Origin of the sequence: Rhodococcus sp. GA1 (assembly GCF_024321955.1) — a bacterium.
GTDB classification, from domain to species: Bacteria; Actinomycetota; Actinomycetes; order Mycobacteriales; family Mycobacteriaceae; genus Rhodococcus; species Rhodococcus pyridinivorans.
In genome coordinates, this window is sequence record NZ_CP097186.1 from 57,672 (window position 1) to 288,357 (window position 230,686).

A 230,686-nucleotide genomic window follows, 5' to 3' on the forward strand; every position below is an offset into this window, starting at 1 on the left:
AGGTCCCGCCGCGCCAGCAACAGCGTCAGGAACGCCACCTGGCCGAGCAGGATCACCCCGTTGATGTTGGTGAACACCAGGGTGTTGATCACCGATTCGGACGCGAAGGCGACCGTCACCGCGATCGGGAACACCGCCGATCGCGCCGTGTACCCGAACATCCGCACGACGAGATACACGGCGACGAGGACGGCCGCCGCGTTGACCCCGATGAACGCCCATCGCGAGAGTTCGTGTTCGAGGACCGCGAACGGTGCGATCAGCAGCGAACCCGACGGCGGGTAGAGGTAGTGCGGGTCGACGTGTTCGTACGTCGCTGTGTAGACCGGTTCACGGTTCCAGAAGGCGACGGCTGCGCGGTAGACGCCAGTGAAGTCGTCCGTGCGCGCACCGTCCACGGCGCGGATCACCGTGCGATGGACGACGAGCATCACGGCGACCGGCCAGAAGACACACGTCAGCAGAGCCTGCGGTGACCGCACGGTCGGCTGGACCCACCACGGCCCACCGTCCCGACCGCGATCCGAGCTCTCGCTCATCGCTGATAAACGTCGGGAATCCCGTCGCCGTCCTCGTCGACCCGCTCGGCTGCCGTGATCCTGCGGTAGGCACGGTTACGGGCGACGAGAACAGTCGAGGCCAGAGCGGCGCTGAGCAACGATCCGCACAGCACGGCCACCTTCACGTGATCGGCTGCGACGGTGCCTGCACCGTAAGCGAGGTCGCCGATGAGCAGGGACACCGTGAAGCCGATACCGCCGAGCAGGGACACACCCAGCACGTCCACCCAACTCAGCTCGTCGTCGAGATGTGCTCGGGTGAAGCGCGCCACCAGGTAGCTGACCCCGAAGATTCCGACGACCTTGCCGACGACCAGACCGGCGATCACCCCGGCGGAGATGGGATCGGTGAGGGCGTTCGCCAGGCCGGTGAGTCCGCCGACGGTGACGCCGGCGGCGAAGAAGGCGAAGACCGGCACGGCAATTCCGGCGGACAGCGGCCGGATCCGGTGTTCGACGTGCTCGGCGACCGGAATCGTGCGGTCCCCCACCTGCCGGGCGACGGGAACCGCGAAGCCGAGCAGTACACCGGCGATGGTCGCGTGCACACCGGATTCGTGGACCAGCCACCAGGTCACTGCCGCCAACGACGCCAGGAGCCACCAGGCACCGAAGCCGCGTCGGAGCGCGATGCCGAACAGCGCCAACGGGATCAGCGCCCCGCCCAGGTAGAGCAGGTTCACCTCGTCGGTGTAGAAGACCGCGATCACGGTCACGGCGAGCAGGTCGTCGACCACGGCGAGGGTGAGCAGGAACGTTCGCAGCGCCGACGGGAGATGACTACCGATGACGGCGAGAATCGCTACGGCGAACGCGATGTCGGTGGCCGTCGGGACCGCCCATCCGTTCAACGCGTCGGCGCCACCACGAAGATTGATGACGGCGAAGATCACGGCCGGGACGATCATGCCTCCCAGGGCGGCGGTCACCGGCATGGCGGCACGCCGCAGGTCCCGCAGACTGCCTTCGACGAATTCCCGTTTGAGTTCGACGCCGACGACGAAGAAGAACACGGCGAGCAGTCCGTCGGCCGCCCAGGTGCCCAGGGACAGGTCCAGGTGCCATGACGCCGGACCGATACGGGTCTCCCGCAGGGCGTGGTAGGAATCCGACCATCCGGTGTTCGCCCAGATCAATGCGATGACGGCGCCGATGAGCAGCAGGACACCGCCGACGGTCTCCTTGCGGAGGATCTCCGTCACACGGCGTGTGTCCTCCCATGTTCCGCGAGAGAGGAAAGGGACTCCGGAGAAGATGTTCGGCATCACAGGTCCGCGGAATTCTCGACGGCACGCGGTACGCGAACGTGGACCTGCTGTGTCGGATGCGCCCGATCCGCATGGGCGGCAGTATGTTCCGATCCTCGGAGTGGAATCGGATACCGAAAACCAGGGCATCCCTGCGATTTCGGTGTCGGACGCCGACACGCAGCAGGGAGGCCGATGCGACCTCCGGCGCTGCGGTGGGAATGCCTCGCGAGAGTGCCGCTCACTGCGCCGGCTGCAGAGCTCGGGCGCGACGGGTGGCGACGGGACAGACGGGTACAGACACGGGTCCTCCGGTTCGACGACGTAATTCCTTCTGCCGACCAGACTTCCCGGCGCACCGAGATCGACCATACCGCATCGGGTCAGTTCGACGCGGTGCCCGTCACGTTCTCCTCGGGAGCGACCCGAACGGCGACCGTGGGTTCGTTCGTACCCGCATCCGGCGAGACGACGGTGGGATCGACGACGAGCACAGGCACATGAGAGTGCCCGATGAGGTATTCGGCGACGCTACCGAGCATCCGGGAGGACATGCCTCGTCCGCGGCGCCCCACGACGAGAACGTCGGCGTGATGTTCCTCGGCGAACCAACCCAGGCATCGACCGGCCGGGCCGGCGAGGACGGCATATCCCACCGAAATATCACCCATCGATTCGACGGCCTGCTCGAGTCGTCGTCGCACCGTGGCGAGAAGTTCGGAGTCGGGATCGCCGGCGTCGTCGTAGGAGATCACGACGACGAGTTCGAGCACTCCCCCGGACGGGCCGAACAGTCGTCGCGCCGCATCCAGCGCATGCTTGGCCTCGGTGGATCCGTCGTAGCCGACCATCACGCGAAGTCCGCCCTTGTCGACCTCTCCGGCGTGCTGCCGGGCCACCGTCGTCACTTCGACGGACCGGGGAACACGCTCGATGCGCTCGAAGGCGATAGGGACGAACAACGGCCCGAGGATGACGGCGATGATCGTCCAGCGAGGGTCGTGGCCTCGACGTGCCATCCACAGACCGGTCACGAGCCCGGACAGCACCCATACGACGAGGAAGGCGACGAAGACTGCCCAGTTCATGGCGTGCCCCCAGATGCGTGCGCCGAGAAGAGGTGTACCGCTGCGTTCATGACATCCTCCGGGGTCGTCGAAGAAACCTGTTCCGCCGACCAGACTTCCCGGCACACCAGGGGAGACGATACCCGACCCGGCCGCGTGATCTCACCTGTTGTTCCGACAGGTCTGTGCGGAGGACGTCGCCGCGAGGTCGCCCCGTCAGCGTCGAGTCGGACCCCCGGCGGTATCCGCCCGATCACTGTCCTGCAACTGCCGGATGGCGTCGACCAGCGGCGCCAGGACGGGTTCGGTTGCGGCCTCGTCGAGCGCCTCCCGGAGGGCGGCGTTGTGGGTGGGCCGGGCCTCTTCGAGCAGGCGCCGACCGGCGTCGGTGACGTCGGTGTAGATGCCGCGGCGATCGGTGGGACACAGATAGCGCGCGAGCAACCCACGATCCTCGAGCCGGGTGACCAGCCGCGTCGTCGCGCTCTGACTGAGGACCACAGCGTCGGCGACCTGGCGCATCTGCAGGTGCCCGCCCTCCCCGTCGTGCTGACGGTTGAGCACGTCCAGCAGCGAATATTCGCGCACGCTCAATTCGTGGCCGGACTGCAGAGCGCTCTCTATCCGGTTCTCGATTCGCCCGTGCAGGAGCGACAGCGCCGACCAACTGTTGGCCAACGCGGTCATCGACGGGTCCGTGGCGGTCATGGTCGGCTCCTGGGTCGGCTCGTACGAACAGGTGACGCGGACGGCATGCCGACGTCGCCACATCGCTCACTATACCCGCGCTTGCAATTAGTCGGCGTCTGCAATTATTGTCTACGCCAGTAAAGCGCGTCTGCGCCTCTTCTCGATCGAAGGATCGTTCTCATGCCACTTGCCCTGCTGGCCCTGGCCATCGGCGCCTTCGGAATCGGCACCACCGAGTTCGTGATCATGGGGTTGCTCCCCCAGGTCGGATCGGATCTCGGAGTGTCGATCCCCACCGCCGGATATCTCGTCACCGGCTACGCCCTCGGCGTCATGATCGGCGCCCCGATCATGACGGCGCTCGGCACCAGGATCTCCCGTAAGAACATGTTGATGCTGCTCATGGGCCTGTTCGTCCTAGGCAATGCCGTCTCTGCCCTCGCGCCCACCTTCGCCGTCATGCTGATCGGCCGCGTCGTCGCCTCCCTCGCTCATGGAGCGTTCTTCGGCATCGGCTCGGTGGTCGCCGCGGAGCTGGTGGCACCGCAGAAGAAGGCCGCTGCCATCTCCCTGATGTTCACCGGACTGACGGTTGCCAATGTCGTCGGCGTCCCACTGGGTACCTTCGTCGGCCACACCGCGGGCTGGCGGGCGACGTTCCTGGTCGTCGCCGCGCTCGGCGTCGTCGGTCTCGTGGGCGTCGCGAAGCTCGTCCCCGACGTACCCCGACCCGAGGGCGTCCGGCTGCGTCACGAGATCGCGGCGTTCAAGAACGTCCAGGTCGTGCTGGCCATGACCATGACGGTCCTCGGCTTCGGGGGCGTGTTCGCCGCGATCACCTACATCGCACCGATCCTGACCGATGTCGGCGGTTTCGCCGAGTCCTCCGTCCCCTGCCTGATGGCCGTGTTCGGAACCGGCATGGTGGTCGGCAACCTCGTCGGGGGACATTTCGCCGACCGCAATCTCATGCCGATGCTCTACACCGCCCTGGCCGGCCTGGCCGTGGTGCTCGGTCTGTTCACCTTCCTGGCCTCCGACAAAACCGTGTCCGTCGCGGCGGTCTTCCTGATCGGCGCTCTCGGTTTCGCGACCGTCCCGCCCCTGCAGAAGCACGTGCTCGACCATGCGCACGGCGCCCCGACCCTGGCGTCCGCCGCCAACATCGGTGCCTTCAATCTCGGCAACGCTCTGGCCGCCTGGCTCGGCGGCATGGTGATATCCGCCGGATTCGGGTACACGGCACCCAACGCCGTCGGGGCCGTTCTGGCCGCGTCCGCACTGATCCCGGCGGTCCTGTCCCACCGCCTACAGCGAAAGGACGATCACGCCAACGCAACTCGCCCATCCGCAGAACCCGACCTCCACAGCAACTCCCGTACTGCCGTCGACCCCGTCCGACTCTGATCCCGAACTACGCGAACACCCCCGAAGGAGCACCATCTCGTGACATCGTCCACGATCCCCACCGTCACCCTGAACAACGGCGTCGAGATCCCTCAGCTCGGCTTCGGCGTCTTCCAGATCCCCGAGGACGAGACCACTGCGGCCGTCAGTTCCGCACTCGAGACCGGCTACCGCCACATCGACACCGCCGCGATCTACGGCAACGAGGCCGGCGTCGGCCGCGCGCTGGCGGACTCCGGACTGTCCCGCGACGAGCTGTTCATCACGACGAAGGTGTGGAACTCCGATCAGGGCTACGACGCCACCCTCCGTGCCTTCGACACGAGCCTCGCCGCGCTCGGCCTCGATCGTCTCGACCTCTACCTGATCCACTGGCCGACCCCGGCCCGCGACCTCTATGCCGACACCTGGCGTGCCCTCGAACGCCTCGTCGAGGAAGGACGCCTCCGCGCCGCGGGCGTGTCGAACTTCCAACCCGCCCACCTGCAGCGCCTGCTGGACGGCAGCTCGCTCGTCCCGGCGATCAACCAGATCGAATTGCACCCCGGTTTGCAGCAGAGCGAAGTGCGTGCCTTCCACGCCGAACACGGCATCGCCACCGAGGCATGGAGCCCGCTCGCCCAGGGCGCCGTGCTGAACGACGAGGAGATCACGTCGATCGCCGAACGCACCGGCAAGTCGCCGGCCCAGGTGGTGCTGCGCTGGCATCTGCAGCTCGGCAACGTCGTCATCCCCAAGTCCGTCACGCCGTCCCGGATCCGGGAGAACTTCGAGGTCTTCGACTTCGAGCTGACCGACGAGGACATGTCGACCATCGCCGGTGCCGATCGCGATCTGCGCACCGGACCTCATCCGGACCAGTTCAACTGACAGACCTCGCGGCTCCGGGCGGATCCACCGCCCGGAGCCGGTAAGGCGCTCGAAGAGCTGCGTTCAGGTGTACTCGACGGTCATCCTGTCGATGCTCCCGTCGAACGGGAACGGTGCACGGTCGAAGTAGTCGAGCGAAACCGGTGAACCCAGGCAGGTGCCGATGTCCAGGCAGTCGTTGGCCGTGAACAGCAACGGCGCACTGACCGGCACGACGCACTCCCCCACCGACTGCCCGTCGACTGACATCCGGACGTTCAACGGACCACCGGGGCGCGCTTCGGCGTACTTGGTGACCACCTCGACGAGGTGGTGCCCGGGTGCGATGCGGGTCGCCGAACGCATCTTCGTCCGCATCAGGATGAAGAGGTTGTACTCGTAGCAGAGGTAGCCGTCGTCGGCGAAGCACGTCAGGCCACCACCGTTGGCGCCCAGCGCATATAGGACGCCGTGCGCCCGCTCCGGGAAGGTCACCTCGATGCAGACCCGGTTGTTCTTGTTTCCCAATGCGGGAGCGCAGAATTCGGGCATACGCGTGACGTCACCGGTGAAATCCCAGCTCGTGTACGGCGTGGTGATGCGTTGCTCGGGATGGATCGCCGCGACCCAGAGACCCCCACCGATGGGAAGAGCGTTGTTCTTGGCCGCTTCGATCGCGAAGATCTCCCGCATCTGGGCCAACTTCTCGGGGTACTGCTCTGCGAGGTCGCGGTTCTGCGTCCAGTCCTCGTCGAGGTTGTAGAGCTCCCAGGTGTCGTCGTCCGGGCTCCAATCGCGGATCCCGCCGGGCAGCCCCGGCAGCCACGGTGCGCGGGGACCGAAGGCCGACGCCATCCATCCGTCGTGATAGATCGCTCGACTGCCCATGACCTCGAAGTACTGGGTGAGTTTGCCCGCCGGCGCGTCACGGTCCACGAACGTCCGGGCGAAACCGGCGCCGTCGATCGGATCCTGCGGAATCCCGTTGACGGTCCGCGGCGGTGTGATGCCCAGTAGCTCGTAGAAGGTCGGCACCAGGTCGTTGCAGTGAAGGAACTGGGTTCGCGGGGTGCGATCCGGCGTGATGCGCGCCGGCCAGCGCACCACCATGGGATTGCGGGTCCCCCCGAGATGGGACGCGAGAAGCTTCATGCCCTTGTAGGGTGTGCTCCCCGCCCAGGCCCATCCCGCGTGGTACATGTTGTCCGTCTTCGGGGAGCCGAGAACATCGAGTCCGCCGAGTTCGTCGAGCGCCGCGATGTGCTGGGCCGTGGTCGTGGGGATCCCGTTCTGCGCGAGCAGTTCGCTGATGGTGCCGTTCTGGCCCTCACCGGACGACCCGTTGTCGCCCCAGATGTAGAAGACCAGGGTGTTGTCGCGGTAGCCCAGCCGGTCGAGTTCGTCGAACAACCGCCCCACCTGGACGTCGCAGTGTTCAGCGTATCCGGCCGCGACCTCCATGAGGCGTCGTTGGAAGGGCTTCTCGTCGTCGGGGATGTCGTCCCAGGCCGTCATGGTGGGATGCCGCTCGGTGAGTTCGGCCTCCGGTGGGATCCAGCCCTTCTCCTTGGCCCGCTCGAACACCCGCTCGCGATAAGCGTCCCATCCGTCGTCGAACTTGCCCGCATACCGGTCGGCCCACGGCTTCATGATGTGGTGCGGCCCGTGCAGACAACCGCTGGCCCAGTACATGAAGAACGGCCGGGACGGATCGAGCGCCTTGTGGCGGCGCAACCAGCCGATCGCGTCGTCGGCAAGGTCCTCACTGAGGTGGTAGCCCTCCTCGGGAGTCTTCGGGGGCAGGACGACGGTGGTGTTGCGGACGAGATTCGGCTCGTACTGCGACGCCTCGCCGGCGAGGAAACCGTAGAAGTAGTCGAAACCGACTCCGGTGGGCCAGTTGTCGAAGGGACCCGCTGCGGTGGTCTCCTCCGCAGGGGTGTTGTGCCACTTGCCGAAAGCCGCTGTGGTGTAACCGTAGTGGCGCAGTACCTCGGCTCCGGTGGCGCTCGACTTCGGGATGTGCCCGGAATAGCCGTCCCAGTCGTTGGCCAGTTCGGCGATCTGCCCGTTTCCGACGCGGTGATGATTGCGTCCGGTCAACAACGATGCGCGGGTGGGCGAACACATCGCCGTGGTGTGGAAGCGGTTGTAGCTGATGCCTTCGTCGAGCAAGCGGTCGAGCGTGGGGGTGCTCACCTCGCCGCCGAATGCGCTCGGCAGACCGGGGCCCGCGTCGTCGATGAGGACGACGAGGATGTTCGGGGCGTCATCGGGAAGGCGACGGTGCTGTGTGCGTGGGCTGTAGACCGATTCCTGCATGGTCCGTCCTGCGATGCTTCCTGACGGCGCCGGTGGGAACGGCAGAGTTTCTCCGCCCGGGATCGGATCCCGACGCAGATCCTGGCTCATCGTGGATTCCTCTTTTCACCCCATCCGTTCCCAGTACACCACCGGTATCAGGTCGCATACACCCCTGACCAGGGTGAAACCTGCCCTCTCACGGGCGAATGATGCAGCGGAATCCGATATGGCACGTCGCGGTCTCCTCGGTGTCACCCTGGCGGGCGGCAGGTCGGTACCGCAGGCAGTAGTTCGGGGCGCAGAGATGCGATCCGCCCTTGATGACACGGCGCGGATACGCTTCGCGCGGATCGTGTTCGGCCGTGTCGACGCGGGGGTTCGTCGGGATGCAACACGACGACGCCGGCGCGACGTTCTTGCCGCTCGAAGCATGGTTGGCGGTGAAGTAGTCGGCGGTCCACTCCCACACGTTGCCTGCCATGTCGTGGAGGCCGTACCCGTTCGGCCGGAAGTGTCCGACAGGTGAGGTTCCGGCAAATCCGTCCGTTTCGAGGTTCTGCCACGGGAATTCGCCCTGCCAGACGTTCCCGCCGGGCCGGCCCTTCGGTTCGTGCTCGTCGCCCCACGTGAAGGCCTTGCGGTCGAGTCCGCCGCGGGCGGCGAACTCCCATTCGGCCTCGGTCGGCAGTTCCTTGCCGGCCCACTCGGCGTAGGCGCGGGCATCGAACCACGACACGTGGGTGACGGGATGGCGTTCCCGCCCGCCGACGGTGCTCCCCGTCCCTTCGGGATGACGCCAGTTCGCGCCCGGGACGAACGACCACCACCTCGTGTAGTCATCGAGCGGTACCGGCCCCGGAGGCGGCGTGAACACGAGCGAGCCGGGCACGAGCAGGGACGGATCGGCGCCCGGATAATCGGCGGGGTCCGGCGCGACTTCCGCGGTGGTGACGTATCCGGTGTCCTTCGCGAAGCGCCGGAACTCGGCGACGGTCACCGGGTGCGTGTCCATCCAGAACCCGTCGACCGTCACCTGGTGGACCGGTCGCTCCTCCGGATAGAAGTCCTCGGAGCCCATCCAGAACGTGCCTCCGGGAACGAGGGTCATGTTCTGCGTCGCGGCACGCGTCATGACGTCAGCCTCGCACGGTCCGGGTCGCGGCGCGAGGGACGCACCGACGGACGAGACCGCGCATTCTCCGGTCCCGTCCCGGCCCCGTACCGCAGACTCGGGACATGCCCTCCACGACGACGGAACTGTCCCCGATGCTGGCGACCCTCGGTCCGCCGCCGACCGGGAACTGGGCGTTCGAGATGAAATGGGACGGCCAGCGCACCCTCGCCACGGTGGCCGACGGGCAGTGCCGGCTGACCAGCCGCACCGGCAATGACATCACCCGGAGCTTCCCCGAACTCCCCCACCTGCTCACCACTGCGACGGACGGCCGGGACTGCATCGTCGACGGCGAGATCGTCACCCTCGATTCCGAGGGTCGGCCGTCCTTCGCCCGGTTGCAGCGCCGCATGCACGTCCACCGTCCCACCGAGGAGCTACGCGCCGAGCTACCGGTGCTGATCTACCTGTTCGACGTCCTCGCTCTCGACGGACAGTCCACGACGGAGTTGTCCTATCGGCAGCGCCGGGCCGTCCTCGACGATCTGATCGTCCCCGGACCTCGGGTTCAGCTGTCGCCCTACTGGACCGATGTCGACGCACCGACCATGCTCACGGTCGCGCGCGAACACGGCCTCGAAGGGATCGTCGCCAAGGACCCGGACGCACCGTATCTACCCGGGACCCGCAGCGACGGCTGGATCAAGACGCCGCTGCGTCGGAACACCGAGGTGGTCGTCGTCGGGTGGCTCCCCGGATCCGGCAAGGCTGCCGGCGGCATCGGTTCACTGCTGCTCGGCGCGCACGACGACGAGGAACGGTTGGTGTTCATCGGCCGGGTCGGGACGGGATTCACCGCCGCGACCCGACGTGAGTTGCGATCGCAGCTGCGTCCCTTGGAACGACCGACGACCCCACTGGCGGTTGCGCCGCCGGCACGGGAGACCCACGGCGCCCACTGGGTGGAGCCCATCCTCGTCGGAGAGGTCGAGTACCGGGAGTACGCGGGTGGAAGCCTCCGGCATCCGAGCTGGCGAGGACTACGCACCGACAAGACGGTGCCGGAGGTCGATCTCCCGGGCCGACACTGACCGTCCGGTTACCGTGAGGCGCATGGACGTCCGTCGCAGTGTCGCCGATGCCCGAGTGGCCCGCCTCGCCACCGCCGACGGGTCCGGCGAGCCACACCTCGTCCCCATCGTGTTCGCCATCGACGGCGACGTGATCCACACCTGCGTCGACGACAAACCCAAATCCACCCGGCGCCTACGTCGCCTCGTCGACATCGCAGAGAACCCGCGGGTGTGCGTGCTCGTCGACCATTACAGCGACGACTGGTCGCAGCTGTGGTGGGTCCGCATCGACGGCATCGCCACGGTTCAGGACGCCGACACTGCCGAGGGAACTACGGGCATCGACGCGCTCGTCCGCAAATACCCGCAGTACCAGGCGAAACGACCACCGGGACCGGTGATCACCATCGACAGGCTGCGCTGGCGGTCCTGGTCGGCGTGAGCAGCTAACGATCCAGCGTGAGCATCGCCTCGGCGATCTCGGCGACCGCCGCAGCGGGGACCGCGGTACCGGCATCGTCCAGGTCGAGCCACCGCACTCTCGGGATCTTGCGTGCGATGGCTTCTCGGTTGCCGACGGGGAAGAACGGAACGACGGGCTACGGGGGAAGCTGTGCGTGGCGCTGGGCCGACCCGAGCTCGCGACCGATGCACGGTTCGTCCACCACCGTGATCGCATCGAGCATCGCAGCGAACTCGACGAGGTCCTCACCGCGGCGTTCGCGACCGGGACGGTGCAGCACTGGTGCCGCATCCTGGAAGACCACGGCGTGCCGGTCTCCCCCATCCGGCATCTCGACGAGATCTACAGCGATCCGCACACCGCCGCGATCGGCATGGTCGGCACCGTCGACCATGCGTCCGGGCCTCTCGAACAGATCGCGTTCCCGGTCAATTTCGGAGGGGTACGACCGCCGCTGCGGTCGGCGCCGCCGCTGCACGGGGAACATACCGACGAGATCCTCGCGGGATATCAGGAGGTCTCCGTTCCGTCCTAGCGACGAACGTCTCGAATATCGCTGACCTACGGCCGTTTCCGATCGATCGGGAACGGCCGTAGGCCTGTTGGCCAGGGACGGCGATGGCGGCATCCCACTGCGGTGTTGCCGGGGTCACGCAGTGCGGCAGCACTTCTGAGGTCGACGCGTCCGGATTTCTCCGCGATACGCGGGGGTAACGTCCGCGAAACAAGAGCCGCGCATGATCGGCATCGATTGCACGACCGCCGACTCGCACGAAAGAACGATACATGCAGCTGACTCCCGCCGACACCGAGAAACTCCTTCTGGCCGTCGCCGGCATGGTGGCGCGCGACCGGCGGGACCGCGGCGTCCGACTGAACTATCCCGAAGCCGTTGCCCTGTTGTCCACCTGGGTGATCGAACGGGCACGCGAAGGCGCCGATGTCGCCGACCTCATGGTGAAGGGCCGCGAGGTCCTCGCCCGCGACGAGGTCATGGGCGGTGTCGCCGAGATGTTGACCGACGTGCAGGTCGAGGCCACTTTCCCGGACGGACGCAAGCTCGTCACGATCCACCACCCGATTTCCTGAAAGGAGCCCGACATGGCATCCGGACCGACTTCGGGACCCGGAGCGATTCGCGTCGCCGAGGGCTCCCTCACCCTCAACGCGGATCGCTCCGACGACGAGCGCATCACCCTTGTCTTCCTCAACACCGGTGACCGTCCCATCCAGATCGGATCGCACATCCACCTGCCGGACGCGAACGCGGCCCTCGAGTTCGACCGCGAACGCGCGCAGGGCTTCCGCCTGGACATCCCGTCGGGGACCTCGCAGCGATTCGAACCCGGCAGCAGCCGCGAACTGGACGCCGTCGCCCTGCGCGGGCGACGCGTCGTACCCGGCATCCAGGTGCGGAAGCAGGAGGACTGAGAACGTGGAGATCACACGCGCCGAGTACGCGGCACTGTACGGACCGACGGTGGGCGACCAGGTACGTCTGGGTGACACCGACCTGTGGATCCAGATCGAGGAGGACCGCACCTTCGGTGGTGAGGAAGCCGTCTTCGGTGGCGGCAAGTCCATCCGCGAATCGATGGCCCAAGGTGTGACGACCTGGGCCGAGGGTGCTCCCGACACCGTCATCACGAACGTGATCGTGCTGGACTGGTGGGGCATCGTGCGCGCCGACGTGGGCATCCGCGACGGTCGCATCGTCGCCCTCGGCCGCGCCGGGAACCCGGACATCGCCGACGGCGTGCACACGAAGCTTCAGATCGGCCCGTCCACCGACGTCATCTCCGGTGAAGGTCGCATCCTTACCGCGGGCGCCTTCGACTCGCACGTGCACCTGCTGTCGCCGTCGCAGATCGTCGAGGCGCTCGCCACCGGCATCACCACCATCGCCGGCGGCGGAACCGGCCCGTCCGAGGGATCGAAGGCCACCACCGTCACGCCGGGTCCGTGGCATCTGATGCAGATGCACCGCGCGCTCGACGTGCTGCCGGTGAACGTGCTGTTGCTCGGCAAGGGCAACACCGTCTCCGCTGAGGGGCTGCGCGAGCAGGCCCTCTCCGGTGCCGCCGGGTACAAGGTGCACGAGGACTGGGGCTCCACTCCCGCCGCGATCGATGCGGCGCTGCGCGCGGCGGACGAGCACGGACTGCAGGTCGCGCTGCACTCGGACTCGCTCAACGAGGCGGGCTTCGTGGAGAGCACGCTCGCCGCGATCGGCGGACGCTCGATCCACGCCTTCCACGTCGAAGGCGCCGGAGGTGGGCACGCCCCGGACATCCTGAGCATCGCCGGATTGCCGCACATCATCCCGGGCTCGACCAACCCGACGTTGCCGCACACGATCAACACCGTCGACGAGCACCTCGACATGCTGATGGTCTGCCACCACCTCAACCCCGCCGTCCCGGAGGACCTCGCGTTCGCCGAGTCCCGGATCCGGGCCACCACCATCGCGGCCGAGGACATCCTGCACGACATGGGCGCGCTGTCGATCACCTCGTCCGACGCCCAGGCGATGGGTCGCATCGGTGAGGTCGTCACCCGCACCTGGCAGGTCGCGCATGTGATGAAGAATCGGCGCGGGGCGCTCGACGGCGGCATGCCCGCCGACAACGAACGGGCCCGCCGCTACATCGCGAAGTACACGATCAACCCTGCGATCGCGCATGGTGTCGACCACGAACTCGGTTCGATCGAGGTCGACAAGATGGCCGATCTGGTGCTGTGGGATCCGAAGTTCTTCGGTATCCGGCCGTCGCTGGTCATCAAGGGCGGATCGATCGCCTGGGCCGCGCTCGGCGACCCCAACGCATCCATCCCGACACCGCAGCCGGTGCTGCAGCGACCAGCGTTCGGCGATGCGCTCGCCCCGCACACATCGGTGTCGTTCGTCTCCCCCGCCGCCCTCGACGACGGTCTGGAAGAACGACTCGGGTTGCGCCGCAGACTGTTACCACTGCGGCCGACCCGGCACATCGGCAAGGCCGACATGAAGCAGAACGACGTGTTGCCGCGCATCGAGATCCGTCCCGACACCTTCGACATCGACATCGACGGCGAGCGGGTCGTTCCGGCGCCGGCCACCGAACTGCCGCTCGCGCAGCTGTATTCGATGTTCTGATGTTGCCCGACACTCTGTCCCCCACCACAGTGCTGCTCCTCCTCGCAGACGGGCGCGCGCCGGTCGGCGGGAACGTCAACTCGGGCGGGCTCGAACCGGCGCTCCAGGGTGGGATGTCGCCGACCGAGGTGCGTCGCTTCCTCGTCGCGCGGTTGCGCACCTCGGCGGCAGTCGAGGCCGGCGTCGCCGTGGTCACCCGGCACGCCGTGGACTCCGATGCCGGAACCGCCCCGACGCTCCGGATCGACGAGATCGAGGACCACTGGGCGGCGCGCACTCCGGGCCCGGCCCAGCGCGACGCGTCCCGGTTGCTGGCCCGCGGTTACCTGCGACTGGCCCGGAACCTGTGGCCCTCCACCGTTCTCGACGACCTCGACGCCCGGACCCCGCGACCGTCGCGGGGACTGGTCGTCGGGGCCATCGCGGCGCTCGCGCGCATCCCGGCGATCGACACCGCCCGACTGGTGTTGTACGAGGAGGCGCAGGCGATCGTCGCGGCCTTCCTCAAACTGCACCCCACCGACCCGGCCATCGGTTCGCGATGGGCGCTCGAGGCCTGCGCTCATCTCGAACCGCTCATCGCCGAGCTGTCCGCTCTCACCGATCCGGCGGACATCCCGGCCACCGGTGGTCCCCAGACCGAATTGTGGGCCGAAGCCCACGCATCCGCTCCAGAAAGGCTGTTCCGTGCCTGAACACATCACCACCCGTTCGCTCCGTCTCGGCGTCGCCGGTCCCGTCGGCACGGGCAAGAGCTCGCTGATCGCGACCATCTGCCGCACCCTCGCGTCCGAGCTGCAGCTCGGCGTGATCACCAACGACATCTACACCGACGAGGACGCCCGTTTCCTCCGCTCGGCCGGCGTGCTCGATCCCGAGCGCATCCGCGCGGTGGAGACCGGTGCGTGCCCGCACACCGCGATCCGCGACGACGTGACCATGAACCTGCTGGCCGTCGAGGATCTCGAACGTGACTTCGCGCCGCTCGACGTGGTGCTGGTGGAGAGCGGCGGCGACAACCTCACCGCGACCTTCTCCCCCGCGCTCGTCGACGCGCAGATCTTCGTGCTCGATGTCGCCGGTGGTGGCGACGTCGCCCGCAAGGGCGGTCCGGGCATCAGCCGCGCCGACCTGCTCGTGGTGAACAAGACCGATCTGTCCCCCTATGTGGGTGTCGACGTGCCGCAGATGGTCGCCGACGCCGAGAAGGCCCGTGAGGGCGGACCGGTGCTGGCTCTGTCCCGGACCGACGCCGCATCCGTGCAGGCACTCGGTGACTGGGTGCGCGCGATGCTGGCAGCCCACCGCGCCGGGTCGCACACCCCTGTCGATCCCGGTCCGATGGCTCCGCACTTCCACGCCGACGAGGACGGCGACCACGATCACGGCCATGGGCACGGTCACGGTCACAGCCACGATCACGCCGTCGCACACACGCACGACTGATCATGTCCCGCACCATGATCCGAATCGACCGCGCGCCGGGCCGGGCACGCCTGGCCCTGCGGGCGGGCATGCTCGTCCCCCGCACGGTCGAGGTCGGTCCGGACCACGCGCGGGTCGCCCTCGTCGCCGCCGGCGCGTTGTTGCTCGGTGGTGACTCGGTGACCGTCGACGTCCACATCGACGCCGGATGCACACTCGAACTACAGGACATCGGTGGCACCGTCGCCTACGACGCCGACAACCGGCTGTCCCGGTGGGACGTGCGGATCACCGTCGCCGAGGGCGGCACCCTCGTATGGGACACCTACCCGTTCGTGATCGCCACCGGCGCCCGCGTGCACCGCGACACCCGGATCGAACTCGCCTCCGACGCCGCCACGAGCATGCGGGAGACCCTCGTCCTCGGACGCCACGGAGAAACCGGAGGTGCGATCCGCAGCCGTACCTCGGTCACTCTCGATCGTCGTCCCCTCTTCGTCGAGGAGTTGACCACGCACGGCGCGTTCCCCGAACCCGGGATCCTCGGTTCCGCGCGGGTGCACGACGTCATCGCGACCTACGGGCGACGCATCGAGGGCGACGGCGTCGTCCAACTCGAAGGACCCGGCAGCCTGCTGCGATTCCTCGGCGCCGACGCCCACTCCTCGCCGCTCGAGTCGACCTGGCGCTCCTGGCGCTCCACACACGTTCACCCGTCCACCCTCGAAGGGAGTCTCACCCATGCACGTCCCTGACCATTTCCTCCCCATGAGCGCCACCGCGCCCGCCGCGGCGATCGCCACCGGTGCGGTCGTCCTCGCCGCCACCGCCGGGCGGCCGCGCATCACGATCCGGGACACCCTTCTCGCCGGAACGACCGCAGGGATGATCTTCGGCGCTCAGATGGTCAACTACCCCATTGCCGGCGGCATCAGCGGCCATCTCATCGGCGGCGCTCTCGCGACCGCGCTCCTCGGGCCCCGGCTCGCGCTTCTCGCGATGACCGCGGTCGTCGGTGTGCAGGCATTGCTGTTCGGGGACGGCGGGATCAACGCCCTCGGGGTGAACGTGCTGCTGATGGCGGTGCTGCCCGTCCTCGTCACCGCCGGTGTCCGCACGGGCGCCGAGCGACTCGGCCTCGGGAAGCTCACGCGGACCACCGCGATTGTCAGCGCCGGTCTGTCCGTGCCGGTGAGCGCCGCGGTTCTCGGAGTCGCGTACTCGGCGACCACCGGAACCGGCGCCGCAGCAGCATTGATCGGCGATCTGATCGCGGTCCACCTGGCCATCGGTCTCGGTGAAGCCCTCATCACGGCTGCCGTGCTGAGCGCCGTGATGGCGTTCGCGCCCGGCGTCGCCGCGTGGGACGCACGGTCCTCCGTCACTCCTGTTGTCGTTCGACGGGGTCTCGCCGCGATCGGCGGCCTGGGCGTGGTCAGCGCCTGTGCGCTGGCTCTGGTTGCGTCCGGCAGCCCGGACGGTCTCGAGCACATCGTCGGTGCCTATTCGCTGCCGGTCGGTGACGCCGCCTTCGCCGGCCTTCCCGGCCTCGCCGACTACGGCACGCTCAGCGGCACCGAATTCCTCGCGGCACTGGCCGGTCTCGCCACCACCGCGGTGATCGGCGCCGCCCTCGCCACGATGGGCCGCCGCACGCCGGTCCGTCAGAGCGCGTAACGGTCCTCTCGGAACCCTTCGAGCGGTGCGGTCGCTGATGCGGCCGCACCGTTCGGCGTTCCACGACCGCCACGTCCGTTGATCGTCTGCAGCGCCGTGACCTGGCGTTTCCACCGCCGATCAGGAATCTCGGAAATTTTTCGATTCGGTGGGAACCTTTCCGCCTCCCGGTCCCTCTTACCTGTGTCAGTCACCGAGACACCGAAAGAGGCACCGACCATGGCTACCAACTCCTTCCCCGGCAGCAGCTCCTCGAACGCCGACCGTGCCGCATCGCAGTCCACCGCAAGCGACCGCGCGGACTCGTCGTACGGCTCGCAGTCCTCCTACGACGGCAACTCCTCCTACGGTTCGTCCTCGGCCGACCAGTCGGGATCGACGAGCTACGAGTCCTACGAGCGTTACGAGCGGTACGACAGCTCCGGCTCCTCGAGCTCGGACTCGTCCTACGGCTCGGCGAGCAATTCGGGTGCGTCGAGCTCCGCCGGATCGGCCTCCTCGGCTTCCGATCGCGCCGCCGCGGAGAACGCCGAGTCCACCTCGACCGTGACCTCCGGATCCGCCTCCACCGAGCCGGTCGTGCTCGACGAGTACACCCTCGGTGACGGCACCCGCGTTGCCGACGTCGACATGGACGGCGACGGTCAGGTCGATCTGTCGCTGGTGGACTACGACGGCGACGGCCGGACCGACGCGCAGATCAGCGACTCCGACGGCGATGGCAACGCCGACCTGATCGAGTTCGACCGCGACGGCGACGGCTACATCGACGCCGCCGCCGGTGATCTCGACGGTGACGGCCGGCTCGATCTGGCCGTCTTCGACGAGGACGGTGACGGCGAGGTCGATGTGGTGGTGGACCTGCACTCCGGAGCGGTGGACTACGACGGCGACGGCATCGCCGACGACTACGTCGACGTCTCGGCCTTCGACAACGGTTCCGAGTCGACCGACGCCGGTTCCGATCTGGTCTGAGGCCCACTCCGACCGGTCCGAGACGAAGGGCAAGCAGGTGATGTCACCGCAGATGCGTGAGCGGATCGACGAACTGATCGCGGCGGCGGACGTCGCGGCGGACGGGCCCGAGCGCGCCGCCGCGACCGCACGACTCGCCGATCTGGGAGTCGAACGTCTGGCCGTCGCGCCCGGGACACGGTTCGATCCGAGCCGTCACCGTGCAGTGGCGGTGACGCCGGCAGCGGCACCGGCGGAGGAGAACCTGGTCGTCGCGATGATCCGGCCCGGCTGGTGTCACGAGGGGCAGATCCTGCGCTATGTCGAGGTGCGGGTGCAGGTTCCGCCGGCGCAGTGCCCCACTCCGGGGGCGTCGTGACACCCGCCACCGGGCGACGACCGTTCGCCGCTATAGAGTCCGCGACGGTCATCGCACCGTCCATGCAGGTTTTGTGGGTTCGCATTCGAGAGGCACGATCGAGATGAGCTGGGTTCTGGCGGTCGATTTCGGCACGTCCAACACGTCGGCGGCACACCGGATCGGCCCGGACCGGGTCGAATCACTGCCGCTGACCCACACCTCCAACCTCATGCCGTCCTCGGTGTACGTCGACCACACCGGGGCGATCACCACCGGCGACGTGGCCATCAACCAGGCCACCGTGGATCCGGCCGGCTTCGTCGCCTACCCCAAGACCCACGTGGCCGTCGGGTCGGTGATGGTCCGCGGCCAGGACGTCCCCGTCGCCCACACCATCGCCTCGGTCCTGCGCACCGTCTACAACCAGGCGCTCCCCCGGCACAACAACCACCCTCCGGCGGAGGTCGTGCTCACCCACCCCGAGGCCTGGTCCCAGCGCGAACTCGACGTGCTGCGGCACGCCGCGTCCCTGGCCGGTCTCGGCGGCAGCGTCTCGCTGATCTCCGAACCCCGCGCCGCCGCGTTCTACTATTCACGTCAGCACGATGCGAAGATCGTCAAGGGCTCGACGATCGCGGTGTTCGACTTCGGCGGCGGCACCCTCGACATCGCCGTACTCACCGCGACGAGCGAATGGACCTTCGAGGTCGTCCGGGCCGGCGGCGACAACACCCTCGGCGGCAAGAACCTCGACGCCACCGTCGCCCGCTGGGTCGACGAACGCCTGCGCGACGACGATCCGGATCTCGCGGCGTGGTTGCGCACCCCGGACGGGCTCGATGCCCGACGCACCCTCGACGATCAGATCCGCCGCGCCAAGGAACTGCTCTCCGAACATCCCTCGGCGACGATCCGGGTCACCGGCAACGGCGCGGATCTGACCTTCACCATCACCCGCGACGAGTTCGAGCAGCTCATCGAACCGCAGATCACCCGTGGCGTGCAGCTCGCCGCCCAGGTGCTGCGCGATGCCGGGGTGGACCGGTCGAGTCTGCAGGCGCTGTATCTGACCGGCGGCTCCTCACGGATCCCGTACGTGCATCGGCGGCTGTCCGAACTCGGACCCATCGCCACCCTCGACGACCCGAAGACCGTCGTGGCCAAGGGCGCGGCCGGGTTCGTCGCCGGCGGACGCACCACCGAACCCGCCGCGGACCTCGACACCGAGGTGCTGCGACCGGATGCTCCCAGCCCCGCAGCACCGCGAGCCGGTGTTCCGCGCCCGGGTACCCCGGCGGCACAACCGAACCCGGCACCGGCGCGCGACGTGGAGCGGTCACGACCGTCTCGGCCCCTGCTCATCGCCGGAGGCGCCGTGCTGGCGGTGCTCGTCGCCGCCGGGGCGGTCTTCGGCCTGACCCGTGGGGACGCGGACGACGGAGCGTCGGCCGGCGCCGCGGCCGCCCCCGCTGTGGCCGAGGACAGGTCGGACACCGGCGCACCGCCCCCGGCGACGTCGGATTCGGTCTATCGCAGCGAAAGCACCGACGAGGTGGTGGAACTGCTGCCGACCAAGTTGCTCACCGGGTCGAGTTCGTGCGAGAAGTCCGGCTTCTCCTCGGAAGGTGCCATGCAGGTCCGGTGCCAGATCAGCCCCAATTCCAACCTCGGGAAGGCGCTGGGCATGGAGCCCACCGACTACGAATCCGTGTCGGCGTACCGGGACGATCAGTACGCACGCTCGAACTTCATCCGGCTCCGCGACGCCAAGAACGACAACACCAGGATCGTCTCGGCGGACGGCACGCGCATCGCCGACTACGACCACCCGCCGGGCGGCAACTCGTACTTCACCGTCATCGACAAGTCCACCGGCCTCGTCGCGCAGTTCTCGACGACGACGGAGCGCGGCGAAGCACTGCTCGCCGAACTCGGTTGGAACGCCTGACCTGCCTTTCTCCCATACCTTCCTCTTCAGGAGTCCTCTTCTCATGCACATCCCTCGAACAGGCCGTCTCGCCCTGGCCCTGGCGGCCGTCACCGTCGTCACCGTGGCCGGTTGCGCGTCCGACAGCGACGCCACCGTCGTCGACGAGACCACCACGACCGAACAGACCTCTGCCGGTGTCGATCTCGACTCGCTCGATACCGGCGACTACAACACCCAGCCGCGCGATTTCGTCGCGCTGGGCATGGCGGCCGAGGACTTCGGTCCTGCGGTGGAAGGCCAGCGACTCGCCGAGTTCGTCATCCACCCGCACACAATCGACCCGGCCCTCACCGTCGGCGGATCGACCAACGGGGTGTTCCTCGGCGGCACGGGCAACATCTTCTCCGACAGCGAGAACGAGATCCTGAAAGAATTCTCGATCATCAATGCCTTCACCAGCTTCCGGAGCACCGACGACGACAGCCGCGAGTTCGGTGTCAGTGTCTGGCGATTCCCCACCCCCGAGGACGCCGCCGGCGCCGCGCAGGCCCTGTACGAGTACAAGCTCGCACCCGCGGACGGTCCGTTCGCCACCGGTCCGGAAACCCCGATATCGCTGCCGGCACTGCCCGACACACTGGCCACCACCTACTCCTGGCCGGAACTGGCCACCACCTCCCTGAGCACGCTCACCACACGCGGCATGTTCGTCGTCTACACCTACAGCGGCGACGACAGCGATGGGATCGAGTGGATCACCGATACCGCGACGCGCGGCGTGCAGCAGCAGATCGAACTGCTCGACCGGTTCCCGGCCACCCCCACCGACGAGATCGCCTCGCTGCCCATCGATCTGGACAAGGTGATGGCTCGGGCCGTGGGATTCGTCGACAGCGAGTACTCGCGTAACTCCGACATGGCGGTCTACGGACCCGACGGCTGGTTGCACTACGACTCCGCTCCGGCCGACACCGAGGTGGTGTTCGAACAGACCGGCACCGACCGTGTCGCGAAGGTCAACAGCGTCGTCTATCGCACCGCCGGCCCGGACGAGGCCGAGGTCCTGAAGGACGCGTTCGTTGCACACACGGCGGAGACCTATCCGGACCTCGTCGAGGATCCCTCGCTGACGCAAAGCCTCCCGAACACCACCTGTTGGTCGGGCGACGTCGCCGAGGGCCGAGCCGCCGCGTGCCTGATGACCTACGGCCGCTACATGGCCGAACTGTCCGGCTTCCGCTCGATCGGCAACGAGAACCCCGATTCCGACACCCTGCGCACCGTGCCGCAGCGCGTCGCGACGCAGTACGTCAAGTTCGTCCGCGCCGAGGAGATGGGCCTGGGCGAGAACTGACCTCCCTCGCGGTCCGGTGACCGTCGGTGCGCGCCACCGATGACGGTCACCGGACCGCTGCGCGACGCGGCCGGGTAGGTTACTCCGCGTACAGATGGGGGTGCCATGAACGAGACCGAGTTGATCGAGCGGTGCCGGTCCGGCGACCGGGCCGCGTTCGCCGCACTGGTGGAACCGTCGCGCACCCAGGTGTGGGCGGTATGTGTGCAGATCACCGGTAACCGCCACGACGCCGAGGACGCCCTGCAGGACGCCCTGATCGCCGCCTGGCAGAACCTCGACAAGTTCCGGGGCACCTCCCGGTTCGGCTCCTGGCTCTATCGCATCGCGAGCAACGCCGCGCTGGCGATCGTACGCAAGCGCCGCGAGATCCCCGACGACGAGATCGACCTCGGTCGGGCCTCCACGGTGCCGGGACCGGCCGATCGCGTCGTCGACACCGACGCGGTGCGTCACGCCCTCGCTCAACTCCCGGAACAGTTCCGGGTCGCGGTGGTGCTCCGCGAATACGCCCAGATGAGTTACGCCGAGATCGCCGAGCATCAGAACGTGCCGGTCGCGACGGTCAAGACCCGCATCAACCGGGGGCGAGCACAACTCGTCGAACTGCTCGATCCCACCCGCCTCGATCCCGCCGGTCTCGATCCCTGACCGGTAGATTGGGACGAGGCAGGAACATTCCGGGGCCCACACGACTCCAACCTGACGACGACGGACAACGGGGGAAGAAGGAAGAGCCCATGACAAGCGATGAGACCGATCCGCTGCCCTCACTGGGGGAGCTGCTCGGTATCGATGTGCTCGCCGACCTACCGGAACTGCCCGATCAGGTCTGGGAGCGCGCGCTCGACATCGCCACCGACCCCGGCACTGCCGCGGTCGATATCTCGTTGGTCCCGGACGACGACGAGATCGTTCCGGAGACGGTCACCGTCGACTCTGTCGACCTCGATCCTGCCCTCGACCCCGATGCCGACCTCGACAGCGCTGGTGGAATCGACCTCGGCCTTGTCGACGACGACAACGGCGAGGCTTCATCCGACGACGAGGCGGCCTCGTTCGGCTTCACCGACAACGTCGACGAGCCCGATCTCGGCGCGTAACCCGCCGACCGGGTCAGTGTCCGCGGACGATCACCGTATAGGCGTGCGTAAGCGCTGTCAGCGCCGTGTCCTCCGCCGCCGACCGCGTCGACACGCTCTGCGCCTGCACCGCGACAAGCTTCTGTTGCGCCATCGCTCGGATCTGCTCGGGTGACGCCGTCGGCTCCAGCCCCAACGCCTCGGCGATCGTGCCGCCGCGCAGCACCTGGACCAGTTCGTCGACCGCCGGGGCGCTCGGGTCGGCCTGCAGCAGAGATCGCAACGCCCGCAACAACTCCACCGGCACCAGCGCCGGGTCAGTGCGCAGCGCCGAGACGATCTGCCGGATGGCGTCGCGCGCCGGATGCGAATAGACGAGGGCGTCGAGTTCGGCGAGGATCCGGCCGGCGCGGTGCAGCACCGCGAAGCGACGCAACGACTGTTCGAGCACCGCTCGCAGCGGATGGACGCCGGACACCCCGGACAACCACTGGTTGACCTGGTGCGCCCCACCCGTTGCCTGCGCGCGGGCGTGCACGAGCCCGTACTCCCCGATCAGCTCCAGCAGTCGCCACACCTGATCGCGCGGCACCGGCAGCGCGGCGGGATCCGCGTCGAGCAGATCGAACAACTCCAGCGGGGCCAGTGGGGCGAGCGCCACGAGCGCGTGGGCGTCGGCGTCGGTGAACGCACCGGTGTGGGAGGTCTGCGCGAGCAACCCGGCGACCGGCACCACCGTGCCGACCTGTCCCGCCAACCGCCGCGCAAGCACGTTCGCATGTTCGGCGGCGTGTCCGAGCGGATCGCGGTTGCCGAGCACCCCGCGGCCGAAACCGTCTGCGCGCGAGAGCACTCCGAGTGTGTTCAGCGGAATGAAGCCGAGGCGCTGCAGGAATTCGACCTCGTCGGTGCGCGGCATCGAGTCGAACAGGAACACCGCCGCGTCGGCGTCGACGGACGCCGAGCGGGTCTGCTCGAACCCGTCGATCAATGCGCGCTCGGTGGCGGCGGCATTGGTGACGGTCAGCGTCGCCAGGCCGGGGGTGTCGACGAGGGTGATCGTGCTCAGCGCATGGGAGGGCAGGTAGCGGTGCACGTACGCGACCTGCTCCGGCGGGACGCCGAGGTCGACGGTGGTGCCGAGTGCCAGCGGCACGGGTCGGCGGGTGCCATCGGTGGACACCACGTCGGCGCGGGAGGGCGCACCGTTCTCGTAGACGGTGACGACATTGGTGGCCTCGAGCGCCGCGGTCTCGGCGACCGGCGCGCCGATCAGCGCGTTCACCAGGGTGGATTTGCCGGCCTTGAGCCGCCCGACGACGACGATGCGCGGCGGTGACCACAGGATCGCGCCGATACGGTTGGCGTGTGCGACGAGATCACCGCCGAGCGCGGCAAGTTGGTGCAGGGCCGCGTCGATGCGCTGGTGCACCGGATCGGGTGCCCCGGTCTGCGGTGGGATGTGCGGGGCGCTCATGTGGCACCTCCCCTCAGAGCCGTATCGATCGGGGTGATGCGGGCGCGGGTGATGCGCAGGTTCTTCTCCAGTCGTTCGATGTTCGCGGTGCGGGTCGCGGCGTCCGCCTGCGCGGCGCGCTTGGCCTCGTCGATACGCTTCTGCAACTCGGTGATCCGGTCCTGGAGGTGTTTGCGGCGACGCAGCACGATCTCCGGGCGGGTGGTGGCCATCGCGGCCTCGAGCATGCGGGTGGTGACGGTCCGCACGGTCGCGAGGGTCTCGCGCAGCCAGGTCAGCAGGTTCGTCTTGCCGGTGCGCATCGCCTTGAACCCGAGATTGATCGCCACCCAGGCGACGCCGGCGATGGCACCGGCCCCGATCACCGCGCCGAGCATGGTGGTGCCGATCATGCCCATCGTCAGCACGCTCGGATCCAGCAGCCCTTGGCGTTTCGAGCCCACCTCCCCGGTCACCAATGGATCGGTCTGCAGCGCCTCGAGGGTGATCTCGCGGATGTGCTCCCACTGCTGCGGGTCGTCGAACAGGTCGGTGACGATCTTCTCGAGGTCGTCGAGGAACACCTGCGCGGTGGTGGCCATCGCGTCGAGCAGGTCGGCCTGGATCTGGGCGGTGAACACCTGCGGGGAGCGCCGCAGCACCTGCATCGACGACTTGTTGATGCGCGTCGTCCAGTCCTCGCGCACGCGGGCGAGCTCCTCGTCGAGACGGGTGATCGCCCGTTGCCGCGCGAGAGTGAGGTCGCGCTGCAGGTGCTGTTCCCATTGCTGCGCCTCGTCCTTGAGGCCCTCGAGCCGTTCCATCTCGGCGGTCAGGTCCGGGATCGCGGATTCGCCGTCGCGGACGACGGAGAGTTCGTCGCTGATTCCGGTTTCGATGCGGCGCAACCCGTCGAGGGCGACGCGCAGCGCGTCGGCTTCGGGACGGTGCCGTGCGGCGGCGACCCGCTCGTCGAGCATCCCCCACAGTCCGGGGAGCCCGGAGCAGGCGAGGCTGCGCTCGCGCACCGGGGAGCGTGGTAGGGCGGTCGCGGCCAGGGCACGCACGCTCGAGACGGCGACGACGGGGATGTCGCGGCCGACGTGTTCCGCGACGGCGCGGCGGTTCTCCGCGACGATCTGTTCCCCGCGGGTGAGGTTCTTGTCGGTCTTGGTGACCACCACCAGCACGTTCTCCACCCCGGTGGCGCTCTCGCGCAGGAACCGCATCTCCGGTTCGGTCAGAGGGGTCGACGCGTCGCACACCAGCACGAGCACGGCGGCCCGATCGGCGGAGTGAGCGGCCATCGCGGCGTGCCGGGGGTCGAGGCCGCCGATGCCGGGAGTGTCGACGACCGACGCGTTCGTGAGCTTGTCCGAGGCGATCGGCACGACCGCCGCGACCGGCAGCGCCTCGACGGTCGGGTCCTGGACGTAGCGGCCGCCGGTGGTGATCCACTCCCCCAGCTCGGCGTGGTCGATGCGCCGGCGCCCGTCGGGGAACACCAATTCGGCGGTGCCCTCCGGGAAATCGTCGGTGGCGGTGACGAAACGGGTTGCGACGGCGGTCGAGCGCTCGACGTCGTCGAGAGCGGCGCCGTCGCGGCCGATGAGAGCGCTGACCAGCAGACTCTTGCCGCGCTTGATCTCCCCCACCACCACGATCGACGCCGGCCGGCCGGTGTCGGCGAGTTTGCGTTCGGCGCGGTCGGCGACCTCGTCGTGCTTGTAGGCGCGCAGCACCTTGCACGCGCCGGCGATCAGGTCGGCCACAGACGGATCAGGAGACACGCGACGACACTACATACCGGCCGGTACGGGGGGCGTGCTCCACTCCGGCGTTCGGACTCGTGGCCGCGCCCACGATGATTTCCGGCTCCTGCCCCGGTCAACATTCGTGAACGGATCCGTCCGACTCCGGGAGACGTCATGACCCAGCAGACCACCCGCGCCCTTCCTCCGATCGTCGACGAGCAGACATGGCGGTCGGCGCTCGACGACCTACGGCGACGGGAGAAGGCCGCCACTCGCGAACTCGACGCCATCGCAGCGCAGCGCCGCCGGCTGCCGATGATCGAACTACCCGACTACACGCTGATCGGCGCCGACGGTCCGATCCGGCTCGTCGATGTGTTCCAGGGCCGCTCGCAGCTCATCACCTATCACCACATGTGGTCCGACGGTGCCGAATGGCAGTGCGGTGGATGCACGAGTCTCACGACGCAGTGGACCCGACTCGGCATCCTCGACAACTACGACGCCCGCATGGTCATCGTCACCAACGGGCCGATCGACGAAGCCCTCGCCTACAAGGCGAAGGTGGGCAACACGATGGAGTGGTACTCGTCGTCGGAGAGTTCGTTCGGTGCCGACGTCGACGCACCTCCCGGTGGAGGGTTCGCGGTCAACGTGTTCCTTCGCGACGGCGACAAGGTCTACCGCACCTGGCACACCACCGGCCGCGGAACCGAACAGCTCAGCTACACCTTCGCCCTGATCGACCTTCTTCCGTGGGGTCGTCAGGAGGAATGGCAGGATTCGCCCGAGGGCTGGCCGCAGTCGCCGACCTATTCGGGGTGGCTCGATTCACCCGACGTGGCGCGGCTCTACGGCCCGGGCACCGGCGCGCAGTGAAGGCGGGTGACATGGCGGACGCGACCCCGTCACGCGCCTGGTAGATGAGAACCGGTGTGTCACAGGAATTCAGTCGGCAAGGTAGCGCAACATCACTGCGGTGGCGAAGTGACGTGTCTCGACCAGGCGCAGATCCACGCGCTTCTCCAGGGGCGGGAACATCGGTGTGCCACCACCGAGCAGGACGGGTGAGACGAACACCTGGTACTCGTCGATGAGACCGTGTGGGATCAGCGACGCGGCGAGGTTCGCCCCACCGACCTCCATGACGCCGTCTCCCTCGGCCTTGAGTCTGCGCACCTCCTCCACCGCGTCGTCGCTGACGAGGCGACTGTTCCAGTGGACCTCGGTGAGGTTGCGGGAGAAGACGACCTTGGGCGTGGTCGTCCACAACTCGGCGAAGTCGCGTTCGATGGGCGAGGCGTCGTCGGGCAGGTGCGGCCAGTACTCGGCCATCAGCTCGTACATCCGCCGGCCGTGCAGCGAGAGCTCGAGCTGACGGAACCGGTCGTTGTGGAACTGGTGCAGTTCGTCGTCGGGGTCGGTCCAGTCGATGTTGCCGTCGCGGTCGTTGATGTAACCGTCGAGGGACACGCCGAAGTCGTAGATCAGTTTTCTCATGCTCCGATAGACCGTCGGCGGGCCCCGAACTCATCGGCCCGGTGCGAACGTGTCGCGCTTACGGCTGGAGCAGCACGTCCAGGCCACGCTTGAAGTCGTCGATGCGGCGACCGAGAGCGTGGTGACCGCCGTTGACGAGCTCGGACACCCGGACGATCCCCGCGGTGTCCGCGACCTCGTTGAGGTTGCGCGACGTCCAGTACCAGGCAGCGGTGGTGAAGGCATTCTCCGGCGCAGCGAGCAGCTCGGGGTGCGCGACGAAGTCGACGCCGATGTGCTCGCTGACCTTCTCGTAGTTGTGGCGACCCGTGATCTGGATCGCGCCGCGACCCTTGTAGCGCTCACCGTCGCCGGGATGGGTGTTGCCGAGATCGGCACGACCCTCGTAGGCGCGACCGGACGCGTACTCCTCGAAGGTGCGGAAGGAGTCCGATTCGACGGCCAGCTGGGCGATGAACGCCGCTTGACGGACCGGATTGTCGATGCCGCTGCGCGCCATCGCCTCGTTCAGCGGCGCGATGAACTGCTCGACCTTCTCCGCCGGGATGCCCGGCACGATGCGGGTCAGTTCCTCGGGTGTGACGGCGGGCGGCGCGGGAGTCGTCTCGGCGACGAGTTCGACCACCTCGGTCGCCTCTGCGGAGTCGGCCTCCTCGTCGTCCGTCACGGTCCAGCCGTCGGCGGCCAGGGCGTCGAAGTCGAGCGCCCGGAGCAGGTCGCGGGGCTCCTGGAAACGGGTCTGGGTGGGGGCGGTGGGTGCGGTGTCGGCATGGGCGGCGGAGGTACCGACGCCGAGCGCGGCGGTGAGGACGGCCGCCGCGGCGACCGCGGCACGGAAACGGCGCAATGATGAAACGGACAAGGGTCGTGCTCCAAGATTCGCCGAAGCTGGTTCGGCCTTCGAACGGGGCCGCGGGCATCACCGGCGGGATCGTTACCACCGCACGGAGGGCCAACACGCGACCATCAGGTCACAACCAGGTAACGTCGCAGGTCGAGAGGTTTTCAAGCGATCGTGGCCGACGCCATCTGAACCCGAGAAAGTGATGCGCGCCATACTCGAAAGTCGATCATTGCGGCGCCCGCATTCGGCCGGCCCAGCGAGAACCCGTCGCCACAGCACCCGGCCGATCCCGTCCCTCGTCCACCGAGGATCGCTGCGATCTCATCGAATTAGTTGTGCAGCAATACCTTCGAGGACACGACGGCACGCGCCGAAGGTTTGTCCCACAGATGATCGAATCGAGGCCGCGATGGGTCGCCCCCTCGAGAACAGACCGGTTCGGTTCGACCCAGGAGAAGTACACCCCCGAGCTGGGTCGTAATCATTTCGTGTCCGACGACACACCTCGATAACGCGCAGCTGCACGCCCGCCGAGACCGTCCGCGTTCACAATGCGACGGACGCGAGCAGGAAGTACCGACCGGCATGTTCGCGCAGGTCGAAGGCCCCGACCATTCGGTCGGGTCTTCCATGATCAGCGCGTCGAAACGGGGTCGACGCGGCGTGTTGCAGTAGCGAGCCCCGGTTCACCGCGCGAACTACGCGGAGGAGTACCGACCGCCCTGTATGCCGCGCCGAAAACCCTCAGCGGTCGCGGTAGTACGCCCGGATCGCGCGGCTCATCACCTTGATCTCCCGGGTCCGCTCGTGCCGCAATCGGGCATCGGACCGCGCCGCGATCCATTCGTTCTCACGCCGCAGTTTGCGATGACTCTCCACTCGCCGGGCATCGAGGTCGCCGCGGTCGACGGCGGCACGAACCGCGCATCCCGGTTCGGTCTCATGCGCACAGTCCGCGAAGCGGCAGTACCGCACAAGCTCGTCGATCTCGGGAAAGGCGGAAGCGATGCCGGCACCGGCGTCCCACATCCCGACGCCCCGTAACCCCGGAGTGTCGATGAGGGTCACGCCCCCACCCAGAGGGAACATCTCCCGCTCGGTCGTGGTGTGCCGTCCCTTGCCGTCCGCCTGCCGAACCGGTGCCGTCGCCTGGATGTCGCGACCGCACAGCGCGTTGACCAGTGTCGACTTCCCGGCGCCGGACGCTCCGACGAACACGACGGTGCCGTGGAGCAGCGTGCGCAGTTCGCTCAATCCGGATCGGTCCGGTGCGCAGACCTCGACCACGCTCGCTCCGGGTGCGACCACGGCGACCTGCTCGAATACCGCTTCGGTCGCGAGGTCGACCTTCGTCAGGGCGACCACCGGTTGCGCGCCGCTGTCCCAGGCCAGCGCCAGCAGACGTTCCATGCGACCGACATCGAGGGTGTCGGATGCGACCGTGACCACGACGGTGTCGGCGTTGGTGGCGAGAACCTGCTCCTCCGAACGACCCGACGCGTCAGCACGACGGATCGCGCCGGTACGCGGCAGCACCGCACAGACCCTGCCGGTCATATCGCCTTCGGTGGCCGGTTCGCGCACGATCACCCAGTCGCCGGTGCCGACCCTCACGACCCGGCCGGGGGATCCCTGGACGTCGTTGTCCGCGAACCGTTCCGCGATCTGCTCGGACCAGCCGTACTCGACCAGCGGATCGGTTCCGGGTGGGACATCGGGGTGCACGGTGACTCCTGGATCATGACGAGGCGCGGGTGGTCCGCTCCGACAGATCCGGTGGTGAACTGCGCACCCCGGCAATGCAATCGAATTTCCGCGTGCACCCTCAATCGCGGTGGGCCGACAGCAGCCAGGCCGGGAGCATCGAACGGCCCTTGTCGTCGCGTTGCCACGCGGCAGCCTCTTCGTCGCCGAGAAATGCGTGGATGAAGGCCGGCCGCACGTCGTCGACGGTCCAGAACTCGGCAACCACGTCGCGTAGCTCGTCGTCCGTCACGGGATTGGGTCCCTGGCCCTCTTCGGGGAAGGCGTCCTTCGAAAAGGCAAGGACGAAGAAGGACGCGTTCGGAGCAGCGGCACGGGTGACGGCGCTCAGGTAGGCACGGCGCCGGTCCACGGGCAGCGAATGGAACAGGGTGCTGTCGACGATCGTCGCGAACCGGCCGTCGAAACCCGTGAACGAGCTGATGTCGGCCACCTGGAAGGTCGCGGTCGTCAGGCCCCGCTCCGCCGCCGCGGCCCGAGCGGCCTCGATGGCTGTGGGCGACAGGTCGAGACCGACCACGGTGTATCCCTGTGCCGCCAGACGGAGGGAGGTCTCGGCATGCCCACAGCCTGCGTCCAGCACGTCGCTGCGGAATCCGCCCTCGTCGATCAATCGGGCGATCTCGGGTTGGGGTTCGCCGATGTTCCAGGGTACGGGGCCCGAAAACCCTTCGGCGACGCCCCGGTAGATGTCGTCCCACGGTGTAACCTGGCCGTCCTCGGTCATGGATCCGACGGTACGCCCGCCGCCGAATCCACCGCACCGATTCCGAATTCGGCACCGGTAATCGGTTCACTCGGCCGGGTTCGTGAGGAAGGATCGACAAGCGCCACCGTTCGAGAGGGGAACTCACTCGTGACCGAAACCGCCGCATCTGCACCCGCCGGCCCCGGCCGCGAACGTCAGGGGGTCGTGTACCGCAACGGCGCGCTGGGCCGGCGTCCGGCCGTCCCGACGTCCTTCGGCGACCTCGAACACGCCGCGCGACGCGCGAGTTCGAAGCGGGCCTGGGCGTATGTCGCGGGCGGCGCCGGCGAGGGACGCACGATGCGCAACAATCGGCGTGCGTTCGACCGATGGGCGATCGTCCCGCGCATGGCCCACGGAGTCACCGAACGCGACCTGAGTACGACCGTGGCAGGCACGTCGCTGTCCTCACCGTTGTTGCTGGCACCGATCGGCGCGGGAGCATTGATGGCCGCGGACAGCGACCTGGCGATAGCGCGGGCGGCCGCCGCGACCGGCGTGCCGTACATCTTCTCCAATCAAGGGTGCAATTCCATGGAGGACTGCGCTGCCGCAATGGGCTCTGCGTCCCGCTGGTTCCAGCTGTACTGGAGTTCCGACGAGGATCTCGTCGACAGCCTGCTGCGGCGGGCCGAAGCGGCGGGCGCCGAGGCCGTCGTCGTCACCCTCGACACGACGATGCTGGGATGGCGTCCGCAGGACCTGAATCTCGGGTCGTTGCCGTTCGCACGCGGCGAGGGCATCGCCCAGTACACCTCGGATCCCCGCTTCCTCGACATCGTCCGGCAGCGGCTCGACGCCGCCCGCGACACGCTGACGGAGCGACCCGATGTCACGTTCGGCGCGATCCGCACACTGCTGTCGATGACCCGCAACCATCCGGGTCGATTCCTCGACAATCTCCGCTCCCCCGTGCCGCGCGCCGCCGCGGAGACCTTCCTCGACATCTACTCCAATCCGGGACTGAGCTGGGAGCATCTGGCGACGTTGCGGGATCGGACGCGACTTCCCATCGTACTCAAGGGAATTCTGCATCCGGACGACGCGCGTCGCGCCGTCGACCTCGACGTCGACGCCCTCGTCGTGTCGAACCACGGTGGACGTCAGGTCGACGGATCGATCGCCTCACTCGATGCTCTGCTCGACATCCGTGCCGCGATCGGCCGGGAGCCGACCGTGTTGCTGGACAGCGGGATCCGAAGCGGTGCCGATGTCTTCGTCGCGCTCGCGCTCGGCGCGGACGCCGTACTCCTCGGCCGGCCCTACATGTACGGACTGGCGATCGCGGGTCGGCAGGGCGTCGAGGAGGTGGTCCGCAACGTGATCGCCGAGTTCGACCTCACCATGGCATTGACCGGTGCCCGTTCGGCCGCCGATATCGACGAACGGTTCGTCCGGCCGAATCCCTCCTTCTGAAACAGGGTCAGGCCTTGCGCGCACGCACCTTGCGGTACGGGGTCTCGTCGATGCGCGTGGTGATCTCGGCGACCATCCTGTCGTACGACTCGTTCTTGCGGGCGATGCCGATGAGTCGCTTGGTGGTGCGCGCGGCGGCGCCCAGGTTCATCGGGCGGCCCTCGATGCCGCACATCAGGCGCGCCCACTCCGGCAGCAGCGACAACATGTCGTCCTGCACGACGACGAAGGTGAACACCTTCACCGGATTGCCCCACAGGTTCGGCTTCCGGAGCGCGTGCGTCACCTCGGCGGCGGCGAGCGACAGCGACAACCAGTGGCGCTGCTCGTCGACGTACGCCTCGAGGTCGGCGCGGGTGGCGGGAAGACGGGCCGGGTCTGCGCCGACGAGCTCTGCGGCGATGTGCTGTTCGACGACGAACTTGTCCTGTTCGGCGGGGGTCAGGTCGAGGCCGAAAGCCTCCGCACCACGCAGCAGCGCGAACGCGAGAACGTTGTGAGTCCAGTCGATCCACACGGGCTCGTCTGCGCGCAACGTCGTGCCGATGTGCAGCCGGTACTTCACGGTGTTGCGGTGGAGGACGAGTTCCTCGGAGGTCTGCACATAACTTCCGCCGGTTCGCAGGAACACCCCCGTCGTGTCCCGTAACCGCTCCGCGGCCGGGCTGTCGATCGCGAGCCGGCCGGCGTATCGGCGACAAACGCGTGGTCGTCGCGAAGTCACTTGCCAGCACCGCGATTTCACCCTCGTCTCGTCAGGCGAGGAGCGCGGCGTCGAGCACTCGGCGCGCCGCTGCGGGATCGTCGACATGGATCGCGAACCGGCTCACGAGCGCTGGACGGCGGCGATGTTCGAAGAAGGCCGGCAAGAGGGCCTCGACGGGTTCCGCGAGGACGAGATCGAGATTGGTGCCGTCGGGTCCGGGTAGGAACAGCACCTCACCGTCCACGCTCGTCTCCGTCGGCTGGAAGCGATGGCGCGGGATGCATCGCTGCAGGTTGTCGACGTCGATATGGGCCACGACCTGATGTCCGGAGCGCAGGACCAGGCCGTCCCGCGTCAGAAGATGCGGGTTGACGACACGATCCGCGAGCCACCCCACGAGAGGAAGAAGCGAGTACACCGACACGATCAGCAACGTCCAGCGCAGCCATTCCCAGGGCACGAGTATGTGGACCACCGCGATCTCGATGACCGAGGCCACGAGCCACGCGATCGGCACGCTCATCGTGCCTCGGGTGTAGCCGATCGTCGTCACGTCAGGTCCGACGCCGATGCGACGCCGTCGTATCAGGAACCACAGTGCGCGGTAGCTTCTCAACTCTGCGCGGATCACGGTCGCGGGCACGCGACCGACGAGTTCGTCGAGCACCCCCGCCCACGGTGTTCCGGATCGGCGCAGGACTCGGACGCGGAGTGCGCCGACGATCAGCACCAGGATCCCGAGAGATAGCTCGAATGCGAGCCAGACCTTCAGCGCGGCCGCCGGTGTGAGGACGCCCAGTGCAGCGAGGGCGGCGTTCGTACATGCCACCACCACGGTGAAGACGAGGGCGGTTCGGTGGGCGAGCCGGACGGTGCGCTCGGTCATGCCTGCGATCCGTCCTGCTGCGGTCCCGAGTGCGCGGCAACGCGCCGGACGAACCCGATTGCGACGGCCTGCTGTGCCGGGTCCGGAAGGAACTCGGCGAGCACATCGGTGTTCGACTCGAGGGCCGTTGCCGCCTCGGACGCCCACGAGCCGAGCACCTCCCCCATGATCGGTATGTCGTCGAGCAGCGCGGTCATGCCGTCGATGACGGCGGTGATCTCGCCGGCCGCCGCGGTGGGATCCTGCCCGGCGAGCGCACCGAAGCGTCGGTAGACGGCGACCATGGCGTGCCGTTGTTCGGGGTCGTCGAGCAGGGTTCGCAGGGCGTCGAGATACTCCGGTGATGCCTGCCCGGTGAGGGCGAGCATCTCCCAGCTGTCGCGTTCGCGTACGAACAGAGTCCGGGTGTGCGGGTCATCCTCACCGTCGATGAGCTCGTCGAACGCGTCGACGATCGGCGCGGGCAAGGGCGAGAGCCGATCGCCGGCGCGGTGACGCTCGAGAATCGCGGCGAGTGCATCGCGCTTGACCTGCAGGGTCCGGATCTGGGCATCCGCCGCCTCGAGGAGCGATTCGAGGTCTGCGGTGAGATCGGATTCGGCATCGCGGTCGTCGCCATCGGTGAAGTGGCCACCGAGGACGGTCGCCACCGAACCGAGCGGGACACCCGACTGGGCGAGCCAGCGGATGCGCAGTAGGCGCACCAGGTCGGCGAGTTCGTAGTCCCGGTATCCGTTGGGTGTCCGTGAGGGTTCGGGCATGAGCCCGAGCCGGTGATAGTGCCGGACGGCGCGAACGGTGGTTCCTGCGGCCTGGGCCAAGTCACTGATCCTCATGGCTTCAGCATCGACCCTGACGCTACGTCAGGGTCAAGTCGTGGATGCGCCACACGTCGGGTGGGAACAACTCGAGGAGGACGGCGGTTGAGTGCAGTAAGATAGTTGAAAAATCAACTACATGACCGAGAGGGGTTACCGTGCCCGCCGTAACCGTCGACAACGTTCTCGCTCTTCCCCGCGTCGAAGAGCCCGTACCCGACGCGCTCTCGCGTCCCGTCCTGTCGGTGACCACCGCTCCGCGCGGCTTCGAAGGCGAAGGCTTCCCCGTCCGCCGTGCATTCGCGGGCATCGAAACGAAGTACCTCGACCCGTTCATCCACATGGATCAGATGGGCGAAGTGAACTACGCACCCGGCGAACCGAAAGGCACGCCCTGGCATCCGCACCGCGGCTTCGAGACCGTCACCTACATGATCGACGGCATCATGCAGCACCGCGACTCCCACGGAGGCGGCGGCATCATCGGTGGCGGCGACACCCAGTGGATGACCGCGGGCAGCGGCATCCTGCACATCGAAGCACCACCGGAACACCTGGTGGTCAGCGGCGGACTGTTCCACGGCGTGCAGCTGTGGGTGAACCTGCCCAAGGCCGAGAAGTTCGTCGCCCCGCGGTATCAGGACATCGGCGGCGGCGAGGTCGTCCTGCTGTCCTCGGCCGACGGCGGCGCGCTCATCCGGGTGATCGCCGGAGAACTCGACGGGCACCGTGGCCCCGGTTCGACGCACACGCCGATCACCCTGCTGCACGCGACCGTGGCGCCGGGAGCGAGCGTCACCCTGCCGTGGAACCCCGAATTCAACGCCCTGACATACGTGCTCGCCGGTGATGGCGCGGTCGGACCGGAACACCGTCCGATCCGCACCGGACAGACGGCCGTCTTCGGCAGGGGTGAGAGCCTGACGATCTCTGCTGCCGCGACGCAGGATTCGCGCACCGACGCCCTCGAGGTGTTCGTGCTCGGCGGCAAGCCGATTCGTGAACGCGTTGTCATGGCCGGTCCGTTCGTCATGAACACCCGCGCCGAGATCATCGAGGCGATGGAGGACTTCCAGGCCGGGCGATTCGGTTCCATTCCCGCCGTGCGCCCCTCGGACGAAAATGCCTAGATGGGTAGTTGCGTTAGGGTGGCTTCGACCCCGGAGATCGGGGTTGAAGCCACCCAAGTCGGCTACCGTGCACCGGGTTCACCCTCACGCATGCCACGAATCCGGTGTTCCCGACCGCGCTGAGCGAGGTCGAGAACACCAAATCGTCGGCCGCGCCGCTTCTACGCCAGCGCCAACGCTACGAGCGCGATCAGCGACGGCACGCTCTGACACAGCGACCCCACCACCCCGGTACCTCGTGGACGGCTCATCGCCATCCGGTCCGAGGCGAACAATGCCATGCCGGCCAGGAACATGAACACGCACGTGTAGACGACGAGGGTGCGGCCCGGGGTTTCGTGCCCGGTCCACCACAGGATCATGCCGGCGAGCGCTCCGGATCCGAGGAAGAGGTTGTAGAAGCCGACGTTGAACGCCCACATCCGCACCGGTGGAACATCCGCAGCGGGGACGCGGAACACGCCCCGGTGGATGCTCGGACGGCGAAACAGGATCGTCTCCCACACGAAGACCATCAGGTGCACCGCGGCAGCGACCAGGGCCGCGAGTTGCGCAACGACGATCATGGCGAGACCTCCTCGGCGAATCGGATTCCGTAACGGGTGGCAATCTGCCCGAACCTGCTCATCAGTGCATCCTCGGGCAGGTGCTCCTCCCCCAGCGCGTCGAGGTCGGTGAAGAAACCGCTCATCCCGGTCCCGGAGCAGACGAGGAGAAAGGCCGCGTCGTCGGTGAGCACCGAGAAGCTGTTCATCGTTCCCGCCGCGATGGTGAGCGTGTCACCGGCGGCGAGTTCGCAGCCCTCGCCGTCGAGGAGGACGAGGATCCGGCCGCGCAGCAGGTGGTAGGTCTTGGGCCAAGGCTCGGAGTGCAGGGGCGGTGGGCTGCCGCAGGGGGCCTCGACCAGCATGAGCTCGTAGGCGTCGCCGGTGTGTTCACCGGACGACAGGACGGTGACGACGGCGTCCGGCATCGACAATCGCCTGCCCGTACCGGCCCGTTCGAGATGAATCGTGGACACATCTGCGACGCTAGGGGCCCGGAAGCAGCCGAACCATCCCCTGAATCGGGGATGCTCCCGTCTCCCGGATCCGGCGCATACTGGGCTCATGCTCGAAGTGCGGGCGGAGCGGCTACGCCGCGAGATCCTGGAGTTCGCGGGCACCGGCGTCGGCGTCACCGCACTGCACCAACGTGCCATCGAACTGGTCGATCGCACCGTACGCAGCGACTTGACGTGCTGGGCACTGTTCGATCCCCTGACCCTGGCGTTCGGTTCGATGACCAGTGGGCGCAACCGCATTCCCGGTGAGTACGAGCCACTGCTCGCGGAATCGGAATGCGGTGGACACGATCCCGCAACCTTCGCAGACATCGCCCGCAGTGGACGAACAGTGGTGCGGGCCTCGGATCTACCGTCGACCGAAGTCGCCCACAGCCTCCGGAACGCTGCGGTATGGCGTCCACTCGGACTCGACCGCGAGGTGCGAGTCGTCTTCACAGTGGACGGGTTGTGTTGGGGGGCGGCGGGTTTCGTCCGCTCGGGTCCGGACTTCACGGATCGGGAACTGGAGTTCCTGACAATGACCGCACCGGCGGTGGCGGTTGCGACCCGGGTGGCCGCCGTCCATACCCTGCACGCACGCCCCGGAGCCGATCCCGGTCCTGCCGTGATCGTGACGGATCCCGCGGGTGAGCCGGTCGCATCGACGGTCGCGGCGCGGATCTGGGAGGATCGGCTCGCCGGTCCGGTGCGACTGGCGCTGCTGTTGCGGGCGGCAACGTTCGGGGCTCGGGCGAGTACGACCGGGGTGTTCCGGGCACGTATCCGCAACGACGGCGGAGGCTGGATCGTCGTCCGTGCGGCGCCGTTGAGCGCCGACGGCGACGAGGCCCGCACGGCGGTCACGATCGAACCCGCGGCCGACAGTGAACTCACAGACATGCTGTTCGCCGCGTACGCGCTGACCGCCCGCGAGTGCGAAGTGTGCACCGACGTGCTGAACGGACTGTCGACGGCCGAGATCGCTCGGCACCGGGGCATCACGCCGAACACGGTGCACGACCATCTCAAATCCGTCTATGCGAAGACAGGGGCGGGTAGTCGCGCGGAACTCGTCGCTCGGTTGGCCGGCCGGCAGATGCCCCGACCGTCCCTGTCGCCCCCATACACGCCGACGATCAGGTCCGCGCACTGAGCGATCACGCTCACTACACATTGAGCGGGGTTGCTCGTTGTATGCCACAGTGCCACTCGGTGCATGCAGCTGCCACGCCCGAAATCCCTCTGTTCCAGAGCAGGTGACGTCGGCCCGTTGTTTTTTGCACCTTGTTGCACATAGTCTGGAGTGAGAGGGACCGCCCTAGACGAAGAAGGAACACACCATGACGCTGCCACCGATCCTGTCCGGCCCGCTGAGCCTGCCCCTGGTCGCTTCCCCGATGTTCATCGTGTCGGGACCGGAACTGGTGTCCGCCCAGTGCCAGGCCGGAGTCGTCGGGTCGTTCCCGGCACTCAACGCCCGTCCCCAGTCGATGCTTGTCGACTGGCTGCAGCAGATCACCGAGAGCAACGCCGACTACGCGGTGCGCCACCCCGAGGAGTACGTCGCGCCGTTCGCCGTCAACCAGATCGTGCACCGCTCCAACGAGCGACTCGAGCAGGACCTCGAGGTGATCGTCGAGCATCGGGTCCCCATTGTGATCACCTCGCTCGGCGCCCGAGAGGAAGTCAACGAGGCTGTTCACTCCTACGGCGGCATCGTCCTCCACGACGTGATCTCGAACGAGTTCGCGCACAAGGCAATCGACAAGGGCGCGGACGGCATCGTCGCCGTCGCCGCAGGCGCCGGCGGCCACGCCGGGACGCAGTCACCGTTCGCATTGCTCCAGGAGATCCGCCGGTGGTTCGACGGCCCCCTGCTGCTGTCCGGCTCCATCGCCCACGGCCGCTCGATCCTCGCTGCCCAGGCCGCCGGTGCCGACCTCGCCTACGCCGGCACAGCCTTCCTCGCCACCGAGGAGGCCCGCAGCGCCGACGACTACAAGAACATGATCGTCGACAGCACCGCCAAGGACATCGTCTACAGCAACCTGTTCACCGGCGTGCACGGCAACTACCTGCGGGGAAGCATCGTCGCCGCCGGACTCGACCCCGACGACCTCCCCGAGTCCGATCCGTCCGCCATGAACTTCGGGTCCGGTGGCAACACCGGCGCCAAGGCCTGGCGCGACATCTGGGGCGCCGGCCAGGGCCTCGGCGCGATCGAGTCCGTCGTCCCCGCCCGCGAGCTCGTCCAACGACTCCGCGACGAGTACGAGCTGGCGTGGACGTCCCTCGAACGACGCCGAGTCGCCATGATCGACGCCGGATAGCGTGACCTAGGCTGACGCGGTGTCTCTCAGGTTCGCCATCCTCACCGCACTGGTCGAGCGCGACAGCACCGGACTGGAACTGACGCGGCGCTTCGACCGGTCGATCGGGTACTTCTGGCCCGCGACCCACCAGCAGATCTACCGAGAACTGGACCGGATGCGGGCGGGCGACCTGATCCGTGAAGTCCCGACGGACGGAAAACCCGGTCGCGGTCAGCCCCGACGTTTCACCATCACAGCGGACGGTCGCCGACTGCTGCGCGGCTGGATCTCCGAGATCGAGGATCCGGACGTGGTGCGCTCCGGTGTCTCCGTGCGCCTGCGCGCGGCCGCGGCGCTCGACGATCCCGACGCCGCGCGTCCCGCGCTGGAACATCAACGCGCCTACCGGACGGCGATGCTCGAGCAGTATCGCGCCATCGAGCAACGCGACTTCGTCGAGGTCCGGGGCGACGCGCGGAGCACCCTGCAACATCTCGTGCTCCGCCTCGGCATCCTCCTCGAAGAAACGTGGCTGACCTGGCTGGACGAGGCGCTCGACACGATCGACCGGCTCGACCCGACACCGGATTCCTCCGCCGACCGCAGCGGAACGGTCCCGTAGACCGGAACACGAGAACCGGGCCGAGGCGTACCACGCGAGGGAGGTCGGCTTGTCTACACGGATGCAGGTCTACCTGTCACGGTGCGTTTCCGGCCTCGGGGTCGACTGCCGTCAGCGCGGTGATCAAGGTCCGACTCGGCCGCATCACGGCCACGGTCTTGTCCCTGTCCGGCCGGTAGTAGCCGCCGATGTCGACCGGCGCGCCCTGCACCTCGTTCAACTCTCGCACGATCGTGTCCTCGTCCCTGGCCAGTGCCTCGGCCAGCGGGGCGAACTGTTCTGCGAGTTCCGGATCCTCGGTCTGCGCGGCAAGCTCCTGTGCCCAGTACATCGCGAGGTAGAACTGGCTGCCCCGGTTGTCGAGCTCGCCGACCTTGCGCGACGGGCTCTTGTTCGTCTCCAGCAGCTTGCCGGTCGCTGCATCGAGCGCGTTCGCCACGATCTTGGCGCGCTCGTTGCCGGTCTTGATGCCGAGGTCCTCCAGGCTTACGGCCAACGCCAGGAACTCACCGAGCGAATCCCAGCGCAGGTGGTTCTCCTCCACCAACTGCTTGACGTGCTTGGGCGCCGACCCGCCGGCGCCCGTCTCGTAGAGGCCGCCACCCGCCATCAGCGGCACGATCGACAGCATCTTGGCGCTCGTACCGAGCTCGAGGATGGGGAACAGGTCGGTGAGGTAGTCACGCAGGATGTTGCCGGTCGCGGCGATGGTGTCCATTCCGCGGTTCAGCCGCTCCAGCGTGTACCGCATCGAGCGCACCTGCGACATGATGTGGATGTCGAGGCCATCGGTGTCATGATCCTGCAGGTACAGCTCGACCTTCTTGATCAACTCGTTCTCGTGGGGGCGGTACGGGTCGAGCCAGAACAGGACCGGCATACCGGAGTTGCGTGCCCGGGTGACCGCGAGCTTGACCCAGTCGCGGATCGGCGCGTCCTTGACGGTGCACATGCGCCAGATGTCACCCGCCTCGACGTGCTGGGTGAGCAGCACCTCACCGGTCTCGGCATCGACGAAGTTGGCCTCGCCCGCCTCCGGAACTTCGAAGGTCTTGTCGTGCGAGCCGTACTCCTCGGCCTTCTGCGCCATGAGACCGACGTTGGGAACGGTACCCATGGTCGTCGGGTCGAACGCGCCGTTGGTCTTACAGAAGTTGATGATCTCCTGGTAGATGCGCGCGAACGTGGACTCCGGCATGACCGCCTTGACGTCCTTGGGTCGTCCGTCGGCGCCGTACATCTTGCCGCCCGAGCGAATCATTGCGGGCATCGAGGCATCCACGATGACATCGCTGGGGGAATGGAAGTTGGAGATGCCGCGTGCGGAATCGACCATGGCCAATTCGGGACGGTGCTCATGGCAGTTGTGCAGGTCCTGCTTGATTTCGTCGCGCTGCGTACTGGGCAGCGTCTCGATCTTGTCGTACAGGTCGCCGAGACCGTTGTTGACGTTGACGCCCAATTCGTCGAACAGCTTCTGATGCTTGGCGAAGGCGTCCTTGTAGAAGGTCTTCACCGCGTGGCCGAAGACAATGGGGTGCGAGACCTTCATCATCGTCGCCTTGACGTGAAGGGAGAACATCACGCCCGTCTTGCGCGCATCCTCCATCTGCTCCTCGTAGAACTCGAGCAACGCCTTCTTGCTCATGAACATGCTGTCCATGATGTCGCCCTCACCCAGCTCCACTTCGGGCTTGAGGACGATCGTCTCGCCATCCTTGGTGACCAGCTCCATCCGGACCTTGCGCGCCCGGTCCAGCGTCATCGACTTCTCGCCGTGGTAGAAGTCGCCGTGCCGCATGTGCGCGACGTGGCTGCGTGAGGCCATCGACCACTCGCCCATGCTGTGCGGGTGTTTACGGGCGTACTCCTTCACCGCCCGGGGTGCGCGCCGATCGGAGTTGCCTTCACGCAGGACAGGGTTGACCGCACTGCCGAGAATCTTGCCGTAGCGCTCCCGGATGGCACGCTCTTCGTCCGTCTTCGGGGCGTCCGGGAAATCCGGGACCTGGTAGCCCTTACTCTGCAGTTCCTTGATGGCAGCCAGGAGCTGCGGCACGGACGCACTGATGTTGGGCAGCTTGATGATGTTGGTCTCGGGCAGTTGCGTCAGACGACCCAGCTCGGCCAGGTTGTCCGGGACGCGCTGCTCTTCCGTGAGGTGCTCGGGGAACTCGGCCAGGATCCGCGCCGGCACCGAGATGTCGCTGGTCTCGACCTCGATGCCCGCGGCTCCAGCGAAGGTACGCACGATCGGCAGGAAGGCGTAGGTCGCAAGCAACGGCGCCTCGTCGGTCAACGTATAGATAATGGTCGACTGCTTGTCGGCGCTCATTCTTGTCTCGACTCCCTACGTCGGTCCGGTCCGCCTCACGAAATGCTCCGCGTGCGGGATTGCATCGGGTATCAGGCTACGTGCGAGAACTCGAGAACGACATTTACTCGCCGGTAACTCGAACTCCGCCGACAGGCTTCGACGGCCCCTCGGGCGCCCAACCGTCGACCTCATGTCCGCTCGCGACCGAGAACGCCGCAGTCCTGCGAGCCACCGCTTCGATGGCCCCTCGACCTGTCGTAACGCGGGTGCGACCGGCGCACAGCATCGCCGTCAGGAAAGAAGTCTTCACAAGCAGTGGGAAGACTACTGTCACAAGCGATTCCGTTGTCGAACCGGACTGCGATCCCTCGTCCGTCCGATCGCGGCTCGAATGCCGACGCCGGAAGATGCTGTCGGCGGGGACGATCGTTCCGTCGAGAATCGAGGTTCGTCGATCGTTGCTTGGGGGAGACGACCGCGGACCCGAGAGGGAACCGCACGCCTGCGTCCCGATGAAGTACTTCACATTTCTCGCCGACGACTCGACCCGAGCGTTTACCGACAGGAGCCCGCCACTACTCCGACATCAATCGCAGGCGGGCGCGGGAACATCCTCGAACAGCGGCGACCCGATCGGCACGAGGTACACCACGTCGAGGATCACCGGTTCCGTGCCGAGATTGCGACCGACGTGCAGATGGTCCGGACCCGAGGGTTCGTTGATGAAATCACCGGTCTCGAACGTGACAGGCTCGCAGTCTCCTTCAGGATGCGTCAAGGTGCCGGCCCGCACGATGCCGAGCACGGGACCATCGTGATAGTGCCAACCGGTGCTACCGCCCGGTTCGATGGTGATCTCCCGAGCCACGGCGTGCACGCCGTCGGGTACGAACGGCAGCAGTCCCGCTGGCACCTCGATGTCCACCCATGTCACCCCTGAGATGCCCTCGCTCGGAGTGGCGTAGGCCCACCCGGGTATCGCCACCGCTACTGCACATGCCGTCGCCGCGAGTACACCCTGCACAGAGCGCTTCATGCGCACGGACGCTACCGTCTACACGACACTGCTGCAGGACAGCTCGCATTGCGACCCGCTCGCCTGCACCCGCGTCACTGTCGCCGGGTACGTCGAGCGGCCCGAAGGCGAGGAACTGGCCGCCGCGCGCGAAGCCCACCTGGCCACTGTCCCCGGGACCCGCGTGTACATCGATTTCACCGACTTCACGCTCTGGGTTCTTCGGGTTCGGCGCGTGCGCTGGGTCGGTGGGTACGGGCGGATGGATTCGGCCACCGCCGAGGACTATGCCGAAGCATTGCCGGATTCTGTGACCCCGTCGGCAGCTCGTGCGATCGCGCATCTCAACGACGATCACGCCGACGCGCTGCTGGCGATGGCCCGGAAGCTCGGCGGGTTCCCGGATGCGACGGCGGCAACCTGTGTCGGAGCCGACCGATACGGCCTCGACCTCGATGTCACCACGCCGCGTGGGCGAGCCATGACGCATGCCCGCTATCTGTCACCGCCCGACTCCGACTACAAATTGCGCTCAGCAACAGTTGCTTTGGCTCGCGCGGCGCACCGCCAGACCGTCGTGGACACGTCCGTCTGCGTCGACGTCGGCGGCGAGGGCGTCACGGTAGTCGAGTCCCGCCTCGTTCACCGTGACGCCGTGGGCCGACAGGTGCAGGTCGTGCCGGGCGGCGAGCGCGAGGGCGTCGGTGACATCGAAGGGTCTCATGCGGTTCACGCTCTCTTCGCCGCGTCGTTCCGGTCCACCGATATCCTCGGACGGTCGTGGCGGCCCACGTGCTGCTACAGGCGGGGAACAGGTCGGCCCCACACGCGTGTCCTGCCCGGGAATCGCCGCCCACTCGTGGCAATGTCCACAGAATGCATCCGTACGACCAGGGGTTCGAGCCTCCGCAAGCGTGCTCCGAGTGGTGCCGGGCACGCTCGTTCGACCTGCAGGTGCTCGACGAGGGCGTAACTGTCGACCTCAAATGGTGGAACAGCCACCTCGAACGGACCGGGCACGATATCCGCCTCCGGGGACGGAATCTCGATGGACGGATCATCGACGACGGCGACGCGATCGTCCAACGCAACGACCTCCGCCTCGACAGTGAACTGATCGAAGCCGACCACGCCGGTCTGGGGCTGTTGTTCCTGTGCGCGGCCTGGCGCAGCGCACATCCGCGACGACGCGGTGCCCGACGTTTTCCGGACGTCCGCGACGCACACGCCCCGAAGGACCGGCACCGGTTCACCAAGATCAAGGGAGTCCTCGACTACTGCGCGAAGACCAAGTCGCTACCCGACACCGCGCGGCAGACCTGGTCCGGATGGCCGGACACCCCCGGCGTCGGCGTATCGCTCCTGGCGACCTATCTGTGGGCGGTCGAGGTGCGGACCGAGGCGGGCCCGGCGCAACTTCTCGATCAGCACGCGGTGTCGACGCTCATCCACGAAGGGTGGCTCGAGGATCCGTCGGTCGCCGACTTCACGCTGCGGCGCTATCACCGGTACCTCGAACTCCTCAACATGTGGGCGTCGTTGATCGCCACGCGTCCGGAGATGGTCGAGATGTGGCTCGTCGACCGGTGGCACGCCCGAATCTGCGAAGCCCGGGACGGGTCGCACGCGACTCCGCGATTGTTCTGATCCTCTTGGGCGTCGCGGTGAGGCCGCCCGAATCGTCCCGTGGAGGCTGATGCACACTCGCAGAATGGGGTCACCGACTACGACGAGCATCACCATGACGACCGGCGCGCAGCCGATTCCACAGCCGCGATGGAGACTTCCGCTGGTGGGTGATCTGCTCAGCATCGACGTGGCCAAGCCGGTTCAGCGTGAGATGCAGATGGCACAGGAACTCGGTGGGATCTTCGAACGCAAGATCCTGCAGCACCGGTTGATCGTGGTCTCGGGCGCCGATCTGGTGCGCGAGGTCAACGACGAGGAGAAGTGGGCGAAGTTCCTCGGCAAGCCGCTGCGCAAGCTTCGCGTCATCGCCGGCGACGGACTGTTCACCGCGTTCAACTCCGAACCGAACTGGAGCAAAGCCCACAACATCCTCGGGCCTGGCTTCAGCCAGGCCGCGATGCGTGGCTATCACGACTCGATGCTCACCGTCGTCGACCGACTGGTCGACAGCTGGGACAGCGCAGCGGCCGACGGCGAGTATGTGGACGTGCCGAAGAGCATGACGTCGCTGACCTTCGACGTCATCGGCCGGTGCGGCTTCAGCTACGACTTCGACTCGTTCGGCCGCACTGAACCCGATCCGTTCATCGCGGCGATGAGCCGGGCGCTCGAGTACATCAACCGCTCGTCGAACGACATCCCCATCCTCCGGACACTGTTCGGCCGCAGTGCCAGGGAGCAGCATGAACACGACATCGCGCTGATGCAGGAGACGGTCGATCGCATCGTCGAGGAGCGGATGCGCTCCGGCGAGCAGCACGGCGATCTGCTGGACCTGATGATGCACACCGTCGATCCCGACACCGGCGAGCAGCTCGACCGTGAATCGATCCGCAATCAGGTGCTGACCTTCCTGGTCGCGGGTAACGAGACCACCGCGGCCACCCTGGGGTTCGCGGTCCATTTCCTGAGCCGACATCCCGAGGTGGTGGCGAAGGCGCGGGCCGAGATCGCCGAGGTCGTCGGTGCCGACGGCCGGATCGGGTACGAGCAGGTCGCCAAGCTGCGGTATGTGCGGCGGGTGGTGGACGAGACGCTGCGGTTGTGGCCGGCCGCCCCGGGTTATTTCCGCAAGGTACGCGGTGAGACCACCCTCGGCGGACGGACGCTGCCGAAGGGTTCGTGGGTGTTCGTGCTGTTGCCGCAACTGCACCGCGACCCGCTGTGGGGCGACGATCCCGAGCGGTTCGACCCGGACCGGTTCGAGCCCGCGGCCGTGCGCAAACGGCCGGCGCACATCTTCAAACCGTGGGGCACCGGCATCCGGGCCTGTATCGGTCGGCAGTTCGCGCTGCACGAGGCGGTGCTCACGCTCGCGTCGCTGATCCGGCGGTACGACTTCGCTCCGGAACCGGGCTACGAACTCGACGTTCACGAGGCGATCACATTGAAGCCCCGTGACCTACGGGTGCGGCTCTCCCCCGCCTGATCCGTCGCGTCGCCCCGGCAAGAGGGACGGCGGTCGGGTCGTCGACAGAGGCTGGCCGATCGGTGGCGACGAGCACGGCGATCCTTCCGATCATGCACTGAAGGACCACACGTCATCGCTCTATGCTCGGACGATGTTCCTTCTCTTCGGCTTCGGCACCAAGCGACAGAATCTCGGTCCAGGGCAGAACCGGACGTGTCCGCGCTGCCACAACACCACGCAGTGGCTCCGGATCCGGGAGTCCAAGCAGTTCACGCTGTTCTTCGTGCCGGTCGCGCGGTGGGGCCGCCGACAGTTGGAGCAGTGCGGGATCTGCGGTACCGCCGTGGAGATGTGAGCCCGGTCAGTCGGGATCGGCGAAGGCCACGAACGTCCTCGGCTGCCGTTCGGAGACGTGCCGTCGTCCAGGCACCGCCCGCCTCCGGCGCGCAGACCGTGACCGAACCGTTATAGTCGGCGTCGTGACTACAGTTCTCGGTGTCTCGGTCGGTGCCAGCGCGGTGCGCTTTGCGCGACGTGACACCGGGAGCCTCGACAGCCCCGTCTTCGGATCCCACTCGATGCCCGCCCTGCTCGACCGGCCGGCCGAGCTGGCCGCGGAGTCCATCGAGACGATGCTCGCCGAGACCGACGAGATCGAGCAGGTGCGCGCCATCGGCGTCGCCTACCAGAACGAGACGCAGGCCGATTTCGTCCAGGGCGCGATGAGCCGCCTGGACATCGACAACTTCCGGCTCGTCCCGGAAGTGACCGCCGCGCTCGAAATGCTGGAAACCACAGGAGATCTCGACGACCACGAGACACTCGTGTTCTACGACCTCGGCAGCTCGGGCCTCACCGTCACCGTCGTCGATCGGGGCACCCGCATCGCATTGAGCACGGCACGCTCGGACCGGATCAGCGGCGACCTCGTCGACCACCTGATCTACGACCACCACGTCGAACTGCAGCGCTTCGCCGAGCCGGCCGACATGGCGGCGCAGCGGGCCCTCACCGCCCGGTGCCGCGACGCGAAGGAGCAGCTGTCCTCGAAGGACGCGGTGTGCATGCCCGGCGAGGGGGGTCTGCTACTGCTCTCGCAGGCCAGCTTCGATTCGCTCATCGACGGACCCGTGAAGGCCTCGGCCCGCCTCACCCTCGACGTCATCCGCCGCTCGGGACGCACTCCCGACGCCGCGGTGCTCATCGGAGGCGGGGCGAACATTCCACTGGTCACTGCCGTGATGGAGTCGTGGCTCGACATTCCGGTGATCGTGCCCTCGCAGCCCGAACTCGTGGCGGCGGAAGGCGCGGCGCTCCTCGCCCGCCCGGACACTGCGAAGGTCGTCGAGACGGCGGAGTTCGCTGCGCCGACGGAGTTCACCGAGACCGCACAGTTCGCCCCGCAGCTGGTCGCGCCGGACGCACCGACCGCAAGCTTCGCTGCCCCCGACATCCGGCAGGAGACCGAGACGCCCGCGCAGCCGCGGAACCGTCGACGCTTCCTGCTCGCCGGTGGTGCCGTCGTCGTCGCAGCGGCGATCGGCCTCGGTGTCGACCTGCTGCAGAATTCCGGTCGCGATCCGCAGCCCACCTCCACGCACCAGGAGACACAGGAGCCACCGGCAGCGGAACCGCGGCCCATGACCACCACGGACGCATCGCCCGCGCCGGAAACCGTCCCGGCAGTGTCGGACGAGCAGTCGACGGCCATCGATCGCAGCGAGACCCGCAGCACCTACCGGCCGCAGACGACGGCGGAGACCTCCGCGCAGGTCCCCATCACCACCGGCGCGCAGGACGATGCGGCAGCCGACACCTCGGCGCCGTCACTCGAACCGGAGCCGGCCCCGATGGTCCCCGGGCTCCCCCAGTTCGAGCTGCCGCCGCCTCCGCAGATCCAGCTCCCGCAGCTGCCCAGCATTCCCGGGTTCTGATCAATCAGCCGCAGACTGCCGCGGTGCGGCGCGCCGTCTCAGGTTCCGGATGAGGCAGCAGTCGCTGCCACCACCGGGCCACCCGCGGACTAGGAATCAGTCGCGCGATATGGAACCGGTTCGTCTCGGGTCCGGTGCGAACCGGCGACGCGGGCGGCAGGATCCGCTTCCGCGGAGGCGGACGGCCGGGGACCGACCGTGGCCGCGGAGACCTTCGAGGCGCTGGGGGCACTCGCCGACGCGGCCGATGCCCACGCCCTGGCCCCGATCGCGTACCGCGACCACGCCGACACCCAACGGTCCGTCGAAGCCGCCGCCGCGGCCGCGGCACTGGCTGCGCGATGCGATCACGCCTCGTCGCCTGCGCTGGACGAAGCGGCCCGCCCACTCCCCCTGACCAGCCGGGAACGGGAGTTCGCCGCCATGGTCACCGCCGGGCTGTCCAACCGGCAGATCGCCGACCGGCTCGTGGTGCCGGTCGGCACCGTCGAGGGGCACATCTACCGGGCGTGCACCGAACTCGACGTCTCCGACCGCACGGAGCTCGCCGAGTTGATGCGCGACACCGGCCGGCGCTAGCGCGACCTCCGGTTCATCCCATCGACTTCGATCCGTCGAGGGACTCGCGGATGATGTCGGCGTGGCCGGCGTGCTGCGTCGTCTCGGCGACGATGTGCAGCAGCGCGCGACGCACCGACCAGGCGTCCTCGATGTTCCAGGGGGCCTTGGGGAGTTCGTGGACGACGTCCAGCGACGGCAGCGTGCGCACCAACTCGTCGGTTCGGGCCGCCACCTCGTCGTAAGCGCGCAGCGCACCTTCGAGGGTCTCACCGGGCTGCAGCTGGAAGTCCTTGTCGCGTTCGGCGAAATCCTCTTCGGTCCACTCGGTGAAATCCTTCTCCATGTAGTCGGCTCCGACCACGAGGAAATCCGCCCAACCCCGCTCGACCTCGGTGACGTGCTTGATGAGACCACCGATCGTCAAGTGGCTCACCGTCGTTCGCTGCGACGCCTGTTCGGTGGTGAGATCGCGGGCCGTGAACCGCAGGAAGTGCCGCGCGTGGGCGAGGCTCGACAGCAGATCGCGGCGTTCCTGGTCGAGAGTCGTGGTGGCGTTCCGGGTGGTGGTGGTCTCGGTCATCGGGTACTCCTCGTCGTCGTGATCCGGCAGATCTACGCTACGAGCCATTGGTGCCAGTTCCTGTCACTTATAGGTCGGCAGGTGCGGAAGAATGAGGTCATGTCCGACACGAGCTCCCGCATCCTGCGGCTTCTGTCGCTGTTGCAGACCCACCGCTACTGGCTCGGCGCCGAACTCGCCGACCGGATGGGCGTCTCGTTGCGCACCCTGCGCCGCGACATCGAACGGCTCCGCGATCTCGGATATCCGGTGCGGTCCGATCGCGGGGTCGGCGGTGGGTATCAGCTCGCGCCGGGCGCGTCGTTGCCACCGCTGGCTCTCGACGACGACGAAGCGGTCGCGCTCGCGGTCGGCCTACTCACCGCGGCCCAGACCTCGATCACCGGGATCGCCGAGATCTCCGTGCGCGCGCTGACCAAGGTCATCCAGGTGATGCCGCCGCGGCTGCGACGCCAGGTGGAGGCGATCGATGCGGCGACGGTCTCCGCCGACATCCCCTGGGCGACCCGCGCGACCGATTCGCAGCAACTCGTCACCGTCGCGCGCGCCTGCCGCGACGACGAACGCATCGTCTTCGAGTACACCGCCGCCGACGGCACCGCGACGGGCCGGCGCGTCGAACCCCGGCAGCTCGTCTCCCTCGGGCGACGCTGGTATCTCGTCGGCTACGACCTCGACCGCAGTGACTGGCGCAGCTTCCGGCTCGACCGCATGGCCGAGACCACGGCCACCGGGATGCGTTTCCGACAACGCGAGCTGCCCGGCGGCGACGCCGCGGCCTTCGTCGAACGCGGCATCCGCAGCCGCTCCCAGGTGAAGGTCAGCGCCGAACTGGAGGCGTCGGAGCACGAGGTGCGCCGCCGGATCGGACAGTGGGCCGAGGTGATTGCGATCGACTCCGAACGGTGCCGGATCGAGGTGGACGCCGACAGCATGGACTGGGCGGTATTCGCCGTGGGTATGTCCGGTGGGCGGCTGCTCGGCGCGTCGCCACCGGAGTTCGTCGAGTACCTGGAGAACTGGTCGAATCGGCTGGTCACCGCCGACGAACACTCGAAGTGACCATCCATCCGGCGCTATGACACATCCCACAATCGGACGGGCATCGGAATGCCGTCGGGGGTGGGGGTGGTTGCGCCACCCATGGATCTGTTCACACCCGTAGCCCTCGGAGACCTCGAACTCGCGAACCGCATCGTCATGGCCCCGCTGACCCGCCTGCGTGGTGGTTCGGCCGGTGTACCCGGAGACCTGATCGTCGAGCACTACCGTCAGCGGGCGAGTGCCGGCCTGATCATCACCGAGGGAACCTATGTGAACTTCGAATCGCAGGCCTTCGTCGGTCAGCCCGGCATCGTCACCGACGAGCAGGTCGCCGGCTGGCGTCGCGTCGCGGATGCCGTGCACGAGCGCGACGGACGCGTCGTGCTGCAGTTGATGCACGGCGGCCGCGTCACGCATCCCGACGTCAACGGTGGCCGGCGTGTCGTCGGGCCGAGCGCGATCGCCATCGACGGCCAGGTGCACACCGAGCAGGGCAAGCAGCCCTACCCTGCGCCGCACGCGCTGACCATCGACGAGATCCCGTCCGTCGTCGATGATTTCGTCGCCTCGGCTCGCCGCGCGATCGATGCCGGATTCGACGGCGTCGAGGTCCACAGCGCCAACGGCTACCTGTTGCACGAATTCCTCTCCCCCGCATCGAATGTGCGGGACGACGAGTACGGCGGTTCGGTGGAGAACCGGATCCGCCTCGTCGTCGAAGTCGTGAAGGCCGTGTCGGCGGCAGTCGGCGCCGGACGTGTCGGGTTGCGGATCTCTCCCGAGCACAACATCCAGGACGCAGTCGAGACCGATCGCGACGATGTGCGTGCTGTCTACGGCGCTCTGGTCGACGCCCTGCAGCCCCTGGGCCTGGCGTATCTGTCGGTCCTGCACAAGGAGCCGACCGGAGATCTGGCGCAGGAGCTCCGGAAGCGTTTCGGCGGCAAGGTGATCGCCAACAGCGGTTTCGGCTCGCCGACCACGCGTGACGAGGCCGTGCAGCTGATCGACGATTCGCACGCCGACGCCGTGGCCGTCGGCCGCGCGCTGATCGCCAATCCCGACCTGGCCGAGCGCTGGCGGGACGGGCAGCCGGAGAACGCACCGCGTCCGGAGCTGTTCTATGCGTCCGGAGCCGAGGGGTACACCGACTACCCGTTCCTGCAGACCGTCTGAGCGTAAGCCCTACGAGGCGCTCGGATCCTTGCGCGCCGAACCGTTTCTCGCCGCTGCTGTAGCGCGGGCGAGCCTCGGTTCGGCGCGCGAGGTCGTTTCGGTCTCCCGAGACAGGTCGGGCATCATCCGTTCGAGCACCGGCCGCCAGCGCGCCACATCATCCGGGAAACACGTGCTCAGCAGCTCGACCATCGCCGACGGAGCGATCGAAGCGCCGGGCGACGCCCCGAGCAACCCGGCGATGCTGCCGTCCGCGCTCGCCACGACCTCGGTGCCGAAGGTCAGGACCCCGACCCTGCGACGATCGGGTTTGACGAGCTGAGCTCGTTGCCCCGCGTCGATCAACTCCCAGTCGGACTCCCGCGCCTCGGGGCAGAATCGCTGCAGCTGCCGGAACTTCCGCGCGCGGGACGCGAGCAGCTGGCCGACGAGATAGCGCACCAGCGACAGATTCTGCAGGCCCACCGCCACCAACGGGGCGATGTTGTGCAGACGCAGGGTGGTGAACAGATCGGTGAGCCGGCCGCGTGTGAGCAATCTCGTGCTGAACGTGGCGTACGGCCCGAACATCAACCACTCGCGGCCGTCGACGACCCGCTTGTCGAGATGCGGCACCGACATCGGTGGTGCTCCCACGTCGGCCTGGCTGTAGACCTTCGCTGCATGCTGGGACACCACGTCGGGCTCGCCGGTGCGCAGGAACTGCGCGCCGATGGGAAAGACGGCGAAACCTCGCACCTCCGGGATCCGGGCCTTCTGCAAGAGTTTCAGGGCGTACCCGCCGGCGCCGACGAACACGAACCGGGATCGGACCGAGAACCGTCCCGTCTTCGTGTGCCCGGAGACGGTCCACCGCCCGTTGGCGGCGCGGCGCAGTCGTGTGACCTCGTGTCCGGTACGAAGCTCGACGCCACGACGACGCGCGTCCGACAGCAGTCGGTGTGTCAGGGCACCGAAGTCGACGTCGGTGCCCGCCTCGTAGCGCGTGGCGGCGACCGGTTCGGAGCCCGAGCGACCGGTCATCACCAGCGGTGCCCACCGCGCGATCGCGTCGGGGTCCTCGCTGTACTCCATGGCCGAGAACAGCGGCGAGCGTTGCAGGGTGGCGTGCCGCTGTCGCAGATAGTCCACATCGCGTTCGCCGAAGACGACGTTCATATGCGGTGTCACGTTCACGAACGTCGCCTCGCCCGGGTCGTCGAGGGCCTCCCAGAACTGCCGTGAGATCCGGAACTGTCCGCCGATCTCCTCAGCCCGGGTCGAATCCGCGGGATCGGGCATGTAGTTCAGTTCGCACAGACCTGCGTGGCCGGTGCCCGCGTTGTTCCATGGGGCGCTGCTCTCGGCCGCGACCTCGTCGAGTCGTTCCAGGACGAGGATCGACCGATCGGGTTCGAGCCGTGTCAGCAGTGCACCCAGTGTTGCCGACATGATGCCGCCGCCGATCAGGACGGCGTCGTACTCCTGGTCGCCGTACTGTGCTCCGTCGGCAGAATGCCTCCGATCCAACATCATTCACCTGCTTTCGCCGTTGTCGACCTTCAGCGTGCCCCCTTCCGATTCATCCGTCCAATGAGCTCTTGCAGGCAGTACCATGCAGATGTGGATTGGTATGTGACGCCCGAGACCGCAATGGCCGCCCCGCTGCTCGTCGCCTTCGACGCCGCGGCGCGCGAAGGTCACATCACGCGCGCGGCGGATCTGCTCGACGTTCCCCAGTCTTCCGTCAGTCGCCGCATCCGGGCACTCGAGAAGGCAGTGGGTGTGGCGTTGTTCCAGCAGTCCGGGCGAGGGGTCGTGCTGACGACTGCCGGGAGGGAGTTGCACGAACGCACCCGGCATCTGGTCCGCGAACTCGACGGTGCGATCACCACGGTGCGTGAGCACGCCGATCCCGACCACGGCGTCGTCCGCTTCGGGTTCCCGCTCACCCTCGGGCCGGTGAGCATCCCGTCGTTGCTGGCCGAGTTCCACCGACTGGCCCCCGGCGTCCGGTTGCATCTGGTCCAGGCACACGGTGAAGCGCTCGCGGAGATGGTTCGCGACGGCCGGCTCGATCTCGCCGTCATCATCCCTCCACCGGAGGATCTGCCGGTCACCGTGCTCGCGCAACAGCGACTGTTGCTCCACCTCCCGAGCAGCCATCGACTCGCCGGCCGTGCCCGCCTCGACCTGCGCGATCTCGCGGACGATCACTTCATCGCCAGCCCACCCGACTATCACATCCGCAGAGAACTCGAATCAGCTTGCGACGAAGCAGGATTCGAACCGTACATCGCGTTCGAGATCAGCGAGTTCGAAACGATCCGGGCATTGGTCGCCCAGGGCCTCGGTGTCGCACTGCTGCCTCGCTCGGAAACGCCTGTGCCCGGAATCGTCACCGTGCCGGTCGCCGGAATCGCGAATCGCACCATCGGATTGACGACCGGGACGAGGACGCCGTCCCCGGCGGTCGCGCGACTGCACGCTCACATCGCCGGGCACGCCGATAGATTCGACGGTCGCCGGCTCGATTCGTAGGTATCGTCCATCGAACGCAAGACATGGCGCACAGCTTCGCGAGCCGTGCGCCATCTCCTGCGTCGCCGGTCCCGACAAGACGCAAGTCCGGGTTCGAATGGTCGCCGGCGGGGTATGCCACACAGATGCGATCGCCCGCAAACAGTGGTACCCGACGCCGCTGCCTACCACCAGCAAGGCGGCGCACTGTGAAAACACGTTCGATCTGCGCCATCCGGGCAGGAGCCGGTAACGATCTGCGACGTGCTCCGGCCGGCGCTGGGGCGGTTCCCGTTCGGTCGGCCGGTGAAGACCGATCCGCTCGGGCAGATCGACACCACATTCGACGATTCGGCAGACACATCGACCCCCGAGCCCGTCGTCGCCTTTCTCTGACCGACCTACCGTCGAGGAGTTCTCCATGACAGCAACAGATCTCGGTTCCAGTGCCACGTTCGCCGGGCAACCGGTCGCCTCCCAGTTCATCGATGGGCAGTGGCGCGAGGGACGCTCCGACCGCGTCCTGACCGACACCAACCCGTTCGACGACAGCGTGGTCGCCACGATCCGCCTCGCTTCCGCCCAGGACGTCGACGCCGCCTACACCGCTGCCCGGGCAGCACAGACCGAGTGGGCCGCGACCGCTCCCGCCGAGCGCGCCACGGTCCTGCGTCGCGCCGCACAGATCCTCGAGCAGCGCCGAGCCGAGATCATCGACTGGCTGGTCGCCGAGTCCGGCTCGACGCGGATCAAGGCCGATATCGAGGTCTCCCTGGCCATCGGCATCACGCAGGAGGCGGCGTCGTTCCCGTCCCGGGTCCACGGATCGATCTTCGATTCGAACACCCCGAACCGTGAGATGCGGGTGTACCGAAAGCCCATCGGAGTGGTCGGGGTGATCAGCCCGTGGAATTTCCCGCTGCACCTGTCGCAGCGATCGGTGGCACCGGCGTTGGCGTTGGGCAATGCCGCGGTGATCAAGCCGGCCTCGGACACTCCGGTGACCGGCGGCCTGTTGATCGCGCGGATCTTCGAGGAAGCAGGCCTTCCGGCGGGAGTGTTGTCGGTGGTGATCGGCTCCGGTTCCGAGATCGGCGATGCTTTCGTCGAGCATCCCGTCCCGCGGTTGATCTCCTTCACCGGCTCGACACCGGTCGGCAAGCAGGTCGGTGCGGTCGCCACCGGCGGTAAGCACCTCAAGAAGGTGGCACTCGAATTGGGCGGCAACGCACCCCTGGTGGTCCTCGACGACGCCGATCTCGACGCGGCCGTCGAGGCAGCGGTGACCGGGTCCTTCCTGCATTCCGGACAGATCTGCATGGCCGTGAATCGCATCATCGTGCAGGCGCCGGTGTACGACGATTTCCTCGATCGGTTCACCCGAGCCGCGCAGGCCGTGTCCTACGGCGATCCGTCCGCAGACGGCACTTTGGTCGGGCCCGTCGTCAACGATTCGCAGTTGAAGGGCCTCGAGGAGAAGATCGAGCAGGCCCGGGACGCCGGAGCACGCGTTGCGCTCGGTGGGGAGATCGACGGCCGGGTCGTGCCTCCGCACGTGTTCGTCGACGTCACGTCCGATATGGAGATCGCCCGCGAGGAGATCTTCGGCCCGATGGTCGCGGTCCTACGCGCCGATGACGAAGCACACGCCCTCGAACTGGCCAACGACCACGAATTCGGTCTGTCCAGCGCGGTGTTCACGCAGAACATCGACCGGGGACTGCAATTCGCGCATCGGGTCGAGGCGGGCATGACGTTCATCAACGAGATGACCGTTCAGGACGAGGCACACGTGGCATTCGGTGGCGAACGCAACTCCGGTCTCGGACGATTCAACGGCGAGTGGGCGATCGAGGAGTTCACCACAGATCACACCATCGGCGTGACTCGGCTGGTGTAGGCACGCCGCAGCGCCCTCCGACTCCGATACAGCATTCTGCCGTCTGCACCCTGCCCAGCCTCGGGGTGCAGACGGCAAGCTGTCACAGAAGCCTCCTCGGTTGACGGTCAGAACGCCCGGGCCGGCGTGCCGTTGCGTTCGCTGCCTCCTCTTTGTAGGCTCCGTTCATGGCAGGATTGTCGACAATCCTACAAACCCGGAGGCGGCCGATGGAGTTCCCGAACCGACGCGCCCATATTCTCTGCGGTCCCCGATCCTGACGCGGCGCACGCGATGAACGACGACCAGCTCAACATAGGACAGCGCCCCAGCGTCTCCTGCACGGACGAGGACGTCCGGATTCGCGTCCTCGCCGACAGACTCCGGACACTGGGCGTCCCGGTCGACACCTCCACGCGTCGACGGGCCGAGTACTCCTACGACGCCTCCAACTACCGGGTGCCACCTTCGGCCGTGGTCTTTCCTCGGTCGGTGGACGACGTCGTGGCGGTGGTGACCGTCTGCAGCGACACCGGGATTCCGTTGGTCAGCAGAGGGGGCGGGACCTCGATGGCGGGCAATGCCGTCGGCCCCGGTGTGATCGTCGACTTCTCCCGGCACATGAACCGCATCCTCGACATCGACGAGACGGCCGGTGTCGCCGACGTCGAACCGGGCGTCGTGCTCGCGACCCTCACGCGGGTGGCCGAGGACGCGTCCTCGGGCCGGACGACCTTCGCCCCCGATCCCTCCTCGAAGAACCGGGCCACGGTCGGTGGCGCGCTGGGCAACGACGCCTGCGGCAACCACTCGGTGCGCTACGGCCGCATGTCCGATCACGTCCACGAGATCGACCTCGTCACCGCCGACGGGTTCCGGCTCACCGCGGCGCAGCGAGGCCTGCGTGCCACCGATCCCGACGACGCGGCAGCTGCGGCGCGCGCGCAGCAGCTCGACGCCGAGCTCACCGCGCTGGCAGGCGAGCACCTGTTCGAGTTCCGCACCGAACTCGGGAGGATCCAACGGCAGGTCTCGGGTTACCACCTCGACCATCTGTTGCCGGAGAAGCGGTTCGACGTCGCCCGTGCGCTCGTCGGATCCGAGGGAACCTGCGCGGTGATCGTCGGTGCCCGCGTCGAGCTGGTTCCCCGCCCGTCCAGCGCGTTGCTGGTCTGCCTCGGCTACGACGATGTCGTCGACGCGGCCCGCGACATCGGAACCATCCTGGAGTTCTCGCCTGCGGCAGTCGAGGGTGTCGACGCGGCGATCGTCGAGACCATGCGGCTGCGTCGGGGCGAGAACTCCGTCCTCGGACTCCCGGTGGGAAACGCCTGGCTCTACGTCGACCTGGACGGTGACGACCCGGACTCCGTGGCCGCGGCCGCCGACGCACTGCTCGACAAACTTCGCCGGAACGGCCGCCTCGTCGACGGCCGCCTCGCGGCCGACACCACCGAGCGTGCTTCCCTGTGGCGGGTGCGCGAGGACGGCGCCGGACTCTCGTCCCGCCTGGCATCCGGCGGCGAATCCTGGCCGGGCTGGGAGGATTCCGCTGTCGCGCCGGAGAACCTCGCCGATTACCTCCAGGACTTCCGCGCACTGCTCGACCGGCACGGCCTGCAGGGCGTGATGTACGGGCACTTCGGCGCCGGCTGCATGCACATCCGCATCACCTACGACCTGCGCACCGAGGAAGGCCGACAGGTCTTCCGCGAGTTCACGCACGAGGCCGCGCGGCTGGTGGTCCGTCACGGCGGATCGCTCTCCGGAGAACACGGCGACGGCCGTGCCCGCTCGGAACTGCTGCCGGTGATGTACTCCGCGCGGATGATGAGCGCATTCCGCGCCTTCCGCACGATCTGGGACCCGCAAGGCATCCTGAACCCGGGATCGCTGACCGACCCGGCGCGGATCGATGACGATCTGGCGTTGGCGGACGTTCCCGAACGCACCTGGCGTACCCACTACGACCTGCACCCGATCGAGGCGGTCCGTCCCGACGGCGCGCGGCCGCAACACACCCCCGCCCCGTGGGTGCACGCCGTCCAGGGCTGCATCGGCGTCGGACGATGCCGGGCCGACTCCGGTGGCGTGATGTGCCCGAGCTACCGCGCGACCCGCGACGAGAAGGACTCCACTCGGGGCCGGGCCCGGGTCCTGCAGGAGATGGTGCGCGGCGCCCGCACAATCGAGCAAGGGTGGAAATCCGAGGAAGTGCGTGAGGCACTCGATCTGTGCCTGTCGTGCAAGGCCTGCTCGACCGACTGCCCGGCCGGCGTCGACATGGCCACCTACAAATCCGAGTTCTTCTCGCACTACTACGACGGCACACGACGACCGGTGTCGCACTATTCGCTGGGGTGGCTGCCACGCTGGCTCCGCCTCACGGGGTTGGCAGCACCGCTGGTCAACGCGGTCCTGCGCACTTCTCTCGCCAAGCGCGCCACCGCACTCGGCGGCATTTCCCCCGACCGGGTATTTCCGCCCTTCGCCTCCCGGCGGGCCTGGAAGAAGGCCGTGCGCGACGCACTACGTGGCCGGTCCGGTTCGACGCCGGTGGTGCTGTTCGTCGACACCTTCACTCGCGGGTTGCGGCCGGAGGTCGCCGGTGCCGCCGCCCGCGTGCTCGCCTCGGCGGATCAGCAGGTGATGAGCTGCTCCGCAGACGCGTGCTGCGGACTGACGTGGATCTCCACCGGCCAGCTCGACACCGCGAAGAAGAAGCTCTCCCACGCCGCCCGCACACTGGACGACGGCACCGACCGGCCGATCGTCGTCGTCGAGCCGAGTTGCGCCGCCGCCCTGCGCAAGGACCTGCCCGAGCTGGTGCCCACCGAGGCTGCGCGTCGCGTCGCCGCACGGGTCCACAGCTTCGCGTCCTATCTGGACACCATGGTGCGCAACGGCTGGACACCCGCCCCTGCACAACCGCTACCGAACGAGATAGTGCTGCAGACCCATTGCCACGAGTACTCCGTGTTCGGCGCCGGAAGCCATCGCCGGATCCTGACCGCAGCGGGAGTCGACGACGTCCGCGACGCAGTCGGATGCTGCGGCGTGGCAGGAAACTTCGGATTCGAGAAACAACACCACGACATCAGCATGAAGGTCGCCGAGACCTCCCTCGCCCCGGCACTGCGCGCGGCCGACGACGACTCCGCGGTGGTCACCGACGGCTTCTCATGCGCGATGCAGGTTGCGCAGATCGACGTGTCCGCCCCGGGGCAACATCTCGCAGAACTTCTCGACCCCGGGCCACGAATGTCGATGAACAACACCATCTCCGAGGAGGAAAGCGCATGACCGATGCAACGATCGTCGGGACACGGGTGGGCGTCTCCGACGCAGTGTCCCGCGTCAGCACAGAATTGTTCATCGACGGTGAGTGGGTCGAATCGACCACCGGCGAACGATTCGAGGTCGTCGCCCCGGCGACCGAGGAGGTCATCGCGACCGTCGCGAACGGCAACGCCGACGACGCCCGGCGTGCCGTCGAGACCTGTGCTCGCGTGCAGAAGCACTGGGCGAAGACCGCTCCGCGCGAACGCAGCGTGATCCTTCGCCGGGCCTACGAGCTCATCCTGGAGCGGCAGGACGAGTTCGCGACCATCATGACCACCGAGATGGGCAAACCCTTCGCCGAGGCGAAGGGCGAGGTCGCCTACGCCGCGGAGTTCTTCCGGTGGTTCTCCGAGGAAGCCGTCCGCATCGGCGGCGATGTGACCAGCACCGGCGACGGCACGACCCGCATCCTGGTGTCCAAGGAGCCGGTGGGACCGTGCGTCCTCGTCACGCCGTGGAACTTCCCGCTCGCCATGGGTACCCGCAAGATCGGACCCGCCATCGCAGCCGGATGCACCATCGTCTTCAAACCCTCGGAGCTGACGCCGTTGACCTCGCTGGCCCTGGTCGACGTGCTCGTCGAGGCCGGTGTGCCCAAGGGTGTGCTGAACGTCGTGCCCACCACCGCACCCGGGGAGGTCGTCTCGACCTGGATGTCCAGCGGTATCGCACGCAAGATCAGCTTCACCGGTTCGACCGCGGTGGGCATCCGGCTGCTCGAACAGGCATCCCAGCACGTGATGCGCAGCTCGATGGAGCTGGGCGGAAATGCCCCGCTCATCGTATTCGAGGACGCCGATCTCGACCGGGCCGTCGACGGCGCGCTCGCCGCGAAGATGCGCAACATGGGTGAGGCCTGCACCGCCGCGAACCGCATCTTCGTGCACCGCGCGGTCGCCGATCGGTTCGCCGAGAAGCTCGCTGCCCGTATGGATGCCCTCGCCGTCGGGGACGGCCTGGTCGAGGGCACCCAAGTCGGTCCGCTGGTCGAGGAGAAGGCTCTGACGAAGGTGGAACGTCTCGTCGCCGATGCCGTCGAACGTGGAGCGCGCGTGGTGTGTGGCGGCAGCCGGCCCGAGGGACCCGGCTACTTCTACCCACCCACCGTCCTCGCCGACGTGTCGAAGGACGCCGCGTTGATGAGCGAGGAGATCTTCGGGCCGGTCGCGCCCATCGTCGTCTTCGATACCGAGGACGAGGTCGTCGAGATCGCCAACAACACGCCCTGGGGACTGGCCGGATACATCTTCACCCAGGATGTCGACCGCAGTTTCCGTGTCAGCGAAGCGCTCGAGGTCGGCATGATCGGGCTGAACACCGGCATCGTGTCCAACCCCGCGGCACCGTTCGGCGGCATCAAGGCATCGGGTCTCGGACGTGAGGGAAGCACCATCGGTATCGACGAGTTCCTCGAGGTCAAGTACGTCGCTGTTCCTCGTCGGTGACGCATGGTCTCACTGCGCCGCCGATCCTTGCGCGCCGAACCGTGTTTCGACGCAACTGCAACGCGCGCGAAGCCCTGTTCAGCGCAAGGTCGGTACGGCCTACCCGCGTAGCTCAGGAATCACCTGTTCACGCAACGGTTCCTGCTCGGCCGGCCGCAGTGCCGCACCACTTCGCGAGCGCGGCGTCGAGACCGTCCGTCGAGCCCCCCACCCATGCCACGTGCCCGTACGGGCGCACGAGCACAGCCGACGGCGCGTCCCCCTCACCGAGCAACGACAATCCCCAAGCGGCGTCGTAACGCGCCCACACGAGGTCGACGCATTCAGGACGATGCCCGGAATCGATTGGTGGACCGTCGGATTGCAGCAGAAGTGGGCGAGCCCGAACACTCGAACCGGCTTCTCCTCGGCAATGACGTCGAGATCCGGCATGCGTCGTCCCAGCAGCGGGTGTCCCTCACCGAGGTCGTAGGCGACGTCGAGGCCGGAGATCAACGCCGCGATCGGTGAGCCGGCATCGTCGACGCGGAGCACCTCGTCGATCAGATCGCGCAGGGCCTCCTAGCGCGAATCGGCCTTCTGGATGCCCAGGCCGACACCAAGTCCGCCGGTGGGGAGTTCCTCGGTGACCCGCACTTCGGCGATCAGGCTGCTACGTGTCGCAGCCGACCCCTCGAATCCGATCCCGGCCTCGCAGCGCACGACAGCGCACGACACTGCGCCCACCACGTACCGAGCCTGGTGCACCCGAAGGTCGCGGTGTTCACCGTTCGCCCCTCGGCAAGGAAGCGCCCGGCGATCCCTCGATGATCGACGAGCGTCCCGGGTCAGCCCTCGATGATGCGCTTGATCGCGTCCAGGGTCGCCGGAATTCCGCTGCGGGCGGCCTGCTCCCGCGCGGCGATCCGGGCAGGTGCCTCTGCCCCCAACTTCTCGTGGAAGAATTTCTGCCCGGCTTCGGTGAACTCCCAGGTCTCCGTGAGTTCCGTGCCGGCGTCCGCGGGCTTGATGACGTAGCTCCAGCGCACGAGGCCCGGGCCGACCGACCATGCGAATTCGCGGCCCGGGGAGGCGACGACGACCTTCGACCGGGCCTCCCAGGTGCGTTCGGGGGTGACGTTCCGGCCGGTGAAGAAGGAACCGACCTCGGGGCCCTGCCCTTCGTCCCACCAGCACTCCGCGCAGACGGGCGACCATTCACCCGTGCGGGTGACGTCGGAGACGAGGGCGTACACCTCGTCGGGGGTGGCGGAAACGACGACGGAGGACTCGAAGGTCAGGGGTGTGGTCTGCATGGCCACCATCCTGCCCTGTCCCGATCAGTGCGGCGCGACGCACCTGCCTGCCCGCCTGCCCTTGCCGACGACTACGCAGTGACGGCTCTGGTCCCCACACGCGCGGGCACGGGTCCGGCCGCGACCAAGGTGAACGGCGTCTTTACCGGAAAATCGTCGTGAAGGGATTCCACCTCGAGTTTTCGCACCACACTGGCGAGGCCCAGGATTGCTTCGAGCATGGCGAAATGATCTCCGATGCAGGTGCGTGGGCCACCACCGAACGGCAGATACTGCCACCGCGACCTCGCTACCGATTGCCCGGGGGCGAACCGATCCGGGTCGAATTTCTCGGGCTCGTCCCAGAGCGACGGATCATGGTGGAGCGCGTAGGTGCCGACGATCGTATTCGTCCCGGCAGGGATACGGTAACCGTCGACCTCCACGTCGCGCATTGCCATTCGCGCGGCCGTCGCTGCGGGCGGACACATCCTCAGTGACTCATGGACTATCTGGACGGTGTAGGGCAGATCCCCGATATCGCTCGCGCGCAACAGGCGGTCTCCGATGGCTGCAGCCTCCCGCGCCACCCGCTCCTGCATCTCGCGATTGCGGCCGAGCTGCCACAAGCTGTAGGCGAGAGTGGTCGCGGTGGTGTCGTGACCCGCGAAGAGAAACGCGAGCAACTCGTCACGGATCTTCTCGTCGCTGAACGCTCTGCCAGTGACCGGATCGGTGAGCTCGAAGAACAGCTTGATCAATTCGGCGCCATTGCCAGCACCGCTCCGCGCGGCGTCCATCGCCTCGTCGAGCGTTTCGGTGACAACAGCCAACGAAACACGGAAACGATGACGGGCACGTGTCGGCAGCCATGTCGGGGTTCGTATCGGTTGCAGGGCACGTCGTCCCACGAATTGCACCACCTGTCCGAGTGGAACTCCGACAGCTTCGGATCTCTCGCTGAGATCCGTTCCGAAGAGTGACCGGCCAAGGACACGCAGGGTGAGTCGCCGGGTTTCGGTGTCGAGATCGATCGACCCGCCCTCGCTCCACTCTGCCGCCATCGTGTCGGCGACCTCGGCGATCCGGTCGGCGTAGACCGCTACGTGTTTCTTGGTGAACAAAGGCTGCAACGCACGACGGTGCGGCACCCACGAATCGTGAGGAAGATTGAAGAGATTGTCGCCGACCCACACCCGTCCCTCGACGTGGACGGTCATTTCCTTGTCGAAGGAACCGTCGGAACCGCCGAGAACATCGTGGGCGCCCTGCGGTGAGGTGACGATAGCGAAGGTCGGCGCCCACCGGGCAGGACCGATATGTACGAGGGTGACCGGCCCGCCTGCATCACGGAATTTCTCGGGACCGGTATCGAGATGTCGGAGTGCCCGGATGCGGTCGATCAAATGCATCGGCACGTCGGGCGCAATCGGAAAATCCTGGGCCTGTGCGCTTGTCCTGGCCATTCTCCGAGTGTGGTCCGCCTCGGACGGTCACACCAGACCCACTACCGAGTCATTGCGCAACCGCAACCTTGCTGAACTCGAAGGGCAGGCTCGCATGTAACAACAGTTCGACCCGTGGGAAGACCGGATCTCGAATTGCACTCTCGAGACGTAAAGCGGTGTCCGCGTGAGGATGTCCACTTGTACTCGCGCAATGTTGATCATCGGGATTATTCTGTTCGGGCTGCTCGTCGGCGCGGTGGCACAGCTCGTCGTGGGCAGGTCCGGGACCGGGATCGACTGGACTCTCGCGTTGGTCGCGGGCGTCGGGGGTTCGTTCATCGGCGGTCTGCTCATCAGCCTTCTCGCAGGTGACGGACTCGAATTACGCCCCAGCGGGATCATCGGCCCCCTCGCCGGCGCGATCATCGTGACCGCTGCCTGGTCGGCATGGAAGTCCCGGTCGCGTCAGGCCTAGCGTTATCGGTATCCCGCGACGAGAGACGATGCCCGAGTGACCTCACGCCCCGCAACCGAGCAGCGACTGCTCGACATCGTTCCCGGAAATCCGGTGTGCCGGGTCGTCCTGGACCGGGCGGGTGAACTCGGCATCGGAGACTGGTATCTCACCGCGGGCGGAGTCTTCCAGTCGGTCTGGAACTTTCTCGACGGCCGCGACCGGCAGGCCGGCATCCGGGACTACGGGTCTACGCTCCGCACGGTTTCGACGACCTGTTCGGGATGGTGCTCCTGGGCTGACCCCGTCTGAGCGCTCCGGGTTGAGTGAGAGTCTCGTGGCCCACGCTTGTGGGCAGGAAGGCTGAACCCATGGCAACGAGGAAACGGCACACGCCGGAGCAGATCGTCAGGAAGCTGGCCACTGCTGACCGGCTCATGGCCGAGGGTAAGGACGTCGCGGACGTCTGCCGCGAGCTCCAGGTCACCGAGGCGTCCTACTACCGGTGGCGTAACCAGTTCGGAGGGCTCAAGGCCGACGACGCGAAACGGCTCAAGGACCTCGAGAAGGAGAACGCCACGCTGAAGCGGCTCCTTGCCGACGCGGAGCTGGAGAAGGCCGCGTTGAAGGAGATCGCCCGGGGAAACTTCTGAGCCCGGAACGCCGGCGGGCAGCCGTGGAGCACCTCATCCGTGTGATGGGTGTGTCCGAGCGGTTCGCCTGCCGGGTCACCGGGCAGAACCGGACCACCCAGCGCCGCCCACCCGCCGCGGCTACGCCGGCCGATCCCGACGCGGGCTTGAGGATCTGGCTGAGGGGCTGGGCCAAGACCCACCCCCGCCGCGGGTTCCGGCCTGCCTACCACGACGCCCGCGCCGAGGGCTGGCTAGTGAACCACAAGAAGCTCCAGCGGCTGTGGCGAGAGGAAGGCCTCCGCATCCCGCAACGCCGACGCCGCAAGCGGACCGGGACTTCGACGGTGCCGATCATCCCGCCCGCCGACAAGCCCGACGCCGTGTGGGCGGTGGACTTCCAGTTCGACTCCCCTACCGCGACCGCATGGCGGTCCTCGGGCAGCACCTGGTCCGTTTGGTTGCGCTGTCCCTCGAGCTCGACGAGGACTACTTCGACGAAGGCTTCCAGGACCACGTCATCACCACCCGCCTGCTGCACTACCCCCCGCAGGACGGCGTCGGCGAGGGGAACGAGCTCGGCGCCGGCGCTCACACCGACTGGGGCCTGATCACCATGTTGTACCAGGACGAGGTCGGCGGACCGGAGGTCCTCAACGCCGATGGCGAGTGGGTCCGGGCCCCACACATCCCCGGCACCTTCGTGGTCAACCTCGGTGACCTCGTCCCGAAGCTCACCAACGGGCTCTACCTGTCCAACACCCACCGCGTGCTCAACACCACCGGTGTCCGCCGGTACTCGGTGCCGACGTTCTTCGACCTCGACTACGACTACGTCGTCACCGCAGTCCCTACGGTCCTCGACGAGAACGAGCAGCCCGGCCCGGGCATCACGACCGGCGACCACCTCGCCGAAATGCTGCGTCGCACCTACGCAGCCAGTTGAGCCAGACACGCGCCGAAGAGACGACGTCCGGTGTAACAGAAACGTCACTCTACATTCCTTTGATGAATACACATTCCGACAAGACTTGCGACTACCGAACTGAAATGGAGGAGCACATGAACACCCCCGCCTTCGAGGTCCCCGTCGTGGACATCTCGGCCTACACCAGCGCCGGCACCGCCGAAGAGCGTGCCGCCGTCGCCCGCGCCATGGACAAGGCCTGCGCCGCCGTGGGATTCATCCAGATCCTCGGCCACCAGGTCCCCGACTCCGTCGTCACCGGCCTCAAGGAGGCGGTCGACGACTTCTTCGTCCTCCCCCTGGAGGAGAAGAAGGACTACGTCGTGCCGGGCAACCGTGGCTACAGCCCGCCCAAGAGCGAGTCGCTCAGCCTCAGCCTGGGAGTCGAGTCCGCGACCCGCATGAACGACTTCTTCGAGGCCTTCAACGTCGGCGCCGAGGCCGGCTGGTTCGACCGCCTCGACCTTTCCGACGACGACTACGGCGTCAACACCTGGCCCAACGTCGACGGGTTCCGCACCAAGGTCGAGGCCTACTACGACCACGCCGCACGCGTCGCGCGCACGCTCACCACCATCTTCGCCGACGCCCTGGGCGAGGACTCCGGCTTCTTCGACTACCTCACCGACCACTCCGTCGACGTGCTCCGGATGAACAACTACGCCCTCCCCGAGGGCACCGACGTCTCCCTGGACGGCGACCTGACCGGGATGGGCGAGCACACCGACTTCGGAATCGTCACTGTGCTGTGGGCCGACCAGGTCGCCGGCCTCCAGGTCCTCGCCAAGGACGGCACCTGGCACGACGTCCAGCCCATCGAGGGAGCGCTCCTGGTCAACCTCGGCGACCTCACCGCCCGCCTCACCAACGACCAGTGGCTCTCCACCCTGCACCGCGTGAAGCCCCCGGTCATCGACGGCACCATCCAGCGCCGCCGGTCGGTGGCCTTCTTCCACGACGGCAACATCGACGCCACCATCTCCACCCTGCCCAGCCGTCTCGACGCCGACGGCGGACTGGCCTACGAGCCCATCCTGGTCAAGGACCACATCGCCGCCAAGCTCAACGGCTCCCAGTACGGCAAGGCCAACACCGCCGCCGTCCGCGAGGCCTCCCGCGTCCTCGCCGCCCAGAACGCCTGAACCCAGCCCACGCCCACCCGGAAAGAGACCCAGCCCATGTCGAACACACTGACCGACGTCATCCCCCTGATCGACCTCGCCGACTGGCGCACCGGCGACGCCGGCGTCCAGGCCGCCGCCGCCGCGAAGGTCGACCAGGCCCTGCGTGACTCCGGCTTCCTCATGCTCGCCAACCACGACGTCGACCCGCAGCTCGCGGCCGACCTCCGCAGCGCCGCCAAGGCCTTCTTCTCCCTGCCGCGAGAGACCAAGGCTCGCTATGAGACCACCGTCGGTGGCCGCGGCTGGCTGCCCAGCGGGAAGGAGGCGAACTCCTTCGCCGGCGAGGAGGCTGACAAGGCCACCCCCGACATGAAGGAGAGCCTGACGATGGGCCGCCCGTACGCCACGGGCAACCCCACTCTCGACAGCACCGCCTTCGCCCCGAACGTGTGGCCCGACGAGGTGCCCGAGCTCGAGCTCCTCGCCACCACCTACATGGAGGCCATGTACGGGCTCTACGACGAGCTGCTTCGCATGTGCGGCGAGGCCCTCGGGCTCGGCCGCGAGTGGTTCATCGAGCGCTGCGCCAACGGCACCCGGACCCTCAACATCAACCGCTACCCCTCCCTGGAGGAGACCGGCGTCCCCAAGCCCGGCCAGTTCCGCGTCGGCGCGCACACCGACTGGAGCATCTTCACCCTCCTGGACCGCCAGCCCGGCTACGGCGGCTTCCAGGTCCAGCTCAGCGACGACGGCGAGTGGCTCGACGCGCCCTTCGTCGAGGGAACCCTGCTGGTCAACATCGGCGACCTCCTCGCCCGCTGGACCGGCGACCGGTGGCGCTCCACCCGCCACCGCGTCCTGCCACCGCAGGAGTCTGCGCCGGCCGAGGAGCTGATCTCCTTGATCCAGTTCTGCGACGCCAACGTCGACGCCATCGTTGAGACGATGCCCGCCCCGATCGGCAGCGGCACCACTTACGACGCCGTCCTGGCCGGGGAGTACCTGCGTCAGCGCGCCATCCAGGCGACCGTGAAGTGAGCACCGACGTGAACACCGAGACAGTCCCCGACGCCAACCCCGACACCAAGGCCGGTGTCGCGCTCTCGTTCGTGACCCTGGTCTGCCAAGACGTCGACGAGGTCTCCAACTTCTACGCCGAGCTCTTCGGCCTGGACCACGTCACCTACCTCGAGGGCGACTACTTCCGAGCCCTCCAGCTCGGAGGAACCATCCTCGGCTTCAACACCCCCGTCGCCTACGAGCTGCTCAACCTGCCCGAGAGCGACCTGTCGGCCTCCGCGCCGTCGTTCTGGACCTTCGAGGTCGACTCCGAGGAGGCCGTCGACACCCTCGCCGCAGCCGCCGTCGCAGCGGGCGCGACCTACCGCAAGGAACCTTTCCGGACCTACTACGACGCCTGGCAGGCGGTGCTGCTCGACCCCGAGAAGAACGTCTTCCGGATCAACAAGTCCGCCTGAGTCAGCCCACGGTGCGGGCGAGGCCTCTGTCAACGACGCCAGAGCCCTCGCGCGCACCGTGGCAGTGAGACAGGTCGGTAGACTTCCGACGCCCGCTGGGCACCGCAGTCCGTAGAGAGAAGTCGATGTTGCAGGCACCGTCGCCCGTCGTCCCCGCCCGAGCCCGGGAGTTCGTTCTCATGGAATCCGAGGAAGCCGTATCCGACGCCGTTGCTCAGGCCGTCGGCGAGCGCGTGAAGTACTGGCGAACCGAGCGCGGTCTCCTGATGCGCGAGCTCGCCGACGCCGCCGGCATGAAGCAGCCCTTCCTCAGCAAGATCGAGAGCGGCAACGCCTCACCCTCCATGCTGAGCCTCTACCGGATCGCCACCGCCCTGAACATCACCCCCGGCGACCTCCTCCCAGCCGTCGCCCCGCAGCCTGGCGCGACCGTCATCCGAGCCGAGGAGGGCCGCATCGTCGCCGGCACTGAGCAGTCCAGTGTCCCGGTTCGATTGGTCGGCGGCTCCGAACAGCACTCCTTCGAGATCTCCGAGATGGAGTTCACCAAGGACCAGAACAACAATGAGTGGTTCGACTACCCCTCACCAGCGGCCACCTACCTCATCGAGGGACAGCTCAACGTCATCATCGAGGGCGACACCATCCATCGCCTGAAGCCGCGAGACACGATTTTCTACCCCGCCCGCATCCGCTCCAAGTGGGAAGCCGTGGGCGACGAGACCGTCCGCGTCCTCCACATCGTGACCCGGCCACGCCAGGCCTGACCTAGGGTCGGTGCTCGGTTGACGGACGGCGCCGGTCGGACGCTGGAGTAACCGGCGGCACCGAGGCTCGCAGCCCGTCTGTTGCCCACCGTGCGCAGCCCTGCACGTTATCCGCTCGTCCCGGGCTTCTTCGCCGCCGGCGGCGGCCGGCTCAGACACGCCACGTGCTGGCGAGCTGGCGGTCTTGCGGGAGAACGCCTACTCGCCGGTGACCACGGCTTCTGGCCACTGATTGCAACGCTTATCCCGGCGTCCACATGAAGCACTACGACATCGGCCTGGCACGGCCTGCGCCAGATCGCGTACTCCGACATCGACGGCAGATAGGCCGCTGCCGGGATCCCGCCTTTACCGGGTTCAACCACCCCGACACCCGAGCCCACTAGGTCGTAACCACCATCGACTTCTGCTGATAGTCGAAGTAGGCACCTGAGGTGATCGCTTCGTACTGGTGACTTGACCCCGGAGTGTGGACACGCCAATCCCGGTTTGATGCCGGGGGAAGCGAGACGATCCACGTATGGCACGCAAGACCTACAGCGAGGAGTTCTGCCGCGACGCGGTCGACCTCTACGCCACCACCGACGGGGCGACGGTGAAGCAGATCGCCTCCGACCTCGGCATCACCGACGCGACCCTCTCGACCTGGCTGAAGGCGGCGGGAGTCGCGGTCCGGGGCCGGACCCCGAAGGACCCTCCCGAGGGCAGCTGCGGGCCGGAGTCGCCGGCGCAGGAACTGGCCCGGCTGCGGCGTGAGGTCGCGGACCTGAAGGCTGCCAAGGACCTGCTGTCCACCGAGCGTGACATCCTCCGTCGGGCCGCGAAGTATTTCGCCGGGGAGACGCGCTGGTGAGTCGCTTCCAGTTCGTCGCCGACAACTCCGCCATCTTCGAGGTGAAGCGACTCTGCACGGCCGTCGAGATCAAGCGGTCCTCCTACTACGCCTGGAAGGCCGGCACCCCGGCACGCGCCAAGCGGGCCGCCAGCGATGCGGCACTGGCGGCGAAGGTCGGGCGTGGCCCCTGAAGAGTGGACACTTGGGTGTGTTCGTTAGGCGGCCTGATCCAGGGTAGACATGCGGTCGGTCTCGTAGTCAATTGGTGATCGGTTCTGCAATGCCGAGTGCTTTCTACGGGTGTTGTAGCGGGTGATCCAGCGGAAAACCTCGGTGCGGCATTGTGCTTCGTCGAGCCAGCGTTTCGCCCCCTGAAGCGTCTCCCGTTTCAAGGACGCGTTGAAGGACTCGGCCATCGCGTTGTCGGCGCTCGACCCGATTCGGCCCATCGATTGCCGCACGCCGTGCCGGCGGCATGTCGCCTGGTAGTCCGAGGACGTGAATTGACGTCCGTGATCCGAGTGGAAAATTGCTCCTTCCAGCGATCCTCGTGCCGCGGCCGCGTTGTCGAGCGCGTTCTCGACGAGTTCGGTACGCATGTGATCTGCGATCGACCAGCCGACGAGGCGCCTGGAACACACGTCGATCACGGTCGCCAGGTAGAGGAACTTACCGGTGCCCCTGTGTGGAAGGTAGGTGATATCGCCGACGAAAACGCTCCCGGGCTCGGCAGCGGTGAAATCGCGCTTGACCAGGTCTCCGAAGACCTGCGCCCCAGGATCTTTGATCGTCGTGTTCTTCGGTTTACGCAGGTGCACGCCGACAATGTTGTTGCATCGCATCAACCGCGCCACCCGCTTGTGGTTCACCGTGCCCGGCACCTGGTCATCATCGGCCAGTTCGGCGGTCATCCGCCGGTAGCCCAGCGTGTGGTCCCATTCCTGGTGATGGGCACGTATTCGGTCCACCAGCGCCGCATCGGCCTCCTGCCGGGCCTGGCGTGCCGCCTTTCCGGCTCGCCACTTGTAGTAGCTCGACCGGTGGATGCCGAGCACCGTGCACATCCGCTTCACCTCATGGGCGTCTCGGTGGTCATCAACGAACCAGAAGCGGATCACCAGTTCGTCTCTGCCGCGAAATACTTCGTGGCCTTGCGCAGGATGTCTCGCTCCTCGCTGAGCCTGTCGTTTTCCGCGACCAGAGCCTGGTTGCGGGCCCGGACCTGCTCAATCTCGGCTTGCATTCGCGCGAGTTGATCCTGCGGCGTCTCGGAGGCCCCGCGCTCTGGCGTGGCCTCGGACTGCGCCGACGCGGCCTTCTTACGCGCCTGGTGCACCCATGTCTTCAACGACCCCCGAGCGACTCCCAGATCCGCGGCCAACGTCGAGTACGACGCATCCGGACGAGTCTCGTAAAGCCGGACAGCATCGGCTTTGAACTCATCCGAGTACTTCTTCTTCGTCATGATGATGTCCTGCATTCTCCGGCCCAGTATGGGCCAGTCTCAGCGTGTCCACCACCCAGGGGCTATCCCCGCCCGCTACCGGCGGGCGATCCGCGCCCGTGGGCATTTCCCGACCGAGCAGGCCGCGCTGAAGTGTCTCTATCTCGCGACGCGGGCTCTGGACCCCACCGGTCGGGGTAGGGCACGATGGGCGATGAGGTGGAAGCCTGCCCTCAATGCCTTCGCGATCACTTTCGAAGGACGCATCAACTAACCGATGCCAGGCCGGATCCACCGTTTATCGGACACTCCCGGTCCGCCCACTCCGCCCGAATCCGGTGCTGGCACCTCGCAACGTGTACGAAGCGAAAGCCCGACGATGGCAGGTGGAATGGCCTCGATTGGTCGTCGAACCGTGGCCCGAGCGCTGACATCCTCATTCGCCGAGATCCTCGTCGAATCTGCGTCGCGCTTCCTCGATGCGAGGAAGATTCGTCGACGCCCACATCAGCAGAGCGTCGATCGGTTCCCGCACCGTCTTCCCCAGTGGCGTGATGCGGTATTCGACCGCGACGGGACGGGTGTTCACCACCCGGCGTTCGACGATTCCGTTGCGTTCGAGTCTGCGCAGCGTGGTCGTCAGCGATTTCTGCGTGACCTCGGGAACGGCGCGCCGCAGCTCGTTGAAGCGGCGCGGAGCCTCGCACAATTCGGTGAGCACGCTCAGGGACCACTTGTCGAGGATCTGCCCCAACAGTTCCCGGTGGGCGGCGACGGCGAGCAGATCGTGGTCAGCGGTATCCGACATGAAACCTGGTTTCGTTGAAGTGACTTCCGGATACCAAGTATAAATCAGATACCATTTGGTTCCGACCCCAGGAGAACTCCGTGTCCGTCACCCTGTTCAGCCCCGAAGGCACGCTGCCGAACGCTCCTTACCACCACGTCGCAGTCTCCACCGGCACGCGACAGGTCCATCTCGCCGGACAGGTCGCATACATGCCGGACGGCTCACCGATTCCTACCGAGCTGGCCGGTCAGGTGGCCCAAGCGCTGCGCAACGTCGCACGAGGCCTGGACGGAGCCGGCGCGACCTTCCGCGATGTCGTGCGCCTGACGTTCTACGTCACAGACTGGCATCCCGAGAAGATCGGACAGTTCATGGCCGGTGTGCAGGCCGTCGCGCAGGAGATCGATCTGCCCGATCCGATGCCGCCGGCATCGCTGATCGGTGTCGCGGCGCTCTACGAACCTGTCGTGCTCGTGGAGATCGAAGCCACCGCGGTTCTCGAGGGATGAGCGTCGTAGATCAGGCCGCGCAGATCCCGAAGACGGGGAATCCGTCGTCACCCGCAGTGGACCGGAACGCGACCCGCACCCGGGCCTCGGCGCAGTCGGGGAACGATCCTTCGATCTTCGAGTAGAGCCATGGCCCGTCGTCGAGTTCGACGATCGCGAGGGTGACCACGCTGTCGTCCTGCGCGCCGTCGTCGAGCGGTTCGACGACCTTCCAGGACACGATCGAGCCGGTGCCGGAGCAGCGGGCGGACTCGAGGTTCGCGCCGCCGCAGGAGGAGCAGCACGCTGTCTCCGGAGCGTGAAGCGTCGTGCAGCTTCCGCAGCGCAGGATCGTCATGCAGTTCTGCGTCGCGTGGGGCGCCATCGCAGTCCTTCCGTCAACGGAAAATGTCCGAGCCACGAAGCGGTCCGTCGTAGAGGGGGGCGGGACCCCGACGGGCCGATGACGTAGCTCCGATCATCGGCCCCCTATTCGAAGGTAGGTCGACTCGGGACCTTTTCCATCGGTACGCGAGCACACAGATCGTGGGGGTTCGCTGGTCGCAGCGCACAATGCCGGGTCGGTCGACAGGGGCTTTCGGGTCGTTCGGGCCACCGGATGTCACTTGGACAAGCGCCGAAAAAACCTCCCTACCTGCAGATCTTCCCTACTTCGGCGTGTTCCAGCTCGCACCGGCACCCAGTGCCACGCGCGGACACTGTGCGCGCAGCCCGAACCACTACCGAAACAGTGTGCAGCCGCACCGGTGAACCGAGGGACGTTCGTCCTTCACGTGGAAGACAGCGGCACCCGATTCGCCGGGTCGACTCGCCCGCAAGCTCGGTCACTCCAACGCCGCACACTGCGCGCTGTTGCCCGGCAACGCACTCGAAGCGCTGGCCGGCCTTGCAGGACGTCGCCAGGAGTCGGGGCGATCGGCCCGCCGACGCGGATATGTCGGGCATGCCGCCCACGCTCATCCAGGTCGGCTCGCACGAATTGTTCTTGTGGACGCGGAGTCGATGGCCGACCGTCTCGCCGACGCCGGTATGGCGTGCGATCTGCAGATCGGCGAGATCGGACGGTTCGTTCGCAGCACCGTGCCCGGCTCCCGCTGACGCGCAGTCAGCCGGACGCGGGCGGAATCTCCGAATTGGGTGCGAGCACGGCGGGGCCGAGCCAGTGGCACAGCGCCAGCGCGTTCTCGAGGTCGAGCCGACACTCGCGGACACTGTGCCCGATCTGCCCCTCCGCCTTGCTGATCCGGTAGGCGACCGAATTTCGGTGCAGATGCAGCCTTTCCGCTGTGGCGACGAAACTCCCTCCGCTGGAAAGGAACTCCCGCAGCGTGTGCCGCAGTTGCGCAGCAGCGGGATCGTCGGCGGCGAGGCGACCGAGCACATCCCCCACCCAGCCGCGGGCCCACTCGAGATTCGTGCACATCAACGCGACCGCGCCGACCTGGTCGATCGAGACGAGACGCGGACCCGGCAGCGCCGATGTCAGAGCCACCTCCCGCGCCTGCGCCGCCTGCCGATGGGTGCGGACGAAACCGTCGATCCCCTCCTGCGGTGCGCCGACGGCGACACCGACAGGTCGCTGCCATGCCGCGACGATCCCGGACAGTCCTCTCGGGTCGATGCGATCGACCGTGCCGAGCGGGATCCATGCCCAGGCGGTGTACTCGTCGAACTGCTCGAACAGCACCCGACCTCCCCGCCCGAGATGTTCGGCCAGAGTCGTCACCGCCTGCTCGAGACCGTTCCATTCGGTGCCGGACCGGTCCCCACCGACCACCTCGATATCGTCCGTCCAGACGATCACCCCGAGGTGGCGCTGGCCGAGCCGGTAGCCGAGGGTGCGCTCGACGTCCCCCACCTCGATCGGTCGTCCGGCCAGGATGTCCTGGATGCGGGCGGTCCGGGAAGCGTTGCGGTTGAGCAGCCAGGTGTCGCGCTCGGTCTCGTAGACCCCGAGCAGCTTCTGCGACACCCCGTCGATCCCGGCGGAGAGTTTCATCAGGATCTCCACGCCCGCCTGCATCACTGCCGCGGCGTCGTCGCTGAGTCCGGCCAGCACCTCGAGGCACCAGCGCATGATGCTGTCCTGCGCGAGCCGGTTGCTGCGGTCGACCACCGAGACGGGGAATCCCTGTCGGGCCAGCATGCGCACCAGCGAGTAGGACGCCGCCGGGATCTCTATCTCCTCGAGGTCGTCCCGCAGGAACCGGGTCATGGCTGCGACGCCTTCCTCCGCGGCCTGGGCGAGGGAGCGGCGGGTGTGGCGGTCGGTGGACATCGCCTCGATCTCGGCCGAGATCCGCTCGGTCATGTACTGCGTGATCTCGGCGTGCCGCGTCGTCGACAGGTCGGCGACCGCCTCGATCAAGGCACGCGTGGCAGGTCCGGGATCGCCCACGCTGTGGGTGTCCTGTCCGATCTCGTGAGGATTCATCGTGTCCGATTCCGGAGGCTACGGCGTCTGTCCGAGTGCACTGCCTTGCCGAGCGCACCGCCTCGACCGTAACGGCTCGGGACGGGCCGCCACCGCGGATCGGGGCGTCCCTCGGGCAACGATCATGCCGACACTCACGCCGGGTATTGTCCGGACCCGTCGGTTGCGCCGCCTAACCTGTCACGGTGAGTGAATCAGGCCGAGCGCGGTTCGGCGCGATGGAGGACGCCTTGGTGCGGGACGACCGCCTGCGCCTGTTCTCGTTCGCGACGGCCGAGAAAAGGGGGCACTACCTGTGGGTTCTGCGCGCATTCGATCACGCGCGCGGCAACTACTCGGTGCTGTTGCACGCCGGCGACGTCGAGAACGTCCTCACCCGGCTGCCCGGCGCGAGCGGCGACGACGTGCCCGATTCCTCCGAGATCCCAGCGCTGCTCGAGCAGCTGCACGCGTGGGGTGTGCTCGAACGCAGCTACGACGGATCCCGGGCAGCGACGCTCGCCGAGTACCGCAACCGGCACTACGTCTACCAGTTCGGGCAGGCGGGCTACCGGGTGTTCCGCGCCGTGGAGGACGTGTTGTCCTCCCGCGGGGAGGACGTCTCGCTGTCACGTCTGGCCCTTCCCGATCTGCTTGCCGATCTCAACGATCTCGCCGACGCGAACGCGGCCGGCGACGGCGAGCTGGTCTACCGGAAGTTGAGCCGCCTCGACGCGACGTTGTCGGACATGGCCGAGCGCGCCGCCCGTTTCTATCTCGTCCTCGGCGAGCTGGTGCGCACCACCGAGGTCACCCCGGAGACCTTCCTCGCGCACAAGGACGCGCTGCTCACCCATATGCGCGAGTTCAGCACCGACCTGGCCCGCTACGCCCCGAAGCTTTCCACGGCGCTCGACCGGGTACAGGCCACCGGGGTTCAGAAGCTCACCGCGGCCGCGGCCCGGCACGACGAGCGGGTGCTGCTCTCGTTCGAGGAACGCGAAGCGGACTGGGCGCAGCGCTGGTGGGGCGTCGAACACTGGTTCGTCGGTGTGGGCTCCGAACCGAGCGAATCCGAACGCCTGCGCGGCGCGACCATCAACGCGATCTCCGCGGTGCTCGGGCTGCTGCGCCGGCTCACCGAGCAGCGTCGCGGGGGTGTCAGCCGCGAGTCGCAGCTGCGGCATCTCGCGGGCTGGTTCGCTGCCGCGCCGTCCGAGGAGGCCGCGCACGCACTGTTCGATGCGGTGTTCGACCTGGGCCGGCCCCGACACTTCTCCGTCGCCCATCCCGATGCCGACATCGTGCCGGTCACCCGCTCGTGGTGGGAAGCGCCTCCCGTGGAGATCGCCCGCACCCTCGCCGAGACCGGCCGGCGCCCCGCAGCGGGAGCGCCGGGGCGGATCCAGCGCAACGACGCCGGAGTACGGCGGCTGCGCGAGGCGCAACTCGAGAAGCAGCGTCGCCGGGCCGAAGCGGCGCGTTCCCTCGCCGCCGGAGGGGTGCGCGAACGGAAGCTGAGCGAACCGGAAGCAGAGGTGCTGTTGAGCCTGCTCGACGCCGCACTGTCGGCCCGCGTGCCCGTGAGCGGGCGGGTGCGCAGCGACGATGCGTCCTCTGGTACGCAGAACGGCGTCAAGCTCACCCTCCGACCGAGCGGCGAGTCGACGGTGGTGCACACCGCGCGCGGGCGCCTGTATCTCGACGGTCTGTCGGTGGAGGTGCGATGAGGGCGCGTTCGATTCCGTCCGTCGAGCTGGATTCGTATCAGCGCGCCGCGCGGCTGGTGCTCACCCACCACCTCGTCACCGCGACCTTTCCCGACCGGTCGGCGCTGGCGACGGTGCGCCGCTGGGCCACCGAGCTGCGGGAGGATCTGCTCGCCACCTTCGGATACCGGCTCGAGGTCACCGAGACCACCGCGCGGCTGTTCACCGTCGCCGATCGCCTCGACGCGGGGGCGGGCACGTCGACGCACACCGGCCGGCCGTTCGACCGGCGCCGCTATGCCTATCTCGCGTTGGCGATCGCGGCGCTCGGTCGCGGCGCCGGGCAGATCACGCTGTCCGAACTCGCCGAGCACGTCGCGTCCGAGGCGAGCCGGGTGGACGGTGTCGAGCTCGACACCGAACGTGCCGCCGATCGCGATGCCTTCGTCGATGCCGTGACCTGGCTCGGCGTGCGCGGGGCGATCACCCTCGCCGACGGTGATGCGGGCAGGTGGGCGAGCGATCCCGACAGTGGTGAGGCGCTCTACGACGTCGACCGCGCGGTCGTGCATGCCCTGTTCCGGCCACCGCGGGCGTTGCAGCACCTCGAATCGGTGCGCGGTCTGCTCGGCAATGCCGGTGCCCCGCAATCGGACACGGCGGAGGTCCGGAGGCGGGTGCGACGCGCACTGGTGCAGCGTCCCGTGGTGTACGCCGACGATCTCGACGACGACGAAGCGCTGCAGTTGGCGTTGCCGCGCACCACCGACGAAGTAAAGTTGCTCACCGGCCTGGTGTGTGAGCGTCGCGCCGAAGGTGTTGCGCTGGTGGATACCTCGGGACGACTGTCAGATGTACGGTTTCCGAACACGGGGACGGTCGCGCAGGTCGCGCTGTTGCTGGCCGGGGAGATGTGCGATCGCGTCCTCGATCCCGACGCCCCTGCCCCACCCCGGATACCCGTACCTGCACAGACACAGGACGCTCTCCTCGCGGCCGTCGATTCCGCGATCCCGAGGTCGACGGTGTTCACCCCGCTCGCGGCGTCCGACACCCCGATCCCCGACGAGCTGGAGCAGGACGACGCCGCTCGTGCCCCGCTCGAGCATCCCTTGCTCGAGGATTCGTGGCTGGCGGGCACGGTCGGGCGTCTCGTCGACATCTACGGCCGGACCTTCGCCGCGCAGTGGCAGGCCGACCCCGCGGGACTCGCCGAGGCCGCGGTGGACATGCTCGATCGGCTGCGGCTGGTGGCCCGGGTACCCGGCGGGGTGCTCGTCCTGCCCGCGATCGCGCGCTTCCGCGGCGTGACGGTCAGTGTGCGCGAACGTGATCCGGAAATCGACCTGTTCCCCGAGACCACCCCGCCGACAGTCCCCGCACCCGATACGAACCCGACGGAGATCTCATGAGCAGCGCCCGATTCCGCCCCACGCGTGCCGGGATCATCAACCTGTGGGACTACCGCGACCAGGAGTTCTCGTTCGCCGACGGACGACTGGTGCTGCGCGGACCGAACGGGTCGGGCAAGACGAAGGCGCTCGAGGTGCTGTTCCCGTTCGTGCTCGACGGCCGGATCGAACCGCGACGTCTGAACCCGTTCGCCGGCGAGGAGCGCACCATGCGCTCGAACCTGCTGTACCGGGGGCAGGACAGCGCCCACTCGTACGTGTGGATGGAGTTCTGCCGCGGCCGCGCCGACGACCCGGAGGCCGTCACCATCGGCATCGGGATGCGCGCCACCCGCGGCAACGACAAGGTCACCCGCTGGCATTTCGTCGTCGACGGCCGTGTGGGAGTCGACTTCTCGCTGCTCGACGACGAGGACCGACCGCTCACCCGCAAACAACTGGTCGATCAGATCGGGGCCGACGCGATCGCCGATCGTCCCGTCGACTACCGGGCGGCGATCGACGCGCGCATGTTCGGTCTGGGCGCACAACGCTACGACCAGCTGATCAACCTGATCCTCACGCTGCGCCGCCCCCAGCTCGCCAAGAACCTCGACCCGAAGGGCCTCTCGCAGGCGCTGACCGACGGTCTTCGCCCCCTCGACGACGATCTCATCGTCGAGGCCGCCCGCTCGTTCTCCGCGATCGAGGAGGTCGAACGCACCCTCGAATCCCTCGCGGCCGCCGACGATGCGGCGCAGCAGTTCGTCAAGGTGTATTCGAAGTACATCCGGCAGCAGGCCCGCACCGCCGTCGACAAGGCCGCCACCCGTCTCGGGGTGGTGGACACCGCGGTGCGGTCGCTGCGTGAGGCGGCCGAGGCCCGCACCGAGGCCGCCACCGCACGCACGGCCTCGGAGGAACAGCTCCTGGTGGCCGAACGTGACCACGAACAGGCACGCACCACCCTCGAGGCACTGCACCGCTCCAGCGCCTACGAGGGCAAACAGCAACTCGACGACCTCGCCTCGGCGGTGAAGAACCTCGAGCGCACCACCGCCGCGCAGGCCGAGCAGGCGAACCGCGCCCAGGCCGTCGTGGCCGACCGGCTCCGCGACCACGACAGTGCCCGCGACGCGCTCGAGACGGCGACGGCGGCACGTCGTCGCGCCGAGGACGGGCTGAGTGCGGCGGCCGAGGACGCCGGCATCACATGGACCGGTCTCGACGGCATCGAACGGACCGAGCAGCTCAGCGCGGCGATCGACGCGCTCGCCGAGGAACGCGACGCCGACGTGCGCGTGGTGCGCAGCGCACTGTCCCAGCTCGACGGTGCCGCCGCTGCGCGGTCGCGGGCCGAGGCTGCCGCGCTGCGTGCTCGCGCGCAACGCGACACCGCGTCGGCCGCGGTGGAGGCCGGCGAGACCATGGTCGAGCTGTCCCGCAGCGAGGTCGCCGCCGAGCTGGGCCGGTGGTGGTCCGATCGCGCCGAGACCTTCGCGGCTGTGGGCCTGTCCACCCCGGTCTTCGAGGCGCTCGACACCGCCTTCGGCACCGTCGGTCAGGACGATGCCCTGTCCCCGGCGGCGGTGTTCGCCGAGCACACCGGGCCCGTGCTCGACGACCTGCGGTTCCGGCGTCGCGTGTGCGGCGCGGAGATCGAATCGCTCGGCACCCGGATCGCCGAACTCGAGGCCGAACGCACCGCCGTCGCAGCCGAAAGTGACGACGCTCCCCCGACCTTCCCGGCCCGCACCGGCAACCGCGACGATCTCGTCGGCGCGCCGCTGTGGCAGCTCGTCCGCTTCCGCGACGATGCCTCGGCGCAGGACGCCGCCGGTATCGAAGCGGCCCTGCAGGGCGCGAACCTGCTCGACGGGTGGATCACCGACGGCGTCGGCGACCTGCCGGACATCGAGTCGGAGCAATTGTTGGTGCCGCTGGCACCCGGGCACCGGCCGAGCGGTCCCACGCTCGCCGATGTACTCGTTCCCGAAACCGACACGGCCGTCCCCGGGGAACGGGTCGCCGCGGTGCTGTCGTCGATCGCATGGGCCACCGATCCCGGCCCGGACGCGCGGGTGTCGGTCGATGCGCACGGTAGGTTCCGGCAGGGAGTGCAGCTCGGTCGCCACGTCAAGGAGCAGGCCGAGTTCATCGGAGCCACCGCCCGCGCCCGGCGGCGGCAGCGTCGCATCGTCGAACTCGAGACCACCATCGCCGAGTGCCGAGCCGACGTGGCGTCGCTGCGCGAGCAGGATCGCGAGATCGGCGACCGGCTCACCGCACTCGACGAGGCCGTGAAGTCGTTGCCGCGCACCGGATCCGTGCTCGCCGCGCTACGCAAGGTCACCGAATGCGCCGGCGCGCTGCGGACCGCATCCGAATCCGCATCCGCCGCCGACCGCGATCTGGACCAAGCGATCGCCGCGGTCGCCACCAAAGAACAGCACCTGCGGTCGACGGCCGGCCGACACCGGGCACCGCTCACCGCGACGGAACTCGACAGTCTCGATGCGGCCGTGCGGCACTTCCGTTCGCAGGGCCAGGCCTTGCAGCGCGCGCTGCGCGAGCAGGTCACCTGCGGTGATCGCCTCCGCGACAACGACGTTCGCCTCGACGAGGCGCGGGTCTCCGCCGAGAATGCGGCCGAACTCGCGGCGGAGAACGCCGAGACGCTGGCCAACGAGCAGCAGAAGCTCGAGACGCTACGCGAGTCGATCGGGGCGAGCGCCGACCGAATCGATGCCCAGCTCGACGAGGCCCGGCGCCGAATCGAGGCGGCGAAGACCGCCGAGCGGACCGCACGTAAGGCCCACGAGTCGGCGCTCGAGCGGATCGGCAAGGCCGAGGCCGCCCACACGGGCGCCGAGCAGACACTGCGGTCGGCGCTCACAGAGGCCCGCGCCGACGCCGATGCTCTGGCTCCCTTCGCCCGCCGCGACCTGCTGACCCTGCTAGGCGCGGAGAGCGAGCACATGTGGCCGTCCAGCGCCGCCGCGTGGCTCGACGCCGATCAGCTGACCTATCGGATCCGGCAGTCCCCCGACGACACCGTCGACGTGCTGCCCACCGAGGTTGTCGCGTTGTTCCGGGCACTCGACGCCGCCACCGACTCGGTCACGGCCTCCGAGTCGACCCGCAAGTCCACCGCGTCTGCACTGACCTCCGCGCTGCAGGAGTTCGACGCCGAACTCGCCCGGGGTCGCGACTACCGCCTGCATTGGGACGCTGCCGACGGCATCACCGTCGTGCAGGTACAGGACGAACAGGGCTACACGTCCGTCGCGGCGTTCGCGCAGCGCATCGCGCGGGCGCGGCAGGAACAGGAGACCCTGCTCACCGACTCCGAACGGCGCATCCTCGAGGACGCGCTGCTCACCGGTCTCGCGCAGCAGATCCACGAGCGCACCGTCGACGCCCGCGACCTCATCGCCCGGATGGGTACCGAGATGCGGCAACGGCACATGTCCTCGGGCAACACCATCGGGGTGCACTGGGTGCTCGCCGACCATCTCGACGAGCCGGCCCGGGCGGTGTGCAAACTCCTCGACCGCGACGCGTCGATGCTGGCACCGGACGATCTCGCGGGGATCCGCGCGCATTTCGCCTCGCGGATCCGCGCGGAGCGGGCCGCGCATCCGGAACGGTCGTACCCGGAGATCCTCGCCGCGACGCTGGATTACCGCCGGTGGCGGGTGTTCTCGTTCAGTCTCGTCGGTGCGGACGGCAGCGAGGACCGCCTCACCCCGGCCCGGCACTCGGCGTTGTCCGGTGGCGAACAGTCCGTCTCCCTGCACCTGCCGTTGTTCGCGGCGGCGCACGTGATGCTCGATTCCGCCGACCCGCATGCGCCGCGCCTGCTCGCCCTCGACGAGGCCTTCGCCGGCGTCGACGACACCGGTCGCAGCGAACTGCTCGGCCTGTCCGTGCAATTCGACCTCGACCTGTTCATGACCGGTTTCGACCTGTGGATCACCTATGCCGGTGTGCCTGGCTGTGCGCACTACGACCTGTCGCATTCGGTGGCCGAGCACACCGTCGCCACCACGCTGCTGGTGTGGTCCGGTGGCGAACTGCTCGCCGAGCACGACGGGTCGGATCTGGAGAGCGCGCTCGGATCCCCGCGCACCCGACGGATCACACGCCCGGTGGAAGGAGCCCTCGAGTTCGCATGATCATGACGACGGTCACTACGGCGTGTTCCTCCTCGATCGAGGCTCTCACCTGCGCCGCGGACCTACGATGCGGAAGATGACGAGGCTTCGGGTATCCAGACTCATCGTCGGCGCCGCGACCGTGGTCGGGCTGCTGCTGGGCACGAGCCCCGCGGCAGCGGCACCGGCACCGGCACCGGGCGCGCGGGTGACCGCGTCGCCGGACGGTTTCGCGCTCGACGGTCGGGCCTGGTGGCCCACCGGGTTCAACGCCTACCAGCTCGCCACCGACTGGTCGGTGAACTGGGGATGCGGAGCGATGGTGAACCTCGACGCCTATTTCGGTACGTTGCCCCCGAATTCGCTCACCCGCTTCAATCTCTTCCAGGCGCTCGCCGTCAACCGGTTCACCGGGCAACTCGACTTCGGACCGATGGACGCGGTCTTCGCCGCGGCCGAAGCGCATGATCAGATGCTGCTGCCGGTCCTGGCACCACAGGACGGCGCATGCGAGGACGAGGTCTTCAAGGGACGGCAATGGTACGTCGACGGGTGGACCGAATTCACCCCGGGACACGAAAAGGTGGTGATGAGCTACCGGGACTGGATGCACACCGCCGTCGCCCGCTACCGGAACTCACCATCCCTCGCAGCATGGGAACTGGTCGGCGAACCGGAGACGAGTTCATGCACCGACCCCGCGTGCCACTGGTGGACCCGGTCGTGCGAGCCCGGCGCCGCGCAGGTGCTGCGCGACTTCTTCGACACGGCCGGAGCCGAACTGCGCGCCGTCGACCCACGCACCCTGATCACCGCGGGTTACACCGGGGGCGGTCAGTGCGGCACCCAAGGTGACGAGTACCAGTTCGTCAGCGCCTCCCCCTATGTCGATGCCGTGCAGTACCACGACTACGGCGCCGACGGCGTGCCGTTGCCCGGCGATCAGTGGAACGGTCTCGCCCGGCGGGTCGCGCAAGCCGCAGCCGTCGGAAAGCCGTTGCTCGTGGCGGAGATCGGTGAGCTCGCCGGGTCCTGCGGGTCGCTCGGTGACCGCGCCGACCACATCACCACAAAGATCGAGGGCCAACGCGCCGCCGGCACCGCAGGTGCACTGCTGTGGGCGTTCGTGCCCGACCCGAGGGAAGCCGACTGTACCTACGACATCGGATTCGACGACCCGTTGTGGGATGTGGTCGAGGACCTCGGATCCGTCGAACCCTCCACTCTCCCGAACGCGCAGTTCTCTCCGTAAGAGCAGTCCTCACACATCGACGGTGAATCCGAGATCCACATCGCACGCGGCCTGCCCGGCGCGGATCCCCCAGCTCTCGGTCGGGATGTCGCGCACGATCACGGTCACGTGGTCGGCAGGAATCGCGAACGCGCCGAGCCGCTCGGTGATCTCGCGGTAGAGGCGCCGCTTGGCGTCGACGCTGCGCCCGGCGAAGCAGTCGACGATCACGAGGGTGTAGAGCTCGGGCGATGTCAGGGTCGGCGGCACCGCGAAGCGTTCGGGTTCGTGAACCACGAGCCGGATGTGCTTATCGGCCTCCGGAATCCGGAAGGCGGCGACGAGCGCGTCGTGGACGGCGTCGATCATGCCGGTCTCGACCTCGTGGTCGTGGCGGGTGCGAACCTCGATGAGCGTGCTGGGCATCCGACACTTCTACCCGTCGGAGAACCCCTGTGCAACCTCGTGGGGCAGGTCGTCACCCATCCGCCGCGCCGGTCCCCAATCGGTCGCCGTCGCGGATCGGGAGCGCACGTAGTTCGGCAATGCGTTCATCAGCCGTGCCTGCCGTGCCTCGACCGCTCTGATCGAGTGTTCCGCGGCGGGCCAGTGCTGGGCGAGCAGTTCGTAGGCCACACGGCCGAAGAACATGCCGTCGATGCCGGCGAGGACGTCGGCCATGTGATCGTCGAGGTCGTCGTCCGCGACATCGGTGTGCGGGCACGAATGTCGTCCGACGATCGGCGGCCCCAGCAGGCATGCCGGCGATTCTCCGGTGTCGCCGCAGGTTGCCCACGCACACCCGGCCCACGAGCGCGGGATGCATCAGATGTCCGGGCGGATCCATCAGGCTGCTGACCCGAAGGAAACGGTCGACGACCACGGGATCGTTCTCGGCCGCGGCCAGGACCCGCGCCACGTACGCGTTGCCGAGTCGCGTCTGCACGCTGCGGGGTCCTTCGACTTCGGGCAGCGCGAGGTCGGAGCCGATCGCGAGCTGCCACGCAGCACCGATCGGTTTCTTCGCGGCCCGGAAGAACCTGCGGGACAGGTCGTCCTCGTCGAGGGGTTCGGCGGTCCGGAGCGCGGCCACCACGTGGTCGGGTGCGTACGCCTCCACGGCGAAGATCATGCCGCCCAGGCTCGGTGGCGGTTCGCGACCGGCCATCGCAGCGACCGTGAACAGCCACATATCGTTCTTGTAGTCGAACAGCGCCATGCCCGCCGGACGTCCCGGCACAACACCGATCAACACCATCTTCTCCATCGGTGTGCCCGGCGCGAGTCGTAGCAGCCGGCTGCGGTATGCGACGTGGACGACGACGTGCTCTTCGACCGGTCGTCGGTAGCCGAGTTTCTCTAGACCCGCCGGGGTGCGGGCGCCCCGTCCCATCGCGTCGACCACCAGATCGGCCGTCATGATCCGAACACCGTCGCGGCTGCCCACCTGCACCCCGGTGCCCCGGCGGCGGTCGGGTGTCGCCGTCAGGTCGCCGACGTTGTGTCCGTCGAGGAGGGTGATGTTCGGGATGGCGCGGACGCGTCGCCGGACATGGTGTTCGAGCAGTGGCCGACTCGGCACGTAGGTGGCTCGACGGTCGCGGAAGCGACGGTTCTCTGCACCGGACGGGAGGACGTCGCGGTCGACGACCGTCACCGCGTCGTAGGACTCTGCCGGCGCACGGGCCGCGAGCAGACCACCGACGCTCGCGCCCAGAACGATTGCATGGTCCCCGATCTTGTCCGTCTCGTCATCTCCGTCGTCCGGTCGACTGTCGCACTCCGTGCCTGTACACGAAGTCTGTGGTGGCGATCGTCGAGGGTCGCGAGTAGCGCACTACTCGATTCGGAATCCGGTTGACCGGCCGCGGCGGCACTGCTTCGATCGGTGCCATGAGCGACCGCACGCGCCTGACCCGCAAACCCGAACGCGGCACCGACGATCCGGCGGTGCTGCACCGGCTTCTCGACGAGGCCCGCATCGCGCACGTGGGTTTCGTCCGCGAAGGATCGCCTGTGGTGCTGCCGATGGCGGTGGGCCGCGACGGGGACCGGTTACTGCTGCACGGCTCGACCGGCGCCGGCATGTTTCTCGCCGCGCGGTCCGGGATCGAGGTGTCGGTCGCGGTGACGCATCTCGACGGGCTCGTCTTCGCCCGGTCGGCCTTCGACCACAGCATGAACTACCGCAGTGCGGTGTTGTTCGGTGTGGCCACACCGGTCGCGCCGGGCGAGAAGGAACACGCATTGAAGGTGGTGACGGAGCATCTGATTCCCGGTCGGTGGGACGAGGTCCGGTCGCCGACACCGAAAGAACTGGCCGCCACCACGGTCCTGGAAGTGCCGCTCACCGAGGTGAGCGTAAAGGTCCGGGCGGCCGGACCGGGAGAGGACGCCGGGGACGGTGAAGACCACTCCGTGTGGGCGGGAGTGGTGCCGTTGCGGACCGTCGCCGACGATCCGATCCCGTCACCGATCACCGGGTCCTCGACCGCGTTGCCACGCTCCGTGCGCGCACTTCTGTGACATCGAACGGGCTGTCCGTTGTGACATCGAAGGGGCTTTCCGTCGTGTCCGCCCCCGAATCCGACATCGGTGATGAAAGGATGCCCGCGTCGAAGGAACAGATCGGAGTCGCCGCGAGTGCCATCAACGTCCGTGTCCGTGAAAGCCGCACGCAAGCGGCTCGGTGAGCTGGTCCGGGAGGTCAACGACGAGACCGTCGCCGTCGAGATCGTCGGCAAACGCGGCACGGGCGTCCTGATCTCCAAGGACCGCTATGCGGCGCTGCAGGAAGCAACCTTCCTGCTCCGCTCCCCCGAACTAATGGACAGCCTGCGCCGGGAGATGCAACGTTCGCTCGAGGCCGCCGCGTCGACGGGCCGGCGGCAGCCGCCGGCTGCTCGCCGGCGCGCGAAGAACAAGAAGAAGCGCAAGAAACGGCGTCGCGCCCGTTGACCGTCTCCATCCCGTACATCTGCACACCGCCGCCGAGCACTGCGGCCGGGCGGTGCAGATGCCGGAAGTCTCGCCGCGAGGCGGTGAAAGCGGTCGTCCAGCTCGCCGATCCCGCGGCCGCCTCCGACGCGAACTCGCCACCTGCAAGTACCCGACCGGAGTCGAGTCCGTGCGTAACCGGCCGCGCGATCCGACCCGCACCCGACTGGTCCAGAATCGACCGAGACCGGTGTTGTTCGCGAAATCCGTTGGGAACTCGCGAACAACACCGGTCTCGATTCGTCAGTATCGGGCGGTCAGGTGCCGCAGAAGGTCCGGAAGGACTCGGCGAACGAACGCGGTGCGGGCGAGACATATTCGTTCCACTCGGCACGCGCCTCGAAGGGATGTGTGACGACCTCGAGCAGTCTCGCGAACGGCTCGAGGTCGCCGCCGGTCGCTGCCTTCAGCGCGGCGTCGACCTGATGATTGCGCGGGATGTACAGCGGGTTGACGCGGTCCATCGCCTCCGCCCTCTCCCCTGCTGCCCGGTCGTCCCGCTCGGCCGCGGCGTGCCAGCGTTCGAGCCACGGCGCCGAGCGCTCACGCGGCACGAGTCCGTCGAGGGGTGCCGGATTGCCGCGCAGTTCGTCGGCGAGGGCACGGAAGGTCACCGTCCAGTCGGCGCGGTGCTCTTCCAGCAGCGTCAACAGATCGTCGACCAGTTCCTGATCGAGAGAGTCCTCCGGGAGACCGAGTTTGGCGGCCAGACCGGACCGGTAGTGACGCTCGTAGCGGGTGTCGAAACTGTCCAGAACAGCGGTGACCGCGGCGATCGCCGCATCCGGAGTCGAATCGACGAGTCTGAGCAGGGTTTCGGCGAAACGCGCCAGATTCCATTTCAGGACGGCGGGCTGGTTGCCGAACGCATAGCGCCCGCTGTGGTCGATGGAACTGAACACCGCCGCCGGATCGAAGGCGTCGACGAAGGCGCACGGACCGTAGTCGATGGTCTGCCCCGAGATGGTGGTGTTGTCGGTGTTCATCACCCCGTGGACGAAACCGACGAGCATCCACTGCGCCACCAGCGACGCCTGCGCCTCGACCACGGCGGTGAACAGTCCCAGGTAGCGGTTGTTCTCGCCGGTCTCCGGCAGGTCGAGCAGATCCGGATAGTGCCGGGCGATCGCGTGGTCCGCCAGTGCACGCACGACCTCTCCCTGCCGCGCCGCGAACTCGAAGGTCCCCACCCGCAGGTGGCTGGCCGCGACACGGGCCAGCACCGCGCCGGGCTCGGCACCCTCGCGGTGGACCGGCCGACCGGTCGCCACCACCGACAATGAACGGGTGGTCGGAATGCCGAGGGCGTGCATGGCCTCGCTCACCAGATACTCGCGCAGCATCGGCCCGACGACCGCGAAGCCGTCCCCACCCCGGGAGAACGGAGTGGGCCCCGAACCCTTGAGATGGAGATCGACGCGGTCACCGTCCGCGTCGACGAGTTCACCGAGCAACAACGCCCGACCGTCGCCGAGCAGCGGAGCGTATCCGCCGAATTGATGTCCGGCATAGGCCATCGCGACCGGCTTGGCACCCGCCGGCACCTCCGCGCCGGCCAGGACGGCGACGCCGTCGGCGCTGCGCAACGCCGCCACGTCCAGTCCCAGCGACACCGCGAGGTCCTCGTTGAGCGCGAGCAGTTCCGGGTCGGGGGCCTCGGCGCCCTGCCACGGCACCGACAATCCGCTCAATTCGTCGGCGAAGGAACTGCCGAGACCGGATATCGTGGTGTTCGTGCCGACGGGGAAATCCGGAATCGCAGTCATCCTTCGAGGGTAACCGTGTGAGACCGACGCATGTCGCGGGCGAGGAGCACGCCGGTGGAGCCCGGTCACCGGCGGCGCATCATTCCGTCCCGGACCGGGTATCCGCCCCCGTGCACACCGACCCGGACGATCCTCGCCGTCCCATCCGGCGGATCCAGGTCCGCGACGTCGCCGAGCACCTCCGCGATGTCCTGCGATCCGGACCAGCGGACCGGCACGACCATGTGATCACCGGCATCAGCGACGATTCCCGGACGGTGCGCCCCGGCGATCTGTACGTAGCGCTACCCGGACACCACGCCCACGGCCTGGACTTCGAAGCCGAAGCCGCCACCCATGGCGCGGTCGCGGTGCTCAGCGACCGGCCGTCGCGCCTGCTGCCCGCCTTCGTGGTCGATCGACCGCGCGACGTGGTCGGCCCGTTGGCGTCGTGGATCCTCGGGCATCCCTCCCACGACCTGCAGGTCCACGGCATCACCGGCACCAACGGCAAGACGAGCGCGACCTATCTCCTCGACACCGCACTCGCGGCCACCGGCGTGGTGACCGGCATGATCGGCGGGGTCGTCGTGCGCGGTCCGGCCGGCACACGACCCGCGACCCGCACCACTCCCGAGGCCTCGGTCGTGCACCGCACGCTTGCCGAGTTCCGTGACCAGGGCGTGCAGGCGGTGACGCTCGAGGTGTCCTCGCACGGCATCAGTCAGGGCCGCGTCGACGGTGTGCGTTTCCGTACCGTCGCCTTCACCAATCTCGGGCGCGACCACCTCGACTTCCACCACACGATGGAGCAGTACTTCGCCGCCAAGGCGGCACTGTTCACCGCCGACCGCACGCAGACGGCCGTGGTGAACATCGACGACGAGTACGGCCGACGTCTGGCTGCCTCCGTCGACGTGCCGCTGTGGACGCATTCGACCCGCGATCCCCGCGCCGACGTGTACGCGGACACGATCCGGTGCGATCTCCACGGCACCACCTTCACCGTGCACACACCGGCCGGGAGTGCGCCGGTGCGACTGTCGCTGCTCGGGCCGCACCAGGTGGCCAATGCGCTGACGGCGCTCACCTCGGTGGCCGCCGTCGACGGCGACGTCCTGCAGGCCGCGGCGGGTCTGGAAACCCTCGCGGGTGTGCCCGGCCGACTCGAACGCGTCGACACCGGCGAAGGCGTTCTCGCGCTCGTGGACTACATGCACAACACGTCCGGGCAACGCGAACTGCTGCCCTTCCTCCGGTCGCTCGCCCCCGAGCGGCGACTGGTCCTCGTGATCAGCGCGACCGGAGAACGCTATCCCGGCAAGCGATTTCCGCTCGGGCACACCGCCGCGACCTACGCCGACGTGGTGGTCGTGACCGACGACAGTCCCCTCTCGGAGGACCCGCGGGTGCTCAGGGATGCGGTCGCCGAAGGTGCCTTCGCAGCGCGCAGTGCCCGCGTCGTCGTCGAGGCCGACCGACGTCGCGCGTTCGACATCGCCATCGCCCACACCGGTCCCGGAGACGTCGTCGTCGTGGCCGGACGGGGATGCGAGCCACGCCTGGTCTCCGGGGACACGGTGCAGGTGTTCGACGACCGGGACGAACTGCGGCGCGCACTGCACCGCGCGCACCGGAGGTCCACCTCGCGCGTGCCCCGCTGCTGAGGACTGCCGGGTTCCTAGGCCTGCAGGCCGGGTTGCCCGGGCAGGATCGTGAACGACGCCGCCGTCGACACCGGCGCGTCCGGTTCGGTGACCGTGTCGAGCACCCGGAAGTCGGCGTGCACGGCGTCCGGGGTGATCATGGTACGCACGTAACCGCGCCGGTCGTTGTGGAACTTCAGGTGCGGGTTCGCCGGCATGTGGTCGACCTGCGTCGCGCCGGTTCCGTTGCCGTTCGACGTGATCGACGTGCACACCAGTTCCGAACCCACTACCGGCGCGTCGGGATCGGTGAAGTCGACCTTGATGTCGTTGGCCCAGTGCCGGTGCACGTCGCCGGTGAGCACGACGGCGTTGCGTACCGGCGAATCCACCCAGCCCTGGGTGATCCGACGACGTGACGCCGCGTACCCGTCCCAACCGTCCATACTCACCTCGTCGCCCTCAGGGCTCGGGTCCTTGTCCTGTTCGGCGAAGAACACCTGCTGACCGAGGAAGTCCCACTGCGCGGTGGAGGTGCGGAAACCGTCGAGCAGCCACTGTTCCTGTTCGGTTCCGGTGAGTGTTCGTGCCTCGTCGTGACGTTCGGCGACGTTCTTCTTCCACCCGTCGCCGGCGGCCTGATCGTCGCGATACTGGCGGGTGTCGAGCATGTGGAAGTTGGCGAGATTCCCCCACTGGATCCGCCGGAAGATCTTCATGTCGTGCCCCCGCGGTGTCGACGAGGGTCGCAGCGGCATGTTCTCGTAGTAGGCCTGGAAGGCGGCGGCGCGGCGGGCGAGGAAGTTCTCGGTGGTCTCGTTGCTCTGAGCGGCGTCGGTGTTCTCCGGAATCGTTCCGGCCCAGTTGTTGTCGACCTCGTGGTCGTCCCACACCACCAGCCACGGTGCGATCGCGTGCGCGGCCTGCAGATCGGCGTCGGCCTTGTACTGGGCGTGACGTTGCCGGTAGTTCGCCAGGGTGACCGTCTCGGGTCCGTCGAGCGAGCGGACGAGACCGGTGTCGCTGGTGTAACCGCCGCTGGTGTACTCGTACAGGTAATCCCCTAGGTGCAGAACGAGATCAGGGTTGTCCTCCGCCATGCGCCGGTAGGCGGTGAACCAGCCGTGTTCGTACTGCGCGCAGCTCGCGAACGCCATCGTCAGAGCCGCCGCGGTCTCGGTGGCCGACGGTGTCGTCAGCGCCCGCCCCACCGCACTCATGTGGTCGCCGGTACGGAACCGGTAGAAGTACTCCCGGCCCGGACGCAGCCCGAACAGTTCGACGTGCACGGAGTGGGCGCTGTCGGGGACGGCTCGTTCCTCACCGCGTGCGACGACACGGGTCATCTTCTCGTCCTCCGCGACCTCCCACTGCACGGTGACGGGACGGTTCGGCATGCCGCCGAGTCCGTCCTCGGCGAGCGGGTCGAGCGCGAGGCGGGTCCAGATCACGAATCCGTCCGGCACCGGGTCGCCCGAGGCGACACCCAGCAGGAAGGGGTCGCCCTTCACTCCCGGCGCGTCGGCGCGCGCGTATCCGGTGACACCGACGGAGGTGGCTGCGGTGACGACAGTGATTCCGAGTCCGGCCGAAAGGAACGATCTACGTGACAAAGGCATGGCCACGGAAGGTAGTGGCCGAATCTCCTTCGCACGGACTACGTTACCGAACGTAGGAAGAACACTCGGAAACATTTGGGGATACGCCGACAGGGGTCGGCAGCACCGCATCGAGGTCTACGATGAGGAGGGGCCTCGAACGGAGGAGACTGTCATGGTTTTTCCCGCACTCACCCACGTCGCCGTCACCGTCTCGGATCTGGCCGCGAGCACGGCCTGGTACTCGAACCTCTTCGACGCCACACCCGTCCTCGACGAGGACGACGAATCGGGCACCTTCCACCATGCGGTCTTCGCACTCGACGGTGGCACGTTGTTCGGGCTGCACACCCATTCCGGTTCGGCGTCGCAAGGGTCCTTCGACGAACGGAACACCGGGCTCGACCACATCGCGTTCGGTTGCACGGCCGACGAACTAGAGAAGTGGCGCGACCGGCTCGACAGTCTGGGTATCCCACACGGGGACATCAAGAACGCCTCGTACGGTTCCGGGCTGTCCTTCCGCGATCCCGACAACATCGCGCTCGAATTCTTCGCGCCGCCGAGCTGATCACCCTCGCCCCCAGCGACGATCCGCCGCGCCCGGATGCTCTCTAGCGCAACCTCCGCCGCGGACGATAGCTCAGTCGCGGACGATAGATCGACGTTGCCCATTGAATGGCGTCCTCGAGTTGCCGCTCGCTCATCTCGAACACTTCGTCGACCTCCGGCTCCACCGGCTCGCAGGGGCAGTAACCGTTTGCAGGTCCGGCATAGGTGGACAGGACGGCACCACCTTCCACGACGAACACCCCGGGGTAGATCTCGCACGCGAAACGCCGGTTCGCCAGGACCCGATGGGTGACCTTGACTTCGTACACCTTCGTTACCTCCTCGGAAGCCCGAGTGTTCGGACCGGGTAATTTGCAAACCTGCAGAACTCCGCAGCGAACCGATCGAGTCGAATACTCGCGGTCGTCCAGCGATTGCTCGAATTCACGCCTGACGGCACGATGCTTCGCTCTGCCTCGACGGGAGTTCCGCGAACGAGGCCAGAGCAGCAGCGGGAAGTTGCCGACAATGCGACGGCTTGTATGCCGACTGACGTTTACGCATCAAGTCGAGGTTGAACTTCGCAGCCGCAGCGCGGACGTGCTTCGATTTCAGAGCTGAACGCACGAAGCGGATGTCATCGACAATCAAGCACTGCTCGAATCCTCCGCCGGACTTGTGGGTCCCCTCGCCGAACATCACTCCCCGAGCGGCGAGCAACACCCGGCCCCACCTACTGACCGGGAGATAGCGACTATCCACGAAGAACACGGCGGCTATGTCGTCCGACTCGTCGGAGACCGCAATGTAGAACGTCTCCAGGGCAGCCATGGAGATGCAGAAGATTCGCCTGCGGTTGGAACTCGGGAAACAACTCACCGTCCAGAATGTCGCCTCGGTACGGCACGGATACGGCACGCAGCGGGAAGGTACAGTCCAAGCGCCGCGACGATCTGGTCGTATCGAGGGTGTTCCTGGAGCCGTCGGAAGTCGCCGGCGTGATCCTTGATACGTTCGAGGCCCTCGCGTTCGTGGTCGAACGGGGAAGGGCTGATTTCGACCCACCGGTCACTGCGCACCGGGTTCCCCCTCTTCATTCCGATCGTTCACGTCCGTCACAACGTACCCGGACACACACAGTAGGGATCAGCGGCTATCCGGATCAGGACAAGGACTGTCGGACGCCCCAAGCACCAGGAGCATTCGAAGCTGGAGAAGTCAGACGGATTCGGCAAGCAAAGACTCGTCACCGACACGGACCAGCGACTTCTTCAAGCGTGGACTCGGACGATTCGACTCGAGCCAGCGCTTGATCGCCATCTTCTGATCCGACTTCGACAATCGACTCAGACCGAGGTTGTTGATCAACTGGCCGACGGCCCGCGGCTCCGAACGCTGAGTCTCAGGCGGATGAAAGCCTCTGTCGTCCCACCGACGACACCGAAGTCCGACATCAGATCACGTCCGCTTCCAGAACCGGCAGGACAACGCCAGAGCAGTCGGAATGACTGATCCGGCCCACGCGATGGGAGCGACCTGGGCCGAGCAGTGGCTCGCATCGGTACCGGAGGATCCGCTGAATCCGCTCGTAGAGTCGATCTGATCGCTGACACCGCTTCGACGCAGCGCGCTGCGCCTGGGTAAATTCCGCGGGCGCAACACTCCGACAACCACGCGGCCTCGATGGCATTCCCACCCGAGAGCACCAGCGAGCGCCCCACGTCCCCTCCCTCATGGCTTCGTTCCGGTGCCCTTCAGATCGCAGATGTGCCGATCTGCACCACACGCGCCCATTCCGGCGGCCTGTCCGGAACGAAGTCGGGGTTCGATTCGCTGCGGGTCGCAATGCGGGGGAACAGACCGACGATCGTCCGGCACCCCGGACGGCTGCTGGGCCAGGGGGTTTCCCCGTCGGTGAGCACCACCATTACATCCGGCCGGGGCCGAAGACGCAGCATCCGGGCGAATCCGGCGCGCAGATCCGTGCCACCGCCTCCGACCAGCGGAATGTCCTCGGCCTGACACAGCGGGTGCACGATCCGCGCGGCCGCGTCACAGGACAGCACCGTGACCAGGTCACGACGCCCTCCCACGGCCCGCGCGATAGCGGCGACCTCGAGCAGTGCACTGCCCAGATCCGCGTCGCTCACCGAGCCGGAGGTGTCGACGATGACACCGACCCGCGGCGGGGTTCGCCGCAGGCTCGGCAGCACCGCTCCGGGCACGGCAGCAGAGCGCCGCGCCGGCCGGCGGTAGGTGTAGTCGTCACCGGCGCCGGACGCGGAGGTGGCCGAGCGGATCGCCGCCCCCAACAGAGTTCGCCACGGCTGCGTCGGGTGCAGAGCTTCCTCCGCCCACCGCTGCCACCCGCGGGGTGCACTGCCCGGCTGCCCGATGATGCTGTGCGCCACCCGGAAGCGCACAGCGTCCCGTTGCTCGTCGCTGAGCGCGTTCGCCCCTTCCGGTCCCCACTCCCACTCACGGCTCAGTCCGTCGGCACCGCTGCCGCAGTCGAGCCAGGCCAGCCTGTCGGTGCACGGACCGAGGCCGAACTGCTGCAGATAGTCCTCCATGAGCTGACCGGCGGGCAACTGCAGGGTCGACGGCAGAACGGCGTCGTCGGGTAGGGGCAATCCGTCACCGAACGCATCGTCGTTGATCTCCGCGTCGGCGGCGATGTTCATGCGTAGTCGATCGGCGCGACCGCCCAGGTCGTGCGCGCGGGCGTAGCGGTCGCTGCGGCCGTGGTGGTCGCGCAGTACGTGCGAGACCTGGTGAACAAGGACTGACGCCAGTTCCTCGACCGGCCGCTGAGCGACGAAGACGGGTGAGATGTAGCAGCGCCAGTGCCGGTCCACACCGATCGTCGGTACGCGAGGCGATGCGACGATGTGCAGCGCGTGCAAGGCGGTCGCGAGATACGGCCGGGCGCGCACGGCATACAACCGTGCGGCATAGATCCTGTTCGCGTCGAATGCCGGTGACGTCGTCATCGGCCGACTTGCGCGGCAGCGTCGTCCGCTGATCGCGCGACCGAGACGACACCGGCAAGCTCGTCGATCGATGCCGGCACCTCCCAGTCGTCGCGGCGCAAGGTGGCCAGTGTGGTCGCCGGCACAACCACGAGATCGGGCGGCCCGGATTCCACCGCAGTGGCCAGCAGTGCCCACGCCGCGTCCCAGCGGGGTTTGTCCGGCCGTCGGCGGACCGCGGCAACCACCGCGTCGAGCACGGCCTGGCGCAGATCGCCGCGCTCGGGAAGATCGGCAGCCGCCGGATCGGCGAGCAGCGCCTCCGGATCCGGAAGGTCCATACGCTCGATGGCGGCCAGCAGCTCGAAACCGGGTCCGTCACCGACACTCCCCCGAACCAGGAGGGACAGCACATCCTTCGACGACGAGGTGGCGGTGGCGAACGCGATCAGCCGCACGGTCATGTCCCAGCTCCGCGGCGACGGCCAGGCACTGCCACGACGGGTCTGACTGCTGGGGAGTTGATGTACGAGGGCGGGCCGGGCGGCGAGGAGTTCACAGACCGCGCGGCGGGCGAACGTCACGGCGTCGGAGAACTTCTCCGGATCGAGGCGCGGCAGCGTCGCGCGTGGCCAGGTTCCGCCGAGACCTCGGACGACCACGTCGTGGTCGTAGGTCCAGTTCAGATGCACGAATCGGTTCGCCAAAGGTGGGCTCAGCTCCCAGCCGTCCGCTGCCGAGGACGGTGGGTTGGCGGCGGCGACGATGCGGATACCGGTCGGGAGTTGCAGTGCCCCGATTCGTCTTTCGAGGACGATACGGAGCAGGGCCGCCTGCACGGCGGGTGGTGCCGTCGACAATTCGTCCAGGAACAACAGTCCCCGCCCGGCCTGCACGAGCCGGACCGCCCAGTCCGGGGGTGCCATGGGGACTCCGTGAGTTGCGGGATCGTCGCCGAGAACGGGCAGACCCGAAAAGTCCGACGGCTCGTGCACACTCGCGATGACAGTGGTCAGCGGCAGGTCGACGGTCTCGGCGAGCTGGGTCAGGGCGGCGGTCTTGCCGATTCCCGGTTCACCCCACAGCAGTACCGGTAGATCGGCGGCGACCGCCACGGCGAGGGCTTCGAGTTGGTCGTTGGGGCGAGGCTCGGTGGTGACCGCGTCGAGCATCGCCGACAACGCTGCAGCACTGTCGAGTTCGTTGTTCGTGGACCGGGCAGGAAGGAGTGGGGACGACATGTGTACCACCTGTGATGTCGGAAGGAACAGCAGGACACGAACGGTAGGACGCCCTGCGGAACAGCGGGCTTCGAGAAGGAAAGAGATTCAGTGTGATCGGGTGCGACGCGACCATCCGAGTCGGCGAGGTCGCGATGCGGGCGGCGGTCCCAGCGGTTCGGAGAGATACCGGTCGTAGATGGTGCGGCGGTCCGCGGAGGTCCGGAGTTCGTCCAGCAGAGGTCCGTCACGGAGGACCGCGTCGGGACCGAGCAGCCCTTCGACGACTGCCAGCGCCCCGGCGGCATCTCCGTGATCCAGGCGTTCACGAACGCCCGGCAGGCAGTCGGGACGGCGATGCGCCTGGTCGATGGCGTGAAGACACGGCAATGGAGTGCCGCCCAGTCGGGCGAGCAGTTCTTCGCGCCGGATCTCGGCGGGATCATGGTCGAGCGCGGTCAGGACGCCGTCGACCAGCCCGAGCCGGTGCCGTTCTCCACGGCAATCGATCAGGTGAGTTCGATTCCCCCGCTTCGGTATCCGGGGTGCTTGCGGCGGTGGCCGACCCGGATCCAGCGCTGCGGCGACCAGCGGGTGCAGACGGTCGGCGGTGATTGCTCCCGACCGGAGCAACGTCAGGTCTGGGGGCACCCAGATCGCGGCCTCGGGCAGCACCGGCAGCGCAGCGAGCCGGCCGCGCGGGTAGTCGTCCACAACACGCAATGCCACGGGATCCATACCGCCGGCCGGTTCCACCACTACGTCGAGTCGACCCCCGCATCGCACCCGCACGGGACCGTCACGGTGCCCGTCCGTGCGGAGCAGGATGCCGGATTCTGCAGCCCAGCGGTCGACGGCGCAGTTCTCCGGGATCATCGCGGCCAGACTGGGGGCGAACGCGGTGGTGGCCGGCACCTGCCCTGTGCCACCGCGTAGTCGCAGTTCAGCGGACCTGCGGACATCCCACAGGTGCCGGTGGAGGTCGAGGCGGAACCGTCTGTTGGGGCGTGGATGGGGATGGTTCGTCAAATCCGAGCCGTCCCACAACGTCAGCGCGATCCGCTGCCCCGCATCCGCCCAGGCCGGAGCGGTCCGAACGATCAGATGCATGGAACTGTTCGCACCGCAGCGTTTTCTGTGCTCATGCGGCCCGTACCGGGCCAGCGAGATGGTCAGCCCCGGGCGTAGTAGTCCGTCGGGAGCTACGCGCGGTAGGTGCCAGCGCAGCAGGTCGGGGGCCAGGTGTCGTAGATCGTCGAGGACCTGCGACGCAACCTCGACGCCGTGCCTGTTGCGCAGTACGCGTAGGTCGAGGTCGGGGTCGAATCCCGCTGCGGCACAAGCGCCACGCCAGTCACCTGCACGGCGTCGGTCGGTCGCGTCCTCGATCATGGACGGCGGCACGGCGAACTCGCGCACGCGCAGCCAGAAGGACAGTCGGGGATCGGTCCCGTTCGCAGTCGGAGGGTGCATCAGCACTCACCGTGTGCGAACTGGGCCCCCAATCTTTGATCAGAGAAGGTTGTCATCGGCGCAATCGTAGCGTGTCGTGGCACGTGCGGCCAGTACGCGCGGCCGGTTGCCGCCTCGGGCGTGCTTCCGGTTGCGCTGGGGGTCGCATTCGCGCACGAGGTGCTGGACATAGACTGCTCACCCATGTCCGGGAATCCCGCCTTCGACCACCTCATCCGGTCCTTGATCGCCGCGGTCGGCGGGCCCACATTCGACCGCGGCAGCCGTTACGCCGAGCGGGGCGCGGTCGTCGATTGCGGATTCGACGAGGACGATCTCGTCGGTTTCGGAAGAATCGCCGGCACACGGATGTATCAGGCCGTCGTTCAACTGCACCCCGGGCCACGGGGACTCGAGTACGAGCACGGCGAATGCTCGTGCCCGGTCGGCTACGACTGCAAGCACACCGTGGCGCTTCTTCTCACATTGCTTGCCCCGCAGGAGGATACGACCCCGAAGACGCCCTCGTGGGAGGCACCGTTCGAAGCGATGTTCGAGGACCACGAGACCGGTAACGGCGTGCCCCTTGCCCTGCAACTGGCGTTGACACAACGAGCACACGCTCCGGCGCCGATGCTCACCGCGCGGGTGCTGCGGCCCGGCCGCACGGGATGGGTGTCCGGCAACATCTCGTGGCAGAACCTGGCCTACACCTACGACGTGAACAAGCAGCATCAGCAGTTGCTGCTCGAATTCGCAGCGCTGGTACAGGCATCGACACGCAGTTACTACAGTTCCGCCTCGAGCACCGTCGACCTGTCCGCAGTGTCGCCGCGACTGTGGTCGCTGCTCGACGATGCCCACCGCCTCGGGATCGAGCTGCGCTACGCGAAGAAGAAGCACGGTGCGGTGCCGCCGCCAGGCACCGCCGATGTGCATGTCGACGTCGCCGATTCGGGTGACGGCCTGACCGTCACCCCAGCCCTGCACATCGGCGACGATTCGACCGGGGCCGCGGTCGCGTTCATCGGTGCCCCCGCCCATGGCGTCGTCTACCTCCCGTCCGGGGATCACGACGGCGGCGCGCCGGCAGATCTACCGTTCCGTCTCGCGCAACTCCGCAACCCCGTTGCCGCCGGCATGCAGCGACTGCTGCAGAGCGGCGGTGCGCTCACCGTGCCGGCAGATCAGGTGCCGCGGTTCGCGACCACCTACTACCCGCGTCTGCACCGAGCAGCGACCGTCACCTCCGTCGACGGCTCGTTCACGGCACCGACCGTGACGGGGCCGGCGCTGCTCCTGCACGTCGCGTTCCGCCCTCAGCATCGCGCCGATCTGCACTGGCAGTTCGTCTACACCGTCGGCGACGGCGAATATACGGTCGAGTTGTACGAACATCTCGGCGACACCGTCCGCGACCGCGACGTCGAGGACGCGCTGCTCACCGAGATCCGACCGGTGGTCGCCCCGTTCGGATTGGACAACTCCGTCGACCGGCAGCTGTTCTCCCGCGTCACCATCGTCGATCTCAACACCGCACGACTGGTATCCGAGGTGTTGCCACTACTGTCCGGCCGTGACGACGTGCAGGTGCGCGTCGAGGGCACCCCCGCCGACTACCGAGACGTCGGCGACAGCCTGCGCATCGGACTGTCCACCAAGGCCACCGCCGACTCCGACTGGTTCGATCTGGACATCACCATCGAACTCGACGGGGCCACCCTCCCTTTCCGGGAGGTGTTCACCGCACTCAGCGAGGGCGCGGCAACTCTGATGCTGCCCGACGGGGCCTACCTGCCCCTGGACAAACCCGCACTGCAACAACTGCGCCGACTCGTCGACGAAGCCCGCGCACTGCACGAAAACAACGATCCGGATCGATTGCAGCTGAGCCGATTCCAAGCCGGGATCTGGGAGGAACTGGCGGCGCTCGGTGTCGTCGACAAGCAGGCCGCGGCCTGGAAGAAACAGGTACAAGGACTTCTCGACGTGAAGGCCACAGCAAAGACCCGGGTGCCGAAGGCATTACAGGCGACGCTGCGGCCGTACCAGCTCGACGGATTCCGGTGGTTGACGTTCCTGTGGACGCACGGACTCGGCGGAATCCTCGCCGACGACATGGGCCTCGGCAAGACCCTGCAGTCGCTTGCACTGATCTGCCACGCGCGCGCGAAGCGACCCGCGGATGCCCCGGTACTCATCGTCGCGCCGACCTCGGTGGTTCCGAACTGGGCCACCGAAGCCCGGCGATTCGTACCGGATCTGAATGTCGTCGCGATCACCGAGACGTCGGGCAAACGCGGTGCGTCGCTGGGCGAACTGATCGACGGCATCGACGTCGTCGTCACGTCCTACACGTTGCTGCGCTTGGACATCGACGATTATCTCGAACGGGATTGGTCGATGTTGCTGCTCGACGAAGCCCAGTTCGTCAAGAACCACCGGGCGAAGGCATATCAGTGCGTGCGGCAGATCGAGGCACCACTGAAGGTCGCAATCACCGGCACTCCGATGGAGAACAATCTGATGGAGTTGTGGTCGCTGCTGTCGATCACGGCGCCCGGCCTGTTCCCTCATCCGACGAAGTTTCAGGACTACTATCGCAAACCCATCGAGACAGGCAGCAACCCCGAACTGCTGGTGCAGTTGCGGCAGCGCATCAAACCGCTGATGTTGCGTCGCACGAAGGAACAGGTCGCCACCGACCTGCCGGAGAAACAGGAGCAGGTGCTCGAGGTGGAGCTCGCACCGAAACACCGTGCCCTCTACGACCGGCAGTTGCAGCGGGAGAGGCAGAAGATTCTCGGGCTCGTCGACGACCTCGACAGCAACCGCTTCACGATCCTGCGGTCGCTGACCTTGCTGCGGCAGATGAGTCTCGATCCGGCGCTGGTCGACGACGCGCACGGCACAGTCGGCTCCGCGAAGATCGATGCGCTGCTCGAACAGCTCGACGACGTGATCGCCGGCGGGCACCGGGCCTTGGTGTTCAGCCAGTTCACCGGGTTCTTCGACCGGGTCCGGACACGGCTCGACGCTGCCGGAATCGACTACCTGTATCTGGACGGCAAGACCCGCAAACGCGGAAAAGTGCTCGAGGACTTCAAGTCCGGGGTGGCGCCGGTGTTCCTCATCAGCCTCAAGGCCGGCGGGTTCGGCCTGAATCTGGTGGAAGCGGACTACTGTTTCCTGCTCGACCCGTGGTGGAACCCCGCGACCGAAGCGCAGGCCGTCGACCGTACCCACCGCATCGGGCAGACCCGCAACGTCATGGTGTACCGGCTGATCGCCCGCGACACCATCGAAGCGAAGGTGCGGGCGCTGCAATTGCGCAAGGCGGAGCTGTTCTCGTCGGTCGTCGACGACGGAGAGATGTTCTCGTCGGCCTTGACCGCCGACGACATCCGCGCACTGCTGGCGTAATCGCCCCGTGCGTGGTTGTGGTAACACCCGCTACCACAACCACGCACCGACGCCTCAGCGCAGGTTCACACCAAGCAGCGCGTCGACCGCGTCGGCGAACAGACCCGGCGCCGATGCGTCGTCTCCCCCGCGCTCGACGGCGAAGGTCGCCCACCCGTCGAGGGCATCGAGGGCCTTCGGGGTGTCGAGGTCGTCGGCGAGGTGCTGGCGCAGGCGCGCGACCGTGTCCTCGGCGGAGGCGGCCGACGGCAGCGCCGCCGCCTGCTTCCACAACGCCAGTCGCGCCTCGGCGGCGGCGAGGACCTCGGACGTCCACGGACGGTCGACGCGGTAGTGCCCCGACAACAGCCCGAGCCGGATGGAGGCGGGGTCGACGCCCTCACCGCGCAGCTTGGAGACGAACACCAGATTGCCGCGCGACTTCGACATCTTCTCGCCGTCGAGGCCGATCATGCCGGTGTGCACGTAGTGCCGGGCGAAACGCCGATCGCCGGTGACGGCTTCGGCGTGCGCGGCGGAGTACTCGTGGTGCGGGAAGATCAGGTCGCTGCCGCCCCCCTGCACGTCGAAGCCGGAGCCGATGCGGTTGAGGGCGATGGCCGCGCACTCGATGTGCCAGCCGGGGCGTCCGTCACCGAAGGGCGACGGCCAGGCCGGTTCGCCGGGACGCTGCGCGCGCCACAGCAGGGCATCGAGCGGGTCGCGCTTGCCGGGACGCTCCGGGTCGCCGCCACGCTCGGCGAAGAACCGCATCATCGTGTCGTGGTCGTAGCCGGACTCGTAGCCGAACTGCTCGGTGGCGTCGGTCCGGAAGTAGACGTCGGGGTACTCGGCGTCGTCGACGATGTACGCCGCACCGGAAGCAACGAGCTTCTCGACGAGCTCGACGACCTCGTTCACCGACTCGACGGCACCGATGTAGTCGCGCGGAGGCAGCACCCGCAGCGCCTCCATGTCCTCGCGGAACAGCGCGGTCTCGCGCATGCCGAGGACGACCCAATCCTCACCGTCGCGCTCGGCGCGTTCGAACAGCGGGTCGTCGACGTCGGTGACGTTCTGCACGTAATGGACGTCGTGGCCGGCGTCGCGCCAGATGCGGTTGACCAGATCGAAGGTCAGGTAGGTGGCGGCATGGCCGAGGTGGGTGGCGTCGTAGGGGGTGATGCCGCACACGTACATCGTCGCGGTGCCGCCCGGGGTGACCGGACGCACCGCTCGGTCCGCGGTGTCGAACAACCGCAGCGGAGGCCCCTGACCGGGGACGGACGGGATCGCGACGTCGGACCAAGATTGCATGACTACGAGCCTAATGGAGTCGCGAAAGTGCTCCACGCGGGCACCCGGGCGTGCGGCAGGCGAACGGCCGCAGCCTCAGAAGGCGGGCCAGGGAATACGCCGGTCGCCGCGCGGATGCGGCATCACGGGGTGTTCGAGCAAGCGGGTGATCCTGCGCTGCAGGGCACGCACCTCGGTGGCGGTGATGTGCTCGCACAGTTCCTCGGCGAACCCACCGTCGAACCGGCGCAGCAGCTTGTCGAGGTCGGCGAGGAGAACCGGGTCGACCGGGTCGCCGCTCCATCCCCACAGGACGGTGCGCAGCTTGTCGTCCTGGTGCAGGCAGATGCCGTGATCGACGCCGTAGACGTGTCCGTCGAGACCTTCGAGGACGTGCCCACCTTTGCGGTCGGCGTTGTTGAGGACGACATCGAGCACCGCCATGCGTTGCAGGCGCGGATCGTCGGCGTGGGCGAGCACCACCTCGGCGCCGTCCAGATCGCGGGCACGCAGGATCGGCAGCCACCCCTGCGCGACCGCACCGGCCGGGCACAGGTCCACCAGATCCAGGCGTTCCGTTCCGCCCTGCGCGGAGTCGACCGTGTCGATCCAGCGCTGCACCATGCCGGGACCGTACGGGCCGTCGCGCAGCACGGTGAGCGGGATGACGTCCCAGCCGAGTGCCTCGGAGATCAGGTACGAGGCGACCTCGCGTCCGGCGAGGGTGCCGTCGGGGAAGTCCCACAACGGCCGCTCCCCGCGGACGGGTTTGTAGACGCACCGAACCTCGGTGTCGCCGAGCTGCGCGTCGCACACGAGGGTCGCGTTGCTTGCGTGTGCGATCTGCCCGACGACGTCGAGGTCGCCATCGGTCAGCACGCTCCGCACGTCCGGCGCCGTCACGCGGTCAGCTTTCTTCCTCGCCGAACCACGCGGCCGGATCGAATCCGGGGGTACGCAGGTAACCGTTGGTGCGGACGCAGATGTGTCCGTCGGCGCCGATCGGTTCGCCGCACAGCGGGCAGGGCGCGCGCCCGGCCGAGACGACGAGTTCGGAACGGGCCGCGAATTCGCGGGCCTGCACCGGGGTGAGGAATACCCGCACCGCGTCGGGACCTTCCTCGGTGTCGTCGAGCACCACGGACTCGTCGAGTTCGGTGTCGGTGACCGCGAGCAGCTCCACCACCACCGATCCGGCGTCGGCGTCCCAGCCCAGACCCATGGTGCCGACCCGGAACTCGGCCTCGATCGGTGTCACCAACGGGCTGACGTCGACCTCGGGGTCGTCGGGGATCACGGTGCCGAAGCGGCGCTGTACCTCTTCGAGCAACAGCCCCATCCGGTCGGCCAGGATCTGCACCTGCTGCTTCTCCAGAAGCACGCTCACTACACGGGACTCGTGCACGGCCTGCAGGTAGAACACCCGGTCGCCCGGTTCACCGACAGTGCCGGCGATGAACCGATCAGGTGTTCGAAACACGTGTATCGCGCGGGCCATCACACCTCCTCGAGTCCCCACACTCTGCCATGACGGACACTGCCATTATCCGCGTGCCGTCTCCTGTCGGTGCCCCTGCGGTGGGTCGCCGGGTTCCTCGACCGCGCCGGGCACTTCGCCGCCGGGCACGGACTTGGGTTCGGACGGCCCGGCAAGCCCGGACAGGTCCGAACCGGTGTCGTTCACGCGCAGCACGAACGGCCGGGTGTCGGTGTAGCGGACGACGCTGATCGACGCCGGCTCGGCGACGATCCGCTGGAAGCTGTCGAGATGCGTCGCGAGCGCGTCGGCGAGGATCGACTTGATGACGTCGCCGTGGCTGCACGCGATCCACACGACGTCCTTGCCGTGCGCCTCGCGCAGACGCCGGTCGTGTTCGCGGATCGCAGCGACCGCGCGGGACTGCACCTGCGCGAGCCCTTCACCGTCCGGGAAGACCGCTGCGGAGGCGTGCTGCTGCACGACCGCCCACTGCGGTTCCTTGACCAGTTCCTTCAGTTCGCGTCCGGTCCACTGCCCGTAGTCGACCTCGGCGAGTCGCTCATCGACGACCGGTTCGAGTCCACGATCGGTCGCCAGCGGCTGCACTGTCTGCCGGCACCGCAGCAGCGGCGACCGCACGATCTCGGTGATCTCGAGCCCGGCCAACCGGGTGACGAGATTCTTCGCCTGGACGTGGCCGACCTCGTCGAGTTCGACACCGGGGGAACGACCGGCCAACACGTGCGAGGTGTTCGCCGTCGACCGTCCGTGCCGCAGCAGGATGACCGTCATGCGCCCAGCCTAGAGGTACCGCCTGTCGGCAGCCTCTCAGGTGGCGGAGACCACGCCGGTGGCGAGCAGTCCGAGCACGATCACGCCGAGGATCACGCGGTAGCCGACGAACCAGTACATCGAGTGGTTGACGACGAAGCGCAGCAACCAGGCGATCGCAGCGTAGCCGACCGCGAAGGCGATCACGGTCGCGACGAGCAGCTGCGCCCCCGAGGCATTGAGCCCCTCCCCGGCCGGTTCGAAGGCGTCCGGCAGGCTGAACAGACCGGAGGCGACGACGGCGGGGATGGCGAGCAGGAACGAGTATCGGGCGGCAGCCTCGCGGGTGAGCCCGAGGAACAGACCGGCGGAGATGGTGCCGCCGGAGCGGGACACGCCGGGGATCAGGGCCAGCGCCTGCGCCGAACCCATGATCAGCCCGTCCTTGAGGGTGAGCTGACTCACGTCGCGCCGCTGTTTGCCGAAGTACTCGGCAGCTGCGATGACGATCGAAAACACGATGAGCATGGTGGCGACGAGCCACAGATTGCGGGCGACGGTGCGGATGTCGTCCTTGAACAGCACGCCGAGGATGCCGATCGGGATGGTGCCGAGGATGACGTACCAGCCCATCTTGTAATCGTGGTCGGAGCGGTGCTCCTTGTGGAACAGGCCGCGGAACCAGGCCCGCAGGATCCGCCAGATGTCCCCGGCGAAGAACACCAGAACGGCGGCCTCGGTGCCCAACTGGGTGACTGCCGTGAAGGACGCGCCGGCGTCCTCTCCGAAGAAGATCTCCGAGACGATCCGCAGGTGGCCGGACGAGGAGATCGGTAGGAACTCCGTGAGGCCCTGCACGATGCCGAGGACGATCGTCTGTAGCCAGGTCATCGATTCGCCGATCATGCGGCGACCCCCGGCACGAAGGCTGCGGTGGGGACGGATCGGTGGTCGCGGATGCAGGGAGCAGTTCTCACTCGGCGAAGGGTACGTGGAACCCGACCGGTCGGCGCGCCGGACGCTGCCGCGCGCCTGTTGCGCATTAGGGTGCAGTACCAGGGTCGTGGCCGAGCGCGGCGACGTCCCGTCGTGTCGGGAGGAAACGCGGACGGTTATGGAATACAGGACAGTCGGTGCGAGCGGCCTGCGGGTTTCACGGCTCGGCCTGGGCACCTTGACGTGGGGTCGTGGAACGGACGGCGACGAGGCCGCAGCCCAGTTGTCGGCCTTCGTCGATGTGGGCGGCACGCTCGTCGACACCTCCCCCGCCTACGGGGACGGGGTCGCGCAACGGATCCTCGCCGAGCTGCTCGACGACGTGGTGCCCCGCGACCAGCTGGTGCTGTCGGGCAGCTCCGGCATCGACACCACCACACTCGGTTCCGGCCGCGTGGACTGCTCCCGCTCGGGCCTGCTCAACCAGCTCGACGCGACCCTGCGTGAACTCGGCACCGACCACCTCGACGTGTGGCAGGTTGCGACGTGGGATCCGCACACCCCCGTCGACGAGGTGATGGACGCCCTCGAATTCGCCGTCACCAGCGGGCGCGTGCGATACGTCGGGGTGCGCGGCTATCTCGGCTGGCAGCTCGCGACCGCCGCGGCCGCGGCCCGGCGCCCGGCGCCGCTGATCAGCACGCAGGTCGAGTACTCCCTGCTCGCCCGCGGCGTCGAGGACGAGTTGATCCCCGCCGCGGCCCACCACGGCGTGGGTGTGTTCGCGGCCGTGCCGCTCGCCGGCGGTGTGCTCACCGGTAAGTACCGGTCGGGGGTGCCGGCGGATTCGCGCGGCGCCGACGACGTGCACACCGAGGAAGTGCGCCGTTATCTCACCGAATCCGCGGTGCGCGTGGTCGACGCGGTCGCCACGGCCGCCGACGGGCTGGGCACCTCCCCGCTGGCCGTCGCGCTGGCGTGGGTGCGCGACCGACCGCACGTGGCCTCGACGCTCGTGGGTGCCCGGGATCTCGCGCAACTGACCGGAGTGCTGGTCGCGGAGGAGTTGGCGTTGCCGCCGGCGATCGCCGCGGCGCTCGACGACGTGAGCGCGTGATCTCCGCGACACCGCCCGCACCCTGCCCTTATCCGGAAGGTTAGGCTAGCCTGCCGAGTACATTCGGTACAGGCAATGTGAGGGGAGGTCGGTCGATGGCCACGACCGAAGTCGTCGGATTCGCCGAACGGATCCGGCTCGAGACCCAGCAGGCGCACAGTGACACCGAGAACTCGGTGTTCGTCTCGGAACTGCTCGGCGGCAAGCTGTCGACCGAGGCCCACGCCGCGCTCATCGCGCAGACCTGGTTCGTCTACGACAGCCTCGAGCGGATCGGCCGCAGCTACGCCGACGACCCGATCGCCGGTCCCTTCCTCAGCGACGAACTGCTCCGCACCGCCGCGCTCGAAGCCGACCTCGACTTCCTCGTCGGCTCCGACTGGCGCGACCGCATCACGCCGCTGCCCGCAACGGTCGCCTACGTCGACCGGCTCGTGCAGGTCGCGGCGGTGTCCCCGGAAGCCTTCCTCGCGCATCACTATCTGCGCTATCTCGGCGACCTGTCCGGCGGCCAGATCATCCGCCGCATGCTCGAACGCGCCTACGGCTACGAGCGCGACGGGTTGCGCTTCTACATCTTCGACGGGATCCCGAAGACCAAGCCGTTCAAGGACGCCTACCGCGCGAAGCTCGACGCCGCACCGCTCGACGGCGACCAGCAACAGACCGTCATCGACGAGGCGAACCTCGTGTACGGGCTCAACGGTGCCCTGTTCGCCGACCTCGCGCGCGATATCGACCGGTATCGGGTGCGTGCCTGACCGATGTTCCGTTCCCTCCTCCGCCTCCCGGTCGCGCTGATCGCAGTGCTGGGTGTCCTCCTCGTCGCCGCATGCAGCGCCCCCACCACCGACGGCACGACCGTCACCGACGTCGCGACCGGTCCGCGCACCGCCGTGGTCGATGCCGAACCCGAGCCGATCACCTCCGACCCGGCACCCGCGCTGCCGGCCACGGTGCGCGGCGTGGACGGCGTCGAGACCACGATCACCGACATCTCCCGGATCGTGGTGGCCGACCGCTCCGGCACCCTGGCGCAGACCGTGTACGCCCTCGGACTCGGCGACAAGCTCGTCGGCCGCTCCACCGCGTCCTTCCCCGCGATCCAGGACGTCCCCAATGTCACCCCCGGCGGGCACGGTCTCAACGCCGAGGCGATCCTCGCGTTGAACCCGACCGTCATGCTCACCGACACCTCCATCGGTCCGCTCGCGGTGCAGGAACAGATCCGCGCGACCGGCGTGCCGGTGGTGTTCGTCGACCCGGAACGCTCCCTCGACACCGTCGCCGACGACATCGAGGCGGTCGCGGCCGCGCTCGGTGTGCCCGAGGCCGGCGCCGCGCTCGCGCAGCGGACGCTCGACGAGATCGCCGCGGCAAACGACTCGATTCCCGCCGACCATCCCGAACCCACCGTCGCCTTCCTCTATCTGCGCGGTTCGGCGATCAAGATGCTCGGCGGCCCCGGATCGGGGGCCGATGCGCTCGTCACGGCCGCCGGTGGTCGCGACGCCGGCATCCTCGCCGGCCTGGACTCGCAGTTCGTGCCCATCACCAGTGAGGCGATGATCGCCTCGGCGCCCGACATCATCCTGGTGATGACGCACAGCCTCGACTCGGTGGGCGGGCCGGAGGGGCTCTCACAACTCCCGGGGGTCGCGCAGACCCCGGCCGGGAAGACGGGCACCATCGTGGACATGGACGATTCGACCCTCCTCAGCTTCGGTCCGCAGACCGGCAAGGTCCTGGCCGCTCTGGTGGAGGCGTTCTACCCGTCGGACCGGTCGTGATCACCGGATGCCCGTGAGCGGAGAAATCACCGAGGCCACCGGCCTTCCCGAGCAGGCACTGCGGAAGGTCGGACGGGGACGCACCACCGTCGTCCTCGTCGGTCTCGTCGTTGCCCTGCTCGCCCTGGCCGTCGCGTCGGCGTGCCTCGGACAGGTGCCCACGAGCCCGGCCGAGGTGGTCGGCAGTCTGCTGCACCGCATCGGGTTGGACCTCGGCCCGGTGCCCGCGCATCCCGCCGGGGAAGTGACCTTGTGGGAGGTGCGCTTCCCGCGCGTGGTGCTCGCGATGCTCGTCGGTGCCGCCCTCGGCTGTTCCGGGGCGCTGTTGCAGGGCATCTTCGCCAATCCCCTCGCCGAACCCGGCGTGATCGGTGTGTCCTCCGGCGCCGCCGTCGGCGCGTCCGCGGTGATCGTGCTCGGCGGCGCATTCACCACCGGCTGGGCGCTGGCCGGCGCCGCACTCGTCTCCGGTCTGATCACCACCGTGCTGGTCTACGCGCTGTCCCGATCGAACGGACGCACGGAAGTCGTCACGGTGATCCTCACCGGCGTCGCCGTCAACGCCGTCGCCGGCGGGCTCATCGCGTTCTTCACCTTCGTCGCCAGTCCCGCCGCCCGCGACCAGATCGTGTTCTGGCAGCTCGGCAGTCTCGGCGGAGCCACCTGGGACATCGTCGCGGTGGTCGCGCCGCTGACCCTGGCCGGTGTGCTCGTCGCGGTCCTGCTCGCCCCGAAACTCGACCTGCTGGCGCTCGGCGAGAGCGTCGCCCGGCATCTGGGTGTGGACGTCGAACGCGTGCGGCAATTGTCGATCCTGGCGGTCGCCGTGCTGGTCAGCGGCGCCACCGCCTTCACCGGCATCATCATGTTCGTCGGCCTGGTCGTGCCGCACCTGATGCGCCTGGCTCTCGGCCCCGCCCACCGGGTGCTTGTCGTGGCGAGTGTGCTCGCCGGCGCGGTCGTCCTGCTCGCCGCCGACCTGGGGGCGCGCACGCTGGTCGAGAACGCCGACCTGCCGCTCGGCATGATCACCGCCCTCATCGGTGGCCCGGTCTTCTTCCTGATGCTGCGCCGCACCCGCGCGAAGCAGGGTGGATGGGCATGAGGCTGCTTCCCCGCTCCCTCGGAACCCCGGACGCGGCCGTCCCGGCCCGCTCGGCACCGGGCACCGCGACGATGCGCGCGGTGGCTGTGCGACTGCGGCGCGGAGAGCGGGAGATCCTGCACGGCGTCGACTTCGAGGTGCGCACCGGTGAGGTCGTCGCGCTCGTCGGCCCCAACGGGGCGGGCAAGTCCACCCTGCTCGCGGCGTTGTCCGGCGACCATCCGATCAGCGGCGGCACCGTCGAGGTCGAGGGCCGTGCCCTCGAGCGGTGGTCGTCGATCGCCCTGGCGCGCCGCCGCGCCGTGCTACCGCAGCAGCACACCGTCGGTTTCCCGTTCACCGCCCGGCAGGTCGTGCGGATGGGACGGGCCGCGTGGGCGCGCACCCCCAGACAGGACGACGACGACCGCATCGTCGCCGAGGCGTTCGGGACCTGCGACGTCGCCCATCTGGCCGACCGGCCGTTCCCCGCGCTGTCCGGCGGCGAACGCGCCCGGGTGGCGCTCGCGCGGGTGCTGGCCCAGGACACCGAGACACTGCTGCTCGACGAACCCACCGCAGCACTGGACCTCGGCCACCAGGAGGCGGTCATGCAGGTCGTGCGGGCCCGCGCCGACGACGGGCACGCCGTGGTCGTCGTGCTGCACGATCTCGGGCTGGCCGCCGCCTACGCCGACCGCGTCTGCGTGCTCGAACAGGGACGCATCGTCGCCGACGGCGCACCCGGCGACGTCCTCACCGAAGAGCTCCTCGGCCGCGTCTACCAGTACCCCGTGGCGATCGGCCGCCACCCCGAGACCGGCACCCCGCTCGTGTTGCCGCGACGTCCGAACCGCGACCGGTCCGCCTCGGCGCAGACCTGAGCAGCAGATCACATCCGGCCCGTCGGACGACCCACTGATTTCTTCCCCGCGACCGGCATCAGGAACACTGAAGGTCGGCGCGCCGGGCGCCGAAGCACGTCCGGCAGGTGCGAATCGAATCCGAGGACGAGGAGCAACGATGGGCAGAGCGGGGATCCGAGCGGTCACGATGGTGGGCGCGATCGCGATGGTCGTGCTGGCCGGCTGCTCGTCGGAGAGCACCCCGGACGTGCTGCAGACCATCGAACCCGCCACTCCTGCGGCCGCCCCCGAGGTCGGCCCGTCCCCTGCCGGCGACGTCCGTCCGCTCGACCTGCAGGTCGATGCGCTGGTCGTCGAACCGTCCACGGGTACCTTCGCCGCGCTCGTCGACGACGGAGCACGGGTCGCGTTGTTCGACGACATGGCGTTCGACGGTCCCGGGACGGAACCGCGCCTGGTGGGCCTGCCGTCGTCCGCCGCGACCGTTGTGACCGGCCCCGAGGGCAGTGTGCTCGCGCCCGTGTCCGGGGCCGTGCTGCGCATCGACGTCGCCGAGGGCGCCATCACCGAGGTCCCGGTCGACGGTAATGCCACGTCGGCGGCCGTGCTGTCCGACGGCCGCTGGGCCGTGGGCACCGACAACGGCCGCGTGCTCGTCGTCGACCCCGAATCCGGCGAGGTGGCCACCACCGTCGGTGGCCTCGCCTCCGTCGACGCCCTCGCCGTCACCGGTGACGCCGTCGCGGCGCTCGACCGCCGGCAGACCTCCCTCACCGAGCTCGACCTCGCCGACGCCCATCTCGGGCCCGCGCTGCGTGCCGGCGAAGGTGCGACGCAGCTGACCACCGACCCCTTCGGACGCGTCGTGATCACCGACACCACCGGCGACGAACTGCTCGTCTACACCCTCGACGCGATCGTCCTGCGGCAGCGTTATCCCGTCGGGCCCGCCCCGTACGCTGTGACCTACGACGAGACGCGGGACCTGATCTGGGTGACTCTGACCGGCAGCAACGAGGTCGTGGGCTACGATCTTTCGACCGGGATCCCGCGAGAACGCCACCGCTTCGCAACGGTGCGGCAACCGAATTCGATCGCCGTCGATCCGGCCGATGCGGCACTGGTGATCGCGTCGGCAACCGGTGACGGACTGCAACGGATCCCGATCGAAGGACAGTGATGGCGAACGAGCGACTCGGCCGGTTGACCCGGATGCCTGTCGGTTGGGACACCAGCAACGACGAATACGAATACGTGCCGCTCAAGCTGCCCCGGGACGTGTCCCGGGTGAGCGCGTCGATGCGTCTGGCGATCTCCGCCGAATTCCACGGCTGGGAACTCACCCGGGTGCGCCTGTATCCGGACGGGAGCCGGCGGGTGCTGCTGCGCCGCCGCAAGACCGCCCATCACGTCCCCGAACCCACCGTTGGTTGATAACAGATCCCGGACCGTCGTGGACCGGGCTTGCAGGGAGTAGTTCGTGTACCGCTATCTTCTTCGGCTCATGTTCCTGTTGCCGCCGGAACGAGCCCACCACCTCGCCTTCCTCGCGATGCGCTGGTCGACTCGCGTCGGGCCGCTGCGCGCCCTGGTGGCGAAGGTGCTCGTCACCGACGACCCCATCCTCCGCAACACCGTCTTCGGCGTGCAGTTCCCCACGCCGGTGGGCCTGGCGGCCGGTTTCGACAAGGACGCGACCGGTGTCGACGTGTGGGGTCCGCTCGGATTCGGGTTCGCCGAGATCGGCACCGTCACCGCCCAGGCACAGCCGGGCAATCCGCAGCCGCGACTGTTCCGCCTCCCCGAGGACCGGGCGATCGTGAACCGGATGGGATTCAACAACCACGGTGCCGGGGAGGCCGCCAATCGGCTGCGGCAGCGCCGCCGCACCGTCCCCATCGGCGCGAACATCGGCAAGACGAAGGTCGTGCCGGCCGAGCAGGCCGCCGAGGACTACACCGAGAGCGCACGACTCCTCGGCCCGCTCGCCGACTTCGTGGTCGTCAACGTCTCCTCCCCCAACACCCCGGGCCTGCGGGATCTGCAGGCCGTCGAGTCGCTGCGCCCGATCCTGGCCGCGGTGCTGGACACCGTGACGGTGCCGGTGCTCGTGAAGATCGCCCCCGACCTGTCCGACGAGGACGTCGACGCGGTGGCCGACCTGGCACTCGAACTCGGGCTCGCCGGCATCGTCGCCACCAACACCACCATCCGCCGCGACGGATTGAACACTCCGCAGAGCCGCATCGAGGAGATCGGCGCGGGCGGCCTGTCGGGCGCCCCGGTCGCCGAGCGCTCCCTCGAGGTGCTGCGCCGACTGCGCGTGCGGGTCGGCGATCGACTCACCCTGATCTCGGTGGGTGGCATCGAAACCCCGGAGCAGGCGTTCGAGCGCATCCTCGCCGGCGCGTCGCTGGTCCAGGTTTACACCGGCTTCATCTACGGCGGTCCGTTCTGGGCGCGGCGCATCAACCGCGGCATCGCCCGCAAGCTGCGCGCGCACGGCTACCGCTCCATCGCCGACGCGGTGGGCGCCACCGCACGGGTCTGACCTGCAACGGACGGGGCCCGGGTCGCATTCGACCCGGGCCCCGTCCGTCACGACCTGTCAGCGCACCTCGTAGGTGCCGGTCAGCAGACCGCGGGCGATGGCGTGCCCGAAGACGTTGAAGCCGAGGAAGGCCGGGCTCGACTCGGGCGTGACACCCTCGAGCGCCTCGACGTCGAGTGCGTGCACCGCGACGATGTAGCGATGGTGGCCGTGGCCGGCCGGCGGAGCGGCACCGATGAACCCGTGGGCTCCGCCGTCGTGGCGCAGCGTGACGGCCTGCTCCGGAAGAGCGTCCGAGTCGGCGCTACCCGCACCCGCCGGCAGCTCCGTGACCGAGGCCGGGATGTTCGCGACGGCCCAGTGCCAGAAACCCGACGCCGTGGGGGCGTCCGGATCGAACACCGTGACGACGAAGCTCTTCGTCTCGGCGGGGAAACCCGACCAGGACAGCTGCGGGGAGACGTCGCCGCCCCCGGGGATTCCGAACGCACCGCTGGCCTGCGGGAGTTTCCATTCCTCGCCCTCGGCGAAGTCCGCGCTGGTCACCTCGAAGATGGGCAGCTCGGGCAGGAACGTGTACGGGTCGTAATCGAAAGCCATTCCGGTCCTTTCGTGGCGGTTTCGTGTGTTCTAGGCGTGCATGAGGAAGTGTTCCATGACCCGGGTGCCGAAGCGCAGTGCCTCGACGGGGACACGCTCGTCGACACCGTGGAACAGCGCGGCGAAGTCCAGATCGGGCGGCAACTGCAGCGGCGCGAAACCGAAGCAGCGGATGCCGAGCTTGGCGAACGCCTTGGCGTCGGTGCCGGCCGAGAGCATGTACGGCACGGTCCGGCCGATCGGGTCGTGCGCGAGGATCGCCGCGTTCATCGCGTCGACGAGGTCGCCGTCGAAGGTGGTCTCGTACGGCTCGAGACCGGTGATCCACTCCCTGGTGACATTGGGCCCGATCAGCTCGTCGACAGTGCGTTCGAACTCGGCGAGCCGGCCCGGCAGGATACGGCAGTCGACGACGGCGTGCGCGGTGCGCGGGATGACGTTGGCCTTGTACCCGGCGTCGAGCATCGTGGGGTTCGCGGTGTCGCGCAGGGTCGCGCCCACGATGCGGGCGATCGACCCGAGCTTGGCGAGCGCCCCCTCGAGATCGGGCGAGGCCGGGTCGAAGTCCAGCCCGGTCTCCTCGCTCACGGCGGAGAGGAACTCGGCCACGGAATCGTTGACGACCAGAGGGAAGGTGTGGGATCCGAGCCGGGCCACCGCGCGGGAGAGGACGGTGACGGCGTTGTCCTCGTGCAGGAAGGAGCCGTGCCCGGCGACACCCGTGGCGGTCAGGCGCATCCAACGCATGCCCTTCTCGGCCGTCTCGACCATGTACAGGCGACGTTCGGTGCCGTCGGGACGCGGCACGGTCAGGGAGAACCCGCCGACCTCCCCCACGGCCTCGGTCACGCCCTCGAACAGCTCGGGCCGGTGCTCGACCAGCCACTGCGAACCGAACTTGCCTCCGGCCTCCTCGTCGGCGACGAACGCGAACACCAGATCGCGCGGGGGCACGATGTTCTCGACCTTGAAGTAGCGGGCGACGGCGATCATCATGCCGACCATGTCCTTCATGTCGACCGCGCCGCGTCCCCACACGTAACCGTTCTCGACGGCCCCGGAGAACGGGTGCACGCTCCAGTCCGCGGCCTCAGCCGGCACAACGTCGAGGTGGCCGTGGAGCATGAGAGCACCGCGGCTCGGGTCGGAGCCGGGCAGCCGCGCGAAGACGTTGCCGCGGCCCGGCGCTCCGGATTCGACGTAGGTCGTCTCGTAGCCGACCTCCTCGAGCACGGAGGCCACCCACTCGGCGCATTCGCGTTCGCCGCGGGTAGTGGTGGGTTCGCCGGTGTTCGAGGTGTCGAACCGGATGAGGCGGGAGACGAGGTCGACGACCTCCTCCTCCGCCCGGGACGGCTGGTGGGCGCTCGTGTCAATGGCCATGGTCGTATGTCTACCACCGCCCGTCCACCATCTCGACAGTTCGGATCACCGCAGGTGGAGGTGGCGATTTGGGACCGTGGGCGTGGTGGGTTACTCTTTCACAGCGCCCACGACGAGTGGGCGCGAGCACCAGGTCCGAGTGGCGGAATGGCAGACGCGCTAGCTTGAGGTGCTAGTGTCCTATTAACGGACGTGGGGGTTCAAGTCCCCCCTCGGACACTCTGAGTCGAGACAGACGACGAAGGCCCCGAACATCATGTTCGGGGCCTTCGTCGTTGTCGGGAGAAGATCGAGCGGGCGACAACCGGTACCGCATTCGTCATCCGCTGCGGCAACGTGCTGTAGCGGATGACGAACAAGCGAGCGGATCCACGCGAGGCGCGTCGAGTGCCGCGAGCGCGCCTGAAGTGCCGTTTTGGGGATCGGACGCCCCATGCGCTACTGTTTCTTCAGCGCCCGCGGGAGCGGGTTCTACCGACATGCCCCGTGTGGGCGTCGGTCCGAGTGGCGGAATGGCAGACGCGCTAGCTTGAGGTGCTAGTGTCCTATTAACGGACGTGGGGGTTCAAGTCCCCCCTCGGACACCCCGAAACCCGAAGGCCCCGAACCGATATCGGTTCGGGGCCTTCGGTCCGTCCGGGGTCCGCTCAGTCCCGTCGGCCCTTGCGGAAGTACCGGATCGGGCCGAAGAAGTTCACCGCGATGGTCAGCGCCCAGCGCAGCTTGCTGCCGTTGATCTTGTCGGCCGGTCGCCTCGCCAGATCGGCCCAGGCCGCGACGGCGAGCGACAACTGCACCACCGCGAGCAGGACCACCAGCACCTGCTGGGGGCGGCTCAGTTCGGCGAACTTCTTCTTGGACAAGGGGGAGCTCGGGCTCATCGTTCCTCCGGTACCTGCACGGGAATTCGGACACGATCATCCTGCCCGATACGATCGGGCATACAGCAGCACACGGAAAAAGGCAGATGAACCCCCACAGCGACACCACCGCCGAACCCGCCACCGACAGCTTCACCCGCATCGACCCCGACGACCTGGCCACCTGTCTGCGGGTGCTCGACCAGGCAGCGGGCCTCGACGCCGAACATCCCGACGCGATCGCCGTGCAGCGGGCCGTGGGGCACATGTTCAAGAAGTTCAAGCGGCTGCGCCGCAACGAGGCCCGCAAGCAGCGCGTCGACGCCGACCGTCAGGTGCTGTCCGCGACCGCCACCGCCTCCCCCACCCGCATCGACGACGAGACCGCCGGACTCCCGCTGGCGTCGTCGACTCGCGGTGCAAGCGCGGGAACGCTGCTGCGTCCGCGGCACTGCTACATCTGCAAGGACAAGTACACCCGCGTCGACGCCTTCTATCACCAGTTGTGCCCGACGTGCGCCGAGGAGAACCACGCAAAACGCGACGCGCGCACCGATCTGCGGGGCCGTCGCGCCCTGCTCACCGGCGGTCGCGCCAAGATCGGCATGTACATCGCATTGCGGTTGCTGCGCGACGGCGCTCACACCACCGTCACCACGCGGTTCCCCAACGACGCGATCCGCCGCTTCACCGCGATGGAGGACAGCGGCGACTGGCTGCACCGGCTGCGCATCGTCGGCATCGACCTGCGTGATCCCGCCCAGGTGGTCGCCCTCGCCGACGATGTGGCCGCGCAGGGTCCGCTGGACATCCTCATCAACAACGCCGCGCAGACGGTGCGCCGCTCCCCCGGTGCCTACTCGGCGCTGGCCGAGGCGGAGGCCGATCCGCTGCCCGCCGGTCCGCGCCCCGAGGTCCTGACCTTCGGCAAGCCCTCGGACGCCCATCCGGCCGCTCTGGCCGGGTCGCTGCCGGCCGAGTTGTCGGCGCACTCGTTGACCTCGCTGGCACTGGTGGCCGGATCGGCGACACCCGAGCGGGTCGCGGCCGGCGTCGCCGTCGACGCCGGTGGCCTGCTGCCGGATCTCGTGCACACCAACAGCTGGGTCCAGACCGTCGGCGAGGTCGAGCCGCTGGAACTGCTCGAGGTGCAGCTGTGCAACTCGGTGGCGCCGTTCATCCTCGTCAACCGTCTGCGTCCGGCGCTCGCCGCGTCCCCGGCCCGCCGCAAGTACGTCGTGAACGTCTCCGCGATGGAAGGGCAGTTCGGGGGTCGCCGCTACAAGGGCGCCGGGCATCCGCACACCAACATGGCCAAGGCCGCGCTGAACATGCTCACCCGCACCAGCGCCGAGGAGATGCTCACCGACGGCATCCTCATGACCGCCGTCGACACCGGGTGGATCACCGACGAACGGCCGCACCACACCAAGATGCGGCTGGCCGAGGAGGGATTCCACGCCCCGCTCGATCTCGTGGACGGCGCCGCCCGCGTCTACGACCCGATCGTCCAGGGCGAGGCCGGCACGGACCTGTACGGATGCTTCCTCAAGGACTTCCGCCCGGCACCCTGGTGATCCGGACCCGGTGATTTGGGGAGACCGGTTCCACACCGTGGATCGTGGCCCACTCTCCGGGCCGCGGCGATAATGGATAACGTCCCCGCAGGCTCGCACGAGGAGAGTCATGACTGTCGCTGTCGTTCACGCCGATACCCCCGAAGGCCGGATCGCTCTGCAGGCCGCGGTGCGGGAGGCCGCCGACCGGCAGCAGTCGCTGGTGGTGCTCCACCCGCTCGACGAACCCGACGAGGTGGAAGGCGTGCGGGCACAGGTGAGCGAGGTGGCCGGTACCGACGGCTGGGAGTTGCTCTCGGCCGTCCACGACGGCGATCCGGTCGGCACGACCGTCGAACTGCTTGCGCGCAGCGGCGCCGAACGCGTGGTCATCGGCAGCCGCGGGCGCACCGCGACCGGCAAGTTCCTCGTCGAGCGGGCGGTGCAGCGGCTGATCACCGAGTCGTCGGTGCCGGTGCTCGTCATCAAGGCCGGCTGAGGCGCCGCCCGCCCTCCGGCAACCGCGTTCGTTCCGAGGCCGTTCGTTCTACCCTGGGCACATGGCGTTCCGGGTGGTCGCCGACCTCACGGCCTTCGTGCATCTGCTCTTCGTGCTCTACGTCGCGTTCGGTGGTTTCCTCGCGTGGCGGTGGCCCCGCACGATCGTCGCGCACGTCGTCGCGGTGGTGTGGGGAGCGGCCTCGGTGGCCGTGGGGTTCGACTGCCCGCTGACCGCGGTGGAGAACTGGGCACGCCGCGAGGCCGGCCAGGAAGGTCTGCCGCCGAGCGGATTCATCGATCACTACCTCACCGGGGTGATCTACCCGGAGTCCGCGCTCGGCGCGGTCCGCGCCCTCGCCGCGCTCGCCGTACTCATCTCGTGGGTGGTGCTGTGGCGCCGGATCCGTGTGACGAAGGTCGCCCCCGAGACTTACTCCTGAGTAGGGTGAGGGGCATGACTGTCTCCCGGGATCTCGACATCGTTATCTACGGCGCCACCGGCTTCGTCGGGCGCCTCACCGCCGCCTATCTCGCCGAGAACCTCCCCGACGGCGTCGCCGTCGGACTCGCAGGACGTTCACGCACCAAACTCGAGAAGCTCGCCGCCGACCTCGGAACCGACTGGCGGCTGATCGAGGCGAACGCCGACGATCCCGCCTCGCTGACCGCGCTCGCCGAGTCCACCCGCGTGGTGATCACGACCGTCGGTCCCTACGCCACGTACGGGCTGCCGCTCGTGCAGGCGTGCGCCGAGGCCGGCACCGACTACGTCGACCTCACCGGCGAGGTGCTCTTCCACCGCGAGAGCATCGACCGCTTCGACGACGTGGCCCGGCGCACCGGCGCCCGCATAGTCCACTCGTGCGGTTTCGACTCCGTCCCGTCCGACCTCGGCGTCCATGCGCTCTACCGCGCCGCGGAGGCCGACGGCAACCTGCCGCTCACCGACACGACCTTCGTGCTCGGCTCCTTCCGCGGCGGGGTGAGCGGCGGAACCATCGATTCGCTCCGGCAACAGCTCGACGCGGTCCGCAAGGATGCCGCCGCACGGAAGATCGCCGCGCGCCCGTACTCGCTGTCCCCCGATGGGGCTCGGGAACCCGATCTCGGTCGCCAGAACGACTTCGCGTTCGTCGACGGCAAATCCGTGGCGCCGGAGATTTCGGGGCGGCTCGCACCGTTCGTGATGGCCTCCTACAACACCCGCATCGTGCGACGCAGCAACGCGTTGCGCGACTGGGCCTACGGACGCCGGTTCCGCTACCGGGAGGTGATGAGTGTCGGCTCCTCACCGCTCTCCCCCGTCCTCGCCGGGCTCGTCGGACTCGGCACGGGAGCCCTCGCCGCCGGCCTGTCGTTCCCGCCCACGCGGTTCGTCCTCGACAAGCTCCTGCCCGCGCCCGGCGAGGGACCGTCGGAGGAGACCCGCGAGAACGGTTACTTCACGGTGGATCTGTACGCTTCGACCGAATCGGGAGCTCGCTACACCGCGCGGTTCTCCGCGCAGGGCGACCCAGGTTACAAGGCCACGGCCGTGATGCTCGGCGAGTCCGCCCTCTCGCTCGCCCTCGGCGGCGCGGCCCTGCACGCCGGTGGCGGTGTCCTCACCCCCGCGGTGGCCTTCGGGGACGTGCTGACCGAACGGCTCCGCACGGCCGGTTTCGAGATCTCCGCGCGCCGCCTCGGCTGACCTCGCCTCCGGCGCGCCCGATCGGCGCGCCGGGCCCGCCGAGTGTGGCTCCGTCGCTTCGACGGGCTATGCTCGACCGGACCGAACGATCCGCGCGCGGAACGAGACCTGAGGACGTGACCATGGCTGCGACGAGTACCGAGATGGCTCCGGCCGCTCGTCTCGCGCTCATGCCGTTCTGGCCGACCCGTCGCGGCGCCTGCTTCGATTGTCTGTGTTGCACCCGGGAATGTTGCTGAGCGCTTCGCCGCTCGTCCAACTTTTCGGGTTCTTCCAGCTTTCGGAGCCAACGCATGTTCAATCTGCTCATCTTCACGCTCGTCGGTGTCGGCGCACAGCTCGTCGACGGCGCACTCGGCATGGCCTTCGGTGTCACCGCGACCACCCTGCTGCTGTTCAGCGGTGTCGGTCCGGCGCACGCGAGCGCCGCCGTGCACCTCGCCGAGGTCGGAACCACCCTCGTCTCCGGTGCCTCGCACTGGCGGTTCCGCAACATCGACTGGAAGGTCGTGCTGCGACTCGGTGTTCCCGGTGCCATCGGCGCCTTCCTCGGCGCGACCGTGCTGTCGGGACTGTCCACCGAGGCCGCCGAACCGGTGACCGCCGGAATCCTGCTGGCCATCGGCGTATACGTCGCGTTGCGCTTCTCGGTACGACCCCCTGCGGTCGCCCACGCCCGCACCTCCCCGCACACCGCGAAATTCCTGTCGCCTCTGGGCTTCTTCGGCGGCTTCATCGACGCGAGCGGCGGTGGCGGCTGGGGACCGATCACCACCAGCACCCTGCTCTCCCGCGGTAAGACGGCACCGCGCACCGTGATCGGTTCGGTGAGCGCGTCGGAGTTCCTCGTCGCGGTCGCGGCGAGCGTCGGCTTCCTGTTCGGGCTCGGCCACGACTCCCTCGGCAATCTCGTGATCGTCGCCGGTCTCGCGCTCGGCGGTGCCCTCGCGGCGCCGGTCGCGGCCTGGCTGGTCAGCCGCGTCCCTGCGACGCTGCTCGGTACCGGCGTCGGCGGTGTCATCGTGCTGACCAACGCGCACAAGCTCGCCAAGACTGTCGACCTCTCCGGCGCGGCGCTGGCGGTGCTCTACCTCGCCATCGTCGCTGCGTGGCTCACGCTGCTGATCGTGTCCTGGAAGCGTTCGCGCCTCACCCCCGCGGAGAAGAGCGGTTCGCTCGAACCGCTGGCGCAGCCGACACCGGCGGCACTGCTCGAAGGTACCGACGCGACGCCTCTCCCCGGGGCCCGTCCGGAGCCTCGGGAGGTGCCCGGACACAACGAAACTCGCCTGAATTCCACCACGTCACCACGGACTCCCGACGGGGCCTGATATCGCGGTTATGCCCGCGTGCGGTGGTGCTTCCCGATCCCGCCATCGAAGCGGCCGGCGGATTCGCGCACAGCATGCCGATCGACATGGCCCGGCACCGCCTTCACCGCGGCCGGCGTCGAACTCCCCCAGGCCTGCGTGTCGATCACCGTCGGCGGCCGCGATGCCGCGATGGTCCTCGATCCGGCAGTGCCGTGGCGGTCGCCAAGCAGCTTCTCGGGCTGTAACGCACGGTGTCGCAGCCCTCGACCGCCCGGGCGGAACCAAGATCACGTACAACTCGTGCGGACGCTACGATGCGCCGTGGGAATCTGCCCCGATACGCCGTCGCATCCGCGACCCTCGCCGGCGCCCTGCTCCTCGGAGCGTGCTCCTCCGGCGACGACGCCACCTCCGACACCACCTTCGACGCCGACACCGTCAGCGAACCGACCGGCCTCGGCAGCGACATCCTCGCCCGCTTCGACTCGTGCGATGATGTCGCGCCCGCCGTCGCCCCCTACATCGAGCGGCACTGAGCCTGCGCTCCTCGAGCGGCGTGGAGGAGTACAGCGTCTACTGCGCATGGGAGACCCCGGACAGCGTCACCAACCTCGACGAGATCCGGTCGGTGGAGATCGTCCTGCCACCGGGATCCGGCAACGTCCCGTCGGCGAGCGACCTCGAAACCGGCGGTCTCGAACCACTCCCCGACGCACGACGCGTAGATCGCCACCGGGACGACGAGAATCCCTGCCGCCGAAGCGCACACGGCGACCATGGCGAACACTGCGAAGGTGTAGAGACCGACCACCCATGGCGGGTCCGCAGCACGCTCGACCGCCGGTGCGGCCGCAACGCGACGATGTAGGTGAGCTGTCCCCCAACCATGAGACTCCCAGTGCCACAAGCGTGCCCACGACCAGCCGGTCGCGCGGTGCGGACGTGACGAGAACGAGTCCGAGCGCGAGCAGCGGCATGAGGAACCACTGCGAAACGTCGGTGAACGCCGAATCGGGCGCGAGAACCTGAAAACGAGATGAGCCGCCGCGACGATCGCGAACGCACCGAGAACGGTGACGGCGATCGTGCGGCGGCTCACGGGATCAGGAGTCCTCGTCGGACGTTCCGGGGTCGTGCACCCCGTCGAAGGCGTCGAGCAGGCGTTGCGCGGCGAGTGCGGCGGTCAGCGAACCGTCGCGCACCCCGGCCTCGACGTCCTTGCGGATCGCCCGCACGCGCGGGGAGGTCTCGAGACGACGCAACAGCTGGTCGTGCACCATCGTCCACGTCCAGTCCACCTGCTGACGGCGCCGGTTCTCGTCGAACATGCCCGCCTCGGTGAGCACTTTCTTGTGCTCGAGCACGGTGTCCCAGAAGGTGTCCAGACCGTTGCCGGTCATGCCGCTCATGGTGATCACCGGCGGCTTCCAGATCGCGTCGTGCGGATGCACCATGCGCATCGCGCCGGCGAGTTCGCGGGCGGCGACCCGCGCGTCGCGTTCGAACTCCCCGTCGGCCTTGTTGACGGCAACGAGGTCGGCGAGTTCGAGCACGCCCTTCTTGATGCCCTGCAGCTGGTCGCCGGTGCGGGCCAAGGTCAGGAAGCAGAAGGTGTCGACCATGTTCGCGACGGTCACCTCGGACTGTCCGACACCGACGGTCTCGACGAGGATCACGTCGAAACCGGCAGCCTCGAGCAGCACCATCGTCTCGCGGGTGGCCTTCGCGACCCCGCCGAGCGTGCCGGCCGAGGGCGACGGGCGGATGTAGGCGTCCCGCTGCACCGCGAGCCGCGCCATCCGTGTCTTGTCGCCGAGGATCGAACCACCCGTGCGGGTCGACGACGGGTCGACGGCCAGCACCGCGACCCGATGCCCCTGCTCGAGCAGATGCATGCCGAGCGCGTCGATGAAGGTCGACTTGCCGACACCGGGCACACCGGTGATACCGACACGAATCGCGTTGCCCGCGTTGGGAAGCAGGCGCAGCAGCAACTGCTGCGCCCGCTCCCGATGGTCGTCGCGGGTCGACTCGACCAACGTGATGGCCCGCGCGAGGCCGGCCCGCTCGTTGGCGAGCACGGCCTCGGCGAGGGCGTCGACGTCGATCTGCCGTCGGCGGGTCTGCGCGGCGCCGACCGAGGAGTCGCTCATGCCGACGTCAGCCTCCGAGGTGGTGGCCGAGCTGCGCGGCGAGCTTGGTCAGCAGACCGGTCGCCGCATCCGCGATCACGGTGCCGGGCGGGAAGATCGCCGCCGCACCCGCCGCGTAGAGCTCGTCGAAGTCGCCCGGCGGGATGACACCACCGACGACGATCATGATGTCCTCGCGGCCCACCTCGGCCAGCGCCTGCTTGAGGGCAGGGACCAGCGTCAGGTGACCCGCGGCCAACGACGACACGCCGACGACGTGCACGTCGTTGTCGGCCGCCTGCTGGGCGACCTCTTCGGGGGTCTGGAACAGCGGTCCCACGTCGACGTCGAATCCGAGGTCGGCGAAAGCCGTGGCGATCACCTTCTGGCCTCGGTCGTGACCGTCCTGGCCCATCTTCGCGACGAGGATGCGGGGGCGACGACCCTCCTCCTCGGCGAACTTCTCGACCAGTTCGGTTGCGGCGGTGATGTTGGTGGCCTTGCCGGCCTCGTCGCGGTACACGCCGCTGATCGTACGGATCTCGGCCTGGTGGCGGCCGTAGACCTTCTCCAGGGCGTCCGAGATCTCACCGACGGTGGCCTTCGCGCGGGCCGCGTCGATGGCCAGCGCGAGCAGGTTGTTGTCGAGACCCTGGCTCTGCGCACCGGCGGCGCGGGTGAGCGCGTCGAGGGCGGCGCGGGTGGCCTCCTCGTCCCGGTCGGCGCGCAGTTGCTCGAGCTTGGCCAGCTGCTCGGCCCGCACACGCGAGTTCTCGACCTTGAGGACCTCGATCTCGTGGTCCTCGGTCACCTGGTACTTGTTGACGCCGATGACGGGCTGACGACCGGAGTCGATGCGCGCCTGGGTGCGGGCGGCCGCCTCCTCGATGCGCAGCTTCGGGATGCCCTCCGAGATCGCCTGCGCCATACCGCCGGCGGCCTCGACCTCGGCGATGTGGGCGCGGGCCTTGTCGGCCAGCTCGTGGGTGAGCCACTCGACGTAGTGCGAGCCGCCCCACGGGTCGATGGGCCGCGTGGTGCCCGACTCCTGCTGCAGCAGCAGCTGGGTGTTGCGGGCGATGCGCGCCGAGAAGTCGGTGGGCAGTGCCAGCGCCTCGTCGAGCGCGTTGGTGTGCAGCGACTGGGTGTGGCCCTGGGTCGCGGCCATCGCCTCGACGCACGTGCGGGCGACGTTGTTGAAGACGTCCTGTGCGGTGAGCGACCAGCCGGAGGTCTGCGAGTGGGTGCGCAGCGATTTCGACTTCGGGTTCTTCGCCCCGAACTTCTCGACGAGCTCGCTCCACAGCAGGCGACCTGCGCGCAGCTTCGCGACCTCCATGAAGAAGTTCATGCCGATCGCCCAGAAGAACGACAGGCGCGGCGCGAACTTGTCGACATCCATGCCGGCGTCGAGTCCGGCGCGGATGTACTCCATGCCGTCCGCGAGGGTGTACGCGAGCTCGAGGTCGGCCGTCGCGCCGGCTTCCTGGATGTGGTAGCCGGAGATCGAGATCGAGTTGAAGCGCGGCATCTTCGCCGAGGTGTACGCGAAGATGTCGGAGATGATCCGCATCGACGGCTTCGGCGGGTAGATGTAGGTGTTGCGGACCATGAACTCCTTCAGAATGTCGTTCTGGATGGTTCCGGCCAGCTGCTCGGGCTTGACGCCCTGCTCCTCCGCCGCCACGACGTACAGCGCCAGGATCGGCAGCACCGCGCCGTTCATGGTCATCGACACCGACACCTGCGACAAATCGATGCCGTCGAACAGCTGACGCATGTCGAGGATCGAGTCGATCGCGACACCGGCCATACCGACATCACCCTGTACACGCGGGTGATCGGAGTCGTAGCCGCGGTGCGTGGCCAGGTCGAAGGCCACCGACAGGCCCTTCTGACCGGCGGCGAGGTTGCGCCGGTAGAAGGCGTTGGACTCGGCGGCGGTGGAGAAGCCGGCGTACTGCCGGATGGTCCACGGCTGGTTCACGTACATCGTCGGGTACGGCCCGCGCACGAACGGGGACAGACCCGGGTAGCTGCCGAGCGGGTAGCCCTCGGCGACGACGGCGTCGCGGTCGGCCTTGGTGTAGACCGGCTTGACGTCGATGCCCTCGGGCGTCGACCACACGACGTCTTCGGTGCTGTAGTTGTTCGCCTCGGCGACGGACTCGACGAGCGCGGCGGCCTGCTCCGCGGTGGGAGCGGTGGGCACCGGCGCGGCCGGGTCCGTCAACGGGACGTCGGCGAAGCTGCCGATTTCGTGTTCGATGCTCACTTACGCTCCCAGAGTGTTCAGCAGGTCGGTGAGGGCGGCGACGGCGTCGATGCGCGCGGTGAGGAAGCCGTCCGGACGATCGTCCCCCTGCGCGTCCTTCACGGCCTTCTCGGGTCCGGCCAGCAGCACCGTCGTGATCCCCGCCGCACGCAGCGCAGAGGTGGCCGTACCGGCCTGCTCGCCGTAGCGGGTGTCGGTGCCGCACAGCACGGCGACGGACGTTCCGGTGTCGCCCACCAGGGACGACAGGTCGGCGTCGAGATCGAGCGGTCCGGGATTGACCGCTTCGATGCCACCGGCGGCGAGCAGGTTCGTCGCGAAGGTCGCCCGTACGTTGTGTTCGGCGATCGGCCCGAGCGGGGCGAGCAGCACCCGCGGGCGGGCACCGTGCGAAGCCAGGTAGGCATCCGAGCGGTCGCGCAGCGCCTCGAACGGTGCGGCGTACCGCGCGGCGGACGCGCCGGCCTCGGCGACACCGACCGGCAGCGGCTTCTCGGCCAGGTTCGGGAACTCGTTGACCCCGGTCACCGAGAACGTGCGGTGCGCGATGTCGGACTCGCGGCGGGCACGCGTCTGCGCGACACGCTCGGCGATCAGCCCTGCTTCGAGAGCGGCGCGGTAGCCACCGGCCGCCTCGATCTCCTGGAAGAAGCCCCATGCCTTCTCTGCGATCTGCGCGGTCAGTTCCTCGACGTACCAGGAACCGGCGGCGGGATCGAGAACGCGCCCGAGGTTGGACTCCTCGAGCAGCAGCAGCTGGGTGTTGCGGGCGATCCGGGCGGAGAACGCCTCGGACACCTCGAGCACACCGGCCGGCAGTGCGGAGTCGAACGGCAGGACCGTGACGGCGTCGGCGCCACCGACACCCGCGCCGAACGCAGCGAGGGTCGTGCGCAGCATGTTCACCCACGGATCGCGCTGGGCCATCATCGCCGCGGAGGTCACGGCGTGCTGCGGAGCGTTGCCGGCCTCGGGGGCACCGGCGACCTGGGCGACGCGCGCCCACACCTGACGACCCGCGCGGAACTTGGCGATGGTCTGGAACTGGTCGTCGGTCGCGGCGAGACGGAACTCGAGCTGACCGAGCGCGGCCGCAACGGGAACCCCGGCGTCGACGAGTGCTCGCACGTAATCGAGGCCGGCGGCGATCGCGGCACCGAGTTCTTCGGCGTCGGACGAACCGGCGTTGTGGAAGGCGGTGCCGTCCACGGTGAGGGCACGCACCGCTTCGGTGCGGTCGGCGGCGGCCCGTGCCAGCTCGACGGCCTCGTCGAGAGATACGTCGGGACGCTCGGAGAACGCGCTGGTGAGCGGCGCTGCACCGAGGAAGATGCGCACGGCGGCGCGGTCCTCGATATCGGTGCGGTTGTCGAGCACGGAGTACACGGCGGTGGTCGCTGCGACCGCGTCGGCACCGGCGTCGAGACGGACCGGCGCGAGGTCGAGGAGCACACCGTTGAGCGCGGTGTCGAGCGCGTCCACGGGGACCGCGCCGGCGCCGAGACCGAGCCACACCGAGCTGACGCCGTTGTTCAGCGCGTCGAGGATGCGCTCGTTGACCGAGGCCGCGTCGGTGCCGGTGAACCGGACGTCGACGAGCCAGCCGGTGTTGACGTCGCGCGTGGACGAGCCGCCGCGGACGAACGGGAACTCACCGGGCAGCGGCGCTTCGTCGCGCTCGTCGCGGACGCCGTACAGCGGCGCGACGGTGACGTCGTCGTAGGTCGTGGTCTCGAGCAGACGCTGCGGCTCGGGTCCGAGTTCGGCCGGGTCGACACGTCGGGACTTGGCCAGCACCCCCGCCACCGCGTCCTGCCACTGCGCATATGCGCGCGCGGCATCCTCGGCTTCTGCAGCTAATGACACGGGCGATTCCTCCTACTGCGGGTTTGCAGGCTTTGTACGGACGGCGTTGTCGGCCGGAGGTGGGCAACCTCGAAATGGGTAGGTTGCCTTCGGTGTGATGCTATCCCCGCACATCGCGCGATCGTTGTGGGGATCACCACAGTTTTTCTAGCGCTCGATAACGACGTCCTCGATCGGAACGTTATCGTGCCGCCTTCGTCACTCTGCTCGCGGGATGCAAGAGACCGCCCGGCCGGTAGTGTGGACGCTCGTGACGAGGCTTGCCGCAGACCGCAGAGTGCTCGGCATCCTGGGCCTGGTGGCGGCTCTCGTCGTCGTAGCTCTCGTGGTGCCGCATCCGACGATCGCCCAGATCCGGGAGTGGTCGGAATCGGTGCACGGCCCGGCAATTGTCCTGGCGTTCTTCGCCGTCCACGCCCTGGTCACGATCGCCCCGATTCCGCGCACGGTGTTCACCCTCAGCGCCGGCGTGCTGTTCGGCAGTGCCGTCGGTATCGGCGTGACGGTCGCCGCCTCCACGGTCAGCGCCGTCCTGGCGTTCCTGCTCGTGCGGGCCGTCGGACGCAAGGCCGTGGAATCGCGCCTCACGCACCCGGCGGCGAAAGCGATCGATCTGCGGCTGGCACGCCGCGGATGGCTCGCGGTCGGCTCCCTGCGGCTGATCGCCGCCGCCCCGTTCTTCGTCGTGAACTGTTGCTGCGCCGTCTCGGCGGTCCGTCTCGTCCCCTACACACTCGCGACGGTCGTGGGCATCCTGCCGGGCACCGTGGCGGTCGTACTCCTCGGCGACGCCCTGACCGGGCAGACCGATCCGCGGCTGATGGTGATCACCGGGGTGTGCATCGCGCTCGGTCTCGCCGGGCTGTTGCTCGAGGCTCGACTCCCCGAGCCCGCCGGTTCGGCGCTCGACGCCGTCGTCGAGCCGGATCAGGATCCGGCGACGAGATAGTCGGCCAGAATCGGACCGAGGACGGCGAGCGCGGCCGGGGTCATCATCTCCAGATGGTCGCAGTCGATCGTGCGCTCGGTGATCGTGCCGGACACCCACGGCCGCCACAGGGCCGGTGACGCACCGTCGTCCGTGCCGAGCGATCGCGCCGCGGCGACGAACAGCAGGTCGCCGTCGAAACATCGCAGGTCGAGCGTCGGCGCGGCCCGATGGACGTGCGCATAGGCCGTGAGGATCCGCTCCAGGTCGGCGGTGGACTGTCCGGTCTCGTGCCCGAGACTGCGGTTCACCGCGTCGAGCAGCTGCTCGGAGGTCATCTCGTCCGGCGTCGCGTGAGGCAGTTCGATGCCCAGTCCCGCCAGCAGCTCCGCGTGGGTGTGGGCACGCCGCTCGCGTTCGAGCGGGTAGTAATCGAGGACGACCAGGTCGACGGTCTCCCCCGCGGCGCGCAGTTCGACACCCATGTGGTGGGCGATCAGTCCGCCCTGGGACCAGCCGAGCACGGTGTAGGGACCTTGCGGTTGCACGGCCCGCATCTCCTCGACGTAGCGGTGCGCCAGTTCGGCGGGCGTCGCGTCGAGGGGTCCGCCCGAGAGGTACGGCAGTTGCAGCCCGTACACCGGCCGATCCGGCAGGTGGCGCAGCAGTCCCGCGTACACCCAGGACAAGCCGATCGCGACCTCAGCGGCTTCGAGGTGATCGACGTCGTCCACACGGAATTCAAGTCGCGGTTCGTCGAACACGGTTTCATGCTCGGCCAGTTCTACCCGGGCTGCACCCAGCCGGGTCTGTGGAATCACGACTTCCATCCACTCGACGCCCCGTTGCCGATGCTGGTCGCCCGCCACATGATGACGACCGATTTCCCGTTTCTCGTTGGTCGCCAGGAATGGCTGTGCGCCTACTTCAAGAAGTTCGCCCCGGCACTGCCGTCGACACTCCGCCTCACCATCGCGAAACGGATGAAGTACGACGGCGATGCGGTGGACGCGATCACCGCACATCATGAGCTGACGGGGAACGAGCCGGGCCGATAGGCTGTACGCGTCCCTGTCCCACATTCCGGTCGTCAAGCTTCAGGTCTTGATTATCGACAATCAAGCCCTCACACTTGACGCATGTTCGTCTTGACGGTCGACCAGCGGAGCAGCCGCCGAGACATCGACCGCGTGGCGGACCTCCTCACCGAACTGCAGGATGTTCCGCTGGTACGGCCCTTCGATCGCACCGCGGGCGACGAGGTCCAGGCCGTCGCGGACGATCCCGCCCTCGTCGTCGATCTCGTCCTCGACCTCCTCCGGAGGGAACGCTGGAGTATCGGGGTGGGAATCGGCCCGGTGGAGACCCCGCTCCCCGAACAGACACGCGCCGGCCGCGGACCCGCCTTCGAACACGCCCGCACCGCCGTCGAACGCGCCAAGAACGCCCCTGGGCAGGTCGCGGCCGAAGGCGACGACACCGAGGCCACCGCCGACGTCGACGCCGCGCTCACCCTGCTCGCCACCGTCGTCCTGCGCCGCACAGACCAGGGGCACGAGGCGGTCGACCTCGCTCGTCAGGGCCTGTCGCAGGCGCGGATCGCCGAGCGTCTCGGCATCAGCAAACAAGCGGTGTCCCAGCGCCTCGCCACCGCCGGGTGGCAGGCCGAACTGGCCGGACGCGAACTCGTGCGGCGACTCCTGGAAAGGGCCGACCGTTGACCGTCCTCTCACTGGTGTGCCTGGCCGTGGCTGCTCTCGGACCCGCACTCGCGCTGCGCCCGAGCATGCCGGTGTGGCCGGCCGCCTCGTTGAGCATTGCGGGTCTCGCCGGTTCAGCCCTCGCCGCCACCGCGACCACACCGGTTCAGGGAGTCGCGCTCGCGGCCACGCTGATTCTCACCGCCACGGCGGCGATCACCGGGGGCGGACCCGCGGTCCTCGTGGCGTTCCGGATCGCGCGCCGGCAACCCGATGCCGGTCCCGAGCCCACCCCTCCCCCGGGCCCGCTCCGCGGCGGACGCGTCATCGGCGTGCTCGAACGCGGAGCGGTCACCGCCTCGATCCTCGCCGGATGGCCTGAAGGGATCGCCGTCATCATGGCGGTGAAGGGTCTCGCCCGTTATCCCGAACTACGCGAACCGAACGCCTCCGAACAGTTCATCATCGGCACGTCCACCTCGGTGCTGTGGGCGGTCGCGGTGTGCGGAGTCGGGCAGGCGCTGATCACCTGACGCCGGGATCTCCACCGTCAGGTCTTCTTCAGCGCACTCCCCTTGTGCATCGCGACGTGATCGGTCTTGTCGCTCCGGATCTCGTACTGCGGCTCGTCCTCGCTGCACCGCCGCGTGCGCCCCTTGAACTCCACGTCCTCCGTGTGCTTCGCAATGATCACACCCTCGACGTATCCGGCTTCGGAGTTCCATCGGACATGGTCACCGACGGAGAAGTGGGTCGCCATGTCGTCGTCCTCCCGATCGGCTCGCTTCCTGTGGCAGTCGGATAACCGTCTCCCATCGGTCCTACACCCCAAGACGATCAGTCCGTCCGATGCTCCGCGGGATCCGCGGACCCCTCGGCGACGGCACGGAAACGTTCGAGGTCCTCCGGACGGAACTCGGGCCGGGCGACCACCGCATGGACGAGCAGACGCAACTGGTGTTGCAAGGCCGGTACCGACTCGGTGCGCCCCTGCTCGGAGAGATGATCGATGAGCATGCGCAGCACCCGGGCAAGCGCCGTGGCCACGTGCAGCTGCGCCGAACCGGCCTGCCGGATCTGCTCGAAGGCGTGCTCGATGTACTCGTCGGGCGACAGGATCCACGGGCGCAGCAGAATCCGGCCGTCCGCACCCTCGATCGCCGGCACCGGACTGTCGGTGACCAGCAGGGTGCTCAGCAGACTGCCGAGTCGGAGCACCACCTCGGTGGCGGTCGTCGGGTCGTTGATCGCCTGGCTCAACGCGCGCAGCGCGATGTCGACGAGTTGTCGCAACGCGAAGTCCACGTCCTGTTGCATGGTGCGCGTATTCGAGATCTCCACGGCCGCCTCGAGCCGCCGCAGGATCACCGCCCGTTCCGGCTTCGGATGGATCCGCAGCAGCGGTTCCCCGCAGTGGATGTACGCGCCGGGACGCGTCTCCATCCGCACGACCGAACCCGGCGGTGCCACGGCGAGAACGAGCTCGGCCGGCGCCTGGGTCACCCAGCCGTCGCGCGGGGCGTGCACCGTCGCCCCCTCGGTGAAATCCGGCTCCGGCACCCGGTCGACGTGGATCTCGCGGTGCGCACTCCGGCTCGTGTTCGCGATGACCTTCTCGGCCTCCGAGGCGATGCTGCGCACCACCTCCCCGACCTGCAGACCGTGGGCCAGCCGGTTGAGATAGGCGATGATGAGCACCACGGTCGACACCGCGAGGACCACCGCGAGGGTGGTCGACAGTGTGGGGGCGGGGGCGGCGTCGTCCGCGCCGGTGTGGCGCAGCGTCAGCACGCAGTAGACGAAGGTCGCAACCAGCACCCCGATCACCGTCTGGCTGGCCCGATCCCGGATGAAGGACCGCATCACCCGCGGCGAGAACTGGCTGCTGGCCAGCTGCAGGCTCACGACGGTCAACGAGAAGACGACACCGGCGGTGGTGATCGTGGCACCCGCCACGGTGCTCAGCAGCCAGATCGCGGCGTTGCTGTTCATCTTCATGCCCCACGCGAAGGGGCCGAAGACCCGATCGATGTAGCCGCTCACCTCCGCGAGCACGGCTCCGGCGACGACGACCAGCGCGGGCAGCGCGAACAGACTCTCCCGGAATCGGTATACGCCCGCGGCGATCCGCAACTGCATCCACGGTCTCGGCAGAGCACTCATGTCGACCAAGCTAACCATCCGCAATCCGTACCGCGGGCACTCGCAGCGAGCTGTGGGCACACGCACCGGATGTCCCCTACGGCACGGTTACGGCAAGTCCATGAGATACTCGACGGACAATTGAACAGCCACCGAACCGCGGCGGGAGAGTCCCGCACACAGCGGGCGCCGAAGGAGCAACCTCCCCGGGAATCTCTCAGGCCCCCCAGACCGCCACGGCGAGGCTCCTCTGGAAAGCAACTCTTCCGGGTTCACCGAAGGTGTAAGCGGCTCCGTCCGCGAAAGCTCTCAGGTCCGATGACAGAGCGGGGAACGACAACACCCGCTGGTGCTCGTTTCGTGCACCCTGGACCCGAGGTAGACGTGTGACCGTTTCCCTGGGCGCGCCCCTGCGCGCCGATCATGCGCTGCTCGAGCAGCGCCCCGAAGTTGCACCGACCGAGTCGCGTGGCCCTGTTCTCCCTCCCTCCCCCGCCCCGAAGTCGCCGCCGCGTACGAACCGGCGACTCGGGATCGCCGCGATCGTGCTGTCCGCGACCGCGATGGGCGCCGCAGGATTGTTCGGCCGCAAGGCCACTCCCGAAGGCGCGGTGCTCGGTGAAGCACTGACGCTCGGGCGGATGGCGGTCGGAGCGATCGGCATGCTCGTCCTGATCGCGCTGTCCCGCCGCCTCGGACAGTTGCGCCGGACCCGCCTGTCCTGGTCGGTCGTCGGTGGCGGTGTGCTCCTCGGACTGTCCCTCGCGACCTATCTGTCCGCCACGGTGTTGACCGACCTGTCCCGTGCCGTGGTTCTCCATTACCTCGGCCCCGTCGTCGCGACGGCCCTCGCCCGGGTGTTCCTGAAGGAGAGGGTCGGTCGCCTCGACGCCCTGTCGATCGGCACGGCGTTCGCCGGCATGTTGCTCGCCGCCGGCCTGGTGGGCGGTGAATCGTCCGGGGGCGAGCACGAGACGCTGGGTACCGTGCTGGGCGCCGCCTCGGGAGTCTTCTACGGCGGGGCCCTGCTGTGCTACCGCTATCGCACCGACATGCCGTCCGACGTCCGGTCCCTGTGGAACTTCGTCTTCGGCGCCGTCGCGGCAGGTGGGATGGTCGCGGTGACCCGACCCGACCTGTCGGGGATGACCGCGACGCACTGGTTGTGGGCCGGTGGATTCTTCGTCGTCTGCGGTCTGTTCGCGCTGGGGCTGCTCGTCGTCGCAGGCAAGCACCTCCGCGCCGCGGAACTGTCCGGCCTGTCCTACCTCGAAGTCGTGGTCGCGCTGATGATCGGCATGGTCGCCTTCGGAGAGTCCGTGACCGCGCTCGCCGCCGCGGGCGCCGGTCTCATCGTGGTGGCGATGGCACTGCCGATGTTCGGCCGCCGATGACGAGTGGGAGGGCGCGCCGGTCGGCGCGCCCTCCCACTCGTGATCGGTTTCCGTTACTGCTGTTGCGGCGGCTCGGCCGGCTGCTCGGATGCGTCGTTCGTCATCCAGCGCTGCGCCGGCGGCGTTGCGGGCAACGCCGACTGTACTTCACCGGCACCCCTCTGCGTCCCCTCCGTGGCGAGACCCGTCCGAACTGCGGGGTCGACCGGCTTGCGCGCGACCGCCTCGGCTTCGGCGACGGCCTGGGCCACCTCGGGATCGCGCTTGGTCGCGAACCAGTCCTCGACCTCGGCACTGTCGTCCTCGGGCCGTTGCAGTTCCTCGTCGACAGGACTCGGCTCGAAGCGGAAGACGCCGTCCTCGCCGGGCGCGCCGAGCGTCCGCGCGAATCCTTCGAGCGCCTTGCCGAAGTCGCTCGGCACCACCCACATCTTGTTCGCATCGCCCTGGGCCATCTGCGGCAGGGTCTGCAGGTACTGGTAGGCGAGCAGCTCCGGAGTGGGCTTGCCGGCCTTGATCGCGGCGAAGACCTTCTCGATGGACTTCGCCTCGCCCTGGGCCTCGAGGTAGCGCGCCGCGCGATCACCCTGCGCGCGCAGGATCCGCGACTGCCGGTCGGCCTCGGCTTCGAGGATTGCGGCCTGCTTCGCACCCTCGGCGGAGAGGATGCGCGACTGCTTGTCGCCCTCGGCGGTCTTGATCGCGGATTCACGGTGACCCTCGGCCGTGAGGATCATCGCGCGCTTCTCGCGGTCGGCCTTCATCTGCTTCTCCATCGATTCCTGGATCGACGGCGGCGGATCGATGCTCTTGAGTTCGACCCGGGCGACACGCAGGCCCCATCGGCCGGTCGCTTCGTCGAGCACACCGCGGAGCTGACCGTTGATGGAGTCGCGGGAGGTGAGCGTCTCCTCGAGGGTCATTCCGCCGACGACGTTGCGGAGCGTGGTGACGGTGAGCTGCTCGACCGCGGCGATGTAGTTGCTGATCTCGTAGACCGCCGCCTGCGGGTTCGTCACCTGGAAGTACACGACCGTGTCGATGCTCAGCGTCAGGTTGTCCTGGGTGATGACCGGCTGCGGCGGGAACGAGACGACACGTTCGCGTAGATCGACCTTCGCGCGGATGCGGTCGACGAAGGGCACCAGGAAGGTGAGCTGACCCGACGCCGTCCGGTAGTACCGGCCGAGACGTTCGATGACCGCGGCCTCCGCTTGCGGTACCAGCGATACCGATTTGGCCACGACCACCACGACCAGTGCCACCACTACGGCGAGCACGATCAGAGCTTCCATCCTCAGACACCCCTCCACACGACGGCAGTCGCGCCGTCTATCTGCATCACTGTCACTGTCGTTCCCGGCCCGTACACCTCGGTGGCGTCCAGCGGCCTGGCGGTCCACACCTCACCGTCGATCTTCACGCGCCCGGAATGCTCCCCCACCTGCTCGAGGACCAACGCGTGCTTGCCCGGGAGAGCGTCGATCCCGGTGGGCAGAGCGGGCGGCTGGGAGTACCGGCGCCTCAGCATCGGCCGGACACCGAGCAGCAGAACCAGCGAGGTCACGGCGAAAATCACCGCGTCGATCCAGACGGGCAGATCGGTCACCGCGGAGACACCGCCGGTGACGAGCGCTGCACCGCCGAGCATCAGCAGCGCGAAATCGCCCGTGAGCGCTTCGCCGGCCGCCAACGCCACTCCGGCGATCAACCAAATCAATGCGGCCACGATCACCATCGAACCACAAATCGGACATCCTGGCAGATGCCCTGGTGGAGGAAGCGGTCTTGGCCCCTCGTCCTCGAGGCTGCTTTCCGCAGGGAAGATCTCAGGTCGGTAATTCTATATTCTTCGGCTTTCCGTCCCGACCGGAATTTCACCCCGGCTTCATAAGTGGAGGCAGCCGAAACACATCCTTTTGCCGTTGGGAAATCGGTGATACCGTCCCCGAACTACCGGCATCACCCCCGCGCGTTCGCTCCTCGTGGGAGCTCGATCAGCTCGTCAGGCGGTTCCACGCGGCCATCGACGACATCGAGGACCCGTACGAGCGCGCCGTCGAATGGATCGTCGAAGCGGTCCGCACCGTTCGCTACCACCCGGTCGCACGACGATTCGTCGACAACGAAGCCGCCCTCCCCCTCCACCGACAGCTGATGTCCGCATCCGTTCCCCAGGCTTCGCACCCGAGGAGTCCGGCAATGGAAGTCACTCCCGCACAGCGCGTTCGCGCAAACATCGAGGACGATGTACCCGTCGCCGACCGCACCTTCGTCCGGTCGCCGGCAGACCGCCGCATCCGGCCGATGTTCCTGTTCCGGGCGCTGTCGCTCCAGGACACCCACCCCACCGTCATGGTTGCGCTCGGTCAGCCCTCGTCGGGTTCGGTGACGAAGTCGACGAGGCGCTCCACGGCGCCGATGAGGTGCGATTCGAGATCGCGGAAGGAGTTCACGGCGTTGTAGACGCGCCGCCAGCCGTCCTGCGGCGTGCCCCAGCCGAGTTCACGGCAGACGCCGGTCTTCCAGTCCTGTCCGCGCGGAATGGAGGGCCAGGCGTCGATGCCCACGGCCTTCGGTTTCACGGCCTGCCACACGTCGATGTAGGGATGGCCGGTGACCATCACGTGCGGACCTAGATTCGCGGTGAGATGCTCCTCCTTGGACCCGGTGACGAGGTGGTCGGCGAGCACACCGACGCGTCGGCCCGAGCCGGGTTCGAACTCGGCCAGCCTGGCGCCGAGATTGTCGAGGCCCTCGAGTTGTTCGACGACCACGCCTTCGACCCGCAGGTCGTGCCCCCACACCCGTTCGACGAGGGCGGCGTCGTGCACGCCCTCCACCCAGATCCGGCTTCCCCGCGCCACGCGTGCGCGCAAACCCTCCACCCGGGTGGATCCCGAGGCGGATCTCGTCGGTGCGGAGGCGGGACGGATCTTCGGTTTGACGAGGGTGACGGGTGCTCCGTCGACCAGGAAGGCCGCGGGGCGCATCGCGAACAGACGGGTGCGTCCCTGCGCGTCCTCGAGCCGCACGAAGTCGCCGTCGTGGGTCTTCTCGATTCCCACGATCGCGCCGCACCAGCCGGATGCGGCGTCCTCGACGACGACGCCGCGCTCCGCTGCGAGTTCGGGAACGGCCTTCTTCTTGGTGCGGGCGTGACCGGCGTAGATGTCGCCGCCGTAGATATCGCGTGGGCTCACGCCAGTCCACCCTAGGACATTGCGCGGGACCGCTCGCGCTGCCACGCCGGACCGCCGTGCGCGGTCGCCGTATGCTTTCGGGGTGAGTTCTCCGAGCCTGACGCTGACCGTGTGGGCGGGGTCGCGGCTGTCCGGTCACGCCTCCCCCGACGATGTGATCGATGCGCTGCACGAGTGGGCGCCGATGCATCTCGTGGGTGCCCACGATGCGGCGACGGCCTCCGCGGCGGATCTGCCCGACAAGGGTGTCGCCGACGGTGCCGCCCTGCTGCTCACCCTGATCCGCCGCGTCGATTCCGCCGCCGGCGCCGGTCTGCATCTCGTCCTTCCCGCCCCGGGCGACGTCCGCGCGTTGCCTGCCGGTACGGCGTTCGCCTCCGCGGCGCTGGCTGCCGGTGAAGGCGTCGTCGTGGGAGCGCCCGGAACCCCGGGGCTGGGTCTGGTACCCGTGATCGAGGGTCCGGACGTCCTACGGTGGAACGTCTTCACGCTGCCGGCGGTACCCGAGATCGCGGTCGACGGTGGTCTCGGTGCGGCCGAGTTCGCGATCCGCGAGGCGGTTCGTGATGCCGCCTCCGCGTTGAGCGGAATCCCGACGGTGGGTACCGACGGGCGCCGCACCGATCCGCGGACGGAGATCGCCGAGAAGGTCGCCGAACTCGCGCGGCACCGCTATCCCCCGTCACTGCCCGCACGTGCCGTGCGCGTCCTCGACACCGCAGACCAGGTCGCGGCGATCCTCACCGTGGCCGGTCGCGGAGGGGGTCTGCGGGCCGGTTCGGTGTCCGCCGCCACCGGCCGCGAGGGCGCGCTGCAGCCGCTGTGGGCCGCGGTCCGCGAGGCCCGCACCGGTGCGGTCGCGGCGGCTCTGCGGGCCGAGCACCATCACTGACCGCGGCCCACAGTGCGCGTCAACTCCAGTGCGCGTCAACTCCAGTGCGCGTCGACTCCAGTGCGCGTCAACTCCGTTGCGCGGTGACCAACAGGTACTCCCAATTCATCGCTCCCCCACCGAGATCGTGACGTTGGGCGAGTTCGAGCAGGTCGAGATCGAGAGCCGCGACCCGATCGTGGTCGTCCGCGATGTTGCGGTACACCGCGATGGTGGGGCCGTAGGCGGACTTGAAGAACTCGCGGAAGTCCTCCCCGGTCGCGAAGCGTTCGACGCGCAGGTTCTCGGTGCGTGCCTGCAGGTCGGTGACACGGTCGCCGATCAGCTCGCGCACGTGCACCTCGTCGCCCCACAGCGGCGGCGGCTGTGCACCCGGCAGGGGCGGTGGCGCATACGGTTTCATCGTCGCGAACATCTGCCCGATGAAGCCGGTGGGGGTCCAGCTCAGTAGCCCGATACGTCCGCCCGGGCGGGTCACCCGGAGCAGTTCGTCGGCCGCGGCCCGGTGGTGGGGCGCGAACATCACTCCCACGCAAGAGATCACGGCATCGAAGCTCGCATCGTCGAACGGGAGCGCTTCGGCATCGGCTTCCTGCCAGTCGAGCGTCGCACCTGCCGCTTCGGCGTCACGGCGGCCGACCTCGAACAGTTCCGGGGTCAGGTCGGTCGCGAGCACCGTCGCACCGGTGAGCGCGGCGGGGATCGACGCATTGCCCGATCCGGCGGCGATGTCCAGGACACGGTCGCCCGGACCGATTCCGGTCGCGGCCACGAGAGCGGGGCCGAGTTCGGCGATGACCTCGGTCGCCACCGCTGGATAGTTGCCGAGTGCCCACATCGCCCGGTGCTTGGCCTTCAGGGCGAGATCGGCGTCGTGTGTCGTGGAGATGTCGGTCATCAGAGGATTCCTCCTGTCGAGGGACCCGGCTTCGGCACCGTCTCGGAAGCGGCCCGGGTCACGAATCGACTGTAGGAACGCGGACGCGGTGTCCTCCAGTACACAATCTGTACTGCACCGCCGCTCATCCGTGCTGGTCGCGGCGGTCCGACCGGCCTACGATCCGATCATGGGCCCGCCCTACCACCAGTTCTGTCCCGTCGCCAAGGCGATGGAGTTGTTCGACGAGAGGTGAACGCTGCTCGTGGTGCGCGAACTCGTGCTCGGCAGCGAACGGTTCAACGACCTCCGACGCGGCCTGCCCCGCATGTCGCCGACGCTGTTGTCGAAGCGGATGCACCAGCTCACAGCGGCGGGCATCGTGCAGCGCCTCGAGGACGGAAACGACGTCCGATACGTGCTCACCCCGGCGGGACGCGATCTCGAGACCGTCGTCGACGCACTCGGTGCGTGGGGTACGCGGTGGACCGGGAAACTCGGCGAGGTCGACCTCGATCCGCGACTGCTGATGTGGGACATGCACCGGCACGTCGACCATGCGGCCCTGCCGGAATCCCGGGTGGTCGTGGAGTTCGTCTTCCCGACGGTCACTCACGCGTCGCGCCGGTGGTGGATGGTCATCACGCCGCACGACGTCGACGTGTGCGACGAGGACCCGGGATTCGAGGTCTCGATCCGGGTGACGACGGGACTGCGGGAGCTGACCGAGATCTGGCGTGGCGAAGCGACCTGGCCGGACGCGTTGCGCTCGGGCGCCGTAGTCGTCGACGGTCCGAGCGCCCTGCGCCGATCGCTGCCCCGCTGGTTCGACTCCCCTCTGGCCTCACCGGCCGGGCACTCCGCCCGGTGAGGCTCGGAGGCATCTATCCGTTCGCGGCGGGCCGGGACGGGCGTTTCGGCGGCTCACAGCACCCGACGGCGCACAGGCTCCCGTTGCACGCGGACCCGAGCAGCGGTTCGGTGCCGCAGCGACGGGCGGTGACCCCCTCCCGCTGTTCCTCGACGAGCTCGCGGACGAGTTGCGCGAAGCGCGGGTCGGTTCCGGCCGTCGCCGCACGAGAGAAGCCCATGCCCAGCTCAGCGGCCCGATCGCGAGCCTCGGTATCGAGATCCCACACGACCTCGAGATGATCGGAGACGAACCCGACCGGCACGACCACGACGGCTCGGACTCCCCGTTCGTGCAGCGCATCGATGTGGTCGACGATGTCGGGTTCGAGCCACGGCACCTGCGGCGGACCGGACCGCGACTGCCACACCAGGTCGTAGTCGCCCTCGCCGAGCGCCTCGGCCACCAACCGCGCCGCTTCGGCGACCTGCCGGCTGTAGAGACGGCCGCCCTCCTCCGGCGGACCACCGGTCGCGTCGAAGGAGGTCGGAACGGAGTGCGCGGTGAACACCACGCGCGCGGAATCGCGCACGTCGTCGGCGAGTTCGACGCGGGCCGCGCGCACGGCGTCGGTGACGGCATCGAGGAACAGCGGGTGGTCGTAGAAGTGCCGCAGCTTCGTCAGCTGCGGGGCGTCCTCGACGGCGTCCCGCGCCCGCGCGATGTCCTCGTGGTACTGCCGGCAACCCGAGTAGCCGCCCCAGGCGGAGGTCGCGAACACCAGGGCGTTACGGATCCCTTCGTCGCGCATCCGCGCGACGGTGTCCTCGACCATGGGATGCCAGTTGCGGTTGCCGAAATAGATCGGCAGATCGATACCGTGCACGTCGAACTCGGCGCGGACGGCGTCGATGATCGCCCGGTTCAAGGCGTTGATCGGCGAGACACCCCCGAAGTGCAGATAGTGCTGCGCGACCTCGTCGAGTCGTTCCGGCGGGATCCCTCGTCCGCGGGTGACGTTCTCGAGGAACGGCCGCACGTCGTCGGGTCCTTCCGGTCCGCCGAACGACAGCAGCATCAGCGCGTCGTACGCCCCGGGGGTGTTCGTCATGGGAGTGCCTTCCGTCGTACGGTCAGCTGCCGAAGCCGACCTGGGAGTGGAAACCACCGTCGACGTAGACGATGGATCCCGTTGTCCCGGGTAGCCAGTCGGACAGCACCGCACACACGGTCTTCGCCACGGGCGTCGGATCGTCGACGTCCCAGCCGATCGGGGACGCCGCCGACCACCCCTCGTTCAGACGGTTCATCTCCGCGCCCGGGCCGGTCGCGTCGCCCGCGATGGCCTTGGCCGCGAGCGTCTTGATCGGGCCGGCGGCGACGAGGTTCGAACGGATACCGCGCGGGCCGACTTCCTTGGCCACGTAGCGGTTCACCGACTCGAGCGTCGCCTTGGAGACACCCATCCAGTTGTAGAACGGCACGGCCCGGGACGGGTCGAAGTCCATTCCGACGATCGAACCGCCCTCGTTCATGACGGGTAGGACGGCCTTGGCGAGCGCGCCGTAGGAGTAGGCCGACACCTCGAGCGCCACCGCGACGTCCGTCCAGGGCGCGTCGAGGAACGGGCTGCCCAGGCAGGACCGGGGTGCGAAACCGATGGAGTGGACGACACCGTCGATCCCCTCCGGTGCGAGTTCGCGGATCTTGTCGGCGAGACCGTCGAGATCCTCCTGGTTCTGCACGTCGAGGCAGATCGCCGGCGGCACCGGCTGCGGGAGACGCTGCGCGATCCGGTCGATCAACCGGAGTCGCTCGAAGCCGGTGATGATCACCTTCGCGCCCTGTTCCTGCGCGGCCTTCGCGGTGTGAAAGGCGATCGAGGCATCGGTGATGATGCCGGTGACGAGAATGGTCTTGCCCTCGAGCAGTCCGCCCATGAGTGTGTCGGTCCTCCAGTGAGATTCGGATGTGGTCGCGAGACCGTCAGTGGCCCATGCCCATGCCGCCGTCGACCGGGATCACGGCGCCGGAGACGTAGGCGGAGTCGTCGGAGGCCAGGAAGCTGACGACGGCTGCGACGTCCTCGGGCTTGCCGAGTCGCTGCAGCGGGATGAACTTCTTCGCCGTGTCGCGCAGGTCGTCTGACAGATCCGCAGTCATGTCGGTCTCGATGAAACCGGGAGCGACGACGTTGGCCGTGATCGATCGCGAACCGAGTTCGCGGGTGACCGAACGGGCGAGCCCGATGACACCGGCCTTCGAGGACGCGTAGTTGATCTGACCGGCCTGACCGGCGAGGCCGACCACGGAGCCGAGGAAGATCATGCGGCCCCAACGGGCACGGAGCATCGCACGGTTGGCGCGCTTGGCGCACCGGAAGGCGCCGGTGAGGTTCGCGTCGATCACCGAGCTGAACTGGTCCTCGGTCATGCGCATCAGCAGGGTGTCGTCGGTGATGCCCGCATTCGCGACGAGCACCTCGACGGGACCCTGATGCTCCTCGACCTCCTTGAACGCGGCGTCGACCGAGTCGGTGTCGGTGACGTCGCACCGCACACCGAACAGGTCGTCGGGCGCGCCCGAACCGCGGTGGGTCACGGCGACCCTGTGGCCGTCCGCCTGCAGGCGACGGGCGACGGCGAGGCCGATCCCGCGGTTTCCACCGGTGACGAGGACGGATCGGGGGGTGGCACCCGCGCGCGTGGACGCTGCGGCACTATCTGCGTCAGTCATGCATTCCAACCTATCTGGTGGCCTGGCCGGGACGGAAAACGCTCCGTGAGCGTGCACAAGGTGGATCAGGGCAGCCGCTGGCGCAACACCATCGCCGCGCCGAGCCCCGCGATCACCGAGAGCGCTCCGAGCATGAGCCACGGACGGCTGGCGTCGCCGCGGGTCGTCTCGAAGCCGATCTGCTCCTCGAGCGTGTTGTAGGCGTCCTCGAGTTCTTCGAGGCTTGCCGCCGTGAAGAAGCTCCCGCCCGAGAGATTCGCGATCTCCTTGAGCGACGGATCGTCGACGGGCACGGGGATCCGATCATCCTCGATGGTGACGGTGCCCGTCTGGGTGCCGAACGAGATGGTCGAGACCGGGATTCCCTTCTCCGCCGCCTGCCGCGCCGCGGTGAAGCCCCCGCGGGGATCGTCGGGACTCTCGGGGACGGTCTGTTTGCCGTCGGACAGCAGCACGATCCGCGCGGGCGGCGCCTGGTCGCTGCCGCCGAGCACGGCGGCGAGCGTGTCGATCGACTGCATCGCCGTGAAGATCGCCTCGCCGGTCGCAGTGCGCTCGCTGAGCTGCAGGTTGTCGATCGCGGACTTGCTCGCCTCCCGGTTGGTGGTCGGCGAGACCAGGACCGAGGCGGTACCCGAGAACGCGACGAGACCGAGGTTGATGCCGGGCGTCAGGTCGTCGGCGAACTGCTTGGCCGCCTCCTGTGCGGCGGCGAGTCGTGTGGGCGCGACGTCCGTGGCCTCCATCGACAACGACACGTCGATGACAAGCACGACCGTGGCCCGGTTGCGCGGCACCCGCTGTTCGGCGGTCGGGCCGGCGAGCGCCACGGTGAGGAAGACGAGGCCGACGAGCAACAGTGCGACGGGAATGTGCCGAGCGCGTCCCGGGCGGGCGGGCGCGACCTTCTCGAGCAGCTCGAGATTGGTGAAGCGCAGCGTGTTCGTCTGGCGCCGGCGCTGGACCAGCACGTACGCACCGCCGAGGGCGGCGACGACGAACAGCAGCAGCAACCACCACGGTGAAGTGAAACCGGACAGGCTCATCGTCCCCCCTGCCGTGCGGGTGCGCCGAAGCTGTGCCGCCGGGCCGCGACGAACCGCACGACGTCGCCGATCCAGTCGCGGTCGGTGCGCAGCGTCAGCACGGGTGCACCGGAACTGCGCAGTGCCTGGTGCACGGCCGCGCGATGCTCCGCGGCCGCCTGCGCGTAGTCGGCCCGCAGTTCGGGAGTGGTCGTGAATTCGCGGGTGCGGCCCGTCTCCGGGTCGTGCAGCACCACGTCGCCCAGATCGGGCAGTTCGAGGTCGCGGCGATCGATGATCTCGACGGCGAGCAGTTCGTGCCGGCCGGACAGCGCCCGCAGGGAGCGCTCCCAGTCGAGCGGACCCAGAAAATCGCTCACCACGACGGCCAGACCGCGGCGGCGCTGGGGGCGTCGCAGCGACTCGACGAGGCCTTGGAGATCGCCGCGGGTCCCGTCGGGTGCATGCGGGGTGGTCGCGACGGTACGCAGCAACGACTGGGCGTGCAGCCGCCCACCACGCGCGGGGACGCGGACGGTCTCGTTGCCGGTGGAGATCACCGCACCGATCCGATTCCCGCCACCGGTGGTCAGATGCGCGAGCGCGGCCACCGCTGCGATCGCCAGGTCGCGCTTCTCGCACATACCGGTACCGAAGTCCAGGCTGGCCGACAGGTCGACCGCGAGCCACGTCTCGAGTTCCCGGTCGGCGACGGTCTGCCGCACGTGCGGGTGCGTCGTGCGCGCGGTGACCGACCAGTCCATCTGCCGCACGTCGTCGCCCGGCTGGTACTCGCGGGCGTCCCCCGGTTCGGAACCCGGGCCCGGGATCAGACCGAGGTGGTCGCCGTGCAGGACGCCGTCGAGACGGCGCCGCACGGTGAGCTCGAGGGTGCGGAGCGCGGCGGTGAGCGCGGGATCGCGCAGTTCACCGGACCGGAACCGCGGTGGCGACCCGTCGTGAGGACGTGTGCTCACCGCGCGCCCGCACCTCCCTGCGGACCGGGTGCACCGACGGGCGCCTGCTGACCGGCAACGGTCCGCGGATCGGCGGGCGCCGGGCCGGGGGTCGCGGTCGGCACGGGTGCGTTCGCCTGGGGCGCGACCTGCGGAAGACCCACCGTCTGCAGGATGCGGGTGATGATCTGGTCCGGGGAGACGTCGTCCGCGAGCGCGTCGTAGGACAGCACCAGGCGATGGCGGAGCACATCGGGGATGACGTCGACGATGTCCTGCGGTACCACGTAGTCGCGACCGCGCACGAGCGCCAGGGCACGCGCCGAGGAGATGATGCCGAGCGTCGCGCGGGGCGAGGCGCCGTAGGCGATCCAGCCCTGCACATCGTGCAGGCCGAGTTCGGCGGGCCGACGCGTCGCGAAGATGACCCGCACCACGTAGTCGACGAGCGCGTGGTGCACGAACACACGTCCGGCGATCTTCTGCAGGCGCAGGAGCTGCTCGTTGTCGAGCACCTGCTTCGGTTCGGGAGCGGCGACACCCATTCGGTAGACGATCTCGCGTTCTTCCTCCACCGTCGGGTAGTCGACAAGGACCTTGAACAGGAAGCGGTCGCGCTGTGCTTCCGGGAGCGGGTAGACGCCCTCGTTCTCGATGGGGTTCTGCGTCGCCATCACGAGGAACGGCTCGGGCATCGGGAAGGTCTTGCCACCGATGGTGACGTGGCGTTCGGCCATCACCTCGAGCAGCGCCGATTGCACCTTCGCCGGGGCGCGGTTGATCTCGTCGGCGAGCACGAAGTTCGCGACGACCGGTCCGAGTTCGGTGTCGAACTCCTCGCGTCCCTGCCGGTAGATGCGGGTACCGACTAGGTCGGTCGGCACGAGGTCGGGGGTGAACTGGACGCGGGAGAACGATCCACCGACGACCTTCGCGAAGGTCTCGACGGCCAGCGTCTTCGCGACACCGGGAACGCCTTCGAGCAGCACGTGCCCGCGCGCGAGCACACCGACCAGCATCCGCTCGACCAGCAGGTCCTGGCCGACGATCACGCGCTTGACCTCGTAGATGGCCCGTTCGAGGAGACGGACGTCGTCGGCGGGGTCGTACGCCTTCGCAGGAGCGTCGCCGGGTTTCCGCATGTTCGCGCCGGACACCTGCGGAGCCGGACCGTTCGCACCGGCCGCCTTCGGCGCCGGCGCGGCACCCGCCGCAGCCTGGTTGTTCTTGCGTCCGTCGTTACCGCCCTGGTCGCCCGGCGTCGCCGAACCGGACGTCCCACCCTCGCGTGAGGTCACCAACAATCCACCGCTTTCGCCTACGTCGCTCCGCTGGAAACACCTGCTGCACCACTATTGCAGGTGCCGGCTCGGTGTGTCGTCGCCCCTGCACCGACCGGGAGACGGCACCCGGAAACGACCGGATGGCACCCGCCCTCGGTGGTACGAGGGCCGCGGCAAACCTCGCCCTCACGACACCATGCGCACCACGTACGGTGTCATGCCGCCCCAGCGTACCGGCGAGATCTTCACGAACGATCCCGACTGCGGCGCCTCGAGCATCTGCCCGTCGCCGAGATACAGCGCGACGTGCTGGCTGGCGTTGGGCCCGTAGAAGATCATGTCGCCCCGTCTCATCTGCGACGACGGAACCTGGGTACCGGCCGTGTACTGGTAGCCGGTGTAGTGCGGGAGCGAGATGCCGATACCCGCGAACGCGTAGATCATCAGTCCGGAGCAGTCGAAGCCGACCTTGGCGTAGTCGCCGTGGACATCGGCGACGCCGCCGTCGCGGATACCGCGGGTCGGGCCGTTCTCGTTGCCACCACCCCACGCGTACGGGACGCCGATCTGGGACATCGCGCGGTCGATGACGATCTCCACCGCAGCGGGACCGGTGACGGACGGACGCGACGGGGTCCCGGGCGTCGAATTCGGTGTGGAGGGGCGGGAACCCGATCCCCCGGTCCCCGATCCGGGGGTCTCCACGACGGGGTCGCCCGGATCCGGGTTCTCCCAGTCGATCCCACCGTCGTCGCTGCTGTCCTCGTCTTCGTCCTCGTCGGGGATCGTGCCGCTGTCGGTGCCATCCGGGACGGATCCATCGTCGGTACCGTCTGGGACGGTCCCCCCGTCGGTACCGTCCGGGACCGTGGCGTCGTCGGTGTAGTCCGGTGCAGCCGTGTCGGTGCCACTCGTATCGGTGTCACTGCCCTCCGGCGCTCCGGATTCGGTGGTGACCTCACCCGGTGAGGCGACGTCGCTCTCGCCGGTCGACGGAGACTCCTCGATCAGCGTGTGGGGGCGACGGCCGTTGGCGAGTTCCGCCGCACGTTCCCGGGCTGCGGCGTCGGCGGCGACACGCTCGGCTGCCGCGGCTGCCGCGACCCGTGCCTCCTCGGCGGCCGCCGCGGCAGCTGCTTCCTCGGCTGCGCGGCGACGGTCCCAGTCCTGGTACTGCGCGCGTTGCCCTTCCAGGCCCGCAACGTTCACGCGGGCCCGGTCGAGTTCGCTCTGCGCGTTCGCACGTTCCTGCTCGATGCGCGACTTCTCCGCGGCCTGCCGACCGAGTTCCGCTCGCGCGACGGCGATCGCGGCCTCGGCCTCGGCCCTGCGCTGCTCGGCGGCTTCCGCCGCCGCGTCGGCCTCGAGCTTGGCCGCGCGTGCCCGCGAGTGGGAGTTGGCCTCCTGGGCCCGGGCGCGCTGGAGCGCATCGAGCACCGCGGCGCGCCCGGCGGATAGCAACCGCATGACCTGGGCGCGGTCGAGCAGATCGTCGGGACCGTCGACGTCGAGGAAGGCCGCGAGGGAGACCGAGTTGGCGCCACGGGTGTAGCTGTCGCGGACGAACGCGTCGAAGTTCTTCTGGGCAGCGAAGATCCGGTCGGCGGCGTCGTCGAGTGCGCGGCGGGAATCCACGACCACCCGTTCGGCGAGATCCGCTGCGTCGCGCGCGCTCTGGAGATCGACGAGGGCGCGGTTGACGTCCTCGCGGCGGATGGCGACCTGCGCGTCGAGCTCGGCGAGCTGCTGATCCGCGCCGGCGATCCGGACGATCAGCTGCCCGACCCGGTCGATGTTGGCCGCGACGGCCGCACCAGCGCGGTCGATCTCGGCGTCCGAAGGGTTCGGCGGCGGGGGCGGTGCGGCGGACGCCGTCGTGGTCACGGTAAGGAGCACGGCTGTGACCAACCCCAAACCGGCGAGGAGCGTGCCGGCGCGCGTCCGCGGGGTGCGACCGGGCGTCGGACCGTCGGGTCGACGGCCTGCAGTGAGCGTCGTGGCGGTGCCGTCCGGCCCCGACCGTCGCGGAATCCCTCCGTGGATACCGAACCGTCTCACTTGCATCTCCCTCGGTCGCACCTGGTGGCCGAGACATCCGGCCGGACGACCCGAGGAAGGCAGGCAGCATCCGCTCGCCGTGGGTGCCCCACGGCTCACACGCTGCAGTCGTACACCGGCTGCGGACAGCGTCCCCACGAGCCGGGTTGTGACACACCTTCCCCAAGAGCGTCATGAAAACCGTACGACACCTCAGGGGTATGTCGCATGACAGTCACGAAGATCGGCCGGAAGAACTCCGAAAGAACACGGTGCGGACACCGAGGAACACCGTGAGGACACCGAACGATCTTCCCTGCCGGATTCCGTCACGGTCGGGGCGAGGACAACCCGGAGACGATCTCCGCGGTGACGGAAGGAGACCTCAGACGTCCTTGGCCGATGACGATCCGTTACCTCCGGCAACGGTCGCGTCACCGTCCGCGCGGCGGCGTTTGGCGAGCCAGGTCGCGCCGGCCGCAAGGGCGACCACTGCGACGATCAGCAGCGTCATCAGCGTCCAGGGCGGTGACGGCTCGAGCACCGAGTCGACGAAGTTGTGTGTGGAGACCACCGGGTCGCCGGTGTAGGTGCGATCCTGGGCGGCCTCGAGAGTGACGCGGTCGAGATCCTCGCTGAATGTCCCGACCCATCCCGGACTGAGGACCAGCACCGTTCCGCCGTCCTCGGCGCCGACCTCCGTCGCGAGGTCGCGCAGCTGCGAATCCATACGGGGGTCCCGGTCGAGCACGACCACGCTGAGGTCGATCCCGTTCTCCTGCGCGCGCTGCACCTCGGCGACGAGGTCGTCGACGTACTGCGAGGGCGCCGCCACCTGGTCGTCGGCGAGATCGGCGAGCACTTTTTCGACCGAGACCCCGGCGGGAAGATCCGTGAGCGCAGGGCCCGGTATACGAAGCAGTGGCGCAGACATCTCTCTCCGGTGGTGCTGGGGCAGAAGCCGGGCGATACGGCGATCCGGCCGTGCGGAGACGACACGAAGAGCCACACCCGTGGGCAAGGCAGAACATTACGCGATCGCGCGACGGCGGCTCGAAGCACTCGTCGCGAGCAGGACCGATGCCGGCGGGACGCTTCGTCGACACGACGGACCCGACTTCGGTTCAATACAGGACAAGCGTACTGTTAGAATCGAGGGCGAGACGCCACGACTACTGCATCCGGGCCACGGGCCGCGGGCGGACGTCGTGTGCCTCGCTTCAGCCGTCGACACAGCCCCGTCGGCGGCCAGCCGAAACGACGAGTGGAGCTGACGTGAGCACCAGTAGTGATTCGTTCGGCGCCAAGGGTTCGCTGCAGGTCGGAGACAACTCCTACGAGATCTTCCGCCTGTCGGCCGTCCCCGGCACCGAGAAACTTCCTTACTCTTTGAAGGTCCTGGCCGAGAACCTGCTGCGCACCGAGGACGGTGCCAACATCACGGCCGATCACATCCGGGCCATCGCCAACTGGGATCCCTCCGCCGACCCGAGCATCGAGATCCAGTTCACGCCCGCACGCGTGATCATGCAGGACTTCACGGGCGTCCCCTGTGTCGTCGACCTCGCCACCATGCGTGAGGCCGTGACCACCCTGGGCGGCGACCCGAACAAGGTCAACCCCCTCTCCCCCGCCGACATGGTCATCGACCACTCGGTGATCCTCGACTACTTCGGTCGCGCCGACGCCCTCGAGCGCAACGTCGACCTCGAGTACGAGCGCAACGGCGAGCGCTACCAGTTCCTGCGCTGGGGCCAGGGCGCCTTCGACGACTTCCGCGTCGTCCCCCCGGGCATGGGCATCGTCCACCAGGTCAACATCGAGTACCTCGCCCCGACCGTCATGGTCCGCAACGGGCAGGCCTACCCCGACACCTGCGTCGGCACCGACTCGCACACGACGATGGTCAACGGCCTCGGCGTGCTCGGCTGGGGCGTCGGCGGCATCGAGGCCGAGGCCGCGATGCTCGGCCAGCCGGTCTCCATGCTCATCCCGCGCGTGGTCGGCTTCAAGCTCACCGGTGAGATCCAGCCCGGCGTGACCGCGACCGACGTCGTGCTCACCGTCACCGACATGCTGCGCAAGCACGGCGTCGTCGGCAAGTTCGTCGAGTTCTACGGCGCCGGCGTGGCCGAGGTCCCCCTCGCCAACCGCGCGACCCTCGGCAACATGAGCCCCGAGTTCGGTTCGACCGCAGCGATCTTCCCGATCGACGGCGAGACCATCAACTACCTGCGCCTGACCGGCCGCACCGACGAGCAGCTCGCTCTCGTCGAGGCGTACGCCAAGGAGCAGGGCCTGTGGCACGATCCGAGCCGCGAGCCCGAGTTCTCCGAGTACCTCGAGCTCGACCTGTCGACGGTCGTCCCGTCGATCGCCGGCCCGAAGCGCCCGCAGGACCGCATCCTGCTGTCCGAGTCGAAGGTCGCCTTCCGCAAGGACATCCACAATTACGTGGAGGAGAACCTCCCGGCCGAGCACACCAAGCTCGACGAGGCCGTCGAGGAGACCTTCCCGGCGTCCGACCCGGCCGTGCTGTCCTTCGCGGACGACGGTGCCGTCGACGTCCACTCGGCCGCCAACGGTGCCCACGGACGTCCGTCGAAGCCGGTCAAGGTCGTCTCGGAGGAGCGCGGCGAGTTCGTCCTCGACCACGGCGCCGTCGTGGTGGCGGGCATCACCTCCTGCACCAACACCTCCAACCCGTCGGTCATGCTCGGCGCCGCGCTGCTCGCCCGCAACGCCGTCGAGAAGGGCCTGTCCACCAAGCCGTGGGTCAAGACCAACATGGCTCCGGGTTCGCAGGTCGTCAACGACTACTACGAGAAGGCCGGCCTGTGGCCGTACCTCGAGAAGCTCGGCTTCTACCTCGGTGGCTTCGGTTGCACCACGTGCATCGGTAACACCGGGCCGCTGCCCGAGGAGATCTCGAAGGCCGTCAACGACAACGACCTCTCGGTCACCGCGGTGCTCTCCGGCAACCGCAACTTCGAGGGTCGTATCTCCCCCGACGTGAAGATGAACTACCTGGCCTCGCCGCCGCTGGTCATCGCGTACGCGCTCGCGGGCACGATGGACTTCGACTTCGAGACCGACGCGCTGGGCAAGGACAAGGACGGCAACGACGTCTTCCTGAAGGACATCTGGCCTTCCGCCCAGGAGATCGACGACACCATCAAGTCGGCGATCAACCAGGACATGTTCCGCAAGTCCTACGCCGACGTCTTCAAGGGCGACGAGCGCTGGCAGAACCTCGAGACCCCCGAGGGCGACACCTTCGCGTGGGACGAGGACTCGACGTACGTCCGCAAGGCTCCGTACTTCGAGGGCATGACGATGGAGCCGGACGCGGTCAGCGACATCAAGGGCGCTCGCGTCCTCGCGCTGCTCGGCGATTCGGTCACCACCGACCACATCAGCCCGGCCGGTCCGATCAAGCCGGGTACCCCGGCCGCGCAGTACCTCGACGCCCACGGTGTCGAGCGCAAGGACTACAACTCGCTCGGTTCGCGTCGTGGCAACCACGAGGTCATGGTCCGCGGCACCTTCGCGAACATCCGTCTGCAGAACCAGCTGCTCGACGGGGTCTCCGGTGGTTACACCCGCGACTTCACCCAGGACGGTGCTCCGCAGGCGTTCATCTACGACGCCTCGCAGAACTACCAGAAGGCCGGCATCCCGCTGGTCGTCCTCGGTGGCAAGGAGTACGGTTCCGGCTCCTCGCGTGACTGGGCCGCCAAGGGCACCCGCCTGCTCGGCGTCAAGGCCGTCATCACCGAGTCCTTCGAGCGCATCCACCGCTCGAACCTCATCGGCATGGGCGTCATCCCGCTGCAGTTCCCGGCGGGCGAGTCGGCCGCGTCACTGGGCCTGACCGGCACCGAGGTCTTCGACATCGAGGGCATCGAGAAGCTCAACGAGGGCGTCACGCCGAAGACCGTCAAGGTCACGGCGACCAAGGACAACGGCGAGAAGGTCACCTTCGACGCTGTCGTCCGCATCGACACCCCCGGTGAGGCGGACTACTACCGCAACGGCGGCATCCTGCAGTACGTGCTGCGGAACATGATCCGCGGCTGAGAGCAGTGCTCGTGACCCGATCGGTCACATCCGTGTGAAGCGGCGGGCCCGGGACGAGACTCGTCTCGGGCCCGCCGTCTCCATCGAGCCGAAAGGAAGTGGCGCGTGCCCAAGGTCAGTGAGGACCATCTCGCCGCGCGGCGCAGGCAGATCCTCGACGGTGCCCGTCGCTGCTTCGCCGAATACGGTTACGACGGCGCGACCGTGCGACTGCTCGAAGATGCCACGGGTCTGTCCCGTGGCGCGATCTTCCACCATTTCAAGGACAAGGACGGACTGTTCCTCGCCCTCGCCCAGGAGGATGCGAGACGGATGGCCGACGTCGCGGCCAACGAGGGTCTCGTGCAGGTCATGCGCGACATGCTGTCCTCCCCCGACCAGTTCGACTGGCTCGGGACGCGGCTCGAGATCACGCGTCGCCTCCGCACCGACCCCGAGTTCGCGAAGGCGTGGATGCAGCATTCGGCCGAACTCACCGAGGCCACCGTCGGACGCCTCGAACGGCAGCGGGAAGCGGGCCGGCTGCGCGACGACGTGCCGACGGAAGTCGTCCTGGGTTATCTAGACCTCGTGCTCGACGGACTCGTCGCCCGCCTCGCTTCTGGGCACACCGAACAGGACCTCGTCGCGGTTCTGGACCTCGTCGAGGAATCCGTGCGCCGGCGCGACTGATGCGCCGGATCCGTTCCTCACGCCTTCTCGTCGCTCGCTGCCGCCCGACGACGGTTCGGGCCGCCGCGGCCCCGCAGCCGCACCTGCGACTCCACGAGAACGTTGTGCACGAAACCGTAGGATCGACCGGTTTCCTGCGCGAGCCTCCGAATGCTCGCGCCTTCCTCGTAGCGGCGCTTCAGATCCTCCTGCAAGCGGTCCCGCGATTCCCCTGTAACTCGGGCTCCCTTCGCGTAGGTCGTCTCTCCACCACCGGAATTTCGCGCCATCGGATCCTCCCTGCGCCCTCGCCAAAGGTCCCTTTCCCAGGCTAGAGGACTGTCAGGTTGCGCGGACGCAGATCGGACCAGCGGGAGCGGATCGGGGGACGGATCCGACCGGAGGCCCGATCAGGCGAGCTGGATGAGCTCGAGGTATTCCTGGGACCAGTGGTCCTCGGTTCCGTCGGGAAGCAGGATCACACGTTCCGGGTCGAGGGCCTCGGCCGCACCCGGATCGTGGGTGACCAGCACGACGGCACCCTCGTAGCTGCGCAGGGCGTCGAGCACCTGCTCGCGCGAGACGGGATCGAGGTTGTTGGTCGGCTCGTCGAGGAGCAGCACGTTCGCCGCGGACGAGACGAGCCCCGCCAGGGCGAGTCGCGTCTTCTCACCGCCGGAGAGCGTTCCGGCCGGCTGCTCGAGCTGCGGACCGGTGAACATGAACGCGCCGAGCAGTCCCCGCAGGTCCTGTTCGCCGGCGTCGGGAGCGGCGTGCCGGATGTTCTCCCATACCGTCGCCGAGTCGTCGATGGTGTCGTGCTCCTGCGCGAAGTAGCCGACCTTCAGGCCGTGACCCGGCACGAGTTCGCCGAGATCCGGCTGCTCCACACCGGCGAGCAGCCGCAGCAGCGTCGTCTTGCCGGCACCGTTGAGGCCGAGGACGACGACGCGGCTGCCCCGGTCGATCGCGAGGTCGACGCCGGTGAAGATCTCCAGGGAGCCGTAGACCTTGGTCAGCTCCTTGGCCATCAGCGGGGTCTTGCCGCACGCGGCCGGCGTGGGGAACCGGATCTTGGCCACCTTGTCGGCGACGCGCACGTCGTCGAGGTCGGCGAGCAGCTTCTCGGCGCGCTTGGCCATGTTCTGGGCGGCAGTGGCCTTGGTGGCCTTCGCTCCGAGCTTCGCGGCCTGCTTCTGCAGGGCGGACGCCTTCTTCTCGGCGTTCGCACGCTCGCGCCGGCGCCGCGCCTCGTCGGTGGCGCGTGCGTCGAGGTACTTCTTCCAGCCCATGTTGTAGACGTCGGCCTCGCCGCGCACCGCGTCGAGGAACCACACCTTGTTCACCACGTCGGCGAGCAGGTCGACGTCGTGGCTGATGACGATGAGCCCACCGTCGTGGTTCTGCAGGAAGCCGCGCAGCCAGGTGATCGAGTCGGCGTCCAGGTGGTTGGTCGGCTCGTCGAGCAGCAGCGTGGTGTCGGACTTCCCGCCGGAGCCGTCCGAGGCTGCGAACAGGATGCGGGCGAGTTCGACACGGCGGCGCTGACCACCCGACAGCGTGTGGAGGGGTTGGCCGAGGACCCGGTCGGGCAGGCCGAGGCTGTGGCAGATGCTCGCGGCCTCGGATTCGGCGACGTATCCGCCGAGCGTCGCGAAACGCTCTTCGAACGAACCGTACTTGCGCACGGCACGGTCGCGGATCTTCTCGTCGACGGCCTCCGCCATGAGCGCCTGCTGCTTCTCCATGCTGCGGAGGATCTCGTCGAGACCTCGCGCCGAGAGCACCCGGTCCTTGGCGAGGACGTCGAGATTGCCCTCCTTGGGATCCTGCGGCAGGTAACCGATGTCTCCGGAACGGATCACGGCGCCGGCGTAGGGTTCGCCTTCACCCGCGAGGATCCGCAGGGTCGTGGTCTTGCCGGCACCGTTACGTCCCACGAGGCCGATCCGGTCCCCGGCCTGCACCCGCAGCCCCGAGCCGGGGGCGGTGAGCAGCGTCCGCACGCCGGCGCGGACTTCGAGGTCGGTAGCGGTGATCACGCACGGGCTCCTAGAACGAAGGACGATGGATGGGTGCCATGGTGGCAAACAGCCGGGCACACGAACCACCCATTTTACAGTGACAGCACCTCTCTCCCACGGTGAGATGCACTACCCCTCGCCACGCGCGGCCGGGTTCTCCCCGTGCGCAACCTAGGCTGGCGCCCGTGACCCACCTTCCCTCCACCGACCTCGTCGTGGCCGGACTCGGCCCCGCCGGCCGTGCATTGGCGTTCCGTGCCGCCGCGGCCGGGTTGTCGGTGACGGCCGTCGACGTGCGTCCACAGCGTCGGTGGACCGCGACCTACGCGGCGTGGGCCGACGAACTGCCCGCCTGGCTGCCCGACGAGGTGGTGGCAGCACGCATCGACAGGCCCGCGGCGTGGACGACCGAGCCCCGGATCGTCGATCGTGCCTACCGGGTGCTGGACACGGCGTGCCTGCAGGACTTCCTCGCCCTCGACGCCGTCACGGTGGTCACGGGTCGGGTACGCGACGTCGATGCGGACGGCGTGGTCCTCGGCAACGGACGCCGGGTGACTGCCCGCTACGTCGTCGATGCCCGCGGGGTTCCGGCCGAACCGGAACGTGCCCAGCAGACGGCATTCGGGCTGATCGTCGACGATACGACCGCAGCTCCGGCACTCGACGGCCACGACGCCTGGTTCATGGACTGGCGCCGCGACAACGGCACGGGCCCCGACGACGTGCCGTCCTTCCTGTATGCGGTGCCGGTCGGCGACGGACGCACGATCCTCGAGGAGACCTGCCTCGTCGGTCGCCCGGCGCTCGGTCTCGGCGAACTCGAACGGCGCCTGCACATCCGCCTCGCGGCGCGAGGCGTGCGCACGACCGGCGACGAGCAGGTCGAACGGGTGCGCTTCGCCGTCGAGAGCGCACCGACGGCACCCGGGGTGATCGGCTTCGGCGCTCGCGGTGGTCTCATGCATCCGGCCACGGGATACGCGGTGGCCACCGCCCTGTCCACCGCGGATGCGGTGATCGACGCGGTGCGCCTCGGCGAGGACCCCCAGCGCGTCCTGTGGCCGGTGCGCGCCCGCTCGGTGGCGACCCTGCGGCAGATGGGACTGCGGGTCCTGCTGCGACTCGACGCACGCGGAGCGATCGAGTTCTTCGACGCGTTCTTCGCTTTGCCGGTCGAGCAGCAGCGCGCCTACCTGTCCGGTCGCGACGACGCGACTGGCGTGGCGGCCACGATGTGGCGGCTGTTCCGGGTGCTGCCGACGGGTGCGCGCGGAACCATTCTGCGTTCGCTCCGCTGATCCGCCGGGTGCGGCGTGTGGCGAAGGGCTCGGCGAACCGCCCGGTGAGTTTCGCAGCTTTCCAGCGTGCTCCCGAGGTGTCGATCATGATGGACACATGCGGTCGATCTGGAAAGGCTCACTCGCGTTCGGCCTCGTCAACGTGCCGGTGAAGGTGTACTCGGCGACCGAGTCGCACGACATCTCCTTCCACCAGGTGCACGCGAAGGACGGTGGACGGATCAAGTATCAGCGTGTGTGTACCGAGTGCGGGGAGGTCGTCCCCTACCAGGAGATCGACAAGGCGTACGACTCCGAGGACGGCGAGCGGGTCGTGCTCACCGACGAGGACTTCGAGAAACTCCCCGCCGCCGAGAAGCACGAGATTCCGGTGCTGCAGTTCGTGCCCACCGAGCAGATCGACCCGATCCTGTTCGAGAAGTCCTACTATCTCGAACCCGATTCGTCGTCGCCGAAGGCCTACGGCCTGCTCGCCGCGACTCTCGAGCAGAGCGACCGGACGGCGCTGGTGCATTTCACCCTTCGTCAGCGCACCCGGCTGGCGGCCTTGCGTACCCGTGACGGTCTGCTCATCCTGCAGACCCTGCTGTGGCCCGACGAGGTTCGCGCAGCCGAGTTCGAGTCGCTCGACGACATCGAGAAGCCGAAGCAACGCGAACTCGCGATGGCCGAGACCCTCGTCGAGTCGATGTCCGACGATTTCGATCCCACCGAGTTCACCGACGAGTACCAGGTGGAACTGCGCACGCTGATCGACGAGGCCCTCGCCCGCGGCGGCGAGAAGGTCTTCCAGGTCGCCGAACACGACACCGGCGAAGAGGACGCCGAGGTGCTCGACCTCGTGGCGGCCCTGCAGCGCAGCGTCGACGCGGCGGGCAAGAAGGTCCCGTCCGGTTCGTCCTCCGGCGGGAAGAAGTCCTCGAAGAATGACGAGGATGAAGACGAGGACGCGAAGAAGGCCCCCGCGAAGAAAACGGCGTCGAAGAGTTCGGCGGCCAAGAAGAGTCCCGCCAAGAAGAGCACGGCGAAGAAGACCGCGTCCAAGAGTTCGGCGTCGAAGAGCACGGCGAAGAAGAGTCCTGCCAAGAAGACGGCCGCCAAGAAGACCTCCGGCGAACGCAAAGGCGCCTGACCTCCGACGAGAAGTCGAAGATCAGGCGCCGAGGCTCGGAGCCGGCGACAGCCGGATCAGACGGTGAAGCCGAGTGCGCGCAGCTGCTCGCGTCCGTCGTCGGTGATTTTGTCGGGACCCCACGGCGGCATCCACACCCAGTTGATGCGCAGCTCGTCGCAGAGGCCGCTGCGCACGAGTGCGCCCTTGGCCTGCTCCTCGATGACATCGGTGAGGGGGCACGCCGCCGAGGTGAGCGTCATATCCACGGTCACGGTCTCGTCGACCTCGGAGATCCCGTAGATGAGACCGAGATCGACGACGTTGATGCCGAGCTCGGGGTCGACGACGTCGCGCAGCGCTTCCTCGAGTTCGTCGAGGCGGCCCGGATCCAGCGGCGGGGCCGTGGCCGCGACCAGCGTCGAGGTCTCGTCCGCGCCGGCGTCGGCCGTCGGATTCTCGTCGGTGTTCACGGTGCCCGGTGCGGGTTCGGTCATCAGTTCTGTCCTCCGCTCGAAAGGGTCTGCGCGCCGCCCGCCAGGTCGGCGGGGGCTGCGTCCACGGTCTGCGCGACCGCGTCCTTGAAGGCCATCCAGCCCAGCAACGCGCACTTCACGCGCGCCGGGTACTTCGCGACGCCGGCGAACGCGATGCCGTCGCCGATCAGGTCCTCGTCGCCTTCGACGGTGCCGCGACTGCCGACCATCTCGACGAACCCCTCGACGATCTTCAGTGCATCGCCGAGCGGAACGCCGATCACCTGGTCGGTGAGCACGGACGTCGATGCCTGGCTGATCGAGCAGCCCTGCCCGTCGTAGGAGACGTCGGCGACGGTGTCGCCGTCGATGTGCACGCGCAGGGTCACCTCGTCGCCGCAGGTCGGGTTGACGTGGTGCACTTCGGCGCCGAACGGTTCGCGCAGTCCGCGATTGTGCGGGTGCTTGTAGTGGTCCAGGATCACTTCCTGGTACATCTGCTCCATCCGCATCGGATCACGCCTCCCCGAAGAACTTCTGGGCGCGCCGGATCGCCGCGCCGAGTGCCTGCACCTCGTCCGGCGTGTTGTACACGGCGAACGATGCGCGGGCGGTCGCGGCCACCCCGAAGCGGCGGTGCAGCGGCCAGGCGCAGTGGTGTCCGACCCGGATCTCCACGCCCTCGTCGTCGAGGATCTGGCCGAGATCGTGGGCATGGATTCCGTCCACGACGAACGACACCGCCCCGCCCCGCTGTTCGGCGGTCGTGGGTCCGATGATGCGCACGCCGTCGATGCCGCCCAGCTCGGCGAGCGCAGCAACGGTCAGCTCGTGTTCGTGTGCAGCGACGGCGTCCATCCCGATGTCCTGCAGATAGCGCACGGCGGCACCGAGGCCGACGGCCTGCGAGACCATGGGCGAACCGGCCTCGAATCGCTGCGGCGGTGCGGCGAAGGTCGTGGCCTCCATCGTCACCGTCTCGATCATCGAGCCACCGGTGATGAACGGCGGCACGTCGGCGAGCAGGTCGCGGCGACCGTAGAGAACGCCGACGCCGGACGGACCGAACATCTTGTGTCCGGAGAACGCCGCGAAATCCACACCGAGGGCGCGGAAGTCGACGGCCATGTGCGGCACCGACTGGCACGCGTCGAGCACGACGATCGCGCCGACCTCCTTCGCGCGCCGCACGATCTCCTCGACGGGAGCGACCGCACCGGTCACGTTCGACTGGTGCGTGAACGCCACGACCTTCACGGCGTCGGTCAGCGTCAGCGAATCGAGATCGATGCAACCGTCGTCGGTGACCCCGTACCAGCGCAGGGTGGCACCCGTGCGCCGCGCGAGTTCCTGCCACGGAACGAGATTCGCGTGGTGCTCGAGCTCGGTGACGACGATCTCGTCACCGGGGCCGAGCCGGTGCGGGAACCGGTCGTCGGCGAAGGCGTACGCGACGAGGTTGAGCGACTCGGTGGCGTTCTTGGTGAACACCACCTCGTCGACGTCGACCCCGACGAAGGACGCGATGACGGCGCGGGCGTCCTCGTACGAGTCGGTCGCCTCCTCCGACAACGCGTGCGCACCGCGGTGCACGGCCGCGTTCCGCGTCGCGAGGAACTCACGCTCGGCGTCGAGCACCTGTACCGGGCGCTGGGAGGTGGCCCCCGAGTCGAGGTAGACCAGGGGTTTGCCGTCGCGCACCGTGCGCGCGAGGATCGGGAAATCGGCCCTGATCCGGGCGATGTCCAAGGTCCGCACCGGCACCGTCATCCGATCACGCTCCTTGCGTTGCTGCCTGGGTGAAACGAACGTAGCCGTTGGTCTCGAGCTCGTCGGCGAGCTCCGGGCCACCGGACTCGACGACGCGGCCACCCACGAAGACGTGCACGAACTGCGGCTTGATGTAGCGCAGGATGCGGGTGTAGTGGGTGATGAGCAGGACGCCGCCGTTCTCGTTCTCCTGGTAGCGGTTCACGCCCTCGGAGACGACGCGCAGCGCGTCCACGTCGAGGCCGGAGTCGGTCTCGTCGAGGATGGCGATCTTCGGCTTGAGCAGACCCAGCTGCAGGATCTCGTGGCGCTTCTTCTCACCGCCGGAGAAGCCCTCGTTGACGCTGCGCTCGCCGAAGGCCGGATCGATGTCCAGCTCGGACATCGCCTGCTTGACCTCCTTGACCCAGTGGCGCAGCTTGGGGGCCTCGCCGCGCACGGCGGTCGCGGCGGTGCGGAGGAAGTTCGACATCGACACGCCGGGCACCTCGACCGGGTACTGCATGGCGAGGAACAGGCCGGCGCGGGCGCGCTCGTCGACGCTCATCTCGAGCACGTCCTCACCGTTGAGGGTGATGCTGCCCGAGGTGATCTCGTACTTGGGGTGGCCGGCGATCGCGTACGACAGGGTGGACTTGCCGGAGCCGTTGGGGCCCATGATGGCGTGCGTCTCACCCGAGCGGACCGTGAGGTTCACGCCCTTGAGGATGTCGATCGGCTCGGCGTTCTCGTCGGTCTGTGCGACGCGGACGTGCAGGTCCTTGATCTCGAGGACGTTCGAAGGTGTGGACATCGAAATGCGTTTCCTTAGTGGAGAGGTATCGGGAGTACGGGGAGACGGCCGTCAGGCGCCGACGGCGGCGAGTTCCGCCTCGATGGCGGCCTCGAGCCGTTCGCGGACCTCGGCGACCGTGATGCGCTCGAGCAGCTCGTGGAAGAAGCCGCGGACGACGAGGCGACGCGCTTCCTCCTCGGAGATACCGCGAGCACGCAGGTAGAACAGCTGCTCGTCGTCGAAGCGGCCGGTCGCCGACGCGTGTCCGGCACCGACGATCTCACCGGTCTCGATCTCGAGGTTCGGCACGGAGTCGGCGCGCGCACCGTCGGTGAGCACCAGGTTGCGGTTGAGCTCGAAGGTGTCGGTGCCCTCGGCCTCGGCGCGGATGAGCACGTCGCCGATCCACACGGTGTGCGCGTCGGGCTTGCCGGAGGCCGGATCGCCCTGCAGCGCACCCTTGTACACGACGTTCGACTTGCAGTTCGGCTGCGAGTGGTCGACAAGCAGGCGCTGCTCGAAGTGCTGGCCGGCGTCGGCGAAGTACAGGCCGAGCAGTTCGGCGTCGCCGCCGGGGCCGTCGTACTTGGTGGTCGCCGACACGCGCACGAGATCGCCGCCGAGCGCCACGGTGAAGTGGCGAAGCACGGCATCGCGGCCGACGCGAGCGTGGTGCGCGGCGACGTGTACGGCGTCGTCGGCCCAGTCCTGCACCGCGACGACCTTCAGCTGTGCGCTGTCGCCGAGCACGAACTCGATGTTCTCGGCGTAGGTGCCGCTGCCGCGCTGGTCGATGACGAGCGTGAGGTTGGCGAACGCCTCGAGCCGGATCTGCACGTGACCGTAGGCGACGGCGCCCTCACCCGGTCCCGTGATCGTCACGGTGACGGGCTCGGCGACCTCGACCTCGCGGCCGACGGTGAGGACGGTCGCGGTCTCGAACGACGAGTACGCCTGTGCTGCGATCCGGTCGAACGGCACACCGGCCTGTCCGAGTCGCGCGTCGTCGCGCGCCACGGTCTCGACCTGCACGCCGTCGACCGGGGTGACCTCGATGGTCGCGGTGCCGGTCGCGGGAGCGGTGCCGTCGTGCAGACCGCGCAGGCGGCGCAGCGGGGTGAACCGCCACACCTCGTCGCGACCCGACGGAATCTCGAAGGCGTTCACATCGAAGGACGTGAAGACCTCACCCTTGTTGATTGCCGGCACCCGGTTCTCGGCACGCACGGCATCCTGCACGCCCGTCGCGGTAGCCGGCGTGTTCTTCGCTTCCGCAGTCATTTAGCCGACTGCCCCTTCCATCTGCAGTTCGATCAGGCGGTTGAGTTCGAGGGCGTACTCCATCGGTAGTTCCTTGGCGATGGGCTCGACGAATCCGCGCACCACCATGGCCATGGCCTCGTCCTCGTCGAGTCCGCGGCTCATCAGGTAGAACAGCTGGTCGTCGCTCACCTTCGAGACGGTCGCCTCGTGACCCATCGTGACGTCGTCCTCACGGATGTCGACGTACGGGTAGGTGTCGGAACGGCTGATCTGGTCGACGAGCAGCGCGTCGCACTTGACGGTCGACTTCGAGCCGTGGGCGCCCTTGTTGACCTGCACGAGGCCGCGGTAGGAAGCACGTCCACCGCCGCGCGCCACCGACTTCGACACGATGGTCGAGGAGGTGTGCGGAGCCAGGTGCAGCATCTTCGCGCCGGTGTCCTGGTGCTGCCCCTCGCCGGCGAAGGCCACGGAGAGCACTTCACCGCGAGCGTGCTCGCCCATCATCCACACGGCCGGGTACTTCATCGTCACCTTGGAACCGATGTTGCCGTCGATCCATTCCATCGAGCCGCCGGCCTCGACCTTGGTGCGCTTGGTCACCAGGTTGTAGACGTTGTTCGACCAGTTCTGGATCGTCGTGTAGCGGCAGTGACCGCCCTTCTTGACGATGATCTCGACCACCGCGGAGTGCAGCGAGTCGGACTTGTAGATCGGCGCGGTGCAGCCCTCGACGTAGTGCACCGAGGCGCCCTCGTCGACGATGATCAGGGTCCGCTCGAACTGGCCCATGTTCTCCGTGTTGATGCGGAAGTAGGCCTGCAGCGGGATGTCGACGTGCACACCCGGCGGAACGTAGATGAACGAGCCTCCCGACCACACCGCGGTGTTCAGGGCGGAGAACTTGTTGTCGCCGGCCGGGATGACCGTGCCGAAGTACTCCTTGAACAGCTCGGGGTGCTCGCGCAGGCCCGAGTCGGTGTCGAGGAAGATCACGCCCTGGCTCTCGAGGTCCTCGCGGATCTGGTGGTAGACCACCTCGGACTCGTACTGGGCGGCGACGCCGGCGATCAGGCGCTGCTTCTCCGCCTCCGGGATGCCCAGCCTGTCGTAGGTGTTCTTGATGTCCTCGGGGAGCTCGTCCCAGCTCGCGGCCTGCTTCTCCGTCGAGCGCACGAAGTACTTGATGTTGTCGAAGTCGATTCCGTCGAGGTTCGAGCCCCACACCGGCATCGGCTTCTTGTCGAAGGTGCGCAGCGCCTTGAGGCGGATATCGAGCATCCACTCGGGCTCGTTCTTCTTGGCGGAGATGTCCCGCACGACCTCTTCGGACAGGCCGCGCTGCGCCGTGGCGCCCGCGGTGTCGGGGTCCGCCCAGCCGTATTCGTAGTGGCCGAGAGAATCGATCGTCTCTTCCTGCGTCAGCGGCGCGGTTCCGGACGTCTGATCCGATGCGACGGTCATGCGAGCTCCTTCCGGAGTCTGGTGGGCGTCGGCGCGGGCTGTGCGTCGACGGTCGACGGGTGGGTGGATGTCTTCCTGATGTGCCCTGGTTCGCGGAGCACTCGCGGTGGGATCGTCACGTAGGCGGCTCCGGACGGGGCGCATCCGCTTTGGAGAGAACGGGCACGTGTGTCGTGCAGAAGGCGTCGCCGTTCGCGATCGTCGCGAGGCGTTGCACGTGGGTTCCGAGGATCCGCACGAAGGCCTCCTGCTCCGCCTCGCACAGTTCGGGGAACTGCTCCGCGACGTGCGAGACCGGGCAGTGGTGCTGGCAGATCTGCACGCCGGTGCCGATGCGGCGGGTCGAGGCGGCGAAACCGGAGGCGGTGAACGCTCCGGCGATCTCCTCGGCGACGCTCTCGACGTCGTCGAGGTTCTCGTCGGCGGGCGCGATGGTGCCGAGGATCGAGTCCACACGGCGGCGTGCGAAGTCCTCCACGGCAGCGTCGCCGCCGAGTTCGCGGAGGTGCCGCATGGCGGCGGTGGCGAGATCGTCGTAGGAGTGCCCGAGGCGGGCGCGTCCGACGGCGGTGAGCTGGAAGCGGCGGGCGGGGCGGCCACGACCGCGTCCTTGCCTGCGCGGCGGCGCGGCGGCCTGCGCCTCACCGGACTCGATGAGCGCGTCGAGATGGCGTCGCACGCCCGCGGCGCTGAGCCCCAGACGCTCGCCGATCTCCGGCGCGGTGATGGGACCTTCTTCGAGCAGCAGCTGCACGACGGCGGCGCGGGTCTGACCCTCCGGGATCTCGCGGCCCGTCGAAGCAGGATTCTTGCGGGTGTCCTCGACGCGCGACGCCGTCGCGGCAGGTGCGTGACCTGCGCGTTCTGCGGTGTCGGTGGTGTCGGACGGGTATTTCACAACACCAGTGTGACGGAATTCGGAAGCACGGTCCACCAAGGGTGCCCTTTGTTACACCTCGTGACGGAGCCGTCGGAGAGCACCCTCGCCGTCCCGTTACGCTTCTGACGTGCCGTCGACTCCTCCCCTGTCCGCCCCGCACACGACGTCTCCGTCGCCGGGCCGATCCGGGGTCCGCGAACGGCTGCACGTGTGGATCCGACGCGCTCTGGGCCTCGACGCCCCGGGACCACACGCCGATGTCTCGGTCGTCCTGCACGGCGACGAGATCGAAGGTCGCGGACTCGACGCGATCGAGAACGTCTACCTCCACCGCATCCGGCTGCTCGGCGCCACCGGTGCCGTCCTCATGGCAGTCGGGGCACTCGGCGCCGGCGCCCAGCCGGTCCTGCAGAACCCCGTGCAGGGCGTCCGCGCCCTCGGACTGGCGGCACGCATGCCGAGCGCCGCCCTCACGACGACCATGATCGGCACGGCGCTGGTGATCCTCGCCTGGTTGCTGCTCGGCCGGTTCGCGATCGGCCGGGGCGCACCGGACGGTCCCGTGCGCCGACTGTCCCGGTCGCAGCTCGACCGCACCTTGCTGCTGTGGATCCTTCCGCTGGTCGTCGCTCCGCCGATGTTCAGCAAGGACGTCTACTCGTATCTCGCGCAGAGCGAGATTGCCGCGCGCGGGCTCGATCCCTACGCGATCGGTCCGGCCGGCGCGCTGGGGGTCGACCACGTCCTGACCCGGACGGTGCCGAACATCTGGCGCGACACCTCGGCCCCCTATGGCCCGGCCTTCCTGTGGATCGGCGAGAAGATCACGTACCTCACGGGCGAGAACATCGTGGCCGGCATCTTCGTCCACCGGCTGCTCGCGCTCGTGGGTGTGGCCCTGATCGTGTGGGCGCTGCCGCGGCTCGCCCGCCGGTGCGGCGTCGCGTCGGTGAGCGCGTTGTGGCTCGGTGCCGCGAACCCGCTCTTGCTCTTCCACCTGGTCGCGGGCATCCACAACGAGGCCCTGATGCTCGGGCTCATGCTCGCCGGTGTCGAGCTCGCGCTGCGGGCCGTCCACCCGGACGACGAGGCGGCCTCGCGCCTGCGTCTCACGGGGTGGCTCGCGGCCGGCACCGCGCTGATCGCCCTGTCGTCGATGATCAAGGTGCCCTCGCTGCTCGCGCTCGGATTCGTCGGCATGGCCCTTGCCCGCAAGTGGGGTGGCGGCTTCCGCGCCGTGCTCGCCGCCGCCGCGATCCTCGGCATCGGGACCTGCGTCGTCATCGGCGCTGTGAGCTGGGGCAGCGGCCTGGGCTTCGGCTGGACGAAGACCCTGGGCACCGCCACGGAGGTCCGCAGCTGGATGTCGATCCCGACCCTGCTCGGCATGGGTACCGGCCTCGGCGGCGTGCTGCTCGGTCTCGGCGACCACACGACGGCCGTGCTGTCCATCACGCGCCCCATCGCAGCGCTGGTGGCCGCTTTCGTCACGATGCGCATGCTGCTCGCGGTGCTCATGGGACGGATCCATCCGGTCGGTGCGCTGGGGGTCTCGCTGGGCGCGATCGTGCTGCTCTTCCCGGTCGTGCAACCGTGGTACCTGCTGTGGGCGGTGATCCCGCTCGCGGCCTGGGCGACCCGCCCGGTCTTCCGGATCCCCACCATCGCGTTCTCGTCGGTTGTCGGCATGATCCTCATGCCCAACGGCAGCGAATACCAACCGTTCATCATCGTCCAGGCGTCGATCGCGACCATCGTCGTGGTCGGTCTGATCATCGTCGCCACACGCTCCCGGCTGCCGTGGCGGCTGCAGGAGCGCACACCACCGCGTCCGGCGGAAACCGCGGACGCCTAGGCTGGAACCCTGTGACCCCGAGTTCTCCCGCCGGTGCGGTACCGGCCGTGCACCTGGACGGCGTCGTCAAGACCTACGGGGGCGTCACCGCCGTGAACGGTCTCGATCTGACCGTCGAACGCGCCCAGGTGCTCGCCCTCCTCGGCCCGAACGGCGCCGGTAAGACCACCACTGTGGAAATGTGCGAGGGGTTCGTCACTCCCGACGTGGGCACAGTCCGCGTCCTGGGGCTCGATCCCGTCGCCGATTCCGACGCCCTCCGCCCCCGGATCGGCGTGATGCTGCAGGGTGGCGGCGCCTATCCCGGTTCGCGGGCCGGTGAGATGCTCGACCTGGTGGCGGCGTACTCGGCGGATCCCCTCGACCCCGACTGGCTGCTCCAGCGCCTCGGGCTCACCGACGCCCGCCGCACCCCCTACCGCCGATTGTCGGGCGGACAACAGCAACGCCTCGCGCTCGCATGCGCGCTGGTGGGGCGCCCCGAACTGGTGTTCCTCGACGAACCGACGGCGGGTCTCGACGCACAGGCCCGGCTGCTCGTCTGGGAACTGATCGACGCACTGCGCCGCGACGGTGTGAGCGTGCTGCTCACCACCCACCTCATGGACGAGGCGGAAGAGCTCGCCGACGAGATCGTCATCATCGATCACGGGCGGGTGGTCGCCGCAGGGACACCCGACGAAGTCACCCGCGACGGCGCCGAGGGCCAGCTGTGGCTGTCCGCGCCTCCGGGCCTCGACCTGAGTGCCCTGCAGTCCGCCCTGGCCGGCACCTACCGGATACGGGAGGACAATCCCGGGCGGTATCTCGTCGAGGGCACGATCGAACCGTCCGTCGTCGCGGCGGTGGCGACCTGGTGCGCGAATCTGGGCGCACTGGCAACCGAGATCCGGGTGGATCAGCGCAGCCTCGAGGACGTCTTCCTCGAGTTGACCGGTCGGGAGTTGAGAGGGTGAGCGTGACCCACGATCGTCTGGCGAACAACCGGTTTGCGGAAGGGACCTTCACCCCGCGACCGCAGCCGAACTCGCCGTCGAAGATGCTCGCGGCGCAGACCGCCATGGAACTCAAGTTGCTGCTGCGCAACGGCGAGCAGCTCCTACTGACCATGTTCATTCCGATCACGCTGCTGATCGGCCTGTCGCTGCTACCGATCGGCGATCTCGGCGACTCGCGGGTCGACAGCGTGCTGCCAGCGGTGATGATGGTGGCCGTGATGTCGACGGCGTTCACCGGTCAGGCGATCGCCGTGGGCTTCGACCGCCGCTACGGCGCCCTCAAGCGGATCGGCGCGACCGCGCTGCCCAAGTGGGGAATCATCGCTGGCAAGAGCGCGGCGGTGGGCATCGTCGTCGTCCTGCAGGCCGTGTTGCTCGGTGCCATCGGGCTGGCCCTGGGCTGGCGCCCCTCCCCCGTCGACCTGCTCATCGGGGCGGTCGTCATCGCCTTGGGCACGGTGATGTTCGCGACACTGGGGCTGCTGCTCGGTGGAACCCTGCGCGCCGAGATCGTGCTCGCCCTCGCGAACATCGTGTGGTTCGTGCTGTTGGGCATCGGCAGCGTCGTGGTGCTCGGCGACGTGATCCCCGAAGCGGTGGTCCACCTGCTGCGGATCGTGCCGTCGGGGGCGTTGACGCTCGCGCTCGAGAACGCCACCTCGGGTGTGTTCGACTGGTTGTCGATCGTCTCGCTGCTCGTGTGGACGGTGATCGGCGGCACCGCCGCGGCGCGCTGGTTCCGCTTCACCTGAGTCGTGGGCGGCCCGATCGGGCACGACCCAACTACAGCGTGTAGTGGTTCACGCCGTACCATCGAACCGTGTTGTATCGCGGCTACCTGAGCCTTGTCGACCGTCTCCCCCTGCCGTCGCTGCGGACGCAGAAGATCATCGCGTTCCTCACGATTCTCACCCAGGGCGGCATCGCAGTGACCGGCTCGGTCGTCCGCGTCACTGCCTCCGGACTGGGTTGCCCGACCTGGCCGCAGTGCTTCCCCGGGTCGCTGGTGCCGGTGGGTGTGTCGAGCGGGGTGAACACCCTGCACCAGGTGGTCGAGTTCGGCAACCGGCTGCTGACCTTCGTGGTCGTGGCCGTCGCAGCCGCGATCGTCCTGGCCGTCACCCGTGCGCGGCGCCGCAAGGAGGTCATCGCCTGGGCGTGGTTGATGCCGGCAGGCACCGTGCTGCAGGCGATCATCGGCGGCATCACCGTCCTGGCCGGTCTCGCCTGGTGGACGGTCGCGATCCACCTGCTCGCATCGATGCTCATGGTGTGGCTGGCGACAGTGCTCTACGCGAAGGTGAGCGAGCCGGACGACGGCACGGTGGTGCAGGTATTGCCCCAGCCGCTGCGCCGGCTCACCGCCTTGTCGGGTGTCGCGCTCGCCGTGGTCCTCGTGCTCGGCACGATGGTCACCGGCGCCGGCCCGCACGCCGGAGACAAGAGCGTCGACAGACCCGTCCCGCGCCTCGCGCTCGACATCACCAATCTCGTCCACCTGCACGCCGAAGCGCTCATCGGCTATCTCGCGCTGCTGATCGGCCTCACCTTCGCCGTCTACGCGGTCCATGCACCCCGAGCCGTCACGCTGCGTCTGAAGGTCGTCCTGGCCCTGGTGGTCGCACAGGCCGGCATCGGCCTCGTCCAGTTCTGGACGGACGTGCCTGCCGTGCTGGTCGTCTTCCACGTCGCCGGCGCCGGACTGTGCACGGCGGCGACCGCCGCGGTCTGGGCGGCCGGACGGACGCGCACGACCGCACCGGATCGCGAGCCCGTTCCGGCCTGACCGTTCGACGACGCGGCCCCTCCCCGGACTTCCGGGAAGGGGCCGCGTGTCGTCGTACGGATGTCGGGCGGTCAGCGCTCGTTGCGGGCCTTGGGGAACTTCGTCTGACGTGCCACCCAACCGGCCATCTTCGCCCAGTGACCCTTCTGCGGGTTGGCGATGCTGGTGACCTCGCGGTCCCACTCGGAGACGGTGACGTCGGGGATCTCCTCGACGATGGCGCGCGCCGTCGGGAGGTCCTTCGCGACGCGGTCGCCGAGGGTGCCGTCGGCGGCGACCACGGTGATCCGGACGCCGGACAGACCGATCGGCTGCAGCACGGCCTTCCCGGAACCTCCGTGCTCGGCGACGAAGCTGCGGATGGACGAGACGATGTCGGCCGGTGCGGCCACGACCTGTGTTTCGACGCTCATGTCTGCAGAATACTGTGAGCGCTATGCACGCAATCGAAGTGGCACAGCACGGAGGCCCCGACGTCCTCGTCCCCGTCGAACGACCCGACCCCTCGCCCGGACCGGGTGAGCTGCTGGTTCGCACCGACGCGATCGGCGTCAACTTCATCGACACCTACTTCCGCACCGGCCTCTACGGCACGGAGCTGCCGTACATCCCGGGCTCGGAGGGCACGGGCACGGTCGTCGCCCTCGGCGAGGGTGTGCGGGACACGGCGGTAGGCGACCGAGTGTCGTGGTGCGAGGCACCCGGCTCGTACGCCGAACTGGTCCGCGTCCGCGAGCAGGTCGCCGTGCCGGTCCCGGACTCGGTGCCGGCCGAGCAGGCCGCCTCGGTCCTCCTGCAGGGCATGACCGCGCACTACCTGCTGAACTCCGTCCACCCGGCACAGCCCGGCGAGACGGTGCTCGTCCACGCAGGTGCCGGTGGTGTGGGGCTGATCCTGACGCAACTCGCCGTCGCGAAGGGCGTGCGGGTGATCACCACCGTGTCCTCCGACGAGAAGGAGGCCCTGTCGCGGGAGGCCGGCGCCGCGGACGTGCTGCGCTACGGCGACGACCTCGCCGAGAAGGTGCGCGAGCTCACCGACGGCGAGGGGGTGGCCGCAGCCTACGACGGTGTCGGTGCCGCGACCTTCGAGGCGTCGCTCGCGTCCGTCCGCGTGCGCGGCACGGTCGCGCTGTTCGGTGCCGCGAGCGGACCCGTCCCGCCCTTCGACCTGCAGCGGCTGAACCCGGCGGGTTCGCTGTTCGTCACGCGGCCGACCCTCGTGCACTACACCCGAGACCGCGAGGAGCTGCTGTGGCGGGCGGGCGACGTGCTCGCGGCGCTCGCCGACGGGTCGCTGAAGCTCCGCGTGGGAGCGAGCTATCCCCTCGCCGAGGCCGCCCGCGCCCACGCCGATCTCGAAGGACGCCGGACCACCGGATCGATCGTCCTGATCCCGTGATCTCCGGACCCGGCACGACGAACGCCCCGGCCGCTCGGCCGGGGCGTTCGTCGTGAAGCGTGGATCAGAAGTACGAGCCGATCGTCGGCAGTGCGAGCACGGAGTCGATCGCCAGGCCCAGGCACACCACCGCGAGGTAGTTGTTGGACTGGAGGAACAGCTTGAGCGGCTTGACCGACGCCCCGCCGCGCACACTGTTGAACAGCTGGTGCGCGACGATCAGGAACCAGGCGCCCGCGAGCAGCGCGACGGCCGCGTAGATCACACCGGCGGCCGGGACGATCACCAGCGTCGCGATCACGGTCGCCCAGGTGTAGAGCACGATCTGCTTCGTGACGTGCTGCTCGGTGGCGATGACCGGCAACATCGGCACGCCGGCTGCCTTGTAGTCCTCCTTGTAACGCATCGCGAGCGCCCAGGTGTGCGGCGGCGTCCAGAAGAAGATGACCAGGAACAACACGATGGGTTCCCAGCTCAGCGAACCCGTCACGGCGGCCCAGCCGACCATCACGGGCATACATCCGGCAGCCCCGCCCCAGACCACGTTCTGCCAGGTCCGGCGTTTGAGCACCATCGTGTACACGAGCACGTAGAACGCGATCGTCGCCACGACCAGCAGTCCGGCCAACAGGTTGGCGCGCCACCACAACCACGCGAAGGACGCGATGCCGAGCAGCATGCCGAAGACGAGGGCGTTGCGTGTCGGCACCGTCTGCCGGGCGAGCGGACGCAACGCCGTGCGTTTCATCACCTTGTCGATGTCGGCGTCGACGACGCAGTTGAGCGAGTTGGCGCTCGCCGCACCCATCCAGCCGCCGAACAGGGTGCTCAGGATGAGCACGATGTCGACGTTGCCGCGGTCGGCGAACAGCATCGCGGGAATGGTCGCGACCAGCAGGAGTTCGATCACCCGCGGCTTGGTCAACGCTATGTAGGCGAGGACGGTGCCGGAGATCCGGCCCCACGCGGTGTCGGGGCGCGGGGCGCTCGGCGCTTCGGGGGCGCCGAAGCCGTGTCCTCCCGGCCGTCGCCCTGCCCGCACACTGTCTCCTTGTCCCACGCGGATCCGCACCTTCGTTTCGCCCGTTCACGGTCGCCCGGTTCCGGACGCTCCTCTACTACGAACGATGGTAGACCGGACCGTTGCCCGGACCGAATCGACCCGTTCGGAGCAGCGCATTAGTCTGAAGTAGCGCGCGGGCCGACTTCCACCCGCCGGGACCCCGTACACCCATGTCAGGAGACTTCAAGCTCGTGTCGATCACAGACGAGATCCGCACCCTCACCCAGCCTGCGCATCCTGCCGACTGGACCGACCTGGACACCAAGGCCGTCGACACCGCGCGCGTGCTCGCCGCCGACGCCGTGCAGAAGGTCGGAAACGGGCATCCCGGTACCGCGATGAGCCTCGCTCCCCTCGCGTACACCCTTTTCCAGCGTGTGATGCGCCACGATCCGACCGACCCCGAGTGGGTCGGCCGCGACCGCTTCGTGCTCTCGTGCGGACATTCGAGCCTGACGCTGTACACCCAGCTGTACCTGTCCGGCTACGGACTCGAGCTCGCCGACCTCGAAGCGCTGCGCACGTGGGGTTCGCTCACCCCGGGCCACCCCGAGTACGGCCACACCGCCGGCGTCGAGATGACCACCGGCCCACTGGGTCAGGGTCTGGCCTCCGCCGTGGGCATGGCGATGGCCGCCCGCCGCGAGCGCGGTCTGTTCGATCCCGAGGCGCCCGCCGGCTCGAGCCCGTTCGACCACTACGTCTATGTGATCGCGTCCGACGGCGACATCGAGGAGGGCGTGACCTCCGAGGCGTCCTCGCTCGCCGGTGTCCAGCAGCTCGGCAACCTGATCGTCTTCTACGACGACAACAAGATCTCCATCGAGCACGACACCGCGATCGCTCTCGGTGAGGACGTCTCCAAGCGCTACGAGGCATACGGCTGGCACGTGCAGACCGTCGAGGGCGGCGAGAACGTCACCGCCCTGCTCGAGGCCGTCGAGACCGCGAAGGCGGTCACCGACCGTCCGTCCTTCATCTCCGTCCGCACGATCATCGGCTACCCGGCGCCGACGAAGATGAACAGCGGCGACGCGCACGGTGCCGCGCTCGGCGTCGACGAGGTCGCCGAGATCAAGAAGATCCTCGGCTTCGACCCCGAGAAGAACTTCGACGTCGACCCGGCCGTGATCGAGCACGCCCGGCAGGTCGTGACGCGCGGCACCGAGGCACGCGCCGCATGGCAGGCCGACTTCGACGCGTGGGCCGCCCGCGAGCCGCAGCGCAAGGAACTGTTCGACCGCCTGCACGCCGGTGAGTTCCCGGAGGGCTGGGTCGACGCACTGCCGACCTACGAGCCCACCGAGAGCGGTCCCGCGACCCGCTCGGCGTCCGGCAAGGCCCTCGCCGCGCTCGGACCGGTACTGCCCGAGCTGTGGGGCGGTTCCGCCGACCTCGCCGGCAGCAACAACACGACGATTCCCGGTTCCGACTCCTTCGGTCCCGAGTCGATCTCCACGAAGGACTGGAACGCGCAGCCCTACGGACGCACCCTGCACTTCGGCGTCCGCGAACACGCGATGGGATCGATCCTCAACGGCATCGCCCTGCACGGCCCGACCCGCCCCTACGGCGGCACCTTCCTCGTCTTCTCCGACTACATGCGGCCCGCGGTGCGTCTCGCGGCCCTCATGCAGACCCCGGCGATCTACGTGTGGACGCACGATTCGATCGGTCTCGGTGAGGACGGCCCGACGCACCAGCCGATCGAGCACCTCGCGGCGCTGCGCGCGATCCCGAATCTCGCCGTGATCCGCCCGGCCGACGCCAACGAGACGTCGTTCGCGTGGAAGGCCGCGCTGGAGAACCGCACCGGCCCGACCGCTCTGGCGCTGACCCGTCAGAACGTGCCGGTGCTCGAGGGCACGCGGGAGAAGGCCGCCGAGGGTGTCGCCCGCGGTGCCTACATCCTGGCCGAGGCCTCGTCGGGCACCCCGGAGGTCGTGATCCTCGCGACCGGTTCCGAGGTCCAGCTCGCCGTTGCCGCCCGCGAGACCCTCGAGGCCGACGGTGTGCCCACCCGCGTCGTCTCCGTGCCGGTGCTCGACCGGTTCCTCGAGCAGGACCAGGCCTACCGCGACGAGGTGCTGCCCCCGTCGGTGCGCGCCCGCGTGTCCGTCGAGGCCGGTCTCGCGATGCCGTGGTACCGCCTCATCGGCGACGCCGGTGAGCCGGTCTCGCTCGAGCACTACGGCGCCTCAGCCGATTACAAGACCCTGTACCGCGAGTTCGGCATCACTGCCGAGGCCGTCGTCGACGCCGCGCGTCGCTCGCTGACCCGAGTGAAGGGATGATCCGATGACCCAGCAGACCTCCACGCAGAACGCTGCGCTGGCCGAACTGTCCGCCCAGGGTGTCTCGGTGTGGCTGGACGACCTGTCCCGCGACCTCATCGACTCCGGCAAGCTCGCCGAGCTCGTCGCGACCCGCAGTGTCGTGGGTGTGACGACCAACCCGTCGATCTTCCAAGCCGCCCTGTCGAAGGGCCATGCCTACGACGCGCAGATCCGCGATCTCGCCGCCGCCGGTGCCGACGCCACCGAGGCGATCCGCACCGTCACCACCGACGACGTGCGCGCGGCCTGCGACGTCCTCGCGCCGGTGTTCGAGGCCACGGACGGCCTCGACGGACGGGTGTCGATCGAGGTCGACCCGCGTCTGGCGCACAAGACGGGCGAGACCGTCCAGCAGGCCCTCGAGCTGTGGCGCATCGTCGACCGCCCGAACCTGTTCATCAAGATCCCGGCGACGATGGCGGGTCTGCCGGCCATCGCCCGGGTGATCGGTGAGGGTGTCAGCGTCAACGTCACGCTGATCTTCTCGGTCGAGCGCTACGAGCGGGTCATCGAGGCCTACCTCGACGGCCTGACCGCGGCGAAGGCCTCCGGTCACGACCTGTCGAAGATCCGCTCGGTCGCGTCGTTCTTCGTCTCGCGTGTCGACACCGAGATCGACCCGCGCCTCGAGGAGATCGGCACCGACCGGGCGCTGGCTCTGCGTGGCAAGGCCGGTCTCGCCAACGCGCGGCTCGCGTACGGCGCGTACCAGCGCGCGTTCGAGGGCGGGACGCGGTTCGAGCAGCTCGCCGAGGCGGGTGCCGTTCCCCAGCGTGCGTTGTGGGCGTCGACGGGTGTGAAGAACCCCGATTACCCCGACACCCTCTACGTCACCGAGTTGGTCGCGCCGAACACCGTGAACACGATGCCGGAGAAGACCCTCGAGGCCGTCGCCGACCACGGTGAGGTCACGGGCGACACCGTCACCCGCAACATCGCCTCCTCCCAGCAGGTCTTCGACGCGCTGGCATCGGTCGGTGTGGATCTTCCCGACGTCTTCCGCAAGCTCGAGGACGAGGGTGTGGAGAAGTTCGTCGTGGCGTGGAAGGACCTGCTCGCGGCGACGGCGGAACAGCTCGCGGCTCACGCGCCGGGCGCGGAGGGCTGAACGTGCCCGAATCCGGTGCGGCGGAGTGGGTGAATCCGCTCCGGGACAACAGAGATCGCAGACTGCCCCGTATCGCCGGCCCGTGCGCGCTGGTGATCTTCGGCGTGACCGGCGATCTGGCCCGGCGCAAGTTGATGCCCGCCGTCTACGATCTCGCCAACCGCGGCCTCCTGCCGCCCGGATTCGCGCTCGTCGGTTTCGCCCGGAGGGATTGGGCCGACGAGGACTTCGGTCAGGTGGTCCACGACGCGGTGCGTGAGCATTCGCGTACCCCCTTTCGCGAGGAGGTCTGGCAGCGCCTCGCGGAGGGGATCCGCTTCGTGCAGGGCACCTTCGACGACGATGCGGCGTTCGCGGAGCTCGCGACGACCCTCGAGAAGCTCGACCGCGAACGCGGTACGGGTGGCAACCACGCGTTCTACCTGTCGGTTCCCCCGGACGCCTTCCCCGTGGTGTGCGGGCAGCTGTCGCGTTCGGGTCTGGCCGCGGAACGCGGCGGCTCGTGGAGCCGCGTCGTGATCGAGAAGCCGTTCGGGCACGACCTCGAGAGTGCGCGCGAGCTCAATTCGGTTGTCGGTGAGGTGTTCTCCGAGGAATCCGTCTTCCGCATCGATCACTATCTCGGCAAGGAGACGGTCCAGAACATCCTCGCGTTGCGTTTCGCGAACCAGATGTTCGAGCCGGTGTGGAACGCGCACTACGTCGACCACGTGCAGATCACGATGGCCGAGGACATCGGCCTCGGTGGTCGCGCCGGCTACTACGACGGCATCGGCGCGGCCCGCGACGTCATCCAGAACCATCTCCTGCAGCTGCTCGCCTTCACCGCGATGGAGGAACCGGTGAGCTTCGCGGCGTCGGAGCTGCACGCGGAGAAGATCAAGGTGCTGTCGGCGACCCGGCCGGCGGAGCCGTTCGACGAGACCACCGCGCGCGGCCAGTACGCATCCGGCTGGCAGGGCGGCGAGAAGGTCGTCGGACTGCTCGAGGAGAAGGGTTTCGCGGCGGATTCGACCACCGAGACGTACGCGGCCATCACCCTCGAGGTCGACACCCGCCGCTGGGCGGGTGTGCCCTTCTACCTGCGCACCGGCAAGCGCCTCGGCCGCCGCGTCACCGAGATCGCGGTGGTCTTCAAGCGGGCCCCGCACCTGCCGTTCGACAAGACCATGACCGAGGAGCTCGGTCAGAACGCGTTGGTGATCCGCGTGCAGCCCGACGAGGGCATCACGATGCGCTTCGGGTCGAAGGTGCCCGGCTCCGAGATGGAGGTCCGGGACGTGAACATGGACTTCAGTTACGGCCAGGCATTCACGGTCTCCTCCCCCGAGGCCTACGAGCGCCTGATCCTCGACGTGCTCCTCGGCGTCCCGTCACTGTTCCCGGTGGACGAGGAAGTCGAATTGTCCTGGAAGATCCTCGATCCGGTGCTCGAGCACTGGGCGGCGAACGGGCGACCGGAACCCTATGAGTCCGGCACCTGGGGTCCGCAATCGGCCGACGAGATGCTGCGGCGTACCGGCCGGGAATGGAGGCGTCCGTGAGGCTCCAGTTGCGCAACACCTCCGCGAATGCCATCAGTCGCAAGCTGGTGGAGCTGCGACGGTCGAGTGGAATGGTCACGCAGGGCCGTGTTCTCACGTTTATCGTGTGCGCCGGCGACGCGCGAGGCCTCGACGCCGCGATCACGGCCGCCACCGAGGCGTCGAAGGAACATCCCTGCCGCGTCATCGTCGTCGGTCGCGGACGACAGGACGGTCCGTCGCGGCTCGACGCGGAGATCCGGGTCGCCGGTGAAGCGGGTGCCTCCGAGGCATTGATCCTCGCCCTGCACGGCGAACTCGGTGAACATCAGGAATCGGTCGTGGTGCCTTTCCTCCTTCCGGACACCCCCGTCGTCGCGTGGTGGCCCAACCAGGCCCCCGCGGTCCCGGCCGAGGACCCGGTGGGTCGTCTCGCCGTCCGCCGCATCACCGACGTGACCAACTCCGACGACCCGCGTGCCGATCTCGCGACCCGCCTGTCCGGTTACCGGCCGGGCGACACGGATCTGGCCTGGGCCCGCATCACCTACTGGCGGGCGCTGCTGGTCTCGGCACTCGATCAGCCGCCCTACGAGCCAGTGCTCTCGGCACGCGTGTCGGGGCTGCGGACCGAACCGGCCGTCGATCTGATCGCGGGGTGGCTCGCGAGCCGTCTCGACTGCCCCGTCGAGCGATCCGTCGGCGAGCTGAGGGTGGAACTGCGCACGGCGTCGCAGACGATCGCCCTGGAACGCCCGCAGGAAGGTCGCGTGGCGACCCTCGAACGCACCCACAAGCCCGATTCGCTGATCAGCCTGGCGCGCCGGAACTCGGCCGAATGCCTCGCCGAGGAACTGCGTCGCCTCGATCCCGACGAAGTCTACGAAGCCGCGTTGTCGGCCCTGCCGAAGGTGGATTATGTCTGACACGGCCCGCACTCCGTCCGAGATCCGGCGTTTCGCCGACGCCGACGAGGTCGCCCGCGCCGCGGCGTCCGCCTTCGTCGATGCCGTCGTCGCCGCGCAGCGCGAGCGGGTGCAGGCCCACGTCGTGCTCACCGGCGGCGGTACCGGTATCGCGATGCTCGAGCACGTGCGTCGCGACCAGGGCGCCATCGACTGGTCGGCGGTGAACGTCTACTTCGGCGACGAGCGTTTCCTGCCGCCCGGCGATCCGGATCGCAACGAGGTGCAGGCCCGTGAGGCTCTGCTCGACCACGTGCCGATCGACCCGGCACGCATCCACACCATGCCGGCGCTCGGCGAGGACGGGTGCAGCACACCGGAGGACTCGGCCCAGCGGTACGCCGAACTCCTCGCGGCGCACTCCCCCGACGGCACCGTGCCGGTCTTCGACGTGCACCTGCTCGGCATGGGCGGTGAGGGACACATCAATTCGCTGTTCCCCCACACCGACGCGGTGCGCGAGTCGGAGCGTTTCGTGGTGGGTGTCGACGACTCCCCGAAGCCGCCGCCGGCCCGGGTGACGCTGACGCTGCCCGCCGTGCAGCGGGCGCGGCAGGTCTGGTTGCTGGTCACCGGTGCCGCCAAGGCGGAGGCCGTCGCGGCGGCCGTGGGCGGTGCCGCACCGGAGGACTTCCCGTCCGCAGGCGCCCACGGCACCGAACGCACCGTGTGGTTCCTCGATCCGGCTGCCGCAGAGCAACTCCCGGCGCAGTGACCGGGCGGAGCGTCGGGAGTCCGACGCCGTGATCGGCGATCCGGCCGTCATGCGCCCGCGCCGTCGAAGTCGGGATCGTCGGCGTCGTCCGTCTCCACACGGCGCCCCTCCGAAGTACCGGCGGTGTCGCCGTCGTCGACACCGGTTCGCACACACCGCATCCGATTCATCGATCGCGGACCTGCCGTCGAGCGCAGTGCGCGCAACGGTGATCGGCCCGGGACACATCGCACCGTTCGTGGGTCCATGCCGGTGAGCTCCTCCCGTCGTGGACCGTTGTCGTCACGGCCCTCTGTCTCGTTCGACGCGCCGGGACGCCCGACGGTTCCACTCGGGACGAAATCGGCCGGTCCGATCCGGGATCGAGCGGTCAGATACCCCGTTCGATCACCGCGGCGGTGACGCGGTCGTCGATCGACGACACCGGGTTCTCCCGTGCCACCCAGGGGTCACCGTCGAAGTACTTCGCGAAGATCTTCTCGGCCGTGCGGGTGGCGATCGCCTGCGTCGTCAACGTCGGGTTCGGACCTCCGAGACTGTTGGCGAGCGCCGAGTTGTCGGCGACGAACAGTCTCTTCACCCACCGGGCCTCCGCGTCGGCGTCGAGCACCGAATCCCGGTCGCTCACTCCCATCCGCATGCTCGACTGCGAGTGCAGGATCAGCGGTGGCCAGTCGCAGCGATGCACCCTCTTCGCGCCCGCCGCTCTCATCAACTCGACGGCCTTGCGGGTCGCGTGGTCACGATTGCGGCGGGTACGCGCCGAGCGCCGACGATGCTGCACGGTCACCCGCGGCGCCAGACCTGCTTCGTCCGGGTACAGGATCGGCGAAAGCGTCACGCGGTTGTCCGGTTCGACGTCGTCGTCCGAGATGACGAGCGCCGCGAGGACCCGGTCGGCGTCGGCCATCGTATCGAGCAGGTCGCGTCCGACGAGCCTCCCCACGCTGTCGGCCCCCGCGGAATCGACGACGCCTCCGGCACGTCCGTACCCGTGGATGCCGGAGTCGCTGAAGTTCAGCGCGTACGCGATCAATGCCGGGGGCAGGCCGACCTGCTCGATCCCGCCGTAGCCGGGCAGATCGACGCGCGCGTTGGAACCCGGGCCGCGCGTCTGCCCGGTGTACTCGTCGAAGACGCCGAAGACCGCGTCCATGTGGTGGTCGGTGAGGCCGCGGCCGACCCAGCCGTTCGGATTCGGCAGCGCCGAGTTCAGCCACAATCGTGGGCTCTCGATGCACCCGGCCGCCAGCACCACCACCGGGGCGGTCGCTTCGTGCTCGTCCTCTCCCGTCGTGAACCGCACTCCGCGCGCCACGGTCTCCCCGTTCACCTCCTCGACGAGGATCTCGAAGACCACTGCATCGGCGATCAGGGTGACGGCACGCCCCTGGGGGGACCACGCGTCCGCGGTGAGCATCATCGGCACGTACGAATTGTCGGTGGAGCGTCTGGCCTTGAGATTCCGCGGCGCCCCCAGCGGCAGATAGCAGCCCTGATAGCAGTGCCCGCACATCGTGCAGCCCCGCGCTTCGGGATGGTGCAGACGCGCACGGTCGCGGGTGCGGCCGGCGGTACCACCGGGTTGGAGGATCGCGTTCTGCTGTGCGCGGTGGGCGGCCACGGTGGTATCGAGCGAGGTCTGGTGTGGCAGACCCATGGCCGCTGCTCCCCGCAGGAACAACTGCTCCTTGGCGCCCATCGGGGCAGTCTGCACCGGCAGCGTGGCCTCCACCCACTCGTAGTAGGGACGCAGTTCGTCGTATCCGAAGGGGAACAGGTGCGCCGTGTCGTACATGTCGCGGTCGGCGCCGTCGTATCCGGAGAATACGCCGGGTGCCGCCCGCGGCGAGTTGCCGAAGAAGTGGAGCGTGGTGCCACCGACGCCGGATACCTGCCACACGAACGAATTCTGAGGCAGATCTCGGAGCCACGGCGTGCCCGAGCGGTCTCCCGGTCCGTGGCGGAACAGCCCGGTGATCGGATTGTTGAGGTCGTCCTCGAAATGGGTCCACTCGTTCTCCGGGTCGGCGAAGCGGGGACCTGCTTCGAGAACGAGCACGTCGAGCCCGCGCGCCGCGAGTTCCTTGGCCACGACGGGTCCGCCACCCCCGGCGCCGATGACGATGACGTCGGTCATCTATCCCTCCACCTCGTCGATTTCGCCGTAGTAGCCCAGGAACTCGTCCCACCCGTCACTCGGCCCTGCATAGCGGCTCAACTCCCAGCCGACCGGCCGCCCCGTGAGCTCGCGCCGAGTACGGTTGTACGCGGAGACCTCCGAGAACGCCGCGAAGGCCGCCAGCGTGGGAATCGCGTTGACCACGAATTTCAGCACCAGACCTTCGAAACGCGGGTCGGTGTCGAGCCATTCGAAGACCTGCGCCTTCGCGGCATGACTCAGGTTCGCGAACGGCGCTGCGAACGGACCACTCACCGAACGCGGGTCGGCGGTGACACCGAAAGTGTTGAGCAGCACCGCGATCGCCGCGGCGCCGGGCAGGTTGCCCGCCTCGGGTCCGAGCAGCGGCATCGGCGAGGCCTGGTCCAGGGTTCGCTCGAGGGATTCCGCGGTGCCGGCGGTGACGCCTCCGGGCCGGTCGGTCCACACGCCCTGTTGGTGCGAGTACGGGTCGTTGCCGGGTGCGACGAACGCGAGCACCCCGTTGATCGTGTCGCGTACGGGCGGCGTCTCGTTCAGCGGACTCGCGTCGGCTTCGCTCGCGAGCACCCCTGCGGTGCCGATCAACGCCGCCATCGTCGCGGCCGTCCCGGCGAGAAAACGCCGCCTGTTCCAGTACCCGTGCTGCGTGTCGTCCACGTCGCCCCCTCGTCGTTGCCGTGGTGCAGCGTACGAGATGTCGTGGAACGATTGCGGAATGTCGTCCGGATCGTCCGGCGGGTCGCACGGACCGGTGGAGCGATCCACGGAAATCGGGTAGCTCGCTACCCGTGCCGTCCGCGCACGGGGCGTGCAGGATTCGAACACGGCCGATCGGTGCGACGGGGTGGGAATCATGTTGCAGAAGAAGAGGGAGAGCAACCGGTTCGCGTCCGTCCTGGAGACACTCCGAGGCCGGGACGATGCTCCTGCTGATCGTCCCGGCGACGAGCGGCGCGCCGGCGTTCTTGCGCCGGCCTCGGACACGGAACCTTCCGGACTGCGCAATGCGACGCCTTCGCGATTGCACATCACCGACGCGGACGGCCGGACGCTCGCGTGCGCACCGCTCGAACGTCGCGTACCGACCGACCCGGAGCGGCAGTGGCCCTGGGAGGCGCTGATCCGCCACGATAGGTCGTCCCCTCCGCGCCACAGCGGAGACACATCTCGGCGGCACCGAGGCTCGTTCCCGCCGCCGTCTGCACACTGTCACGTTGGGGTGCATGCTCGTGACCAGCGTGGCGGTGCCGGTGGCGGCTTTCGCCACTGGCTGGTGAGGATCGCGGAGGCTCCCGTCGTCGGTGAACCGGTATCCGTGAGGACCGAAGTGCCGGACAACGACCTCCACGACTGCCGCCATCCGAGTTCGAGGATCTCGTCCCTGTACCGACGGTTCACCCCGCCGTGCCGGATCGGGACGATCCTGTGAACGGATTCGAGCAGCGCACTACACAGCGGGAGGACCCATCGCGGTGAAACGGACCGCACCGGCAGCCGGATGCAGGACAATTTCGATAAGGCGAGCGCCCATCGAGAGGAGCCGTGATGAGCACGCCGAGGACGATCACAGGCGAAGTGAGCCCGGAGCGCGATTGCCCGAGCGACTCGTCGCTGGTGCGGTTGATCTACCACCGCAACTTCCTGCTCCCGATCGGTGAGGTCTGGGCGGCACTCACCGATTCGGAGAAGCTGGGCCGTTGGTACGGCACGTACATCGGCGACCCCGCTACGGGCCGTGTGCTCCTGACCATGACGGACGACCACGATTCGGCCACCACCTACGTCGACATCCTCCGGTGTTCTCCCCCCGAGGGATTCGCCGTCGACGTGGACGGGTGGCAGCTCGAGGTGGTGCTGCGTCAGGTCGGGAAGGTCACCACCCTCGAGTTCACACACCGGCACGTCCCGCGCTCGGAGGCCGGAGAGATCGGGCCGGGGTGGCAGTACTACCTCGACCGCCTCGACGCAGCACTGGCCGGCACCCGCCCGCCGTTGTGGGACGACTACCTCGACCTGGTCGACGAATACCGCTGACCGGCGCCTTTCGCTGCAGTGATCCGCCCGACGAGCACCACCGGAAATCTCCATCGACGAGTACCGCAGGCCGTACAAGGTGGACGAGGTCGCCAACGACCGGATCGAGGAGGTCTGGTTCGCGGGCGTCCACTCCGACGTCGGCGGTGGATTCGAGGACTGCCGGAACAGACGAGCGCGACGGCGACGCCGACCCGGATGAGCCGCATCTGGTGGCTCATCGGGCGAGGAACTCGTGAGATCCTCGGCGGGGCACGATCGCCCGAAGGACTGAAGATCCACGAGAGCGTCGAGCTCCGGGAGGACGGTCTGGCGACCCGGCTACGGAATCCGCACTGGGTCGATCCGGAGTGGTACACGCCGAAGCGCTACGACCTCGAGGTATCCGGCCATACGAACCGCCGGACCGCGCCGCTCCGCCCCCATCGGAGGTCTCGGCGCACCGGGGTCGGTCACAACTCCCGTGAACGCGACAGCTCCGCCGACCTCGCCCTGAGGTGGCGCCGCTCGGGTTCGGTACCGGCGAGCTCGAGCGCCCGCCGATACGCTTCGGCCGCTTCACCTTTCCGGCCGACCCGAGCCAGCAACTCGGCTCGTGCCACCACGTACGGTCCGTAGTCGCGGATACTCGGCTCGTCGGCGAGTCCGTCGAGGAGTTCGAGTCCGGCCGCGGGCCCGTCGCGCATCGCGACCGCCACGGCGCGGTTCAGTGCGACGATCGGTGACGGGCTCAGGGCGGTCAGTACGTCGTAGAGGGCGACGATTTGCGGCCAGTCGGTGCTGTCGACGTCGCTCGCCTCGTCGTGCAACGCGGCTATCGCGGCCTGCACCCCGTACGGGCCGGGTGGTCGTCCGGTGAGTGCGGCGACCACCAATGCGCTGCCCTCCTCGATCATCGCGCGGTCCCATCGGGCGCGGTCCTGCACGTCGAGCAGCATGACGGCGCCGGTCGGGTCGGTGCGTGCGTCCCGGCGGGCATGGACGAGCAGCATCAGCGCGAGCAACCCGCTCACCTCCCGTTCCGTCGGCATCAGACGGTGCAGGATGCGGGTGAGGCGGACCGCCTCCTCTGCGAGGGCGAGGCGTTGCAGATGTTCACCGCTGCTCGCGGCATAGCCCTCGGTGAAGATCGAGTACAGCGCCGCGAGCACCACCGGCAGGCGCTCCGGCAGCTCGTCCGGTCCGGGTACCCGGAACGGGATGCGGGCACCGCGGATCTTCTTCTTGGCCCGCACGATCCGCTGGGCCATCGTCGGCGACGGGACGAGGAAGGCCCGCGCGACCTCGTTCGTCGTGAGACCACCGAGGCAGCGCAGGATCAGCGCGACGCGGTCGTCCGCCGCGAGGGCGGGGTGGGCGCACGTGAAGAACAGTTCGAGGCGGTCGTCCGTCAGTTCTCCGGCATCGGGCGGTTCGTACGACGCGCGACGTTCGGTGTCGACGGCGAGTTCCGCCAGTCGCGTCGCATACACGCGGTCGCGGCGCACCCGATCCAGCGCTCGGCGCCTGGCCGTGGTGAGCAGCCAAGCGCCCGGACGCTCGGGCACACCGTCGACCGGCCAGTGCACGAGCGCCGCCTCGAGTGCCTCCGATGCGACCTCCTCGGCGAGGTCGAGGTCGCCGAAGCGATGGACGAGCGCGGCGAGGAGCCGGCCGTGTTCCTCGCGGAACACCGACTCGACGGCCGAGGCCGGCTCCCCCATCGCTCAGTCCCCGAAGTCGGCGATCGGCCGCACGACGACCGTGCCGCCGTCCCGCGATCCGGGACAGCGTGCCGCCCAGTCGAGTGCCTCGTCGAGGCTGCCGACGTCGATGACGTCGTATCCGCCGAGCACCTCGCGGCTCTCGCCGAACGGTCCGTCGGTCACCGTGCGTCGTCCGTCCGCGTCGACCTGCACGGTCGTCGCGGTGACGAGATCCTGCAGGGCGTGCCCGGACACGAGGACACCCGCGTCGCGCATCGCCTTCTCGTAGTCCTGCCAGTCCTCGACGGTGCAGGTGGCCTCGTCGGTCGTGGATGCGTAGATCAACAGCATGTACTTCATGGCGGTCGCTCCCGTCTGTGTGGTGTTCGTCCTACACCATCACGACGAACGGACACCTGCCGGATCGACGCCCGACGAGAAATTTTTTCTAACCGCTGTTGCGCAACGCCGTGGCGAGACCGTTCATCGTGATCTGGATACCGCGCCGGACACGGTCGGTGTCCTCACCGGCACGGAACCGGCGCAGCAACTCGACCTGCAGGTGGTTGAGCGGTTCGAGATACGGGAACCGGTTGTGCAGCGACCGCTCGAGCGCCGGATTATCCGCGACGAGCGAGTCGTAGCCCGTGATCTGCCGGTAGGCGTCGACTGTACGGGCGTGCTCGTCGACGATGCTGCCGAACACCCGCTCGCGCAGTTCGGTGTCCTCGACGAGTTCGGAGTACCGGGCGGCCAGGCCGAGATCGGACTTGGCGAGCACCTGCGCCATGTTCGACAGCACCGAACGGAAGAACGGCCAGCGACGGTAGAGATCCTGCAGGGTCGCCAACCGGTCCGGATCACCGGCCACCCAGTCCTGCACAGCCGTTCCCGTGCCGTACCAGCCGGGGAGCATCACGCGGCTCTGGGTCCACGAGAGCACCCACGGGATGGCCCGCAGGTCGCTGATCGCCTTCGTCTGCTTGCGGGAGGCGGGACGGCTGCCGATGTTGAGGGCACCGATCTCCGAGACCGGCGTCGCGGTGGTGAAGTACTCGACGAATCCCGGTGTCTCGTGCACGAGCCGGCTGTACGCGGCGCGAGCGAGGTCGGCAAGTTCGTCGAGGATGCGGTAGGCCTCCGGCGCGTCCTTCCCGAGGCCTTCCACATCGAGCAGGCTCGACTCGAGGGTCGCCGAGACGAGCGCCTCGAGGTTGCGGCGGGCGAGCACCGGTTCGCGGTACTTCGCGGCGATGACCTCGCCCTGCTCGGTCAGACGCAACGAGCCCTGGACCGCGCCGGGAGGCTGGGCCAGGATGGCGTCGTAACTCGGTCCGCCACCGCGACCGACGGTGCCGCCGCGACCGTGGAACAGGCGCAGCCGGATCCCGGCGGTGCGCGCCGCCTCGACGAGATCGAGTTCCGCGCGGTAGAGCGCCCAGTTGGCGGTGAGATAACCGCCATCCTTGTTGGAATCGGAGTAGCCGAGCATGATCTCCTGCAGTCCGTCGTGTCCGTCGACGAGGCTGCGGAACTCGGGCACGGCGAGGGCGGCGGTCAGCGTGGCGGCACCGCCGCGCAGGTCGTCGATCGTCTCGAACAGCGGGATGACCTGCACCGTGCTGCGCGGATAGCCGCGGTCGAGGTCGAGCAGCCCGACCTCCTTGAGCAGGACCTCGACCTCGAGCAGGTCGGACACCGAGGTGCACATGCTGATGATGTAGTGCTCGATGGCGGCCGGTCCGATGCGACGGACCACGTCGGCGGCAGCACGCAGGATGCCCAGTTCCTTGGCTGTCTCGTCCGACAGGTGGGCGTCGGGGGTGGTGAGCGGGCGGCGGATCCGCAACTCCGCGGTGAGCAGCGCGACCTTGTCGTCCTCCGGCAGGTCGCGGTAGCGGTCGGTCACTCCCGCCCAGGAGAGCAGTTCGGCGACGACGTTCTCGTGGACCTCGGAATTCTGACGCAGGTCGAGTGGCGCGAGGTGGAAGCCGAAGACCTCGACGGCGCTGCGCAGGTGCGCGAGTCGATCGTCGGCGATCACGGTCGCTCCGCCGGCGCGCAGCGAGGCGTCGACGATGTTCAGGTCGGTGTGCAGGCGGGCCGGGGTGGCATAGGGCTCGCACGGGATACGCACCGTGTGGGGCAGATCCACGCCGGGCAGCAGCCTGTCCGCGGTGGCGGTGAGGCGAGCGCGGATACCGTGTACCGCCCGTCGGTACGGCTCGTCGCTGTGGGCGGGATTGTCGTCGCCCGAGTCGTCGGCGAGCTTCTTCAGGGCGCTGCTGATGGTCGCGGTGCGTTCGGACATCGACAGTTCGCGTTCGAGCGCGGCGAGTTCGGTGAGGTGATGTCGCAGCGCGGTCTCACAGGCGCGATTCGCGGCCGTGGTGACGACCTCGCCGTCGACGTTGGGGTTGCCGTCGCGGTCGCCGCCGATCCAGGTTCCCGGCCGGACCAGCGGTTCGGTGAGCACCGCCGCGTCGGGCCAGCGTCGCCGGAGTTCGCGTCGCACTTCGGCGTTGAGGGCGGGAACGACGTCGAACAGTGCGAGGTCGTAGTAGCGCAGACCGTTGTCGACCTCGTCGATGATCCTCAGGCGCGCGAGCCGGATGAGCGCGGTGTCCCAGAGGGTCAGGATGTGCCGGTACAGGGCGCGGTCGATTTCCTCGAGCGCGGCGGGTTCGTCGGTCCTCTCCCGGCGCCGCATGAGTTCGGTGACGGCGGTCTGGACGTCGAAGACGGTGCGTCGGCGGGTCTCGGTGGGATGAGCGGTGATGACGGGGGCGACGAGAGCCGACGCGAGCGCGTCGGTCACGGTGTCGGCATCGAGGCCCGGACCGGCGGCGTCGAGCTTGGCGTAGGTGGCGGCGAGGCTGCTGTCCTGCGGTGGGTCGCCTGCGCGCACGTGCAGGGCTCGACGTCGTTCGCGGTGCAGATCCTCGGCGAGATTGGCGAGCAGACCGAAATGGCTGAACGCCCGGGCGACAGGAATCAGGTCGTCGGTGGCGACGCCGGCGAAGCGTTCGGCGAGTTCGGTGCGGTCGATCTCGGAGCGCCGGATCCGGAAACTCTCCACCCGGGCCGATTCGACCAGGTCGAAGGTCTCGGGTCCTGCCTGCTCACGGATGACGTTGCCGAGGATGCCGCCGAGCAGGCGGATGTCCTCGCGGAGTGGTTCGGTAGCAGAGGCAGGCACAGTGTCCGTCATACGGCCAGTATCTGTGCCCGGCGGCCGGGGCGCGACCGCGGCAGCGTCCGTGCACGTGCGGGGATCAGCTGAACTTGATCTGCAGTCCGATGCCGAGGATCGAGATCACCCAGATGATGCCGGTGAAGACGGTGAGACGGTCGAGGTTCTTCTCCGCCACCGTCGAGCCCGAGAGATTGGACTGGACTCCGCCACCGAACAGGCTGGACAGACCACCGCCCTTACCGCGGTGCAGCAGCACCAGCAGGATGAGCAACAGGCTCGTGACGATCAGGAGGATGTCCAGGAACAGTTCCATGTCGGTGTTCGATGTCCTTCGGATGGTGGGCGACGTCGGCGTCAGCTTACCCGCTCGTCCTGTGGGGACGCTGCGGGTGTGCCGGGGACGCCGGGTGGGCGAAATGCGGGCGGGGTGCAGCATCTCGTCGAGATCCTGCACCCCGCCCGATGCCGGTCGCTCTAGAGGAGCGGACCGCCTGCGGCGATCGCCGACAGCTGAGCGAATTCGTCGGCCTTGAGGGAGGCGCCTCCCACGAGGCCGCCGTCGACGTCGGTCTGAGCGATGAGCTCACCGACGTTCTTGGCGTTGACCGACCCGCCGTACAGGACTCGGACCGATGCCGCGACCTCGGGCGAGGCCAGTTCGGCGAGGGTACTGCGCACCGCGGCGCACACCTCCTGCGCGTCGGCCGCCGAAGCGACCTTGCCCGTGCCGATGGCCCAGACCGGCTCGTACGCGACGACGATCTTTGCGATCTCGTCGGCGGACAGGCCGGCGAGCGAGTTCTTCAACTGCTCGACGTTGTACTCGACGTGGTTGCCGGCTTCGCGGACGTCGAGTCCTTCACCGATGCACACGATCGGAGTGAGACCGTGCCGCAGCGCGGCCTTGGTCTTGTCGCGGACGATCTCGTCGGTCTCACCGTGCAGGGTGCGACGCTCGGAGTGCCCGACGATCACGTAGGTGCAGCCGAGCTTCGCGAGCATCGCGCCGGAGATCTCGCCGGTGTAGGCGCCGGAGTCGTGGACCGAGATGTCCTGGGCTCCGTAGGTGATGCCGAGCTTGTCGCCCTCGACGAGGGTCTGCACCGAGCGGATGCCGGTGAACGGCGGGATGACCGTCACGTCGACCTTCTCGAGGTACTTCTCGGGAAGGGTGAACGCGATCTTCTGCACCAGGGCGATGGCCTCGAGGTGGTTGAGGTTCATCTTCCAGTTGCCCGCGATGAGCGGTGTCCGTGCCATGACCGTCAGCCCTCCAGAACTGCGATGCCGGGCAGTTCCTTGCCCTCGAGGTACTCGAGGGAGGCGCCACCACCGGTGGAGATGTGGGAGAAGCGGTCCTCACCGAGTCCGAGCGACCGCACGGCCGCAGCGGAGTCGCCGCCACCGACGACGCTGAACGCGCCCTTGCCGGTGGCCTCGATGATCGCTTCCGCTACACCCTTCGTGCCCGCCGCGAAGTTCTCGAACTCGAACACGCCCATCGGGCCGTTCCAGAACACCGTCTTCGCCGAGCCGAGGAGCGAGGCGAAACGCCGCACGGACTCCGGTCCGATGTCGAGGCCCATCCATCCGTCGGGGATGGAGTCGGCCGCGACGGTCTGCGACTGTGCGTCGGCCGCGAACTTGTCGGCCACCACCACGTCCTGAGGGATGTGGATGACGTCGCCGAAGCGTTCGAGCAGTTGCTTGCAGGTGTCGATCATCGACTCCTCGAGCAGCGACGTGCCGACCGAGTAGCCCTGTGCCGCAAGGAAGGTGAAGCACATGCCGCCACCGATTACGAGCGTGTCGACCTTGGGTGCGAGCGCCTCGATGACCCCGAGCTTGTCGGAGACCTTCGAGCCGCCGAGCACCACGGCGTACGGACGCTCGGTGTCGGTGGTGAGCTTGGCGAGCACGTCGACCTCGGCCGCGACGAGACCACCCGCGTAGTGCGGGAGCAGCGTCGCGACGTCGTAGACCGACGCCTGCTTGCGGTGCACGACACCGAAGCCGTCGGAGACGAATGCGCCGTCGTCACCGACGAGCTCGACGAGCTCACGGGCGAAGGCGAGCCGCTCGGCATCGTCCTTGCTGGTCTCGCGAGCGTCGAAGCGGACGTTCTCGAGCAGGAGGATGTCGCCGTCGGTCAGCCCTTCGGAACGCGCCAGCGCATCCTGGCCGACGACGTCGGAGGCGAGCTGGACGTTGCGGTCGAGCACCTCACCGAGTTTCGCTGCGACGGGCGCGAGCGAGTACTTCGGATCCGGCTCGCCCTTGGGGCGGCCGAGGTGCGCGGTCACGACGACCTTGGCCCCGGCCTCCGCGAGCGTGCGGATGGTGGGCGCGGACGCGAGGATGCGGCCGGCGTCGGTGATCGTGTCACCGTCGAGCGGGACGTTGAGGTCGGAGCGCACGAGTACGCCCCGACCCTCCACACCTGCGTCGAGCAGATCCTCGAGGGTCTGAACTGCCACTGTTCAAATGTCCTGTTCTACGAGTTTCAAAGAGACTTGCCGACGAGACCGACGAGGTCGGCAAGACGATTCGAGTAGCCCCACTCGTTGTCGTACCACGAGACGACCTTGACCTGCTCGTCGATGACCTTGGTCAGAGGCGCGTCGAAGATCGACGAGTGCGGGTCGGTGACGATGTCCGAGGACACGATCGGATCGGTGTTGTACTTCAGGATGCCCTTCAGCGGACCCTCCGCGGCAGCCTTCAGTGCGGCGTTGACCTCATCGGCGGTGGCCTTCTTGGTGAGGGTCGCGGTGAGGTCGGTGACCGAGCCGGTCGGGACCGGGACGCGCAGCGCGTAGCCGTCGAGCTTGCCGAGCAGCTCGGGGAGCACGAGGCCGATGGCCTTGGCGGCGCCTGTGCCGGTGGGGACGATGTTCAGGGCGGCAGCGCGGGCGCGACGCAGATCCTTGTGCGGTCCATCCTGCAGGTTCTGGTCCTGGGTGTACGCGTGGATCGTGGTCATCAGGCCCTTCTCGATGCCGAACTCGTCGTTCAGCACCTTGGCGAGGGGGCCGAGGCAGTTCGTGGTGCACGAGGCGTTGGAGATGATGTTCTGCGTGCCGTCGTACTTGTCGTGGTTGACGCCCATGACGATGGTGATGTCCTCGTCGGTGGCAGGCGCCGAGATGATGACCTTCTTGGCGCCGGCGTCGATGTGCCCCTTCGCCTTGGCGGCGTTGGTGAAGATGCCGGTGGACTCGACGACGACGTCGACACCGAGGTCGCCCCACGGAAGAGCGGAGGGGCCCTCCTTGATCGAGAGGGCCTTGATCTTCCGATCGCCGACGACGATGTCGTCGCCCTCGACATGCACGTCCTTGTCGAGGCGCCCCAGGATCGAGTCGTACTTCAGGAGCGTCGCGAGGGTGTCGTTGTCGGTGAGGTCGTTGACGGCAACGATCTCGATGTCGGTGGTGCCGAGTGCCTTCTGTGCCTCGACCGCCCGGAAGAAGTTGCGCCCGATGCGTCCGAATCCGTTCACGCCTACGCGGACAGTCACAATGAAGCTCCTTTGCCCAGTATTCCGATGGTCGTACTTGTGTGACCTTCACCCTAGTGGGGTTCGGTCGTACTGTGGGGAGCCGCCCGGCCGTGGCGCGAACTCCCTTGCAAGCCTGCCCCGCTATGCCTCGTCCAGCAACTCAGCGGTGACGGCCGACTCCGTATCGGGGATCCCGAGTTCCTTCGCGCGACGATCCGCCATCGACAGCAGGCGGCGGATCCGTCCCGCGACGGCGTCCTTGGTCATCGGCGGATCGGCGAGCTGGCCGAGCTCCTCGAGGGACGCCTGACGGTGCTGCACGCGCAGCGCGCCGGCGGCAGCGAGGTGGTCGGGCACGTCGGCGCCGAGGATCGCCAGCGCCCGCTCGACCCGCGCGGCGGCCGCCACGGCGGCGCGTGCGGACCGGCGCAGATTGGCGTCGTCGAAGTTGGCGAGGCGGTTCGCGGTCGCCCGCACCTCCCGGCGCATGCGGCGCTCCTCCCAGACCAGCCGGGTGTCCTGCGCGCCCATGTGGGTGAGCAGCGCGCCGATGGCCTCGCCGTCGCGGATCACCACCCGGTCGGCGCCGCGCACCTCACGCGCCTTGGCAGTGACGCCGAGCCGGCGGGCGGCGCCGACGAGCGCGAGGGCGGCCTCCGGGCCGGGGCAGCTCACCTCGAGCGCCGAGGAACGGCCCGGTTCGGTGAGCGAGCCGTGGGCGAGAAACGCCCCGCGCCACGCCGCGGCGGAGTCGGAGACGCTGCCGCCGACCACCTGTGCCGGCAGTCCGCGCACCGGTCGTCCGCGACCGTCGAGCAGACCGGTGCGGCGGGCCAGCGCCTCACCGTCCTTCCCGACACGGACGATGTACCGGGAGCTCTTGCGCAGACCACCCGCGCCGAGCACCTGAATCTCCGCGGGATAGCTGTAGAGCTCGAAGATCTCGCGGCGGAGGCGACGTGCGATCGATCCGAGGTCGACCTCGGCCTCGACGACCACTCGCCCGGCGACGATGTGCAATCCCCCGGCGAAGCGCAGGAGGGCGGACACCTCGGCCTTGCGGTTGCTGATCCTGGTGACCGACAACCTGCTCAGCTCGTCCTTGACCTCCGCTGTCATTGCCACGAGACGCTCTCCCTCCCACCCCCGCGTGTGGCACGGACTCCACCGCGCGAGGACAGACATGTTTCCAGTGCCCCCGCCAACTTGGCGGGGTCGTGTCGATGCGTACCGGTCTCGGCGACGTCGACGAACGAGACGTCCGCTCCGAATCGGGCCGCGGACCGGCTCAGGTGCTCGCGCTCGCGTCCTTCCGGTACCGAGGCAGCATCCACGACGACCTGGTCGACACGGAAATCGGGGGCGTGCTGGGCGAGAACGTGCAGGTGGCGTTCCGCGGAGAAGCCTGCGGTCTCCCCCGGTTCCGCCGCGAGGTTGAGCACGAGGACCTTGAGCGCCGTCGTGTGGACCAGCGCCTCGTGCAGGTCCGGGACGAGCACGTGCGGGATGACGCTCGAGAACCAGGATCCCGGGCCGAGCACCACGAGATCGGCCTCGCACACCGCGTCGAGCGCAGGCGGGCAGGCCGGCGGATCGGCGGGAATCAGCCGGACCCGGCGCACCTTGCCCGGGGTGGTCGCCACCGCGACCTGCCCCCGGATGCAGCGGCTCACCCGCGGGTCGGATTCGAGTCCCGACACGTCGGCCTCGATGTCGAGCGGGATCGGCGACATGGGCAGCACACGGCCGCGCACGTCGAGGACGCGGGCGAGCATGTCGAGGGCGGTGACGGTGTCGCCCGCGACCTCGGCGAGCCCGGCGAGGATCAAGTTGCCGACCGAGTGCCCGGCGAGGGCGCCCGTGCCCCCGAAGCGGTGTTGGACGGTCTCGGTCCACACCCGGACCTCGTCGTCGCGGCCGGCGAGCGCTGCGAGCGCCATGCGCAGGTCGCCGGGTGGGACGACGCCGAGTTCGGCGCGCAGCCGTCCCGAGGACCCTCCGTCATCGGCGACGGTCACCACGGCGGTGACCCGGTCGGTGAGGCGCCGGACGGCACTGAGCGTCGCGTACAGGCCGTGTCCGCCACCGAGAGCAGTGATCGCGGGGCCGGGCACCGCCCCGGAGCTCGGAGCGCTCTCGGAGTACGGCGTGCTGTCGGAGTCGGGAGTCTCGGCGGCGTTCACTCGCGCCCCAGATCCCGGTGCACCACGTTCACCGTCAGATCCGGTGCCTGCTCGAGGCGTGCAGCGAGGGCCTCGGCCATCGCCACGCTCCGGTGTTTCCCTCCGGTGCAGCCCACTGCAATCGTCATGTAGCGCTTCCCCTCCCGACGGTAACCGGCGGTCGTCAGATCGAGCAGCCGGTGATAGGTGGCGAGATAGTCCTCGGCACCGTCGCGGGAGAGTACATAGTCGCGCACCGCCGCGTCCTGCCCGGTGTGCGGCCGCAATTCGGCGATCCAGTGGGGGTTCGGCAGGAACCGCACGTCGCACACGACGTCGGAGTCCATGGGCAGGCCGTACTTGAAGCCGAACGACTCCACGGTCACCCGGATGGTGTCGGATGTGGCGTCGCCGAAGGCCGCCTCGATCTTGCGACGCAGATCGGGCCCGGACAGCGCGGACGTGTCGATGACGAGGTCGGCCGCGGCCTTCACGGGAGCGAGCTGCTCGCGTTCGACGGCGATGCCGTCGGTGAGCGTGCGATCGGCCGTGTCGGACTGCAGCGGATGACTGCGGCGTACCTGCTCGAACCGCCGGACGAGCACCGAGTCGGCCGCTTCGAGGAACAGCACCCGGGTGTTGACCGGGCGGGCCGCCAGATCGGTGACGACGCGTTCGAGGTCGCCGGTGAACAACCGGCTGCGCACGTCCATCACCACGGCGAGACGTTGCAGCGGAGGTTCGGCCTGCACCGCGAGATCGATCATCGACAGCACCAACTGGGGCGGGAGGTTCTCCGCGACGTACCACCCGAGATCCTCGAGGGCGGTCGCCGCAGTACTCAGTCCGGCTCCGGACAGTCCGGTGACGACGATGACCTCGGCCTGCGCCGGCCGTTCACCGTCGACACCCTGTTCCGAACCGTCCGCCATCCCCGGGATCCGACCCACTTCGGTCACTGTTCCGACTCCGCTCGTACTCCCGACACGCCGACGGAGCCATCATCGCCTACGGGCGTGTCGCCCGCATCCGCGGCCGTCGGGTCACCCGCAGGTGCCGCAGCCGGATCGCTCGCATCCGCGACGGTCGGGGCGTCGGTGTCCTGCGGCGACTCGGCCGGAGCCGGTACGTCGCCCCGCAGCGCCTCGAGGACGGCTTTCGCCGTGGCCTGCCCGATCCCGGGCACCGCGGTGATCTCCTCGACGCTCGCCTCGCGTAGCCGCGCGACCGACCCGAAGTGGGTGACGAGCGCCTTGCGTCGGGTGTCACCGAGACCACGAACCCCGTCGAGAGCGGAGGCGGTCATGCGCTTGGACCGCTTGCTGCGGTGGTAGGTGATCGCGAAACGGTGTGCCTCGTCGCGGATACGCTGCAGCAGGTACAGCGACTCGCTGGTGCGCGGAAGGATCACCGGGTCCTCCTCCCCCGGCACCCACACCTCCTCGAGACGCTTCGCGAGCCCGACGACCGCGACATCCGTGATACCGAGTTCGTCGAGGACCTCGGCCGCGGCCGCGACCTGCGGCGCACCACCGTCGACGACGAACAGGTTCGGCGGGTAGGCGAACCTGCGCGGACGGCCCGTCGCCGGGTCCAGTGCTGCTTCGGGCGCGAGGTCCCCGCCGTCGCCACCCTCCGGAACGGATCCGTCCGAATCGGCCTGTCGGGCGAGGTCGCGGTTGTGGCGGAGGAAACGCCGGCGGGTGACCTCGGCGATCGAGGCGACGTCGTCGGAGTGCCCGTCGCCCGCGGCGTGCTTGATGGCGTAGTGCCGGTAGTCGGACTTGCGGGGCAGTCCGTCCTCGAAGACGACCAGCGATGCGACGACGTCGGTGCCCTGCACGTGGCTGATGTCGACACACTCGATACGCAGCGGCGCCGAGTCGAGGTCGAGGACGTCCTGGATACCCTGCAACGCCGCCGATCGGGCATTGAAGTCGCCCGCGCGCCGCAGCTTGTGCTGGGCAAGTGCTTCCTTGGCGTTGCGTTCGACCGTGTCGGCCAGTGCCTTCTTGTCGCCGCGCTGCGGGATGCGCAGACGCACGGGACCGCCGCGCAGACGCCCGAGCCAGCGGCTCATCTCGTCCGGGTCGGGCGGCAGGGCGGGGACGAGCACCTCGCGCGGCACGGCACTGGTGGCGTCCGCGTCGTCGGTGCCGAGCGCGGCCTCCTCGCCGTAGAACTGGGTGAGGAACTGTTCGACGAGCAGCGAGAGTTCTTCGGCGTCGTCGGTCCCCTCGGCGGCCTCGACGCCTTCGACGTCGCGGTCCTCGGGACGGTCGAGCACGTCGCCGGACTTCTCGACGACCCAGCCGCGTTGACCCCGCACGCGACCGCCGCGCACGTGAAAGACCTGGACGGCCACCTCGAGGTCGTCGCCGGCGAACGCCACGAGGTCGGCGTCGGTACCGTCGCCGAGCACGACGGCCTGCTTCTCGAGTGCCTTGCGCAGTGCCCCGAGATCGTCGCGCAGGCGGGCTGCGGTCTCGAAGTCGAGTTCCTCCGCGGCGTCCTGCATCCGCTTCTCGACATCGCGGACGAGTTTGTCGGTGCGACCGGCGAGGAAGTCGCAGAAGTCCTCGACGATGCGGCGGTGTTCGTCGGCGGAGACGCGTCCGACACACGGCGCGGAGCATTTGTCGATGTAGCCGAGCAGGCACGGGCGGCCGATCTGCGCGTGCCGCTTGAAGACCCCGGCCGAGCACGTGCGCGACGGGAACACCCGCAGCAACAGGTCGAGGGTCTCGCGGATCGCCCAGGCATGCGAGTAGGGACCGAAATAGCGCACGCCCTTGCGGCGCGGCCCCCGGTAGACGAACAGACGGGGGTATTCTTCGTTCAACGTGACCGCGAGCATCGGGTACGTCTTGTCGTCGCGGTAGCGGACGTTGAACCGCGGATCGAACTCCTTGATCCAGTTGTACTCGAGTTGGAGTGCCTCGACCTCGGTACGCACCACCGTCCACTCGACCCGGCCCGCGGTGGTCACCATCTGACGGGTGCGCGGATGCAGCGAGGCGATGTCGGCGAAGTACGAGTTCAGGCGGGACCGGAGATTCTTCGCCTTGCCGACGTAGACGACCCGGCCGTGCGGGTCGCGGAACTTGTAGACCCCCGGCTCCGTGGGAATGGAACCGGGGGCTGGGCGATATGTCGAGGGGTCGGGCACAGGTCCAGGCTAGTCGTCGCCCCTGACGGCTCCGCCGTCGTCGTTGCGCCTGACGGCTCCGCCGTCGTCGTTGTCGCTGACGGCTCCGCCGGTGTAGCGGGACTCCAGTTCGCGGAAACGCTCGAGCGCGTCCACGGCGCGTTCCCCGTCGCGCGCCTGGATGGCGACGACGGGCACGTACTCGTCGAACGGCAGTTCGAGGCGGGCCCAGGGGGCGCCCTGGTCGAAGAACAGCCCGCGCACGTCGGTCCACGGGATGTGTCGTTCGGCGACCACGTTGCGGACGGAGACGCCGTCGGCACCCGCCCGCAGCCGTGGGCGGGTGAACAGCAGGACGCCTCCGGTGAGCACGACACCGATGGCGAGGATCGCGATCTGGTCGACGACCCGCAGGTGCACGCCGGTGTCGCCGCCCCCGCGGAGCACGAGCGCCGCGAAGATGTGGATGGCCATGACGACGACCGCCGCCACGACGACCCAGCGCCGCATCTTCTCCGGGCGTACCTCGAGATCCCAGCCGGTCTCGTCGCGGGTCAACGCGCCGCCTTCCGCAGCCGCCGCAGGGTCACGGCGGTGTCGAGCGCGGCCGCGCAGGCCTGGCCGCCCTTGTCTTCCGCGGAGCCGGGCAGACCGGCGCGGTCGCGGGCCTGCTGTTCGGTGTCGGTGGTGAGAACACCGTTGCCCACGGGGGTGCCCTCGTCGAGCGCGATCCGGGTGAGGCCGTAGGTCACGGCGTCGCACACGTACTCGAAGTGCGGTGTGCCGCCGCGGATCACCACGCCGAGCGCGACGACCGCGTCGTGGGTGCGGGCGAGCTGCTGCGCGACGACGGGAAGCTCGATCGCTCCGGCGACCCGCTCGAGGGTGACGTCGGTGACACCCGCCTGCTCGGCGACACGCTGTGCGCCTGCGATGAGGGCGTCGGAGATCTCGGTGTGCCAGCTGCCGGCGACGATCGCAAGGCTCAGCCCTGCGGCGTCGGCGAGCTGCAGGTCGGGCAGGCCTTCGCCGCTCATCAGGCGTCTCCCTCGTCGAACTCGTCGAGACCGATCAGGTCGTGGCCCATGCGATCGCGCTTCGTGCGCAGGTACGAGATGTTCTCGCGGTTCGCGCGCAACGGCATCGGGACACGTTCGGTGATCTGCAGGCCGTAGCCGTCGAGACCGACGCGCTTGGCCGGGTTGTTGGTCAGCAGCCGCATCGACGAGATACCGAGGTCGACGAGGATCTGAGCGCCGATGCCGTAGTCGCGGGCGTCGGCGGGCAGGCCGAGTTGCAGGTTGGCGTCGACGGTATCGGAGCCGGAGTCCTGCAGCTGGTAAGCCTGCAGCTTGTGCATCAGGCCGATGCCGCGTCCCTCGTGGCCACGCATGTAGAGCACGACGCCGCGGCCTTCCTCGGCCACCATCTCGAGGGCGGCGTCGAGCTGCGGACCGCAGTCGCAGCGCAGCGACCCGAAGACGTCGCCGGTCAGGCATTCGGAGTGCACACGCACGAGCACGTCGGAGCCGTCGCCGTCCGGGCCGGCGATGTCGCCGCGGACGAGCGCGACGTGTTCGACGTCGTCGTAGATGCTCTGGTAGCCGACGGCCGTGAAGTCGCCGTGCCGGGTGGGGATGCGGGCCTCGGCGACGCGCACGACGTGCTTCTCGTGCTTGCGGCGCCATGCGATGAGATCCGCGATCGAGATCAGGGCGAGTTCGTGTTCGTCGGCGAAGACCCGCAGTTCGTCGGTGCGCGCCATCTCGCCTTCGTCCTTCTGCGAGACGATCTCGCAGATGACGCCGGCCGGTCGCAGGTCGGCCATGCGCGCGAGGTCGACGGCGGCCTCGGTGTGCCCGGGCCGGCGCAGGACGCCGCCCTCCTTGGCGCGCAGCGGCACCACGTGACCGGGACGCGTGAAGTCCTGGGCGGTGGAGTTCGGGTCGGCGAGCAGCCGCATGGTGGCGGCGCGGTCGGACGCGGAGATACCTGTGCCGATGCCTTCCCTCGCGTCGACGGTGACCGTGTAGGCGGTGCCGTGCTTGTCCTGGTTGACGCTGTACATGGGAGGCAGACCGAGACGGTCGCAGTCCTCGCCGTCCAGGGGCACGCACAGGTACCCGGACGTGTAGCGGACCATGAACGCCACGAGTTCCGGCGTTGCCTTCTCCGCGGCGAAGATGAGGTCGCCCTCGTTTTCACGGTCTTCGTCGTCGACCACGACGACCGCCTTACCGGCGGCGATGTCGGCGACCGCGCGCTCGATGGTGTCGAACCTCGTCACTTCCCTGGACTCCAACTCTCGTATCCGGACGACTCGTGCTCCGCGTCCACTGTCGATCTCCACAGTACGACGCGTCAGCGCGCGTTCTGCAGGCGCTCCACGTACTTGGCGATCACGTCGACCTCGAGGTTGACGAGGGTGCCCGGCTCGGCGGTGCCGAGCGTCGTCAGCGACAGCGTGGTCGGAATGAGCGAGATCTCGAACCACTCCTGTCCGCGTTCCCCTCCGAGACCCGAGACCGTCAACGAGACACCGTCGACGGTGATCGATCCCTTTTCGACCACGTAGCGGGAGATTTCGGCCGGGAGCGAGATGCGCACCACAGTCCAGTTCTCCGAGGGTGTGCGGGAGACGACGGCTCCGGTGGCGTCGACGTGGCCCTGCACGAGGTGACCGCCGAGGCGACTGTTCAGCGCGGCGGCGCGTTCGAGGTTGACGGAGCTGCCGAGCGTGAGCTGTCCGAGCGACGACCGGTTCAGCGTCTCCTGCATTACATCGGCGGTGAAGGACCCGCCGTCGAGGACGTCGACGACCGTCAGGCACACCCCGTTGACCGCGATCGAATCGCCGTGCTCGGCGTCGGAGGTGACCAGCGGTCCGCGCACGGTGAAGCGTGCCGAGTCGGCGAGGTCCTCCTTCGCGACGATCTCACCGAGTTCCTCGACTATGCCGGTGAACATGTTCCGCTCCTTAGCTCCCGATCCGCGACCGGGTCCGATTCGGTTGTCCCGGTCCGGGACGAGTGTCGGTTGTCCCGGTCCGGGACGAGTGTCGGTTGTCCCGGTCCGGGACGAGTGTCGGTTGTCCCGGTCCGGGACGAGTGTCAACAGAATGTCCGAGCCGACGGTCTCGACCCGTTCCCGGCGGAACCGTAGCGCGTCGGAGATCGTGCCCACCCCGGCGTCCTCGACGGCGGCCTCGCCGGCTCCGAGCACGACGGGCGCCAGGTATGCCTGGATGCGGTCGACGCAGCCCGCTGCGAGGAAGGCGCCCGCGAGCCGGGGGCCGCCTTCGAGCAGCACGTCGGGTCGGTCGCCGAGCGCGTCGAGCACCTCCCCGATGTCGTGGGTGCGCAACACCAGCGTCGGCGCCGCGTCATCGAGAACTCTTGCGGAGGTGGGGATCTCACGCATACCGATAACGACCCTCAGCGGCTGGTGCGGCGCGAGTTCGCCGTCGGGCAGACGGGCGGTCAACCACGGGTCGTCGGTGAGGACGGTGCCGGTTCCGACGATGATGGCGTCGAGCCGGCTGCGCTGGTCGTGCACGCGCGCACGCGACTCGGGACCGGAGATCCACTTGCTCGTGCCGTCGGCGGCCGCGCTGCGACCGTCCATCGACGCGGCGTACTTCCACGTCACGTGCGGCCGGCCGGTGTGTTGCCGGTGCAGCCATGCCCGCAGCGGGCCGCGGGCGACGGTCTCGGCACCGAGACCGGGATGCACCGTGATGCCCGCGGCGCGGAGGGTGTCGGCGCCGCCCCCGGCGACGGGATTCGGATCGGCGACGGAGTAGTACACCGTCGCGATCCCCGCCTCGATGAGGGCCTGCGCGCACGGGCCGGTGCGGCCGGTGTGGTTGCACGGTTCGAGGGTGACGACGGCGGTTCCGCCGCGCGCGCGTTCGCCCGCGGCCTCGAGTGCCCGGACCTCCGCGTGTGGACCGCCGGGTGGTGCGGTGGCCCCGACACCTGCCACCGCGCCGTCCGCGTCGAGGATCACCGCTCCGACAGGCGGGTTGGGGCTGGTCGTGCCCCGCACGGCCTCCGAGGCGTCGAGCGCGAACTGGAGGGCTTCGGCGATCTCGGGTGCGGTCACGGCGCGAGCGTCAGGTGCGGGGACGCAGCCCCGGCCTGCGCCCGCAGTTTGCGGACCGCCTCACCGGGATCGGCGGCGCCGTAGACGGCGGACCCGGCGACGAAGCAGTCCACACCGGCTTCCGCGGCGGCCTCGATGGTGTCGGTGTTGATGCCACCGTCGATCTCGACGAGCAGACGCAGTTCACCCGAGTCGACCAGGCGACGCACCTGACGGGCCTTGTCGAGGACGTCCGGGATGAAGGACTGACCACCGAAGCCCGGCTCGACACTCATCACGAGCAGCGTGTCGAACTCCTTCAGGATCCCGAGATAGGGCTCGATGGGGGTGCCGGGCTTGACGGACAGCCCGGCCTTGCCGCCGGCCGCGCGGATGTCGCGGGCCACGGCGACCGGGTCGTCGGTCGCCTCCGCGTGGAAGGTGACGTTGTGGGCACCGGCTTCGGCGTAGGGCGGAGCCCATCGACCGGGGTTCTCGATCATCAGGTGACAGTCGAGCGGGATGTCGGTCGCCTTCAACAGCGACTCGACGACCGGGAGACCGAGCGTCAGGTTCGGAACGAAATGGGCGTCCATGACGTCGACGTGGAGCCAGTCGGCACCGGCGACGGCCTGCGCCTCGTCGGCGAGACGAGCGAAATCCGCGGACAGGATGGACGGAGCGATCATCGGGTGGGCCACAACCGACGAGTCTAGTCGGCGCCCTCCACCGGGTCGGACCTGCGTCGCACGCGCCGCACGCAGCCGAACCCGGCCGGAATCTCCGATCTCGGGCGCATTGGTGCCACCAAGTGGCCGCAATACCCGGAAGGCTGGCAGTCACCTACGAACTCGAGGATCATCGTGACCGATCTCCATCACCGCGAATCCCTCCCTCCCCGTCCGGACGGATCGAACACCGTCGACACCTTCCTGATCTCCGACGGAGCAACCGAACTCGTCGACTTCCTCGTCGCCGTCTTCGAGGCCGAGGAGGTGCCCGAAGCGCGCACCCTCGACCACGACGGGCTCCTCCTCCACTCGGAGGTGCGGGTCGGCGACTCCGTGCTCGTGGTCGCCGACCGGAAACCGGACTGGCCCTTCACCCCCGCCTTCGTACGGGTCCACGTGCTCGACGTCGATGCCGTCCTCGAACGCGCCACGCAGCACGGCGCGGCGATCGTCACACGGCCTACGGACTTCTTCGGCGATGTCCTCGCCCGGTTCTCGGATCCGTCCGGCAATCTCTGGTGGATCCAGCGGCACGATCCCGGCACCGACACATCCGCGTGGACGGACGATGCGGCAGCGGACGAGTCGGCGGACTGGTCGCACATCGCGAGTCCGGAACTCGGGTACATCCACTCGACACTCACCGAAGCCGTTCGTACCCTGCGGGATCCACGGTCTCGCGCGGTGTGACCGGCGGTCGCCGGACCGGCGCCGCGGGTCGTCAGACCAGGCGGGCGAGGGCGTCGAAACGATCGATGTCCTCGCGGTGGCAGACGTGGCTTCCGGCGGTGAGCAGTGCCGCGGTGCCGCAGGCGATCCCGAGAGCAAGCGCGTCCCGCAACGATCGTTCCTGCAGCAGTCCGACGACGAGTCCGGCGACCATGCTGTCGCCGGCGCCGACGGCGCTGCGCACCTTGGCCGCCAGGGCCGGCACCCGCACGGCCTCGTCGGCGGTCACCATGATCGCCCCGTCTGCGCCGAGCGAGACGACCACGATCTCCGTGACACCGGAGGTGACGAGTTCGCGCGCGGCCGCGATCTGCTCGTCGTCGGTGGCCAGCTCCCGCCCGGTCCACTCGCACAACTCGTCCAGGCTCGGTTTGACGAGGTAGACACCCGAATCGATGCTGGTCAGCGCATCGCCCGACGAGTCGAGGACGAACCGCGCGCCGGCCTCGTGCGCCGCCGCCGCGATGCGTCGGACGAAGGTGCCGGGTACACCGGGCGGGAAGCTGCCGCTCGCCACCACGTACTTCGCGCCTTCGGCGACCTTCTCGAGTGTCGCGAGGCAGCGTTCCTGCTCCTCGTCCGTCAGCTCGGGACCGGGTGTGACGAAACGGTATTCCTGACCGCTGCGACGGTCGATCGCCGTGAAGCACTCTCGGGTGGACCCGGTGATCGGGACGATGTGTTCCTCGACGTCGTCGTCGTCGAGCAGACCGCTCATCTGTTCACCTCGCGCACCACCGGCCGGATAGACGGCGGCGGCCGAGGCACCGAGCACGCGCGCGACCTTCGCGACGTTCACTCCTCCCCCGCCGGCGTCGTAGAACGGTTCGTCGCAGCGGAGCTTGCGGGTGGGCACCACCGCGTCGGTGAAGGTCGTGACGTCGAGTGCCGGGTTCATGGTCAGGGTGACGATCTCGGGCATGACCGGAACCCTATTCGGCCCCGGCCTGCCGCGCGCGGAACTGCATCACGCCGCCGCCCGGTGCTTGCGCTTCTTCGCCCGGCCCTTGCTGCGACTCGCCACGGCGGAGCCGAGCATCAGCAGACGCATGGACCGCGCGGCGGCGTCGACGAGCAGGTCGTGACCGTTGGCGACGGCGTCCTCGAGGCGCATCGGGACGGGGATGATCGACGCGATCGCGCCGATTCCGACGTCGTGGACGTCGCGCGCCCCCTCGCCGAGCGACCCGGCGATGGCGAGCACCGGCACCCCGGCGCGCTGGGCGCGGCGGGCGACCTCCGCGGGCACCTTGCCGCGCGGGGTCTGGACGTCGATGCTGCCCTCGGCGGTGATGATCAGATCGGCGCGCGCGATCAGGGAGTCTAGATCGATACCGGACAGGCCGCTGTCGAGCAGCACGTCGAACCGGGAGGCGATCCGGGCGCCGATGCCCGCGGCCAGACCGGCACCGAGGCCGCCTGAGGCGCCGGTGCCCGCCCCGAACCGCACATCCAGCCCGTGTGCCCGCCCGTCCCGTTCGAGCACCTTCGCCCAGCGCTCCAGAGCGGCGGACAGCTCCTCGACCTGCGCGGGTGTCGCGCCCTTCTGCGGGCCGAAGACCCGAGCGACACCGGTCGGCCCACACAGGACGTTGTGGACGTTGCAGGCCAGGACGATCTCGGTGTCGGCGAGCGCCGGGTGCAGATCGTCGAGATCGAGACGCGCGGCGCGCGCGAGGTGCCGTCCCCCGTCGGGCAGTTCGTGGCTGTCGGCGTCGAGGATCCGGGCGCCGAGTGCTCGCAGTGCCCCGGCTCCGCCGTCGCTGGTGCCCGAGTCGCCACAGCCGATGACGATGCGGCGGATGCCGTCGTCGAGTGCCGCGGCAACGAGTTCACCGACCCCGCGGGTGGTGGTGGCACCGGGATCACGGCGATCGGTGGGCACGAGACGAAGGCCGGCGGCCGAGGCCATCTCGACGACCGCCGTCCCGCGGGTGACACCACCGAGACGCGCCCAGCTCGCCCGCACCGGCTCGCCGACGGGACCGGTCACGGTGACCGGGACGAGCGTGCCGCCGGTGGCCTCGGCAAGGATCTCGGCGGTGCCCTCCCCACCGTCCGGAACAGGCACGAGGTCGACGGCGGCGCACGGCAGAGCCCGGCGGACTCCCGCACCGATCGCAGCGGCGACGCTGCGCGCATCGAGACTCTCCTTGAAACCGCTGGGTGCGACGAGCACGCGATGAGGAACCTTCAAAGCCATGACGACTCCGATCGTGAAACGGGACAGACCGTGGAACGGGACAACGGGGGAGGGAACAGGGATCAGACGAACAGCGACAGGCCGAGCAGCGGCCAGACGAACCACGCGAACAACAGGACCAGCGCGGCGAGGAGCGGGCCGAGCCGCGCTGCCAGGCGCAACAGGTCGGAGGTCGAGTAGGTGGATGTGCCGGGCACGTCCGCGAACAGCGTCACGGGCTTGGCCGACGACGGCAGGGTGTGGCAGAAGCCTGCGGCGGCCGTCGAGACGAAGGCCGCGGCGAGCGGATCGACACCTGCGCTCGGGGCGAGTGCCACCACGACGGGAACGAGAACGGCGGAACGGGCCGAGCGCGACTGGATGACCAGGTGCGCCGCAGCGGAGATCACGACCACGACGACCACGAACAACGGACCGGCACCCTCTCCGCGCGAGGTGAGCGGGCCGAAAGCCGTCGATGCGAGCCAGTCCGCCGCGCCGCTCGTCGTCAGCGCGGTACCGATCGACAGCGTTGCCGCCATGAACAGCAGCAGAGGCCACGGCACGGTCTTCAGCGCAGGCGCGAGACGCACGGAGCCGTACCGCGGGGAGGTCGCGACGAGCGCACCGAGCAGCGCCACCACCGCCGGGTGGATGCCGTGTACGGGTTCGGTGCACCACAGCACCATCACCACGACCAGCAGAAGGGCGGCGCGGGATTCGGCGACGGAGAGCGGCCCGCAGACCGGGGTGTCGGCCTGCGCGCCGATGTCGGCGGCGGTGACGGTGAGGCGTCCGCGCCGATCGTCGGTGGAGGTGAACAGCAGCAGCACCAGTTCGGCGGCGGCGTGCGACGAGACGATCGCCAGCGGCAGGCCGAGGATCATCCAGGTCGCGAAGTCGAATCCGGTGCCGGTCGCCGTGACGAGGATCTGCGAGGTGATCAGGTGCGCACCGGCGCCGAGCAGCGACGCCACCGCCGACAGCAGGATCACCGTGGGGAAGAGCAACGCGAGTGCCCGCACCAGTCGTGGCCGGTCTGCGAGGACCGTCGCGAGCGCGACGAACACCGGGAGCACCAGTGCGGCGCGACCGGAAGTCGACGGGACCGCGAACGCGGTGACGATCAGCGCGGCCGTCACCAGGTGCACGAGCGCCCGCGGGCTGTGCGCCCCCGTCACCAGGAAGGCCGCGCCCCGCGTCGCCAAACCCGAGGACGCGACACCGGAGGCGATCACGAAAGCGGACAACAGGAGCCACACGACGTCGTCGCCGAGGGTCGCGAACAGTGCCTCCGCGTCGATGACCCCGACGACCGTGAGGGCCGCGGCAGCGCCGAGCGCCACATAGGTGTCGTCGATCCTCGTGAACACCCACAGCCAGACGGCCACGACGAACACGATCATGGTGACGGCGGCCGGAGGCGTCAGGTCGGGGTCGGTGCGCGTGAGATACACGAGGAGACCGACGGTGCCGGCGAGTATCCCGACCGCGACGATCCGGCCGGGCGTCGGGGCGGTGTGTCTGCGCGGCGGACGCTGCTGTGGCGCAACGGAGCTCGGCGGGACGGTGGCGTGGAAGGTCATCGCAACCGGTACCCCGCTCCGCGGATCGTCTCGACCCGGTCTCCCCCGATCTTGTTGCGCAGTGCGCGCACGTAGACGTCGACGACGTTGGACGCGGGATCGAAGTCGTATCCCCACACGTGCCCGAGGATCTGTTCGCGGGAGAGCACCTGCCCGCGGTGACGCAGGAAGACCTCGAACAGGGCGAACTCGCGGCTGGTGAGATCGGCGCTCTCCCCTGCGATCTCGGCGCGTCGGGCCCGCGGGTCCAGAGCCATGTCGCCGTCGCGGATCACCGCTGCCGGATCGGCAGCCGAGCTGCTGTCGCCGATGCGCAACCGGATGCGGGCGAGCAGTTCGGCGAACTGGAACGGTTTGCTCACATAGTCGTTGGCACCGCCCTCGAGCCCCGCGACGGTATCGGTGACGCTGTCTCGCGCGGTCAGCACGATCACGGGGGTCCGCACACCTTCACCGCGCAACCTCTCGAGGACGGTGAAGCCGTCCATGCGGGGCAACCCGATGTCGAGGATCACCAGATCGAAGGCGCCACTGCGAGCGAGCATCAGGGCGGTCTCGCCGTCGGTGGCGTCGGTGGTGGTGTATCCCGCTGCGCGCAGCCCCTTCTCGAGGAAGGCGGTGATGCGGGTGTCGTCTTCGGCGATGAGGATTCTGCTCACTGCGATGCGGTCCTTCGAGTCTCGGCTGTACCGGGGGAACCGGTCGTGCCGGTCGTGCCGGTCGTGCCGGTGGTTCCTGCAGGGTCTCGTAGGGGGAGGTCGATGCCGAAGGTCGCGCCGTGCCCGACCGCGCTCTCGACCCAAGCCGAGCCGTGGTGCGCGTCGGCGATGGCGCGGACGATGGCGAGTCCGAGACCTGCCCCGCCTCGTTCGGCGGCGGGTCCGTGCCGGTCACCGGGGACGGTGCGTCCGCGGCGGAAGCGTTCGAAGATGCGTGCCGCGTCGTCCGGAGCGACCCCGGGTCCGGTGTCCCGGACCCAGATCCGGAGGTGCTCGGTGCCGTTGTGCTCGACGAAGACGGATCCGAGCTGGATGACGTCCCCAGGGTGGGTGTGCGTGACGGCATTGGTCGCGTACTGCAGCGCGGCCTGGGTGACGCGTTGGGCGTCGATGTCGGCCATGCCCTCGGCGATCTCCATGAGCTGCCAGTCGCGGGTGCCGAGCATCTGCGCCTTGGCCTCGACGTCGAGCATGAGGTCGGTGGCGTCGACCGGTCGTCGCTGCACGAAGTCGGGGCGCTCGGCCTTGGCGAGGACGAGCAGGTCGGTGACGATCCGCGCCATCCGGTCGAGTTCGTCCTCGACGAGCCGGATCGTCTCCTCGCGCGTCGCGTCGTCGGCGTGACCGAGATCCATGAGTTCGAGGTGCCCGCGGATCACGGTGATCGGTGTCCGCAGTTCGTGGCCGGCGTCGTCGACGAACTGCTGCTGCGTGGTGTAGGCCTGTTCGAGGCGGTCGAGCATCGAGTTGAAGGTCTGTGCCAGTGCGGCGATGTCGTCGCGTCCGTGCACGGGCACCCGACTCGTCAGATCCTTCTCGCCGATGGCGGCGGCCACCTCGCGCACCTGGCGGATCGGGGCGAGGATCTGTCCCGCGACCAGCCAGCCGATGATCGCCGTGAGACCGAGGCCGCCGATCGCGACCAGTCCGATGGTGCGGGCGGTGTCGGCGACCTTCGCGCGCTGCTCGGCGGTGAACACGGCGACGATCAGCGCGCCCCGGTCGTCGCCGGAGGTGACGTCGGCGCGGGCCCAGCGCATCTGTCCACCGTCCACCTCGTGGACGCCCGAGCCGGTGGGGGCGTTGAGGATGCGCTCGAACATCACACCGTCCTCGGTGAGGTTCGCCGGCAGGTCGGGCCGGTCCACCGCGATACGGCGGTCGAAGAGCAGCGAACCGTCGACGACGCCGACGATCACCTCGCCCTCCGAGGTGTGCTGGCGGTTGAGATAGACCTCGAGCATCCGCTCCACGGAGGTGAACGCGAACGTCGTGGTGGGGTCGACGCCCTCGGCGGCGAATGCCCGGAATTCGTCGATCTCCTGAGTGATGTCGGCATTCGCATCTCGGTCGACGTGGTTGAGGAGCAGCACCCGCGCGGTGACGACGACGGCGACGAGCGCGACGGCCGTGGTCAGCAGGATCCAGCTGAGGATGCGCCACCGGGCAGGGAGAGCGGATCCGCGACCGGGGTGAGGGATGCGGAGGTGACCGGCGCGCTCCGTCCCGGCCGGCTTCCCGGACTCAGTCGTCATCGTCGTCCCAGTCGTCGTCCCCACTGTCGTCCCAGTCGTCGTCCCACTCGACCTGAGGGGTCGGCAGGGGCTGACGCGCGACGTCGGACCAGCCCGGATCGGGAACCGGGGCCGGCACGACGGCAGGCGGGGATGTCTGCGTGCCGGGGACCGACGGTGCGGACGCCGACTCCTGCTCGGGTTCGGGTCGTACCTCGGGCGCCTCGGCCCCGGGGGACGGCGCCGCGGGCTCGGTCGTGGTCGGCACGACGGAGACGGTGACCGATGCATCACCGATCTCGGGGGAGCCCGCCGGTCGTGTCAGGGCCTGGCTCCCCCACGCGAGGGCCGCCGGGATCAGCAGCAGCGCTGCGATCACGAGCATGCGTTTCATCACCGGCATGGAGAACAGCATCCTGCACCGGAGTGAATCGATCGTGAAGACCGGATGAGAAGACTTTCATCTTCCCGGCGCCGGACACGACGATCCGTGTCCGGCGGTCGCGATCAGCGCTCGGGTTTACGCAGCGCAGCCATGAACATGGCGTCGGTGCCGTGGCGGTGCGGCCAGAGCTGGACTCCCGGCCCCTCCCCGACCTGCGGCACGCCGGGGACGAGTTCGCGGGTGTCGAGCTGTTCGACACCGTGGCGGCGCACCGCGTCGGACACGACGGCGACGGTCTCCGAGACGTGCGGTGAACACGTCGAGTAGAGCACCACACCACCGGGACGCAGCAGTCCGATCGCCGATGCGAGCAGTTCCTTCTGCAGCCGCACGAGTTCGGCGACGTCGCCGGGTTGCCGTCGCCACCGCGCCTCGGGACGCCGACGCAACGCGCCGAGACCCGTGCAGGGTGCGTCCACGAGGATCCGGTCGTAGCCCGGTTCGAGTCCGGGCTCGCGCCCGTCGGCGATGTGCACGGTCACCGGCAGGTCGCGGGCGGTCTTGCGGACGAGTTCCGCGCGGTGGTCGACCGGTTCGACCGCGTCGACGGCGAACCCGTCGATCGCGGCGATGGCGCCGAGCAGCGCCGCCTTTCCGCCCGGTCCCGCGCACAGGTCGAGCCAGCGGCCCCGGTCCTCGCCGACGAGGGGTGCGAGGGTGAGGGCACGTGCGACGAGCTGGCTGCCTTCGTCCTGGACTGCGGCCATGCCTTCCCGGACGGGTTCGAGGCGGCCGGGGTCGCCGTGCTCGAGGTGCACCGCATAGGGCGACCACGGTCCGAGCTCACCGCCGGTGACGAGCGCGAGTTCCTCCGCGGTGATAACCCCGGGCCGGGCGACGAGGTGGACGATCGGGCGCGCGTCGTCGGCGGCGAGGACGTCGGCGAGTTCGGAGGCATCCGATCCGAGCGCGTGGGCGAACGCTTGCGCGATCCACAGGGGGTGCGCGTATCGGAAGGCCAGGTGACCCACCGGGTCGCGGTCCGGGTCGGGGGCGAGCAGCGTGATCCACTCCTCCTCCGAACGCTCACCCACACGACGAAGCACCGCGTTGACGAAACCTGCTCGGCCCGATCCGAATTCGGCCCGGACGAGGTCGACGCTCGTGGCGACAGCGGCGTGCGGGGCGACGCGCGTGCGCAGCAACTGGTAGGCACCCAGACGCAGTACGTCGAGCAGCGCGCCGTCGATCTCGTCGACGGGACGGTTCGCGGCGTCGGCGATCACGGCGTCCAGCAGGCCTCGCGCGCGGGCCGCGCCGTAGGTGAGCTCGGTGGCCAGGGCGGCGTCGCGCGCGTCGAGATGCCGCTCCCGGAGCAGCGACGGGAGAACGAGATTGGCGTAGGCGTCCCGTTCGCGCACGGCGCGCAGCACGTCCCGCGCGGCGACACGTGCGGGGTCGGCGGGAGGCTTCCACGGTCGGGGGGCGTGTTCGGACGCCGGATTGCGGTTCGGCTTCCCACCGCCGCTGCGACCCCCGCGACCTGCGGGGTTCCGTCCTCCGGCATTGCGCTTGCCCCGCGGGGGCCTGCCGGATTCGCTCATCGCGCACGCACCTTCGGGTCGAGACGGGCGCCGCGCGCCCAGTCCGTGGCTGTCATCGCCTTCTTCCCGGGCGGTTGCACCGTCCCGAGCCGGACGGCAGTGGTAGCGGTACCGACGAGCACGCCGTCCTTGCGGATGTCGAGCTCACCGGGTTCGAGGGTCTCGTCGGTCACCGTCACGGGACCGATCTTCACGCGCAGGTCGCCGATCATCGTCCACGCACCCGGAGCGGGCGTGACGGCGCGAATTCGCCGGTCGACGACGTGTGCGGGGAGTGTCCACTGCACCTGGGCGGCCTCGACGGTGACCTTGGGCGCGTGCGAGACACCGTCGGCCGGCTGCGGTGCGGGCGTGAGGATGCCGTCTTCGAGGCCGTCGAGGGTGGATTCGAGCAGCGTCGCACCGACCTCGGCGAGGCGGCCGAGCAGGTCGCCGGCGGTGTCGGTGGGACGGATCGTCTCGGTGACGACGCCGTAGACCGGACCGGTGTCGAGGCCGGCCTCGAGCCGGAAGGTGCTCGCTCCGGTGATCTCGTCACCGGCAGCGATCGCCGCCTGCACGGGCGCCGCGCCGCGCCAGGCGGGCAGCAGCGAGAAATGGAGGTTCACCCATCCGTGCACAGGGATGTCCAGGACGTCCTGCGGGATCAGGGCGCCGTAGGCCACCACGGGGCAGCAGTCGGGTGCGAGTTCGGTCAGTCGCGCGACGAACTCGGGGTCGCGCGGCGAGCGCGGCGTGAGGACCTCGATGCCGTGTTCGTCGGCGATCTGCCCCACGGCGGATCGCACGACCTTCCGGCCGCGACCGGCGGTGGTGTCGGGGCGGGTTACTACCGCGACGACCTCGTGGCGTGACTCGATGAGGCGGAGCAGCGACGGGACGGCGGGTTCCGGTGTTCCCGCGAAGACCACGCGCATGTCAGAGCACCGCCGAGCAGGAGGTGGGGTGCGCTGCGTGTGGACTGTGCGGGGATTTCACGGATGCTGCTCCAGTTTTCGACGGCGAGGACCTCTCACAGTCTAGGGAGTCGACGTCGTGCGACCTGCATCACCGCGCCGGGTAGCCGCTTCACCGATGTCGCTGCCGTAACGGGGTGGAGCTCAGGTGTTGGACTGGAGGATCAGTTCGGGGATACCGGTGCCGAGCGCGACGGTGGTGCACTCCCCGATCGCGTACCGGCCGGGGTCGAGCGCGTGCCGCGCGAGCTGCAGAGAGAAGGGGTCGTAGACCATGTTGAAGTGACCGGTCAGGTCCTGCGGGCACAGCTCCTGGATCACGTGGTTGACGGCGCCCTCACCATGGAGTGCGACATTGCCGGCGGGCTGGATGACCTCGTCGACCTCGCTACCGATGGTCGTGTAGCGCACGCCGGGCACGGTGTCGGTGGGTGTGTTGAGTTCGGTGAGCAGTTCCGACCCCTGAAGCTGCTGCACGAGGGCGACGGAGAACTCGCCCTCGACGATGTCGGTCGCTCCGGGCAGCGCGGCGACGGCGGCCCCGATGCCGTAGAAGGTGCCTCCGTAGCTCGGCGACGCGATCCCCACCCACCGGTCGACGACCTCGGCACCCCCGAGTTCGTTGATGTAGTAGCGGGCCACCGTGGCTCCCTGTGAGTAGCCGACGACGTCGACCTCCTCCGCACCGGTGGCGTCGAGGACCTCGGTGACGAACTCACCGAACTGTGCTGCGGAGACGCGGATGTCGCCCGTGCCGTAGTCCTCGGCACCGTCGGCGAACCCGTAGTTCAGGGCGAATACGCACCAGCCTGACGCGGCGAGCAGCGGTGAGAGAGCAGCGAAGTCGGAGTAGGCGTTGGAATCGGTGCCGTGCGCGAGCACCACCGGATGAGGGCGCTCCTCGGACGGCACGCACGCGAAGTCGTTGCTACCGGCGGGGGCGACATCGGGGTTGTTCTCGGCGTATTCGGCCGCTTCGGCGTGCCCGGTGGCCACCGGTCCCGCCGGGACGGGCACGCTGCTGTACGACCCTTCCCCGAGACCGAGGATCGGTCCGTCGTCGGACGGGAGCGGCTGCGCCGCCGCTGCGCCCACAGTCAGTGCCGCTGCACCCACAGTCAGCATCGCGACGACACACGCTCCGACGACACCACCGACACTCCGCCCGGCACCCATTCGTCCGCCCTCTCCTCCTGCGCCTCCCCGGCACCTACGGAAGTAGATCGGTCACAATCACCGGCTCCGTTACTGTGACAAATAATATCCCCGGCAACGCGTGTCGCTGTCGTCCGTATGTACGGCAGCAGCCGGCGGGTCTTGCTCTCGGTCCATGCCGGATCGACACTGGGAACAGCCTCCGTCGACGGACACTCCACCGATCCCGACGGATCCGCCGATACCCGAATCATGGGAATCGCGCACTCCGCCCTCCGCCGCGACCTCCTCCGCATGAGGTCGCCACCTCGACGAAGACATGGCAGCAGACCCACCGAGTGGCTCTCGCCCACCACGTGTTGTGGATGATGGATTTCCTTCACCATCACCACTGGTCCGAGGACCGTGGGCTCTATCCCCGTGGTGCAGTGCAATCCCGACGCGGCACCGCTCGTGGAGAGGATGAACGCCGACCACCGCACCATCGAGCCTGCGATCGCCCCAGTCGAGGAGGCGGCACGCGATCTCCGCGCCGACCACCCCGGCTCCGGCGAAGCACTCGGTGCAGCACTGTCCCGCTTGTCCGAGGTTCTGCTCCCCCATCTCGAACGTGAGGAGCGGGAGATGATGACACTGGTCCCGACCAGCATCACCGACGCGCAGTGGCGCGCGTGGGACCAGGAGTTCAGTATCGAGCCGAAGGGGATGCAGCAGCTCGGCAAGGAAGGAACTGGCTCATCGACGGTCTCGACGACTCCTCGCGCGATCACGTCGTGCACCTCGTGCCGCCCGTACCGCGTTTCGTCCTGCTGCGCATCCTGGACATTCGACATTCGACATCGCCACGACTTCGCGGCGCTGTGGAAGGGTACGGACGCCGCACCCATTCCGTCGCAACCGATTCCGAAAGCGGCCTAGGCCGGCAGCGGAGATCCGCGCCCCCCTCCGCGGCCGGGTCAGCCGATACGCGGCGGATCCACCTGAACCCGCAGCGGACCGTCCGCGCGACGCGCCGTGCGGGTGGCCTGGGCGTCGCGCAGGGCGCGACCGAGTGCGCGACCGCGCTCGCGTGCGACCCGCACGATCATCCGGTGCACGTCCTCCGGTTCGGGTCCTTCGGATCCGAACGGCAGTCGTTGCCCCGGCGGGAGCGGCACGGGCCCGAGCACCTCGGCTCCATCGGGCAGGTGTGTGGCCTCGAGCAGTTCGGCGACCGCCGCGGACGACCCGTCGATCGCGGCCATGTGGACCGCGGGCGGGAAACCGACCTCGGCTCGTTCGGAGACCTCGGACTGGGCGTGTCCCACGGGATCCCAACGCACGAGTGCCTGCACGGTGGGGATCCCGGAATCGGCGACGACCACGACCTGTCCCCCGTCGGCGAACGACCGTACGAGCGCCGATGCGGTGAGCCAGCGGCGCATCGCCTCCTCGGTGGCGCGCAGATCGGCACGGCCGAGCAGGGCCCACCCGTCCAGGAGCAGCGCCGCCCCGTAACCGCCCTCGGCGACGGGTTCGGCGCCCACGGTGGAGACGACGAGCGACGCCGAACCGGGCACGGTGTGCTTGACGTCGTTGCCGCCGGAGGTCACGACCGGCACGCCCGGAAAGGCGCGGCCCAGTTCTTCGGCGGTGCGGGCCGCCCCGACCACCACGGCCCGCAACGAGCGCGCGCCGCACGCGTGGCAGCGGTGACGCGCATCGGCGACACCGCACCAGCGGCATGCCGGGATCGCGGCACCGTCGGGACCGGCCGCCGTGGGCAGTGCGAGCGGGCCGTTGCAGTGCCGGCAGCGGGCGGGTGCCCGGCACTTTCCGCACGCGAGCGCGGGCACGTATCCGCGCCGCGGTACCTGTACGAGCACCGGGCGGTCGACCGCGAGAGCGGATCGGGCGGCGGCGAACGCGATGGCAGGCAGTCGCGCGGCACGCGCGGCCGGATCCCGTGCGAGTGCGTGGTCGCTGTCGGCGAGGGCCGTGACCTTCGGCGCGCACGCCCGTACGACGTCGCGGGGTGCCACGAGATCGTGTGCCCAGCCGGCCTCGACGAGCGCCTGGGTCTCCGCGGTGCGGGCGTGCCCGGCGATCACGATGGCGGCACCGACCGCGTGGGCGCGCAGAGCAGCCACTTCGCGGGCGTGCGGATACGGGGACCGTGGTTCGCAGTGCAGGTCGTCGCCGTCGTCCCACACCACGAGGAGCCCGAGATCGGGGGTCGGGGCGAAGACGGCGGCCCGGGTCCCGACGACGATGCGCGCGGATCCGCGCAGCGCCGCAAGCCAGCGTCGATACCGCTCGGCCGGTCCGAGGCCGGCGGCGAGGCCGACGACGTGATCGGCCCCGGCGACGTCTGCACACGCCTTCACGAGACGGTCGAGGTCACGCTGGTCGGGAACGACGAGCACGGCCGCCTTCCCCGAGGCGAGGGTCAGTGCGGCGAGTTCGGCGAGCCGTCGGGGCCAATCCTCACCGGGCAGCGCCTGCCAGGACGCGCGCGGGGCGCGGCCGCCGCCGAGCGCTTCGAGGAAGTTCTCGCCGTGCCGGTACCGGCCCCACGCGGCAGGATCGATCTCCGGAACAGGCGGAGGTTCCGGTGGGCGCGACGCCTCGGCTTCGACACGTGCGTGTCGCGGAGGTACCGCCAGACGCAGCACGTCGGCCCGGGTCCCGGCATAGCGGGTCGCGACTTCCTCTGCCAGAGCAGCGATCTCGGGCGTGAGGACCTGCTCGGACGAGACGACGCGGTCGAGTCGGCCGAGCTTGCCGGTGTGATCGCTCGTCGCGGCGCGTGCGAGCAGGAAACCGTCGACGAGACGTCCGGCGAAGCGGACGCGGACGCGGACGCCCGGACGGGCGTCCGCGTCCAGGTCGCGCGGGATCAGGTAGTCGAACTCCCGGTCGAGGTGCGGAACCGGTAGCAGCGGGAGAACCCGCGCAACCGGATCGACCTCGGCGGCGTCGAAATCAGCAGCCACCCGGGCCCGATCGGAATCTACAGACCGGCGGCCGCGCGCAGCTTGTCGGCGCGGTCGGTGTTCTCCCACGGCAGGTCGATGTCGGTACGGCCGAAGTGGCCGTACGCAGCGGTCTGCGCGTAGATCGGGCGCAGCAGGTCGAGGTCACGGATGATCGCTCCCGGGCGCAGGTCGAAGACCTCGCCGATGGCCTGCTGGATGCGGGCCGGGTCGGTCTTCTCGGTGCCGAAGGTCTCGACGAACAGACCCACCGGAGCAGCCTTGCCGATCGCGTAGGCGACCTGCACCTCGATGCGGTCGGCGAGACCGGCGGCGACGGCGGTCTTGGCGACCCAGCGCATCGCGTAGGCGGCCGAACGGTCGACCTTCGACGGATCCTTGCCGGAGAACGCGCCACCACCGTGGCGGGCCATGCCGCCGTAGGTGTCGACGATGATCTTGCGGCCGGTGAGGCCGGCGTCGCCCATCGGGCCGCCGAGGACGAACGATCCGGACGGGTTGACCAGCAGACGCACATCGGCCGTGTCGAGATCGGCCAGGTTCGGGTCGGCGAGTACCGCGTCGACGACGTGGGTGCGCAGATCCGGCGTGAGCAGGTTGTTCAGATCGATGTCGGCGGCGTGCTGCGTCGAGATGACGATCGTGTCGAGACGGACGGGCTTGTCGCCGGCGTACTCGATGGTGACCTGGGTCTTGCCGTCGGGACGCAGGTACGGCAGGACCGCAGACTTGCGGACCTCGGTGAGCCGGCGCGACAGGCGATGTGCGAGGGAGATCGGCAGCGGCATGAGTTCGGGCGTATCGGAGCAGGCGTAGCCGAACATCAGGCCCTGGTCGCCGGCGCCCTGGCGGGCGACCTCGTCGTCGGTGAGCACACCGCTGCGCGCCTCGTGCGAGACGTCGACGCCGCCGGCGATCTCGGGCGACTGCGCGCCGATCGCGATGTTGACACCGCAGGAGTTGCCGTCGAAGCCTTTCGACGACGAGTCGTAGCCGATCTCGAGCACCCGATCGCGGACGATCTTGGGGATGTCGGCGTATGCCGAGGTGGTGACCTCACCGACCACGTGCACCTGGCCCGTGGTGACGAGGGTTTCCACCGCTACCCGGGCACGAGGATCCTCGGTGAGGAGCGCGTCGAGAACCGAGTCGCTGATCGCGTCACAGATCTTGTCCGGATGCCCTTCGGTCACGGACTCACTGGTGAAAAGACGACCGCCGGTCTTGCTCACGAAACTCCCTCTCGACTGTGCGCCAGGCGCTGGACGGACAAACCGTATGGAGCATGCGCTCCCCGATCGGGTCGGCAGGACCCGATCGCAGTGCCGACGCTACTGCTCCGCAGGCGTCGGCGCGAGTATTGAAATCACCCGATTCTGCTGCGTTCCGCCAGCAGAGGTCCCAGCGCGTCGAGCACGCGGCTGGCCATGAGGGCCTTCGACCCGTGGGCGAGGGCGGTTTCCGAACCGTCCGCGGACAGCAACCAGCCGTTGTTGTCGTCGACCTCGAAGGCCTTGCCTTCGCCGACGGCGTTGACGACGAGGAGATCGCATCCCTTGCGGGCGAGCTTCTCGCGGGCGTAGGTGAGCACGTCTCCGTGTTCGTCGCCGGTCTCCGCTGCGAACCCGACGATGACCGTCTCGGCGGACAGACCGCCTTCGGCACGCGCTCGGACGAGACCGGCGAGGATGTCGTCGTTCTTCGTCAGCGCGATGGAGTCGGGTTCGCCCTCACCCTTCTTGATCTTGCTGGTCGCGAAGGTGGAGGGCCGGAAATCGGCGACGGCCGCGGACATGATGACGGCGTCGGCACCCGAGGCGTGCTTGGCGACGGCGTCCTGCATCTGCGCGGCCGTCTGGACCCGCACGACGTCGACCGCGGCCGGGTCGTCGAGACCCGAGATGCTGCCGGCGACGAGCGTGACGTCGGCGCCGCGCTGAGCAGCGAGACGGGCGAGTGCGTAGCCCTGCTTGCCGGACGACCGGTTGCCGAGGAAGCGCACCGGATCGAGGGGCTCGCGGGTACCTCCGGCGGACACGACGATGCGGCGACCGGCGAGGTCGCGGGGTAGCGCGTCGGCCCGCTCGAGCAGCAGCGAGGCCAGATTGAAGATCTCGTCGGGTTCGGGCATCCGCCCGGCACCGGTGTCCTTGCCCGTCAGGCGACCGGACGCCGGTTCGACGACCACGGCACCGCGGCGACGCAGCGTCGCGACGTTGTCGACGGTCGCGGGATGCTCCCACATCTCGGTGTGCATCGCGGGCACGAACATCACGGGGCACCGCGCGGTGAGCAGGGTGGCCGTGAGGAGGTCGTCGGCGCGACCCGCGACCGCCCGCGCCATGAGGTCGGCGGTGGCCGGAGCGATGACGACGAGGTCGGCCTCCTGGCCGAGCCGGACGTGCTGCACCTGCGGCACCTCGGCGAACACACCGGTCTGCACGGGGTTGCCGGAGAGCGCCTCGAAGGTGGCGCGACCGACGAATTGGAGGGCGGACTCCGTCGGGACGACCCGCACGTGGTGTCCGCTCTCGGTGAAGGCCCGGATCAGTGCGCAGGACTTGTAGGCGGCGATGCCACCGGCGACACCGACGACGATGCGGCCGCGCTGCACGGATCCGGCCTCGCCGCTCGAAGCGGGGTTGCTCACTCGCCTTCGGTGTGCTCGAGCAGATCCGAGTGGATCTCGCGCAGGGCGATCGACAGCGGCTTCTCCTGCAGACCCGGCTCCACGAGGGGGCCGACGTACTCGAGGATGCCGTCGCCGAGCTGGTTGTAGTAGTCGTTGATCTGGCGTGCCCGCTTGGCGGCGTAGATCACCAGCGCGTACTTCGAGGAGGCGCGCTCGAGCAGCTCGTCGATAGGCGGGTTGGTGATACCCGTGGGGGTGTCGTAGACCGGAAGGGTGTTGCCCTCGAGGTCGGTCGCGGCTGCCTGGATGCTGCTCACTCGGTGTTCTCCTGAGAGGTCGCGGGATGGGAGGGCGCCGGAACCGGCAGCCGGATGCGCTCGAGGCGCGGACGGATCAGTCGGCTCCGGGTCCAACCAACAAGGATACCAATTCATCGCAGGCCCGGTCGACATCGTCGTTGACGATCACGACGTCGAACTCGTCCTGCGCGGCCAGTTCGCTGCGGGCGGTATCGAGCCTGCGAGCGACGACCTCGTCGGTTTCGGTGCCTCGGCCGGTGAGGCGCTCGACGAGCACCTCCCAACTGGGCGGGGCGAGAAAGACGAGGACCGCGTCCTGCATCGCCGCACGGACGGCCCGCGCTCCCGCGAGGTCGACCTCCACGAGCACCGGATGCCCCTCGGCGAGTGCGTCGAGCACCGGTTTGGCCGGAGTACCCGATCGCTGCAGGCCGCCATGGATGTCGGCCCATTCGAGCAGTTCACCGGCTTCGATCATCCGGTCGAACTCGGCGCGGCCGACGAAGTGGTAGTCCACCCCGTCCACCTCACCCGGTCGCGGGTCCCGGGTGGTGGCCGAGACACTGAAGTGCAGATCCGGGATCCGGCTCCGCAGAAGGCGTACGACGGTCGACTTACCCACCGCGGAGGGTCCGGCCAGTACCACCAGCCGGCCCCTCCGCGTTGCGGGTGCGCTGTCCGTCACGGGTCGTGCGTCAGCTACCACGTGCTCAGGCGTCGAAATCGAACCTGGCGAGCAGGGCCTTGCGCTGACGGTCGCCGAGGCCGCGCAGACGGCGGGTCGGGGCGATCTCCAGCTCGGTCATGATTTCCTGCGCCTTGACCTTGCCGACCTTCGGCAGGGCCTCGAGCAGCGCCGACACCTTCATCTTGCCGAGGATCTCGTCGTTCTCGGCGTCCTTGAGCACCTGCTTGAGGTCGGTGCCGCCGCGCTTGAGGCGCTCCTTGAGCTCAGCCCGGGCACGACGGGCAGCAGCCGCCTTCTCCAGAGCAGCGGCGCGCTGCTCATCGGTCAGCTGGGGAAGGGCCACGGTTCCTCCGTCTCATCGTTGGCTTTCGAGTCTTCACCGCTGTAACCAGCGGCGATAGCGACCGTACTCACGACCACCGACGAATGCGAACCCACCCCCCGGCGATCCGCTCGAAAATCCGTGCGGTAGTGCACGCCGTTCCCGCAGTGGATCCCGCACCCCCCGATCGGCGTCCAGGCATCGCCACGAACTGCCCCAACAGAGAAAAACCCCAGGTCACCGGTAATCTGCTGCGACGGAGGGGGACGCATCGGGTCGGGCGGCTCCCCTACTCACCGGCCCACTGTTCCGGCGCCTCGGCGGGCCGAGAAATTTTTTTCCCATTCCGCGTGTCGCGCCACTCCGAGCGCAGGTCAGAGTGCATACGAGCGGTATGTACGACTCGTGCCCGGACCGCGCGTGGCGATCCGGGCACGAGAGTCGAACGTCTCAGTTCGTCAGGAAGGCGAAGCCGTCCAGGGTGCGGGCGACGGCGGCCCGCAGGTCGGCGACGGACGGGCCGGCCCGCAGCACGTCGCGTGAGACGTTGGGCACGACCGCCCGCAGGTGGTCGCCTGCGAGTCGTCGCACGTCGTCGGCGGTGCCGCCCTGGGCCCCCACTCCGGGCATCAGGATAGGCCCGTGAAGGTCGAACAGGTCCGGCGCCTCGGTAAGGGTCGCACCGACCACCACACCCACGGAGCCGAGCCCTGCGGCCCCGTCCGTGCGGGCAGCGCTGTTGCGATCAGCGCACTCGTCCACCACGGCCTGCGCGACGGTGCGCCCGTCGTCGAGCCGCGCGCGCTGGAACTGGGCACCCTCGGGATTGGAGGTCGCCGCGAGCACGAACACCCCGCGGCCCGTTCCGGCGGCCAGATCGAGCGCCGGGGCGAGCGAACCGAACCCCAGGTACGGGGAGACGGTCACCGCGTCCGAGCACAGCGGAGAGCCGTCCGACAGCCAGGTGCGCGCATAGGCGTCCATCGTGGAGCCGATGTCGCCGCGCTTGGCGTCCGCGAGGACGAGCACCCCCGCATCCCCCAGGTCGGCGATGGTGCGTTCGAGCACCGCGAGACCGGCGGAGCCGTAGGCCTCGAAGAACGCCACCTGCGGCTTGACGACCGCGACGGTGTCGCCGAAGGCCTCGACGCACAGTTCACTGAACCGGGCCAGGCCGTCGACGTCGTCGGCGAGCCCCCACGCGGTGAGGAGCCCCGGATGCGGGTCGATGCCCACGCACAGCGGCCCGCGGCGCCCGAGAGCGTCCGCGAGTCGCTGCCCGAAGGGCGTCACGCCTGTTCGGCGGGCACGCCGCGCAGCCGCGCGTGCATCCGCTGGATCGAGCTGACTCCGATCTCGCCGCGCAGTGCCGCCTCGATACCCTGCACGGCCGCGGAGGCACCCTGCACCGTGGTGACGCACGGGATGTTCGCGGCGACCGCCGCGCTGCGGATCTCGTAACCGTCCACGCGCGGACCGGCGTTGCCCCAAGGGGTGTTGATGACCATGTCCACATCGCCGGCGCGGATACGGTCGACGACGTCGAGTGCGCCTTCCGGCTTGTCCTCGCCGGAGACCTTGTGGACCTGCTCGCACGGAACACCGTTGCGGCGCAGCACTTCTGCTGTTCCCACGGTGGCCATGATGTGGAAGCCCAGGTCGGCGAGGTGCTTGACCGGGAAGATCATCGACCGCTTGTCCTTGTTCGCGAGCGAGACGAAGACCGTGCCGGAGGTCGGCAGGGAACCGTAGGCGGCGGTCTGGCTCTTCGCGAACGCGGTTCCGAAGTCGTCGTCGAGGCCCATGACCTCACCGGTGGACTTCATCTCCGGGCTGAGCAGGGTGTCGATGCCCGTGCCGTCGGCACGCCGGAACCGGTTGAAGGGCAGCACCGCTTCCTTCACCGCGACCGGTGCGTCGAGCGGAATGTCGCTGCCGTCGCCCTCGGCCGGGAGGATGCCCGCGGCACGCAGCTCGGCGATGGACTCGCCGAGCATCACCCGGGCGCAGGCCTTGGCGAGCTGCACCGCGGTCGCCTTGGAGACGAACGGCACCGTTCGGGAGGCACGGGGGTTCGCCTCGAGGACGTAGAGGATGTCGTCCTTGAGCGCGTACTGGACGTTGAGCAGGCCCTTGACGCCGATGCCCTTCGCGAGCGCGGCCGTCGAGCGGCGCACGTTCTCGATGTCGGCGCGGCCCAGAGTGATCGGCGGCAGTGCACAGGCCGAGTCGCCGGAGTGGATGCCGGCCTCCTCGATGTGCTCCATGATCCCGCCGATGTACACGTCGGTGCCGTCGCACAGCGCGTCGACGTCGATCTCGACGGCGTCGTCGAGGAAGCGGTCGACGAGCACGGGGCGGTCGTCGGAGATCTCGGTGGCGTTGGAGATGTAGGTCTCGAGCGCCTTCTCGTCGTAGACGATCTCCATGCCGCGACCACCGAGCACGTAGGACGGGCGCACCAACACCGGGTATCCGATGCCGGCGGCGATCTCGCGCGCACCCTCGAAGGTGGTGGCCGTGCCGTACTTCGCGGCCGGCAGGTCGGCCTCCTCGAGCACGCGCCCGAACTCACCGCGATCTTCCGCGAGGTCGATGGCCTCGGGCGAGGTACCGACGATCGGCACCCCGGCGGCCTTCAGGCGACGCGCCAGGCCGAGCGGGGTCTGGCCGCCCAGCTGGACGATGACGCCGGCGACGGTGCCGGACTCGCACTCGGCGCGGTAGACCTCGAGGACGTCCTCGAAGGTCAGCGGCTCGAAGTACAGGCGATCGGCGGTGTCGTAGTCGGTCGAGACCGTCTCGGGGTTGCAGTTGACCATCACGGTCTCGTAGCCGGCCTCCGACAGCGTCAGCGCGGCATGGACGCACGAGTAGTCGAACTCGATGCCCTGACCGATGCGGTTCGGGCCGGAGCCGAGGATGAGCACCTTGGGCTTGTCGCGCTGCTCCGCGACCTCGGACTCGGCCGCGGGGTCGAGCTCGTAGGTCGAGTAGTGGTACGGCGTCTTGGCCTCGAACTCGGCGGCGCAGGTGTCCACGGTCTTGTAGACCGGGTGGATGCCGAGCTCCTGACGCAGGGCGCGCACCTCGTCCTCGGAGGCGAACTGCGCCGGGCGCAGGGCCGCGATCTGCCGGTCGGAGAAGCCGTGGTGCTTGGCGTAGCGCAGCTCGGTGGCACCGAACTGCTCGGCGTTGCGGACGTCCTGGCCCAGCTCGACGATGTGCGCGAACTGCTCGAGGAACCACGGGTCGATCTTCGTGGCGTCGAAGAGCTGCTCGACGGTCGCACCGAGCTCCAGGGCCCGGGCGATCCGGTAGAACCGGCCGTCCGTGGGGGTGCGGATCTCCTCGAGGATCTCGTCGAGGGTGCCCTCGATCTCGGGGCCCGTCCAGAAGCCCGCGGACTTCGTCTCGAGCGAACGCAGCACCTTGCCGAAGGCCTCGGCGAAGTTGCGGCCGATCGACATGGCCTCACCGACCGACTTCATGGTGGTGGTGAGGGTGCCGTCGGCGCCGGGGAACTTCTCGAAGGCGAACCGCGGGGCCTTGACCACGACGTAGTCGAGGCTCGGTTCGAAGCAGGCCGGGGTCTCCTTGGTGATGTCGTTGACGATCTCGTCGAGCGTGTAGCCGATGGCGAGCTTGGCGGCCATCTTCGCGATCGGGTAGCCGGTGGCCTTCGATGCGAGGGCCGACGACCGCGACACGCGCGGGTTCATCTCGATGACGACGAGCCGGCCGTCGCGCGGATCCATCGCGAACTGGATGTTGCAGCCGCCGGTGTCGACACCGACCTCGCGCAGGATGGCGATCGAGAGGTCGCGCATCTTCTGGTACTCGCGGTCGGTGAGGGTCATCGCGGGAGCGACGGTCACCGAGTCGCCGGTGTGCACACCGACCGGGTCGACGTTCTCGATCGAGCAGACGATGACGACGTTGTCGGCGCCGTCGCGCATGAGCTCGAGCTCGTATTCCTTCCAGCCGAGGATGGACTCCTCGATGAGCACGTTCGCGGTGGGCGAGGCCGCGAGGCCGCCACCGGCGATGCGCTCGAGGTCGGCGTCGTCGTAGGCCATGCCGGAGCCGAGGCCACCCATCGTGAAGGAAGGGCGCACGACGACCGGGAAGCCGAGTTCGGCGACGGTCGCGCGGACCTCGTCCATCGTGTAGCAGACGGCCGAGCGGGCGGACTCGCCACCGCACTTGGCGACGATGTCCTTGAACTTCTGCCGATCCTCGCCGCGCTGGATCGCGTCGAAGTCGGCACCGATGAGTTCGACGTCGTACTTGTCGAGGATGCCGCGCTCGGACAGCGCGACGGCGGTGTTGAGGGCGGTCTGGCCGCCGAGGGTCGCGAGCACCGCGTCGATCGGGGTGCCGTTGGCCTGCTCGGTCGCGATGACCTTCTCGACGTAGTCGGCGGTGATCGGCTCGATGTAGGTCGAGTCGGCGAACTCGGGGTCGGTCATGATCGTGGCCGGGTTCGAGTTCACCAGGGAGACGCGCAGGCCCTCCTCGCGGAGCACCCGGCACGCCTGGGTGCCCGAGTAGTCGAACTCGCAGGCCTGTCCGATGACGATCGGGCCGGACCCGATGACCAGGACGTGGGAGAGGTCGGTACGGCGTGGCATCAGTTCTTCTCTCCCTCGAGCATGCGGGTGAAACGATCGAACAGGTAGGCGGCGTCGTGCGGTCCGGCCGCCGCTTCGGGGTGGTACTGCACGGAGAAGGCACGGCCGTCGAGGAGCTTGACGCCCTCGACCGCACCGTCGTTGGCGCAGGTGTGGCTGACGACCGCGCGACCGAACGGTGTGTCGAACTCCTGGCCGGCCTCACCTTCGAGCGCGAACCCGTGGTTCTGCGCGGTGATCGCGATGCGGCCGGTCTCGTGCTCGACCACCGGGATGTTGATACCGCGGTGACCGAACTTCATCTTGTAGGTGCCCAGGCCGAGTGCGCGGCCGAGGATCTGGTTGCCGAAGCAGATGCCGAACAGGGGCAGACCCTGGCCGAGCACCTCCTTGGTCAGGTGCACCGCGCCGTCGGCGGTCGCCGGGTCGCCCGGCCCGTTGGACAGGAAGACGCCGTCGGCCTTCAGGTCGAGGATGTCGTGCAGCGTCGCGGTGGACGGCAGCACGTGCACACGGATGCCGCGCTGGGCGAACATGCGCGGGGTGTTGGTCTTGATGCCGAGGTCGATGGCCGCGACGGTGAAGCGGGCCTCGCCGTCGGTCGGTTCGACGACGTAGCCGGAGGTGGTGCTCACCTCGCCGGCGAGGTCGGCGCCGAGCATCGAGGGCTGGCTCTTCACCCGGTCGAGCAGGACGTCGATGTCGAGGTCGTCACCCTTCCAGGCGAGGGCGTCGCCGGAGAAGATGCCGGCGCGCATCGAACCGCGGGTGCGCAGGTGCCGCACGAGTGCGCGGGTGTCGATGCCCGCGAGACCCACGATGTTCTGCCGCTCGAGTTCGTCTTGCAGCGAGCCGGTGGCACGCCAGCTCGACACGCGACGCGAGGGGTCGCGGACGATGAAGCCGGCCACCCAGATCTTGGACTCGGCGTGATCGCCGGTGGGGCCGACGGACTCGTTGTCCTCGTGGTTCCAGCCGGTGTTGCCGATCTGCGGTGCCGTGGCCACCACGATCTGCCGGTGGTAGCTGGGGTCGGTGAGGGTCTCCTGGTAGCCGGTCATGCCCGTGCTGAAGACGGCCTCGCCGAGGGTCTGTCCGACCGCACCGAAGGGGATGCCGCGGAAGACCCGTCCGTCCTCGAGGACCAGCACAGCCGTGCCGCCGCCGAATGTTCTGCCGCTCATGCGTTGTCTCCGTTCTTATCGACCGCACCAGAGCCGGCCGCACGGGCTGAGATCTCGCGTGTCGTGATCGTCGTGTTGTTCGTCGTGATCGTCATCGTCGTTGTGATCGTCACCGTCTCAAGATTTTTCGTCCGACCCGCTCGTCCAGAGCGGGTAGATCGACTTGTCGTCCCCGCGGAAGCCGGTGTCGACCTCCGTTCCCGAGGGCAGCTGCCAGCGGATGACCAGCACCCCGTCCTGGGACATGACCTTGCCCGCCAGACCGCGTTCGGTGCGGATCGCGCGGATCGAGTCCTGCGGGATCCAGATCGGGGATGCGCCGTCGCGTTCGAGCAGGGCACCGGATCGGTATCGGGTCAGTTCCGCGTTGGCGCGGTGGCCGAGATCACCGACCGCGATGCGGTCCTGCCAGCTCGGCGCGAGCGTGCTGCCGACGTACAGACCGGTGGTCGGCTCGACGAGCCGCTCCCCCAGCTCCGCGGGCACGGTCGGCAATTCGCCGACGGCGTCCTGCTGCCGGCGGGCGCGTCCCTTCCAGCCCTTCCACATCAGCAGGACGAGCACGACCCACAGCGCGAGGAAACCGACGGTGAGAAAAAGGCGATCCATGCCGGTTCCTACCTTTCGGTCGAGCGCGGGAACACCGCACCGTCGCGGGCGGTGATCCGTCCGCGCAACACGGTGGTGGTGACCCGGCCCGGCAGGGTCATGTCCTCGTAGGGCGTGTTGTGGGAGATGCTCGCGAGGTCGGGACCGTGCACCGTCCACTCGGTATCCGGGTCGACGAGCACGATGTTCGCGGGTTCGCCCACCTCGAGGGGCCGGCCCTGATCGTCGAGGCCCACGATCTCCGCGGGACGCTCGCTCATGACCTTCGCGACGCCGCGCCAGTCCAGCAGGCCCGGCCGGACCATCGTCTCGATCACGACGGACAACGCCGTCTCGAGCCCGAGCATTCCCGGACGTGCCTGTGAGAACTCGCAGCACTTGTCCTGTTCGGCGTGCGGGGCGTGGTCGGTGGCCACGCAGTCGATGGTCCCGTCCGCGAGGCCGCGGCGCAGTGCTTCGACGTCGGATCTCTCGCGCAGCGGCGGATTGACCCGGTTGATGCCGTCGTAGCTCTCGAGACGCGAGTCGTCGAGGAGCAGGTGGTGCGGCGTGACTTCGGCGCTGATCGAGATGCCCTGCGAGCGCGCCCACCGGACGAGCTCGACGGTGCCGGCCGTCGACGCGTGGCAGATGTGCACGCGGGCTCCGGCGTCGCGGGCGAGCAGCGCGTCGCGGGCGACGATGGACTCCTCGGCGGCGCGGGGCCAGCCGGTGAGGCCGAGACGCGCCGCGGTCGGTCCTTCGTGCGCGACGGCACCGACGGTCAGCCGCGGCTCCTCGGCGTGCTGGGCGATGAGGACACCGAGCGAGGCCGAGTACTCGAGCGCGCGACGCATGAGCAGCGGGTCGTAGACGCACTTGCCGTCGTCGGAGAACATCCGCACGCCACCGACACCGGCGGCCATCGTGCCCATCTCGGCGAGCTGCTTGCCCTCGAGTCCGACGGTGACCGCACCCACGGGGTGGACGTCGACGAGCCCGACCTCGCGGCCGCGGCGCCACACGTGGTCGGTGACGACCACCGAGTCGGCGACCGGATCGGTGTTGGCCATCGCGAACACCGCGGTGTACCCGCCGCGCGCCGCGGCGGCCGAGCCCGAATCGACGGTCTCGGTGTCCTCGCGGCCCGGTTCGCGCAGGTGCGTGTGCAGGTCCACGAAGCCCGGGAGCACGATCTGCCCGGTACCGTCGACGATCTCCGCGTCGGCGTCGGCCTCGAGATCGGTACCGATCGCGAGGATCTGCTCGTCGCCGAGCAGCACGTCGACCGGGTCGCCCTCGCCGTAGAGGCGGACGTTGCGGATGAGCACCTGCGGCGTCACCTGTGTCACTCCTGTTCCTGTGTCTCCCGGATGGGAAGTGTGGGTCACGACAGGCTCCCTTCCGTGCCCACGAGCAGACGGAAGAGCACCGCCATCCGCACGTGGACACCGTTGCTCACCTGCTGCAGCACAGCGCTCTGCGGGGCGTCGGCGACGGGGAAGCCGATCTCCATGCCGCGGAGCATCGGGCCGGGATGCAGGATCACGGCGTGCTCCGGCAGCAATGCCGCGCGCTTGGCGTTGAGTCCGTATCGAATCGAGTACTCGCGGGCGGACGGGAAGAACCCGCCGTTCATGCGCTCGGCCTGCACCCGCAGCATCATGACCGCGTCGAGGGTGGGAAGTTCGGCTTCGAGCGAATCGGCGACCGTCACCGGCCAGGTCTCCACCCCCACCGGCAGCAGGGTGCGGGGAGCGACGAGCACGACCTCGGCGCCGAGCATGCTCAGCAGCAGCGCGTTCGACCGGGCGACACGGCTGTGCAGCACGTCGCCGACGATGCCGATCCGGCGGCCTTCGATCGAGCCGAGACGCTGGCGCAGGGTGAGCGCGTCGAGCAACGCCTGAGTGGGATGTTCGTGGGTACCGTCGCCGGCGTTGACCACGGCCGGTCCGGAGCCGGATTCGTTGGTCCACTGCGCGATCCGGTGCGCGGCACCGGAGGCGGAGTGACGGACCACCAGCGCGTCGGCGCCGGCGGCGTGCAGGGTCAGCGCGGTGTCGCGCAGCGATTCGCCCTTCTTCACCGACGAACTGGACGCCGAGACGTTGATGACGTCGGCGCTCATCCACTTGCCGGCGACCTCGAAGGACACGCGGGTGCGGGTGGAGTTCTCGTAGAAGACGGTCATGATGGTGCGGCCGCGCAGCGTGGGGAGCTTGCGCACCTCACGCCCGAGCAGTGCCTGCTCGAACCGCTCGGCCTCGTCGAGAAGCCCCGTCGCGGAGTCCTTCGTCAGATCCGCGATGGTGAGCAGGTGTTTCACTGGGACTTGCCTCCGGAGATCTCGACGGCGTCGCGCCCGTCGTGTTCGGTCAGCAGCACGCGGACGTCCTCGCTGCGCGCGGTGGGGACGTTCTTGCCGACGTAGTCGGCCCGCAGCGGCAGTTCGCGGTGGCCGCGGTCGACGAGGACCGCGAGTTGCACCGCGCGGGGTCGTCCGAGATCGCGCAGGGCGTCGAGCGCGGCGCGGACGGAGCGTCCCGAGAACAGGACGTCGTCGACGAGGACGACGAGGGTGTTGTCGACGCCGCCCTCGGGCACCGAGGTGCGCTCCAGCGGGCGGTGCGGCTTCGTGCGGAGGTCGTCGCGGTAGAGCGTGATGTCGAGCGAGCCGACCGGGACACGGACGCCGGCGAATTCCTCGATGCGGTCGGCGAGGCGTTGGGCGAGGGTGATCCCGCGGGTGGGGATGCCCAGGAGCACGACGCGCGGTGCGTCCTCGGGGGTGTCGAGAGCGGTCTTCTCGATGATCTGGTGTGCGATGCGGGAGATCGTCCGGTGGACGTCGGCAGCGGAGAGCAGCTCACGCGCCGGCACGCCGGTACCGGAAGACGTAGTGGGGGTAGAAGCTGTGGACCCGTCCTCGGACACGGCCATACAGCGACCTCCTTCTCCGCCTCACTGGACGGATCGTTAAAGGATGCCTGACAGTTGTCGAGCCTATCAGCGTCGACGTCCGCCCCGGCACGGATGACGGGTGAAGCGCAACACAGGCCCGGATGCGTGAGCGGGCCCGGCGGGAGTCTTCCCACCGGGCCCGCTCACGGTGCCTCGTGTCGTCGCTCACCCGAGAAGGGTGACGAAGTCAGGACTCGTTCGAGCCCTGATCCTGCGACTCCTGCGCCGGCCGGGCGAGGGTGGCAGCGGCTGCTGCACGCACCTGGTCGGCGACAGTGACGATCTGACCCAGCACCCCGTTGACGAAGGCCGGCGAATCGTCGGTGGACAGCTGCTTCGCCAGCTCGACCGCCTCGTCGACGGCCACCACGGGCGGCACGTCGGTCGCGTGGAAGAGCTCCCACACCGCGATGCGCAGGATCGCGCGGTCGACGGCGGGAAGGCGGTCCAGCGTCCATTCGTGCAGGTGATCGGCGATCACTCGGTCGGTCTCGTCGAGGTTGTCGGCGACACCGCGGACGATGGTCTGCGCGTATGCCGGCACCGGCGCGACCTGGTCGTCGTCGATCGCGAGTTCGACGCGATCGGCGGCGAGGTCGACGGGGTGCACGTCGCGGGCCTCGGCCTCGAAGAGCAGGTCCACGGCGCGCTTGCGGGCCTTGTGGCGGGCCCCGAGCTTCTTCTGGTTACCGGACACTCAGGAATTCACTCGCCCGAGGTAGCTGCCGTCGCGGGAATCGACCTTGAGCTTGTCGCCGGTGTTGATGAACAGCGGGACCTGGATCTCGGCGCCGGTCTCGAGGGTCGCGGGCTTGGTGCCGCCGGTGGAGCGGTCGCCCTGCAGGCCCGGATCGGTGTGCTGGACGACGAGCTCGACCGTGACCGGGAGCTCGACGAACAGCGGGACGTCCTCGTGCGTGGCGACCTGCACGGGCATGTTCTCGAGCAGGAAGTTGGCGCTGTCGCCGAGCAGCTCGGGCGAGATGGTGATCTGGTCGTAGGTCTCGCCGTCCATGAAGACGTAGTCGGTGCCGTCGTTGTAGAGGTAGGTCATGTCGCGGCGATCGACGGTGGCGGTCTCGACCTTGACACCGGCATTCCAGGTCTTGTCGACGGTCTTGCCCGACGTCACATTCTTGAGCTTCGTGCGCACGAAAGCAGGGCCCTTGCCCGGCTTGACGTGCTGGAACTCGATGATCTGCCAGAGCTGTCCGTCGATTTTCAGAACGAGGCCGTTCTTGAAGTCACTGGTATCAGCCACTTGGTTCGTGTCTCCTAGGGTCGAGGAACCGCCCTCAAACGACGGTCAATGTCTTGTCGGTGAGCGTGAGCAACTCCGGAGTATGCTCCCGCACCACGAGCGTGTCTTCGATCCGCACGCCTCCGCGCCCCGAGAAGTACACGCCCGGCTCGACGGTCACCGCCGCACCGGCGACAAGTGTACCGGTCGCCGCGGCGCCGATTCCGGGCGCTTCGTGGATCTCGAGGCCGACTCCGTGGCCCAGCCCGTGCAGGAACAGGTCGGCGTAGCCGGCCTCGGCGATCACGGTGCGCGCGGCGGCGTCCACCGCGGCACAGTCGACACCGGGCGCGAGCGCCTCGCGTCCGGCCTGCTGCGCGCGCAGGACCAGCTCGTACAGGTCGCGCTGCCAGTCCGCGACGCGGCTCAGCACGTAGGTGCGCGTCATGTCGGAGTGGTAACCGCCGATCTGCGCCCCGAAGTCGAGTTTCACGAAGTCGCCCTCCGCGAGGACCGCGCCGGTCGGGCGATGGTGCGGGATCGCCGAATTGGCACCGGCGGCGACGATCGTCTCGAAGGAGATGCCGTCGGCACCGTGCTCGAACATGCGCCATTCGAGGTCGCGGGCGACCTCCTTCTCGGTTCGACCCGGACGCAGACCGCCCGCCGCGATGAGGTCCGCCAGTGCGCGATCGGCCGCACCGCATGCCTCGCGCAACAGACCGATCTCATGTTCGTCCTTCACGGCCCGCAGGTGTTCGACGAGCCCGGGAGCGGGAACGAAGCGGACGGACACGCCGAGCTCGCCCCACCGCGACCGTTCGTCGACCGTGACGACGTGACTCTCGAATCCCCAACGCGCAGAACCTGTTCCGAACTCGGTGACGAGGTGAGCGGCCGACGACCGGGCGATCACGGCCCGCAGGTCGGGGACCTGCTCCCCCACCTGCGTGACGTAGCGGCCGTCGGTGCAGATGACGGTGCGCGTCTCGTTCTCGTCGTCCTCGGTGGAGACGATCAGCGCCGCGTTGGATCCCGTGAAGCCCGTGAGGTAGCGGATACCGGTCAGATCGGTCACCAGCAGCGCATCGAGTTCGCGTTCGGCGAGCAGCGCACGCAGCGCTCGACGGCGGGAGGCGTGGTCGGCAGACATATCGCTCAACCTACCGCGATCACGGCTGTGGGACGGGACACACTGTCGGCTTCGCCACCCGTTACGCTGAGGTACATGAAACCCTGGTTGCTCCGCGGACTCGGGCTCGCCCTGGTCCACGTGGTCGTGCGCGTCCTGCTCGGTGCCGCTCTCATCCAGTGGCCGTTGCAGGGATCGGTACTGCGCTGGCTGGGCTTCGCCGTGGTGGTCGTCGCAGCGTTCGTCTGGGCCGGTCTCGACGGCATCCGCGACCACCGCGCCCATCCCGACGCCGACGAGGGCGACGACCTGACGATGCGCTGGCTCGCCGCCGGTGCGGTCACCGGCCTGGTCGGCGGGGTCCTCACCTGGCTCGTCGACACCGTCACCCCGATGCCGGTGGGTGTGACGTCCCTGTTCTTCGAGATCACCTCCGGTGCCGCGTTCACCGTGCTTCTGGTATTCCTGCCGGCGATGGCGGCGGTGACGCTGGGCCGGTTCTTCGCGCGCCGGAACGAGCGCAAGGCCGCCCGCGACGACGACTGGTCCGTCCACCGCGAGCACCACGCGCCCGCAGGCGTCGGAGCGGCCGCGTCGGCGGGTTCGGCGTCCGCGAATTCCGCGCAGCAGGCCGATCCCGCCTGGCGCAGCGACGACTCGCCCACCGAGGTGTTCCCGAGGATCGATCCGAAACAGTGAGACCCGAGTAGCGAAACCACAGCAGTGAGACCACCCGCCCCCGCACATCGGGGGCGGGTGCTCAGTTTTCCGGGTTGTGACGGTCAGTAGAGGTAGCCGACCTCGAGGAGCCGACCATGACCGACACCACCGAGACACTCGACCTGACTCCCGCGACCCGCCGCATGGAGCGCATCCTGACGGGAATCGACGACGCACAGTTGTCGGGGCCCACACCGTGTTCCGAGACCTCCGTCGGTGCACTCGTCGACCACGTGCTGGGCCTGTCGCTTGCGTTCACGGCCGCGGCCCGCAAGGACATCGGCCTGTACACCGACACTCCCCCGCAACTCACGAGCGAACTGACGCCGGACTGGCGGCGTCTCGTTCCCGACCGGCTCGGCGACCTCCGCGGAGCGTGGAGCGATCGCGAGGCCTGGGAGGGCATGACGCGCGCAGGCGGCCTCGACCTGCCCGCGCCGGTCGCCGGACTCGTCACGCTCGACGAACTCGTCGTACACGGCTGGGATCTCGCCGTGGCCACGGGACAGCAGTACTCCTGCGAGCCCGACGAGATCGCCGCGTGTACCGCCTTCGCGGAGAGCATCACCGACGAGGAACGCGTCGCCGACGGGGGCGGACTGTTCGGTCCGGCCGTACGGGTGGGCGACGACGCCCCGCCGCTGGAACGCCTGATCGGACTCACCGGGCGCGACCCGTCGTGGAGACCGCCCGCATAGAACCAGGCGGTCGACCAGGCGGCGGTCAGAGCAGTACGGTTCCCGCGTCGGCCTTGCCCTGGCGCGCGACCTCGGAGTAGGCCGCCGCGAGCAGGGTCGGGTCGGGTCCTTCGAGCCTGCCGGGCTTCGCGAGCCCGTCGAGGACGACGAACCGGAGCATGCCGGCGCGGTTCTTCTTGTCGGTCTGCATGCCCTTGAGCAGGTCGGCGAAGACATCGGGATCGTAGGTGGTGGGCAGGCCCACGGATTCGAGGATCGCGCGGTGCCGGTCGGCGGTGGCGTCGTCGAGACGCCCTGCAAGCCGGCCGAGTTCGGCGGCGAAGACCAGGCCCACCGATACGGCGGCGCCGTGACGCCAGCGGTACCGCTCGCGGCGCTCGATGGCGTGGCCGAGGGTGTGACCGTAGTTGAGGATCTCGCGCAGGCTCGACTCCTTGAGGTCGGCCGCGACCACCTTCGCCTTGACCTCGACCGATCGACGGATCAGCTCGGGCAGCACCGTCCCGGCAGGATCGAGCGCGGCCTCGGGGTTCGCCTCGATCAGGTCGAGGATCACCGGATCGGCGATGAAGCCGGTCTTGATCACCTCGGCGAGTCCGGCCACGATCTCGTTGCGCGGCACCGTCTCGAGGGTCGCAAGGTC

Annotated in this window: 214 protein-coding genes, 2 tRNA genes, 7 pseudogenes and 1 riboswitch (2 of these 224 only partly in view); of the genes and pseudogenes, 102 read left to right on the top strand and 121 right to left on the bottom strand. The window is 68.6% G+C overall.

Translation table 11 applies throughout. From position 1 onward, the window contains the following. The 4 genes from M3330_RS00290 to M3330_RS00305 all read right to left on the bottom strand — a co-directional run. A protein-coding gene (locus M3330_RS00290; RefSeq protein WP_255026598.1) for a glycosyltransferase family 87 protein crosses the window boundary here: on the bottom strand, positions 1-539 show its 5' portion. 730 nt of this gene lie to the left of the window's left edge; only the first 539 of its 1,269 coding nucleotides appear in the window; it begins with the start codon at positions 537-539; its stop codon lies off the left edge, out of view. After that, positions 536-1,762 (bottom strand): Na+/H+ antiporter NhaA, encoded by a 1,227-nt coding sequence (gene nhaA / locus M3330_RS00295; RefSeq protein WP_255026599.1) that lies wholly within the window; start codon positions 1,760-1,762, stop codon positions 536-538. The genes M3330_RS00290 and nhaA overlap by 4 nt, the downstream gene beginning before the upstream one ends. Positions 1,763-2,190: 428 nt before the next feature. After that, on the bottom strand, positions 2,191-2,895 hold the full coding sequence (locus M3330_RS00300) for a universal stress protein (protein ID WP_138843174.1): 705 nt from the start codon (positions 2,893-2,895) through the stop codon (positions 2,191-2,193). A gap of 195 nt (positions 2,896-3,090) precedes the next feature. After that, positions 3,091-3,582, bottom strand: a complete 492-nt coding sequence (locus tag M3330_RS00305; RefSeq protein WP_006552056.1) for a MarR family winged helix-turn-helix transcriptional regulator — start codon at positions 3,580-3,582, stop codon at positions 3,091-3,093. Between the two features lie 162 nt (positions 3,583-3,744). On the opposite strand from M3330_RS00305, the gene M3330_RS00310 reads away from it, so the two are divergent. Beyond that, positions 3,745-4,971, top strand: a complete 1,227-nt coding sequence (locus M3330_RS00310; protein WP_255026602.1) for an MFS transporter — start codon at positions 3,745-3,747, stop codon at positions 4,969-4,971. A gap of 39 nt (positions 4,972-5,010) precedes the next feature. Then, on the top strand, positions 5,011-5,841 hold the full coding sequence (locus tag M3330_RS00315; protein ID WP_071934983.1) for an aldo/keto reductase: 831 nt from the start codon (positions 5,011-5,013) through the stop codon (positions 5,839-5,841). Between the two features lie 63 nt (positions 5,842-5,904). On the opposite strand, the gene M3330_RS00320 is transcribed toward M3330_RS00315, so the two are convergent. Beyond that, positions 5,905-8,232, bottom strand: coding sequence for an arylsulfatase (locus M3330_RS00320; protein ID WP_255026603.1), 2,328 nt, complete (start codon positions 8,230-8,232; stop codon positions 5,905-5,907). 88 nt (positions 8,233-8,320) lie between these two features. After that, a complete protein-coding gene (locus M3330_RS00325) occupies positions 8,321-9,256 on the bottom strand; it encodes a formylglycine-generating enzyme family protein (RefSeq protein ID WP_255026604.1) in 936 nt (311 codons plus the stop codon). A gap of 104 nt (positions 9,257-9,360) precedes the next feature. On the opposite strand from M3330_RS00325, the gene ligD reads away from it, so the two are divergent. From ligD to M3330_RS00405, 16 genes are all read left to right on the top strand, one after another. Further along, on the top strand, positions 9,361-10,329 hold the full coding sequence (gene ligD / locus M3330_RS00330) for a non-homologous end-joining DNA ligase (RefSeq protein ID WP_255026605.1): 969 nt from the start codon (positions 9,361-9,363) through the stop codon (positions 10,327-10,329). A gap of 22 nt (positions 10,330-10,351) precedes the next feature. After that, the gene (locus tag M3330_RS00335; RefSeq protein ID WP_255026607.1) at positions 10,352-10,753 is read left to right on the top strand and encodes a TIGR03668 family PPOX class F420-dependent oxidoreductase; all 402 of its coding nucleotides are present in this window, start codon (positions 10,352-10,354) and stop codon (positions 10,751-10,753) included. Positions 10,754-10,928: 175 nt separating this feature from the next. After that, positions 10,929-11,309, top strand: a complete 381-nt coding sequence (locus M3330_RS00340; RefSeq protein ID WP_232238080.1) for a CoA transferase — start codon at positions 10,929-10,931, stop codon at positions 11,307-11,309. A gap of 251 nt (positions 11,310-11,560) precedes the next feature. Continuing rightward, the gene (locus M3330_RS00345; RefSeq protein WP_006552043.1) at positions 11,561-11,863 is read left to right on the top strand and encodes an urease subunit gamma; all 303 of its coding nucleotides are present in this window, start codon (positions 11,561-11,563) and stop codon (positions 11,861-11,863) included. Positions 11,864-11,875: 12 nt separating this feature from the next. Then, positions 11,876-12,205: an urease subunit beta gene (ureB, locus tag M3330_RS00350; protein WP_024100932.1), complete on the top strand. Its 330-nt coding sequence runs from the start codon at positions 11,876-11,878 to the stop codon at positions 12,203-12,205. A gap of 4 nt (positions 12,206-12,209) precedes the next feature. Continuing rightward, the gene (locus tag M3330_RS00355; protein ID WP_255026609.1) at positions 12,210-13,910 is read left to right on the top strand and encodes an urease subunit alpha; all 1,701 of its coding nucleotides are present in this window, start codon (positions 12,210-12,212) and stop codon (positions 13,908-13,910) included. Further along, positions 13,910-14,605 (top strand): urease accessory protein UreF, encoded by a 696-nt coding sequence (locus M3330_RS00360; protein WP_255026611.1) that lies wholly within the window; start codon positions 13,910-13,912, stop codon positions 14,603-14,605. Before M3330_RS00355 ends, M3330_RS00360 begins: the two co-directional genes overlap by 1 nt. Continuing rightward, positions 14,598-15,356 carry an urease accessory protein UreG gene (ureG, locus tag M3330_RS00365; RefSeq protein ID WP_024100929.1) on the top strand — a complete coding sequence of 253 codons (759 nt, stop codon included), beginning with the start codon at positions 14,598-14,600 and terminating at the stop codon, positions 15,354-15,356. The genes M3330_RS00360 and ureG overlap by 8 nt, the downstream gene beginning before the upstream one ends. A 2-nt stretch (positions 15,357-15,358) precedes the next feature. Next, positions 15,359-16,090 (top strand): urease accessory protein UreD, encoded by a 732-nt coding sequence (locus M3330_RS00370; protein ID WP_255026613.1) that lies wholly within the window; start codon positions 15,359-15,361, stop codon positions 16,088-16,090. A 13-nt stretch (positions 16,091-16,103) separates the two neighbouring features. Further along, the gene (locus M3330_RS00375; protein WP_231911942.1) at positions 16,104-17,012 is read left to right on the top strand and encodes an energy-coupling factor ABC transporter permease; all 909 of its coding nucleotides are present in this window, start codon (positions 16,104-16,106) and stop codon (positions 17,010-17,012) included. 219 nt (positions 17,013-17,231) lie between these two features. Further along, positions 17,232-17,987, top strand: a complete 756-nt coding sequence (locus tag M3330_RS00380) for a VCBS repeat-containing protein (protein WP_024100926.1) — start codon at positions 17,232-17,234, stop codon at positions 17,985-17,987. A 40-nt stretch (positions 17,988-18,027) separates the two neighbouring features. Beyond that, positions 18,028-18,345, top strand: a complete 318-nt coding sequence (gene grpE, locus M3330_RS00385; RefSeq protein WP_024100925.1) for a nucleotide exchange factor GrpE — start codon at positions 18,028-18,030, stop codon at positions 18,343-18,345. Positions 18,346-18,448: 103 nt separating this feature from the next. Further along, a complete protein-coding gene (locus M3330_RS00390) occupies positions 18,449-20,275 on the top strand; it encodes an Hsp70 family protein (RefSeq protein ID WP_041803690.1) in 1,827 nt (608 codons plus the stop codon). Positions 20,276-20,318: 43 nt separating this feature from the next. Continuing rightward, entirely contained in the window at positions 20,319-21,611 is a 1,293-nt protein-coding gene (locus M3330_RS00395; protein WP_255026616.1) for a hypothetical protein, read from the top strand. Between the two features lie 105 nt (positions 21,612-21,716). Beyond that, positions 21,717-22,262: an RNA polymerase sigma factor gene (locus M3330_RS00400; RefSeq protein ID WP_024100922.1), complete on the top strand. Its 546-nt coding sequence runs from the start codon at positions 21,717-21,719 to the stop codon at positions 22,260-22,262. Between the two features lie 89 nt (positions 22,263-22,351). Then, positions 22,352-22,714 (top strand): hypothetical protein, encoded by a 363-nt coding sequence (locus tag M3330_RS00405; RefSeq protein WP_255026617.1) that lies wholly within the window; start codon positions 22,352-22,354, stop codon positions 22,712-22,714. 13 nt (positions 22,715-22,727) lie between these two features. Here M3330_RS00405 and M3330_RS00410 read toward each other — a convergent pair whose 3' ends face one another. Both M3330_RS00410 and M3330_RS00415 read right to left on the bottom strand, forming a co-directional pair. Beyond that, entirely contained in the window at positions 22,728-24,170 is a 1,443-nt protein-coding gene (locus tag M3330_RS00410) for a GTPase (protein ID WP_255026629.1), read from the bottom strand. Further along, positions 24,167-25,939, bottom strand: a complete 1,773-nt coding sequence (locus M3330_RS00415) for a dynamin family protein (protein WP_255026631.1) — start codon at positions 25,937-25,939, stop codon at positions 24,167-24,169. The genes M3330_RS00410 and M3330_RS00415 overlap by 4 nt, the downstream gene beginning before the upstream one ends. Positions 25,940-26,077: 138 nt before the next feature. Between M3330_RS00415 and M3330_RS00420 the strand changes: the two genes are divergently transcribed. Further along, on the top strand, positions 26,078-26,782 hold the full coding sequence (locus M3330_RS00420) for a DUF899 family protein (RefSeq protein ID WP_024100918.1): 705 nt from the start codon (positions 26,078-26,080) through the stop codon (positions 26,780-26,782). Between the two features lie 69 nt (positions 26,783-26,851). On the opposite strand, the gene M3330_RS00425 is transcribed toward M3330_RS00420, so the two are convergent. The 4 genes from M3330_RS00425 to M3330_RS00440 all read right to left on the bottom strand — a co-directional run bounded on the left by M3330_RS00425 (position 26,852) and on the right by M3330_RS00440 (position 30,738). After that, positions 26,852-27,403: a dihydrofolate reductase family protein gene (locus M3330_RS00425; protein WP_255026634.1), complete on the bottom strand. Its 552-nt coding sequence runs from the start codon at positions 27,401-27,403 to the stop codon at positions 26,852-26,854. 58 nt (positions 27,404-27,461) lie between these two features. Continuing rightward, on the bottom strand, positions 27,462-28,265 hold the full coding sequence (locus tag M3330_RS00430) for a glycoside hydrolase family 19 protein (RefSeq protein WP_255026636.1): 804 nt from the start codon (positions 28,263-28,265) through the stop codon (positions 27,462-27,464). Between the two features lie 726 nt (positions 28,266-28,991). Next, the gene (gene rsgA, locus M3330_RS00435) at positions 28,992-29,972 is read right to left on the bottom strand and encodes a ribosome small subunit-dependent GTPase A (protein WP_255026638.1); all 981 of its coding nucleotides are present in this window, start codon (positions 29,970-29,972) and stop codon (positions 28,992-28,994) included. Between the two features lie 100 nt (positions 29,973-30,072). Beyond that, entirely contained in the window at positions 30,073-30,738 is a 666-nt protein-coding gene (locus M3330_RS00440) for a class I SAM-dependent methyltransferase (protein WP_255026640.1), read from the bottom strand. Between the two features lie 129 nt (positions 30,739-30,867). Here M3330_RS00440 and M3330_RS00445 point away from each other — a divergent pair, with 129 nt between their 5' ends. Further along, on the top strand, positions 30,868-32,175 hold the full coding sequence (locus M3330_RS00445) for an alpha-hydroxy-acid oxidizing protein (RefSeq protein ID WP_255026642.1): 1,308 nt from the start codon (positions 30,868-30,870) through the stop codon (positions 32,173-32,175). Between the two features lie 7 nt (positions 32,176-32,182). On the opposite strand, the gene M3330_RS00450 is transcribed toward M3330_RS00445, so the two are convergent. From M3330_RS00450 to M3330_RS00460, 3 genes are all read right to left on the bottom strand, one after another. Continuing rightward, positions 32,183-32,779, bottom strand: a complete 597-nt coding sequence (locus M3330_RS00450) for an oxygenase MpaB family protein (RefSeq protein WP_369683111.1) — start codon at positions 32,777-32,779, stop codon at positions 32,183-32,185. Positions 32,780-32,930: 151 nt separating this feature from the next. After that, positions 32,931-33,767 carry a hypothetical protein gene (locus tag M3330_RS00455; RefSeq protein ID WP_071934967.1) on the bottom strand — a complete coding sequence of 279 codons (837 nt, stop codon included), beginning with the start codon at positions 33,765-33,767 and terminating at the stop codon, positions 32,931-32,933. Further along, positions 33,764-34,603, bottom strand: coding sequence for a MerR family DNA-binding transcriptional regulator (locus M3330_RS00460; RefSeq protein ID WP_071934966.1), 840 nt, complete (start codon positions 34,601-34,603; stop codon positions 33,764-33,766). Before M3330_RS00460 ends, M3330_RS00455 begins: the two co-directional genes overlap by 4 nt. 140 nt (positions 34,604-34,743) lie before the next feature. On the opposite strand from M3330_RS00460, the gene M3330_RS00465 reads away from it, so the two are divergent. Further along, entirely contained in the window at positions 34,744-35,715 is a 972-nt protein-coding gene (locus tag M3330_RS00465; RefSeq protein ID WP_255026646.1) for a pirin family protein, read from the top strand. A gap of 161 nt (positions 35,716-35,876) precedes the next feature. On the opposite strand, the gene M3330_RS00470 is transcribed toward M3330_RS00465, so the two are convergent. Both M3330_RS00470 and M3330_RS00475 read right to left on the bottom strand, forming a co-directional pair. Beyond that, complete coding sequence (locus M3330_RS00470; protein WP_255026648.1) at positions 35,877-36,281, bottom strand: DUF1304 domain-containing protein; 405 nt, start codon at positions 36,279-36,281, stop codon at positions 35,877-35,879. Then, on the bottom strand, positions 36,278-36,736 hold the full coding sequence (locus tag M3330_RS00475; protein WP_255026651.1) for a hypothetical protein: 459 nt from the start codon (positions 36,734-36,736) through the stop codon (positions 36,278-36,280). The genes M3330_RS00470 and M3330_RS00475 overlap by 4 nt, the downstream gene beginning before the upstream one ends. A gap of 88 nt (positions 36,737-36,824) precedes the next feature. Between M3330_RS00475 and M3330_RS00480 the strand changes: the two genes are divergently transcribed. From M3330_RS00480 to M3330_RS00490, 3 genes are all read left to right on the top strand, one after another. Then, the gene (locus M3330_RS00480) at positions 36,825-37,913 is read left to right on the top strand and encodes a helix-turn-helix transcriptional regulator (RefSeq protein WP_019289384.1); all 1,089 of its coding nucleotides are present in this window, start codon (positions 36,825-36,827) and stop codon (positions 37,911-37,913) included. Between the two features lie 187 nt (positions 37,914-38,100). Next, complete coding sequence (locus M3330_RS00485) at positions 38,101-39,090, top strand: nitronate monooxygenase family protein (RefSeq protein WP_024100901.1); 990 nt, start codon at positions 38,101-38,103, stop codon at positions 39,088-39,090. Between the two features lie 19 nt (positions 39,091-39,109). Further along, the gene (locus tag M3330_RS00490) at positions 39,110-39,694 is read left to right on the top strand and encodes a PadR family transcriptional regulator (protein ID WP_006552020.1); all 585 of its coding nucleotides are present in this window, start codon (positions 39,110-39,112) and stop codon (positions 39,692-39,694) included. A 76-nt stretch (positions 39,695-39,770) separates the two neighbouring features. Here M3330_RS00490 and M3330_RS00495 read toward each other — a convergent pair whose 3' ends face one another. Continuing rightward, positions 39,771-42,029: an NADP-dependent isocitrate dehydrogenase gene (locus M3330_RS00495; protein WP_024100900.1), complete on the bottom strand. Its 2,259-nt coding sequence runs from the start codon at positions 42,027-42,029 to the stop codon at positions 39,771-39,773. Between the two features lie 568 nt (positions 42,030-42,597). After that, positions 42,598-43,047, bottom strand: coding sequence for a cupin domain-containing protein (locus M3330_RS00500; protein ID WP_255026654.1), 450 nt, complete (start codon positions 43,045-43,047; stop codon positions 42,598-42,600). 52 nt (positions 43,048-43,099) lie between these two features. On the opposite strand from M3330_RS00500, the pseudogene M3330_RS00505 reads away from it, so the two are divergent. Continuing rightward, positions 43,100-43,576, top strand: a pseudogene (locus tag M3330_RS00505) (DUF2470 domain-containing protein); the annotation flags it as partial. Here M3330_RS00505 and M3330_RS00510 read toward each other — a convergent pair. After that, complete coding sequence (locus M3330_RS00510; RefSeq protein WP_219130551.1) at positions 43,559-43,750, bottom strand: hypothetical protein; 192 nt, start codon at positions 43,748-43,750, stop codon at positions 43,559-43,561. The pseudogene M3330_RS00505 and the gene M3330_RS00510 sit on opposite strands and share 18 nt — an antisense overlap. 152 nt (positions 43,751-43,902) lie before the next feature. On the opposite strand from M3330_RS00510, the gene M3330_RS00515 reads away from it, so the two are divergent. From M3330_RS00515 to M3330_RS00535, 5 genes are all read left to right on the top strand, one after another. Continuing rightward, complete coding sequence (locus tag M3330_RS00515) at positions 43,903-44,673, top strand: hypothetical protein (protein ID WP_064255589.1); 771 nt, start codon at positions 43,903-43,905, stop codon at positions 44,671-44,673. A gap of 64 nt (positions 44,674-44,737) precedes the next feature. Further along, a complete protein-coding gene (locus tag M3330_RS00520; protein ID WP_231911939.1) occupies positions 44,738-46,144 on the top strand; it encodes a cytochrome P450 in 1,407 nt (468 codons plus the stop codon). 133 nt (positions 46,145-46,277) lie between these two features. Further along, positions 46,278-46,481: a zinc-ribbon domain-containing protein gene (locus tag M3330_RS00525; RefSeq protein WP_024100896.1), complete on the top strand. Its 204-nt coding sequence runs from the start codon at positions 46,278-46,280 to the stop codon at positions 46,479-46,481. A gap of 124 nt (positions 46,482-46,605) precedes the next feature. Beyond that, complete coding sequence (locus M3330_RS00530) at positions 46,606-48,060, top strand: Hsp70 family protein (protein WP_219130375.1); 1,455 nt, start codon at positions 46,606-46,608, stop codon at positions 48,058-48,060. Between the two features lie 198 nt (positions 48,061-48,258). Further along, on the top strand, positions 48,259-48,639 hold the full coding sequence (locus M3330_RS00535; protein WP_219130374.1) for a helix-turn-helix transcriptional regulator: 381 nt from the start codon (positions 48,259-48,261) through the stop codon (positions 48,637-48,639). Positions 48,640-48,652: 13 nt separating this feature from the next. Here the strand turns inward: M3330_RS00535 and M3330_RS00540 are convergent, their stop codons facing one another. Next, positions 48,653-49,201, bottom strand: a complete 549-nt coding sequence (locus M3330_RS00540) for a DinB family protein (RefSeq protein WP_219130373.1) — start codon at positions 49,199-49,201, stop codon at positions 48,653-48,655. A 99-nt stretch (positions 49,202-49,300) separates the two neighbouring features. Between M3330_RS00540 and M3330_RS00545 the strand changes: the two genes are divergently transcribed. Both M3330_RS00545 and M3330_RS00550 read left to right on the top strand, forming a co-directional pair. Then, positions 49,301-50,263, top strand: coding sequence for a YafY family protein (locus M3330_RS00545; protein ID WP_219130372.1), 963 nt, complete (start codon positions 49,301-49,303; stop codon positions 50,261-50,263). 81 nt (positions 50,264-50,344) lie between these two features. Next, positions 50,345-51,421: an alkene reductase gene (locus M3330_RS00550; RefSeq protein WP_219130371.1), complete on the top strand. Its 1,077-nt coding sequence runs from the start codon at positions 50,345-50,347 to the stop codon at positions 51,419-51,421. 9 nt (positions 51,422-51,430) lie between these two features. Here the strand turns inward: M3330_RS00550 and mqo are convergent, their stop codons facing one another. Beyond that, positions 51,431-52,936 carry a malate dehydrogenase (quinone) gene (gene mqo / locus M3330_RS00555; RefSeq protein ID WP_219130370.1) on the bottom strand — a complete coding sequence of 502 codons (1,506 nt, stop codon included), beginning with the start codon at positions 52,934-52,936 and terminating at the stop codon, positions 51,431-51,433. Between the two features lie 87 nt (positions 52,937-53,023). Here mqo and M3330_RS00560 point away from each other — a divergent pair, with 87 nt between their 5' ends. The 4 genes from M3330_RS00560 (at position 53,024) to M3330_RS00575 (ending at position 60,586) form a co-directional block, all read left to right on the top strand. After that, positions 53,024-53,941 (top strand): LysR substrate-binding domain-containing protein, encoded by a 918-nt coding sequence (locus M3330_RS00560; protein WP_255026658.1) that lies wholly within the window; start codon positions 53,024-53,026, stop codon positions 53,939-53,941. A gap of 400 nt (positions 53,942-54,341) precedes the next feature. After that, a complete protein-coding gene (locus M3330_RS00565; protein ID WP_219130369.1) occupies positions 54,342-55,820 on the top strand; it encodes an aldehyde dehydrogenase family protein in 1,479 nt (492 codons plus the stop codon). A 273-nt stretch (positions 55,821-56,093) separates the two neighbouring features. After that, positions 56,094-59,102 (top strand): FAD-binding and (Fe-S)-binding domain-containing protein, encoded by a 3,009-nt coding sequence (locus tag M3330_RS00570; RefSeq protein ID WP_255026661.1) that lies wholly within the window; start codon positions 56,094-56,096, stop codon positions 59,100-59,102. Continuing rightward, positions 59,099-60,586, top strand: a complete 1,488-nt coding sequence (locus M3330_RS00575) for an NAD-dependent succinate-semialdehyde dehydrogenase (protein WP_071934956.1) — start codon at positions 59,099-59,101, stop codon at positions 60,584-60,586. Before M3330_RS00570 ends, M3330_RS00575 begins: the two co-directional genes overlap by 4 nt. Positions 60,587-60,713: 127 nt before the next feature. Here M3330_RS00575 and M3330_RS24445 read toward each other — a convergent pair whose 3' ends face one another. Next, a complete protein-coding gene (locus M3330_RS24445; protein WP_033096673.1) occupies positions 60,714-60,896 on the bottom strand; it encodes a hypothetical protein in 183 nt (60 codons plus the stop codon). A 38-nt stretch (positions 60,897-60,934) separates the two neighbouring features. Between M3330_RS24445 and M3330_RS00580 the strand changes: the two genes are divergently transcribed. Next, entirely contained in the window at positions 60,935-61,096 is a 162-nt protein-coding gene (locus M3330_RS00580; RefSeq protein WP_156666046.1) for a hypothetical protein, read from the top strand. 51 nt (positions 61,097-61,147) lie between these two features. Here the strand turns inward: M3330_RS00580 and M3330_RS00585 are convergent, their stop codons facing one another. From M3330_RS00585 to M3330_RS00595, 3 genes are all read right to left on the bottom strand, one after another. Further along, complete coding sequence (locus M3330_RS00585; RefSeq protein ID WP_156666045.1) at positions 61,148-61,315, bottom strand: hypothetical protein; 168 nt, start codon at positions 61,313-61,315, stop codon at positions 61,148-61,150. Positions 61,316-61,413: 98 nt separating this feature from the next. Next, on the bottom strand, positions 61,414-61,890 hold the full coding sequence (locus M3330_RS00590) for an SRPBCC family protein (protein WP_024100882.1): 477 nt from the start codon (positions 61,888-61,890) through the stop codon (positions 61,414-61,416). Between the two features lie 62 nt (positions 61,891-61,952). After that, on the bottom strand, positions 61,953-63,326 hold the full coding sequence (locus M3330_RS00595) for a cytochrome P450 (protein ID WP_219130368.1): 1,374 nt from the start codon (positions 63,324-63,326) through the stop codon (positions 61,953-61,955). 193 nt (positions 63,327-63,519) lie between these two features. Between M3330_RS00595 and M3330_RS00600 the strand changes: the two genes are divergently transcribed. The 9 genes and pseudogenes from M3330_RS00600 to M3330_RS00640 form a co-directional block, all read left to right on the top strand. Then, a complete protein-coding gene (locus tag M3330_RS00600) occupies positions 63,520-63,783 on the top strand; it encodes a GlsB/YeaQ/YmgE family stress response membrane protein (protein WP_033096671.1) in 264 nt (87 codons plus the stop codon). Positions 63,784-63,819: 36 nt separating this feature from the next. Continuing rightward, positions 63,820-64,074, top strand: a complete 255-nt coding sequence (locus M3330_RS00605) for a nucleotidyltransferase family protein (protein WP_071934953.1) — start codon at positions 63,820-63,822, stop codon at positions 64,072-64,074. 59 nt (positions 64,075-64,133) lie between these two features. After that, a pseudogene (locus M3330_RS00610) lies at positions 64,134-64,807 on the top strand (transposase); the annotation flags it as partial. A gap of 14 nt (positions 64,808-64,821) precedes the next feature. Next, positions 64,822-65,340: an isopenicillin N synthase family oxygenase gene (locus M3330_RS00615; protein ID WP_083543595.1), complete on the top strand. Its 519-nt coding sequence runs from the start codon at positions 64,822-64,824 to the stop codon at positions 65,338-65,340. A 116-nt stretch (positions 65,341-65,456) separates the two neighbouring features. After that, positions 65,457-66,503: an isopenicillin N synthase family oxygenase gene (locus tag M3330_RS00620; protein WP_219129984.1), complete on the top strand. Its 1,047-nt coding sequence runs from the start codon at positions 65,457-65,459 to the stop codon at positions 66,501-66,503. Positions 66,504-66,539: 36 nt separating this feature from the next. Then, positions 66,540-67,526 carry an isopenicillin N synthase family oxygenase gene (locus M3330_RS00625; RefSeq protein WP_071934951.1) on the top strand — a complete coding sequence of 329 codons (987 nt, stop codon included), beginning with the start codon at positions 66,540-66,542 and terminating at the stop codon, positions 67,524-67,526. Between the two features lie 8 nt (positions 67,527-67,534). Further along, entirely contained in the window at positions 67,535-67,966 is a 432-nt protein-coding gene (locus tag M3330_RS00630) for a VOC family protein (protein WP_042329013.1), read from the top strand. Between the two features lie 125 nt (positions 67,967-68,091). After that, positions 68,092-68,733, top strand: coding sequence for a helix-turn-helix domain-containing protein (locus tag M3330_RS00635; RefSeq protein ID WP_071934950.1), 642 nt, complete (start codon positions 68,092-68,094; stop codon positions 68,731-68,733). A gap of 520 nt (positions 68,734-69,253) precedes the next feature. Next, positions 69,254-69,744: pseudogene (locus tag M3330_RS00640) on the top strand (transposase); the annotation flags it as partial. A gap of 39 nt (positions 69,745-69,783) precedes the next feature. On the opposite strand, the gene M3330_RS00645 reads toward M3330_RS00640, so the two are convergent. Continuing rightward, a protein-coding gene (locus M3330_RS00645) for an IS3 family transposase (protein ID WP_219129554.1) occupies positions 69,784-71,033 on the bottom strand; the annotation gives its coding sequence in 2 pieces (ribosomal slippage) (positions 69,784-70,703 and positions 70,703-71,033; 1,251 coding nt in all). Between the two features lie 61 nt (positions 71,034-71,094). Here M3330_RS00645 and M3330_RS00650 point away from each other — a divergent pair. Beyond that, positions 71,095-71,286, top strand: a pseudogene (locus M3330_RS00650) (IS256 family transposase); the annotation flags it as partial. 162 nt (positions 71,287-71,448) lie between these two features. Here the strand turns inward: M3330_RS00650 and M3330_RS00655 are convergent. Beyond that, positions 71,449-71,820 (bottom strand): helix-turn-helix domain-containing protein, encoded by a 372-nt coding sequence (locus M3330_RS00655; protein ID WP_006551996.1) that lies wholly within the window; start codon positions 71,818-71,820, stop codon positions 71,449-71,451. An 80-nt stretch (positions 71,821-71,900) separates the two neighbouring features. Here M3330_RS00655 and M3330_RS00660 point away from each other — a divergent pair, with 80 nt between their 5' ends. Next, positions 71,901-72,311 (top strand): RidA family protein, encoded by a 411-nt coding sequence (locus M3330_RS00660; RefSeq protein ID WP_024100879.1) that lies wholly within the window; start codon positions 71,901-71,903, stop codon positions 72,309-72,311. Positions 72,312-72,321: 10 nt separating this feature from the next. On the opposite strand, the gene M3330_RS00665 is transcribed toward M3330_RS00660, so the two are convergent. Continuing rightward, positions 72,322-72,675: a Zn-ribbon domain-containing OB-fold protein gene (locus M3330_RS00665; protein ID WP_071934941.1), complete on the bottom strand. Its 354-nt coding sequence runs from the start codon at positions 72,673-72,675 to the stop codon at positions 72,322-72,324. A 488-nt stretch (positions 72,676-73,163) separates the two neighbouring features. Here M3330_RS00665 and M3330_RS00670 point away from each other — a divergent pair, with 488 nt between their 5' ends. After that, positions 73,164-73,409, top strand: coding sequence for a hypothetical protein (locus M3330_RS00670; RefSeq protein ID WP_219130361.1), 246 nt, complete (start codon positions 73,164-73,166; stop codon positions 73,407-73,409). A 7-nt stretch (positions 73,410-73,416) separates the two neighbouring features. Here the strand turns inward: M3330_RS00670 and M3330_RS00675 are convergent, their stop codons facing one another. Continuing rightward, positions 73,417-74,745, bottom strand: coding sequence for a CdaR family transcriptional regulator (locus M3330_RS00675; protein ID WP_219130360.1), 1,329 nt, complete (start codon positions 74,743-74,745; stop codon positions 73,417-73,419). 218 nt (positions 74,746-74,963) lie between these two features. Between M3330_RS00675 and M3330_RS00680 the strand changes: the two genes are divergently transcribed. From M3330_RS00680 to M3330_RS00695, 4 genes are all read left to right on the top strand, one after another. Further along, positions 74,964-76,454, top strand: coding sequence for a TIGR02677 family protein (locus tag M3330_RS00680; protein ID WP_255029060.1), 1,491 nt, complete (start codon positions 74,964-74,966; stop codon positions 76,452-76,454). After that, positions 76,451-77,845: a TIGR02678 family protein gene (locus M3330_RS00685; RefSeq protein ID WP_006551991.1), complete on the top strand. Its 1,395-nt coding sequence runs from the start codon at positions 76,451-76,453 to the stop codon at positions 77,843-77,845. Before M3330_RS00680 ends, M3330_RS00685 begins: the two co-directional genes overlap by 4 nt. Next, the gene (locus M3330_RS00690; protein ID WP_255026668.1) at positions 77,842-82,002 is read left to right on the top strand and encodes a TIGR02680 family protein; all 4,161 of its coding nucleotides are present in this window, start codon (positions 77,842-77,844) and stop codon (positions 82,000-82,002) included. The genes M3330_RS00685 and M3330_RS00690 overlap by 4 nt, the downstream gene beginning before the upstream one ends. 76 nt (positions 82,003-82,078) lie before the next feature. Next, positions 82,079-83,233, top strand: a complete 1,155-nt coding sequence (locus M3330_RS00695; protein ID WP_255026669.1) for a beta-mannosidase — start codon at positions 82,079-82,081, stop codon at positions 83,231-83,233. Between the two features lie 9 nt (positions 83,234-83,242). Here the strand turns inward: M3330_RS00695 and M3330_RS00700 are convergent, their stop codons facing one another. Continuing rightward, a complete protein-coding gene (locus M3330_RS00700; protein ID WP_200360097.1) occupies positions 83,243-83,638 on the bottom strand; it encodes a tautomerase family protein in 396 nt (131 codons plus the stop codon). Between the two features lie 52 nt (positions 83,639-83,690). Next, positions 83,691-84,869 carry an NAD(P)/FAD-dependent oxidoreductase gene (locus M3330_RS00705; RefSeq protein WP_255026671.1) on the bottom strand — a complete coding sequence of 393 codons (1,179 nt, stop codon included), beginning with the start codon at positions 84,867-84,869 and terminating at the stop codon, positions 83,691-83,693. Between the two features lie 236 nt (positions 84,870-85,105). On the opposite strand from M3330_RS00705, the gene M3330_RS00710 reads away from it, so the two are divergent. Then, positions 85,106-85,738 (top strand): pyridoxamine 5'-phosphate oxidase family protein, encoded by a 633-nt coding sequence (locus M3330_RS00710; RefSeq protein ID WP_255026673.1) that lies wholly within the window; start codon positions 85,106-85,108, stop codon positions 85,736-85,738. Positions 85,739-85,876: 138 nt separating this feature from the next. Next, complete coding sequence (locus M3330_RS00715; protein WP_006551987.1) at positions 85,877-86,170, top strand: type II toxin-antitoxin system Phd/YefM family antitoxin; 294 nt, start codon at positions 85,877-85,879, stop codon at positions 86,168-86,170. A gap of 296 nt (positions 86,171-86,466) precedes the next feature. Here the strand turns inward: M3330_RS00715 and M3330_RS00720 are convergent, their stop codons facing one another. Then, the gene (locus M3330_RS00720) at positions 86,467-87,975 is read right to left on the bottom strand and encodes a YdiU family protein (RefSeq protein WP_112320024.1); all 1,509 of its coding nucleotides are present in this window, start codon (positions 87,973-87,975) and stop codon (positions 86,467-86,469) included. A 17-nt stretch (positions 87,976-87,992) separates the two neighbouring features. Between M3330_RS00720 and M3330_RS00725 the strand changes: the two genes are divergently transcribed. Further along, positions 87,993-89,621, top strand: coding sequence for a Mur ligase family protein (locus M3330_RS00725; RefSeq protein ID WP_255026677.1), 1,629 nt, complete (start codon positions 87,993-87,995; stop codon positions 89,619-89,621). Positions 89,622-89,635: 14 nt separating this feature from the next. Here the strand turns inward: M3330_RS00725 and M3330_RS00730 are convergent, their stop codons facing one another. Then, positions 89,636-91,219, bottom strand: coding sequence for an alkaline phosphatase (locus M3330_RS00730; RefSeq protein ID WP_255026678.1), 1,584 nt, complete (start codon positions 91,217-91,219; stop codon positions 89,636-89,638). A gap of 154 nt (positions 91,220-91,373) precedes the next feature. On the opposite strand from M3330_RS00730, the gene M3330_RS00735 reads away from it, so the two are divergent. Further along, complete coding sequence (locus M3330_RS00735) at positions 91,374-91,769, top strand: VOC family protein (RefSeq protein WP_255026679.1); 396 nt, start codon at positions 91,374-91,376, stop codon at positions 91,767-91,769. 43 nt (positions 91,770-91,812) lie between these two features. Here M3330_RS00735 and M3330_RS00740 read toward each other — a convergent pair whose 3' ends face one another. From M3330_RS00740 to M3330_RS00760, 5 genes are all read right to left on the bottom strand, one after another. Further along, positions 91,813-92,079: a hypothetical protein gene (locus M3330_RS00740; protein WP_033096661.1), complete on the bottom strand. Its 267-nt coding sequence runs from the start codon at positions 92,077-92,079 to the stop codon at positions 91,813-91,815. A 115-nt stretch (positions 92,080-92,194) separates the two neighbouring features. Beyond that, positions 92,195-92,581, bottom strand: a complete 387-nt coding sequence (locus M3330_RS00745) for a hypothetical protein (protein WP_094980503.1) — start codon at positions 92,579-92,581, stop codon at positions 92,195-92,197. A gap of 923 nt (positions 92,582-93,504) precedes the next feature. Beyond that, entirely contained in the window at positions 93,505-94,743 is a 1,239-nt protein-coding gene (locus M3330_RS00750; protein WP_200360093.1) for a VWA-like domain-containing protein, read from the bottom strand. Next, positions 94,740-95,963, bottom strand: coding sequence for a sigma 54-interacting transcriptional regulator (locus tag M3330_RS00755; protein WP_039587195.1), 1,224 nt, complete (start codon positions 95,961-95,963; stop codon positions 94,740-94,742). Before M3330_RS00755 ends, M3330_RS00750 begins: the two co-directional genes overlap by 4 nt. Before the next feature lie 87 nt (positions 95,964-96,050). Beyond that, positions 96,051-97,415, bottom strand: a complete 1,365-nt coding sequence (locus tag M3330_RS00760; protein ID WP_255026680.1) for a hypothetical protein — start codon at positions 97,413-97,415, stop codon at positions 96,051-96,053. Between the two features lie 183 nt (positions 97,416-97,598). On the opposite strand from M3330_RS00760, the gene M3330_RS00765 reads away from it, so the two are divergent. Continuing rightward, positions 97,599-100,817 carry an SNF2-related protein gene (locus M3330_RS00765; RefSeq protein ID WP_255026682.1) on the top strand — a complete coding sequence of 1,073 codons (3,219 nt, stop codon included), beginning with the start codon at positions 97,599-97,601 and terminating at the stop codon, positions 100,815-100,817. A gap of 54 nt (positions 100,818-100,871) precedes the next feature. Here the strand turns inward: M3330_RS00765 and mshC are convergent, their stop codons facing one another. From mshC to M3330_RS00790, 5 genes are all read right to left on the bottom strand, one after another. Beyond that, positions 100,872-102,113 carry a cysteine--1-D-myo-inosityl 2-amino-2-deoxy-alpha-D-glucopyranoside ligase gene (gene mshC / locus M3330_RS00770; protein WP_200360091.1) on the bottom strand — a complete coding sequence of 414 codons (1,242 nt, stop codon included), beginning with the start codon at positions 102,111-102,113 and terminating at the stop codon, positions 100,872-100,874. Positions 102,114-102,188: 75 nt separating this feature from the next. Then, positions 102,189-102,995, bottom strand: coding sequence for an SCO1664 family protein (locus tag M3330_RS00775; RefSeq protein WP_200360090.1), 807 nt, complete (start codon positions 102,993-102,995; stop codon positions 102,189-102,191). Between the two features lie 4 nt (positions 102,996-102,999). Continuing rightward, the gene (locus M3330_RS00780; protein ID WP_006551966.1) at positions 103,000-103,590 is read right to left on the bottom strand and encodes a DUF3090 domain-containing protein; all 591 of its coding nucleotides are present in this window, start codon (positions 103,588-103,590) and stop codon (positions 103,000-103,002) included. Positions 103,591-103,635: 45 nt separating this feature from the next. Then, positions 103,636-104,364, bottom strand: coding sequence for a histidine phosphatase family protein (locus M3330_RS00785; RefSeq protein ID WP_033096651.1), 729 nt, complete (start codon positions 104,362-104,364; stop codon positions 103,636-103,638). Between the two features lie 36 nt (positions 104,365-104,400). Further along, the gene (locus M3330_RS00790; RefSeq protein WP_174556291.1) at positions 104,401-105,246 is read right to left on the bottom strand and encodes an undecaprenyl-diphosphate phosphatase; all 846 of its coding nucleotides are present in this window, start codon (positions 105,244-105,246) and stop codon (positions 104,401-104,403) included. 211 nt (positions 105,247-105,457) lie between these two features. On the opposite strand from M3330_RS00790, the gene M3330_RS00795 reads away from it, so the two are divergent. The 8 genes from M3330_RS00795 to M3330_RS00830 all read left to right on the top strand — a co-directional run bounded on the left by M3330_RS00795 (position 105,458) and on the right by M3330_RS00830 (position 112,687). Then, positions 105,458-106,396: an aldo/keto reductase gene (locus M3330_RS00795; RefSeq protein ID WP_006551962.1), complete on the top strand. Its 939-nt coding sequence runs from the start codon at positions 105,458-105,460 to the stop codon at positions 106,394-106,396. A 95-nt stretch (positions 106,397-106,491) separates the two neighbouring features. Continuing rightward, entirely contained in the window at positions 106,492-107,157 is a 666-nt protein-coding gene (locus tag M3330_RS00800; RefSeq protein WP_006551961.1) for a heme oxygenase (biliverdin-producing), read from the top strand. Between the two features lie 3 nt (positions 107,158-107,160). Continuing rightward, the gene (locus tag M3330_RS00805) at positions 107,161-108,186 is read left to right on the top strand and encodes a hemin ABC transporter substrate-binding protein (RefSeq protein WP_255026685.1); all 1,026 of its coding nucleotides are present in this window, start codon (positions 107,161-107,163) and stop codon (positions 108,184-108,186) included. A 7-nt stretch (positions 108,187-108,193) separates the two neighbouring features. After that, on the top strand, positions 108,194-109,291 hold the full coding sequence (locus tag M3330_RS00810) for an iron ABC transporter permease (RefSeq protein ID WP_255026686.1): 1,098 nt from the start codon (positions 108,194-108,196) through the stop codon (positions 109,289-109,291). Then, positions 109,282-110,154 carry a heme ABC transporter ATP-binding protein gene (locus M3330_RS00815; RefSeq protein ID WP_033096648.1) on the top strand — a complete coding sequence of 291 codons (873 nt, stop codon included), beginning with the start codon at positions 109,282-109,284 and terminating at the stop codon, positions 110,152-110,154. Before M3330_RS00810 ends, M3330_RS00815 begins: the two co-directional genes overlap by 10 nt. A 139-nt stretch (positions 110,155-110,293) precedes the next feature. Continuing rightward, on the top strand, positions 110,294-111,316 hold the full coding sequence (locus tag M3330_RS00820) for a hypothetical protein (protein WP_231411579.1): 1,023 nt from the start codon (positions 110,294-110,296) through the stop codon (positions 111,314-111,316). Beyond that, a complete protein-coding gene (locus M3330_RS00825) occupies positions 111,316-111,570 on the top strand; it encodes a DUF5703 family protein (protein WP_006551956.1) in 255 nt (84 codons plus the stop codon). The genes M3330_RS00820 and M3330_RS00825 overlap by 1 nt, the downstream gene beginning before the upstream one ends. A gap of 46 nt (positions 111,571-111,616) precedes the next feature. Then, positions 111,617-112,687, top strand: a complete 1,071-nt coding sequence (locus M3330_RS00830) for a quinone-dependent dihydroorotate dehydrogenase (RefSeq protein WP_255026690.1) — start codon at positions 111,617-111,619, stop codon at positions 112,685-112,687. Between the two features lie 57 nt (positions 112,688-112,744). Here the strand turns inward: M3330_RS00830 and M3330_RS00835 are convergent, their stop codons facing one another. Together M3330_RS00835 and M3330_RS00840 are read right to left on the bottom strand one after the other, a co-directional pair. Continuing rightward, on the bottom strand, positions 112,745-113,287 hold the full coding sequence (locus M3330_RS00835; RefSeq protein ID WP_255026691.1) for a YbhB/YbcL family Raf kinase inhibitor-like protein: 543 nt from the start codon (positions 113,285-113,287) through the stop codon (positions 112,745-112,747). A gap of 30 nt (positions 113,288-113,317) precedes the next feature. Then, the gene (locus M3330_RS00840) at positions 113,318-114,670 is read right to left on the bottom strand and encodes a M20/M25/M40 family metallo-hydrolase (RefSeq protein ID WP_064060328.1); all 1,353 of its coding nucleotides are present in this window, start codon (positions 114,668-114,670) and stop codon (positions 113,318-113,320) included. Positions 114,671-114,803: 133 nt separating this feature from the next. On the opposite strand from M3330_RS00840, the gene M3330_RS00845 reads away from it, so the two are divergent. Then, positions 114,804-114,889: transfer RNA gene (locus tag M3330_RS00845), tRNA-Leu, on the top strand. Positions 114,890-115,168: 279 nt separating this feature from the next. After that, positions 115,169-115,254, top strand: a tRNA-Leu gene (locus M3330_RS00850). Between the two features lie 63 nt (positions 115,255-115,317). On the opposite strand, the gene M3330_RS00855 is transcribed toward M3330_RS00850, so the two are convergent. After that, the gene (locus M3330_RS00855; protein WP_033096644.1) at positions 115,318-115,551 is read right to left on the bottom strand and encodes a PLDc N-terminal domain-containing protein; all 234 of its coding nucleotides are present in this window, start codon (positions 115,549-115,551) and stop codon (positions 115,318-115,320) included. An 86-nt stretch (positions 115,552-115,637) separates the two neighbouring features. Here M3330_RS00855 and M3330_RS00860 point away from each other — a divergent pair, with 86 nt between their 5' ends. From M3330_RS00860 to M3330_RS00890, 7 genes are all read left to right on the top strand, one after another. Then, positions 115,638-117,107 carry an SDR family oxidoreductase gene (locus tag M3330_RS00860; protein WP_071934914.1) on the top strand — a complete coding sequence of 490 codons (1,470 nt, stop codon included), beginning with the start codon at positions 115,638-115,640 and terminating at the stop codon, positions 117,105-117,107. 109 nt (positions 117,108-117,216) lie between these two features. Beyond that, on the top strand, positions 117,217-117,585 hold the full coding sequence (locus tag M3330_RS00865; protein ID WP_006551545.1) for a universal stress protein: 369 nt from the start codon (positions 117,217-117,219) through the stop codon (positions 117,583-117,585). A 61-nt stretch (positions 117,586-117,646) separates the two neighbouring features. Further along, positions 117,647-118,027 (top strand): DUF2784 domain-containing protein, encoded by a 381-nt coding sequence (locus tag M3330_RS00870; RefSeq protein ID WP_006551544.1) that lies wholly within the window; start codon positions 117,647-117,649, stop codon positions 118,025-118,027. Between the two features lie 14 nt (positions 118,028-118,041). After that, a complete protein-coding gene (locus M3330_RS00875; RefSeq protein WP_255026696.1) occupies positions 118,042-119,277 on the top strand; it encodes a trans-acting enoyl reductase family protein in 1,236 nt (411 codons plus the stop codon). Positions 119,278-119,570: 293 nt separating this feature from the next. Continuing rightward, a complete protein-coding gene (locus M3330_RS00880) occupies positions 119,571-120,608 on the top strand; it encodes a sulfite exporter TauE/SafE family protein (protein WP_006551542.1) in 1,038 nt (345 codons plus the stop codon). Between the two features lie 296 nt (positions 120,609-120,904). Beyond that, positions 120,905-121,126 (top strand): hypothetical protein, encoded by a 222-nt coding sequence (locus M3330_RS00885; protein ID WP_006551541.1) that lies wholly within the window; start codon positions 120,905-120,907, stop codon positions 121,124-121,126. A 20-nt stretch (positions 121,127-121,146) separates the two neighbouring features. Then, complete coding sequence (locus tag M3330_RS00890; protein WP_006551540.1) at positions 121,147-121,458, top strand: hypothetical protein; 312 nt, start codon at positions 121,147-121,149, stop codon at positions 121,456-121,458. Positions 121,459-121,693: 235 nt separating this feature from the next. On the opposite strand, the gene meaB is transcribed toward M3330_RS00890, so the two are convergent. Genes meaB through M3330_RS00905 form a run of 3 tightly spaced genes read right to left on the bottom strand, consistent with a single transcriptional unit; the run spans position 121,694 to position 126,863 of the window. Further along, complete coding sequence (meaB, locus tag M3330_RS00895) at positions 121,694-122,743, bottom strand: methylmalonyl Co-A mutase-associated GTPase MeaB (RefSeq protein WP_019289316.1); 1,050 nt, start codon at positions 122,741-122,743, stop codon at positions 121,694-121,696. Between the two features lie 7 nt (positions 122,744-122,750). Beyond that, a complete protein-coding gene (scpA, locus tag M3330_RS00900; RefSeq protein WP_255026698.1) occupies positions 122,751-124,997 on the bottom strand; it encodes a methylmalonyl-CoA mutase in 2,247 nt (748 codons plus the stop codon). Beyond that, the gene (locus tag M3330_RS00905; RefSeq protein ID WP_033096641.1) at positions 124,998-126,863 is read right to left on the bottom strand and encodes a methylmalonyl-CoA mutase family protein; all 1,866 of its coding nucleotides are present in this window, start codon (positions 126,861-126,863) and stop codon (positions 124,998-125,000) included. A gap of 277 nt (positions 126,864-127,140) precedes the next feature. Here M3330_RS00905 and M3330_RS00910 point away from each other — a divergent pair, with 277 nt between their 5' ends. Next, on the top strand, positions 127,141-127,812 hold the full coding sequence (locus tag M3330_RS00910) for a TVP38/TMEM64 family protein (protein ID WP_006551536.1): 672 nt from the start codon (positions 127,141-127,143) through the stop codon (positions 127,810-127,812). Here the strand turns inward: M3330_RS00910 and M3330_RS00915 are convergent. Then, the gene (locus M3330_RS00915) at positions 127,791-128,525 is read right to left on the bottom strand and encodes a thioesterase domain-containing protein (protein ID WP_247848953.1); all 735 of its coding nucleotides are present in this window, start codon (positions 128,523-128,525) and stop codon (positions 127,791-127,793) included. The genes M3330_RS00910 and M3330_RS00915 overlap by 22 nt on opposite strands. Here M3330_RS00915 and M3330_RS00920 point away from each other — a divergent pair. The 3 genes from M3330_RS00920 to M3330_RS00930 all read left to right on the top strand — a co-directional run bounded on the left by M3330_RS00920 (position 128,508) and on the right by M3330_RS00930 (position 130,024). Beyond that, a complete protein-coding gene (locus tag M3330_RS00920) occupies positions 128,508-128,849 on the top strand; it encodes a DUF6875 domain-containing protein (protein ID WP_019289313.1) in 342 nt (113 codons plus the stop codon). The two genes, M3330_RS00915 and M3330_RS00920, sit on opposite strands and share 18 nt — an antisense overlap. A gap of 81 nt (positions 128,850-128,930) precedes the next feature. Then, a complete protein-coding gene (locus M3330_RS00925) occupies positions 128,931-129,512 on the top strand; it encodes a SatD family protein (protein ID WP_033096639.1) in 582 nt (193 codons plus the stop codon). Then, positions 129,509-130,024 (top strand): hypothetical protein, encoded by a 516-nt coding sequence (locus M3330_RS00930; protein WP_071934909.1) that lies wholly within the window; start codon positions 129,509-129,511, stop codon positions 130,022-130,024. The genes M3330_RS00925 and M3330_RS00930 overlap by 4 nt, the downstream gene beginning before the upstream one ends. A gap of 17 nt (positions 130,025-130,041) precedes the next feature. On the opposite strand, the gene M3330_RS00935 is transcribed toward M3330_RS00930, so the two are convergent. Together M3330_RS00935 and M3330_RS00940 are read right to left on the bottom strand one after the other, a co-directional pair. After that, positions 130,042-130,251: a DUF2945 domain-containing protein gene (locus M3330_RS00935; RefSeq protein ID WP_006551530.1), complete on the bottom strand. Its 210-nt coding sequence runs from the start codon at positions 130,249-130,251 to the stop codon at positions 130,042-130,044. 77 nt (positions 130,252-130,328) lie between these two features. Then, positions 130,329-131,654 carry a DUF2254 domain-containing protein gene (locus M3330_RS00940; RefSeq protein WP_255026700.1) on the bottom strand — a complete coding sequence of 442 codons (1,326 nt, stop codon included), beginning with the start codon at positions 131,652-131,654 and terminating at the stop codon, positions 130,329-130,331. 132 nt (positions 131,655-131,786) lie between these two features. After that, positions 131,787-131,877, top strand: a riboswitch (glycine riboswitch). Between the two features lie 142 nt (positions 131,878-132,019). Between M3330_RS00940 and M3330_RS00945 the strand changes: the two genes are divergently transcribed. Further along, a complete protein-coding gene (locus tag M3330_RS00945) occupies positions 132,020-133,027 on the top strand; it encodes a DMT family transporter (RefSeq protein ID WP_006551528.1) in 1,008 nt (335 codons plus the stop codon). Positions 133,028-133,080: 53 nt separating this feature from the next. Here M3330_RS00945 and M3330_RS00950 read toward each other — a convergent pair whose 3' ends face one another. From M3330_RS00950 to M3330_RS00960, 3 genes are all read right to left on the bottom strand, one after another. Continuing rightward, entirely contained in the window at positions 133,081-134,322 is a 1,242-nt protein-coding gene (locus M3330_RS00950; protein ID WP_006551527.1) for an SPFH domain-containing protein, read from the bottom strand. Positions 134,323-134,324: 2 nt separating this feature from the next. Next, a complete protein-coding gene (locus M3330_RS00955; protein ID WP_033096636.1) occupies positions 134,325-134,765 on the bottom strand; it encodes an NfeD family protein in 441 nt (146 codons plus the stop codon). Positions 134,766-135,396: 631 nt separating this feature from the next. Continuing rightward, positions 135,397-136,230: a DUF3097 domain-containing protein gene (locus tag M3330_RS00960; RefSeq protein WP_006551524.1), complete on the bottom strand. Its 834-nt coding sequence runs from the start codon at positions 136,228-136,230 to the stop codon at positions 135,397-135,399. Positions 136,231-136,312: 82 nt separating this feature from the next. Here M3330_RS00960 and M3330_RS00965 point away from each other — a divergent pair, with 82 nt between their 5' ends. Continuing rightward, positions 136,313-137,122, top strand: a complete 810-nt coding sequence (locus M3330_RS00965; RefSeq protein WP_255026702.1) for a hypothetical protein — start codon at positions 136,313-136,315, stop codon at positions 137,120-137,122. 67 nt (positions 137,123-137,189) lie between these two features. On the opposite strand, the gene M3330_RS00970 is transcribed toward M3330_RS00965, so the two are convergent. Beyond that, on the bottom strand, positions 137,190-138,020 hold the full coding sequence (locus tag M3330_RS00970) for a class I SAM-dependent methyltransferase (RefSeq protein ID WP_219130337.1): 831 nt from the start codon (positions 138,018-138,020) through the stop codon (positions 137,190-137,192). A gap of 169 nt (positions 138,021-138,189) precedes the next feature. On the opposite strand from M3330_RS00970, the pseudogene M3330_RS00975 reads away from it, so the two are divergent. Continuing rightward, positions 138,190-138,870 (top strand): annotated as a pseudogene (locus M3330_RS00975) (winged helix-turn-helix transcriptional regulator). Between the two features lie 13 nt (positions 138,871-138,883). Here the strand turns inward: M3330_RS00975 and M3330_RS00980 are convergent. The 8 genes from M3330_RS00980 to M3330_RS01015 form a co-directional block, all read right to left on the bottom strand. After that, a complete protein-coding gene (locus tag M3330_RS00980) occupies positions 138,884-139,960 on the bottom strand; it encodes a ferrochelatase (RefSeq protein ID WP_006551520.1) in 1,077 nt (358 codons plus the stop codon). A 22-nt stretch (positions 139,961-139,982) separates the two neighbouring features. After that, positions 139,983-140,789: an NADH-dependent enoyl-ACP reductase InhA gene (gene inhA, locus M3330_RS00985; RefSeq protein WP_006551519.1), complete on the bottom strand. Its 807-nt coding sequence runs from the start codon at positions 140,787-140,789 to the stop codon at positions 139,983-139,985. A gap of 46 nt (positions 140,790-140,835) precedes the next feature. After that, positions 140,836-141,585 (bottom strand): 3-oxoacyl-ACP reductase FabG1, encoded by a 750-nt coding sequence (gene fabG1, locus M3330_RS00990; RefSeq protein WP_006551518.1) that lies wholly within the window; start codon positions 141,583-141,585, stop codon positions 140,836-140,838. A gap of 65 nt (positions 141,586-141,650) precedes the next feature. Further along, complete coding sequence (locus M3330_RS00995; protein ID WP_006551517.1) at positions 141,651-142,631, bottom strand: VWA domain-containing protein; 981 nt, start codon at positions 142,629-142,631, stop codon at positions 141,651-141,653. Continuing rightward, the gene (locus M3330_RS01000; RefSeq protein ID WP_120282469.1) at positions 142,628-143,587 is read right to left on the bottom strand and encodes a DUF58 domain-containing protein; all 960 of its coding nucleotides are present in this window, start codon (positions 143,585-143,587) and stop codon (positions 142,628-142,630) included. Before M3330_RS01000 ends, M3330_RS00995 begins: the two co-directional genes overlap by 4 nt. Next, positions 143,584-144,708, bottom strand: a complete 1,125-nt coding sequence (locus M3330_RS01005) for a MoxR family ATPase (protein WP_255028779.1) — start codon at positions 144,706-144,708, stop codon at positions 143,584-143,586. The genes M3330_RS01000 and M3330_RS01005 overlap by 4 nt, the downstream gene beginning before the upstream one ends. A 327-nt stretch (positions 144,709-145,035) precedes the next feature. Beyond that, positions 145,036-146,733, bottom strand: coding sequence for an NlpC/P60 family protein (locus M3330_RS01010; RefSeq protein WP_303627221.1), 1,698 nt, complete (start codon positions 146,731-146,733; stop codon positions 145,036-145,038). A gap of 538 nt (positions 146,734-147,271) precedes the next feature. Next, positions 147,272-147,820, bottom strand: coding sequence for a DUF6676 family protein (locus M3330_RS01015; protein WP_255026707.1), 549 nt, complete (start codon positions 147,818-147,820; stop codon positions 147,272-147,274). A 341-nt stretch (positions 147,821-148,161) separates the two neighbouring features. Here M3330_RS01015 and acnA point away from each other — a divergent pair, with 341 nt between their 5' ends. Next, positions 148,162-150,966, top strand: coding sequence for an aconitate hydratase AcnA (gene acnA, locus M3330_RS01020; RefSeq protein ID WP_247848951.1), 2,805 nt, complete (start codon positions 148,162-148,164; stop codon positions 150,964-150,966). A gap of 105 nt (positions 150,967-151,071) precedes the next feature. Further along, positions 151,072-151,638 carry a TetR/AcrR family transcriptional regulator gene (locus tag M3330_RS01025; protein ID WP_016691734.1) on the top strand — a complete coding sequence of 189 codons (567 nt, stop codon included), beginning with the start codon at positions 151,072-151,074 and terminating at the stop codon, positions 151,636-151,638. A 17-nt stretch (positions 151,639-151,655) separates the two neighbouring features. Here M3330_RS01025 and M3330_RS01030 read toward each other — a convergent pair whose 3' ends face one another. Both M3330_RS01030 and M3330_RS01035 read right to left on the bottom strand, forming a co-directional pair. Beyond that, positions 151,656-151,907 (bottom strand): helix-turn-helix domain-containing protein, encoded by a 252-nt coding sequence (locus tag M3330_RS01030; protein ID WP_026061044.1) that lies wholly within the window; start codon positions 151,905-151,907, stop codon positions 151,656-151,658. Positions 151,908-152,027: 120 nt separating this feature from the next. Beyond that, positions 152,028-153,659, bottom strand: coding sequence for an ABC-F family ATP-binding cassette domain-containing protein (locus tag M3330_RS01035; protein WP_255026710.1), 1,632 nt, complete (start codon positions 153,657-153,659; stop codon positions 152,028-152,030). 167 nt (positions 153,660-153,826) lie between these two features. Here M3330_RS01035 and M3330_RS01040 point away from each other — a divergent pair, with 167 nt between their 5' ends. Both M3330_RS01040 and M3330_RS01045 read left to right on the top strand, forming a co-directional pair. Next, positions 153,827-154,942: a lycopene cyclase family protein gene (locus M3330_RS01040; protein WP_094980514.1), complete on the top strand. Its 1,116-nt coding sequence runs from the start codon at positions 153,827-153,829 to the stop codon at positions 154,940-154,942. A gap of 97 nt (positions 154,943-155,039) precedes the next feature. Beyond that, the gene (locus tag M3330_RS01045; RefSeq protein WP_019289299.1) at positions 155,040-156,074 is read left to right on the top strand and encodes a Ku protein; all 1,035 of its coding nucleotides are present in this window, start codon (positions 155,040-155,042) and stop codon (positions 156,072-156,074) included. A gap of 56 nt (positions 156,075-156,130) precedes the next feature. Here the strand turns inward: M3330_RS01045 and M3330_RS01050 are convergent, their stop codons facing one another. The 7 genes from M3330_RS01050 to M3330_RS01080 all read right to left on the bottom strand — a co-directional run bounded on the left by M3330_RS01050 (position 156,131) and on the right by M3330_RS01080 (position 162,735). After that, on the bottom strand, positions 156,131-156,550 hold the full coding sequence (locus tag M3330_RS01050; protein ID WP_006551506.1) for a metal-sulfur cluster assembly factor: 420 nt from the start codon (positions 156,548-156,550) through the stop codon (positions 156,131-156,133). Beyond that, complete coding sequence (sufU, locus tag M3330_RS01055) at positions 156,550-157,041, bottom strand: Fe-S cluster assembly sulfur transfer protein SufU (protein ID WP_255026713.1); 492 nt, start codon at positions 157,039-157,041, stop codon at positions 156,550-156,552. Before sufU ends, M3330_RS01050 begins: the two co-directional genes overlap by 1 nt. A gap of 4 nt (positions 157,042-157,045) precedes the next feature. Further along, on the bottom strand, positions 157,046-158,299 hold the full coding sequence (locus M3330_RS01060) for a cysteine desulfurase (protein ID WP_255026715.1): 1,254 nt from the start codon (positions 158,297-158,299) through the stop codon (positions 157,046-157,048). A 4-nt stretch (positions 158,300-158,303) separates the two neighbouring features. Next, positions 158,304-159,092 (bottom strand): Fe-S cluster assembly ATPase SufC, encoded by a 789-nt coding sequence (gene sufC / locus M3330_RS01065; RefSeq protein WP_016691727.1) that lies wholly within the window; start codon positions 159,090-159,092, stop codon positions 158,304-158,306. A gap of 51 nt (positions 159,093-159,143) precedes the next feature. Continuing rightward, positions 159,144-160,355, bottom strand: a complete 1,212-nt coding sequence (gene sufD, locus M3330_RS01070; RefSeq protein ID WP_033096624.1) for a Fe-S cluster assembly protein SufD — start codon at positions 160,353-160,355, stop codon at positions 159,144-159,146. Then, a complete protein-coding gene (gene sufB / locus M3330_RS01075; RefSeq protein ID WP_024100815.1) occupies positions 160,356-161,801 on the bottom strand; it encodes a Fe-S cluster assembly protein SufB in 1,446 nt (481 codons plus the stop codon). It lies immediately after the preceding gene. A gap of 115 nt (positions 161,802-161,916) precedes the next feature. Further along, on the bottom strand, positions 161,917-162,735 hold the full coding sequence (locus M3330_RS01080) for a metalloregulator ArsR/SmtB family transcription factor (RefSeq protein ID WP_094980515.1): 819 nt from the start codon (positions 162,733-162,735) through the stop codon (positions 161,917-161,919). A gap of 154 nt (positions 162,736-162,889) precedes the next feature. Here M3330_RS01080 and mptB point away from each other — a divergent pair, with 154 nt between their 5' ends. From mptB to M3330_RS01100, 4 genes are all read left to right on the top strand, one after another. Beyond that, entirely contained in the window at positions 162,890-164,536 is a 1,647-nt protein-coding gene (mptB, locus tag M3330_RS01085) for a polyprenol phosphomannose-dependent alpha 1,6 mannosyltransferase MptB (protein ID WP_157126990.1), read from the top strand. Between the two features lie 11 nt (positions 164,537-164,547). Further along, positions 164,548-165,492 (top strand): ABC transporter ATP-binding protein, encoded by a 945-nt coding sequence (locus M3330_RS01090; protein WP_255026721.1) that lies wholly within the window; start codon positions 164,548-164,550, stop codon positions 165,490-165,492. Further along, positions 165,489-166,286, top strand: a complete 798-nt coding sequence (locus M3330_RS01095; protein ID WP_006551497.1) for an ABC transporter permease — start codon at positions 165,489-165,491, stop codon at positions 166,284-166,286. The genes M3330_RS01090 and M3330_RS01095 overlap by 4 nt, the downstream gene beginning before the upstream one ends. 68 nt (positions 166,287-166,354) lie before the next feature. Continuing rightward, positions 166,355-167,320, top strand: a complete 966-nt coding sequence (locus M3330_RS01100; protein WP_024100811.1) for a heme A synthase — start codon at positions 166,355-166,357, stop codon at positions 167,318-167,320. Between the two features lie 71 nt (positions 167,321-167,391). On the opposite strand, the gene M3330_RS01105 is transcribed toward M3330_RS01100, so the two are convergent. After that, positions 167,392-167,733 (bottom strand): hypothetical protein, encoded by a 342-nt coding sequence (locus tag M3330_RS01105; protein ID WP_006551494.1) that lies wholly within the window; start codon positions 167,731-167,733, stop codon positions 167,392-167,394. Between the two features lie 23 nt (positions 167,734-167,756). Between M3330_RS01105 and M3330_RS01110 the strand changes: the two genes are divergently transcribed. Beyond that, the gene (locus tag M3330_RS01110) at positions 167,757-168,722 is read left to right on the top strand and encodes a quinone oxidoreductase (protein WP_219130325.1); all 966 of its coding nucleotides are present in this window, start codon (positions 167,757-167,759) and stop codon (positions 168,720-168,722) included. 64 nt (positions 168,723-168,786) lie between these two features. Here the strand turns inward: M3330_RS01110 and M3330_RS01115 are convergent, their stop codons facing one another. Next, positions 168,787-169,764 carry a heme o synthase gene (locus M3330_RS01115; protein ID WP_006551492.1) on the bottom strand — a complete coding sequence of 326 codons (978 nt, stop codon included), beginning with the start codon at positions 169,762-169,764 and terminating at the stop codon, positions 168,787-168,789. Between the two features lie 212 nt (positions 169,765-169,976). Between M3330_RS01115 and tkt the strand changes: the two genes are divergently transcribed. The 5 genes from tkt to pgl are packed head-to-tail and all read left to right on the top strand — an operon-like array spanning position 169,977 to position 176,432. Next, the gene (gene tkt, locus M3330_RS01120; protein WP_039587395.1) at positions 169,977-172,079 is read left to right on the top strand and encodes a transketolase; all 2,103 of its coding nucleotides are present in this window, start codon (positions 169,977-169,979) and stop codon (positions 172,077-172,079) included. A 4-nt stretch (positions 172,080-172,083) separates the two neighbouring features. After that, positions 172,084-173,229 (top strand): transaldolase, encoded by a 1,146-nt coding sequence (tal, locus tag M3330_RS01125; RefSeq protein WP_255026727.1) that lies wholly within the window; start codon positions 172,084-172,086, stop codon positions 173,227-173,229. 2 nt (positions 173,230-173,231) lie between these two features. Beyond that, positions 173,232-174,773, top strand: a complete 1,542-nt coding sequence (gene zwf, locus M3330_RS01130) for a glucose-6-phosphate dehydrogenase (protein WP_006551489.1) — start codon at positions 173,232-173,234, stop codon at positions 174,771-174,773. After that, positions 174,770-175,678 carry a glucose-6-phosphate dehydrogenase assembly protein OpcA gene (gene opcA, locus M3330_RS01135; RefSeq protein ID WP_024100808.1) on the top strand — a complete coding sequence of 303 codons (909 nt, stop codon included), beginning with the start codon at positions 174,770-174,772 and terminating at the stop codon, positions 175,676-175,678. Before zwf ends, opcA begins: the two co-directional genes overlap by 4 nt. Then, positions 175,671-176,432: a 6-phosphogluconolactonase gene (gene pgl / locus M3330_RS01140; RefSeq protein WP_247848945.1), complete on the top strand. Its 762-nt coding sequence runs from the start codon at positions 175,671-175,673 to the stop codon at positions 176,430-176,432. Before opcA ends, pgl begins: the two co-directional genes overlap by 8 nt. A gap of 370 nt (positions 176,433-176,802) precedes the next feature. On the opposite strand, the gene M3330_RS01145 is transcribed toward pgl, so the two are convergent. Next, positions 176,803-178,572 (bottom strand): GMC family oxidoreductase N-terminal domain-containing protein, encoded by a 1,770-nt coding sequence (locus M3330_RS01145; protein WP_033096622.1) that lies wholly within the window; start codon positions 178,570-178,572, stop codon positions 176,803-176,805. Then, positions 178,573-179,253: a twin-arginine translocation signal domain-containing protein gene (locus M3330_RS01150; RefSeq protein WP_230826300.1), complete on the bottom strand. Its 681-nt coding sequence runs from the start codon at positions 179,251-179,253 to the stop codon at positions 178,573-178,575. Between the two features lie 888 nt (positions 179,254-180,141). Here M3330_RS01150 and M3330_RS01155 point away from each other — a divergent pair. Beyond that, a complete protein-coding gene (locus M3330_RS01155; protein ID WP_019289288.1) occupies positions 180,142-180,630 on the top strand; it encodes an SRPBCC domain-containing protein in 489 nt (162 codons plus the stop codon). Between the two features lie 79 nt (positions 180,631-180,709). Further along, positions 180,710-180,832, top strand: a complete 123-nt coding sequence (locus M3330_RS24450) for a DUF2235 domain-containing protein (protein WP_197483191.1) — start codon at positions 180,710-180,712, stop codon at positions 180,830-180,832. A 250-nt stretch (positions 180,833-181,082) separates the two neighbouring features. Here the strand turns inward: M3330_RS24450 and M3330_RS01160 are convergent, their stop codons facing one another. The 17 genes and pseudogenes from M3330_RS01160 to rpe form a co-directional block, all read right to left on the bottom strand. Beyond that, on the bottom strand, positions 181,083-182,333 hold the full coding sequence (locus tag M3330_RS01160; protein WP_039587148.1) for an RNA polymerase sigma factor: 1,251 nt from the start codon (positions 182,331-182,333) through the stop codon (positions 181,083-181,085). Positions 182,334-182,336: 3 nt separating this feature from the next. Next, positions 182,337-182,675: a YciI family protein gene (locus M3330_RS01165; RefSeq protein ID WP_019289286.1), complete on the bottom strand. Its 339-nt coding sequence runs from the start codon at positions 182,673-182,675 to the stop codon at positions 182,337-182,339. Between the two features lie 88 nt (positions 182,676-182,763). Further along, positions 182,764-185,526 (bottom strand): phosphoenolpyruvate carboxylase, encoded by a 2,763-nt coding sequence (ppc, locus tag M3330_RS01170; protein ID WP_019289285.1) that lies wholly within the window; start codon positions 185,524-185,526, stop codon positions 182,764-182,766. Between the two features lie 64 nt (positions 185,527-185,590). Beyond that, positions 185,591-185,824: a preprotein translocase subunit SecG gene (gene secG, locus M3330_RS01175; protein ID WP_006551479.1), complete on the bottom strand. Its 234-nt coding sequence runs from the start codon at positions 185,822-185,824 to the stop codon at positions 185,591-185,593. Positions 185,825-185,985: 161 nt separating this feature from the next. Beyond that, positions 185,986-186,771: a triose-phosphate isomerase gene (gene tpiA / locus M3330_RS01180; RefSeq protein ID WP_033096619.1), complete on the bottom strand. Its 786-nt coding sequence runs from the start codon at positions 186,769-186,771 to the stop codon at positions 185,986-185,988. Positions 186,772-186,776: 5 nt separating this feature from the next. Continuing rightward, positions 186,777-187,988 carry a phosphoglycerate kinase gene (gene pgk / locus M3330_RS01185; RefSeq protein ID WP_006551477.1) on the bottom strand — a complete coding sequence of 404 codons (1,212 nt, stop codon included), beginning with the start codon at positions 187,986-187,988 and terminating at the stop codon, positions 186,777-186,779. A 26-nt stretch (positions 187,989-188,014) separates the two neighbouring features. Next, complete coding sequence (gene gap, locus M3330_RS01190) at positions 188,015-189,031, bottom strand: type I glyceraldehyde-3-phosphate dehydrogenase (RefSeq protein WP_006551476.1); 1,017 nt, start codon at positions 189,029-189,031, stop codon at positions 188,015-188,017. A 123-nt stretch (positions 189,032-189,154) separates the two neighbouring features. Next, positions 189,155-190,138: a DNA-binding protein WhiA gene (gene whiA / locus M3330_RS01195; RefSeq protein WP_006551475.1), complete on the bottom strand. Its 984-nt coding sequence runs from the start codon at positions 190,136-190,138 to the stop codon at positions 189,155-189,157. Continuing rightward, positions 190,129-191,127, bottom strand: coding sequence for a uridine diphosphate-N-acetylglucosamine-binding protein YvcK (gene yvcK, locus M3330_RS01200; protein WP_174556292.1), 999 nt, complete (start codon positions 191,125-191,127; stop codon positions 190,129-190,131). The genes whiA and yvcK overlap by 10 nt, the downstream gene beginning before the upstream one ends. A 65-nt stretch (positions 191,128-191,192) precedes the next feature. Further along, positions 191,193-192,107 carry an RNase adapter RapZ gene (gene rapZ / locus M3330_RS01205; RefSeq protein WP_006551473.1) on the bottom strand — a complete coding sequence of 305 codons (915 nt, stop codon included), beginning with the start codon at positions 192,105-192,107 and terminating at the stop codon, positions 191,193-191,195. A gap of 206 nt (positions 192,108-192,313) precedes the next feature. After that, a pseudogene (gene uvrC, locus M3330_RS01210) lies at positions 192,314-194,344 on the bottom strand (excinuclease ABC subunit UvrC); the annotation flags it as partial. Between the two features lie 9 nt (positions 194,345-194,353). Beyond that, positions 194,354-194,881, bottom strand: a complete 528-nt coding sequence (locus M3330_RS01215) for a PH domain-containing protein (protein ID WP_033096616.1) — start codon at positions 194,879-194,881, stop codon at positions 194,354-194,356. Then, complete coding sequence (gene ribH, locus M3330_RS01220; protein WP_006551470.1) at positions 194,878-195,360, bottom strand: 6,7-dimethyl-8-ribityllumazine synthase; 483 nt, start codon at positions 195,358-195,360, stop codon at positions 194,878-194,880. Before ribH ends, M3330_RS01215 begins: the two co-directional genes overlap by 4 nt. Next, a complete protein-coding gene (locus tag M3330_RS01225; RefSeq protein WP_006551469.1) occupies positions 195,360-196,610 on the bottom strand; it encodes a bifunctional 3,4-dihydroxy-2-butanone-4-phosphate synthase/GTP cyclohydrolase II in 1,251 nt (416 codons plus the stop codon). Before M3330_RS01225 ends, ribH begins: the two co-directional genes overlap by 1 nt. Before the next feature lie 74 nt (positions 196,611-196,684). Next, on the bottom strand, positions 196,685-197,290 hold the full coding sequence (locus tag M3330_RS01230; protein ID WP_024100797.1) for a riboflavin synthase: 606 nt from the start codon (positions 197,288-197,290) through the stop codon (positions 196,685-196,687). Positions 197,291-197,416: 126 nt separating this feature from the next. Beyond that, positions 197,417-198,427: pseudogene (ribD, locus tag M3330_RS01235) on the bottom strand (bifunctional diaminohydroxyphosphoribosylaminopyrimidine deaminase/5-amino-6-(5-phosphoribosylamino)uracil reductase RibD); the annotation flags it as partial. Further along, a complete protein-coding gene (rpe, locus tag M3330_RS01240) occupies positions 198,424-199,107 on the bottom strand; it encodes a ribulose-phosphate 3-epimerase (protein WP_006551466.1) in 684 nt (227 codons plus the stop codon). The gene rpe and the pseudogene ribD, both read right to left, overlap by 4 nt. 162 nt (positions 199,108-199,269) lie before the next feature. On the opposite strand from rpe, the gene M3330_RS01245 reads away from it, so the two are divergent. After that, the gene (locus tag M3330_RS01245) at positions 199,270-199,827 is read left to right on the top strand and encodes a glyoxalase/bleomycin resistance/extradiol dioxygenase family protein (RefSeq protein WP_255026733.1); all 558 of its coding nucleotides are present in this window, start codon (positions 199,270-199,272) and stop codon (positions 199,825-199,827) included. A 31-nt stretch (positions 199,828-199,858) separates the two neighbouring features. On the opposite strand, the gene M3330_RS01250 is transcribed toward M3330_RS01245, so the two are convergent. The 9 genes from M3330_RS01250 to M3330_RS01290 all read right to left on the bottom strand — a co-directional run bounded on the left by M3330_RS01250 (position 199,859) and on the right by M3330_RS01290 (position 209,988). Then, positions 199,859-200,788 carry a 1-phosphofructokinase family hexose kinase gene (locus M3330_RS01250; protein WP_006551464.1) on the bottom strand — a complete coding sequence of 310 codons (930 nt, stop codon included), beginning with the start codon at positions 200,786-200,788 and terminating at the stop codon, positions 199,859-199,861. 45 nt (positions 200,789-200,833) lie between these two features. Next, on the bottom strand, positions 200,834-202,069 hold the full coding sequence (locus M3330_RS01255; RefSeq protein WP_033096611.1) for a glycerate kinase: 1,236 nt from the start codon (positions 202,067-202,069) through the stop codon (positions 200,834-200,836). 62 nt (positions 202,070-202,131) lie between these two features. After that, positions 202,132-203,634, bottom strand: coding sequence for an SLC13 family permease (locus M3330_RS01260; RefSeq protein WP_006551462.1), 1,503 nt, complete (start codon positions 203,632-203,634; stop codon positions 202,132-202,134). Further along, entirely contained in the window at positions 203,631-204,293 is a 663-nt protein-coding gene (locus M3330_RS01265; RefSeq protein ID WP_219130318.1) for a response regulator transcription factor, read from the bottom strand. Before M3330_RS01265 ends, M3330_RS01260 begins: the two co-directional genes overlap by 4 nt. Next, positions 204,290-205,888, bottom strand: coding sequence for a cell wall metabolism sensor histidine kinase WalK (locus M3330_RS01270; protein WP_255026736.1), 1,599 nt, complete (start codon positions 205,886-205,888; stop codon positions 204,290-204,292). Before M3330_RS01270 ends, M3330_RS01265 begins: the two co-directional genes overlap by 4 nt. After that, positions 205,878-206,270, bottom strand: coding sequence for a hypothetical protein (locus M3330_RS01275; protein WP_247848940.1), 393 nt, complete (start codon positions 206,268-206,270; stop codon positions 205,878-205,880). The genes M3330_RS01270 and M3330_RS01275 overlap by 11 nt, the downstream gene beginning before the upstream one ends. Positions 206,271-206,374: 104 nt before the next feature. Continuing rightward, positions 206,375-207,856, bottom strand: coding sequence for an RsmB/NOP family class I SAM-dependent RNA methyltransferase (locus M3330_RS01280; RefSeq protein WP_006551458.1), 1,482 nt, complete (start codon positions 207,854-207,856; stop codon positions 206,375-206,377). Beyond that, complete coding sequence (gene fmt, locus M3330_RS01285) at positions 207,853-208,773, bottom strand: methionyl-tRNA formyltransferase (protein WP_024100791.1); 921 nt, start codon at positions 208,771-208,773, stop codon at positions 207,853-207,855. Before fmt ends, M3330_RS01280 begins: the two co-directional genes overlap by 4 nt. Before the next feature lie 183 nt (positions 208,774-208,956). Next, complete coding sequence (locus tag M3330_RS01290; RefSeq protein WP_255026740.1) at positions 208,957-209,988, bottom strand: triacylglycerol lipase; 1,032 nt, start codon at positions 209,986-209,988, stop codon at positions 208,957-208,959. A gap of 384 nt (positions 209,989-210,372) precedes the next feature. Between M3330_RS01290 and M3330_RS01295 the strand changes: the two genes are divergently transcribed. After that, positions 210,373-210,885 (top strand): hemerythrin domain-containing protein, encoded by a 513-nt coding sequence (locus M3330_RS01295; protein WP_255026742.1) that lies wholly within the window; start codon positions 210,373-210,375, stop codon positions 210,883-210,885. A gap of 38 nt (positions 210,886-210,923) precedes the next feature. Here the strand turns inward: M3330_RS01295 and M3330_RS01300 are convergent, their stop codons facing one another. The 16 genes from M3330_RS01300 to M3330_RS01375 all read right to left on the bottom strand — a co-directional run bounded on the left by M3330_RS01300 (position 210,924) and on the right by M3330_RS01375 (position 228,646). Continuing rightward, positions 210,924-212,942, bottom strand: a complete 2,019-nt coding sequence (locus tag M3330_RS01300; protein ID WP_039587137.1) for a primosomal protein N' — start codon at positions 212,940-212,942, stop codon at positions 210,924-210,926. A 17-nt stretch (positions 212,943-212,959) separates the two neighbouring features. Continuing rightward, positions 212,960-214,174: a methionine adenosyltransferase gene (gene metK / locus M3330_RS01305; protein WP_255026744.1), complete on the bottom strand. Its 1,215-nt coding sequence runs from the start codon at positions 214,172-214,174 to the stop codon at positions 212,960-212,962. Positions 214,175-214,308: 134 nt separating this feature from the next. After that, complete coding sequence (gene coaBC, locus M3330_RS01310) at positions 214,309-215,592, bottom strand: bifunctional phosphopantothenoylcysteine decarboxylase/phosphopantothenate--cysteine ligase CoaBC (protein ID WP_255026745.1); 1,284 nt, start codon at positions 215,590-215,592, stop codon at positions 214,309-214,311. Continuing rightward, complete coding sequence (gene rpoZ, locus M3330_RS01315; protein WP_006551452.1) at positions 215,589-215,891, bottom strand: DNA-directed RNA polymerase subunit omega; 303 nt, start codon at positions 215,889-215,891, stop codon at positions 215,589-215,591. The genes coaBC and rpoZ overlap by 4 nt, the downstream gene beginning before the upstream one ends. A 76-nt stretch (positions 215,892-215,967) precedes the next feature. Beyond that, a complete protein-coding gene (gene gmk / locus M3330_RS01320) occupies positions 215,968-216,519 on the bottom strand; it encodes a guanylate kinase (protein WP_041803328.1) in 552 nt (183 codons plus the stop codon). A gap of 64 nt (positions 216,520-216,583) precedes the next feature. Further along, positions 216,584-216,904 carry an integration host factor, actinobacterial type gene (mihF, locus tag M3330_RS01325; protein ID WP_006551450.1) on the bottom strand — a complete coding sequence of 107 codons (321 nt, stop codon included), beginning with the start codon at positions 216,902-216,904 and terminating at the stop codon, positions 216,584-216,586. 429 nt (positions 216,905-217,333) lie between these two features. Next, positions 217,334-218,176, bottom strand: coding sequence for an orotidine-5'-phosphate decarboxylase (pyrF, locus tag M3330_RS01330; RefSeq protein WP_255026746.1), 843 nt, complete (start codon positions 218,174-218,176; stop codon positions 217,334-217,336). Beyond that, complete coding sequence (carB, locus tag M3330_RS01335; RefSeq protein WP_255026748.1) at positions 218,173-221,517, bottom strand: carbamoyl-phosphate synthase large subunit; 3,345 nt, start codon at positions 221,515-221,517, stop codon at positions 218,173-218,175. The genes pyrF and carB overlap by 4 nt, the downstream gene beginning before the upstream one ends. After that, a complete protein-coding gene (gene carA, locus M3330_RS01340; RefSeq protein ID WP_006551447.1) occupies positions 221,517-222,701 on the bottom strand; it encodes a glutamine-hydrolyzing carbamoyl-phosphate synthase small subunit in 1,185 nt (394 codons plus the stop codon). Before carA ends, carB begins: the two co-directional genes overlap by 1 nt. Before the next feature lie 117 nt (positions 222,702-222,818). Further along, positions 222,819-223,310, bottom strand: a complete 492-nt coding sequence (locus M3330_RS01345; protein WP_071934878.1) for a transporter — start codon at positions 223,308-223,310, stop codon at positions 222,819-222,821. A gap of 8 nt (positions 223,311-223,318) precedes the next feature. Continuing rightward, complete coding sequence (locus M3330_RS01350; RefSeq protein WP_006551445.1) at positions 223,319-224,632, bottom strand: dihydroorotase; 1,314 nt, start codon at positions 224,630-224,632, stop codon at positions 223,319-223,321. A gap of 44 nt (positions 224,633-224,676) precedes the next feature. Beyond that, on the bottom strand, positions 224,677-225,618 hold the full coding sequence (locus M3330_RS01355) for an aspartate carbamoyltransferase catalytic subunit (protein ID WP_006551444.1): 942 nt from the start codon (positions 225,616-225,618) through the stop codon (positions 224,677-224,679). Then, positions 225,615-226,232, bottom strand: a complete 618-nt coding sequence (gene pyrR, locus M3330_RS01360) for a bifunctional pyr operon transcriptional regulator/uracil phosphoribosyltransferase PyrR (protein ID WP_024100783.1) — start codon at positions 226,230-226,232, stop codon at positions 225,615-225,617. Before pyrR ends, M3330_RS01355 begins: the two co-directional genes overlap by 4 nt. 208 nt (positions 226,233-226,440) lie before the next feature. Beyond that, entirely contained in the window at positions 226,441-226,950 is a 510-nt protein-coding gene (gene nusB, locus M3330_RS01365; RefSeq protein ID WP_255026754.1) for a transcription antitermination factor NusB, read from the bottom strand. Continuing rightward, positions 226,951-227,514: an elongation factor P gene (gene efp, locus M3330_RS01370; protein WP_006551441.1), complete on the bottom strand. Its 564-nt coding sequence runs from the start codon at positions 227,512-227,514 to the stop codon at positions 226,951-226,953. A gap of 34 nt (positions 227,515-227,548) precedes the next feature. Continuing rightward, positions 227,549-228,646, bottom strand: a complete 1,098-nt coding sequence (locus M3330_RS01375; RefSeq protein ID WP_255026758.1) for a Xaa-Pro peptidase family protein — start codon at positions 228,644-228,646, stop codon at positions 227,549-227,551. Between the two features lie 75 nt (positions 228,647-228,721). Between M3330_RS01375 and M3330_RS01380 the strand changes: the two genes are divergently transcribed. After that, positions 228,722-229,324, top strand: a complete 603-nt coding sequence (locus M3330_RS01380; RefSeq protein WP_219130311.1) for a B-4DMT family transporter — start codon at positions 228,722-228,724, stop codon at positions 229,322-229,324. Between the two features lie 116 nt (positions 229,325-229,440). Continuing rightward, entirely contained in the window at positions 229,441-230,043 is a 603-nt protein-coding gene (locus M3330_RS01385) for a TIGR03086 family metal-binding protein (RefSeq protein ID WP_120282414.1), read from the top strand. Positions 230,044-230,068: 25 nt separating this feature from the next. Here M3330_RS01385 and aroB read toward each other — a convergent pair whose 3' ends face one another. After that, a protein-coding gene (aroB, locus tag M3330_RS01390; protein ID WP_255026760.1) for a 3-dehydroquinate synthase crosses the window boundary here: on the bottom strand, positions 230,069-230,686 show its 3' portion. The gene runs 492 nt beyond the window's last position; 618 of the gene's 1,110 nt are visible here — the last part of the coding sequence; its start codon lies beyond the right edge, outside the window; the stop codon is at positions 230,069-230,071.

Excerpts from the sequence above, each read along its gene's own strand:
- M3330_RS00300 (WP_138843174.1), bottom strand. The coding sequence starts at position 2,895 with ATGAACTGGGCAGTCTTCGTCGCCTTCCTCGTCGTATGGGTGCTGTCC.
- M3330_RS00305 (WP_006552056.1), bottom strand. The coding sequence starts at position 3,582 with ATGACCGCCACGGACCCGTCGATGACCGCGTTGGCCAACAGTTGGTCG.
- M3330_RS00310 (WP_255026602.1), top strand. The coding sequence starts at position 3,745 with ATGCCACTTGCCCTGCTGGCCCTGGCCATCGGCGCCTTCGGAATCGGC.
- M3330_RS00320 (WP_255026603.1), bottom strand. The coding sequence starts at position 8,232 with ATGAGCCAGGATCTGCGTCGGGATCCGATCCCGGGCGGAGAAACTCTG.
- M3330_RS00325 (WP_255026604.1), bottom strand. The coding sequence starts at position 9,256 with ATGACGCGTGCCGCGACGCAGAACATGACCCTCGTTCCCGGAGGCACG.
- ligD (WP_255026605.1), top strand. The coding sequence starts at position 9,361 with ATGCCCTCCACGACGACGGAACTGTCCCCGATGCTGGCGACCCTCGGT.
- M3330_RS00335 (WP_255026607.1), top strand. The coding sequence starts at position 10,352 with ATGGACGTCCGTCGCAGTGTCGCCGATGCCCGAGTGGCCCGCCTCGCC.
- M3330_RS00345 (WP_006552043.1), top strand. The coding sequence starts at position 11,561 with ATGCAGCTGACTCCCGCCGACACCGAGAAACTCCTTCTGGCCGTCGCC.
- ureB (WP_024100932.1), top strand. The coding sequence starts at position 11,876 with ATGGCATCCGGACCGACTTCGGGACCCGGAGCGATTCGCGTCGCCGAG.
- M3330_RS00360 (WP_255026611.1), top strand. The coding sequence starts at position 13,910 with ATGTTGCCCGACACTCTGTCCCCCACCACAGTGCTGCTCCTCCTCGCA.
- M3330_RS00370 (WP_255026613.1), top strand. The coding sequence starts at position 15,359 with ATGTCCCGCACCATGATCCGAATCGACCGCGCGCCGGGCCGGGCACGC.
- M3330_RS00375 (WP_231911942.1), top strand. The coding sequence starts at position 16,104 with ATGAGCGCCACCGCGCCCGCCGCGGCGATCGCCACCGGTGCGGTCGTC.
- M3330_RS00380 (WP_024100926.1), top strand. The coding sequence starts at position 17,232 with ATGGCTACCAACTCCTTCCCCGGCAGCAGCTCCTCGAACGCCGACCGT.
- grpE (WP_024100925.1), top strand. The coding sequence starts at position 18,028 with ATGTCACCGCAGATGCGTGAGCGGATCGACGAACTGATCGCGGCGGCG.
- M3330_RS00390 (WP_041803690.1), top strand. The coding sequence starts at position 18,449 with ATGAGCTGGGTTCTGGCGGTCGATTTCGGCACGTCCAACACGTCGGCG.
- M3330_RS00395 (WP_255026616.1), top strand. The coding sequence starts at position 20,319 with ATGCACATCCCTCGAACAGGCCGTCTCGCCCTGGCCCTGGCGGCCGTC.
- M3330_RS00400 (WP_024100922.1), top strand. The coding sequence starts at position 21,717 with ATGAACGAGACCGAGTTGATCGAGCGGTGCCGGTCCGGCGACCGGGCC.
- M3330_RS00405 (WP_255026617.1), top strand. The coding sequence starts at position 22,352 with ATGACAAGCGATGAGACCGATCCGCTGCCCTCACTGGGGGAGCTGCTC.
- M3330_RS00410 (WP_255026629.1), bottom strand. The coding sequence starts at position 24,170 with ATGAGCGCCCCGCACATCCCACCGCAGACCGGGGCACCCGATCCGGTG.
- M3330_RS00420 (WP_024100918.1), top strand. The coding sequence starts at position 26,078 with ATGACCCAGCAGACCACCCGCGCCCTTCCTCCGATCGTCGACGAGCAG.
- M3330_RS00425 (WP_255026634.1), bottom strand. The coding sequence starts at position 27,403 with ATGAGAAAACTGATCTACGACTTCGGCGTGTCCCTCGACGGTTACATC.
- M3330_RS00440 (WP_255026640.1), bottom strand. The coding sequence starts at position 30,738 with ATGACCGAGGACGGCCAGGTTACACCGTGGGACGACATCTACCGGGGC.
- M3330_RS00455 (WP_071934967.1), bottom strand. The coding sequence starts at position 33,767 with ATGACCGAGCGCACCGTCCGGCTCGCCCACCGAACCGCCCTCGTCTTC.
- M3330_RS00460 (WP_071934966.1), bottom strand. The coding sequence starts at position 34,603 with ATGAGGATCAGTGACTTGGCCCAGGCCGCAGGAACCACCGTTCGCGCC.
- M3330_RS00470 (WP_255026648.1), bottom strand. The coding sequence starts at position 36,281 with ATGATCGTCGTTGCGCAACTCGCGGCCCTGGTCGCTGCCGCGGTGCAC.
- M3330_RS00480 (WP_019289384.1), top strand. The coding sequence starts at position 36,825 with ATGCTCGAAGTGCGGGCGGAGCGGCTACGCCGCGAGATCCTGGAGTTC.
- M3330_RS00485 (WP_024100901.1), top strand. The coding sequence starts at position 38,101 with ATGACGCTGCCACCGATCCTGTCCGGCCCGCTGAGCCTGCCCCTGGTC.
- M3330_RS00495 (WP_024100900.1), bottom strand. The coding sequence starts at position 42,029 with ATGAGCGCCGACAAGCAGTCGACCATTATCTATACGTTGACCGACGAG.
- M3330_RS00500 (WP_255026654.1), bottom strand. The coding sequence starts at position 43,047 with ATGAAGCGCTCTGTGCAGGGTGTACTCGCGGCGACGGCATGTGCAGTA.
- M3330_RS00510 (WP_219130551.1), bottom strand. The coding sequence starts at position 43,750 with ATGAGACCCTTCGATGTCACCGACGCCCTCGCGCTCGCCGCCCGGCAC.
- M3330_RS00515 (WP_064255589.1), top strand. The coding sequence starts at position 43,903 with ATGCATCCGTACGACCAGGGGTTCGAGCCTCCGCAAGCGTGCTCCGAG.
- M3330_RS00520 (WP_231911939.1), top strand. The coding sequence starts at position 44,738 with ATGGGGTCACCGACTACGACGAGCATCACCATGACGACCGGCGCGCAG.
- M3330_RS00525 (WP_024100896.1), top strand. The coding sequence starts at position 46,278 with ATGTTCCTTCTCTTCGGCTTCGGCACCAAGCGACAGAATCTCGGTCCA.
- M3330_RS00540 (WP_219130373.1), bottom strand. The coding sequence starts at position 49,201 with ATGACCGAGACCACCACCACCCGGAACGCCACCACGACTCTCGACCAG.
- M3330_RS00545 (WP_219130372.1), top strand. The coding sequence starts at position 49,301 with ATGTCCGACACGAGCTCCCGCATCCTGCGGCTTCTGTCGCTGTTGCAG.
- M3330_RS00550 (WP_219130371.1), top strand. The coding sequence starts at position 50,345 with ATGGATCTGTTCACACCCGTAGCCCTCGGAGACCTCGAACTCGCGAAC.
- mqo (WP_219130370.1), bottom strand. The coding sequence starts at position 52,936 with ATGATGTTGGATCGGAGGCATTCTGCCGACGGAGCACAGTACGGCGAC.
- M3330_RS00565 (WP_219130369.1), top strand. The coding sequence starts at position 54,342 with ATGACAGCAACAGATCTCGGTTCCAGTGCCACGTTCGCCGGGCAACCG.
- M3330_RS00570 (WP_255026661.1), top strand. The coding sequence starts at position 56,094 with ATGAACGACGACCAGCTCAACATAGGACAGCGCCCCAGCGTCTCCTGC.
- M3330_RS00575 (WP_071934956.1), top strand. The coding sequence starts at position 59,099 with ATGACCGATGCAACGATCGTCGGGACACGGGTGGGCGTCTCCGACGCA.
- M3330_RS00590 (WP_024100882.1), bottom strand. The coding sequence starts at position 61,890 with ATGGTGGCCATGCAGACCACACCCCTGACCTTCGAGTCCTCCGTCGTC.
- M3330_RS00595 (WP_219130368.1), bottom strand. The coding sequence starts at position 63,326 with ATGGCCAGGACAAGCGCACAGGCCCAGGATTTTCCGATTGCGCCCGAC.
- M3330_RS00600 (WP_033096671.1), top strand. The coding sequence starts at position 63,520 with ATGTTGATCATCGGGATTATTCTGTTCGGGCTGCTCGTCGGCGCGGTG.
- M3330_RS00615 (WP_083543595.1), top strand. The coding sequence starts at position 64,822 with ATGGCGGTCCTCGGGCAGCACCTGGTCCGTTTGGTTGCGCTGTCCCTC.
- M3330_RS00620 (WP_219129984.1), top strand. The coding sequence starts at position 65,457 with ATGAACACCCCCGCCTTCGAGGTCCCCGTCGTGGACATCTCGGCCTAC.
- M3330_RS00625 (WP_071934951.1), top strand. The coding sequence starts at position 66,540 with ATGTCGAACACACTGACCGACGTCATCCCCCTGATCGACCTCGCCGAC.
- M3330_RS00635 (WP_071934950.1), top strand. The coding sequence starts at position 68,092 with ATGTTGCAGGCACCGTCGCCCGTCGTCCCCGCCCGAGCCCGGGAGTTC.
- M3330_RS00655 (WP_006551996.1), bottom strand. The coding sequence starts at position 71,820 with ATGTCGGATACCGCTGACCACGATCTGCTCGCCGTCGCCGCCCACCGG.
- M3330_RS00665 (WP_071934941.1), bottom strand. The coding sequence starts at position 72,675 with ATGGCGCCCCACGCGACGCAGAACTGCATGACGATCCTGCGCTGCGGA.
- M3330_RS00675 (WP_219130360.1), bottom strand. The coding sequence starts at position 74,745 with ATGAATCCTCACGAGATCGGACAGGACACCCACAGCGTGGGCGATCCC.
- M3330_RS00680 (WP_255029060.1), top strand. The coding sequence starts at position 74,964 with ATGGAGGACGCCTTGGTGCGGGACGACCGCCTGCGCCTGTTCTCGTTC.
- M3330_RS00685 (WP_006551991.1), top strand. The coding sequence starts at position 76,451 with ATGAGGGCGCGTTCGATTCCGTCCGTCGAGCTGGATTCGTATCAGCGC.
- M3330_RS00690 (WP_255026668.1), top strand. The coding sequence starts at position 77,842 with ATGAGCAGCGCCCGATTCCGCCCCACGCGTGCCGGGATCATCAACCTG.
- M3330_RS00695 (WP_255026669.1), top strand. The coding sequence starts at position 82,079 with ATGACGAGGCTTCGGGTATCCAGACTCATCGTCGGCGCCGCGACCGTG.
- M3330_RS00700 (WP_200360097.1), bottom strand. The coding sequence starts at position 83,638 with ATGCCCAGCACGCTCATCGAGGTTCGCACCCGCCACGACCACGAGGTC.
- M3330_RS00710 (WP_255026673.1), top strand. The coding sequence starts at position 85,106 with ATGAGCGACCGCACGCGCCTGACCCGCAAACCCGAACGCGGCACCGAC.
- M3330_RS00720 (WP_112320024.1), bottom strand. The coding sequence starts at position 87,975 with ATGACTGCGATTCCGGATTTCCCCGTCGGCACGAACACCACGATATCC.
- M3330_RS00730 (WP_255026678.1), bottom strand. The coding sequence starts at position 91,219 with ATGCCTTTGTCACGTAGATCGTTCCTTTCGGCCGGACTCGGAATCACT.
- M3330_RS00735 (WP_255026679.1), top strand. The coding sequence starts at position 91,374 with ATGGTTTTTCCCGCACTCACCCACGTCGCCGTCACCGTCTCGGATCTG.
- M3330_RS00745 (WP_094980503.1), bottom strand. The coding sequence starts at position 92,581 with ATGGCTGCCCTGGAGACGTTCTACATTGCGGTCTCCGACGAGTCGGAC.
- M3330_RS00750 (WP_200360093.1), bottom strand. The coding sequence starts at position 94,743 with ATGACGACGTCACCGGCATTCGACGCGAACAGGATCTATGCCGCACGG.
- M3330_RS00755 (WP_039587195.1), bottom strand. The coding sequence starts at position 95,963 with ATGTCGTCCCCACTCCTTCCTGCCCGGTCCACGAACAACGAACTCGAC.
- M3330_RS00760 (WP_255026680.1), bottom strand. The coding sequence starts at position 97,415 with ATGCACCCTCCGACTGCGAACGGGACCGATCCCCGACTGTCCTTCTGG.
- M3330_RS00765 (WP_255026682.1), top strand. The coding sequence starts at position 97,599 with ATGTCCGGGAATCCCGCCTTCGACCACCTCATCCGGTCCTTGATCGCC.
- mshC (WP_200360091.1), bottom strand. The coding sequence starts at position 102,113 with ATGCAATCTTGGTCCGACGTCGCGATCCCGTCCGTCCCCGGTCAGGGG.
- M3330_RS00780 (WP_006551966.1), bottom strand. The coding sequence starts at position 103,590 with ATGGCCCGCGCGATACACGTGTTTCGAACACCTGATCGGTTCATCGCC.
- M3330_RS00785 (WP_033096651.1), bottom strand. The coding sequence starts at position 104,364 with ATGACGGTCATCCTGCTGCGGCACGGACGGTCGACGGCGAACACCTCG.
- M3330_RS00795 (WP_006551962.1), top strand. The coding sequence starts at position 105,458 with ATGGAATACAGGACAGTCGGTGCGAGCGGCCTGCGGGTTTCACGGCTC.
- M3330_RS00800 (WP_006551961.1), top strand. The coding sequence starts at position 106,492 with ATGGCCACGACCGAAGTCGTCGGATTCGCCGAACGGATCCGGCTCGAG.
- M3330_RS00805 (WP_255026685.1), top strand. The coding sequence starts at position 107,161 with ATGTTCCGTTCCCTCCTCCGCCTCCCGGTCGCGCTGATCGCAGTGCTG.
- M3330_RS00810 (WP_255026686.1), top strand. The coding sequence starts at position 108,194 with ATGCCCGTGAGCGGAGAAATCACCGAGGCCACCGGCCTTCCCGAGCAG.
- M3330_RS00815 (WP_033096648.1), top strand. The coding sequence starts at position 109,282 with ATGGGCATGAGGCTGCTTCCCCGCTCCCTCGGAACCCCGGACGCGGCC.
- M3330_RS00820 (WP_231411579.1), top strand. The coding sequence starts at position 110,294 with ATGGGCAGAGCGGGGATCCGAGCGGTCACGATGGTGGGCGCGATCGCG.
- M3330_RS00825 (WP_006551956.1), top strand. The coding sequence starts at position 111,316 with ATGGCGAACGAGCGACTCGGCCGGTTGACCCGGATGCCTGTCGGTTGG.
- M3330_RS00835 (WP_255026691.1), bottom strand. The coding sequence starts at position 113,287 with ATGGCTTTCGATTACGACCCGTACACGTTCCTGCCCGAGCTGCCCATC.
- M3330_RS00840 (WP_064060328.1), bottom strand. The coding sequence starts at position 114,670 with ATGGCCATTGACACGAGCGCCCACCAGCCGTCCCGGGCGGAGGAGGAG.
- M3330_RS00855 (WP_033096644.1), bottom strand. The coding sequence starts at position 115,551 with ATGAGCCCGAGCTCCCCCTTGTCCAAGAAGAAGTTCGCCGAACTGAGC.
- M3330_RS00860 (WP_071934914.1), top strand. The coding sequence starts at position 115,638 with ATGAACCCCCACAGCGACACCACCGCCGAACCCGCCACCGACAGCTTC.
- M3330_RS00865 (WP_006551545.1), top strand. The coding sequence starts at position 117,217 with ATGACTGTCGCTGTCGTTCACGCCGATACCCCCGAAGGCCGGATCGCT.
- M3330_RS00870 (WP_006551544.1), top strand. The coding sequence starts at position 117,647 with ATGGCGTTCCGGGTGGTCGCCGACCTCACGGCCTTCGTGCATCTGCTC.
- M3330_RS00875 (WP_255026696.1), top strand. The coding sequence starts at position 118,042 with ATGACTGTCTCCCGGGATCTCGACATCGTTATCTACGGCGCCACCGGC.
- M3330_RS00880 (WP_006551542.1), top strand. The coding sequence starts at position 119,571 with ATGTTCAATCTGCTCATCTTCACGCTCGTCGGTGTCGGCGCACAGCTC.
- M3330_RS00885 (WP_006551541.1), top strand. The coding sequence starts at position 120,905 with ATGCGCCGTGGGAATCTGCCCCGATACGCCGTCGCATCCGCGACCCTC.
- meaB (WP_019289316.1), bottom strand. The coding sequence starts at position 122,743 with ATGAGCGACTCCTCGGTCGGCGCCGCGCAGACCCGCCGACGGCAGATC.
- M3330_RS00925 (WP_033096639.1), top strand. The coding sequence starts at position 128,931 with ATGTTCGTCTTGACGGTCGACCAGCGGAGCAGCCGCCGAGACATCGAC.
- M3330_RS00935 (WP_006551530.1), bottom strand. The coding sequence starts at position 130,251 with ATGGCGACCCACTTCTCCGTCGGTGACCATGTCCGATGGAACTCCGAA.
- M3330_RS00940 (WP_255026700.1), bottom strand. The coding sequence starts at position 131,654 with ATGAGTGCTCTGCCGAGACCGTGGATGCAGTTGCGGATCGCCGCGGGC.
- M3330_RS00950 (WP_006551527.1), bottom strand. The coding sequence starts at position 134,322 with ATGGAAGCTCTGATCGTGCTCGCCGTAGTGGTGGCACTGGTCGTGGTG.
- M3330_RS00955 (WP_033096636.1), bottom strand. The coding sequence starts at position 134,765 with ATGGTGATCGTGGCCGCATTGATTTGGTTGATCGCCGGAGTGGCGTTG.
- M3330_RS00970 (WP_219130337.1), bottom strand. The coding sequence starts at position 138,020 with ATGACCGACATCTCCACGACACACGACGCCGATCTCGCCCTGAAGGCC.
- M3330_RS00980 (WP_006551520.1), bottom strand. The coding sequence starts at position 139,960 with ATGACGAACACCCCCGGGGCGTACGACGCGCTGATGCTGCTGTCGTTC.
- inhA (WP_006551519.1), bottom strand. The coding sequence starts at position 140,789 with ATGGGCGGACTGCTCGAGGGCAAGACCATTCTCGTCACCGGCATCATC.
- fabG1 (WP_006551518.1), bottom strand. The coding sequence starts at position 141,585 with ATGACTGACGCAGATAGTGCCGCAGCGTCCACGCGCGCGGGTGCCACC.
- M3330_RS00995 (WP_006551517.1), bottom strand. The coding sequence starts at position 142,631 with ATGAGCCTGTCCGGTTTCACTTCACCGTGGTGGTTGCTGCTGCTGTTC.
- M3330_RS01005 (WP_255028779.1), bottom strand. The coding sequence starts at position 144,708 with ATGCGGAAACCCGGCGACGCTCCTGCGAAGGCGTACGACCCCGCCGAC.
- M3330_RS01015 (WP_255026707.1), bottom strand. The coding sequence starts at position 147,820 with ATGTCTGCGCCACTGCTTCGTATACCGGGCCCTGCGCTCACGGATCTT.
- M3330_RS01030 (WP_026061044.1), bottom strand. The coding sequence starts at position 151,907 with ATGGCGCGAAATTCCGGTGGTGGAGAGACGACCTACGCGAAGGGAGCC.
- M3330_RS01045 (WP_019289299.1), top strand. The coding sequence starts at position 155,040 with ATGCGGTCGATCTGGAAAGGCTCACTCGCGTTCGGCCTCGTCAACGTG.
- M3330_RS01050 (WP_006551506.1), bottom strand. The coding sequence starts at position 156,550 with ATGACCGAACCCGCACCGGGCACCGTGAACACCGACGAGAATCCGACG.
- sufU (WP_255026713.1), bottom strand. The coding sequence starts at position 157,041 with ATGCGGATGGAGCAGATGTACCAGGAAGTGATCCTGGACCACTACAAG.
- M3330_RS01060 (WP_255026715.1), bottom strand. The coding sequence starts at position 158,299 with ATGACGGTGCCGGTGCGGACCTTGGACATCGCCCGGATCAGGGCCGAT.
- sufC (WP_016691727.1), bottom strand. The coding sequence starts at position 159,092 with ATGTCCACACCTTCGAACGTCCTCGAGATCAAGGACCTGCACGTCCGC.
- sufD (WP_033096624.1), bottom strand. The coding sequence starts at position 160,355 with ATGACTGCGGAAGCGAAGAACACGCCGGCTACCGCGACGGGCGTGCAG.
- sufB (WP_024100815.1), bottom strand. The coding sequence starts at position 161,801 with ATGACCGTCGCATCGGATCAGACGTCCGGAACCGCGCCGCTGACGCAG.
- M3330_RS01105 (WP_006551494.1), bottom strand. The coding sequence starts at position 167,733 with ATGAGCGTCGAAACACAGGTCGTGGCCGCACCGGCCGACATCGTCTCG.
- M3330_RS01110 (WP_219130325.1), top strand. The coding sequence starts at position 167,757 with ATGCACGCAATCGAAGTGGCACAGCACGGAGGCCCCGACGTCCTCGTC.
- tal (WP_255026727.1), top strand. The coding sequence starts at position 172,084 with ATGACCCAGCAGACCTCCACGCAGAACGCTGCGCTGGCCGAACTGTCC.
- pgl (WP_247848945.1), top strand. The coding sequence starts at position 175,671 with ATGTCTGACACGGCCCGCACTCCGTCCGAGATCCGGCGTTTCGCCGAC.
- M3330_RS01145 (WP_033096622.1), bottom strand. The coding sequence starts at position 178,572 with ATGACCGACGTCATCGTCATCGGCGCCGGGGGTGGCGGACCCGTCGTG.
- M3330_RS01155 (WP_019289288.1), top strand. The coding sequence starts at position 180,142 with ATGAGCACGCCGAGGACGATCACAGGCGAAGTGAGCCCGGAGCGCGAT.
- M3330_RS01160 (WP_039587148.1), bottom strand. The coding sequence starts at position 182,333 with ATGGGGGAGCCGGCCTCGGCCGTCGAGTCGGTGTTCCGCGAGGAACAC.
- M3330_RS01165 (WP_019289286.1), bottom strand. The coding sequence starts at position 182,675 with ATGAAGTACATGCTGTTGATCTACGCATCCACGACCGACGAGGCCACC.
- ppc (WP_019289285.1), bottom strand. The coding sequence starts at position 185,526 with ATGACGGACACTGTGCCTGCCTCTGCTACCGAACCACTCCGCGAGGAC.
- secG (WP_006551479.1), bottom strand. The coding sequence starts at position 185,824 with ATGGAACTGTTCCTGGACATCCTCCTGATCGTCACGAGCCTGTTGCTC.
- tpiA (WP_033096619.1), bottom strand. The coding sequence starts at position 186,771 with ATGGCACGGACACCGCTCATCGCGGGCAACTGGAAGATGAACCTCAAC.
- rapZ (WP_006551473.1), bottom strand. The coding sequence starts at position 192,107 with ATGGCGGACGGTTCGGAACAGGGTGTCGACGGTGAACGGCCGGCGCAG.
- ribH (WP_006551470.1), bottom strand. The coding sequence starts at position 195,360 with ATGAGCGGCGAAGGCCTGCCCGACCTGCAGCTCGCCGACGCCGCAGGG.
- M3330_RS01230 (WP_024100797.1), bottom strand. The coding sequence starts at position 197,290 with ATGTTCACCGGCATAGTCGAGGAACTCGGTGAGATCGTCGCGAAGGAG.
- M3330_RS01250 (WP_006551464.1), bottom strand. The coding sequence starts at position 200,788 with ATGCCCGAGATCGTCACCCTGACCATGAACCCGGCACTCGACGTCACG.
- M3330_RS01255 (WP_033096611.1), bottom strand. The coding sequence starts at position 202,069 with ATGGCTTTGAAGGTTCCTCATCGCGTGCTCGTCGCACCCAGCGGTTTC.
- M3330_RS01260 (WP_006551462.1), bottom strand. The coding sequence starts at position 203,634 with ATGACCTTCCACGCCACCGTCCCGCCGAGCTCCGTTGCGCCACAGCAG.
- M3330_RS01270 (WP_255026736.1), bottom strand. The coding sequence starts at position 205,888 with ATGACGACTGAGTCCGGGAAGCCGGCCGGGACGGAGCGCGCCGGTCAC.
- M3330_RS01275 (WP_247848940.1), bottom strand. The coding sequence starts at position 206,270 with ATGCCGGTGATGAAACGCATGCTCGTGATCGCAGCGCTGCTGCTGATC.
- M3330_RS01280 (WP_006551458.1), bottom strand. The coding sequence starts at position 207,856 with ATGAGCGAATCCGGCAGGCCCCCGCGGGGCAAGCGCAATGCCGGAGGA.
- fmt (WP_024100791.1), bottom strand. The coding sequence starts at position 208,773 with ATGCGCGTGGTCTTCGCGGGAACACCGGAACCCGCCGTCCCGTCGCTG.
- M3330_RS01290 (WP_255026740.1), bottom strand. The coding sequence starts at position 209,988 with ATGGGTGCCGGGCGGAGTGTCGGTGGTGTCGTCGGAGCGTGTGTCGTC.
- carB (WP_255026748.1), bottom strand. The coding sequence starts at position 221,517 with ATGCCACGCCGTACCGACCTCTCCCACGTCCTGGTCATCGGGTCCGGC.
- carA (WP_006551447.1), bottom strand. The coding sequence starts at position 222,701 with ATGAGCGGCAGAACATTCGGCGGCGGCACGGCTGTGCTGGTCCTCGAG.
- M3330_RS01345 (WP_071934878.1), bottom strand. The coding sequence starts at position 223,310 with ATGGATCGCCTTTTTCTCACCGTCGGTTTCCTCGCGCTGTGGGTCGTG.
- pyrR (WP_024100783.1), bottom strand. The coding sequence starts at position 226,232 with ATGGCCGTGTCCGAGGACGGGTCCACAGCTTCTACCCCCACTACGTCT.
- M3330_RS01375 (WP_255026758.1), bottom strand. The coding sequence starts at position 228,646 with ATGTCTGCCGACCACGCCTCCCGCCGTCGAGCGCTGCGTGCGCTGCTC.
- M3330_RS01380 (WP_219130311.1), top strand. The coding sequence starts at position 228,722 with ATGAAACCCTGGTTGCTCCGCGGACTCGGGCTCGCCCTGGTCCACGTG.
- M3330_RS01385 (WP_120282414.1), top strand. The coding sequence starts at position 229,441 with ATGACCGACACCACCGAGACACTCGACCTGACTCCCGCGACCCGCCGC.